Origin of the sequence: Virgibacillus kekensis (assembly GCF_042654125.1) — a bacterium.
Classification (GTDB): domain Bacteria; phylum Bacillota; class Bacilli; order Bacillales; family Amphibacillaceae; genus Lentibacillus; species Lentibacillus kekensis.
Genome location: NZ_JBHSFU010000004.1, coordinates 634,386 through 865,071, shown reverse-complemented (window position 1 = coordinate 865,071; position 230,686 = coordinate 634,386). Strand labels below are relative to the sequence as shown.

Annotated in this window: 217 protein-coding genes and 1 riboswitch (2 of these 218 only partly in view); of the genes, 161 read left to right on the top strand and 56 right to left on the bottom strand. The window is 43.1% G+C overall.

Going from position 1 to position 230,686, the window contains the following annotated elements; translation table 11 throughout:
• Positions 1-357: the beginning of an EamA family transporter gene (locus tag ACFO3D_RS08375; RefSeq protein WP_390294732.1), read on the bottom strand. It extends 555 nt beyond the left edge of the window; 357 of the gene's 912 nt are visible here — the first part of the coding sequence; its start codon is at positions 355-357; its stop codon lies beyond the left edge, outside the window.
• A gap of 180 nt (positions 358-537) precedes the next feature.
• Positions 538-1,797 (bottom strand): GGDEF domain-containing protein, encoded by a 1,260-nt coding sequence (locus ACFO3D_RS08370; RefSeq protein ID WP_390294730.1) that lies wholly within the window; start codon positions 1,795-1,797, stop codon positions 538-540.
• A gap of 279 nt (positions 1,798-2,076) precedes the next feature.
• Between ACFO3D_RS08370 and ACFO3D_RS08365 the strand changes: the two genes are divergently transcribed.
• Positions 2,077-4,125 carry a catalase gene (locus tag ACFO3D_RS08365; RefSeq protein ID WP_390294728.1) on the top strand — a complete coding sequence of 683 codons (2,049 nt, stop codon included), beginning with the start codon at positions 2,077-2,079 and terminating at the stop codon, positions 4,123-4,125.
• Positions 4,126-4,165: 40 nt separating this feature from the next.
• On the opposite strand, the gene ACFO3D_RS08360 is transcribed toward ACFO3D_RS08365, so the two are convergent.
• The gene (locus ACFO3D_RS08360; RefSeq protein WP_390294725.1) at positions 4,166-5,557 is read right to left on the bottom strand and encodes an alanine/glycine:cation symporter family protein; all 1,392 of its coding nucleotides are present in this window, start codon (positions 5,555-5,557) and stop codon (positions 4,166-4,168) included.
• A gap of 311 nt (positions 5,558-5,868) precedes the next feature.
• Between ACFO3D_RS08360 and ACFO3D_RS08355 the strand changes: the two genes are divergently transcribed.
• The 3 genes from ACFO3D_RS08355 to ACFO3D_RS08345 all read left to right on the top strand — a co-directional run bounded on the left by ACFO3D_RS08355 (position 5,869) and on the right by ACFO3D_RS08345 (position 8,361).
• Positions 5,869-7,044 (top strand): Alp7A family actin-like protein, encoded by a 1,176-nt coding sequence (locus ACFO3D_RS08355; RefSeq protein ID WP_390294723.1) that lies wholly within the window; start codon positions 5,869-5,871, stop codon positions 7,042-7,044.
• Between the two features lie 9 nt (positions 7,045-7,053).
• A complete protein-coding gene (locus tag ACFO3D_RS08350) occupies positions 7,054-7,599 on the top strand; it encodes a hypothetical protein (protein ID WP_390294721.1) in 546 nt (181 codons plus the stop codon).
• 141 nt (positions 7,600-7,740) lie between these two features.
• Positions 7,741-8,361: a DUF421 domain-containing protein gene (locus ACFO3D_RS08345; protein ID WP_390294719.1), complete on the top strand. Its 621-nt coding sequence runs from the start codon at positions 7,741-7,743 to the stop codon at positions 8,359-8,361.
• A 46-nt stretch (positions 8,362-8,407) separates the two neighbouring features.
• Here the strand turns inward: ACFO3D_RS08345 and ACFO3D_RS08340 are convergent, their stop codons facing one another.
• Positions 8,408-9,817 carry a Na+/H+ antiporter NhaC family protein gene (locus ACFO3D_RS08340; RefSeq protein ID WP_390294717.1) on the bottom strand — a complete coding sequence of 470 codons (1,410 nt, stop codon included), beginning with the start codon at positions 9,815-9,817 and terminating at the stop codon, positions 8,408-8,410.
• A gap of 215 nt (positions 9,818-10,032) precedes the next feature.
• On the opposite strand from ACFO3D_RS08340, the gene ACFO3D_RS08335 reads away from it, so the two are divergent.
• On the top strand, positions 10,033-10,809 hold the full coding sequence (locus ACFO3D_RS08335; RefSeq protein ID WP_390294714.1) for a 3-hydroxybutyrate dehydrogenase: 777 nt from the start codon (positions 10,033-10,035) through the stop codon (positions 10,807-10,809).
• A 36-nt stretch (positions 10,810-10,845) separates the two neighbouring features.
• On the opposite strand, the gene ACFO3D_RS08330 is transcribed toward ACFO3D_RS08335, so the two are convergent.
• A complete protein-coding gene (locus ACFO3D_RS08330; RefSeq protein WP_390294713.1) occupies positions 10,846-12,483 on the bottom strand; it encodes a BCCT family transporter in 1,638 nt (545 codons plus the stop codon).
• Positions 12,484-12,609: 126 nt separating this feature from the next.
• On the opposite strand from ACFO3D_RS08330, the gene ACFO3D_RS08325 reads away from it, so the two are divergent.
• Genes ACFO3D_RS08325 through ACFO3D_RS08315 form a run of 3 tightly spaced genes read left to right on the top strand, consistent with a single transcriptional unit; the run spans position 12,610 to position 14,424 of the window.
• Positions 12,610-13,104 (top strand): thioesterase family protein, encoded by a 495-nt coding sequence (locus ACFO3D_RS08325; RefSeq protein WP_390294711.1) that lies wholly within the window; start codon positions 12,610-12,612, stop codon positions 13,102-13,104.
• Positions 13,101-13,676: a GNAT family N-acetyltransferase gene (locus ACFO3D_RS08320; RefSeq protein ID WP_390294709.1), complete on the top strand. Its 576-nt coding sequence runs from the start codon at positions 13,101-13,103 to the stop codon at positions 13,674-13,676. Before ACFO3D_RS08325 ends, ACFO3D_RS08320 begins: the two co-directional genes overlap by 4 nt.
• A complete protein-coding gene (locus tag ACFO3D_RS08315; protein WP_390294707.1) occupies positions 13,645-14,424 on the top strand; it encodes a GNAT family N-acetyltransferase in 780 nt (259 codons plus the stop codon). The genes ACFO3D_RS08320 and ACFO3D_RS08315 overlap by 32 nt, the downstream gene beginning before the upstream one ends.
• Positions 14,425-14,918: 494 nt before the next feature.
• Here ACFO3D_RS08315 and ACFO3D_RS08310 read toward each other — a convergent pair whose 3' ends face one another.
• Positions 14,919-16,166, bottom strand: a complete 1,248-nt coding sequence (locus ACFO3D_RS08310) for a hypothetical protein (protein ID WP_390294704.1) — start codon at positions 16,164-16,166, stop codon at positions 14,919-14,921.
• 145 nt (positions 16,167-16,311) lie between these two features.
• On the opposite strand from ACFO3D_RS08310, the gene ACFO3D_RS08305 reads away from it, so the two are divergent.
• Both ACFO3D_RS08305 and ACFO3D_RS08300 read left to right on the top strand, forming a co-directional pair.
• Positions 16,312-17,715 (top strand): sodium:solute symporter family protein, encoded by a 1,404-nt coding sequence (locus ACFO3D_RS08305; protein ID WP_390294702.1) that lies wholly within the window; start codon positions 16,312-16,314, stop codon positions 17,713-17,715.
• Between the two features lie 144 nt (positions 17,716-17,859).
• Positions 17,860-18,897 carry a MerR family transcriptional regulator gene (locus ACFO3D_RS08300; RefSeq protein ID WP_390294699.1) on the top strand — a complete coding sequence of 346 codons (1,038 nt, stop codon included), beginning with the start codon at positions 17,860-17,862 and terminating at the stop codon, positions 18,895-18,897.
• A 52-nt stretch (positions 18,898-18,949) separates the two neighbouring features.
• On the opposite strand, the gene ACFO3D_RS08295 is transcribed toward ACFO3D_RS08300, so the two are convergent.
• The gene (locus ACFO3D_RS08295; RefSeq protein ID WP_390294697.1) at positions 18,950-20,011 is read right to left on the bottom strand and encodes an N-acetylmuramoyl-L-alanine amidase; all 1,062 of its coding nucleotides are present in this window, start codon (positions 20,009-20,011) and stop codon (positions 18,950-18,952) included.
• A gap of 181 nt (positions 20,012-20,192) precedes the next feature.
• Here ACFO3D_RS08295 and ACFO3D_RS08290 point away from each other — a divergent pair, with 181 nt between their 5' ends.
• From ACFO3D_RS08290 to ACFO3D_RS08270, 5 genes are all read left to right on the top strand, one after another.
• Positions 20,193-20,624: a VOC family protein gene (locus tag ACFO3D_RS08290; RefSeq protein ID WP_390294695.1), complete on the top strand. Its 432-nt coding sequence runs from the start codon at positions 20,193-20,195 to the stop codon at positions 20,622-20,624.
• Positions 20,625-20,640: 16 nt separating this feature from the next.
• Positions 20,641-21,435: an NUDIX domain-containing protein gene (locus ACFO3D_RS08285; protein WP_390294692.1), complete on the top strand. Its 795-nt coding sequence runs from the start codon at positions 20,641-20,643 to the stop codon at positions 21,433-21,435.
• Complete coding sequence (locus ACFO3D_RS08280) at positions 21,436-22,074, top strand: hypothetical protein (protein ID WP_390294690.1); 639 nt, start codon at positions 21,436-21,438, stop codon at positions 22,072-22,074.
• On the top strand, positions 22,074-22,496 hold the full coding sequence (locus ACFO3D_RS08275) for a DUF1801 domain-containing protein (protein WP_390294688.1): 423 nt from the start codon (positions 22,074-22,076) through the stop codon (positions 22,494-22,496). Before ACFO3D_RS08280 ends, ACFO3D_RS08275 begins: the two co-directional genes overlap by 1 nt.
• 332 nt (positions 22,497-22,828) lie before the next feature.
• Positions 22,829-23,320 carry a hypothetical protein gene (locus ACFO3D_RS08270; RefSeq protein WP_390294686.1) on the top strand — a complete coding sequence of 164 codons (492 nt, stop codon included), beginning with the start codon at positions 22,829-22,831 and terminating at the stop codon, positions 23,318-23,320.
• Here ACFO3D_RS08270 and ACFO3D_RS08265 read toward each other — a convergent pair.
• On the bottom strand, positions 23,317-23,652 hold the full coding sequence (locus ACFO3D_RS08265) for a DUF3889 domain-containing protein (protein ID WP_390294684.1): 336 nt from the start codon (positions 23,650-23,652) through the stop codon (positions 23,317-23,319). The genes ACFO3D_RS08270 and ACFO3D_RS08265 overlap by 4 nt on opposite strands.
• A 159-nt stretch (positions 23,653-23,811) precedes the next feature.
• On the opposite strand from ACFO3D_RS08265, the gene ACFO3D_RS08260 reads away from it, so the two are divergent.
• A complete protein-coding gene (locus ACFO3D_RS08260; protein WP_390294683.1) occupies positions 23,812-25,479 on the top strand; it encodes an aryl-sulfate sulfotransferase in 1,668 nt (555 codons plus the stop codon).
• Positions 25,480-25,677: 198 nt separating this feature from the next.
• The gene (locus ACFO3D_RS08255; RefSeq protein WP_390294681.1) at positions 25,678-26,187 is read left to right on the top strand and encodes a DoxX family protein; all 510 of its coding nucleotides are present in this window, start codon (positions 25,678-25,680) and stop codon (positions 26,185-26,187) included.
• 43 nt (positions 26,188-26,230) lie between these two features.
• On the opposite strand, the gene ACFO3D_RS08250 is transcribed toward ACFO3D_RS08255, so the two are convergent.
• A complete protein-coding gene (locus ACFO3D_RS08250) occupies positions 26,231-26,608 on the bottom strand; it encodes a PH domain-containing protein (RefSeq protein WP_390294678.1) in 378 nt (125 codons plus the stop codon).
• Positions 26,609-26,735: 127 nt separating this feature from the next.
• Between ACFO3D_RS08250 and ACFO3D_RS08245 the strand changes: the two genes are divergently transcribed.
• From ACFO3D_RS08245 to ACFO3D_RS08220, 6 genes are all read left to right on the top strand, one after another.
• Complete coding sequence (locus ACFO3D_RS08245) at positions 26,736-27,329, top strand: superoxide dismutase family protein (RefSeq protein ID WP_390294676.1); 594 nt, start codon at positions 26,736-26,738, stop codon at positions 27,327-27,329.
• A gap of 179 nt (positions 27,330-27,508) precedes the next feature.
• Complete coding sequence (locus tag ACFO3D_RS08240) at positions 27,509-28,702, top strand: MFS transporter (RefSeq protein WP_390294674.1); 1,194 nt, start codon at positions 27,509-27,511, stop codon at positions 28,700-28,702.
• A 623-nt stretch (positions 28,703-29,325) separates the two neighbouring features.
• Positions 29,326-29,547 carry a DUF1659 domain-containing protein gene (locus tag ACFO3D_RS08235; RefSeq protein ID WP_390294672.1) on the top strand — a complete coding sequence of 74 codons (222 nt, stop codon included), beginning with the start codon at positions 29,326-29,328 and terminating at the stop codon, positions 29,545-29,547.
• A gap of 31 nt (positions 29,548-29,578) precedes the next feature.
• Positions 29,579-29,794: a DUF2922 domain-containing protein gene (locus tag ACFO3D_RS08230; RefSeq protein ID WP_390294670.1), complete on the top strand. Its 216-nt coding sequence runs from the start codon at positions 29,579-29,581 to the stop codon at positions 29,792-29,794.
• 88 nt (positions 29,795-29,882) lie between these two features.
• A complete protein-coding gene (locus ACFO3D_RS08225) occupies positions 29,883-30,017 on the top strand; it encodes a YvrJ family protein (RefSeq protein ID WP_390294668.1) in 135 nt (44 codons plus the stop codon).
• Positions 30,018-30,277: 260 nt separating this feature from the next.
• Positions 30,278-33,442 carry an SNF2 helicase associated domain-containing protein gene (locus ACFO3D_RS08220; protein WP_390294665.1) on the top strand — a complete coding sequence of 1,055 codons (3,165 nt, stop codon included), beginning with the start codon at positions 30,278-30,280 and terminating at the stop codon, positions 33,440-33,442.
• A gap of 159 nt (positions 33,443-33,601) precedes the next feature.
• Here ACFO3D_RS08220 and ACFO3D_RS08215 read toward each other — a convergent pair whose 3' ends face one another.
• From ACFO3D_RS08215 to ACFO3D_RS08205, 3 genes are all read right to left on the bottom strand, one after another.
• Entirely contained in the window at positions 33,602-34,684 is a 1,083-nt protein-coding gene (locus ACFO3D_RS08215) for a helix-turn-helix domain-containing protein (RefSeq protein WP_390294663.1), read from the bottom strand.
• A gap of 871 nt (positions 34,685-35,555) precedes the next feature.
• Positions 35,556-36,848: a hypothetical protein gene (locus ACFO3D_RS08210; RefSeq protein WP_390294661.1), complete on the bottom strand. Its 1,293-nt coding sequence runs from the start codon at positions 36,846-36,848 to the stop codon at positions 35,556-35,558.
• Between the two features lie 24 nt (positions 36,849-36,872).
• The gene (locus tag ACFO3D_RS08205) at positions 36,873-37,661 is read right to left on the bottom strand and encodes a serine hydrolase (protein ID WP_390294659.1); all 789 of its coding nucleotides are present in this window, start codon (positions 37,659-37,661) and stop codon (positions 36,873-36,875) included.
• Positions 37,662-37,912: 251 nt separating this feature from the next.
• Here ACFO3D_RS08205 and ACFO3D_RS08200 point away from each other — a divergent pair, with 251 nt between their 5' ends.
• The 6 genes from ACFO3D_RS08200 to ACFO3D_RS08175 are packed head-to-tail and all read left to right on the top strand — an operon-like array spanning position 37,913 to position 43,027.
• Positions 37,913-38,953 (top strand): NAD(P)H-dependent flavin oxidoreductase, encoded by a 1,041-nt coding sequence (locus ACFO3D_RS08200; RefSeq protein WP_390294656.1) that lies wholly within the window; start codon positions 37,913-37,915, stop codon positions 38,951-38,953.
• Positions 38,954-39,001: 48 nt separating this feature from the next.
• Positions 39,002-40,345, top strand: coding sequence for an MATE family efflux transporter (locus ACFO3D_RS08195; RefSeq protein ID WP_390294654.1), 1,344 nt, complete (start codon positions 39,002-39,004; stop codon positions 40,343-40,345).
• 22 nt (positions 40,346-40,367) lie between these two features.
• Entirely contained in the window at positions 40,368-40,781 is a 414-nt protein-coding gene (locus ACFO3D_RS08190; RefSeq protein ID WP_390294652.1) for a hypothetical protein, read from the top strand.
• Between the two features lie 2 nt (positions 40,782-40,783).
• A complete protein-coding gene (locus ACFO3D_RS08185) occupies positions 40,784-41,398 on the top strand; it encodes a lysozyme family protein (protein WP_390294650.1) in 615 nt (204 codons plus the stop codon).
• A 46-nt stretch (positions 41,399-41,444) separates the two neighbouring features.
• The gene (locus tag ACFO3D_RS08180) at positions 41,445-41,822 is read left to right on the top strand and encodes a RidA family protein (protein ID WP_390294648.1); all 378 of its coding nucleotides are present in this window, start codon (positions 41,445-41,447) and stop codon (positions 41,820-41,822) included.
• 35 nt (positions 41,823-41,857) lie between these two features.
• The gene (locus tag ACFO3D_RS08175; protein ID WP_390294646.1) at positions 41,858-43,027 is read left to right on the top strand and encodes an iron-containing alcohol dehydrogenase; all 1,170 of its coding nucleotides are present in this window, start codon (positions 41,858-41,860) and stop codon (positions 43,025-43,027) included.
• A 61-nt stretch (positions 43,028-43,088) separates the two neighbouring features.
• Here ACFO3D_RS08175 and ACFO3D_RS08170 read toward each other — a convergent pair whose 3' ends face one another.
• The gene (locus ACFO3D_RS08170; protein ID WP_390294644.1) at positions 43,089-43,334 is read right to left on the bottom strand and encodes a YuzB family protein; all 246 of its coding nucleotides are present in this window, start codon (positions 43,332-43,334) and stop codon (positions 43,089-43,091) included.
• A 182-nt stretch (positions 43,335-43,516) separates the two neighbouring features.
• Positions 43,517-44,716 (bottom strand): MFS transporter, encoded by a 1,200-nt coding sequence (locus ACFO3D_RS08165; RefSeq protein WP_390294642.1) that lies wholly within the window; start codon positions 44,714-44,716, stop codon positions 43,517-43,519.
• A gap of 250 nt (positions 44,717-44,966) precedes the next feature.
• Between ACFO3D_RS08165 and ACFO3D_RS08160 the strand changes: the two genes are divergently transcribed.
• Together ACFO3D_RS08160 and ACFO3D_RS08155 are read left to right on the top strand one after the other, a co-directional pair.
• A complete protein-coding gene (locus ACFO3D_RS08160) occupies positions 44,967-45,866 on the top strand; it encodes a DUF1002 domain-containing protein (RefSeq protein ID WP_390294640.1) in 900 nt (299 codons plus the stop codon).
• A gap of 602 nt (positions 45,867-46,468) precedes the next feature.
• Positions 46,469-47,263 (top strand): LysM peptidoglycan-binding and 3D domain-containing protein, encoded by a 795-nt coding sequence (locus ACFO3D_RS08155; RefSeq protein ID WP_390294638.1) that lies wholly within the window; start codon positions 46,469-46,471, stop codon positions 47,261-47,263.
• Positions 47,264-47,406: 143 nt separating this feature from the next.
• Here ACFO3D_RS08155 and ACFO3D_RS08150 read toward each other — a convergent pair whose 3' ends face one another.
• Complete coding sequence (locus ACFO3D_RS08150) at positions 47,407-47,544, bottom strand: hypothetical protein (RefSeq protein ID WP_390294636.1); 138 nt, start codon at positions 47,542-47,544, stop codon at positions 47,407-47,409.
• Positions 47,545-47,677: 133 nt separating this feature from the next.
• On the opposite strand from ACFO3D_RS08150, the gene ACFO3D_RS08145 reads away from it, so the two are divergent.
• From ACFO3D_RS08145 to ACFO3D_RS08135, 3 genes are all read left to right on the top strand, one after another.
• Positions 47,678-48,079 carry a hypothetical protein gene (locus ACFO3D_RS08145; protein WP_390294634.1) on the top strand — a complete coding sequence of 134 codons (402 nt, stop codon included), beginning with the start codon at positions 47,678-47,680 and terminating at the stop codon, positions 48,077-48,079.
• A gap of 93 nt (positions 48,080-48,172) precedes the next feature.
• Entirely contained in the window at positions 48,173-49,363 is a 1,191-nt protein-coding gene (locus ACFO3D_RS08140; RefSeq protein WP_390294632.1) for a glycine C-acetyltransferase, read from the top strand.
• 45 nt (positions 49,364-49,408) lie between these two features.
• Entirely contained in the window at positions 49,409-50,353 is a 945-nt protein-coding gene (locus tag ACFO3D_RS08135) for an NAD-dependent epimerase/dehydratase family protein (protein WP_390294630.1), read from the top strand.
• A 41-nt stretch (positions 50,354-50,394) separates the two neighbouring features.
• On the opposite strand, the gene ACFO3D_RS08130 is transcribed toward ACFO3D_RS08135, so the two are convergent.
• The gene (locus ACFO3D_RS08130) at positions 50,395-50,832 is read right to left on the bottom strand and encodes a hypothetical protein (protein WP_390294628.1); all 438 of its coding nucleotides are present in this window, start codon (positions 50,830-50,832) and stop codon (positions 50,395-50,397) included.
• A gap of 199 nt (positions 50,833-51,031) precedes the next feature.
• Here ACFO3D_RS08130 and ACFO3D_RS08125 point away from each other — a divergent pair, with 199 nt between their 5' ends.
• From ACFO3D_RS08125 to ACFO3D_RS08115, 3 genes are read left to right on the top strand one after another with little or no spacing between them, the layout of a single operon-like run.
• Positions 51,032-51,976, top strand: a complete 945-nt coding sequence (locus ACFO3D_RS08125) for an AAA family ATPase (RefSeq protein ID WP_390294625.1) — start codon at positions 51,032-51,034, stop codon at positions 51,974-51,976.
• Positions 51,973-53,181 carry a DUF58 domain-containing protein gene (locus ACFO3D_RS08120; protein ID WP_390294623.1) on the top strand — a complete coding sequence of 403 codons (1,209 nt, stop codon included), beginning with the start codon at positions 51,973-51,975 and terminating at the stop codon, positions 53,179-53,181. Before ACFO3D_RS08125 ends, ACFO3D_RS08120 begins: the two co-directional genes overlap by 4 nt.
• On the top strand, positions 53,178-54,380 hold the full coding sequence (locus tag ACFO3D_RS08115; protein ID WP_390294621.1) for a DUF4129 domain-containing protein: 1,203 nt from the start codon (positions 53,178-53,180) through the stop codon (positions 54,378-54,380). Before ACFO3D_RS08120 ends, ACFO3D_RS08115 begins: the two co-directional genes overlap by 4 nt.
• Positions 54,381-54,411: 31 nt before the next feature.
• On the opposite strand, the gene ACFO3D_RS08110 is transcribed toward ACFO3D_RS08115, so the two are convergent.
• The gene (locus tag ACFO3D_RS08110; protein ID WP_390294619.1) at positions 54,412-54,792 is read right to left on the bottom strand and encodes a DUF3899 domain-containing protein; all 381 of its coding nucleotides are present in this window, start codon (positions 54,790-54,792) and stop codon (positions 54,412-54,414) included.
• A 305-nt stretch (positions 54,793-55,097) separates the two neighbouring features.
• On the opposite strand from ACFO3D_RS08110, the gene ACFO3D_RS08105 reads away from it, so the two are divergent.
• The 5 genes from ACFO3D_RS08105 (at position 55,098) to ACFO3D_RS08085 (ending at position 61,247) form a co-directional block, all read left to right on the top strand.
• Complete coding sequence (locus ACFO3D_RS08105; RefSeq protein WP_390294617.1) at positions 55,098-56,819, top strand: peptide ABC transporter substrate-binding protein; 1,722 nt, start codon at positions 55,098-55,100, stop codon at positions 56,817-56,819.
• A 301-nt stretch (positions 56,820-57,120) separates the two neighbouring features.
• Positions 57,121-58,047, top strand: a complete 927-nt coding sequence (locus ACFO3D_RS08100; RefSeq protein ID WP_390294615.1) for an ABC transporter permease — start codon at positions 57,121-57,123, stop codon at positions 58,045-58,047.
• 1 nt (position 58,048) lies between these two features.
• On the top strand, positions 58,049-59,068 hold the full coding sequence (gene opp3C / locus ACFO3D_RS08095; protein ID WP_390294613.1) for an oligopeptide ABC transporter permease: 1,020 nt from the start codon (positions 58,049-58,051) through the stop codon (positions 59,066-59,068).
• Positions 59,069-59,081: 13 nt separating this feature from the next.
• Positions 59,082-60,098 (top strand): ABC transporter ATP-binding protein, encoded by a 1,017-nt coding sequence (locus tag ACFO3D_RS08090; RefSeq protein ID WP_390294609.1) that lies wholly within the window; start codon positions 59,082-59,084, stop codon positions 60,096-60,098.
• Between the two features lie 120 nt (positions 60,099-60,218).
• Complete coding sequence (locus ACFO3D_RS08085) at positions 60,219-61,247, top strand: ABC transporter ATP-binding protein (protein WP_390294607.1); 1,029 nt, start codon at positions 60,219-60,221, stop codon at positions 61,245-61,247.
• A gap of 643 nt (positions 61,248-61,890) precedes the next feature.
• Here ACFO3D_RS08085 and ACFO3D_RS08080 read toward each other — a convergent pair.
• Positions 61,891-63,513, bottom strand: a complete 1,623-nt coding sequence (locus tag ACFO3D_RS08080; RefSeq protein ID WP_390294605.1) for an ABC-F family ATP-binding cassette domain-containing protein — start codon at positions 63,511-63,513, stop codon at positions 61,891-61,893.
• Positions 63,514-63,688: 175 nt separating this feature from the next.
• Positions 63,689-64,081, bottom strand: coding sequence for a DUF1259 domain-containing protein (locus ACFO3D_RS08075; RefSeq protein WP_390294603.1), 393 nt, complete (start codon positions 64,079-64,081; stop codon positions 63,689-63,691).
• Between the two features lie 267 nt (positions 64,082-64,348).
• On the opposite strand from ACFO3D_RS08075, the gene ACFO3D_RS08070 reads away from it, so the two are divergent.
• Entirely contained in the window at positions 64,349-64,975 is a 627-nt protein-coding gene (locus ACFO3D_RS08070; RefSeq protein WP_390294601.1) for a hypothetical protein, read from the top strand.
• Positions 64,976-65,520: 545 nt separating this feature from the next.
• Positions 65,521-66,507, top strand: coding sequence for a helix-turn-helix transcriptional regulator (locus ACFO3D_RS08065; protein WP_390294599.1), 987 nt, complete (start codon positions 65,521-65,523; stop codon positions 66,505-66,507).
• A 25-nt stretch (positions 66,508-66,532) separates the two neighbouring features.
• Here the strand turns inward: ACFO3D_RS08065 and ACFO3D_RS08060 are convergent, their stop codons facing one another.
• From ACFO3D_RS08060 to rarD, 6 genes are all read right to left on the bottom strand, one after another.
• Positions 66,533-67,171 carry a YpmS family protein gene (locus ACFO3D_RS08060; protein WP_390294597.1) on the bottom strand — a complete coding sequence of 213 codons (639 nt, stop codon included), beginning with the start codon at positions 67,169-67,171 and terminating at the stop codon, positions 66,533-66,535.
• 13 nt (positions 67,172-67,184) lie between these two features.
• Positions 67,185-68,081 carry an SGNH/GDSL hydrolase family protein gene (locus tag ACFO3D_RS08055; RefSeq protein ID WP_390294594.1) on the bottom strand — a complete coding sequence of 299 codons (897 nt, stop codon included), beginning with the start codon at positions 68,079-68,081 and terminating at the stop codon, positions 67,185-67,187.
• Between the two features lie 231 nt (positions 68,082-68,312).
• Positions 68,313-69,299: a homoserine dehydrogenase gene (locus ACFO3D_RS08050; RefSeq protein ID WP_390294592.1), complete on the bottom strand. Its 987-nt coding sequence runs from the start codon at positions 69,297-69,299 to the stop codon at positions 68,313-68,315.
• Entirely contained in the window at positions 69,299-70,333 is a 1,035-nt protein-coding gene (gene metX / locus ACFO3D_RS08045; RefSeq protein WP_390294590.1) for a homoserine O-acetyltransferase MetX, read from the bottom strand. The genes ACFO3D_RS08050 and metX overlap by 1 nt, the downstream gene beginning before the upstream one ends.
• Before the next feature lie 18 nt (positions 70,334-70,351).
• The gene (locus tag ACFO3D_RS08040) at positions 70,352-72,112 is read right to left on the bottom strand and encodes a PLP-dependent aspartate aminotransferase family protein (RefSeq protein ID WP_390294588.1); all 1,761 of its coding nucleotides are present in this window, start codon (positions 72,110-72,112) and stop codon (positions 70,352-70,354) included.
• Positions 72,113-72,272: 160 nt separating this feature from the next.
• A riboswitch (SAM riboswitch) is annotated at positions 72,273-72,390 on the bottom strand.
• A gap of 72 nt (positions 72,391-72,462) precedes the next feature.
• On the bottom strand, positions 72,463-73,374 hold the full coding sequence (gene rarD / locus ACFO3D_RS08035; RefSeq protein WP_390294586.1) for an EamA family transporter RarD: 912 nt from the start codon (positions 73,372-73,374) through the stop codon (positions 72,463-72,465).
• 281 nt (positions 73,375-73,655) lie between these two features.
• On the opposite strand from rarD, the gene megL reads away from it, so the two are divergent.
• On the top strand, positions 73,656-74,840 hold the full coding sequence (megL, locus tag ACFO3D_RS08030; protein ID WP_390294583.1) for a methionine gamma-lyase: 1,185 nt from the start codon (positions 73,656-73,658) through the stop codon (positions 74,838-74,840).
• Between the two features lies 1 nt (position 74,841).
• Here the strand turns inward: megL and ACFO3D_RS08025 are convergent, their stop codons facing one another.
• Positions 74,842-75,396 (bottom strand): Rossmann-fold NAD(P)-binding domain-containing protein, encoded by a 555-nt coding sequence (locus ACFO3D_RS08025; RefSeq protein ID WP_390294581.1) that lies wholly within the window; start codon positions 75,394-75,396, stop codon positions 74,842-74,844.
• Between the two features lie 104 nt (positions 75,397-75,500).
• Between ACFO3D_RS08025 and cls the strand changes: the two genes are divergently transcribed.
• The 7 genes from cls to hutG all read left to right on the top strand — a co-directional run bounded on the left by cls (position 75,501) and on the right by hutG (position 85,393).
• A complete protein-coding gene (cls, locus tag ACFO3D_RS08020) occupies positions 75,501-76,943 on the top strand; it encodes a cardiolipin synthase (protein ID WP_390294580.1) in 1,443 nt (480 codons plus the stop codon).
• A gap of 60 nt (positions 76,944-77,003) precedes the next feature.
• Positions 77,004-77,525: an acyl-CoA thioesterase gene (locus ACFO3D_RS08015; protein WP_390294578.1), complete on the top strand. Its 522-nt coding sequence runs from the start codon at positions 77,004-77,006 to the stop codon at positions 77,523-77,525.
• A gap of 237 nt (positions 77,526-77,762) precedes the next feature.
• Entirely contained in the window at positions 77,763-79,184 is a 1,422-nt protein-coding gene (locus ACFO3D_RS08010) for an alanine/glycine:cation symporter family protein (protein ID WP_390294576.1), read from the top strand.
• Between the two features lie 844 nt (positions 79,185-80,028).
• Positions 80,029-81,549 (top strand): histidine ammonia-lyase, encoded by a 1,521-nt coding sequence (hutH, locus tag ACFO3D_RS08005; RefSeq protein WP_390294574.1) that lies wholly within the window; start codon positions 80,029-80,031, stop codon positions 81,547-81,549.
• Positions 81,542-83,188 (top strand): urocanate hydratase, encoded by a 1,647-nt coding sequence (gene hutU, locus ACFO3D_RS08000; protein WP_390294572.1) that lies wholly within the window; start codon positions 81,542-81,544, stop codon positions 83,186-83,188. Before hutH ends, hutU begins: the two co-directional genes overlap by 8 nt.
• Positions 83,189-83,201: 13 nt before the next feature.
• Complete coding sequence (gene hutI / locus ACFO3D_RS07995; RefSeq protein ID WP_390294570.1) at positions 83,202-84,455, top strand: imidazolonepropionase; 1,254 nt, start codon at positions 83,202-83,204, stop codon at positions 84,453-84,455.
• Positions 84,452-85,393, top strand: coding sequence for a formimidoylglutamase (hutG, locus tag ACFO3D_RS07990; protein WP_390294568.1), 942 nt, complete (start codon positions 84,452-84,454; stop codon positions 85,391-85,393). Before hutI ends, hutG begins: the two co-directional genes overlap by 4 nt.
• A gap of 272 nt (positions 85,394-85,665) precedes the next feature.
• On the opposite strand, the gene ACFO3D_RS07985 is transcribed toward hutG, so the two are convergent.
• Positions 85,666-85,995 (bottom strand): winged helix-turn-helix transcriptional regulator, encoded by a 330-nt coding sequence (locus ACFO3D_RS07985; RefSeq protein WP_390294566.1) that lies wholly within the window; start codon positions 85,993-85,995, stop codon positions 85,666-85,668.
• A gap of 230 nt (positions 85,996-86,225) precedes the next feature.
• Between ACFO3D_RS07985 and ACFO3D_RS07980 the strand changes: the two genes are divergently transcribed.
• A complete protein-coding gene (locus tag ACFO3D_RS07980; protein ID WP_390294565.1) occupies positions 86,226-87,464 on the top strand; it encodes an aminopeptidase in 1,239 nt (412 codons plus the stop codon).
• A gap of 123 nt (positions 87,465-87,587) precedes the next feature.
• Here ACFO3D_RS07980 and recQ read toward each other — a convergent pair whose 3' ends face one another.
• Positions 87,588-89,735: a DNA helicase RecQ gene (gene recQ, locus ACFO3D_RS07975; protein WP_390294562.1), complete on the bottom strand. Its 2,148-nt coding sequence runs from the start codon at positions 89,733-89,735 to the stop codon at positions 87,588-87,590.
• 416 nt (positions 89,736-90,151) lie between these two features.
• Here recQ and ACFO3D_RS07970 point away from each other — a divergent pair, with 416 nt between their 5' ends.
• Positions 90,152-92,023, top strand: a complete 1,872-nt coding sequence (locus ACFO3D_RS07970; RefSeq protein WP_390294560.1) for a cation:proton antiporter — start codon at positions 90,152-90,154, stop codon at positions 92,021-92,023.
• Positions 92,024-92,062: 39 nt separating this feature from the next.
• Here ACFO3D_RS07970 and ACFO3D_RS07965 read toward each other — a convergent pair whose 3' ends face one another.
• Positions 92,063-92,248, bottom strand: a complete 186-nt coding sequence (locus ACFO3D_RS07965; RefSeq protein WP_390294558.1) for an SE1832 family protein — start codon at positions 92,246-92,248, stop codon at positions 92,063-92,065.
• A 69-nt stretch (positions 92,249-92,317) separates the two neighbouring features.
• On the bottom strand, positions 92,318-93,397 hold the full coding sequence (locus tag ACFO3D_RS07960; RefSeq protein ID WP_390294556.1) for an AI-2E family transporter: 1,080 nt from the start codon (positions 93,395-93,397) through the stop codon (positions 92,318-92,320).
• 296 nt (positions 93,398-93,693) lie between these two features.
• Between ACFO3D_RS07960 and ACFO3D_RS07955 the strand changes: the two genes are divergently transcribed.
• Positions 93,694-95,424, top strand: coding sequence for a phospho-sugar mutase (locus ACFO3D_RS07955; protein WP_390294554.1), 1,731 nt, complete (start codon positions 93,694-93,696; stop codon positions 95,422-95,424).
• A gap of 36 nt (positions 95,425-95,460) precedes the next feature.
• The gene (locus ACFO3D_RS07950) at positions 95,461-95,814 is read left to right on the top strand and encodes a DUF488 domain-containing protein (RefSeq protein ID WP_390294551.1); all 354 of its coding nucleotides are present in this window, start codon (positions 95,461-95,463) and stop codon (positions 95,812-95,814) included.
• A gap of 41 nt (positions 95,815-95,855) precedes the next feature.
• On the opposite strand, the gene ACFO3D_RS07945 is transcribed toward ACFO3D_RS07950, so the two are convergent.
• Both ACFO3D_RS07945 and ACFO3D_RS07940 read right to left on the bottom strand, forming a co-directional pair.
• Positions 95,856-96,023, bottom strand: a complete 168-nt coding sequence (locus ACFO3D_RS07945; RefSeq protein WP_390294549.1) for a hypothetical protein — start codon at positions 96,021-96,023, stop codon at positions 95,856-95,858.
• A gap of 68 nt (positions 96,024-96,091) precedes the next feature.
• Positions 96,092-96,811, bottom strand: coding sequence for a Na-translocating system protein MpsC family protein (locus tag ACFO3D_RS07940; protein WP_390294547.1), 720 nt, complete (start codon positions 96,809-96,811; stop codon positions 96,092-96,094).
• A gap of 216 nt (positions 96,812-97,027) precedes the next feature.
• On the opposite strand from ACFO3D_RS07940, the gene ACFO3D_RS07935 reads away from it, so the two are divergent.
• Positions 97,028-97,468, top strand: a complete 441-nt coding sequence (locus ACFO3D_RS07935) for an OsmC family protein (RefSeq protein WP_390294545.1) — start codon at positions 97,028-97,030, stop codon at positions 97,466-97,468.
• Between the two features lie 25 nt (positions 97,469-97,493).
• Here the strand turns inward: ACFO3D_RS07935 and ACFO3D_RS07930 are convergent, their stop codons facing one another.
• A complete protein-coding gene (locus tag ACFO3D_RS07930) occupies positions 97,494-99,287 on the bottom strand; it encodes a DNA ligase D (protein ID WP_390294543.1) in 1,794 nt (597 codons plus the stop codon).
• A gap of 105 nt (positions 99,288-99,392) precedes the next feature.
• Here ACFO3D_RS07930 and ku point away from each other — a divergent pair, with 105 nt between their 5' ends.
• The 3 genes from ku to ACFO3D_RS07915 all read left to right on the top strand — a co-directional run bounded on the left by ku (position 99,393) and on the right by ACFO3D_RS07915 (position 102,744).
• The gene (gene ku / locus ACFO3D_RS07925; protein ID WP_390294541.1) at positions 99,393-100,265 is read left to right on the top strand and encodes a non-homologous end joining protein Ku; all 873 of its coding nucleotides are present in this window, start codon (positions 99,393-99,395) and stop codon (positions 100,263-100,265) included.
• Between the two features lie 593 nt (positions 100,266-100,858).
• Entirely contained in the window at positions 100,859-101,872 is a 1,014-nt protein-coding gene (locus ACFO3D_RS07920; protein WP_390294539.1) for an acyltransferase family protein, read from the top strand.
• Between the two features lie 44 nt (positions 101,873-101,916).
• Positions 101,917-102,744 carry a sugar nucleotide-binding protein gene (locus ACFO3D_RS07915; protein WP_390294536.1) on the top strand — a complete coding sequence of 276 codons (828 nt, stop codon included), beginning with the start codon at positions 101,917-101,919 and terminating at the stop codon, positions 102,742-102,744.
• A gap of 371 nt (positions 102,745-103,115) precedes the next feature.
• On the opposite strand, the gene ACFO3D_RS07910 is transcribed toward ACFO3D_RS07915, so the two are convergent.
• Positions 103,116-104,468, bottom strand: coding sequence for a YjiH family protein (locus ACFO3D_RS07910; protein ID WP_390294534.1), 1,353 nt, complete (start codon positions 104,466-104,468; stop codon positions 103,116-103,118).
• Positions 104,469-104,606: 138 nt separating this feature from the next.
• Between ACFO3D_RS07910 and ACFO3D_RS07905 the strand changes: the two genes are divergently transcribed.
• The 9 genes from ACFO3D_RS07905 to ACFO3D_RS07865 all read left to right on the top strand — a co-directional run bounded on the left by ACFO3D_RS07905 (position 104,607) and on the right by ACFO3D_RS07865 (position 113,845).
• Positions 104,607-106,250 (top strand): ABC1 kinase family protein, encoded by a 1,644-nt coding sequence (locus ACFO3D_RS07905; RefSeq protein ID WP_390295490.1) that lies wholly within the window; start codon positions 104,607-104,609, stop codon positions 106,248-106,250.
• Positions 106,251-106,262: 12 nt separating this feature from the next.
• Positions 106,263-106,580 (top strand): phasin family protein, encoded by a 318-nt coding sequence (locus ACFO3D_RS07900; protein ID WP_390294532.1) that lies wholly within the window; start codon positions 106,263-106,265, stop codon positions 106,578-106,580.
• Between the two features lie 846 nt (positions 106,581-107,426).
• Complete coding sequence (gene coxB / locus ACFO3D_RS07895; RefSeq protein ID WP_390294530.1) at positions 107,427-108,116, top strand: cytochrome c oxidase subunit II; 690 nt, start codon at positions 107,427-107,429, stop codon at positions 108,114-108,116.
• 35 nt (positions 108,117-108,151) lie between these two features.
• The gene (locus tag ACFO3D_RS07890; protein WP_390294528.1) at positions 108,152-110,077 is read left to right on the top strand and encodes a cytochrome c oxidase subunit I; all 1,926 of its coding nucleotides are present in this window, start codon (positions 108,152-108,154) and stop codon (positions 110,075-110,077) included.
• Positions 110,070-110,651 carry a cytochrome c oxidase subunit 3 gene (locus ACFO3D_RS07885; RefSeq protein ID WP_390294526.1) on the top strand — a complete coding sequence of 194 codons (582 nt, stop codon included), beginning with the start codon at positions 110,070-110,072 and terminating at the stop codon, positions 110,649-110,651. The genes ACFO3D_RS07890 and ACFO3D_RS07885 overlap by 8 nt, the downstream gene beginning before the upstream one ends.
• Positions 110,652-110,669: 18 nt before the next feature.
• Positions 110,670-112,247, top strand: coding sequence for an FMN-binding glutamate synthase family protein (locus ACFO3D_RS07880; protein WP_390294524.1), 1,578 nt, complete (start codon positions 110,670-110,672; stop codon positions 112,245-112,247).
• A 126-nt stretch (positions 112,248-112,373) separates the two neighbouring features.
• On the top strand, positions 112,374-112,544 hold the full coding sequence (locus ACFO3D_RS07875) for a hypothetical protein (RefSeq protein ID WP_390294521.1): 171 nt from the start codon (positions 112,374-112,376) through the stop codon (positions 112,542-112,544).
• A 620-nt stretch (positions 112,545-113,164) separates the two neighbouring features.
• Positions 113,165-113,449, top strand: a complete 285-nt coding sequence (locus tag ACFO3D_RS07870; protein WP_390294519.1) for a YwdI family protein — start codon at positions 113,165-113,167, stop codon at positions 113,447-113,449.
• A gap of 27 nt (positions 113,450-113,476) precedes the next feature.
• Positions 113,477-113,845 (top strand): DUF423 domain-containing protein, encoded by a 369-nt coding sequence (locus ACFO3D_RS07865; protein WP_390294517.1) that lies wholly within the window; start codon positions 113,477-113,479, stop codon positions 113,843-113,845.
• Here ACFO3D_RS07865 and ACFO3D_RS07860 read toward each other — a convergent pair.
• From ACFO3D_RS07860 to hemQ, 4 genes are all read right to left on the bottom strand, one after another.
• The gene (locus ACFO3D_RS07860; RefSeq protein WP_390294514.1) at positions 113,840-114,091 is read right to left on the bottom strand and encodes a hypothetical protein; all 252 of its coding nucleotides are present in this window, start codon (positions 114,089-114,091) and stop codon (positions 113,840-113,842) included. The two genes, ACFO3D_RS07865 and ACFO3D_RS07860, sit on opposite strands and share 6 nt — an antisense overlap.
• Positions 114,092-114,164: 73 nt before the next feature.
• The gene (gene gerQ, locus ACFO3D_RS07855) at positions 114,165-114,629 is read right to left on the bottom strand and encodes a spore coat protein GerQ (RefSeq protein ID WP_390294512.1); all 465 of its coding nucleotides are present in this window, start codon (positions 114,627-114,629) and stop codon (positions 114,165-114,167) included.
• Positions 114,630-114,643: 14 nt separating this feature from the next.
• On the bottom strand, positions 114,644-115,066 hold the full coding sequence (locus tag ACFO3D_RS07850) for a cell wall hydrolase (protein WP_390294510.1): 423 nt from the start codon (positions 115,064-115,066) through the stop codon (positions 114,644-114,646).
• 296 nt (positions 115,067-115,362) lie between these two features.
• Positions 115,363-116,103 (bottom strand): hydrogen peroxide-dependent heme synthase, encoded by a 741-nt coding sequence (gene hemQ, locus ACFO3D_RS07845; protein WP_390294508.1) that lies wholly within the window; start codon positions 116,101-116,103, stop codon positions 115,363-115,365.
• A gap of 176 nt (positions 116,104-116,279) precedes the next feature.
• On the opposite strand from hemQ, the gene pta reads away from it, so the two are divergent.
• Entirely contained in the window at positions 116,280-117,254 is a 975-nt protein-coding gene (pta, locus tag ACFO3D_RS07840; RefSeq protein ID WP_390294506.1) for a phosphate acetyltransferase, read from the top strand.
• 121 nt (positions 117,255-117,375) lie between these two features.
• Here pta and ACFO3D_RS07835 read toward each other — a convergent pair whose 3' ends face one another.
• Positions 117,376-118,239: a lipoate--protein ligase family protein gene (locus ACFO3D_RS07835; protein WP_390294504.1), complete on the bottom strand. Its 864-nt coding sequence runs from the start codon at positions 118,237-118,239 to the stop codon at positions 117,376-117,378.
• Between the two features lie 101 nt (positions 118,240-118,340).
• Between ACFO3D_RS07835 and ACFO3D_RS07830 the strand changes: the two genes are divergently transcribed.
• Positions 118,341-119,636: an HD domain-containing protein gene (locus ACFO3D_RS07830; protein ID WP_390294502.1), complete on the top strand. Its 1,296-nt coding sequence runs from the start codon at positions 118,341-118,343 to the stop codon at positions 119,634-119,636.
• Positions 119,637-119,650: 14 nt separating this feature from the next.
• The gene (locus ACFO3D_RS07825; RefSeq protein WP_390294500.1) at positions 119,651-120,151 is read left to right on the top strand and encodes a YwgA family protein; all 501 of its coding nucleotides are present in this window, start codon (positions 119,651-119,653) and stop codon (positions 120,149-120,151) included.
• Between the two features lie 414 nt (positions 120,152-120,565).
• Here ACFO3D_RS07825 and ACFO3D_RS07820 read toward each other — a convergent pair whose 3' ends face one another.
• Positions 120,566-120,619 carry a hypothetical protein gene (locus ACFO3D_RS07820; protein WP_390295488.1) on the bottom strand — a complete coding sequence of 18 codons (54 nt, stop codon included), beginning with the start codon at positions 120,617-120,619 and terminating at the stop codon, positions 120,566-120,568.
• A 476-nt stretch (positions 120,620-121,095) separates the two neighbouring features.
• On the opposite strand from ACFO3D_RS07820, the gene ACFO3D_RS07815 reads away from it, so the two are divergent.
• Positions 121,096-121,617 (top strand): YwhD family protein, encoded by a 522-nt coding sequence (locus ACFO3D_RS07815; protein ID WP_390294498.1) that lies wholly within the window; start codon positions 121,096-121,098, stop codon positions 121,615-121,617.
• Positions 121,618-122,199: 582 nt separating this feature from the next.
• Here the strand turns inward: ACFO3D_RS07815 and ACFO3D_RS07810 are convergent.
• Entirely contained in the window at positions 122,200-124,272 is a 2,073-nt protein-coding gene (locus ACFO3D_RS07810; RefSeq protein WP_390294496.1) for a transglycosylase domain-containing protein, read from the bottom strand.
• A gap of 152 nt (positions 124,273-124,424) precedes the next feature.
• Between ACFO3D_RS07810 and speE the strand changes: the two genes are divergently transcribed.
• The 68 genes from speE to ACFO3D_RS07470 all read left to right on the top strand — a co-directional run bounded on the left by speE (position 124,425) and on the right by ACFO3D_RS07470 (position 195,890).
• Positions 124,425-125,252, top strand: a complete 828-nt coding sequence (gene speE, locus ACFO3D_RS07805; protein ID WP_390294494.1) for a polyamine aminopropyltransferase — start codon at positions 124,425-124,427, stop codon at positions 125,250-125,252.
• A gap of 22 nt (positions 125,253-125,274) precedes the next feature.
• Entirely contained in the window at positions 125,275-126,147 is an 873-nt protein-coding gene (gene speB, locus ACFO3D_RS07800) for an agmatinase (RefSeq protein ID WP_390294492.1), read from the top strand.
• 68 nt (positions 126,148-126,215) lie between these two features.
• Positions 126,216-126,662 (top strand): YwiB family protein, encoded by a 447-nt coding sequence (locus ACFO3D_RS07795; protein ID WP_390294490.1) that lies wholly within the window; start codon positions 126,216-126,218, stop codon positions 126,660-126,662.
• A complete protein-coding gene (argS, locus tag ACFO3D_RS07790; RefSeq protein ID WP_390294488.1) occupies positions 126,659-128,329 on the top strand; it encodes an arginine--tRNA ligase in 1,671 nt (556 codons plus the stop codon). The genes ACFO3D_RS07795 and argS overlap by 4 nt, the downstream gene beginning before the upstream one ends.
• 374 nt (positions 128,330-128,703) lie before the next feature.
• The gene (locus tag ACFO3D_RS07785) at positions 128,704-130,818 is read left to right on the top strand and encodes a (Fe-S)-binding protein (protein ID WP_390294486.1); all 2,115 of its coding nucleotides are present in this window, start codon (positions 128,704-128,706) and stop codon (positions 130,816-130,818) included.
• Between the two features lie 229 nt (positions 130,819-131,047).
• On the top strand, positions 131,048-132,235 hold the full coding sequence (locus tag ACFO3D_RS07780; protein WP_390294484.1) for an acetyl-CoA C-acetyltransferase: 1,188 nt from the start codon (positions 131,048-131,050) through the stop codon (positions 132,233-132,235).
• 42 nt (positions 132,236-132,277) lie between these two features.
• The gene (locus tag ACFO3D_RS07775) at positions 132,278-133,126 is read left to right on the top strand and encodes a 3-hydroxybutyryl-CoA dehydrogenase (protein WP_390294482.1); all 849 of its coding nucleotides are present in this window, start codon (positions 132,278-132,280) and stop codon (positions 133,124-133,126) included.
• Positions 133,127-133,159: 33 nt separating this feature from the next.
• On the top strand, positions 133,160-134,308 hold the full coding sequence (locus ACFO3D_RS07770; protein ID WP_390294480.1) for an acyl-CoA dehydrogenase: 1,149 nt from the start codon (positions 133,160-133,162) through the stop codon (positions 134,306-134,308).
• A 43-nt stretch (positions 134,309-134,351) separates the two neighbouring features.
• Entirely contained in the window at positions 134,352-135,491 is a 1,140-nt protein-coding gene (locus ACFO3D_RS07765; protein WP_390294478.1) for an acyl-CoA dehydrogenase, read from the top strand.
• Positions 135,492-135,751: 260 nt separating this feature from the next.
• Positions 135,752-136,687, top strand: coding sequence for a methylmalonyl Co-A mutase-associated GTPase MeaB (gene meaB, locus ACFO3D_RS07760; protein WP_390294476.1), 936 nt, complete (start codon positions 135,752-135,754; stop codon positions 136,685-136,687).
• Entirely contained in the window at positions 136,688-137,326 is a 639-nt protein-coding gene (locus ACFO3D_RS07755; RefSeq protein ID WP_390294474.1) for a TetR/AcrR family transcriptional regulator, read from the top strand.
• 210 nt (positions 137,327-137,536) lie between these two features.
• The gene (icmF, locus tag ACFO3D_RS07750; RefSeq protein WP_390294472.1) at positions 137,537-140,776 is read left to right on the top strand and encodes a fused isobutyryl-CoA mutase/GTPase IcmF; all 3,240 of its coding nucleotides are present in this window, start codon (positions 137,537-137,539) and stop codon (positions 140,774-140,776) included.
• A gap of 336 nt (positions 140,777-141,112) precedes the next feature.
• Positions 141,113-141,652 (top strand): DNA-directed RNA polymerase subunit delta, encoded by a 540-nt coding sequence (gene rpoE / locus ACFO3D_RS07745; RefSeq protein WP_390294470.1) that lies wholly within the window; start codon positions 141,113-141,115, stop codon positions 141,650-141,652.
• Between the two features lie 205 nt (positions 141,653-141,857).
• Complete coding sequence (locus ACFO3D_RS07740; protein ID WP_390294468.1) at positions 141,858-143,456, top strand: CTP synthase; 1,599 nt, start codon at positions 141,858-141,860, stop codon at positions 143,454-143,456.
• Between the two features lie 205 nt (positions 143,457-143,661).
• Complete coding sequence (locus tag ACFO3D_RS07735) at positions 143,662-144,042, top strand: response regulator (protein WP_390294466.1); 381 nt, start codon at positions 143,662-143,664, stop codon at positions 144,040-144,042.
• Positions 144,043-144,231: 189 nt separating this feature from the next.
• The gene (fba, locus tag ACFO3D_RS07730; protein ID WP_390294464.1) at positions 144,232-145,095 is read left to right on the top strand and encodes a class II fructose-1,6-bisphosphate aldolase; all 864 of its coding nucleotides are present in this window, start codon (positions 144,232-144,234) and stop codon (positions 145,093-145,095) included.
• A 141-nt stretch (positions 145,096-145,236) separates the two neighbouring features.
• Complete coding sequence (gene fsa / locus ACFO3D_RS07725) at positions 145,237-145,878, top strand: fructose-6-phosphate aldolase (protein WP_390294462.1); 642 nt, start codon at positions 145,237-145,239, stop codon at positions 145,876-145,878.
• 234 nt (positions 145,879-146,112) lie between these two features.
• A complete protein-coding gene (locus tag ACFO3D_RS07720; RefSeq protein ID WP_390294460.1) occupies positions 146,113-147,399 on the top strand; it encodes a UDP-N-acetylglucosamine 1-carboxyvinyltransferase in 1,287 nt (428 codons plus the stop codon).
• Positions 147,400-147,635: 236 nt separating this feature from the next.
• A complete protein-coding gene (gene glpX / locus ACFO3D_RS07715; protein ID WP_390294458.1) occupies positions 147,636-148,619 on the top strand; it encodes a class II fructose-bisphosphatase in 984 nt (327 codons plus the stop codon).
• A gap of 399 nt (positions 148,620-149,018) precedes the next feature.
• Entirely contained in the window at positions 149,019-150,299 is a 1,281-nt protein-coding gene (gene rho / locus ACFO3D_RS07710; RefSeq protein WP_390294456.1) for a transcription termination factor Rho, read from the top strand.
• 178 nt (positions 150,300-150,477) lie between these two features.
• Positions 150,478-150,723 carry a type B 50S ribosomal protein L31 gene (locus ACFO3D_RS07705; RefSeq protein WP_390294454.1) on the top strand — a complete coding sequence of 82 codons (246 nt, stop codon included), beginning with the start codon at positions 150,478-150,480 and terminating at the stop codon, positions 150,721-150,723.
• 184 nt (positions 150,724-150,907) lie between these two features.
• Positions 150,908-151,531: a thymidine kinase gene (locus ACFO3D_RS07700; RefSeq protein ID WP_390294452.1), complete on the top strand. Its 624-nt coding sequence runs from the start codon at positions 150,908-150,910 to the stop codon at positions 151,529-151,531.
• A gap of 733 nt (positions 151,532-152,264) precedes the next feature.
• Positions 152,265-153,335, top strand: a complete 1,071-nt coding sequence (gene prfA, locus ACFO3D_RS07695; RefSeq protein ID WP_390294450.1) for a peptide chain release factor 1 — start codon at positions 152,265-152,267, stop codon at positions 153,333-153,335.
• Between the two features lie 3 nt (positions 153,336-153,338).
• Positions 153,339-154,190, top strand: coding sequence for a peptide chain release factor N(5)-glutamine methyltransferase (prmC, locus tag ACFO3D_RS07690; RefSeq protein WP_390294448.1), 852 nt, complete (start codon positions 153,339-153,341; stop codon positions 154,188-154,190).
• A 72-nt stretch (positions 154,191-154,262) separates the two neighbouring features.
• Complete coding sequence (spoIIR, locus tag ACFO3D_RS07685; RefSeq protein ID WP_390294446.1) at positions 154,263-154,874, top strand: stage II sporulation protein R; 612 nt, start codon at positions 154,263-154,265, stop codon at positions 154,872-154,874.
• Between the two features lie 56 nt (positions 154,875-154,930).
• Complete coding sequence (locus tag ACFO3D_RS07680; protein WP_390294444.1) at positions 154,931-155,332, top strand: GNAT family N-acetyltransferase; 402 nt, start codon at positions 154,931-154,933, stop codon at positions 155,330-155,332.
• Between the two features lie 298 nt (positions 155,333-155,630).
• Complete coding sequence (locus ACFO3D_RS07675; RefSeq protein ID WP_390294442.1) at positions 155,631-156,656, top strand: L-threonylcarbamoyladenylate synthase; 1,026 nt, start codon at positions 155,631-155,633, stop codon at positions 156,654-156,656.
• A gap of 60 nt (positions 156,657-156,716) precedes the next feature.
• Positions 156,717-157,271: a manganese efflux pump MntP gene (locus tag ACFO3D_RS07670; RefSeq protein WP_390294440.1), complete on the top strand. Its 555-nt coding sequence runs from the start codon at positions 156,717-156,719 to the stop codon at positions 157,269-157,271.
• A 146-nt stretch (positions 157,272-157,417) separates the two neighbouring features.
• Entirely contained in the window at positions 157,418-158,032 is a 615-nt protein-coding gene (locus ACFO3D_RS07665; RefSeq protein ID WP_390294438.1) for an arsenate reductase/protein-tyrosine-phosphatase family protein, read from the top strand.
• A 61-nt stretch (positions 158,033-158,093) separates the two neighbouring features.
• Entirely contained in the window at positions 158,094-158,531 is a 438-nt protein-coding gene (gene rpiB, locus ACFO3D_RS07660; protein ID WP_390294436.1) for a ribose 5-phosphate isomerase B, read from the top strand.
• A 33-nt stretch (positions 158,532-158,564) separates the two neighbouring features.
• Entirely contained in the window at positions 158,565-159,137 is a 573-nt protein-coding gene (locus ACFO3D_RS07655) for a TIGR01440 family protein (protein WP_390295486.1), read from the top strand.
• A gap of 21 nt (positions 159,138-159,158) precedes the next feature.
• Positions 159,159-160,394 carry a serine hydroxymethyltransferase gene (locus ACFO3D_RS07650; protein ID WP_390294434.1) on the top strand — a complete coding sequence of 412 codons (1,236 nt, stop codon included), beginning with the start codon at positions 159,159-159,161 and terminating at the stop codon, positions 160,392-160,394.
• Positions 160,395-160,781: 387 nt separating this feature from the next.
• A complete protein-coding gene (gene upp, locus ACFO3D_RS07645) occupies positions 160,782-161,411 on the top strand; it encodes a uracil phosphoribosyltransferase (protein WP_390294432.1) in 630 nt (209 codons plus the stop codon).
• 16 nt (positions 161,412-161,427) lie between these two features.
• On the top strand, positions 161,428-162,543 hold the full coding sequence (gene wecB, locus ACFO3D_RS07640; RefSeq protein ID WP_390294430.1) for a non-hydrolyzing UDP-N-acetylglucosamine 2-epimerase: 1,116 nt from the start codon (positions 161,428-161,430) through the stop codon (positions 162,541-162,543).
• Positions 162,544-162,694: 151 nt separating this feature from the next.
• Positions 162,695-164,878, top strand: coding sequence for a S8 family serine peptidase (locus tag ACFO3D_RS07635; RefSeq protein ID WP_390294428.1), 2,184 nt, complete (start codon positions 162,695-162,697; stop codon positions 164,876-164,878).
• A gap of 575 nt (positions 164,879-165,453) precedes the next feature.
• Positions 165,454-165,822, top strand: coding sequence for an ATP synthase subunit I (locus tag ACFO3D_RS07630; RefSeq protein ID WP_390294426.1), 369 nt, complete (start codon positions 165,454-165,456; stop codon positions 165,820-165,822).
• A gap of 23 nt (positions 165,823-165,845) precedes the next feature.
• Positions 165,846-166,568: a F0F1 ATP synthase subunit A gene (gene atpB, locus ACFO3D_RS07625; RefSeq protein WP_390294424.1), complete on the top strand. Its 723-nt coding sequence runs from the start codon at positions 165,846-165,848 to the stop codon at positions 166,566-166,568.
• Between the two features lie 102 nt (positions 166,569-166,670).
• Positions 166,671-166,877, top strand: a complete 207-nt coding sequence (gene atpE / locus ACFO3D_RS07620; RefSeq protein WP_390294422.1) for a F0F1 ATP synthase subunit C — start codon at positions 166,671-166,673, stop codon at positions 166,875-166,877.
• 148 nt (positions 166,878-167,025) lie between these two features.
• Positions 167,026-167,535, top strand: coding sequence for a F0F1 ATP synthase subunit B (gene atpF / locus ACFO3D_RS07615; RefSeq protein ID WP_390295484.1), 510 nt, complete (start codon positions 167,026-167,028; stop codon positions 167,533-167,535).
• Positions 167,532-168,074, top strand: coding sequence for a F0F1 ATP synthase subunit delta (locus ACFO3D_RS07610; protein WP_390294420.1), 543 nt, complete (start codon positions 167,532-167,534; stop codon positions 168,072-168,074). Before atpF ends, ACFO3D_RS07610 begins: the two co-directional genes overlap by 4 nt.
• 21 nt (positions 168,075-168,095) lie before the next feature.
• Positions 168,096-169,604, top strand: a complete 1,509-nt coding sequence (atpA, locus tag ACFO3D_RS07605; RefSeq protein ID WP_390294418.1) for a F0F1 ATP synthase subunit alpha — start codon at positions 168,096-168,098, stop codon at positions 169,602-169,604.
• Between the two features lie 54 nt (positions 169,605-169,658).
• Positions 169,659-170,519: an ATP synthase F1 subunit gamma gene (gene atpG / locus ACFO3D_RS07600; RefSeq protein WP_390294416.1), complete on the top strand. Its 861-nt coding sequence runs from the start codon at positions 169,659-169,661 to the stop codon at positions 170,517-170,519.
• 46 nt (positions 170,520-170,565) lie between these two features.
• A complete protein-coding gene (gene atpD / locus ACFO3D_RS07595) occupies positions 170,566-171,969 on the top strand; it encodes a F0F1 ATP synthase subunit beta (protein WP_390294414.1) in 1,404 nt (467 codons plus the stop codon).
• Between the two features lie 81 nt (positions 171,970-172,050).
• Positions 172,051-172,446, top strand: coding sequence for a F0F1 ATP synthase subunit epsilon (locus tag ACFO3D_RS07590; RefSeq protein WP_390294412.1), 396 nt, complete (start codon positions 172,051-172,053; stop codon positions 172,444-172,446).
• A gap of 333 nt (positions 172,447-172,779) precedes the next feature.
• The gene (locus tag ACFO3D_RS07585) at positions 172,780-173,028 is read left to right on the top strand and encodes a DUF1146 family protein (protein WP_390294410.1); all 249 of its coding nucleotides are present in this window, start codon (positions 172,780-172,782) and stop codon (positions 173,026-173,028) included.
• A 144-nt stretch (positions 173,029-173,172) separates the two neighbouring features.
• On the top strand, positions 173,173-173,892 hold the full coding sequence (locus ACFO3D_RS07580; RefSeq protein ID WP_390294408.1) for a YwmB family TATA-box binding protein: 720 nt from the start codon (positions 173,173-173,175) through the stop codon (positions 173,890-173,892).
• Between the two features lie 34 nt (positions 173,893-173,926).
• Positions 173,927-175,258 carry a UDP-N-acetylglucosamine 1-carboxyvinyltransferase gene (gene murA, locus ACFO3D_RS07575; protein ID WP_390294406.1) on the top strand — a complete coding sequence of 444 codons (1,332 nt, stop codon included), beginning with the start codon at positions 173,927-173,929 and terminating at the stop codon, positions 175,256-175,258.
• Positions 175,259-175,516: 258 nt separating this feature from the next.
• The gene (locus ACFO3D_RS07570) at positions 175,517-176,341 is read left to right on the top strand and encodes a M55 family metallopeptidase (RefSeq protein WP_390294404.1); all 825 of its coding nucleotides are present in this window, start codon (positions 175,517-175,519) and stop codon (positions 176,339-176,341) included.
• A 12-nt stretch (positions 176,342-176,353) separates the two neighbouring features.
• Positions 176,354-177,286 carry an ABC transporter permease gene (locus ACFO3D_RS07565; protein WP_390294402.1) on the top strand — a complete coding sequence of 311 codons (933 nt, stop codon included), beginning with the start codon at positions 176,354-176,356 and terminating at the stop codon, positions 177,284-177,286.
• A gap of 1 nt (position 177,287) precedes the next feature.
• Positions 177,288-178,244: an ABC transporter permease gene (locus ACFO3D_RS07560; protein WP_390294400.1), complete on the top strand. Its 957-nt coding sequence runs from the start codon at positions 177,288-177,290 to the stop codon at positions 178,242-178,244.
• Between the two features lie 9 nt (positions 178,245-178,253).
• Entirely contained in the window at positions 178,254-179,258 is a 1,005-nt protein-coding gene (locus ACFO3D_RS07555) for an ABC transporter ATP-binding protein (RefSeq protein ID WP_390294398.1), read from the top strand.
• A gap of 18 nt (positions 179,259-179,276) precedes the next feature.
• Positions 179,277-180,917 carry a peptide ABC transporter substrate-binding protein gene (locus ACFO3D_RS07550; protein WP_390294396.1) on the top strand — a complete coding sequence of 547 codons (1,641 nt, stop codon included), beginning with the start codon at positions 179,277-179,279 and terminating at the stop codon, positions 180,915-180,917.
• 373 nt (positions 180,918-181,290) lie between these two features.
• Positions 181,291-182,211 carry a S66 peptidase family protein gene (locus ACFO3D_RS07545; RefSeq protein WP_390294394.1) on the top strand — a complete coding sequence of 307 codons (921 nt, stop codon included), beginning with the start codon at positions 181,291-181,293 and terminating at the stop codon, positions 182,209-182,211.
• Positions 182,212-182,229: 18 nt separating this feature from the next.
• Positions 182,230-183,339, top strand: a complete 1,110-nt coding sequence (locus ACFO3D_RS07540; protein WP_390294392.1) for a mandelate racemase/muconate lactonizing enzyme family protein — start codon at positions 182,230-182,232, stop codon at positions 183,337-183,339.
• A gap of 15 nt (positions 183,340-183,354) precedes the next feature.
• Entirely contained in the window at positions 183,355-184,308 is a 954-nt protein-coding gene (locus ACFO3D_RS07535; RefSeq protein WP_390294390.1) for a C40 family peptidase, read from the top strand.
• Positions 184,309-184,310: 2 nt separating this feature from the next.
• Positions 184,311-185,336, top strand: coding sequence for an ABC transporter ATP-binding protein (locus tag ACFO3D_RS07530; RefSeq protein WP_390294388.1), 1,026 nt, complete (start codon positions 184,311-184,313; stop codon positions 185,334-185,336).
• Positions 185,337-185,476: 140 nt separating this feature from the next.
• Positions 185,477-186,607, top strand: coding sequence for a stage II sporulation protein D (spoIID, locus tag ACFO3D_RS07525; protein WP_390294386.1), 1,131 nt, complete (start codon positions 185,477-185,479; stop codon positions 186,605-186,607).
• A gap of 201 nt (positions 186,608-186,808) precedes the next feature.
• Positions 186,809-187,738, top strand: coding sequence for a peptidoglycan DD-metalloendopeptidase family protein (locus tag ACFO3D_RS07520; protein ID WP_390294384.1), 930 nt, complete (start codon positions 186,809-186,811; stop codon positions 187,736-187,738).
• Between the two features lie 224 nt (positions 187,739-187,962).
• On the top strand, positions 187,963-189,018 hold the full coding sequence (locus ACFO3D_RS07515; protein WP_390294382.1) for an AimR family lysis-lysogeny pheromone receptor: 1,056 nt from the start codon (positions 187,963-187,965) through the stop codon (positions 189,016-189,018).
• Between the two features lie 62 nt (positions 189,019-189,080).
• Positions 189,081-189,224 (top strand): hypothetical protein, encoded by a 144-nt coding sequence (locus ACFO3D_RS07510; protein WP_390294380.1) that lies wholly within the window; start codon positions 189,081-189,083, stop codon positions 189,222-189,224.
• Between the two features lie 533 nt (positions 189,225-189,757).
• A complete protein-coding gene (gene spoIIID / locus ACFO3D_RS07505; RefSeq protein ID WP_390294378.1) occupies positions 189,758-190,042 on the top strand; it encodes a sporulation transcriptional regulator SpoIIID in 285 nt (94 codons plus the stop codon).
• Between the two features lie 325 nt (positions 190,043-190,367).
• The gene (locus ACFO3D_RS07500) at positions 190,368-191,276 is read left to right on the top strand and encodes a glycine betaine ABC transporter substrate-binding protein (RefSeq protein WP_390294376.1); all 909 of its coding nucleotides are present in this window, start codon (positions 190,368-190,370) and stop codon (positions 191,274-191,276) included.
• 338 nt (positions 191,277-191,614) lie between these two features.
• Complete coding sequence (gene mreB / locus ACFO3D_RS07495) at positions 191,615-192,616, top strand: rod shape-determining protein (RefSeq protein ID WP_390294374.1); 1,002 nt, start codon at positions 191,615-191,617, stop codon at positions 192,614-192,616.
• 69 nt (positions 192,617-192,685) lie between these two features.
• Positions 192,686-193,489 (top strand): flagellar hook-basal body protein, encoded by an 804-nt coding sequence (locus ACFO3D_RS07490; RefSeq protein WP_390294372.1) that lies wholly within the window; start codon positions 192,686-192,688, stop codon positions 193,487-193,489.
• 10 nt (positions 193,490-193,499) lie between these two features.
• On the top strand, positions 193,500-194,330 hold the full coding sequence (locus ACFO3D_RS07485; protein ID WP_390294370.1) for a flagellar hook-basal body protein: 831 nt from the start codon (positions 193,500-193,502) through the stop codon (positions 194,328-194,330).
• Positions 194,331-194,383: 53 nt separating this feature from the next.
• Positions 194,384-194,737 (top strand): DNA-directed RNA polymerase subunit beta, encoded by a 354-nt coding sequence (locus ACFO3D_RS07480; protein WP_390294368.1) that lies wholly within the window; start codon positions 194,384-194,386, stop codon positions 194,735-194,737.
• Between the two features lie 61 nt (positions 194,738-194,798).
• Positions 194,799-195,218 (top strand): 3-hydroxyacyl-ACP dehydratase FabZ, encoded by a 420-nt coding sequence (gene fabZ / locus ACFO3D_RS07475; RefSeq protein WP_390294366.1) that lies wholly within the window; start codon positions 194,799-194,801, stop codon positions 195,216-195,218.
• 375 nt (positions 195,219-195,593) lie between these two features.
• Positions 195,594-195,890 (top strand): hypothetical protein, encoded by a 297-nt coding sequence (locus ACFO3D_RS07470; RefSeq protein WP_390294364.1) that lies wholly within the window; start codon positions 195,594-195,596, stop codon positions 195,888-195,890.
• A 159-nt stretch (positions 195,891-196,049) separates the two neighbouring features.
• On the opposite strand, the gene ACFO3D_RS07465 is transcribed toward ACFO3D_RS07470, so the two are convergent.
• From ACFO3D_RS07465 to ACFO3D_RS07415, 11 genes are all read right to left on the bottom strand, one after another.
• Complete coding sequence (locus ACFO3D_RS07465) at positions 196,050-196,466, bottom strand: YtxH domain-containing protein (protein ID WP_390294362.1); 417 nt, start codon at positions 196,464-196,466, stop codon at positions 196,050-196,052.
• Positions 196,467-196,480: 14 nt separating this feature from the next.
• Positions 196,481-196,780, bottom strand: coding sequence for a gas vesicle protein (locus tag ACFO3D_RS07460; protein WP_390294360.1), 300 nt, complete (start codon positions 196,778-196,780; stop codon positions 196,481-196,483).
• Positions 196,781-196,795: 15 nt separating this feature from the next.
• Positions 196,796-197,086 carry a gas vesicle protein K gene (locus tag ACFO3D_RS07455; protein WP_390294358.1) on the bottom strand — a complete coding sequence of 97 codons (291 nt, stop codon included), beginning with the start codon at positions 197,084-197,086 and terminating at the stop codon, positions 196,796-196,798.
• A complete protein-coding gene (locus tag ACFO3D_RS07450) occupies positions 197,076-197,318 on the bottom strand; it encodes a gas vesicle protein (protein WP_390294356.1) in 243 nt (80 codons plus the stop codon). The genes ACFO3D_RS07455 and ACFO3D_RS07450 overlap by 11 nt, the downstream gene beginning before the upstream one ends.
• Positions 197,319-197,321: 3 nt before the next feature.
• Positions 197,322-198,149, bottom strand: coding sequence for a GvpL/GvpF family gas vesicle protein (locus ACFO3D_RS07445; RefSeq protein ID WP_390294354.1), 828 nt, complete (start codon positions 198,147-198,149; stop codon positions 197,322-197,324).
• Positions 198,142-198,381: a gas vesicle protein GvpG gene (locus tag ACFO3D_RS07440; protein WP_390294352.1), complete on the bottom strand. Its 240-nt coding sequence runs from the start codon at positions 198,379-198,381 to the stop codon at positions 198,142-198,144. Before ACFO3D_RS07440 ends, ACFO3D_RS07445 begins: the two co-directional genes overlap by 8 nt.
• Positions 198,378-199,133 carry a GvpL/GvpF family gas vesicle protein gene (locus ACFO3D_RS07435; RefSeq protein ID WP_390294350.1) on the bottom strand — a complete coding sequence of 252 codons (756 nt, stop codon included), beginning with the start codon at positions 199,131-199,133 and terminating at the stop codon, positions 198,378-198,380. Before ACFO3D_RS07435 ends, ACFO3D_RS07440 begins: the two co-directional genes overlap by 4 nt.
• 33 nt (positions 199,134-199,166) lie before the next feature.
• Positions 199,167-199,439: a gas vesicle protein GvpO gene (gene gvpO / locus ACFO3D_RS07430; protein WP_390294348.1), complete on the bottom strand. Its 273-nt coding sequence runs from the start codon at positions 199,437-199,439 to the stop codon at positions 199,167-199,169.
• 55 nt (positions 199,440-199,494) lie between these two features.
• Positions 199,495-199,761 (bottom strand): gas vesicle protein GvpJ, encoded by a 267-nt coding sequence (gene gvpJ, locus ACFO3D_RS07425; RefSeq protein ID WP_390294346.1) that lies wholly within the window; start codon positions 199,759-199,761, stop codon positions 199,495-199,497.
• 23 nt (positions 199,762-199,784) lie between these two features.
• On the bottom strand, positions 199,785-200,285 hold the full coding sequence (locus ACFO3D_RS07420; protein ID WP_390294344.1) for a hypothetical protein: 501 nt from the start codon (positions 200,283-200,285) through the stop codon (positions 199,785-199,787).
• 248 nt (positions 200,286-200,533) lie between these two features.
• Entirely contained in the window at positions 200,534-200,725 is a 192-nt protein-coding gene (locus ACFO3D_RS07415; RefSeq protein ID WP_390294342.1) for a YjfB family protein, read from the bottom strand.
• 128 nt (positions 200,726-200,853) lie between these two features.
• On the opposite strand from ACFO3D_RS07415, the gene ACFO3D_RS07410 reads away from it, so the two are divergent.
• Positions 200,854-201,357: a competence protein ComK gene (locus ACFO3D_RS07410; RefSeq protein ID WP_390294340.1), complete on the top strand. Its 504-nt coding sequence runs from the start codon at positions 200,854-200,856 to the stop codon at positions 201,355-201,357.
• 171 nt (positions 201,358-201,528) lie between these two features.
• Positions 201,529-202,173 (top strand): HD-GYP domain-containing protein, encoded by a 645-nt coding sequence (locus ACFO3D_RS07405; protein ID WP_390294338.1) that lies wholly within the window; start codon positions 201,529-201,531, stop codon positions 202,171-202,173.
• 385 nt (positions 202,174-202,558) lie between these two features.
• Here the strand turns inward: ACFO3D_RS07405 and ACFO3D_RS07400 are convergent, their stop codons facing one another.
• Positions 202,559-203,524, bottom strand: a complete 966-nt coding sequence (locus ACFO3D_RS07400; protein WP_390294336.1) for a nuclease-related domain-containing protein — start codon at positions 203,522-203,524, stop codon at positions 202,559-202,561.
• A 595-nt stretch (positions 203,525-204,119) separates the two neighbouring features.
• On the opposite strand from ACFO3D_RS07400, the gene ACFO3D_RS07395 reads away from it, so the two are divergent.
• The 4 genes from ACFO3D_RS07395 (at position 204,120) to ACFO3D_RS07380 (ending at position 209,417) form a co-directional block, all read left to right on the top strand.
• Positions 204,120-204,983 (top strand): TetR/AcrR family transcriptional regulator, encoded by an 864-nt coding sequence (locus tag ACFO3D_RS07395; RefSeq protein WP_390294334.1) that lies wholly within the window; start codon positions 204,120-204,122, stop codon positions 204,981-204,983.
• Positions 204,984-205,003: 20 nt separating this feature from the next.
• On the top strand, positions 205,004-205,870 hold the full coding sequence (locus ACFO3D_RS07390; RefSeq protein WP_390294332.1) for an efflux RND transporter periplasmic adaptor subunit: 867 nt from the start codon (positions 205,004-205,006) through the stop codon (positions 205,868-205,870).
• Positions 205,867-208,929, top strand: coding sequence for an efflux RND transporter permease subunit (locus tag ACFO3D_RS07385; RefSeq protein ID WP_390294330.1), 3,063 nt, complete (start codon positions 205,867-205,869; stop codon positions 208,927-208,929). The genes ACFO3D_RS07390 and ACFO3D_RS07385 overlap by 4 nt, the downstream gene beginning before the upstream one ends.
• 197 nt (positions 208,930-209,126) lie before the next feature.
• Entirely contained in the window at positions 209,127-209,417 is a 291-nt protein-coding gene (locus ACFO3D_RS07380; RefSeq protein WP_390294328.1) for a hypothetical protein, read from the top strand.
• Positions 209,418-209,429: 12 nt separating this feature from the next.
• Here ACFO3D_RS07380 and ACFO3D_RS07375 read toward each other — a convergent pair whose 3' ends face one another.
• The 3 genes from ACFO3D_RS07375 to ACFO3D_RS07365 all read right to left on the bottom strand — a co-directional run bounded on the left by ACFO3D_RS07375 (position 209,430) and on the right by ACFO3D_RS07365 (position 211,194).
• The gene (locus tag ACFO3D_RS07375) at positions 209,430-209,900 is read right to left on the bottom strand and encodes a threonine/serine exporter family protein (RefSeq protein WP_390294326.1); all 471 of its coding nucleotides are present in this window, start codon (positions 209,898-209,900) and stop codon (positions 209,430-209,432) included.
• A complete protein-coding gene (locus ACFO3D_RS07370; RefSeq protein ID WP_390294324.1) occupies positions 209,867-210,640 on the bottom strand; it encodes a threonine/serine exporter family protein in 774 nt (257 codons plus the stop codon). Before ACFO3D_RS07370 ends, ACFO3D_RS07375 begins: the two co-directional genes overlap by 34 nt.
• Positions 210,641-210,765: 125 nt before the next feature.
• Positions 210,766-211,194, bottom strand: a complete 429-nt coding sequence (locus ACFO3D_RS07365) for a DUF2935 domain-containing protein (RefSeq protein WP_390294322.1) — start codon at positions 211,192-211,194, stop codon at positions 210,766-210,768.
• 155 nt (positions 211,195-211,349) lie between these two features.
• On the opposite strand from ACFO3D_RS07365, the gene ACFO3D_RS07360 reads away from it, so the two are divergent.
• The 14 genes from ACFO3D_RS07360 to ACFO3D_RS07295 all read left to right on the top strand — a co-directional run.
• Positions 211,350-212,090 (top strand): ABC transporter ATP-binding protein, encoded by a 741-nt coding sequence (locus tag ACFO3D_RS07360; RefSeq protein WP_390294320.1) that lies wholly within the window; start codon positions 211,350-211,352, stop codon positions 212,088-212,090.
• Positions 212,068-213,084 carry an ABC transporter permease gene (locus tag ACFO3D_RS07355; RefSeq protein WP_390294318.1) on the top strand — a complete coding sequence of 339 codons (1,017 nt, stop codon included), beginning with the start codon at positions 212,068-212,070 and terminating at the stop codon, positions 213,082-213,084. Before ACFO3D_RS07360 ends, ACFO3D_RS07355 begins: the two co-directional genes overlap by 23 nt.
• A gap of 18 nt (positions 213,085-213,102) precedes the next feature.
• Entirely contained in the window at positions 213,103-213,735 is a 633-nt protein-coding gene (locus ACFO3D_RS07350; RefSeq protein WP_390294316.1) for a TetR/AcrR family transcriptional regulator, read from the top strand.
• A gap of 182 nt (positions 213,736-213,917) precedes the next feature.
• Entirely contained in the window at positions 213,918-214,283 is a 366-nt protein-coding gene (locus ACFO3D_RS07345; RefSeq protein WP_390294314.1) for a hypothetical protein, read from the top strand.
• A 273-nt stretch (positions 214,284-214,556) separates the two neighbouring features.
• Entirely contained in the window at positions 214,557-216,017 is a 1,461-nt protein-coding gene (locus tag ACFO3D_RS07340; protein WP_390294312.1) for an APC family permease, read from the top strand.
• A gap of 279 nt (positions 216,018-216,296) precedes the next feature.
• Entirely contained in the window at positions 216,297-217,373 is a 1,077-nt protein-coding gene (locus tag ACFO3D_RS07335; protein WP_390294310.1) for an MraY family glycosyltransferase, read from the top strand.
• 80 nt (positions 217,374-217,453) lie between these two features.
• Positions 217,454-218,338 (top strand): UTP--glucose-1-phosphate uridylyltransferase GalU, encoded by an 885-nt coding sequence (gene galU / locus ACFO3D_RS07330; protein WP_390294308.1) that lies wholly within the window; start codon positions 217,454-217,456, stop codon positions 218,336-218,338.
• Positions 218,339-218,421: 83 nt separating this feature from the next.
• Entirely contained in the window at positions 218,422-219,462 is a 1,041-nt protein-coding gene (locus tag ACFO3D_RS07325) for a glycosyltransferase family 4 protein (protein ID WP_390294306.1), read from the top strand.
• Positions 219,463-219,643: 181 nt separating this feature from the next.
• Positions 219,644-220,963, top strand: a complete 1,320-nt coding sequence (locus ACFO3D_RS07320; protein WP_390294304.1) for a nucleotide sugar dehydrogenase — start codon at positions 219,644-219,646, stop codon at positions 220,961-220,963.
• Positions 220,964-220,998: 35 nt separating this feature from the next.
• Positions 220,999-222,333: a flippase gene (locus ACFO3D_RS07315; protein WP_390294302.1), complete on the top strand. Its 1,335-nt coding sequence runs from the start codon at positions 220,999-221,001 to the stop codon at positions 222,331-222,333.
• Positions 222,333-223,484, top strand: a complete 1,152-nt coding sequence (locus tag ACFO3D_RS07310) for a glycosyltransferase (protein WP_390294300.1) — start codon at positions 222,333-222,335, stop codon at positions 223,482-223,484. The genes ACFO3D_RS07315 and ACFO3D_RS07310 overlap by 1 nt, the downstream gene beginning before the upstream one ends.
• 27 nt (positions 223,485-223,511) lie before the next feature.
• Complete coding sequence (locus ACFO3D_RS07305) at positions 223,512-224,753, top strand: glycosyltransferase family 4 protein (RefSeq protein WP_390294298.1); 1,242 nt, start codon at positions 223,512-223,514, stop codon at positions 224,751-224,753.
• Between the two features lie 70 nt (positions 224,754-224,823).
• Complete coding sequence (locus ACFO3D_RS07300) at positions 224,824-226,227, top strand: O-antigen ligase family protein (protein WP_390294296.1); 1,404 nt, start codon at positions 224,824-224,826, stop codon at positions 226,225-226,227.
• A 52-nt stretch (positions 226,228-226,279) separates the two neighbouring features.
• A protein-coding gene (locus ACFO3D_RS07295; protein WP_390294294.1) for a PA14 domain-containing protein crosses the window boundary here: on the top strand, positions 226,280-230,686 show its 5' portion. The gene runs 96 nt beyond the window's last position; the window shows 4,407 of its 4,503 coding nt (coding positions 1-4,407); the start codon lies at positions 226,280-226,282; its stop codon lies beyond the right edge, outside the window.

Genomic DNA, 230,686 nt, shown 5'->3' with positions numbered 1-230,686 from the left:
TTTGTTTTTGCCTATCACCCAATCGAGTATAATCCCAATCCATACAAACTGAAATAACAGGATTATGGCCATGGATGCCGGCAGATAAATCATTGCCCCGTAATAGAAGATGCTAGTGAGACCCACGCACGAACCGGTCATAAAGATCTTTAGTACAGAGAGTGTATTCAAACTCTTAACAGAAGGTCGTCTGAATAAGATGATTCCCCATAACAGGGCGAGTGCCACCGTCATTTGGGCTATATTGATTTGTCCAAGTGTATAGCCGTATTGGTATCCCAATTTCACAAAAACTGGTGTAAATCCAAAGCTTGCCGCACCTATTAATACGAAAGTTATACCTTTTTTCCTGTTCATCATGGCTGCCTCCTTGTTACACGAAAAGCATATCATATATCGAGGTAGCGATGGATGGACTGGAGCTCGAAAAATGGTTTTCGCCTGATAATTAGACGGTATATTCACCGACGAGCTCCCAAACCACTGAACTCACCAAAAAAGACCCCGCATAAACGGGGTCTTTCATTAATTAAGTTCTTATTCGGAGTATCTTACCGACAATGGGAGATCGGTTATCCCATTTCTGACCGAGACGCAGTTTTTTCCGTCCTCCTTGGAATTCAGCAAGAGGTGATCGGCATTGACGTAAGCCTTCTCGATCGGGAGATATTCACTTGTTTTATAGTAATATAGTCCGAATGAAGCGGTATATGTTATGGAAATATACTGAGATTTAAATTCGGCGCTAACCGGACTGCACATAACGCTGTAACGCATTTTTTCCACAAGCTCCGAGCATTCTTCAAACGATTTATTGCGTAAAAAGATGGTAAACTCTTCTCCACCGGTACGGAACAGAAAGTCGTCTTCTTTCAAATGGCTTTTGAGATTATTAGCAAAGTGCTGAATGATCTTATCGCCAATGGCATGGTTATAGCTGTCGTTATATTGTTTGAATTTATCTATGTCTGCAACGATAATTCCAAGATATTCTCCAGATGTCCCTAACTCTTTCATTTTTTTATCCATAAATGCACGGTTATGGACACCGGTCATAAAGTCAGTGTATGCCATTTGTTCGAATTTATCTCGCTCCAATTTACTCTGTATGATTTGCGATTTGGATACAAATGACCTGCTGACCAAGTAATTCAGAATGAACAGAGCGACAAGCATTTCCCAGCGCTGTTCAATTAGAAGGATAAATAATAGTCCGTTCGAGAATGCTGATTTACCAAGGTCAACCCAACTTCTGCTTTTTACAAATTCAATCGCATCCTGGACATTTTTAATATCTCCCATAAAGGAGAACAGCACAATCAGGTACATATCCGATAATAGAGCTATTACACACATTAGCAAAATAATCAGCAACCAGAAACCAAACGGGATTGAATTAAACACAGGATACAGATTAAGATACAGGTAATAAGCAATGGAACCGTTAAGAACAAATGAACCGATATTATAAAAGGTATGCAGCAGTTCATCAGGGTCAGCAGTGTTGGTCACTCGTCTAATAAAATAAACCGTAAACCGGTAGAGAGATTCATATATAAAGAGACCAAGCGGACCAGCAAAAAGCCCGACTGAGAGACTATAAGATATACCATAGTCGATATTCGTGTTTCCCTTTTTAACGATCACACCAAGGTGGGAATAAAGCGTAGCAAATAGCCAGTATATACCAAGCGTTTTAAGATACAGGGTAGTATTTACATTTATGGACCCGGAGTACAAAGCAATACTGACTGATGCCAGAAACAATAAGCTGACAAAGATTCTGATCTGCAACATAAAGTACGCTCCCCCCCCTGGTTTTTCTATGTGTAATTGAGCAACTGTATTAGCTATTTTCAAGCTCAAGTGTCAAGCGACTCAGTCCAGTCAGCCGCCAAGTGGATGCTTGGGCTTTTGTTCCTAAATTGCAAGTAATTTTCTTAATCATACCATAACTTTACAAAAATGATAGAGAAAAATAGTAGGTTATTACCAGTTTTTTCTATCTAAAATTCGGGTAAATAATTACGTGGCTTCTACAATCCACAACTATCGATAGGGGAGGAGAACTATAATATGAGTGACCACCACTATAGTAACAGTAAGGACGAGCAGCTTGAACAATTTCGTTCGGATGATAAAGGTAAGAAGCTGACAACCAATCAGGGACTTCGAGTGTCAGAAGACGAGTTTTCCCTGAAGGCTGGTGAGCGTGGTCCAACGTTAATGGAAGACTTTCATTTCCGTGAGAAAATGACTCACTTCGACCATGAACGTATTCCTGAGCGGATTGTACATGCTCGTGGTGTCGGCGTTCATGGGGAATTTGAGGCATACGAATCCATGGAAGAATATACGAAAGCCGATTTCCTTTCCAAGAAGGGCAAGAAGACACCAGTGTTTGTTCGGTTTTCCACCGTGCAAGGTTCCCGTGGATCAGCTGATGTGCCACGTGATGCCCGCGGGTTTGCGACCAAGTTTTACACAGAAGAAGGAAATTACGATTTAGTAGGAAACAATATGCCTGTATTCTTTATTCAGGATGGAATAAAATTCCCGGACTTTGTCCATGCAGTAAAGCCAGAACCACATAATGATGTACCACAAGCCGCTACAGCGCATGATACATTTTGGGACTTTGTTGCCAACAATCAGGAATCAGCACATATGGTTATGTGGGCAATGTCCGATCGGGCAATCCCACGAAGTCTTCGGATGATGGAGGGTTTCGGTGTTCATACATTCCGATTTGTGAATGCAGAAGGTAAATCACATTTCGTTAAATTCCACTGGAAGCCTGTACTTGGTACCCATTCAGTAGTTTGGGATGAGGCGCAGAAATTGAACGGTAAAAATCCCGACTTCCATCGAGTTGATTTATATGAAGCAATTGAAAATGGCGACTATCCTGAATTTGAACTCGGTGTGCAAATAATCCCTGAAGAGGAGGAGTTCAGGTTCGATTTCGATATACTGGACCCTACAAAAATATGGCCGGAAGAAGATGTACCAGTAAAATTGATCGGCAAGATGACGCTTAACCGCAACGTTGATAACTTTTTTGCAGAGACCGAACAGGTAGCCTTCCACCCTGGACATGTGGTACCTGGCATCGATTTCTCTAATGATCCATTGCTGCAAGGAAGGCTGTTCTCCTATACGGATACCCAATTAATCCGTCTTGGCGGACCCAACTTCCATGAGTTGCCGATAAACCGTCCAGTATGTCCGTTCCATAATAATCAACGCGATGGGTATGGACGCCAAACAATAAACAAAGGTCAGGTAAGTTATCACAAAAACTCACTTGCTGATAATACTCCTGAGACATCTACACCTGAAGAAGGTGGCTATGTTCACTATCATGAAAAAGTGGACGGACGAAAAATACAGGCTCGAAGTGACAGCTTTAAAGACCACTTTTCACAAGCTACGCTTTTCTGGAACAGTATGAGTGATCCGGAGAAAGAACATATCAAACAGGCATTCAGTTTCGAGCTTACAAAAGTGGAAAGTGAGTCTGTCCGCCGCCAGGTAGTTGATATGTTTGCCAATGTCAGCATGGAGCTTGCACAGGCAATTTCCGCGAACCTTGGAATTGAACCTCCTGAGCAAGGCGGTTCCACTGTTACCAAGTCATCGCCAGCACTAAGTCAGGAAAATTCGCCGAAGAAGCCGGATACACGTAAAGTTGCAGTCCTGATTGCGGAAGGATTTGCGAAAAAGGAAGTAGAAGGAGTACTTGAAGGGCTTGAAAAAGCTGATGCAGATACGGATGTCATCGCAAAAACGCTTGGCAAGGTAAAATCCGACGATGGTGGTGAACTGGAAGTTGATGATACGTTTTACAGTGCAGAGTCTGTTCTGTATGATGCTGTATACGTTGTCGGAGGGAAGAATACTGACAGTAAGTTCAGAAAAGAAGCTGAGTACTTTGTAAACGAGGCATATAGTCATTACAAACCGATAGGTGCCACACATGAAGGTAAGGATCTTCTAACGGTTGATATGAAGGAAAGCTCAGGTGTAGTTGTATCAGAAGATATGAAGAACTTTGGCAAGGACTTTGTTAAAGCACTTGCTGCCCACCGTCACTGGGATCGAAAGTTTTATAGTTTTAATTAAAAGAGGCCTTCTCCATAAAGGGGAAGGCCTCTTTTGATCTCTATTGATCACTGAATAGTTTTACCGAGGGTTCGCCTTTGTTCTGGCGGTAAACACGGTGAATATAGTCTTCGGTAATCTGTTTGATTTCTTTACTGAGGAAAATCAGTGGTATAACGTTACAAAGCACCACAAAAGCTAGCATCAGGTCAAGAATCTTCCACATAAACTGAAGACCGCCAATTGCCCCGATATAAATTGAAATCAAATATACAAAACGCATGATTTTGGCGGTTTTTAAGTTAAATAAGTACTCTGCCTGTTTTTCTCCATAGAAGATAAGAATACCTATTGTCGTAACCACGAAAAATAATAGAAACAATGCCACAAACCAGCTGCCAAAAGTTTCTCCGTAGAAGCTTCCAAAAGCATTAGAGATCATAGTGGATGCATTGCTGGCACCGACTTCTTTCCAGGTCCCCGTCACAAGAACCGTTAGACCGGTAATGGTACATATAACGATTGTATCAACAAACACACTGAAAATTCCCCATAACCCCTGTTTTGAAGGGTGGTCAGTCTGTGCAGCAGAGTGAGCGATTGGTCCGGTTCCCATACCTGCCTCATTTGAGTATAACCCGCGTGCGATTCCCCAGCGAATGGCTTGGGCAATGCCGGCTCCTGCAAATCCACCTGCTGCTGATATCGGTGTGAATGCATGTGTGAAAATCAATGCAAAAACGTTGGGTAGTTCACTTACATTGGCCCCTATAACAATCAGGCCACCAAGTAAATAGAATCCGACCATAAACGGGACGAACTTATCGGTTACCCGTCCAATCCGTTTAATCCCTCCGAATACTACAATCGCGATGATAATTGCAATAGCTATTCCTGTCATCTCAACGGGCCAACCGAATGCACCTTCAACCTGTGTTGTGATTGAGTTTGCCTGAACCATAATACTTGGTGATATCTCCAGCATCAGGAGAAAGGCAAATAAAGCTGCAACTTTCTTCCACCCCAGTGCCTTTCGTATGTAATACTGGGGACCGCCTACCCATTCGCCTTCTTTATTTTTTTCCCTATATTTAATCCCAAGAGTAATTTCTGCATACTTTGTAGCCATTCCGATTAAAGCTACCAGCCACATCCAAAATAGTGCTCCAGGCCCTCCTAGTGCAATGGCTACTGGCACACCTACTATATTAGTTGCACCCGCTGTTGAAGCTAGAGCCGATGTAAACGCTTGGAACGGTGTTATTGTACCTTTAGCTTTATTCTTCTTAAAGATTTGTCCTATCGTATTTTTGAACACATGCCCGAAAAAACGGTACTGAAAAAATTTTAACCTGATCGTATAGAGAAGACCAGTAAAAATTAGGATTATCGATAATAGATAGGTCCATAAAAATCCTGATACATTACTTACAAGTGTTTCTATGAAGTTCATATAATCCATCCCTTAATCTGTGGTTTTCTATTTTCTTACCCGAAATCTATCATCCTAAATCTTTTTTATATGAGAAAAATAATTACTTTATTCAATGTATACAAATTTGAACACATGTATACACTGTGTACACAATATGTTTGCAAATTGGTGTGCTTGTAAACAAATATGTACACAAACTGATGTATCAACGCTTGCGTAAAAGAATACATGTACACAAAAAAGAATACGAATAAAGTCTGATTGCTATATACGGCCAAATATATTAGATTAATAGTGTAAGTCATTTTCACGAGAGGAGAAATGCCAGCATGACAAAATCAAGAATAGCAGCAGTCGATGTAGGAAATGATGCATTAAAAGCTAACTTTGGAAAAATGGAAAATGAATACTATATTCCTAATGTAATAGCCAGGGACATGGAAGATCGCCCGGTAATTGGGATAGAGGACTTAGATGAGAAGGATCCGATTGATAATCTGCATATTAAAGTGCACTCACCTGCCCTAGAAGAGAACAATGCGGTATACCGTGTTGGTAATCTGGCAACGAAGACAAACAATTCTACAGAACTTGATCCGGGAAGCAGCAAATCGGAAGAAGATCAAACACTTGTAATGCTGTTTGCTTCGATTGCACTTGATGCAGTAAACAGTAAAGCATTTAAGGCATCAAAGAACGATGTGATCGATGCTAATTACACATTAGGTACAGGACTTCCATTGCGTGAAGTAAAAGAAGGAAAAGATGTAGGATACCGCTCACAGTTACTCGGTTCCGTGCATCAGGTGGAGTTTCTTGTAACACCGCAGCACCAAGGGAAAAAAGTTAACATTAAGTTTGATGAAGTGAAAGTTTATCCAGAAGGTTTCGCAGCATATGTGAATCTGATAATGGATAATAATTTGAACATCATTAATAAGGAGCTCATAGATAAACAGATTCTTATTCAAGACATTGGTGGACTTTCTACTGATATAGCAGTTATCCGTAACCGCAATGTGGACGATGACAAAGCACAGGGATTCCATCTGGGCGTGGCTGAGTCTCTTGAGGAAATCAGGGAAGAAATCCGCACCAGACATGGGGTTGAACTTGATAGCCGCCGTGATGTCGTCGATATTATCACGCGGAAAAACGACCGTCATCATATTATGGTCAAAGGAAGCCGGACGAACGTACACGACATTACAGATCGTATTCTACTTGAACTTGCCAAAAAGGAATACCGTTACTTAAGAAATGTTTGGCAGCGCAACTCACAGTCCGAAATTTGTTACTTTGTCGGCGGTGGTTCTGCAGTACTTAAAGATTATCTGAAAGCCCTCAACAACAAACTCGATGGCTTTAATATTGAGTTTTTCGAGGACGAAAACGAGAGTATTTGGATGATGGCAAACGCTTATTATAAGTTGGTAACTGATTTTGTAAATAAAACCACTGCAAAGGAAACAAAGGAACAAGCTGCTGCAACTAAAGAAAAGTAGGGTGATAGAATGCGGGAATCTAAAAGAAGCATAGAACGGGGACAATCGATTACATTTCGAGTCCCTTCCGATACCCCTGACTATCTGCTGAAACAGCTGCAGAAATTGAAGGAGACGGAGCGGCGTAATTTTTCCAGTGTGATTGCCCAATACGTGCTGCGCGGCGTGAATGAGTCATTTTCCAGAGACAGGGAAACCTTGACCATCCCGTTACCCCGTCAGCTTACAAAAGAACAGAAAAGCTGGCTTAAGCATGAGCATTCAGAAGCCCTGATTGGCAGCATATTGTATCAGCTTCTACAGGATCCCATGCGGGCAACCACGCTAATGGCATCTATGAACAATAATGGGTATGAAATAATGCAGGACTTGGACCTGGATGACGAGGATGAACGCGCTCCTGAACCGGAAAATGAGAAATTTAATGAGAAATTCGATCTTGATTCGCTCGATCTTGGTGAGCTGGATACCCTTCATGAGGGAAAAGAAGAGCCAGAAACTGAACCCGAGGATGATGATCCGTTAGGTGATTTTTTTGCAAAGATGAATAAGTGAATTAGTAGAGAAGTCCGTAATTTGGGCTTCTTTTTTTCGTATAGAAAAAGTTATAAACTTTCTTACTCGAATACGGATAGGTATATTAATCGCTTATTCTGTAAAACTAAGCGGGTAGAATCCTATAAATGGAGGCAGACTATGGAACTTGATTGGATATGGAAAGCCATTTTAATTGTCGTCGGTGGTACAATGCTACTCAGGTTGGCCGGACGAAAATCGATCTCACAAATGACCCTGCCACAGACCGTTATCATGATTGGAATCGGATCCCTATTGATCCAACCGGTTGCCGGTAATAGTGTATGGGAAACACTCGCGGTAGGGGGCGTCCTGGTTCTAACACTGTTAGTTATGGAATATGCCCAGGTTAAAGGTAACGCATTTGAAAAGGTTATAATCGGAAAGTCAGTTGTTTTAATCGAAAACGGGCAGCTGAAAGAAGATAATATGAAAAAACTTCGCCTTACCGTTGATCAGCTTGAAATGAACCTGCGATTACAGAATGTATTGCATTTGGAGGACGTCGAGTGGGCCACACTTGAACCAAATGGACAGGTTGGATTCACATTGAAAGAAGAGGAACAGCCTGCTACCAAAAAAGAAATGCGACAACTTTCTAATGAAATCCACCAAGCATTTAACCAGATAGCAAAAGCCCAGTCAGCGAATCAGTCAATGCCAAACCCGGAGCAACCAAATATTTTTACTGAGCTAGATGAAAATAAGCCGAAAAAGCCATCACCAAAACATTTGCAGTAAATACTTTATCCGTAAAAAGGTGCCAGCATCCCAGCGGCACCTTTTACTATACAAAGAAGAATCCTACAGCGAGGTAAATAGCAGCAGCTATTCCTGCGCCAATTGCACAAAGTTTCAGCTTGTATCGCGCATATTCCACTAGTGGCATTTCCAGAATGGATGCTGTGGTAATGGTTGTATCACCAAGCGGAGAAGTCATAGCGCCGAATGAGCCGCTCGCAAAAACAGCCCCAACCGTAAGTGGAATAGAAGCACCGGTTGAAACGGCCAGCGCAATCCCAAGTGGCATGAACAGACCCCATGTCCCCCAGGAGGAACCAATAAAATAGCTGACCACTGCTCCGATTATAAAAATAATTGCCGGAATGGTAAACGCAGGGAGAAATGCACCAAGTGTGGAGCTGATAAACTGTGAGAAGCCAAGATCTTCAGCAACTAGTGACAGTGCCCATACAAGCACAAGTAGAATGATTGCCTGCATCAGCTGGTTCCCTCCATCAAAGAAATGGAATATTATCTCGCCTATTGGCTGTTTGCGAATCATGTAAAATATAAAGGTAATTACAAGCGTAATAAAAATCGCGAGTAGCATGACAAACGTTGCATCTGCCTCGGAGAATGCCTGAAATACAGTTTCCGCACCTTTTGAGACACCATTCTCCCACAACAGGAAGAGGGACAATCCCAGCAACAGAAATAACGGAACGATCAGATTCCATGGTTGAGCTTTAACCATTGATAGTTCTTTTTCAATACCTCCCCTGTGAAGATCTTCCTCTTTATTTTTCTTGTTCGTAGTGCCTTGTTTTTCCCCTGATGACCAAAATGTTCTGATCAGGCCGATAATCAGCATTACAATCGCAAAAAAGTTAAACGGTATACTCAGCAGGAATACCTCATATGGTTCCAGTTCGAGGTTATGTTTTTGAATGCCTCCCTCCACGAGTGACACCATGAAGCCGACGAAAGCTGTGGCAACCGGTAGCAAAACAATGACCGAACTTGTGGATACATCCATTGTGAATCCAACTTTTCGTTTGGTCATTTTCATTTTTTCCATAAGCGATTTTACAACAGGGCCGATCATCATAATCCGGAACATTGGCATCATGAAAGTGAACGGCAATGTTAGCCATATTAGGCTTAGGAGACCACGCTGCGAGTCAATCTTCGTGCCGACCCACTGGGAGAAACCTTTTATTCCCCCGGAAATAGTCATCATACCCACTAGTCCACCAAATAGGTATAAAAAGGCGATAATTTTTATGTTGTTTTCATCGGAAAGTGTCGTAACGATGTACTGTACAGTTTCCTGAGAGCCACCGAGAATACTGAACTCCACCAATAAGGCTCCGACAAGCAATCCCAGTACAAGTCCGGGTAGTATTTTTTTTAACCAGATGGATAAACCAATAACGATTAAAAAAGGGATTAACGAAAGCCATGTATGTTCCAAAAATTTCAGCCCCCTTTCTAGTTCTGCGACCAGCAACTAAAAAACTTCCTAAATCCTCTTTATTCGTTGCTTATAGCTGTTTGTGCTTTTCTCTTACCTTATCCAAATTCTCTTTTTTCATGCGAACGACATTCTGGGCTCAAAAGTGAATAATTGGTACCCCGCACCAAATAAGTTAGAATAAATATATATATAAAATCAGGAGGGCTTTGTATATGGTATCAGGACAGGTTGTATTTATTACCGGAGCAGCAAGCGGGATTGGCTTCGCACTGGCAGAGGCTTTTGCGGAAAATGAAGCAAAAGTGGTAATCACTGACCTTAATGAGGAAGGCGTAAAAGAAGCATCACAGCATTTACTAGACCTGCGATATGATTGTCTCGGAATAAAATGTGATGTTACCAATGAAGCCGAACTGGAGCATGCAATAAATCTGACTGTGGAAAATTATGGGCGGATTGATGTTCTGATCAACAATGCTGGTCTGCAGCACATTGACGAAATTGAAGAATTTCCGACAGAGAAGTTTGAACAACTGATAAACGTTATGCAAATTGCTCCATTTATGGCAACGAAAAAAGTATTCCCGTTCATGAAGCAGCAAGGATTTGGACGTATTATCAATATGGCATCGATTAACGGTCTTGTTGGGTTTGCCGGCAAAGCTGCCTATAACAGTGCCAAGCATGGAGTAATTGGATTAACTAAGGTTGCAGCACTGGAGGGAGCAGAGCATGGAATTACCGTAAATGCGATTTGCCCGGGGTATGTCGATACACCGCTCGTCCGTAACCAGCTAGCTGATCTTGCAGAAAACCGTGGTGTCACATTGGATAAAGCACTTGAGGATGTGATATATCCACTTGTTCCTCAGAAACGGCTGCTGGATGTGCAGGAAATCGCTGACTATACGATGTTTATAGCCAGTGAAAAGGCACGGGGCGTAACAGGTCAGGCAGTTGTTCTGGATGGCGGATATACTGCTCAGTAACATACAATCATGCTGAGCAAAAGCCCGGCATGATTGTCAGTCATCTACCTGCTTGTCCTCAAGCGCTTCAAGTGCTGAACGTTCTTTTCTTCTCTTGCGTATCCGCTCCACTATTTCCCGGCGGTTGATATGGATAGTCGGCGGTTCATAATTACGTGATTCCTTAATGTCCTCATTAGACGCTTTCATAAATGACCAGGCGAGTAGGAACATAATGAAAATTACCGGGAACCCAGCAACAATACTGGCTGTCTGCAAAGTTTCCAGGTCGCCTACAAACATTAAAACCAATGGTAGCAGGCAAAGGGTAAACGCCCAGAACAGTCGGTTCCAGCGTAATGGCTCCGAATGCACTTCTTTTTGTACCACTGCGGCTAGAATGTACGATGATGAATCAAAGGTCGTCGCCAAAAAGATGATGGCAAGGATAGTAAACACAGCAACCATTACATCTGCCATTGGGAGCTGATTTAGAATTGCAATTATGGCTGCTGGGGCCCCGTTTTGATCCATAAACCCGATTACATCAAAGCTTCCGGTTAACTGTAGGTACAGGCCGAAGTTTCCCATAATGCCGAAGAACAGAATGCAGCCTATCGTTCCATAAATCATCGTACCAAGGATCATTTCTTTAATCGTCCGTCCTCGTGAAATCCGGGCAACAAATAGGCCGACAAATGGTGCATAAACAACCCACCATGCCCAGTAGAATACAGTCCATGCTTCAGGAAATCCGGTTTCACTGTACCCTTCTACATTTGCAAATGGCTCCAGCCATGTCGCCATTTTGAAAAAATTATCCGCAATCAGTCCGATACTTGTGAATGTTGTTTCACTGATAAATAAAGTAGGACCGAAGAAAAAGATAAACAGAAGAACAAAAATGGCCAGCCACAGATTAATGTCGCTTAACACTTTTATCCCGCGTCTTAGTCCAGAATAGGCACTGATTGCAAAGATAATTGTACATAACAGCATGATCCCGGTTTTTAGGCCAAGTGTGATTGGAATTCCGGTCAGGTCATTGATTCCTTCTGCGATCATAGGTGTACCAAGGGCCAGCGTAGTTCCGGCTCCACCCAGTAATCCAAATATAAACAGAACATCAATGGTAATACCGAGTGGCCCATCAACCAAACGCCCTAATACTGGCCGGACAGCTTCGCTTATCTTAAGTACTGGTTTTCTTCGCACATAGTAAAAATAAGCAATAGGAAGTGCCGGCAAGGTATAAATTGCCCAAGCAATTGGTCCCCAGTGGAAAATCCCATATGCCGGTGACCACTGAATGGCCTCCTGTGTACCTGCTTCGATTCCGAATGGAGGACCCTGATAATAATAGGCCCACTCAATCATTCCCCAATACAAAATACTGGAGCCTATTCCGGCGGCAAACAGCATGGCAGCCCAGGAAATTGTTCCGAATTCCTTTTCTGCTTCTTTATTGCCAAGTTTAATTTTACCGTTTTTACTGAAAGCAACGAATAGGAGAAAAGCAAATGCCAGCAGCCCCATCAGTAAATACAGGAACCCGAAATTGCCTGTCATGAAGTCGTTCGCCATATTTACAAATTCCTTGCCGGCCTCAGGGTAAAAAACTAATGGGAGAGCTACTAAAAGAAGTAACACAAGTGCGCCGATAAATGTTGGCCAATCAATCAGTTTTGTGTTCATTATATCTCAATCCTTTCTTGTTATATGATTTGATAATCCCGGCAGGTTATACCTCATTAGCAACCATATTAGTAGCAATCCTTTTTTCCAGACGGTAAAATTTTTAAAAAAGAAAGGGGATTTCATATGGGAGAGCCAAAGGTGATTATCGAAGACAATGTCAGGGATGAATGGATTGACTATAACGGACATATGAACGATGCGAAATATGTGCAGGCGTTCAGCTGGGGAGTTGACCGGTTCATGAAACTCATTGGGATAACAGATGAATTCCGGGAAAAGACTCAGTATACAATTTTTACAATGGAGAATCATGTGTGCTATTTAGCCGAGATGAAACGCGGTGAAGCTTTTAAAGTAACGTTGCAACTGATCGACTATGATGAAAAAAGGGCCCATGTTTTCTATGAACTATATGGAAAAGACGGCAAGCGTGCAGCGACAAGTGAACAAATGCTAATGGGAATGAACCAAGCGAAAGGAAGGCCGGCACCCTTTCCAAGTGAAATATTAGAAAATGTTAAGAACCTGGCTGAAAACCATACCCCAACTGAAAAACCGAAAGAAGTGGGTCGCGTAATTGGTATCCGTCGAAAAAAAACAAAAGAGGAGTTCCAATGATTAAATTATACTATTTTAACCAAGAAGATTTTGACCAGCTGATCGGCTGGCTGGATTCCGAGAAACTGCTTTTTCAATGGGGTGGAGCACATCAATTCAGCTATCCGCTTGATCAAAGTCAGCTCTTTGACAATATAAATAATGCCAATCACGAAGACTCAAAACTTTTAGAGTATAAGGCGGTGGACCAAACTTCTGGAAGGGCAATTGGACATATTTCCCTTAACCGGATTGACCGGAAGAATAAGTCTGCCCGTATTGGACGGGTTCTTGTTGGAGATAAAAACTATCGGGGACAGGGAATTGCCAGGGAAATGATCAATCAGGTCCTGAAGATTGCATTTGAGGAACTGAATATGCACCGGGTCAGCCTTGGGGTATATGATTTCAATGCGCCGGCAATCACCTGTTATGAACGTGCAGGCTTTCAGAAGGAGGGCTTGCTTAGGGATGCCAGTAAGGTTGGAGAGGAATACTGGAGCCAATTTGAAATGAGTATTTTGAGGGATGAATGGCTTAACCATAGGGGAGAATCAGTCAATGAGTCTTGGAAGGAATCAAACAGCATTTGATCGACTAAGCATTTATGAGAAGGTAAAGATACTCGAGGGGGAGAATTTCGTAACAGTTGAGGATACCAAAGCGCTAAGCCCTGCTGAATTGCAATCATTTATTGAGCATTTTATCGAAGACCTGGCGTTTGATGCCATACCAAATATCAATATTCTAATCAATAGTAAATTCCCACCCGAAGTAGACGTGGTTCTCAGTAAAAATGGTTTCACCTTGCACGATGAGGTAATCAATGTCTTTAAAAGTCTAGAAGGTATCATTCTCGATAACGAGCCGTATTTTACCTTCAAATCGATAGGTGAGATTACGGTTCAGGAATTTATGGATGTTTGGCGCGCGGCAATGGCGGAGTCACCGAACGCTCCTACCTCATTAACCATGGATGAGCAGATGAGAAGCGTTGAGAAAGAACTGGGTCCGGGATATAGGGACTCGTGCATTGGGGCATATGAGAATAATAATCCAATAGGCGTGGTAATGCCGCATATCGAGCCGGGTACATTTGATGAAGGGCGGTTGTTTTATTTCGGCCTGCTACCTGAGGAGCGGGGGAAAGGTAAGAGTAAACCATTGCACCGTCAGGCACTAGCCGTATTACAGGATTACTTTGAAGCCTCGTATTACATTGGAAGCACCAGTAAAAAAAATACTCCGATGCTGCGTACTTTTGAAGCGAGCGGCTGTGCAATCACGGAGGAGAATAAGCTCTATAAAAAATTGTTGTGTCTAACAAAAAACTATAAATAGCGAAGCAGAATTAAAGTTGCTTTCTGACCACGCAGCTGGAATATACTCGCTTTCCGTGGGCTCGCCACGAGCCTCCTCACTCGCCAAAAACGCTCGTTGTGGGGTCTCTTAAGCTCGCTGTCCCACAGGAGTCTCGCATATTCCAGCTGCTGGTTTAAATGCTTCAAAAATTTTGCTTTTTTTCGCCGTAATATATGCTAATTCACAGGATATAGTGAACAACATTCAGCGTAAGAAATACACGGAGACTCCTGCGGGAATAGCGATAGTGTGAAGACCCCACAGTGAGGGACGAACGAGGAGGCTGAACCGTCGCCCGCGGCAAAGAAAACACTGTGAAAGCTTTAGCTTGAACAGATGTTGACCTTGCACCCGGAGTGGTGAAAGCGAAGTGTATTTCTGGAGCGATTTTGTACTGGAATTGTTCACTATGTCTCAGTTTATATCACCTTTAAAGATAAATTAGCAACATAATTTCCGAAAAGGGAATTCTCCTAAAAAGCTCCCAGCAGTAATAGTTCTCCGGTTACTGCGTCTATACCATACGGGCAATCAAGCTTCCCGCACATCACATAAGTACCCTGTTCCTGGTCATACACGTAAACCGGCTCAGCCTCGACATGTTCCCGCAGCTTACTAAAAGCTTCCTCTTTCGATATCGCTGCCTCCGCTGCTTTATTTAGATGCCCAAACATTTCAAGCAAACGATCGTTATCGATATAGTTAACTGCCTCGTAGGTTCCTGGGTCTATGATCAGTTTAATTTTCCGTTTAATGACCCGGCTTGTCCCTGCAGCGGGCCATAACTCGGCAAAAAGATAACCATTCGAACGGTATATCCCGGTTAACTTCCATTTACCGCTGTCCTCGGGATAAACCATACGAAGAAAACCGACCGCTGTTTCTTCACATGCATCCACATCCTGCTCAGAAACCGGCTTTGTATCAGGATGAGGCTCATTGATTAGTGCCTGCTCTAGAACTGCTTCAGTTGAAAAATCAACCTCTACATTGGAAAAGGCTTTATTTACAGGGGCATCCCACGTCAGCACAGTTTCATTCATAACCATAGATCCAAGTCCTGCATCAAATGGGATAACCCCCTTACCATTGTTTGTCAGGTAAACTTCTTCAATCCCGTATACTGGCAGCCATTTACCTTGTTCTTCATCAGGCATCTCAACCAGCTGACATTGTTTTCGTGCCGTTGTTTCGTAAGTATCGGGTGTCAGAGCAAAAGGCTCCCAGCTGATTTCATCTTCTTCCGGAAAATGTCCATCAATTGAAAACATACACAGCTGTCCGTCCTTGTTAAATTCCACATGTATCGTGCCAGGCGGAGCTACTGGAATATTGTCGACTGCCGCACCGAAACTGAGCACGTCTTCTTCATCTTCAATAAGAAGAAACTGGCGACCGAATGTTAAATCTGTCAGTTCCTCAATCCATTCAATAACATTTTCCTTGTCAGCAGACGGGTAAACAGCGCTATCTGCATTAGTGACATTTTGAACGAAAACAATCCGCTTCACAGCCTTGGTGTGGAAATTCAGTTCAACCACTGCATTCCCTGCCGGACTCGATTCCTTCGTATTGTTTGGTGTCCACTCCATGCTCAAAATATATATCGTATTGTTAAATATGTCTTTTTCCCTATAAAGAGTATGTTCGTGCAAAGAATAGTCGTTTAGGCCTAACTTTTTCTGTGCATATCCTACGATTTCCTCTAATTTTTGGTGCACGCTTAAAAACCTCCCTTTACTTCGAATTGGCTTTAGTATAACATGTTGAATTGCTGTGGCGGAAAGCTGGCCTCGGGAATGGTGCATAATCCGGGAAAAAGAAAAGCATTCTATAAAAGAACATCGACGGAAGGAGCAGATTTCTATGGGTGTTGAGAGCAATCCTGCGTTACTTTGGTTCGTGGGTGCATACGGAGTTATTATGATAATTATGGGGATTTATTATTCACGAAAAGTTTCGAACAGTGAGGACTTTATCCTCGCGGGTAAAGGCTTGGGCACGTTTGTCCTGACTGGTACACTTCTTGCTACATGGACAGGAAGCGGAAGTATTTCCGGTGGTGAAACGTCAATGGCGTTTACATATGGAATTATCCCGGCTTTATTAATGATGCTGCCTACTCTTGTGGGTATTGGGATTCTATACTTGATTGCGCCCAAAATAAGAGATTTCGGTAAATACACGGTTTCAGGCATTCTGGAGGCGAAATATGGCACAACTGCCAGAATAATTGCAAGCGTTATCATTATTTTGGCTTTTGTTGGAATCGTTTCCTATCAAATGACCGGTCTTGGGTTTATTTTAAATATCACCACAGGAATGTCGGTAGAACTAGGGACTATTATTGGAGCGGTTCTGATTATCTTTCTTGCTTCAATAGGCGGATTGCGTTCGGTAGCCCCAACTGATGCATTAAGTGCATTTTTTGCAGTAGCGGCATTATTCATTACGCTGCCGACGATATATATTATTGCTGGCGGTTGGGATGGCGTCACGAACAATGTGCCTGCAGAACATCTTACCGCAACTGGTACATTAAGCAATGTACAGTTACTTGGTTTTCTTTTGCCATCGCTATTCTTACTGCTTGGTGACCAGAATATGTACCAGAGATTGGCCTCTTCACGTGGTGGCAAGTCTGCGAAAAAGGCCCAGATTGGTTGGCTGATCGGGATGTTGCTAATTTCCCCAGCAATATCCTTCATTGCATTCGCGTCACGTTCCATTTTCCCGAATATTGATCCGGGAATGGCTCTAATGGCAACAACTACTGTTATGCCAACAATAATCGGCGGGATCCTGCTTGCTTCAGCAACCGCATTTATTATTACAACAGGGAACTCGTATCTGTTGTCAGCAGCAACGAATGTAACCTATGACATAATTGCCAAGCGATTCAAAAAGGATGCAACGGATAAACAGTTGTTAGGAATGACGAAGCTGTGTGTCATACTTCTTGGGATTCTTTCCTATATCATCATCAGTTATTTCCCAACTGTGCTTGAGGTTCAGATGTATGCGTATACCGTATATGGAGCTGGATTGACTCCTGCTCTGCTTGCCGTATTCTTCTGGAAGCGGGTAAACGCGACCGGAGGAATTTCTTCTATGATAGCTGGTGTTGCGACCACGTTATTATGGGAAATAGTACTCGATAAGCCATTTGAATTGAACAGCGTAATTATTGCATTGCCGGTAGCTGTGATTGTTCTGATTGTGGTTACACTTGCAACCTCAGACCCGGCAAAAGAAAAAGAAGTAGGTTAATTATTGGTGGCACAGGAATTAAACTTCCTGTGTCGTCTTTTTAATGCTTGTGTTTTTAAACCCAAACAAATAAAATAACTAAGCCCCTCTTTACATTAACGTAACGTCAACGTTTATAGTATAAAAAGAAGGGAGCTGCATACGATGCAAATTAAAGAAGTGGCAGAACGATTGAATACGACTACCAGATCGATCCGATTTTATGAACAAAAGGGACTTATTTCCCCAGGAAAAGACACAGAAAACGATTACCGGACATTTACGGAGAATGACATTTTACGGCTTAGCACAATCCTTGCGCTTAGGGAAATCGGTATGAGTGTGAAGAATATAAAGGGTATACTGGAAAATCCGGATATGAGTATAAAGGGATACCTGAATATTCAGCGTTCGGCGTTATTTGAGAAGTGGATTGAGATGAAGGATATGATTAATACAATAGACCAAATGATGGAGAAGACAAACAGTGAAGCGTTTTCCGTCAACCAGATTTTCGAGCTATCCCGGCATCTAAAAAACATGAAGAAACTTCGGAAAGACTGGGAGGATAAATGGAATTTTGACAGCCAGGCAGAGGGCTATGATCAGAATATTAAAATGGCAGGCTATCGATTTAATGTTCACCAAGATTATGAAAAGGCATTATCCAAGATAAAAGAAACGATAGAACTGCACCCAAATGATATATGTGTTGATATTGGGGTTGGCACTGGTAACCTTGGTTCTAAATTCTTGGACGATGGTGTCCGCATAATTGGCGTGGATCAGTCGGAAGAGATGCTGAAGGTCTGTCAGGAAAAGCATCCATCGATCGAAACAAGGAAAGGCCACTTTCTCGCCCTGCCATTACTGGATAATCAGGTTGATGGGGTAGTGTCGAGCTATGCACTTCATCATATACCAGACAGTGAGAAGCTGCTGGCACTTGAGGAAATGACCCGGGTACTTAAAGATGATGGCCAACTGTGCATTGTGGATTTAATGTTCCCAGATGACAATACCCGAGCTGAAGTAATTGAACCTTTCGAAAAACAGGGAAACGCTGAAGCAATTTACGCTATTGAGGATGAATTTTACGCTAATCAATCGGTCTTAGTAAAATGGCTCACTGCTAACAAGTATAAGGTCGAAACGCACCAATTCAATGATATTCTGAGTATGTTATATGCTACCCGGGAATAAGATGAAAACAGCTGTCCATTGATAGATTTCAATGGACAGCTGTACTTGTTGATTACTGGAAATAGTTTTTTAATCCGTTGACAATACTTGTGGCCACTCTCTGATGATACCCCGCTGTCTTAATGGTGGCCAGGTCATAAGAATTTGAAATGAATCCCAGCTCCACTAGGATTGATGGGGCGTTAGTATTCTTAAGAACATGGAATCCGTTTTGCATGAGCCCTCTGTCATTTAGGGAAGTATTGTTAACAAGGGAACCTTGCACTGCCTTGGCAAGCGCACGATTTTTGTTCCCTCCATAAAAGTGAGTGCTTATCCCGTTGACCGTAAAAAGAGGATATGCATTGTAATGTAAGCTGATAAAAGCATCGGTGTTATAGGAGTTGCTGATTCTGACACGGTCTTCAAGCGTGACAAAACGGTCGCTGGTTCTGGTCATGATTACTGTCGCGCCAGCTTGACGGAGCTTTGTTGCTGTCCTTGATGCAGTCTTCATGATAAGACTCTTTTCATATACCCCGTCAATACCAATAGCACCTGGGTCTTTTCCCCCGTGGCCCGGATCAATCACGATATTGTACCCTTGTAAAGCACCTTCACCTTGAGTGGTAGTGTTCTTTTTTATCTTAGGGGATGAATTCGTAAGCCACCCGGCAATCCACGCAGCAGAACCATTTTCAAGAACGACCTTGTGCCATTTATTTTCCGTCTTTACTAACGGGAATGTATCCCCTTGTGAGGCGTAGCCCACGATGTTGTGCTCAACTCCTGGCCCTGCGCGAAGTCTCACCTCATTGTCAGTGACTGTTATTTTTTTCTTCGCATGGGACCGCTCGTTTTTGTTGGTTTCCATAAGGAACTGGGATGCGACCCAAGCTTCCTGCCCACCATAATAGGTTTGAACCCATCCAAATGCTTTCTGAAATACTACCACCCTGTCACCTTTAGACAGACTGCCAATCACTTCGGCATCGAGGGCGGGGGCTGATCTGACATTCAGTGAATCAACGCCCACTTCATATGTTGTTGAACTTTCTGCATTGCCGACCGAAGTATGTATAAAAAAGAGTAACAGGAATCCTGCGGCCATCATTAAAATGTTGTAACGCTTCATATTTAACCTCCCCGCTATAATATTAAATAAATTTTCCTTATTTGGTAATGAGCTAAACCCTTCTTCAGCAAATTCATTCGAAAGCACTAACCTTGGGACTTTTGACTTCTATCAAAAATTGGTCAGCATTTGCAGGGATTTAACCTATTAAAAGCGAATCTATAGGCAGGAGGGATTTACGATGAATAGAGTTAATCTTATTACACTAGGTGTCAAGAATATCAGGCAATCATTGGAATTCTATCGCGATGGACTTGGCTTTCAGACCTCAGTTGATGAGGAAGATCCGGGAATTGTTTTCTTCCAAAATAATGGAACTAAATTGGCTCTCTATCCGTTAGAAGAGCTAGCGAAGGATATCGATCCGGATAACCCACCCGCAGGCAATGGCTTCCCGGGAATTACGTTCGCATATAATGCTAAATCAGCTGAGGAGGTTGATGCGACTATCGCACAGGCGGAACAGGCAGGTGGGAAAATAATCAAGTCGCCTGAAAAGGTTTTTTGGGGTGGCTATAGCGGTTATTTTGCCGATCCTGATGGTTATGTGTGGGAAGTTGCCTATGCGGATAGTTGGGAATTTGATGCCAACGATATGCTGATTATTGACTGAAAAGAGGTATGAAATAATGAACCAACCAATTTATAGACGTAAAACGTATAAGATAAAACCTGAGATGCTGGCAACTTTTAATGATTTTTTTCATACATATTTGTACCCAAATCAGATGGCGCATGGTGCAAAATTAGTCGGACGATGGGTTAACGAGGCGAGGGACGAAATTACGGCTATCTGGGAATACAACAGTATGGATCATTATAAAAGCATCGAGGAAAAAATCCGCGCAACCGATTTGCATCACAAGGCGTTCCTGAAAAGACAGGAACTGGGCAGGCTTTATGAGGAAAGCAGCCAGGAATTTCTGACGTCCACTTCCTCCCCGGATACTTATCATCATCCTCAGCACATTGTGTCGGTCTGCGGTTATATTACTAATGAAAAAGGTGAAGTTTTGCTCGTCAGGAATGAGCACCGCGCAGATACGATGGAGATGCCTGGTGGTCAGGTGGAGGAAGGAGAAACTTTAGCACAGGCGGTACACCGGGAAGTACTGGAAGAGACTGGAGCAGAAATCAGCTTAACAGGTGTAACCGGAATCTATCAGAATATCAGACGGGGTATAATCTGTGTGGTATTCCGTGGGAAGTACCAGTCCGGAGAACTCCGTCCGGCAGTGGGAGAGACTTCCGAAGTTATTTTTGCCGAATTAACCAAGGAGACGATAAACAGTTATATTACAAAAAATAACTTTCGAAACCGGGCACTGGATGCAATGAATCCGAGCTATATTCCGTATGAGGCTTTTGACGTTCGTCCCTATGAATTGGTGAGCAGGTTCGAGGTTAAGCAAGAAGTTAATTGATTGACTGGATGTGATCTTATTAGAAACCTTTTATGGTGCTGTGGACTGGTTATTCTCTTAGGTAGTGGGTGTTCCAATGTATCGTCATCGGAACACCTAAATATTGAAATGAAAAGTGAAAAGGAACAGCGCGAGCAGCTGGAAAGCTTCACCTATGATGACTACCGTGAGAAACTTGACCAGGTCGTCAACGAGGCGGAGGAAATGAATCTTAATGACGGCCTCCTGTATAAATGGGTAATCCGTGTCCTTGCCGATGAAGCATTATACATGAAGACAGATTTGACGCACGAACAGGTGGTTCAACTGGCAAAAGAGCGAATGGTCGAACATACGGAATGGGCAGATTACGCTATGAAAAAATATAACGTGTCGATTGATCAAAAGAAACTTGATGAGCATATAAGCAAAAATGCCGATACGAGTGAGATAACAGCACACCATGCATATGCGGATGCGTTGGGGCTCACCCTTGAAGAACTTAATCACGAATTCGACCGGGATCTCTATGAACGGTATGTTATCTGGGAACAATTGCGCCCGATACTCTCGGAGAAATATAAAATAACGGATGATCGTAAATTAAGGGAAAAATATGAAGAAGAAGTCAAGGATTATCTAAAACAGGGGGGCTATTAATGTATGAACTGAAGACGAAGGAAAATGAGTCCAATGTTATCGAGTTCATTGAAAATGTGGAAAGCCCGAAAAAACGGGAAGACGCCTTTCGACTACTGGATATTTTCACTGAAACCAGTGGCTATATGGCCAATATGTGGGGACCAAGTATTATCGGTTTTGGGTCCTATCACTATAAATATGCTTCGGGTCATGAAGGTGATGCACCACTTGTTGGGTTTTCACCAAGAAAGGCTAAAATTAGTCTGTACTTTGCAACGGGAGATACCGAACGGGAAGCATTGCTGAAGGAATTCGGCAAGCATACGAGCGGCAAAGCGTGTGTATATATTAACAAAGTCGATGATATTGATGTCGAAGTGCTTAAGAAACTGATCAACCAATCGATAAAGTTTCTTCGGGAGACATATCCACAGGAATAAAAGTCAGGAGGAATAGGTATGCCTACCTGTCAAAACTGCCAGACGGAATGGAATTGGAAACAGACAATCAGACCATGGTATATAATAAAATGTCCATACTGTGGTAAAAAACAATATGAGACGACACACTCCAAACGTAGACATCAACGCTGAGTCTTTTACCACTAATAGTTTTACCGATTAATGCATTATTTGATTTTGGATTAATTATGTCCCTAATACTTGAATTACTGTGTATGATTAATACCATTACTTTTTATCCGTTTATGATGGAACTGTCGAATGATCAAGAACCGCTGTGGTAAGAAAATAATGATATCAGGGAGGTCCTTATGAAGCTTAGACAAATAATTGCTGGCTTAGCAGGGCTGATAGTGTTTATCATTGCTGCCAGTCTGATGATGGACGGGAGTAGTAATAATGCAATTGGTCAAGGAGCAAAGGACGTTTACAATTATGAGCATCTGTTCAAGGGGGAAAGCGATAACTGGCGAGCAGAATATCATGTAAATGCTGAACAAGTGTTTTATGAGGAAGATGATACCCTAAAGGGAGCCAGTGAAAGTGAAGAAGTGTTTAAGCTTATTTACAAAGGGTCCCTGGATGAGCTGGCTGAGGTAAACCAGCTTGAATGGAAGTATGAAACTGTTGCTGGAGGTGGGGGAGGCACAAGAGATTTTGGCGAACATTTCCCAGATACAAAGGTATTCACCCAATATAGTGGAGGAAATGGTGCAATTGAACCGGGTGACCAGGAGATAAAAGTCAGCGTACAGTGGGATGGCAATACTGAGGAATTCACACTGACAAACACTAGCAACTAACGGTCTGTTTCCCTAAAAGTAATGTCCACAACTTCCTCTGTTTCCGTATTATAGGTAATATCAATAAATACACCGAACTCCCTGTCATTTTCACGCAACCATAACTTGAATTGCTGTGTTGTTTTATCATTACTTACCTGACTGCCCCGATGCAGATAGTCAACAATCTCGGCATTCGGGTATTTTGCCATGGTCTCTTTCATTGCCAGCCTGCCCCATTTAGCATATGAAGGTACTTCTTTTTCCATATTGACTTGCTCACTGCTAATTACAGTTCCGCTTACCGGAATCATCAGTAGCAGTAACCCCGTTAGAATAATTACTTTTCGCATGTTAACACCACCTTTTCTATTATTTTGCCAATAAGGTTTTCAGTTATACAGTAACTGAAGAGTATCGGTAGCATATGGAATTTTCTAATTCTCCAAGTGAGTTTTTACCAAATTTGTGGAAATAAAATATATACTGATATTTTAGGAAGGAGGAAAAGTATGAAAAAAACCCTATTAGTATTTGCAATCGTTTCAATCTTTGTGATTGCTTTTTTCTGGATTACCGAATACTTCAACTTTGACGATTCATCCCAATCTCCTGCTGCAAATGGTGAACCTGTTTCATTCAAATCTGATGGAGAGATTGAGCAGCTGACCACATATGATAAGCAACGAATTAATGAGCAGAGAAAAATTGACCAGCAGCTGAAAGAAACGTATCAGGCAGGCACATTTACGTTAAAGAATCCCTTTGTGACACCGGACCCATACGAGGTAGCACCGTTGACAGCGCTGATGATGTTTAAAACTGACCAGCCAGCCAAAATCATCGTAACGGTAGAAGGAAATGATCAGTACGGTGATATTTCACATACATACGAAAAGTACAGCAAAGAGCATACAATCCCTATTCTTGGTCTGTATCCTGATAGTGAAAATACAGTAACGATTGAAGCAACAACCAAAGGCGGAGAAACAACCGAGCAACCGGTCACAATCACTACCGAGCCGCTGCCGGATGATTTTCTTACCAATGAAGTGGTGGAGGCGAGACCTGAAAAAATGGAGAACGGTTTAACGTTTGTCATTCCAAGTACACGTTATGCCTATGCAGTGGATTATAATGGTGATGTCCGCTGGTACTCCACGCTCTGGAATTCCCATGTCTTTCAGCGTCTGGACAACGGGAATCTATTATATCTGACAAAAGAGAAGGGACAGAAGCAATACAACGAGCTACTGGAAATGGATATGCTGGGTAAAGTCTATGATTCATATATTGTTAATTTGGAGGATTATCCTGATACAAATGTAATTCACCATGATGCGATCGAACTGCCGAGTGGAAATATATTGGCTACCGTTCATGATATGGAAGCACCTTATATTGAAGATGAGATGATTGAAATCGACCGTGAGACAGGGAAAACGCTCCGCGACTTCAATTACCGTGATATTTTTCCTGAAGATTTTTATCAGGAGTATGACGGTCCGGGGGAAGATGATGGTGATTGGTTTCACCAGAACGCAATTTGGTATGACAACAGAGATGATACCATTCTTGTTTCCAGCCGACACCAAGACCTTGTTATGAAGCAAACCTATCCGGAGGGTGAGATAAAATGGATCCTGGCAGCCCAGGAAAAATGGCCGGACTCGTATGAGAGATACCTGCTCGAACCAATCGAGGAAGATTTCAAATTCCCAGGTGGCCCTCATTCGATAATGACAATGCCGGATATGGATAATAACAAAAACACGTATGACTATCTTCTTTTCGATAACAATGTTGTTATTACACGGGGCGATGATCCGCTTAGTGAGGACTTCAGCCGGATGGTTCAGTACCGGGTCAATCCGGAGAAAATGACGGTTAAGGAAGTATGGTCCTATGGAGAAGAGCGGGGTGAGGCAATGTTCTCAAGTATCGTGGGAGATGCCAACTACCATAAAGATACGGGCAATCGAATGCTAACTTCGGGATATATCAAGGTGGATGACGGACGAAACAGCCGAATTATTGAAACAACTGGTGAGCAGCAGGCGGAAGTCGTCTATGAACTTGTGGTGTCAGGATTCAAGTCCGATAGCCACCGTCAGGCATACCGTGCGTTCCGTCTGCCATTACACCCGGAAAAAGAATGGAATTTTAAGCTAATAGAATAGTAAGGAGCACCTATTGTGGTGTTCCTTTTTTCAACGATAAGCATGTCACAAATTTGCCTAATCTTTGTTGCTAAATTGTGAAATAGTGAACAAACTTATTGTCCAAAAACGAAAAAATGGTATGATTAATTTGTAACAAAGAACGACCTACAATATATATTGTGAAATACTGAACATAATTTAAAAGGAGATGGGAAAATGTTTTTAAATTTTATCCGCAATAATAAAGCAGTAGCCGGGGTGTTGGCACTCTTAAGAATATATATCGGTTATCAATGGGTGACTGGAGGATTTGGGAAAATAACCGGCGGAGGATTTGATGCCAGTGGGTTTATCCAAGGTGCTATTGCCAGCTCCACTGGAGACCATCCAGCAGTTCAGGGCTGGTGGGCGACGTTCCTGGAAACAGTCGCACTACCAAATGCCGAGTTGTTCAGCATTATGGTTATGTGGGGAGAATTGCTGGTAGGTATTGCCCTTATTCTTGGGATTTTCACTAACTTTGCAGCCCTAATGGGAATCACCATGAACTTTGCTTTTCTGTTTAGTGGAACTGTCAGCACCAACGGACAAATGATCTTGATTACACTATTTATACTGGTTGCTGGTTATAATGCAGGCAAATTTGGACTCGATCGATGGGTAGTACCTTTCCTAAGAGCACACACACCAAAACAGAAGCGTGAAAACAAAGTCGTTACCGCATAGCGAAAGAAGAGCTGGTCCCCAAGTCGGGGGCCAGCTTTCGTATTTATCCTGTTACATATTCGGCAAGTACACTTTGTACTTTATATATGTTCAACTGCTTATTGAATGTTTTCTGGATAGGTGCATCCGATCCAGAGATCCATACTTTCAGTTCGGCATCAAGGTCGAAAGTGCCAGCAGTTTCAACAGCAAAGTGGGTAATGTTTTTGTAGGGAATCGAGTGGTATTCAATTTTTTTGCCGGTCATCCCCTGTTTGTCCACCAGAATTAATCGCTTGTTCGTAAATACAAATAAATCCCGTATCAGTTTGTAGGCATGTTCCACTCTTTCAGCACCGCTTAGGAGCTCTGTAAGTTCTTTTTCCACATCTTTAATATCCACCTCAGAGGCATTTCCCATCATTCCATCAAAAAGTCCCATTAGGTAGCCCTCCCGAATCGTTTTTTTCAGTATATCAAAAAATACTACTATTTATGTTTAAGTTTTCCAATAAGAAGCAGAATAAGGCTTGAAAATTTATCCACTTTCCAGAAGGGAGTAGAAGAATATGAAAAAATGGATTACGTTGGGTATACTTGCCACTTTCTTTACCATAGCCGGATGTGGTGGTGAGGATGAGGAAATGGAAGAGACCAAAATATATGAAACGGAACCAAGTGTGGAAACGGTCAGCAGTGTTGAAGATAGTCCTAACAAAATTGACGTGACCCTATATAATCGCGATAAAGAAAAAATAGGTACTGCCACAATCCGTCAGGTACATGGTGGGACAAATATAACCCTGGATGCCTCTAATCTGGCGCCTGGAACGCATGGATTCCATATCCACGAAACCGGCGTATGTGAAGCTCCTACGTTTGAATCAGCCGGATCACACTTTAACCCGACAAATGCCAAGCACGGGTTTGAGCATCCGGAAGGGCCGCATGCAGGTGATCTGCCCAACATTGATGTAAATGAGGATGGTACAGTACGAGCACAGACTACTGCCGATATGGTTACATTAATTAAGGGCAAGAAAAATTCCCTGCTTGATGAGGACGGCAGTGCATTTGTCATTCATTCCAAGCCTGATGATTATGAGTCGCAACCATCTGGTGATGCTGGTGAGCGAATTGCGTGTGGTGTTATAAAAGAATAGCAATATACAGAAGATAGCCCGGGTTGTACCCGGGTTTTTCGTTGGCCGAAAAGTGTCCTGGTTAATTCCTTCTGTTACCTTCAGCAGTTTTAAGGTGAATACCGTCAATATACCTGTTTTAAAACTAGGCCCATTCCTGTATAATATATTTCGATTAACGAAGGAAAGGACCTGTCAATATGGCTTCAGAATCACAATCACACGCATCACCAACTTCAAATAAAATTTGGACTCGGGATTTTTTGCTTATTTGCATGGCTAATTTCTTTATTTTTCTCGGGTTTCAGATGACACTTCCTACCCTGCCATTGTTTGTAAAAGAACTTGGCGGAACCGACAAGATGATTGGGATTATTGTTGGTATTTTTACGTTTTCTGCATTGGTACTCCGCCCCTATGCTGGACATGCTCTGGAATCTAAAGGGCGACGTTTTGTATATATGATTGGTCTTGCTGTCTTTGTTCTTTCAGTAGGCTCGTATGCTTTTGCAGCGGGGATGGTTTTCCTGCTGGTAATGCGGGTAGTTCAGGGTGTCGGATGGGGGTTGTCGACCACAGCTACAGGCACCATAGCAACTGACCTTATTCCACCAAACCGTCGAGGCGAGGGAATGGGCTACTTTGGGTTGTCTGGAAATCTTGCGCTGGCATTCGGCCCATCACTTGGACTCACACTGGTAGGCTATATATCCTTTACGCAGTTATTCCTGATCTGTGCTTCGCTCGGTCTGGTTGCGTTTCTCCTGTCGTCGCGGATACGGTATAAAAAAGTGGAAAAGCTTGCTGAAAATACAGCAACCATAAAATTTGATATCTTTGAAAAAACCGCTATTCAGCCTTCATTGCTTCTGTTTTTCGTGACAGTGACCTTTGGTGGGATCACTTCGTTTTTGCCGTTGTATGCAGAGCAAAAAGATATAGGGGGTATCGAATCGTATTTTCTGGTATTTGCCATTTTCCTAATGGTTTCCCGGACGTTTGCTGGCAAAATTTATGACAGGCAGGGGCATTTGTATGTGTTTCTGCCCGGCACTATTCTGATATTCGGGGCAATGCTCCTGTTATCCTGGCTGCCAAGTACATTGATTATGTTAGTTGCGGCTGGTTTGTATGGGCTAGGGTTCGGTTCCGTTCAGCCTGCACTTCAGGCATGGGCAGTCGATAAGGCTCCAAATAACCGTAAAGGAATGGCCAATGCCACCTTTTTCTCGTTCTTTGATTTGGGTGTAGGTATAGGTGCCATGGCATTTGGTCAACTTGCATTTATGTTCGGATATCCTGTGATTTATCAGATTGCAGCAGGATCGGTAATGGTAGCGATAATGCTTTACCTATATTTACTCGTAAGGACCAATAAAGCTTCAGCTAATTGAATAGCCTGACCTTTAGTGACCGTCTTCAGCCGAAGACGGTTTTTAATTATGCCCTCTTTTAGTATTTTGCTAGTCGGCAGCGGGTATTACTCCTACAGCACTTATCGAAAGTCCGTTTTCTAAAAATTGTTGTTTTTGACACAAAAACTGTAAACTGCGAAGTAGTGAATTTAGGAATTGTTAGATAACCGCTTCAGCAATACACTTCGCTTCCTTGGACTCACCACGAGCCTCCTCGTTCGCAAAAATCGCTCACTGTGGGGTCTCTTAGGCTCGTTTTTCCACAGGAGTCTACGCGTATTGCTTACGCTTGTTGTCACTAAATTCTATATAAATCTCCTTCACTAACTTGGCGTTGATTGGAGCGGAGGGCAGTCGACTCCTGCGGGAAAAGCAACAGCTGAAAATCCCGCAGGAAGTGGTTTTCTTCCGAGGAAGTTGAAGCGTTGCCCGCGGAAAGCGACTGCACGAAGCGAAAATCGACATAGCTAGCTATGTCGCAGTTTATATTAGCTTCGAAGTTGATAGAGCAACATGATTTGAGGAAAAGCCTATAGAATAAAATATAAAATGCCTCCTCTTCCTCATGAAATCCGATTATAGGAATGAAGGAGGTGATTCGCATGGCAGTAGCCCAAATGGTAGCATCTCAGCTTACGCTAATTTTAAACGATGGGGACGACATCATGACCGGAAAAACAATCTATAAGTCTAAAAGCTTCAATAACGTGAAACCGACTGCAACGCCTGATCAGGTATTTGCAATCGCAATTGCAGTAGCAGGATTGCAGTCTCGTCCGCTTTATAACATACAGCGGAAAGACAGCACCGAAATCAGTCAGTAGCAGGGCGTAACTAAAGGAAAGGAGGATGAACATGAAAAAGCTGGAGCTTAAGTTTTTGAATGCTGACGGGAAGCTTGTTACTTATTCATTGGAGCAGCCTGTAGAGCCGGTTGATCCGGCAACTGTAAAGAGTGCGATGAACACTATCATTGCACAGAATGCTTTTACGTCATCAGGCGGTGACCTTGTGTCGGTTAAAAGTGCCCGTGTGGTGGAACGTAATGTAGTGGACATCGATTTGGTGTAAGGTAACGGTAGGAAACACGTAATTTAACTGTTCTGAAGGCCAGTGGCATTTGCCCTGGCCTTTTTCACAAAAATAGGAGGTGGAATTAGTGGAAACATGGATGTCCTTTGTGACAGAAGTTGGCTTTCCGATTGTGGTGACATTTTATTTGCTTCACCGGATCGAAGGAAAACTTAACGTACTAATTGAGTCCATATATGCGCTGCCAGAGAAAATGAAATAAACTTCATGATATCCTGATAAATGTCCTTCATGCGGATTGTGAAGGGCATTTTACAAGATGTTCAGCAGGAAAAGTCCATAATCTCCACGAATGGCAATTTGCCGGTAACTACTATTCCCATTGCCCGGGTATCCGCATTTCACCTGTATGTATAATCTTACCAAAAATCTCCTATCCTAGTAATGGTATATGGTTCAAAAATTAGCGTGTGTACTATACAATAATAGACAAAGAGATGTTAGAAAGTAGGGCACTATGTTTTGAAAAGTTTTCGCGATATTAACATAAAAAGAATGTTTCCAACCGTTGTCTACAGGCGTGGCCTCGACTATTACAATAATGATCAGGTAAGTGATTTACTGTACGATATCAATTATCAGGTTTGGACAGCAACCGTTCATGGCACGGAAAATTATTTTGTGGAAATAAATACCGCAGATTTCACAAAAGGATCGGTAGATGCGTATTGTGACTGCCCAGCATTCCATACATACGGGTCATGCAAGCACATTGCTGCTGTTATGATTGCGATTGCAGCGAAGGACTCGGGTAATCCTGCCAGAAGAATTGTTGATGACTATAAAACCGCAGATAGATTAATTGATTCGCTTGCATCACTAAGAGATTACCAGCCAACATCAGAAGTGATGTCCCAAAAAGCACCACTGCATGTGGAATATTATTGCAAGTGGACATATGATCATAATCTGCTTCTGGAGATGAAAGTGGGAGAGAAACGCTGTTTTGTCGTCAAGAATGCAAACGACTTTCTGGATGACGTGATGGCGGGAAACGAGCATCCGTTTACCAAGACATTCACGTATAATCCCGAAACTCATTACCTTTTACAACAGGATTTGGAAATCTTTGAGCTGCTTCATTCTATTATACGAAATGAAAAAATTTATGTGGACAGAGGAATTTATCATTATCAGGATTCACCCGAGCGCTCGGTTGTTATCCCACCGCTTCTTGCCAAACAGTTGCTCAAACTGTTAAGCGAGCGGGATTTCACCGTGGAAACCAGAGATAAGAGTTTTCAGCATATCGAAGTTGTCGAGGATGAATTGCCGTTTCGTTTTGACCTTGCAAAAAATGAACGGGGCGACCTGGTTCTTTCCATGGAGGATTTGGATGGTGTTACCTATTTCAAGCTATATCATTTATTGTTCTCGAACGGTAAGTTTTATTTTCCGGCAAAAGAACAAATCCCTGTAATTGAGCAGATTACCCAGACAGGAATGAAGAATCACCGCCTTCCGATCACTAAGAATAAAGCTGACACGTTTATTTCAGAAGTCCTTCCATCCCTGAAAAAAGTAGGCGATGTAAAAATATCAGAAAATGTCGCCTCAGAAATTATTCAGGTTCCACTGCGAGCTAAACTGTTTCTAGAGATTCAGGCAGACTGGATTACCGGTAAACTGGAGTACCACTACGGAGAGCATCAGATTGATCCGTTCAATGGGCGTAAACAGGATGACGTAATCATCATCCGGGACGTGGAAAAAGAACAGCAGATCATGAGTCTGATTGAGCATTCGAATTTCCATTATAACGGTAAAGAACTATACATTGATGCGGATGAAGACACTCTATATGAATTTCTGTATGACATGCTTCCATTGCTCGATAAGTATGTTGAACTGTTCCTGACATCTGAACTCAAGAATTTAATTATTGAGAATGAACCATCAGCAAGTACAAGTGTCAAATTGGAATCATCGTCCAATCTGTTGGAAATCGGCTTCAACATCGAAGGGATTAATGATTCGGAAGTAAACGATATTCTCAATGCAGTTATGGAAAAGAAACGCTACTACCGAATGCAGAGCGGTGCATTGCTATCATTGGAGGGTGAAGAATTCTCCTCCATGAAACAGCTATTTAATGATCTGGATATTGATAAGAAAGACCTCCAGGACGGAAATATCCGGATGCCCGTTTACCGCGGGGCGCAAGTGGATGAACTGGTGGACATGAAGAAGAATTATGATCCCGCATTCCGTAAGCTTCTCCACCGGTTGAAGTCACCGGAAGAGCAAGTTTATCCTTTACCGGAAAACCTTAATGCCGATCTGCGGAACTATCAAAAGACAGGGTATCAGTGGTTCAAGTCATTAAGTGACTATCATCTTGGTGGAATTCTTGCCGATGATATGGGACTCGGTAAAACACTGCAGAGTATAGCGTACCTGCTGTCCGAACCCGGCGAAAACCCACATCTGATTGTTGCACCATCTTCAGTGCTCTATAACTGGAAGAACGAATTTGAAAAGTTCGCTCCGGACCTAAAGGTTGCTGTTATGACCGGCACCCCGCAGGAACGAGCAAAAATGATTGAAGAGTATAGTTTCATGGATGTGTGGATCACATCATATGCAACATTGCGGCAGGATATTGGAAGTTACCGGGAAAGAACATTTCAGACACTTATTCTGGATGAGTCTCAATATATTAAAAATTACGCGACGAAAACTTCACGGGCAATCCGTGAGCTGCGGGCGGGCCGAAAATTTGCTCTAAGTGGTACGCCGATTGAAAACTCAATTGATGAATTATGGGCGATTTTTCAGGTAGTCCTGCCTGGATTACTACCGAATCAGCGCAATTTCAAACAGCTTTCCAATGAAAAAATCGCCCAGATGACGAAACCTTTTATTCTCCGGCGCCTTAAGAAGGATGTTCTAAAAGAATTGCCGGATAAGATAGAATCTGTTCATGTTTCCGAGCTCACGAAGGATCAAAAAGAACTGTATCTTGGTTATCTGCGCAGACTTCAGCAGGAGACAGCCCAATCTATGCAGGAAGGCGGCTTCAATCAGAACCGAATGAAAATTCTTGCTGGCCTGACAAGGCTCCGTCAGATCTGCTGTCACCCAGCGTTGTTCGTGGAAAATTATCAGGGTCAGTCCGGTAAACTCGAGCAACTGATGGACACTGTCCGAACAGCTATCCAAAATGGAAAACGCATGCTGATATTTTCACAGTTTACCAGTATGCATGAAATCATCATGGGTAAACTCGAGCAGGAAGGAATTGAATACTTCTATCTCCATGGTCAGACGGCATCGCAGGAGCGCGTGAAAATCAGCGAGCGATTTAACAACGGAGAGAAAAGCGTATTCCTTATTTCTCTGAAAGCAGGAGGAACAGGTCTAAACCTTACAGGTGCAGACACGGTTGTACTGTATGACTTATGGTGGAACCCGGCAGTTGAAGACCAGGCGACAGGACGCGCCCACCGGTTCGGGCAAAAAAATGTCGTCCAGGTTATCCGTCTGATCACCGAAGGCACCATCGAAGAGAAAATCTACGACCTTCAGCAAAAAAAGCGTGAACTTATTGATCAGGTTATCCAGCCAGGCGAGACCATGCTGTCAAGCCTTAGCGAAGAAGATGTACGCGAACTACTGAGTATATAACGAAGGCCATCCCTCTGTATATTGGAATAGGCACATTGCGACCGCAAAATGAGCAGCCAAATTCATCCATGTGCAAATGAAAAAATCATGATAATTTTTAAAGACAGACCTCAAAAAGGGTTCAGTGAAAATCACTGAACCCTTTTTGCTTGTTAATAGTTATTTACTCTTACCAAGCAAACCCGTAAAAATTTTACCTAACGAGTCATTCTTCAGAAATGGGGCAAGCTGGGTAAGCATTCCCGGGTCCCTTTGTTCCAGATCGGCTTTCATGATCATTTCTTCCAGCTTATCAGAACTGATGAACGGTGCGATTTGGGAAATCTCCCTGTTGGATACATCCTCAAGTATTGCTTTTTCCATCAGCTCATCAAGAACAGCCTGACTGGCAAATGGTGCGAGCATAACTATTGAATTAAAGTTGACTTGGTCTTCTGAAGCTCGTTTGATCAGTGTATCGGTATAGTCGCCCAGAAACGGTGCGATCTGCACGATCTTTTCTAAATCAGGATCTTCCTTAAGTGATTCCTCAACCAGGCGAATCAGCTGTTCTTTGCTTACAAATGGTGCGAGCATAGAGAACTCAGTCCAACTGATGTCTTCAGGTTTCATTTGAGCCACCAAATCATCCACTTTATTTCCGAGAAACGGCGCAACTTCCACTAGTTGCTTCATGTCCGGGTGGCCATCAACAGTCTTATCAACAAATCCGATCAGTGTTTCGTGACCTAAAAATGGTGCAATCCGTGTAACGGTTTCCCAGCTGGCAGCTGCATCATCGATTCTATTAACCAGATCTTCAAGCTGTTCCTCACCAATGAAAGGAGCCAGTTGGACAATATGATCCATGCTAAAATTATTGCTGCTGATGCGCTCTGTAACCTTTCCAAGCGCACTGGCTTTCATTAGTGGTGCGATTGCTACCACACTCTCGAGGTCTGTATCGCTGTTATTCACAAGGTCTGATGCTTCCTCTGGTTTATCCTCATGGACTTTCGTAATAAAAGTACCCACATTATGTGAAGTTGTTTTTTGGCCTCCATTCAGTAGCGTGTCAATTGATGTATCAAAAAGTGTTGCCATCTCGATTAGAATACCGGTATCAGGCAGCGAATCCCCGCGTTCCCATTTTGATACTGCCTGGTGGCTGACATTCAGCTTTTCGGCCAATTGTACCTGCGTCATGTCTCGGTCTTTCCGAAGCTTGGAAATGTATGATCCAACCAATCGTGTGTTTAACAATAAAATCACTCCTAAAGTTTGAATTAACAGCTGTTGGAAAAAGAATAGCACAGCATCACCGGCAAACCTATCAACTGTTGGTTGAATCCTTCGATTTGGGGTTCTACGAATGGTTGAATAGGACGATTTTTTTATTTACCGCTTATATAATATTGAGTTATCATCCTTTGCAAATATTCATATTATGATAAAAGGCCTTTAAAAGTAGTGAAGGAGATGGGGATATTCAGATACTTAAAGGTGTTTTTAAGTTTTTCATCTCAAATTTGGCTGTAATTTTAACCATTATGCTGTTGCCTGTTTTTCTAATAACAGACTCAGTAACTTTTTTTGAAAACATTATGAACTATCTTTTTGATAATAAAAAGTCTTAACAAAGAAGGCCTAAACTTTTCTTTGCAGAGATCAAATTTGATTTAAAGCGCGAAGTTATAAGCGAAATAATTCTAAGCGGACACAGAATACCCTATTTCCACTAAAAGCATGGTTTTACTTTTTTTGCGGCCATACGAGTCCTTAATTACTATGAATTAATCAAAACAAGCTATCATTTAGCTCAATAAGTGCTCTGGTGTCCGCAAAACTCTAAATGGTTCCTGTATTTCTACAAATAGAGTCTTCTGTGTCCGCTAAACAGCTTAACCGGACAGGTGGCCGATATTTTTATGTGAAAAAAGAATTTTTCCTTCATCTGAAGCTAGTCGAATAAATAAAATAGTGCCTTGTTACCCGGAGTGTTAGATACGGCAGTTACTGCGCAGTTTATATTTTATATGAAGACCCACTAACATAAAAATCGAACTATCAATAAGATAGTTCGATTTTTATGTTCCTTATACACTTTTATCCCAGCCTCTTTCGCTCTTCGGCCTTATTGATTAAGCTGAAACAATTTCCGTGGCCGACCTTTTAAATATGGCTTCTCTTCACCGACTATTTTAATCACATTTCCAGCAAGCAGTTTTTTTACTGTCCGTTCAGCACTCCGCTTGGTTACCCGGTAGTAATCTGCTATGTCGTTTGAGGAAAACGGCTCGTTATTTCTGATTTCGATAAAATCAATGAAATTGTACGAGAGTTCATTGTTAAGTTTTGCCTTGTGAATCAGGGAGCGGTAAAGTTCGGAAGTGTTAAACTCCTTTTCAACACCAAGTGGCCCTATTGTATCCCCGCGTTCATTAACGATATAACACGTTCCCTCGGAAGCCTGGCCGCATGCATCCAAGGCATTCTTGGCATTATCCTCTGCTTGTTTTGCTGTCAGACCCAGTCCAAACCCGATATCGACCGATGTCTCAATTGCTCGTTCAATCTCCTTCAGTAATGGAAAGTCCCGGTAATGATTGGTTAAATGATTCAGAATGCCACGTGTGCCAAAAATGGCGAATTGGCCTTTTCCGTTAAACAGTACGGAGGCATACGTTTTCTGCGAATATTTCAGCAAAATCTGATGCAATTTGAGATGAAGGTTCTGTACGTGATAATCACCTTTCTGAGAGGCTATCTTCTCATAGTCTTTAATTTGAATGTAGCCGGCTACAATCTGGGCGCTGATTGACTGGTTCAGTGTTGCGATAGATTTTGCTTCATCGATAGCACGTTCCAGATTAAGCTGCGGTATTTTCATGCAGCTGGTTGGTATATCCTTTTCCTTGAGAATATCCTTCACTTCCTGAATGGAGGTCAGCGCATAATCAATTTTCCCTTCATTCCATAGGTTTTCGTGGAAGCTGGCAATACGTTCAATGTCAACTGTGTCATCGTCCCCATAACTGTAGGAGTATATTTGATTGTCCGATAGTTTAATCTCCTGAAGAACTTCATCCACATGTCTGCTGTCAAGCACATCAATCGAGAGCCTGTCCAGAGCCTGGTTGTGGTAGTTTTTAACATGGTAGAATGAAGTAAGGATCATATATTGGTCAAAGGCAACCTGGACTGCAGGCAATTTCTTTTTCTCAATCTTTTCTTTTGCATAAAGGTACGGAATAGCCCCGGCAAACAGATAAATATCACACATGAAGGCCTTTTCCAACAGATCCAATGTTTCTTTCGTTTCCGTGTAGATGAACGGGTAAACCTCAATATCTTCCTGGTCTTTTACATAGTTCTCCATGCTTTCAATAATTTCTTTCCTGCCAATTACGGCAACTTTAATTTTCACAGTGGTTCCCCCTTGATTTTATATTCAACTCGTTATGTATTCGAAAAGCATTTTGCCAATTTCAGCAATATGTCGCGAGCCAACCCCATTATTTTCCCAGCCATCCGTTAGTATTGCGGCTTCTATTCGTCTATTTCGATACTTGATTATAGCCGCGTCGTGCTCCACTCCTGACAGTTCTCCTGATTTACTGTACATATGGAGATCAGTGTCTGAAGGAAGGTAAGTACCAAGCTTGTGACTGAGTTGCTGGTTGGACATTATGCGGAGTATTGACTTTCTGCTCTGTTGATCCAAAAAGTCATTTTCAAAAGTAATCGTTTGCAGAAATAGTTGTATATCCCGGGCGGTTGTTCTATTTTCATACCCCATATTCTGGGCATGAAAATCCATGAATCGCCGTTGTAGCCGGGTATCCATACAGTTTAGTTGTTCCGCTAAGTGATTTGCCTGTTCTATGCCGATTTTATCCAGTATAATATTGGCTGCTGTATTATCTGAGACGATGATCATTAGTTCAAGCAGGTTAATATAGCTATAGATATTTGAATTGGTCATCTGGTTGATAACCCCGGCACCGCCAACCTTCATATGTTCATCGATATAAACAAGCTCGTTCGGATCCAGAATACCTATTTCAATCTGGCGGAATGCTTCAATCAATAAAGGTATTTTAATCAGACTGGCTGCCTTTTTTGGCTGGTCGGCATTGATGACGATTCGTTCATCTCCGGCCGCTATAGCGATAGAAAACTTATCTGGATATGGTTCGATAAGCCTTCGAATATTGTATTCCAACTGAGATATTTTCACATTAGTTTCCACCTTAATGTATTCATTCTATTTAACGATACATTTAGCGACACCATTCGTTAATCTCTCTTATCGTATGGAATTTTCTTAATATTGTCAAGAAGGAAAATGAGGAAAGTTAATAAAAATATAATTCCAATTTATACCACTAACTATTTCGGTTAAAAAATGTATCGATCTCTTAGGTGCGAAACAGCAGATTTACCCTCCTTGAAAATGGTATACTTTAGAAAAGTATGGGAGGTTCTATGATGAGTCAATTGCTTAAACTGTTGGATATTAAGTATCCAATTATTCAAGCCGGCATGGCGGGAGGGATAACAACGCCCGGATTGGTTGCAGCAACTGCTGAAGCAGGCGGCCTCGGCACAATTGGCGCGGGGTATATGGACGCCGCTGCTTTACGAAATGACATCATAGAAACACGTGACTTAACCGACCGGCCGTTCGCTGTAAATCTGTTTGCTGCCGATTTGAACGCATCTTCCAGTAATGTACAAGAGATGCAAAAATTCCTTAATAAATATAGAAAAGAACTCGGGTTACAGCTTGGAAGTTATACTGTCAAAGCTTACGATTACCTTGAGGAGAAAGTGTCCGTTATCCTTGAGGAAAAGATATCCATTGTCAGCACGGCGTTTGGTGTTTTGCCTGCAAAAATTATCGGTCAGCTGAAAAGCGGGAAAGTTGTATTGATAGGAATGGCAACCAGCCTGGACGAAGCGCTCCAGCTTGAAGAAGCAGGTTACGATGTTATTGTCGCTCAAGGGTCAGAGGCTGGCGGTCATCGGGGTACATTTGATGTTAAAAAATATCCGGATGGATGCAACATTGGTCTTCATGTGTTAGTGGAGGAATTACTTGAAAACACGAGACTGCCTATTATTGCAGCAGGGGGAATTTATTCAAAAAAACAGGCGGATGCACTGATGGCAATGGGGGCTTCAGGTGTCCAAATTGGGACACGTTTTTTGCTGGCAAGAGAAGCAGGCACAAACCAGGCTTATCGGGAAGCGCTTCTCCGTGCCCGCGGGGAAGATACCAAATTGACCAAAGTATTTTCAGGCCGTCCGGCACGCGCTATCCGGAACAGATTTATTGATGAGGTAGATGCGAGCAGATTGGAAACATTGCCATTCCCAGTCCAGAATCAGATGACAAAGGATATCCGGGCTGCCGGGAAAGAAAAGGTCAATGCTGATTTTCTCTCGCTATGGGCAGGTCAGGGAGTCGGTTCACTTAACAAGGAAGAGACCGCGGAAGAAATTGTCCGCTCATTTGCCGAGGGATAATTATTCAATATTCCCGTGTATAGGAAAAATGGGAAAGGCTGAACGTTTATGAAGAAACAGCATGATTTCACAGAAGGTAATATTTTAAAACATCTAATTATATTCTCAGGACCTATTATGCTGACAAATCTGCTGCAGACGTCATATCAGTTTGCTGACAGCCTGTGGGTGGGTAATCTTCTTGGTGCACAGGCACTTGGTGCAGTCGCGGTATCAAGTACGATTATTTTCACTGTCCTGTCATTCGTAATTGGGCTGAATAACGCGGCACTTACCATTTTGTCACAGCAGAAAGGCCAGGATAATGACGAGGGATTGAAAAATTACCTGAATGCGTTCGTGGTAATCCTAACCATTCTCTCTTTTACACTTGGAGCTATTGGTTTTTTTATGGCAGAACAGCTGCTGCGTCTGCTTAATACCCCGGCATCAATGCTGGAGGAGGCAACCACATATCTGCAGGTGAACTTCCTCGGAATCTTGTTCCTATTTGGCTATAATTTTATCAGTACAGTTTTACGAGCACTCGGTGACAGCAAAACTCCGCTTCGTTTTGTGGTGACTGCGGTTCTTTTGAATATTATTTTTGATCCACTGTTTATAGCTGGGTTTGATATGGGGATCAGCGGTGCAGCATATGCGACGATAGTTGCCCAGGGCAGTGCATTTCTTTATGGGCTGATTCTTGTCCTCTACCGTAAATTGGCACCCTTTACGATTCCCAAACTCCCATCCCGTCGAGCAGTCGGGCTTATCCTTAATCTAGGAATTCCTGCCGGCCTGCAAATGGCTGTTATTTCAGCTGGTTCTGCAGCAATCATGAGTGTTGTAACCGGGTTTGGTGGAGCTGTAGTGGCAGGGTACGGCGCTGCTCAGCGACTGGACAGTATTTTGATGTTGCCGGCACATGCCTTAGGAACAGCAGTTAACAGTATGGCCGGACAGAATATCGGTGTCAGGGACTGGCCGCGCGTAAAACGAATCGCCAAATACGGGGTGCTTTACAACTTCTCCATTATGCTGGTTGTTGGAATTATTGTTGTGTCATTTGCGGAATACGGAATTGACCTGTTTATTGATGATACCAATGCAATTGAATTTGGTACTACCTATTTACAGATCATTGCACTATGCTATCCATTTCTCGGGATTAATTTTATTCTGAACGGAATTGTCCGGGCGTCCGGGGCAATGTACCAGGTTCTTGTCCTGAATATCATTTCTTTTTGGGTGCTTCGTTTTCCATTGACTGCCTTATTTTCCGAATGGTTTGGACAGACAGGTATCGCCATTGGTATGGGAGCGAGCTTTATCATAAGCAGCTTCATCGCCTTCTTATACTACCGATTCGGTAAATGGAGGGAGAAAGAGCTATTTGCCAGAGCGAAGTAAACTTCATGTCGGGGAGAAATCTATGAGACTAGTAAAATTAACTGCTGTTGGTTTAATAGCCGGTTTAATCCTTGGTGGGCTGCTAAAAATGGCTGAACAGCTTACCGGTAAAAAAGTATACACCCTCCTCATGAATGTGGATTATATTCCAGTCATACGCAAGTGGAACATGACCGGTGCGCAGGAATTCATGCTTCATCTCGTGGTAGCGGTCTTGCTGGTATTTACGCTGTATATTCTTTTAAAAAAATACTACCATCCGCTTACATTATATATTTCTATCAATTTAATTGTCGGGGGACTCCTTTACCTTACAACAGTATTATCAGCCCGGACACCGGAACTGACAGATATGGAGGCCTTCAGCTACTGGATGCTGGGTCACTTTATTTACGGGTTGTCAGTCGGAATTATGGTAAGGAAGATAGAGGGATAACAATGAAACGTAAGACAAAACAATCAATAAAGCAAACGGCATCCGTTATGTTGGTGCTTTGTGGAGTATTTCTATTAATATCGTTTCTGACGATCGAGGGAAAAAGTAGTTCTGTATCACGCGGGCCCGCGGTGAGCAAACAGGTACTGGAATACCGGCCACTGGTGGAAAAGTATGCAGCGGAGTACGGAGTAGCGGCACATGTGGATGTCCTGATGGCTATGATGATGCAGGAGTCAGGCGGACGTGGGAACGACCCGATGCAGTCTTCTGAAAGCTATTGTGGTCAGATTGGCTGTATCGATAATCCGGAGCTCTCGATTAAACAGGGCGTATATTATTTTTCCCTGACATTGGAAGAGGCGAACGGTGATATAAAGCTTGCCATTCAGTCGTATAACTTTGGGAAGGGATTTATAGATTATGTGGAAAAGAATTCGGGAACCTATTCACAACAGGCTGCAATCAATTTCTCGCAAATGATGTATAAAAGCGCGCCCAATCAATCAATCTATACTTGCCTGCGGGAAGGCGCTGAGCAGTATAATGCTTGTTACGGGGATATTTACTATGTCCGCGATGTATTAGAATACCGTGATGTGTTTGCTAAAAAGTAGCATTGACAAATTGGTAAATGATAAGATTTACATGGGAGGGATGATAATGATTAAAGCAATACATACGGAAAATGCCCCTGCGGCAATCGGTCCGTATTCACAGGCAATTCAAGCTGGAGACTTTGTATATGTTTCCGGACAAATCGGGATTGACCCATCTACCAGTGAAGTGGTGGAGGGAATTGAAATGCAGACAAAACAGGTTCTGGAAAACCTGAAAGCAATCCTAACAGAAGCTGGGACTGATTTTTCCCAGGTAGTGAAATTCACGATTTACTTAAACTCGATGGAAGACTTTGCAACGGTTAACGAGATATATGGCGGATACTTGACCGAGCCATACCCTGCAAGGGCTACAGTGGAAGTCAGCCGTCTGCCGAAAGACGTCCTAGTTGAAATGGACGTCATAGTTTATACAAAATAATGGTTATGTCGCGTGCTAACACAGGAGGATTCAATATGGATAATTTCACATTCTATAATCCGGTAAAATTGATTTTTGGAAGAGGACAGATGGACAAGCTTTCGACAGAAGTCTCAGTGTACGGCAAAAAAGTGCTGATCGTATATGGTGGAGGAAGTATTAAGCGAAACGGCGTTTATGACAAAGTAAAAGAAGAGCTGGGGAACATCGATGCAGAAGTATTCGAACTTCCAGGCGTAGAGCCGAATCCGCGTGTATCCACCGTCCGAAAAGGGATTGATATATGCAAGAAAGAAGGCATAGATTTTTTGCTTGCTGTCGGAGGCGGAAGCACCATTGACGCAACCAAAGCAATTGCAACAGGAGCTAAAACAGACGTGGACATTTGGGATATTGTCACCAAAAAAGAACAGGCAAACGATGCGCTGCCATTTGGTACTGTGCTTACACTTGCTGCGACAGGATCTGAAATGAACGCCGGCTCTGTTATCACCAATTGGGATACACATGAAAAGCATGGATGGGGGACCCCTTATACTTTTCCTAAATTTTCAATCCTGGACCCCGCAAATACAATATCAGTACCACGCAACCAGACGATATACGGATGTGTGGATATTATGTCACACGTATTGGAGCATTATTTCCACCAGGCTGAAAACACACCGATGCAGGATCGTTTCTGTGAATCTATCCTGAAAACAGTGATTGAAACTGCTCCAAAACTGCTTAATGATCTGGAAAATTATGAGTACCGTGAAGTAATTATGCTGAGTGGAACCATGGCGCTTAATGGCGTAATCAATATGGGATTCCGCGGTGACTGGGCAACGCATAACCTGGAGCACGCCGTGTCAGCCGTTCATGATATCCCTCATGGTGGCGGACTTGCAATTATTTTCCCGAATTGGATGAAGCACGTGTTGGATGAAAACAATGTAGGTCGTTTTAAACAGCTTGCCGTTCGAGTGTTTGATGTAGAACCAAAAGGTAAAAGTGACCATGACGTTGCAGTTGAAGGTATCGACAAGCTGCGCGAGTTCTGGAACAGCATTGATGCACCGTCCACACTTTCCGATTATGATATCGATGAAAGCACTGTTGAGGAAATGGCAGATAAAACAGTTATTGCCCGCCCTGAATACGGTAACTTTAAAAAGCTGACCCGCCAGGATTCAGTGGAAATCTTCAAAGCAAGCCTTTAAATGCTTTTTCGACAAAAATTTCCCGGGAAATAATATAATTCGTCAAAAAAAGAACTGGCTGTTATTGATAAACAGCCAGTTCTTCTTTGATTGCGGATCTAATTTTATCTAAACATTCTTCCGGAGTGTTTCCGAAAACGCGTTTGTTATTGACTAGTGCATATGGTTTAACCCGGCAGAGCCCACAGAATGAAAGACATTCATTCATCAGTACTGCCACTTCGGGGAATTCCTTTTCGATAATTGCTTCTATATCTATATTAGTGATCGCATTTCCGTCACAAACCTCAACAACGACAATACCCATTGCTATCACTTTCTTTCTAAATTAAAATAAAAGATTGACTCTGTTAGTTTTAGCACATATCCGGATACAAATCAATATTTCTTTCATATTTAAAAGACAGCAGCCATTTTCGGCCACTGTCTTTTTATACGAAAAAGAAAACATCTCACTAATCTTACCTGCATACAGATACTTAGTCATTCCTAAGAAGAAGTTAACGAACGTGATCGTTTTCCTTCATATTCGTGCCGGTACCATGCCCCAAGCATAATTAAACCACTTAGAATTAACAGAGCACTCGTTACAAAGAAAACGGATGAGAATCCAAACGCTCCTGCAAGCATACCGCCTAAAGCAGGCCCGATTATATTTCCAAGGAACCTTAAGCTGGTATTATATCCAAGCACCTCGCCCTGCATGGATAACGGAGCTTCCTGGCGAATATAGGCAATCCGTACAGGGATGATTCCTCCAATGGAAATTCCAAGTAAAAACCTTAATACAACGAGCTGCCAGATATTGGTCACAAATGCTCCTGGGAAATAAACAATCCCTGCCATAAATAATAGGAAAATCAATATTTTTACATACCCGATTCGATCGGCAAGCCGCCCCCATCGCTTAGCCATCAGCAGATTTCCCAGACCAGCTGCCGAGAATGCAATCCCGGAGAAAAAGGCAATGCTTTCCGGTCCGTGGATTTCCTCCACATACAGGGAAAGAATTGGTTGGATGCTGAAATGTGCAATTTGAACAAGCATTGATATAAGCATAACAATTAGCAGAACAGGATTACGAACTACATGCTGCAAGACCTCTTTGGATGAATAAGAACGGCTATTTGTATCGTCCTCATCCCGGTTGATGAGTAATTCCCTGACACCAAACAACACGATTAGACCTGATATGAATATGGTAATGGATACCCACCTGAAAGTTTGGGCATAACCGAACATGTCCGCAAGAATACCGCCAAGCAGCGGGCCCATTAATGCTCCAGTAATACTTCCGGTTTGAAGTGTTCCCAGAACCTGACCAGCAACATTCTTGGGTGTTTGAGTGGAAATAAGCGCTTGGGACATAGGAATAAATCCTGTGAATATCCCCATAAATAAGCGCAATAAAAAAAGCTCCCATACTGTGCTGGCGAACCCCATCAGGAATACCGATAATCCCAATCCACTTGCAGAGATAATCAGTATTTTTTTCCTGCCATATTTATCACCAATCCGACCCCAGATGGGTGAGAAAATAAACGCGGTTACAAAGGTGATTCCAAATATCCAACCAGACCAAGTTTGAACATATGAGTCCGAAAAACTGCCGAATTCTTCTATAAATAAAGAAATAAATGGAAGAACCATTGTTATACTTCCTGCAACGAAGAAGTTCGCAAACCACATGATGATTAAATTTCGTTTTATATTAGGATTTTGTTCAGAAATGACAAATCCCTTCTTTCTTTTACTTTGTTTCGATAATCTAAATATATAGTAACTCGAAGTAATTTAAAACATTTATGCTTATCATATTTGTTCCCTGGAGTTTCATAATAAAACAAACGGTTATTGTAATATTATCCGAAACAAATTATTATAATGGAACGTATATTATAATGAAAGACAAGCCTTAAGATAAAGGGGAAAATAACTTATGAAACGTTTTGGTGCAATAAGTATAGCTGTTTTAACGATTGTTGTTCTTATAGTAGGGATGGCGGCACCAGTATCCGCAACCGGCAATAATACAGAAACACAATTGCCTGCCCCTATTGTTGTATATGGAGAGACTTTGTCACAGTCACAAAAAGAGGAAGTAAGCAGTCTCCTGAAGGTTAATACTCATGAACAAATCAAAGAATACACCGTAACCGGGGAGGACCTTGCGGAGTATATTAATGGTGATCCAAATTCGGGGATGTATTCATCCGCCAAGATAATTCCTCAACAAAAGGGTAAAGGACTCACCATCGATATCGTCACCCCGGCAAACATCACTCAAGTTTCGAGTGAGATGTATGCTAATGCATTATTGACCGCAGGTGTGGAAAATGCCAAGGTCTTCGTGGCATCACCGGTAAAGGTGACCGGGCATTCAGCATTAAGTGGTATTTATAAAGCATACGATGCTGAAGGCAAGCAGCTTGATAAAGAACGGATGATTCTCGCTAATGATGAACTTGACGTTGCAACTGACCTGGCTGGCAAAGAAGGATTAAGCCAAGAGGAAGTCAGCCGTTTGCTTACAGAAATCAAAAAGGCAATTGCCGAACAGAACCCGGCCACTAAAGAAGAAGTTGAACAAATTGTTAAAGAACAGCTTAATGCACTTGGAATCTCACTAAGCGAGTCTGATCGTCAGATGCTGATCGACCTATTTAACCGGATGCGCAATCTCAATATAGATTTCAATCAGGTGCAGAGTCAGCTTGAGGATATCGCAGCAAAAGTTGAAGATAAACTTGGTGAAATTGTAAATGACGAAGGATTCTGGAATAAGGTTCAGGACTTCATCAATAACCTATTGAATCTCCTGAAAGGTTTATTTAGTTGATCAGTCCAAATCGTTAGTGGTTGAGTGTTCTAGGAGGAAATCAAAAATTGCATAAAAGTTAGAGGCATAAATCGAAAGTCGATTAGTGCCTCTTTTTTTATTTGATTTCTGGTGAGTTTGCGTTCACTTGGGCAACCATTTCTCCTAAGGGCAGATAGCGAAACCACAATCCACTTGCTAATTTGTCGGCGCTCATTTTGATAATCAAGGTCAAAAATGCTTGGTAATAACGAGCCCTTTCCTTGATATTTATACGGCTATATTAATATCCAATTTACCATCTTGTATAATTCCACTAGACAAAATGTGTCTAAATACAAAAAAGGAAGTCCATAAAAATCTATTGGGCTTTCTTTTTTTATAAGTTTACTAGAATTCATACCTGCAAAATTATGGGATTCATGTGAAAAATAGGCTGAAAATCACTTGAAAGACGGCTTTTTTGTAAAAAAATCGGTCTTTTGTCATAAATCTATTATAATTGTAATATTTCAATGCTAGTTTGGTAATCCTTGTAATAGAGTCTTAAAATTCTCGTAACTGCATTGCCTATAGCCCTATGATACTATAAGCAATGTCAGAAATTTAAGGAGGGACTACCTATGAAGAAACTATTAGCTTCATTCGTAACAGGTGTCATTATCGCTGGCGCATCTTTAACCACTGCTTCTGCAGCAGAATACAATGTCCAAGAAGGGGATAACCTTTGGGACATAGCTAAGGAATACGACACAACTGTTGATGCTTTGGTTCGAATTAACGACCTGAAGAACACGTTGATTCATCCAAAACAGAAACTACTTATAAATGAAAAATATAAAGTTGAACAGGGCGATACATTGATTGAAATCAGTAACAAGTACAATGTACCCGTCAAGGCTCTGAAGAAATGGAACAACCTCATGTCCGACCTGATCGTTACTGGACAGGAACTGGATATAAGAGGTGCAAACATTCAACAGGATAACAGTGCTACAGTAACTACTCTTTCAACTGAGAGTTCATCTAATGTAAATACATCGAATGAAAACTCATCAAGTGAAGGTTCAGACATAGTAGTACAAACAGATGCTCAGTCAAATAACTCTCAGGAAGACCCTGAAGGAAAAACAGTAACCGTAACAGCAACAGCATACACAGCTGATTGCGCTGGATGCTCAGGCGTCACGTATACAGGTGTAGACCTGAATGCAAATCCGAATGCCAAAGTAATTGCAGTGGATCCGGATGTTATCCCACTTGGATCTAAAGTTTATGTTGAAGGCTACGGCTATGCAACTGCTGCCGATATCGGAAGTGCGATCCAGGGTAACAAGATTGATGTTCATCTTCCAACAAAAGCTGATGCATACTCTTGGGGCGTTCGCTCTGTCGACGTAACCATCATCAGTGAATAATAGAATAGTCAGCGATTAGATAACTCATATAGTAAGGGAAGTTTTAATTTTTAATACCCCTTGCTACTAAAAAGGAAAGCGTCCTTTACTGGACACTTTCCTTTTTTATATGTTATATAAACTTGAATTTTTAAAAAAAAATGTTATGAGTTGACAATTAGTGTGCCGTTCTGCTGTTCTTTTTCTACTACGTCTTTTGAGTCGTCTGCAGCCTGGTTATATCCGACGACACCGAATCCCAGAATCAGTACAAGAAACATTGCTATCAGCATCTTTTTCATAGTTTTCCCCCACTTTGCTTTCTAATCTATTACTTATTATAGTAGAATAGTGTTGATTCTACCATAGGTTTTTGTGACAACGTTACAGGTAATTCTTACAAAATTGTCATCTTATATCGAAAGTGGGGAGCGAATGATGAAGCGAAAGTGGTTTAATGCACAGTCACTTGTTTTAACAGCAACAATCCTGTATATTTTTTCCTTATTTATGCCGTGGATTGATTTACCGTTTCGCGCAAGTGCAAATGGACTTTCCCAACAAGGTTATCTCGTTCTGTTCCTATTTGTGATACCACTTTATTTTATTTTAAATGAAAAAAGCTCCCGATTCTTCAGTGTTGCGAGCTCTGTGGCTGCAGTCGCTTTCCTTATTTATTATGCTGGAGAAGCGAATCGTACTTATCAGGGTGAAGTAGTATCGCAAACAGGAGGGGGTCTTTATCTATCCATATTTTCTGCAGTTTTGCTCGTTTTCGCTGTATTCCTTAATAATATAGAAAGAAAACGGTATGGAACAAATGGAAGTGTAAAATAATACATGTGATATGTTAAACTGAAGTTATCAAAATGCGCTTTTATTGTTGAAGAAAGATAATTAAGCGCTTACATAATGAGGAGGAAACTGTAAATGACAAGTAAAGTACTGCATTCTTTTTTGGAAAAAAACATCGATGATTTGAAAGAACGCGGACTGTACAATGAAATCGACCCGGTTCAAGGAGCAAATGGACCGGTAATAGAAATCAATGATAAGAAGCTTATCAACCTTTCATCGAATAACTATTTAGGACTTGCTACAGATAACCGACTGAAGGAAGTTGCCAAGAAAGCTGTGGAGTCACACGGAGTTGGGGCAGGGGCCGTTCGGACGATCAATGGTACATTGGATCTGCATATTGAACTGGAGAAAAAACTTGCCGAGTTTAAGGGAACAGAGGCAGTTATTTCCTATCAATCAGGCTTCAACTGTAACATGGCTGCCATCTCTGCAGTTATGGATAAAAACGATGCTATTTTGTCTGATGAACTCAACCATGCTTCTATTATTGACGGTTGCCGTCTCTCCAAAGCCAAGATTATCCGTGTGAACCATTCAGATATGGATGACTTACGCAATAAGGCAAAAGAAGCGGTTGAATCTGGAAAGTATAATAAGGTAATGGTTATAACAGATGGTGTATTCTCGATGGATGGAGATATTGCGAAACTTCCAGAAATCGTAGAGATAGCCGAAGAATTTGACCTGATTACTTATGTTGATGATGCACATGGGTCAGGTGTTCTTGGAAAAGGTGCTGGAACGGTAAAACACTTCGGTCTGCAGGATAAAGTGGATTTCCAAATGGGTACCCTCTCCAAAGCAATCGGAGTAATCGGTGGATATGTGGCTGGTAAAGCAGAGCTGATTGATTGGCTGAAAGTGCGTTCCCGCCCATTCCTATTCTCTACTGCAGTTTCACCGGCAGACGCGGCAGCAAGCACTAAAGCTGTAGAGTTACTGATGGAGTCAACCGACCTTAATGAAAGGCTTTGGGAGAACAGTAATTATTTAAAAGAAGGCTTGAAGAATCTCGGGTTTGATATCGGGGACAGCGAAACACCAATCACACCTTGTGTAATAGGTGATGAAAAGGATACACAGAAATTCAGTAAGCGTCTTTATGAAGAAGGCGTTTATGCGAAATCTATCGTATTCCCTACTGTACCACGAGGAACGGGTCGGGTCCGCAACATGCCTACCGCCGCTCATACAAAAGAAATGCTCGACGATGCACTGAAAATATATGAAAAAGTAGGTAAAGAAATGGGTCTCATCTAATATAGATGAGACTTTTACCTGAATGAATTGAGGGGGGGAAGCCACATGAAAAAAATATTAGTTACCGGAGCGTTGGGTCAGATAGGCTCCGAACTTATTACGACATTACGTGATCAATATGGAGACGATAATGTAATAGGTACAGATATCCGGTCGTCAGAAGATGATACATGCATTTTTGAGACATGCGATGTAACCGACGGGAAGGCTTTATGCGAAACAGCAAAGAAACACAACGTCGATACTATTATGCACTTGGCTGCACTATTATCGGCTAAAGCGGAGGCTATACCACAGAAAGCATGGGAGCTTAATATGGGAGGACTCGTAAATGCGCTCGAAGTTGCAAGAGAACTTGATTTGCAATTCTTTACGCCGAGCTCAATCGGGGCTTTCGGTCCTCAGACGCCAAAGCAGGACACACCGCAGGATACCATCATGCGTCCAACGACAATGTATGGTGTAAATAAGGTTGCCGGAGAATTGCTTTGTGATTATTATTACCACCGGTTTGGGGTTGATACCCGTGGTATTCGCTATCCTGGCCTGATATCATATAAGACATTACCAGGTGGTGGAACGACTGACTATGCAGTTGAGATTTACTATGAAGCTGTAAAGAATAATCGGTACACATCCTATATAGGCGCGAATACATATATGGACATGATGTATATGCCGGATGCCTTGAAGGCAATCATACAACTGATGGAAGCAGATCCGGACAAACTTGTTCATCGTAATGCTTTTAACATCTCCTCCATCTCTGCAGCGCCTGAGGATTTTGGTGAAGCTATCCGGAAATATATACCTGAATTTAACCTATCCTATGATGTGGATCCAGTGCGTCAGAAAATCGCTGAAAGCTGGCCGGACAGCATTGATTCAAGTGCGGCAAAAGAAGAATGGGGGTTTGAACCTGAGTATGATATCGACAGTATGACAAGTGATATGCTGGAGAAAATCAAAGAAAAATATGTAAGTAATTAAAAGAAACCCGTAAAGCTCCAAAGGCTTTACGGGTTTTTAGATTATTCAAATGTCAGCTGGAATTGTCCAATAACATTCATCTCGTTGTCTACCATTTTAAATACACTAGCCTGATATACGCCTGGCTCTGGTACTTGTACTTGACCCTCGAAATTACCGTTTTCAAGTTCTTTAACCTTGAAAGGTATATTACCAATTGGTACCTGAACTTGAACGCCAAGGTCTTCACCGGTAAGTGGTTTGCCATTTTTGGCTACATTAAAAGGTATTGCCTGCATACTATCTTTAAATTTAAATGTGGCGTTATCTATATGAACACTATATTGACCAGGTTTTTCTTCTTGCTTATCGTCTTCAGTCGTTTGGGCCTGTTCAGTTTTATCACCTGTCTGTTCTTTATCTTTGGCCTCACCATCTGAAGTGCAGGCAGCCAGCACCATTGTCAAAATCACCAGGATCAGTAATGCTATCTTTCTCACTATGTTACCCCCTTATGCTGTTGAATCTTCTATTTTATTGTACTATATTTTTAATTTATGACAATAGCAAATTTTTAAAAAAAGATAGAGGTGAATGTAATATTATGAAATAATGAGATTAATGAAACAATTACTATATTAATTCCGTAATTGGAGTTATCAGTATTTTAACGATATATCATAAACAGGGGGCTTTGGTATGAATGAACAAGTAGAAAAGATGATGAAAGCAATAGGAAGTGTACTCCTAGGCAAAGAGGAAACTGTGGAGCTTGTAATGATTGCCCTGATGTGCAGGGGGCATGTTCTTTTGGAAGACGTCCCCGGGACGGGAAAGACAATGCTTGCGAAAAGTATAGCCCGTACGGTCAATGGAAAATTCAGCCGCGTGCAGTTTACACCGGATGTTCTCCCGAGTGATGTGACCGGTATCCAGTTTTTCAATCCGAAAGAGCAAAACTTTGAGTTGCGGCCGGGTCCTGTAATGACCAATATTTTACTTGCTGATGAAATTAACCGTGCTACACCACGAACTCAGTCCAGTCTCCTGGAGGTGATGGAGGAGAAGCAGGTAACCATTGAAGGGACAACACTTCCCATCGACCCGCCATTTATTGTGCTTGCAACCCAGAACCCGATCGAATCACAGGGAACATTTCCGCTTCCGGAAGCCCAGATGGACCGTTTTATCATGCAAATTCGTGTTGGCTATCCATCCCGCGACGAAGAGAAAGAAATGATGCGCCGTTATCAGAAAGCAGAACCAATTGAAGCCCTGGAGCCTGCTTTCTCATTGGAGGAAATAAGAGAACTTCAGGAACAAGTGAAGCAAGTTAGAATTTCCGAAGTAATTGAGGATTACATGTTGGACATCATCCTTGCGACCAGGTCTTCTGAATTTGTCGAAACGGGTGTCAGTCCCAGAGGAACCTTAGCGTTCATGCGTGCCGTGCAGGGGAGTGCTTTCATTCAGGGGAGGGACTATGTAATTCCTGAAGATGTCAAAAAAATGGCGTCTGTTGTGCTCAGCCACCGACTTGTTCTTTCCCTTGAAGGGGAAATGAGCAGGACCAAACAGCAAATTCTCGAGCAGGTTCTCCACGAAACAGAAGTCCCTGTTGAAGCGGGAGCGGTCCGTGAATGATGTGGCACCGAAAAATCACAATCATGTATTTTGTTCCGCTGCTTGTTGCGGCGGCAACATTGCTTCTAATTTCTTTGTACGCTAAATCAGCAATAATGATCTTGATTACTTTTCTAATTTTACTGGCTAATGCAATACCGTATTATTATTTAAAAAAAACAACTGAAAATGTAAGTATGGCCAATCCGATTCAGAAAGTTAAGCTGTTTAATGATGAAGAACACATCATAAAATTATCAGTTAAAAATTTTGGGAGGCTGCCTGTATTCAACGGCCTGCTCTCGTTCAATATTGGTAACAGTGTATGGTGTCCTGAACTGACTGCTGGAAGCCGCAATCGAACAACAAATCAGTTCTCCTTTCGGTTTAACTTGCTCAGTAAAAAGTCATTGGAATTCACAATTAAAGTACAGGGGAAAAAGCGTGGAGTCGCACGAGTGAGCTCTATAAAACTACATACAAAAGACTTGCTCGGTGTTGGCACCCTTGATTTAGACTACCAGCCCTTTTTCCAAACTGAGGTTATCGTATACCCGGAACTCAGACCAGTGGGAGGGATGGATCAGTTAAGAAGGTTCCAGCAGGGTAATAGGCCAATGCAGTTTTCCTTGTTTGAGGACAAAACCGCGACGATGGGCACACGTGATTATTCATCAGGGGATTCTTTCAGTGATATTCATTGGAAAGCATCAGCTAGGTCTAATGAGTTGCAGACAAAACAATATGAAAAAACAAGCGGGATGCATTGGACATTTATTCTGAATTTAAGCAGGGACCGCACAGACGTGTCTACTAAGTCAGATGACCTTGAAAAGAATATCAGTTATGTTGCTTATTTATGTAAATATGCTGCTACAAACGGAATTCCTTACGATATATTTGTAAATATAAAGGTCCACGGTAAAGATTATCTGATGCATCTTAATGCTGGTGAGGGGCGAGAGCAACTTGCAAAAGCGCTGGAAATGTTAGCTCGGATCAATCTGAACAGTATTCTGGTTGCGGAAGAGAATATGCTTGCTTTTATTGACAGGGTAATGTATCGCTCGCCTATGATCATTTTGGTCAATTGTGGAAAAAGAGAGTCAGAACAACGATTTTATCAGCGATGGATAAGGAGAGGAACAACGCTATTTGAAGTTGAACAGAAAGAAGATGCCGCGTTTATCGTGCCAGCCTCTGCCGGGAAGAGGGCGATTTCATGAGGATCACTAAAATCTGGCTTGATTACTTGTACGAATGTTTCTTCTTGTTTGTAGTTATGGAGATTGTCTATATTATCATTAATGAACTGGCTCCAGTTGGCCCTTTAGTTACTATAGTACTGTTGTTTGGTGTTGTCTTTACTCTATTGCGGAAAAAAAGCGAAATTCAGCTTATTAATGTTTTTTTTCTAATTCTTGTGGGGGGTGGGTTGGGCAACATGCTTGGCCTGAATATATATGCCTCCGTATTATGGGCTATTTTGGTGGGATGGCGCTCCTTTATGCATTTCATTGATAGCGATATAGATACTGATAACCAGCACGCCTTATTTCTTTATTCCTTGGGAGCCTGCTTATTTGTCTATCTTACGTTATCTAATTCAGACGAAAAAGGTATATTGCTATTGCTTCCGTTTATCCAGTTTTTCTTTTTAATACTGCTAAAAATGCTGAATATCATAATTGCCCAACAGGCTTCTGCTGAAGTAAATAGGAAATATACAATGTGGAGCATTGGGGCTCTTGGCATAACTGTTATGGGATCCATCATGGCTTATTATTTTTTTCCAGCCTTTAAATCTATAGTAATTACTGCTGTCATGTGGATTGGAACGGTACTTGGATATGTCATTGCTACCCCAATAACATGGCTTATCAATGTATTATTTGGGACAAAAAGTCTAAAAGAACTTGGTCTGGAAAAATTACTGGGACCTCCAGTAGATGAAGAAGAAAAACAGCCTGAACAAGTTGAACAGGTAATGTCCCCCATATTCGAATGGATAATCTGGATTCTGGTTATTGGTATTTTTATCGGTGTGGTAGCTTATCTTTATAAGAAGAAGTTTGTGTTGACAAATAAAATACTGAAACCCCAAACTGCTGAAGCTACACCCGTAAGTTACAGTACCAGTAAGCCCAAAGAACGGGTTCGCGCACCCAAAGATAAAGTAAGGAAACGATTCTATCAGCTGCAAAAATCCTTAGCAAGAAAAGGGTATGCCCGTTATGTCCATGAATCGGTTCAGGAATGGCTGGAGCGGATTGATGATAAAGCTGCAGGCAAATCAGTGATTGCTGAAGAATACCGAAAAGTTCGCTATGGTGAAAAGGAACTTACTGAAGAAGAGGTTCAGCAATATGAAAAGAGAATCAAAGAATTAATTAAACAAACAAATAAAAAACAAAAAGAAAACTGAGTCTGACATCTGGTGTCCTGCTCAGTACTCTTTATATTAGAAAGCCTGCAATTACAGTTAAGGAGAAAAATATAATTCCTGTTACCATTAAAGGATACGTGAGACGGAATGAACGCTGTTTTGGGAGATAGCTTTCTTCCTCTTCTTCTGGAGTTACCTCGCGAAGCATATCTCCGTAGCTTGAGGAACGTCTAAAAAACCGTTTGAAACTATATGTTATTCCATCGAATGATCCCTGTTGGATTAAAAATAAACTTGTCCCTACCACAAGGTAAATCATTCCTACCATAAATGTTACATTTATTACATCTACCACAGTAAAATCAGTTTTATAAAAATAACCGGTAAGTAACACACTTAATACTACCGCGGAAATAAACGTATATGTGAATGCCTGGTATTTTTTAATCACAATTAACACCTCAATCCCCATTTATAATATCAAAAAAGAGATGGGAAATCATCACAATATTTATCAGAACTATCATTAATTTCACAAGACATCCAATTCCTGTTAAAAATATATAGGGGTATAAAGCCCTATATTAAAGGGATTTTTACAAATTTGCCCAAGTTTTTAAAAAAAATTTAAAAAAAGTAATGCAAAAAAGTTAGAATACTTGTATAATGCTCATGTAGGCAATTTTCTAACAATCTTGAATATTGTTGAGGATGCGTCTATAATACACATAATATTTTATGAGGAGGGTCATTAGTATGAAAGGAAAGTTTAAATGGACTTTCATCGCTTCACTTATACTTATGCTGGCACTGTTTTTAGCAGCGTGTGGCGGCGGCGATGGATCCGAAGGCGATGGCGGTGAAGAAGCCGGAGGAGATGAAGGAACTTCTTCGGAAGGAGATTCTGGTGAACAAGAGGAGAAAAAACTAGCAGAAGAGCAGGTTCTAAACTTTGTTCGTGGTTCTGATCTTCCTTCTGTTGACATCTCAATGGCAACAGATACAACTTCTGCGGAAGTAATCCAGAGAACTCACCCTGGACTAATTACTATTAAGAATAAGAAAGCGGTTCCAGAAATGGCTGCAGAAATGCCTGAAGTAAACGAAGACGGGACAGTATATACGTTCAAACTTCGTGACACTAAATGGTCAAACGGCGATCCGCTAACTGCAGAAGACTTTGTTTTCGCTTGGCAGCGTCTAATAGATCCTGAGACTGCTTCACAATATGCCTATATCATGGGTGTAGCGAACGTGAAAAACGCTGAGAAAATCATGGATGATAAAAGCGACATCTACGGGCAAGTAGAAAAACTAGGCATTAAAGCAGTTGACGAGAAGACAATCGAGGTAACTCTTGAGTCTCCAATCCCTTATTTCGCAAGCTTGATGGCATTTAACAAGTTTGGCCCTATCAACAAATCTTTCTACGAAGAGCAGGGCGAAAACTTTGCTAAAGAACCAGAAAACCTTCTGACAATTGGACCATACAAATTGACAGAGTGGAACCATGGTTCAGGCTGGACTCTTGAAAAGAACCCAGACTACTATGCAGCTGATGAAGTAAATATCACTAAAGCAACTTACAAAGTTGTTAAAGAACAAAACACTCAGTTAACCCTTTATAAAGATGATGAAATCCAGGTTGATGGACTTGTCTCTGAACAGGTTAACGCTTGGAAAGATAAGCCAGACTTTAACCAGGTTCCTGGTAACTGTATTTTCTGGTGGCAGCTGAATGCTAACAATGTACCTGAGTTCCAGAATGAAAAAGTACGTAAAGCTATGTCCATGGTTATCGACCGTGAGTCAATGGTTACAGTTCTTCTGAACAATGGTTCAATGGCAGCGCAGTATGTAGTACCGAAAGACTTTGCTACTGGTCCAAATGGCGAAGACTTCAGCGAAGGCCGTGAAGATTACCTTCCTGGTGGAGTTGAAGAAGCGCAACAGCTTTGGAAAGAAGCTAAAGAAGAGCTAGGTTTTGAAACGCTAGAAGTTGAATATGCAACAACAGATGGTAGCTCAGCAGCAGAGATGGGCGAATACATGGCTAATCAGCTAGAACAGCTTGAAGGACTTAAAGTGACAATCAAGAAATTGCCTTGGAATGCTTATCTTGAGTACACAGAGAACGATAATCAAGATATCGGTGCAGGTTCCGGATGGTGTCCTGACTTTAAAGACCCTGAGACATTCCTGGGTTACTGGCATACAGACAGCCCATACAATGATCTTGGTATAGAAATGGATGACTTCGATAAGTTGATGGACGAAGCAAGAAGTCTTGCTACTAAGCCGGAAGAGCGTTGGGAAGTACTTAAAGAAGCTGAAAAAGTACTAATCGAAAATGCTTACACAATTCCGACTTACCAGAACGGTTCCGCGATTCTTGTTAAGCCTTATGTTGAAGGTATCGTATTCCAGAACTTTGGAATTGAGCAATACTTCCGCGAGGCAAAAGTTTACGAGCATTAATCGTCTAAGCTGTTAATTCCAGATCTTTGTAGATGGGGTACGTATAATGTGCGTACCCTTTTCTACTGTCATTAAATAGTGAGAAAGTGCTGTAAAATTTAATTATTAGCAATCCTTTTGGATTCACATATTCCCAAAAAGTCCCCTGATTCGCAGCTGTCTGAATAGCAATGGAGGACAAGTACTTTCACTATTAATTCCTCTAATATAATTTTTTCCATTATTTCAAAAAGCGAAATTTGTATTGACTTTTACCCCTAGAAATTAGAAAATATAGTTAAAACTTGGGAGGTGTCACAATTTGACAGGGTACGTTTTAAAACGTCTAGCATATATGGTATTAACAATGCTTGTTATTATATCTTTGACATTCGTAATAACTAAATCACTGCCTGGTACACCGTATCAGAATGCTCAAAAACTAACAGAGTCTCAAATTGAGGCATTAAATGAACAATATGGTTTAAATGATCCGATGCCTGTTCAGTATGTCCGTTATCTGGGTAATATTTTTCAGGGTAAATTAGGTATTTCGTTTCAGTATGATGGTCGGGATGTGACTACTATCATAGCGAATAAATTGCCGGTTTCGGCACAACTTGGGTTAGAATCTATGATAGTTGGGGTGTTTTTCGGAATTCTACTTGGGGCTATTGCCGCATTGAGACAGGGAACTTCACTTGACTATGGAACTACACTGTTTGCTGTTCTTGGTATATCGGTGCCTTCCTTTATTTTTGGCCAGCTTCTGCAATACTTATTTGGCCTGAAATGGGACTTGCTTCCGGTTGCTTATTGGGAAAGCTGGCAGCATCATGTCATGCCGGTGATTTCACTTGCAGTATTTATGATAGCGCTTATTGCCCGTTACATGCGAACAGAACTTGTTGAGGTGTTGAATGCAGATTATATCACTACTGCGAAAGCCAAGGGCTTGAAAAAATCTACAGTAATCGCGAAACATTCCATTCGGAATGCACTTATTCCAATTGTAACGATTGTTGGGCCAGCAACTGCTTCAATTGTTACGGGATCACTCGTTATTGAACAGATTTTTGCTATACCGGGAATTGGGGATACTTTCGTAGAAGCAATTTTCACAAACGATTATCCAGTAATCATGGGTACTACAATACTATTTGCTGCCCTATTTATTTTTGCAATTTTCGTAACAGATATGGTTTATGGAATTATTGATCCGAGAATCCGTCTAGGAGGTGGCGATTGATATGGCAACAGCAAGAGATGAAATTACAAAGGATATGTTTGAGCCTGCCGACCTTGAAGCGGACAAGAAAGAAAAAATTACCCGAGAAAGCCTTAGTTATTGGCAGGATGTATATCGCCGCTTAAAAAAGAATAAGGGTGCAGTGGCTGGCCTATTTGTCATTTTGGCCATCGTTGCAATGGCATATATCGGACCGTATTTCAGCCCAGCTGAAACGATTGATGACCAGGAACTGATACGTTCAAACCTGCCACCAAAGGTTTCCTGGCTGTCTGATGTTTCCTGGCTTCCGTTTACCGGGGTAAACACGGATGGTATCGATATGTACGAAGCACGGAATGTAGAAGAAAACTATTGGTTCGGAGCTGATAAACTTGGCCGAGACCTCTGGATTCGTGTTTGGGAAGGTACTAAAGTTTCACTTTTCATCGGTCTTGTGGCTGGTGTGGGTGATATTATAATAGGTGTTATTTATGGTGGTATTTCCGGTTATTTCGGTGGCCGAGTCGATGACGTGATGGAACGGATTATCGAGATATTAATAGGTATTCCTCAGTTAGTATTGGTAATACTGCTCATTGTTGTTCTCGAACCTGGTCTTACTGCCATCATATTTGCGATTATGTTCACAGGCTGGATCAGTCAGGCCAGAATTGTACGTGGTCAAACCCTACAATTGAAAACACAGGAATTTACACTTGCAGCTAGGGCGCTTGGTGCTAAACACAGCAGAATTATCCGGAAACATATTGTTCCGAATACTGTGGGAATGATAATCATTACGATGATGTTCAGCATTCCGAGTGCTATTTTCGCGGAAGCATTCTTGAGCTTCATCGGGCTGGGAGTTCCTGCACCACAGGCATCACTAGGTGCCCTGATAAACGAAGGGTACAAACAGATTCAGTTCCACCCGTATCAGGCATTATTCCCTGGTGTCCTAATCAGTTTACTATTGCTCGCGTTTAATATATTTGGAGACGGTCTCCGTGACGCTATGGATCCGAAGATGAGAAAATAGGAGGTGAACATTGTTGGAGAATAATATTTTAGAGATTAATAATTTACATGTATCGTTTGATACATTTAATGGCGAAGTAAAAGCTGTCCGTGGAGTTGATTTAAAACTTAAAAAGGGTGAAGCGCTTGCAATTGTTGGGGAGTCAGGTTCCGGTAAATCGGTAACATCCAAATCGATTATGCAGCTTAACCCTAAACCGGCAGCACGGATAAAAACAGGAGAAATTAAGTTCGAAGGTAAAGACCTTGCTAAATATACAGATAAACAAATGGAAAGTATCCGAGGTAAAGAAATATCAATGATTTTTCAGGATCCTATGACCTCGCTTAACCCAACAATGACAATTGGAAAGCAGATCATGGAAGGTTTAATCAAACACCAGAACATGGCAAAGACTCAGGCTAAACAGCGTGCAGTTGAATTACTTAACCTGGTTGGTATCCCGAATGCAGAAACACGTGTAAAGCAATATCCTCACCAATTCTCTGGTGGTATGCGTCAGCGTGTGGTAATCGCCATCGCGTTGGCATGTAATCCAAAGGTTCTAATCGCTGATGAGCCGACAACAGCACTTGATGTTACAATTCAGGCACAGATTCTTGAACTGATGAAGAACTTGCAGTCTGAGGGCGATACCTCAATTATTCTTATAACGCACGACCTTGGTGTCGTAGCAAATATGGCTCAGCGTGTAGCGGTTATGTATGGTGGTAAAGTTGTTGAAGTAGGTACAGTTGATGAGATTTTCTATCAGCCAAAACACCCTTACACTTGGGGATTATTGTCATCGATGCCCCGCCTGCATGAGAAACAGGATGGCCTGGCGACTATTCCGGGAACACCTCCTGACCTAGCAGATCCGCCGAAAGGATGCCCTTTTGCTGCTCGGTGTCCTTATGCAATGAAAGTATGTACGGAGCACATGCCCGAACATCTTGAAGTTAGTGATACACAAACAGCAGCTTGCTGGCTACTCGATGAGCGTGCACCTGAAACGGAACCTCCTGAAACAATAAAATCAGTAAGATAACAGGTTTTAAGTTTCACAAATTACTAGAAATTGAAGTTAAATGGCCTTGCCATCTGAGTAAGAAATAAAACAAAGAGACTAGAAATATGTAGTGTCTCCAAATTTAAGGGGGTTGAAAAAGTGTCACACTCAGGTGAAAAATTACTTGAAATTAAGGACTTGAAAAAACACTTTAAAGTCGGCAGGAAACAAATCCTTAAAGCTGTCGATGGTATAAGTTTTGATATATATCGGGGTGAGACATTTGGGCTTGTAGGTGAGTCCGGATGTGGGAAATCAACTGCTGGAAGAACTATCTTGCGCTTATATGACGCCACTGAAGGTGAAGTGAACTTTGAAGGTGTAAATGTGCACGATAAAAAGTCAAAAAAAGACCTTAAGATTTTCAACCGGAAAATGCAGATGATTTTTCAAGATCCTTATGCATCATTAAACCCAAGAATGACAGTTATGGAAATTATAGCTGAAGGCCTTGATATCCACGATCTGGTTAAAAATAAAACAGAACGTAAAGAAAGAGTTCATGAACTGCTGAAGACAGTTGGTTTGAACAAGGAACACGCTGACCGCTATCCGCACGAATTCAGTGGTGGGCAGCGTCAACGTATCGGTGTTGCACGTGCACTTGCAGTGGACCCAGATTTCATCATTGCCGATGAGCCCATATCAGCACTTGATGTTTCTATTCAGGCGCAGGTTGTTAACCTGCTGCAGAAGCTCCAGCGTGAGCGTGGATTAACATATCTGTTTATCGCGCATGATTTGTCAATGGTTAAGCATATCAGTGACCGTGTTGGTGTTATGTATCTGGGTAACATGGCAGAAGTGGCAAGCAGTGATGATATTTACGAGGAACCATTGCATCCATATACTCAAGCATTATTGTCTGCGATTCCTTTGCCTGACCCTGAAATAGAACGTTCACGTGAACGGATTGTTATTGAAGGGGATGTGCCTAGTCCAATTGCACCTCCAAGTGGTTGCCGTTTCCGTACACGTTGCCCACATGCAATGGATGTTTGTGCGAAAGTGGTTCCAGAATGGCAGGAGTATAAGAAGGATCACTGGGTTGCATGTCATCTATATAACGATAAATATAATGATGAATATAAAAAGCGTGAAAATCAAGGAACAGTACAAGCGCATTAATTACAAAAAAGGACTCCCGGTTCAATATAACCAGGAGTCCTTTTCTCTAATTAATAGAAAAAGAGGCTGGGCCATAACCAATCTTTTCTTACTAAAGACAAACGATTAAGAGTTGGAAGTCTATAATGTTACCCTCTTCTAGGTGCTTCTTACATCAGAGTTGATATAAAAAGCGACGTTGTGAAAACTCAATGCTGAACTCTTGAGAGGAGCGTCTATGCCGCTGCGGAAATACACTTCGCTTTCCTCGGGCTCGCGCTAAGCCTCCTCGCGCGCAAAGAACGCTCGCTACGGGGTCTCAACGTCTTCGCTTTCCCGTAGGAGTCTGCGTGCATTTCCTCCGCTAGCATAGCGTTGATTGGAGTGGAAGGCAGGTGACTCCAACGGGAAAAGCAACAGCTGAAAATCCCGCAGGAAGTGGTTTTCTTCCGAGGAAGTTGAAGCGTTGCCCGTGGCAAAGGAAACACTGTGAGGGCTTTTGCCCGAACAGATGTTGACCTTGTACCCGGAGTGGTGAAAGCGACTGCCTGAAGCGGAAATCAAGCTCACCTTTAAGTCGCAGTTTATAGAAAATCCTGACTATCTAAGGTGATGGTTAGGATTTTTTATGATTTATAATTTTTTGTTGCGGCCTCTTTATTTATTACGAAGCGTACATTTGCGTAATTTCTTTTTGAAGCTTCTTATCCGCGATATATTCATCGTAACTCATTTCCTTATCAACAAGTCCATTAGGGGTAATCTCAATCAGACGATTGGCGATACTCTGAACAAACTGATGGTCATGGGATGTGAATAACATAGAACCTTTAAACTTTACAAGGCCATTATTCAGTGCTGTGATTGATTCTAGATCAAGGTGGTTGGTTGGTTCATCAAGGACAAGTACGTTAGCGCCGGAAAGCATCATCTTGCTCAACATACAGCGTACTTTTTCGCCACCTGAAAGGACACTTGCTTTTTTAAGTGCCTCTTCGCCAGAAAACAACATTCTGCCCAGGAATCCACGAAGGAATGTTTCAGTCTCATCCTCAGGGGAATACTGTCTCAACCAGTCAACTAGTGGCAAATCGTTACCTTCAAAGTATTCACTATTATCTTTAGGGAAATAGGACTGAGATGTGGTAACTCCCCATTTATAAGTACCAGCATCAGGGTCCATTTCTCCCATAATTATTTTAAATAGTGTTGTCTTTGCTATATCATTTTTGCCGACGAACGCAATCTTGTCATCCTTATTTACTGTAAAGCTGACATTATCAAGGACTTTAACGCCACCGACTGTTTTCGTAAGGCCTTCGACTCTAAGCAGGTCGTTGCCGATTTCGCGGTCCGGGGAAAATGCGATGTACGGATATTTACGGGATGATGGTTTAATATCATCAAGTGTAATATTCTCAAGAAGCTTTTTCCTTGATGTTGCCTGCTTCGATTTAGAGGCATTTGCGCTAAATCTGGCAATAAAGGATTGTAATTCTTTAATTTTCTCTTCCTTTTTCTTGTTCGCTTCCTGTGCCATTCTTGAAGCAAGTTGGCTTGATTCATACCAGAAGTCATAGTTTCCGATATAAATCTGGATCTTCCCGTAGTCCACATCAGCAATGTGGGTACATACCTTATTAAGAAAATGTCTGTCGTGGGAAACAACAATAACGGTATTCTCAAAGTTGATCAGGAATTCCTCAAGCCATTGGATTGCCTGAATATCAAGACCGTTTGTCGGCTCATCCAGCAGTAAGATGTCCGGGTTACCGAACAATGCTTGCGCGAGAAGCACTTTGATTTTTTGGTCAGACGCAAGGTCAGCCATTTTTAACGAATGAAGTGACTCATCAATACCAAGTCCTTTCAAAAGGACAGCGGCATCTGACTCAGCTTCCCAACCATTCATTTCAGCGAACTCGCCTTCCAGTTCTGCTGCACGCATACCATCTTCTTCGGAGAATTCTGGTTTCATATAAATGGCATCTTTTTCTTCTTTTACTTTATATAAACGTTCATGCCCCATTAGGACAGTCTCAAGAACCTCATGCTCTTCATATGCAAAGTGATCCTGCTTCAACACAGCCATCCGTTCGCCCGGTGATAAGGAAACATTACCGGACTGCGGTTCGACTTCACCCGACAGAACCTTAAGAAATGTCGATTTTCCTGCACCATTAGCACCAATCAGGCCATAGCAGTTTCCAGGAGTGAATTTCAGATTAACATCCTCAAACAGCTTTTTATCGCCATATCGTAAACTTACATTTGTAACATTTATCATTCTGGTTGTTTCCTCCAATAAAATATAATCAAAGTTAAGCTTACGGGATTTTAGGCATTTAGTCAATGTTTTAAGTGAAGGGAGGGGGAATAGTATGTGGTAATGAAACCCATGAAATAAGGATTTCAGTAAAGAAAACCTGCTCCTGAGAAAGGAACAGGTTTTCCTTGCCACGTTATTTTTTCAATACCTTGTTGGCATTAGCTAGTTTCTGAGCAAATTCTTCCGGCTTTTCCACCGATTGAACATGCAGATACTTAATACTCGGTTCAGCGAATAACCAGTGGTTATGGAGTGCGCTAATCGTCAAATTATTTTTACCCAATGCTTTAGTATACTCTGGGACTTCATCTGGCAATAACACAATCTCGGCGTGATTGAGTGCTCTCCCGTCATCTTCTAATGCCTCAAAGTGGATTTCCATACTTAGTTCGCTTTTAAATGGCCGTCCCTGGACGGTAACATCTAGATCACGGTCTTTTTCCGCTTCACACATACCATCTTCAACTTCCGTTTCAACATCCAGAATTTCTCCAAACTTCTCTGCTATTTTATTAATATCAGCCATTTGATAATAACTCCTTTCAAGTAGTTTAGAGGGTATAGTCTTTAAATTCAACCTTGCTGTTAGTTCTATTGCCTTCAGATAGATGTATCAAACTGGTTTTCCAGCTATCTTAGAAAACAGAACATAATATCAGAATTTCATTTTTTTCCAAAAATAGTGTAAAAAGCACTATATTTTTCATATGATATATGTAACAATTAATTAACGACATATATAGTGTTCAGGAAGAAGTATTTCTATCTGGGTAGCTTAGCGGAGGGGGATCTAATGGGGGAGAAAGCGATCTATTTTCTCTTTACAGATACAGGGACATATCTATCCCGGCTCATCAATTATGTAACAAAACAACCTTTAAATCATGTTTCACTTGCATTTGAACCTGAACTGAATGAAGTATATAGTTTCGGGAGAAAAAGGCCTCGTAATCCGTTTATTGGCGGATTTGTAAAAGAGGATATTAAAAGTGATTTTCTTAAGAATTCTGCTTGTGCAGTTTATTCATATCAGTTGTCAGAAAGTGACTGGTATAAGGTGAAGGAAAGAATTAAGGAAATAGAGAAGCAAAAAAGCAACTATAAATATAATTTTCTCGGCTTGTTTGGTGTATTCCTGCAGGTTGAGATTAATAGGGAAGACGCCCTGTTCTGCTCACAGTTTGTGGCAACCGTACTAAATGGGATTGAATCGTTGCAATTTAATAAACCTATTCATTTTATTACACCGGCGGATATACGTAACCACTGTGGCCTCCAACTTCTGTATCAGGGTCCGCTTCATTGTTACCAGGAAGCTATGGAAACGGGGCAAACATATAAGAAAACGAATGCGGAAATAACAAAGGATTCATTTATCTTTTTAATAACCAAGAAAGTTAAACAGCTTGTCATCAGGTAGCAGAACCCTACATTAATGTAAGGTTCTTTTTTCTTAAAAAATTTGTATTTGCATTAGATATAAAATGGGACATAATAGCCGTACCTATCGCTTCGTCAGAACGCTTCGCTTTCCGCGGGCACGGCCTCAGACTCCTCGCGGTAAAGTCGCCGCTGCGGGGTCTTCGGACACGTGCTGTTCCCGCAGGAGTCTACGCATTCTGACTACGCTTTTATAGTTCTGAGGATAAGAAATAAGCTATTCCTAATAAAGCACCTTAGAATAAAAAAACTCAGGCTCAATCCATACACATACGAAGCTCAATAATAGCGAAGGAAATACACGAAGACTCCTGCGGGAAAGCGAAGACGTTGAGACCCCGCAGTGAGCGTTCTTTGCGAACGAGGAGGCTCAGCTCGAGCCCGCGGAAAGCGTAGTGTATTTCCGGAGCGAAGCTACGAGTTACTTCGCATTTTATATCATTTGTGTCAAAATCAACAATCTTTTAGAAAACAGCCATATGTATTTATCAACATCAAACTATGGCTTTAAAGGGGGATTATTAATTGGAACGCGGAAGTAATTACCGATTGCTGGCAATACGGGACATATTATTTAATGAAACAGACGAATATAATGAATTGGATATAAATGAATTGAGTGAAAAATTAAGAAACCTGACAGGGGATGAAGGTTTATTTGATAAGCGGACAATTAAGCGTGATCTCGAAACACTTGATGATATGGATTTCGAAATCGTCCGGAACACAGGGAGGTTTGGAAAAACGCTATTCAGCCACCAAGCCAGGATATTCGAAACATACCAGTTACGTTTAATTATTGATGCTATCCTTTCAGCACGCTTTATTACCACAAAAGAAAAAGAAAAACTGATTAAAAAAGTCAAACAGTTGACCAGCAAAAATATCGCGAAGACTCTGCCTGAACCAATTCTGTTCGAACAGACCGCTAATATGGATTATGAGTTGGTGAAGCTGAATATCGACTGTGTTCACCGGGCAATTTCTGAGAACAAGGTCCTTACTTATCAGTATGGAAAGTTTAATGTAAAGAAAGAATTTGAATATCACCGAAATGGTGACCGTTATCTTGTGGAGCCTTATGCTCTTATTTGGCAAAACGACTATTACTATCTGATTGGGCGATTTCAGGAAACAGATGAATTACGGCATTATCGGCTGGACCGGATCCGCAATATCGAGGTTAGTGAAAAAAGTTTCATCAGGGCGGCAGACCTTAATTTGCATGATTATGTGAATCAGAGTTTCCATATGTTTTCTGGGCAGGAAATGTGGATGAAAATCCGTTTCCATAATAATATGGTTAACGTAGTTCTAGACCGTTTCGGACAGGATGCTGATATAAGGGAACTTGATGATCACCATTTTGTATTGTCTACAAAGGCCAAACTTTCGGACGGGCTTGTAAACTGGATTCTTACATGGGGAAATCAGGCAAAAGTCCTTTCTCCGGACCATCTGACCGATAAAGTGAAGTCAAAAATAAAAGAAATGAGTGAGGTATATGAATAATAACAAACAAAATGGAAGCCGGGGATTAATTTCCGACTTCCTGCTGCCTTGTCTCTATTCCCAATGTTTCATACGGAATCCTGAATTTAAATGCTAGATTATTTGCCTCAAGGTCGATGTGCTCTACACTTACTTCAAAATTACTGCGGATTTCCATATCGGTTACAGCCAAATAAATTTCTTCTTCTTTTGGGTTGATTGAAACCCATTCAGGCATTGGTAAATATTTTTTCATATACTCCATTATTTTTTGATTGGGTAATTGCAATAACCCGATTGAAATGGACTTCTGCTTAAGGACTACATCACCATTCTTCTGTACAAATGGCTCAAAGTGTACGGAGAGCGGGACCGTTGATGAAAACACAGGAAGTTCACCAATCAAGTGCACATCTTCCTCCAGTAAGACCGAATAATGGTGATTGGTACCACGGAGGAGTTTATCAATATAGGCATTTACAAGTTCATTAAGATTATTTTTCGTGGTTCGTACAATAAATTCCGAACTTGGCTGTGTATCTTCCTCAACGGCAGGTGGCCGGTCTGTTCCGGAAACTGGCCAGAAAATTAGTGCTATAATGGCTGCAAACACTACGATATTTACGATTAATAAGCCGAGAAAAAGCCGCTTCCACTTATTCCTTCTTTTTCTGGATTCAGCCATCCCACTTCCTCCCTTACTCAGTTATATATTCCAAGACACGCTGCGCCATTCGCTGATAGCCAAGATGATTCGGATGAAAATTATCTTCCGAGAATAAATCGGTGTTGGGGTCGTCGAAAAGGTCCTCGGTTGGGATATATGTCACATCCTCATACTCTTCGGCGAGTGTTTGCCCGACCTTGTTCCAATTCTCTACAATAATACCAAGTTCTTTGAGATCCTTAAAATACTTTTCAAACGGATTATAAAAACCGAGCAGATATATTTCTGCACCTGAGTTCAATTCATCTATCCGGTCGATAATGGCTTTTAAGCGGTCCTTATAATCTGTTCTTTCTCCGGAAAAGTCCTTAAGTGATAAGTCTGTAAAGTTCTCTTTTACAACCTTCATAATATCATTAGCACCGATTGTAATTAGCACGATATCAGCTTGCCTTACCGACTGGGCGATTTCAGGTTTATGAAGACGTTCCAGCAGCTGGTCAGAACGGATGCCACGTTTACCATAATTCTCAAAAGTTACAAGTTTGTTGTCTTCCTGATTGATAGCTTTATCTAGAATACTGACATAGCCACCCTCGACGACTTGGTCACCGACACCCTGGGTCAGTGAATCTCCAATCGCAACTACGTGTGTTTCCTTATTGGTAAACAAGTCAATCGTCTGCTGGACAGCTTCACTGATTATTTCCCCTAGTTCACTTATCGGCTCTTCTTCTGCTTCTTTCTCAGCATCGGTTTGTCTGTCTTTCTCTTCTTCCTCAGGTTCACTCTTTTCTTGTTCTTCCTTTTCCTGTCTATCCTTTGGCTCTACTGTATGCTCATTTTCCTGTGACAGCGCCCAAATCGCCCCAGCAATTAAACCTATAAGCAGTATACCCAAAATAATGAAATTGTATCGTTTCTGCATGTGTACTCACACCTGTATTCTTGTATTATTCAATATATACGGAAAAGACAATTTGTCTTATACATATCCGGATAATACTATATATGTACCCACTTTTTTTGACAAGTATCTTCATGACATATTTCGATTTAATAACAATCCCTTTAAAAGAAACAGTATTCCCTATTTATAATATGTCCAAACAAAAAGATCCGCCTCCATGGAAGACGAATCTCTTGTTTAATTTTTAATTTAACTTAAAACCGTTAAATGTTGTTCTTTTTTCAAAATGGTACAAAAGTCTTCAACCATCGCGCTTGCAGTAGGAAAAGCACCGGCTCCTGGACCTGTCAATGTCAAATCGCCGAGAATATCAGTCTTAAGATAAATGGCATTGTTTACTCCCTCTACCGCATATAATGGATGGTTTTCTTCCAATGATAATGGTTCTACTGAGCCGGTCAGGTTACCCTTCGAATCATACTCCAGTGTTGCAACATGTTTGATTCGTTCACAGGATTTTTGCGATTTTGTAATTTTATCAGCTGTAATGTCCCGTATTCCTAAACGTTTTACACGGCCGGTTTCTGGCTGTTCCCGGAAAATAAGGTCACTTAAAATCTGCAGTTTATATAGTGCGTCATATCCTTCTACATCGTTAGTGGGATCGGCTTCCGCATAACCCCATTTTTGGGCGTTGCTTAACGCTTCTGCAAAAGTAAGGCCCTCAACCCGCATCGCTGTCAGGATAAAGTTGCTGGTACCGTTCAGGATGGCCTGCACGGATTTTACTTGGTTTGCTTGCAGGAGTTGCTGAATTGTTTGGATAATAGGTATCCCACCAGCAGTAGTCGCTTCAAACCCAATTTTGGTTCCGTAACTTTCAGCGAGTGATTTCAGCTCTTTACCGTGGGCAGCGAACATCTCCTTATTGGCAGTGATTACATGTTTTTTTCCAGCAATGCATTTTTTGAGAAAGGAAAATGCGGGTTCTTTGCCAACGATTGCTTCAAAAACGACATCAATCTCGGGGTCATTTGCCACTGCCAGGAGGTCAGTTGTCACGTTAACTTCAGGTGGAAGCTTGTTATGCTTCTCCGGATGTTCGATCACAATGGTTGAGATGCAGATAGGTGAGCCGGCAAGTTCTTCAAGCCGCTCCTTGTGAATATGGAAAGTCTGATATACGCCGCATCCCACGGTTCCCAGGCCAATCAAGGCCACGTTAATTGGCTTCATCAGTCAGCCTCCTTTAAAAAATCATGGACAATTCCGCCCCATTTTGGAAATTCAGTCAAAAAACCATCATGACCAAAATCAGTTTCTATATGTCTGTAGATGCTGTTGGGTAATGCCCTGGAAAATAAATGCACTTTGTCTGGTTCATAGATCAAATCTTTATCAAAACTAAGCAGCAGGGCAGGTTGGGTCAGCTTATTCGCAGCATTCTGCCACCCGTCCCGATTCCGGCCAATATCATGGCCATTCATCGCTTGCAGTAAATAAAGGTAACTGTTCGGATCAAATCGATTTATCAGTTTCTCACCCTGATAATCAAGATAGGAGGTGACGTCCGAACGGTTATGACCGAATCTTTCTTCAAGCAGTTGGGGACTTCGGTACGTGATCATCCCAACCATCCGGGCTATTGCAAGTCCGTTGACCGTATTGTCTGTATAGTTGCCCCCTTGCCAGGAGGGATCATTTTTGATGGCTGAACTGGCAATGTGATTGAACGCTATCCCGTAGGAGGAAAAGACAGGCGTGGAAGCTAGGATTATCAGCTTCTCGACCGTCTCCGGATAAAGGAGCGCCCATTCCATCGCCTGCATACCACCAAGAGAACCGCCAATAACCGTATCAATTGAAGTTATATTTAAGTAATCCAGTGCCTGAAATTGTGCATGAACCATATCCCGGACCGTGATTTCTGGAAAAGAAGTACGAAAAGGCAGGTCTGTTTGAGGATTGGTGGATGCTGGTCCTGTTGATCCGTCACATCCTCCCAAAACATTAAATGTAAGAACCCGGTACTTTTCTGTGTCAATATATTTTTCGGGGCCAATTAATCCGCTCCACCAGCCAGGGTGCTCTTCCGTCCCGATTGCTTGATGGTTTCCTGTTAATGCATGGCATACCAGGATGACTGGCGCATGACTTGGCCCCGCCATTTCGTACTGTAAGGTTATATCCTCAAGTACTATTCCAGATTCCAGTTTGAGTGGGCCGACTGCTGCACGCCCTGTTTGTGATGTTTGATTAATGCTGAGCATCTCGCCCACCCCCATGTTTTAGACTTGTGTTAATACTTTCTGTTTGCCGTTGGACCGGATACGCACCGCTTCATCATAAGCGTTTTTTCCGCTAATAGTAGTAATTCCTGCCGCCTCTGCATGTTGAAGTGTCTGGTCGCTGCCATCCGGATTCTCAACCCATAGTATTTTTCCTGACTTATTAATGAACTGTTCGATTAGTTCTGCTGGGAGCGGCGTATTGGAAGCTAGTACCGCGTCAACAGGCGATGGAATATCGTTAAGTTGTTCCACTGGCTGTTTGCCAACTATTTCTTCACCTGATTGGCCAACAGGCACTATGTCATAACCAAACTGACCAAGTTTTTTAATTTTGTCAGCGAAATCGCCAACCGGTTTATCCAAGCCATATACTGCTACAGTTTTTTTCCGGATTCCGCCGTCTTCACGTGCAAATGGAGAGGAAAGCAGCCAGTTGATTGCATCTTCCTCAGTTGTTTGGAATGTTTCATCCTCACCTGTTGCTTTGCTGATCGCCTGATCCAAATCTGCCAGTATATCTTTCGTTGATTCAAGGCCAATAGAAAGACGAACAAGTTCTTCCGTAACACCGCTTTTCTGAAGGTCTTCCGGTCCAAGCTGCTGGTGTGTAGTTGAAGCAGGATGGATGATAAGTGATTTCGCATCTCCGACATTGGCAACATGTGACCAGAGAGTAATGCTGTCAATCAATTTTCTGCCTGTATCACGGCCGCCTTTGATTCCGAATGTGATAATAGATCCATAGCCATTCTGAAAGTATTTTTCAGCTAACTGGTTTGATGGGTGGTCGCTAAGCCCCGGGTAGTTGACCCACTCAACTGCTGGGTGTTCCTGCAGGTAGGCAGCCACTTCTTGTGCATTTTTATTATGACGCTCAATCCGCAGATGCAGTGTCTCAAGTCCCTGTAAAAGCAGGAAGGCATTTTGCGGGCTCAGGCATGCACCGATATCGCGGAGCAGCTGGACCCTTAGTTTGGTGGCAAACGCTGCCGGTCCAACGTCGACATAGCGTAGACCATTGTAGCTTTGATCCGGTTCGGTAAACTGAGGGAATTTACCGTTGCCCCAGTCAAATCTTCCACCGTCTACAACGATGCCGCCAATGGCTGTTCCATGACCGCCAATCCATTTGGTAGCTGAGTGAACAACAATATCTGCTCCCCAGGAAAGTGGCTTTGTTACATATGGTGTGGCAAAAGTATTGTCAATGATAAGCGGAATGTTATTTTCATGGGCAATTTCCCCAATTGTCTCTACGTCAAATACATTCAGACTTGGATTGGTAATGATTTCGCCAAAAATTGCTTTTGTATTTGGAGTAATGGCGTTCCGAACACTGTCCGGCTTTGTACCGTCGACAAAAATAACATTGATTCCGTAACGCGGAAGTGTGTTCGCAAATAAGTTATATGTTCCGCCATAAAGATTGCTGTCAGCGATAATTTCATCACCATTGCTGGCAAGATTTAAAATTGCCAGGGTGATTGCGGCCATTCCGGAAGATGTCGCGACTGCGGCGACCCCATCCTCGAGAAGGGAGATACGCTGTTCAAATGCATCAACTGTTGGGTTCATAATCCTGCTGTAAATATTGCCCGGTTCCTTAAGGCCGAACAGGTTTTGTGCATGTTCCGTGTCTTTGAAAACGTAAGAAGTAGTCTGATAGATTGGTACCGCACGGGATCCTGTTGCAGGATCGGGTTCCTGGCCACCATGCAGTAATAGAGTTTCTGGATTTTGAAGATTAAAATTGGACATTAATAATTCCTCCTTAGTATTTTAACTAGCAATCACGTTAGCCACTTCAAGCTCTTATCGTTGCTGATTGGTTGCTTCCGCTTTTGCTTTATCTGGAGGAAGAGGAGAAATAAGAAAAGCCCTCTTCCTAAGAAGAGGGCTTCGTATGTAACCGATCCTCCTCTTATCTTCCAGATCTAATGACCTGTAGGATTTAGCACCTTACTAAGCAAAATGATTTTGCCGTTAAGGTTGCCGGGCTTCACAGGGCCTATTCCCTCCACCGCTCTTGATAAGAGATGTAACTTTTTATTAAGTTAATGAACATTATAGACCTGCAGTTCGTCATCCGTCAAGCTATTTCTGAAAATTTATTTTTCTATAGCTCTTTTATGCCGGAGTGGTCGGCGTTGTGCAGATCCCATATAAATAATTAGAGCCACCCATATCAGGGAAAAAGAAATTAAATGCGCACGTGAAAATGTCTCATCATACACAAACACGCCTAGAATAAGCATAATGGTCGGAGCGATATACTGAAGAAACCCGACCATCGAGAGCGGAATTTTTTTCGCACCACTAGCAAAAAGCAGGAGTGGGATCGCAGTTACTGCTCCTGCACCAAACAACAGAAGTCCAGTAGCGGAAATCATGGTGTCGGCCGACAACAAGGAACTGTCCGGAACCGCCAACAGGAAAATAAGTGCGATTGGCGTTACAATCATCGTTTCTATTGTTAGACCGAACATAGCTCCGACATCGACCATTTTTTTCAGCAGGCCGTACATGCCAAAACTGAAAGCCAGAGTCAGCGACACCCATGGAAATACACCGTAACTGACAGTCAGGTAGGTCACGCCGATTGCTGCAAGAACAAACGAAAGCGTCTGCCGCCGTGTCAGCGTTTCTTTTAGCACAATCATTCCAAGGAGAATACTCACGAGCGGGTTAATGTAATATCCCAGACTCGCTTGAATGACGTGGTCGTTGTTTACTGCCCATATGTATGATAACCAATTAATACTTATTACGATTGAAGCCAGGGTGATGCCAATTAATTTCTTCCTGTCTTTTAAAATAACCACGCATTCTTTAAGAAACAACTTCCATTTTCGTACAAACAAGACGACTATTATCATAAAAATAAATGACCATACTATCCTGTGCGCGAGTATTTCACCAGGTGGGACCTCGTTTACCAGCTTCCAGTAGATCGGCAGAAAACCCCAAAGTAGATAGGCTCCTGCTGCATATAATATTCCTGCCTTACTATCCTGATTCATTCTGAAAGCCTCCCGTTCTGTAAAACTATGAATAAATTGGAAGAATCACGTGGAACTCGAGCGAGCTGGCCCAAAGTCGAGCGAGCACCCCGGAAAGTCGAACGACACCACCCCGAAGCCGAGCGAGTCCTCATTTAAATAAGCCAATTCTAGAACTAAACCGGCAAAATAGCAATAACTCTGCCTAATCTAAATAAAAGAAAACGCTTTCAAATTTACCCTTAATACAATAGAATAGTAGTATATGGGTTTTAAAAATGCAGTTCTGGGAGGATATTAGAATGGAAAAAAAATATAACCATTTTGAGACGTCGGTAATACATGCGGGCTATGATGCCAAGGAAATGCTAGGCAGTCTTGCTTCGCCTTTATTTCAGACGTCAACCTTTACATTTGAAACCGCTGAGCAGGGGGAGCGGCGGTTTGCCGGGGAGGAAGAGGGCTACATTTACACCCGGCTGGGTAATCCGACGGTAACCATTCTGGAGGAAAAAATAGCTGAACTTGAGAACGGCGAGCGGGGTCTGGCATTTGGCTCAGGTATGGCAGCAGTCTCTGCAGTACTGATTGCTCTTACCAAAGCTAATGATCATATATTATGTTCATCAGGATTGTATGGCTGTACGTATGGCCTGCTGTCGATGATGAAAGAAAAATACAATATTGAACACGATTTTTCGACGATGGAGTCCAAGGATGCAATTCGGGCGCTAGTCAGGCCGGAAACCGCGTGTATTTATGTTGAAACACCGATTAACCCGACAATGAAGCTGATTGACCTGAAAATGGTTGCTGAAGTTGCTCATGAAAAAGGTATTCCAGTCGTTGTTGATAATACCTTTTCATCACCATATCTGCAGCGGCCGCTGGAGCTTGGGTGTGATGTAGTGCTCCATAGTGCGACTAAATACATTGGCGGTCATGGTGACGTGATTGCCGGTCTGGCAGTTGGGAAAAAGGAATTTCTCGATGAGGTTGCAATGACTACGCTAAAAGATATCGGCGGAGTAATGGCGCCATTTGATGCGTGGCTGCTGATTAGAGGATTGAAAACTTTGCCGATAAGAGTAGATCGACACTGTGACAATGCTGAAAAACTTTTTGAAAAACTGCGCAGCCATCCTAAAGTGGCAAACGTATATTATCCAAATGATGAGGAGCATTCTGATTATCCTATCCGGGAGAAGCAGATGAAGCGTGGTGGTGGATTAGTTTCTTTTGAAATCAAAGGGTCCAAAAAGGATGCACAGCGATTGCTGAACAGCCTGAAGTTCATCAAGATTGCCGTCAGCCTTGGAGATGCTGAGACATTAATTCAGCACCCGGCAACGATGACCCATTCGGTGGTTCCGGAAGAGACAAGACTGGAAATGGGTATAACCGATCAGCTAATTAGGCTATCTGCCGGGCTTGAGGCATGGGAGGACATCTGGGCTGACCTTGAACAAGCGCTCGACAGCCTGTAACTTAGGGGCGTTTGGCCCACGGTTCCAATGTTCCGACCACTGTCTCCTCTTGGTCGCTATCGATTGCTTCAATGACACCATTAGAAATCTCATCATGAGTCAGCCAGCGGGACTGGTCATTATCCAGTATAAAACCAAGATAAACACGTCTGTACAGGCAATTCCCCGGTACAGAGGTGTTTTCTTTTTCAAAAAAACGGGCACTACCCTGTATATGGAATAATCTCCAATCGGCGTTTAAAACATGCTCTGTTATCATATCCTTAAGTAAAGGCAGCGCATCTGGTGCTGTGGAATGAATCCAGGAAACAACCAATCCCGGTGTCCCATGTTTATTGAATAAATCCGCAAGTGCGGCACCAAAACGGGTACTGTCTTCATAATCAACTGAAATCCCATGTAAACGTTCAGGATACCTGCCGCTATTTTTAACAGCTTCAAGTCTGGAACGGTTCCGTCCGATAACAAAAACATCACCGTTTTTTTCGTTAAGATAGTGGCATACTTTACGGAGCATGCCACTTCCGCCAATTACAAGCACATAACCGTTCTTCATAATCCATCACCTTTTTTTGAGTGGTTGTTTCCAGAGTAACGTAAACGGTCATTTTGTGCTATATTAAGCATAATGTGATACTTCGGTTAGGGGAGAATATACAAGTGAGTCTACTTTCGATCTTTTTAGGATTAATTTTAATTTTAAATTTAGGATTGGCCCTGACCATCATCTTTCTGGAGCGGAAGGACGCCAGTGCTGCATGGGCATGGCTGATGGTGCTGCTTTTCGTGCCAATTGCAGGGTTTATTCTATATCTGATTTTCGGAAAACGAATAAGCTCCCAGCGGATTTTTACATGGGATACCAAAAGCAAGCTTGGCGTAAAGAAGGCTGTACAGCAGCAGTTGCGGTCGATAGAGAACAACACGTTTCATTTTAAGCATGAGGATTTGATGGAGTATAAGGACCTCTATTATCTGCATTTGCGGAATGATGACGCGATATTCACTCAGGACAACAGTGTGGATATTTACACAGATGGGGAAAAGAAATTCGCCGCCCTGCTGAAAGATCTGGAGAAGGCAAGCGATCATATTCATCTGCTTTATTATATTATCCGGCATGACCAGTTAGGTAAAAAAATTGCCGATGTGTTAATCAAGAAAGCTAATGAGGGTGTGGAAGTCCGTGTCCTGTACGATGATATGGGGTCACGGAGAATGAGCAAGAAGTTCATTAATAGACTGCGAAAAGCGGGAGCCCAGGTAGAGGCTTTTTTTCCGCCGAAAATCCCTAAAGTCAATCTTAAAATAAACTACCGGAACCACCGGAAACTCGCGATTATTGATGGTCGTATAGGGTATATCGGCGGGTTTAATATCGGCGATGAATATCTCGGTAAGGACAAGAAATTTGGCTACTGGCGGGACACACATCTTCGTATATCCGGCGAAGCGGTGGAGAATATGCAGACGCGATTTATCCTGGACTGGAATCAGGCTTCTCGTAATGATATTTTATATGATGAGCGCTATTATAATACGAAAGGCAACGGGGATGTAGGCGTACAAATCGTCTCCAGCGGGCCGGATTCCGACTGGGAACAAATCAAGAATGGCTATATCAAAATGATTATGTCGGCAAAAGAATATGTTTATATTCAAACCCCGTACTTTATCCCAGATGAAAGCCTGCGTGACACATTACAGATTGCAGCTCTATCCGGTGTTAAGGTGAAAATTATGATTCCAAACAAGCCGGATCATCCGTTTGTTTATTGGGCAACGCTCTCCAACATTGGTGATCTGCTAAATGCTGGGGCGGAAGTATATGTCTACCAGAATGGATTTCTTCACGCGAAAACCCTGGTCGTTGACGGAAAGATAGCATCCGTTGGGACCGCTAATATCGATTTCCGGAGCTTCCGGCTGAATTTTGAAGTCAATGCTTTTTTATACGATAAAAAAATTGCGCAACAGTTGCTTAACGAGTTTAATCATGATATAACGCTTTCCACCCAAATGACAAAAAAATTATATGATAAGCGAACAGTTGGAATCCGGATCAAAGAGGCGATTTCCCGACTTCTGTCGCCGATTCTCTGAGAGTAATCCCTGCAGAAATGGGGAAGGTAGGTAAAAAAGAAATTCATGGGAGGTATGAATATGGACGCTAAACCTTGCACAACATCCCTAACAGTCAAAACATCACACGTCCTGCCGCCTGATACGAACACACACGGGACTTTATTTGGTGGAAAATTAATGGCTCATATTGATGATGTGGCAGCGATTGCGGCGGTACGTCATGCAAGAAAACCGGTTGTAACTGCATCGACTGATTCGGTCGATTTCCTTGCACCGGTCAGGGAAGGCGACTCGGTATGTGTGGAAGCCTTCGTAACCTGGACGCATACTACATCAATGGAGGTTTTTGTAAAAGCGGTCACTGAAAACTTGCTCACAGGTGAGCGTAAAGTATGTACCACTGCTTTTCTAACATTTGTAGCGGTGGATGATGATGGACGGCCGACTACTGTTCCACCTGTTTATCCAGTAACTGATCAGGAAAAGAAACTTCATGAAGCTGCCCCTGCACGCGCTGAACAGCGGAAGGCCAGGAGAAAACATTCGTACGAGCTGGCCGAGACGTTTGGGACGGACTTTCCATGGGACAGGGAGTTTTAGGATAATATTTCCATTGTTACATTTTAATCGCTCAGGTAAAATGATGTTTGGGAAGCCATCATTGTGGCTTCTTTTGTCTTGAATGAATATGTCACTAGCCTAATAGTTCTGAAATTTTTTTAAAAAATGTGAACCCAAAATTAATTGGATTTTCCGTTAAATTGGAAGAGTAGGTTTTATTAGTTATGGGTAAATAACTTGAAAGGGTTAACAAAATGGAAGGGAGAACACGTTCTCATGGGTTTTTTTGAAGATTTGCTTGGAGTAGCAAATGAAATTATGTGGACATATGTCCTTATTGCTGTTCTAATTGCACTCGGTTTATGGTTTACAATTAAAACAGGTTTTGTCCAATTTCGCCTGTTCGGTGAAATGTTCCGGGTGATTTTTGACAAACGTTCGATAACATCCGCCGGTAAAAAAGGTACTTCCTCATTCCAGGCATTTGCCATCAGTGCAGCGTCCCGTGTGGGAACAGGGAACCTGGCTGGAGTTGCATCTGCAGTTGCGCTTGGTGGACCCGGTGCAGTGTTCTGGATGTGGCTGATTGCACTTCTTGGATCTGCAACCGCATTTGTGGAAAGTACACTTGCCCAGGTATATAAAGTACCGGAAACCAATCAATACCGCGGGGGGCCAGCATACTATATTGAAAAAGGTCTTAAAAACCGCTGGCTAGGCATCGTATTTGCTGTCACCATTACGTTTACATATGGGCTTGTATTCAACTCGGTTCAATCAAATACCATAAGTTTAGCGTTCAATGGCGAGTTTGATATCAGTCGTGGCTGGATTGCGGTAGTTCTAGTTATTTTAACTGCCATTGTAATCTTTGGTGGGCTGAAAAGCATTGCGAATGTTACACAATTTATCGTACCAATCATGGCAGTACTGTACATTTTTATTGCTATTTATGTGCTTATCATCAATATCGCTGCCGTACCGGATATGGTTTCGCTAATTTTCGCGAATGCGTTCGGAATCCGTGAAATTGCCGGTGGTGGTTTTGGTGCTGCGATCATGATGGGAATTAAGCGTGGACTATTCTCCAATGAAGCTGGTATGGGTAGTGCCCCTAACGCTGCTGCAACTGCTGAGGTTTCCCACCCTGCTAAACAAGGGTTGATTCAAGCACTTGGTGTATTCTTTGATACAATTTTAATCTGTAGTGCGACTGCTTTTATTATTATTTCTGCTGGTGGATATGCAGGAAGCGAGGAAGACGGTATTCAGTTGACGCAGGCAGCATTTGAGTTCCATATCGGAGACTGGGCTGCAGTATCCATTGCTATCGCGATTTTCTTCTTTGCATATAGTTCCATCCTTGGTAACTATTACTATGGGGAAAATAACATTGGATACATTAAGGAAAGTAAAGTAGCATTGTTCATCTACCGACTTGCAGTGCTTGCCATGGTAGTGTTTGGCGCAATCGCCACATTTGACCTTGTTTGGGCAATGGCTGATCTGACAATGGGAATTATGGCATTGATTAACCTGTACGCAATTACGAGATTGTATAAAGTCGCTGATCGCGTTTTACGGGATTACACCAGACAGCGTAAACAAGGAAAGGATCCTGTTTTTTATCGGGATACTCTCGAGGACCCAACAGGTGTAGAACTTTGGAGTCGTGAACGTAACACCACTAACGAATAATTAAAAAGACAAACTGCCTGCTTCCTGTATAAGGATGCAGGCAGTTTTTTTAGAAGGTTTAAATCCACTGTTTTTGACATAAAAGCTATAAACTGCGACGTAGTATACCGCTTCGGAAATACACTACGCTTTCCACGGGCTCGCGCTGAGCCTCCTCGCTCGCAGAGAACGCTCGCTGTGGGGTCTCAACGTTTCGCTTTCCCGTTGGAGTCTTCGTGTATTCCCTTCGCTGATATTGTGCTTTTATCCTATAACAGTTGCTGATTTGTATTTATAAAATCACAAAAGAATAGTGCACAGTTTTAGGTTGATTGGAGCGAAGGGCAGTCGACTCCTGCGGGTCACCGGCTAAAAACGGTCACGTCCTGTGACCAACGCCGGTACTAGAACGTCATGTTCGTCGAAGCAACAGCTGAAAATCCCGCAGGAAGCGGTTTTTGCTTCCGAGGAAGTTGAAGCGTTGCCAGGCGGCAAAGGAGATACTGCGAAGTTATGAGCAGATGTCGTACTTGCACCAGGAGTGGTGAAAGCGACTGCGCGAAGCGGAAATCAACATTGCTAGCTAATCCGCAGTATATATCCATTGCGAAGGTAAGTGAACCATAAGATTTATGAAAAGAGCCTTAGATTACCTTTAATTTAAATTATCCCTTGCATCTCATTCGGTAAGCGCTTACACTATACGTAAGGAAAAAATTAATTAGAGGTGGGCATATGTTTTCATTTGGGGAAAGAAGACATACACCAAAAAATCGTCAATACACGAGAGGCATGGTTCAGCGACCATAGCCTCTTTTTATTTTGTCTGCTTTATCCCTATAAAGCAGTGATACGGAGGTGTAATATGATTATTCTGACCGGAGGGGAACTCACCCTCGATGAGGTAAAAAGAATCGTTCTGGACAATGAGCAGGTAAGTTTGGCCAAGGGCGCGGAGGAAACCATCAGGGACAACAGGAAAACAATTGAAAAGCTCATCAGCGAGAAAAAAACCATGTATGGAATTAACACAGGGTTCGGCAAGTTCAGCGATGTAGTGATTGCTGAGGATGACCTGGATGACCTGCAGCTTAACCTGATTCACTCCCATGCATGCGGGGTGGGTGATCCATTTTCGGAAAAAATAAGCCGGGCAATGCTCCTGTTGCGAGCGAACGCGTTAATTAAGGGTTATTCTGGTGTCCGGCCACAGCTTGTCAACCAGTTCATCGACTTTTTGAACGCCGGTATCCACCCTGTGATTCCACAGCAGGGGTCACTTGGCGCCAGCGGAGACTTGGCTCCGTTATCTCATCTGGCCTTGGCACTGCTTGGGGAGGGAGAAGTTTTTTATCAGGGAAAACGGATGCAGGCTACTGGTGCTCTGGAGGATGCCGGAATCGTACCTTTGAGGCTTAAGGCAAAAGAGGGACTGGCGCTGATTAATGGAACACAGGCCATGACAGCCGTCGGGGTTATTGCCTATTTTGAAATGGAAAAACTGCTTAAGCAGAGTGAGCTGGTTGCAGCCATGACGCTAGAAGGGCTTAATGGAATTATCGATGCTTTTGATCATGACTTGCACCAGGTTCGCGGTCATCAGGAACAAATTGAGACAGCAGCACGTATCCGATCGTATTTAAGTGATAGCAACCTTACAACCAGGCAAGGAGAAGTAAGGGTCCAGGATGCATATTCTTTACGGTGTATTCCTCAGGTTCTCGGGGCCTCATGGCAAACCCTTAATTATGCAAAAGAAAAACTGGCAACTGAAGTGAACGCGGTAACAGATAACCCGCTGATTTTTTCAGAAGAAGATAAGGTTGTATCAGGAGGTAATTTTCACGGTCAGCCGATAGCATTCGCGATGGATTTTTTGAAACTTGGAATCTCGGAAACTGCCAATATAGCAGAACGCAGGATTGAGCGGCTAGTGAACCCGCAACTGAACGATCTTCCGCCATTCCTAAGCCCGAATCCTGGGCTTGAATCGGGAGCGATGATTATGCAGTATACCGCAGCGTCTCTCGTCTCGGAAAATAAGACGCTGGCCCATCCGGCAAGTGTCGACTCGATTCCTTCATCAGCAAACCAGGAAGATCATGTCAGCATGGGCACGATTGCAGCCCGGCATGCATTGACGATGCTGCAGAACGCACGGCGTGTTATCGCCATCGAGCTTATTTGTGCAATGCAGGCCACAGAGTACCGGGGTGTGGAGAAAATGGCTAGTGCTACAAGAGAATTTTACGAAAAAGCCCGCACGATTGTCGCAGGGATCACCAAAGATCGTGTTTTTTCACCTGATATAGAAGACCTGGCCGACTGGCTGAAAAATAAGGAAGAAAGTGAAATTAAACAAAAAGGTGGGGTTTTACATGAGTAAAGTGACGGCAAAGAAAGGCCTGGAACTGGAGTGTAAGGGCTGGGAACAGGAAGCGGCACTGCGGATGTTGTACAACAACCTTGATCCCGAGGTAGCTGAGAACCCGGATGAACTCGTTGTTTACGGGGGAATCGGGAAAGCCGCCCGCAACTGGGAGGCATTCGACGCGATCGTCAACACACTGAGAAATCTGGAAAACGACGAAACAATGCTGATACAGTCTGGCAAACCGGTCGGTGTATTCCGTACGCACAAGCATGCCCCCCGTGTTCTTTTATCGAATTCAGTACTTGTTCCAAAATGGGCAAACTGGGACCACTTCCACGAACTCGATAAAAAGGGGCTTATGATGTACGGTCAGATGACTGCTGGAAGCTGGATTTATATCGGCACCCAGGGAATTCTTCAGGGAACCTACGAGACATTTGCAGCATTGGCAAGGAAACATTTCAATGGCTCGCTGAAACATACAATCACCCTGACTGCCGGACTTGGGGGTATGGGTGGTGCCCAACCGTTAGCTGTTACCATGAATGAGGGCGTTGTAATTGCTGTCGAAGTGGATAAGAGCCGAATTGAGAAACGGATTAATACAGCCTATTGTGATGTCATGACCGAAAGCCTGGACGAAGCTATTAAACTTGCAAATGAAGCGAAACAGAAAGGTGATGCCCTTTCAATTGGTCTCGTCGGAAATGCTGCTGAAATTCACCACGAAATTCTCTCAAAAGATATTCAGATCGATATCGTGACAGATCAGACCTCGGCTCACGATCCGCTTAATGGTTATGTACCGGTAGGGTATACCGTTGAGCAGGCTACTACTCTTAGAAAAGAGGATCCGGATAAATATATTAGTCTCTCTAAAAGCAGTATGAAGCGCCATGTGGAGGCAATGCTTCTTTATCTGGAGAAAAAAGCGGTCGTGTTTGACTACGGAAATAATATCCGTCAGGTTGCCAAAGATGAAGGCCTCAGTAATGCGTTTGATTTTCCAGGCTTTGTACCAGCATATATCCGGCCGCTGTTCTGCGAGGGTAAGGGCCCATTTCGCTGGGCGGCACTTTCCGGGGACCCTGCGGATATTTACCGGACTGATCAGCTGATTAAAGAACTTTTTCCGGAGAATGAGGCACTGATTCGTTGGATTGACATGGCACAGGATCAGGTTTCTTTTCAGGGATTACCTTCCCGAATTTGCTGGCTCGGATATGGGGAGCGGGTGAAAATGGGGCTTGCGATTAATGAATTAGTCCAAAAAGGCGAACTCTCAGCGCCGATTGTAATTGGACGTGACCATTTGGATTGTGGATCGGTCGCGTCGCCAAACCGTGAGACAGAAGGAATGAAGGATGGAAGTGATGCAGTTGGCGACTGGGCTGTACTGAACGCCTTGATCAATACAGCGGCAGGCGGATCGTGGATTTCTTTTCACCATGGTGGTGGCGTTGGAATGGGATATTCACTTCATGCCGGAATGGTCGCAGTCGCTGACGGAACTGAGCTGGCAAAAGAACGGCTTGAACGCGTGCTGACGACCGACCCTGGAATGGGCATTATACGTCATGCCGATGCAGGATATGAGAAGGCACAGGAATTTGCTTCCGACCATAACATTACAATTCCAATACAAAAATAGGAGGTGCGAAATCATGCAAACAGATATACTGATAACTAATATTGGACAGCTGTTGACAATGGATAAAAAAGGACCTGTTAAGGGCAGCGAAATGAACGACCTACCAGTGATGGAAAATGCGGCAATCGCGGTGAAAGACGGGAGGATAGTCTGGCACGGCCCGGCTGATCAGGCAGGAAACTTTGACGCAGATAAGACGATTGATGCGGAAAGCCGGCTTGTCACCCCAGGACTGGTTGAGCCGCATACCCATCTTGTTTTCGGGGGATCCCGTGAGGAGGAAATGGCACTAAAACAACAGGGCGTCCCATATCTGGATATTTTGAAACAAGGTGGCGGCATCCTGTCAACGGTCCGGTCAACAAGAGAAGCAACCTACGAGGAACTTCTTAAAAAAGCATTGTTCCATCTTGACCGGATGGCGATGCACGGTATTACAACAGTCGAGGCAAAGAGTGGTTATGGCCTGGAAAAGGAAACAGAACTCAAGCAACTTAAGGTAGCCAAGGAGGCAAATGCAAAGCATCCACTCGACATTGTAACCACATTTTTGGGTGCGCACGCCATCCCACCCGGGTATAAGGAGAATCCCGATAGTTTTCTTGACCTGATGGCTGAGCTGTTTGACGAAATAAAAGCAGAAAATCTAGCTGAATTCGTTGATATTTTTACGGAAACAGGGGTGTTTTCCGTTGAGCAGTCACGCCGTTATTTATTGAAGGCAAAGGAAAAAGGATTTGGTGTGAAAATCCATGCCGATGAAATTGACCAGCTGGGTGGAACCGAACTAGCAGTCGAAGTCGGTGCCATCAGCGGGGAGCACCTGGCAGTGGCATCGGATGAGGGAGTCAGGAAGCTTGCTTCATCCGATACAATTGGGGTTCTTTTACCGGGAACGATTTTTTACCTTGGTAAAGATACGTATGCCCCTGCACGGAAAATGATCGACGAAGGAGCGGCAATTGCAATCTCCACCGACTTTAACCCAGGTAGCTCGGTCACAGAGAACCTCCAGTTGATCATGTCGATTGCGGCGCTTAAGTTGAAAATGTCACCAGCGGAAATCTGGCACGCGGTAACCGTTAATGCTGCACATGCAATTGGGCGCGGTGACACAGCTGGAATGATTGCTGAAGACCGGGCAGCAGACATTGTCATTTGGGATGCACCCAATTACATGTACATTCCATATCATTATGGAGTGAACCATGCCAATACTGTCCTGAAAAATGGCGAGGTTATCTATAGGAGGGGGACGGTCCGATGAATTTGCGGCATTTAAAGCCAGCCGGTCAGGCAATTTTCAATGATCGTCACACCACCAAGGTAAAAGAACTGCTGACACCGTGGCGGGAAGGAATCAACCATGATTTCGGACTTGTTGGTGCGCCATTGTCAAAACCATCAATCAGTCATTCCGGTGCTGCCCAGGCTCCCGGTGCCATTCGAGCAGCTTTGCAAAGTTATTCGACATACTCGGCTGAAACAGGGATCGAATTTACCGACCAAATTATTGACTTTGGTGACCTTAACATGCATCCCACCGATATTCAGGGAAGCCAGCACCGAATCTATGAGGGGCTTGCAGATGTCTATGCAACGGATGCAGCCAAGTACTGGATGGTGCTAGGCGGCGATCATTCGATATCCTATTCCTCGATAAAGGCGTATGCAGCTGATAAGACAATCGGTGTAATTCAGTTTGACGCCCATCATGATTTACGGAATACGGAAGATGGTGGCCCGACAAACGGAACACCATTCCGCCGGCTGCTGGAAGACGGAATTATTAACGGCATAAATCTTGTCCAACTAGGCATCCGGGATTTCACCAACGCCAGAGCGTATCATCAATACGCTGATGACAACGGTGTATCTGTTTATACGATGAAAGATGTGGACGATCAGGGTATTATGGCCATTTTGGAAAAAGAAATTGAACGACTGTCCGGACGGGTGGATGAAATCTATATGTCAGTCGATATCGACGTGCTCGATCAGGCATTTGCCCCTGGTTGCCCGGCAATCGGCCCAGGTGGAATGGATAGCCGGACACTCCTTCAGGGGGTGCGTTTTGCAGCTGTAAATCCCCTGGTCAACGTAATGGATATTGTCGAAATTGATCCAACGATGGACTTCCGCAACATGACAAGCAGGGTTGCAGCCTATGTAATGCTCGAGTTTATGAAGGCGAAGCGGGTGTAATGGAAAGGTAGTGCAGGAGATGAGGATTGGCTGGTTCTGGCATAGCATGAAACGCTCGTAAATATGTGTTTCGCTCAATAACTTGTGTGAAGCGCTCAATAATTCATGTTTTACGCTCTATAATCAGAAAAAGCGCTTAACAATTAACACAAAATGCTTAATAACCAAGGTGAGGCAGCACGAAAATGCGCTCAATAATCATGTATTTGCCCAAAATAAAGCAGTAGTAATCACATAAAAAGGAGCCCAGTGTCAGGGGCTCCTCCATCAAGTTATGCTTTCTTTTCTTCCAGGTCTTCCGGTGTTACCCAATCGTTTGCCCAATGCTGTATCTCCTGAATGACTGGTTCGAGTGCTCTTCCTTTGTCAGTAAGGGAATATTCGATGCGAACTGGAAACTCGGAATATATATTTCGTACTATGATTTCTTCTTTTTCAAGTAACTTCAGTCGTTCAGAGAGTAATCTACCACTTATTGGCAGGTCGGCTTCCATTTCGGAAAAGCGTTTTGCCCCGTTCAACAGTTCAAATAATATTAGACCGACCCAGCGTTTACTGAGCAGTTGCATTGCATTTTCAAACCGCGGGCATAAATTTTCCATGCAGATCACCTCTCTGTCTCATATAGTTTGGCCAAATGTATTAAAGTTCAAACGGTTAACGTTAGATTCATTCACTAAGATTACCAAAAGTAACCTTACCTAATAATAACACATATTTGATACCACGTAAAACTACCTAGACAGGGAATATCCCACTCAAAAAGACTTGGTAATTTGAAATATTTATGAAATAATGAAAATATACGAAATAAATTTTTGGAGGTAAAAGAATGGTAGACCAACAGACGAAAGAGAAGTATGCTGAGCTGGCTTTGCGCACTGGCGTAAACCTGCAAAAAAATCAGGCATTGATGATAAATGCACCAATTGAGGGGGCTGACTTCACCAAAATGGTGGCCCGCAAAGCTTATGAAATGGGTGCAAAAGATGTACATATTAACTGGGTTGATGATGAACTGACCCTTTTGAAATATGAAAATGCTCCGGATGAAGTAATTGAAACTTTCCCTGAGTGGCGTGTCAAGCTGCATGATACCTATGCAGAAGATGGTGCTGCAGTACTATCGATTCGCTCGACAAATCCAGATTTGCTGAAGAATATTGACTCTTCCCGGGTTGCCAAAGCCAACAAAGCAGCTGCTCAAGCAATGACCAACTTCCGCAAATACACGATGAATGATAAAATCACTTGGTCCATCATCTCCATTCCAACTGGTGACTGGGCACAGAAAATTTTCCCAGAGAAATCTCAGAAGGACGCAATTGAAAGTCTTTGGGAGGCAATCGTTAAAATTGTCCGTGCTGACCAGGAAAATCCGGTTGCTGCATGGGATGCACATAACGAAACACTAAGAAAAGCCCGCGAAATTCTTAACGAGAAAAAATATAAAAAGCTTGTTTACAGGGCTCCTGGTACTGAACTCGAAATGGAGCTTCCGGAAGGGCATATTTGGAAAGGCGGATCGGCTGTTTCCGAAAAAGGAACTACTTTCAATCCAAATATTCCAACTGAAGAGGTATTTTCACTTCCGCATAAATACGGTGTGAACGGTACCGTGGCAAGCACGAAGCCATTAAATTACGGCGGGAGCCTTATTGATAACTTCAGCCTGACATTCAAGGATGGCAAAGTTGTTGACTATAAGGCCGAGCAGGGTGAAGATACATTGAAGCACCTGTTAGAAACGGATGAAGGTGCAACACGTCTTGGTGAAGTAGCACTTGTACCGCACGAATCACCTGTATCCCAGTCAGGGCTTATTTTCTACAACACATTGTTTGATGAAAATGCATCATGTCATATTGCACTAGGTAAAGCATATCCTACAAATCTTGAAAGCGGCGCAGAAATGAATGAGGAAGAGCTTGATAAGCATGGTGTGAACGACAGCCTTACACATGTCGATTTTATGATTGGATCTGAAAATCTGGATATTGACGGTGTACTTGAGGATGGTACCACTGAGGCAGTATTCCGTAATGGTACTTGGGCACTGAATGTAAAATAAAAACAAGGTGGAAATCAGCCAATGCTGATCTCCACCTTAAATTTATTAACAATTAGATTATAAACCAAACACAGTCCGGGCAACGTATTGTTAAAGTGACACTGAACTTAGCCTTGCAAAATTTTATATCAACCCATTCTTAACAAGCACAGCTTTAATCTTGGTATACTCATACTCCACGGGTAGCGCTTCTTTGAGCGCTTTAAGTTTCGGTTCATCAATCTGCTCCCTTGCAGCAAGCACAGCTTTTTCTTCAGCTTCATTAAAAAATATTCCCCAGCCAATCGGATATCCGTCCTGATACGCTTTGAAAATATGACTTTCAATCGTTTGCTTCGATAGTTCACGGATTACTGCAATATCCCTGATGGATTTTCCGTTTTGGAACATCGTGTAACTGATAATATGACTTGGTCTGCTATCTGCCTGTTTATCCTTTTTGGGAACATTGGCTGTATTGCTTGAAATCCGGACTGCCCGCTTAACGTCAGGGTTCTCGCGACGCCATGACTGAACAACAGCAAGGAATTCTTCGCCGTATTGCTCATATTTCTTTTCCCCGACACCTTTAATCGAAAGCATGTCCTCTTTTGTATCGGGAAAATAACGGGCTAGTTCTTTCAGGGTGGCATCAGAGAACAGGACATATGGTGGTACGCCTTTTTCGTCAGCGAGTTTCTTACGAGTCTCCCGTAATGCCGCGAAAAGTGATTCCTGATAGTCTGCCTCTTCCCCGGAAGGAATTGGAGCGGTATACATCCATACCTGACGTTTGCCTTTCAGAACATCAACCGAGTTCTGATTCAGCTTAAGTGTTGGAAACTTGCCTTCCTCAGTTGCCAAAAGCTGTTCGGCTATCAGAAAATGAATCCACTCGGTCAGTTCTTTTTCAGTATACGCTGAGAGAATTCCATAAGTGGAAATGCTGTTCAGGCGAAAGTCGCTGATTTTTTTATCTCTGGATCCTTTCAGTACTTTGGCGGTCATGCCGACTCCAAATCGCTCGCCCATCCGTTTAACGCATGAGAGAATCATCTGCGCTTCCTCGGTAATATCCGTACGTTCCTGCCGGTGCAAACAGTTACTGCAACGTCCGCACGTGGTTCCCGAAGGACAATCATTAAAATAATCGAGAATAAACGTTGTCAGACAGCTGTGGGTATGGCAATAGTTGATCATGGCCTGCAGTTTACTGTATTCTTTCTGTTTGGCGGTATCGTCCATCAACGACTGTTCAATCAGAAACTTCTGGAGCTGGATATCCTGTGGAGAGAACAGCAGGATACAATCACTGTGTTCGCCATCCCGTCCAGCACGGCCGGCCTCCTGATAATACGATTCAATGGTCATCGGCATTGCATAATGGATAACGAATCGTACATTTGATTTGTCGATTCCCATCCCAAACGCATTGGTGGCTATCATGATGGATTTTTCATCATGGATAAAAGCAGCCTGTGCCGCTTTGCGTTCCTCTTCCGTTAGGCCGGCGTGATATTTTGATACCGATAATCCTTTTTTGCTGAGCTGGTCATGTAGGGAATCGGTCTGCTTTCTGGTTGCGGCATAAATAATTCCCGACTCATTTGGATGTTCATTTAGAAAAGAACGGATATAAGTTCCTTTGTCCTTCCCTTTAACTATATGAAACGCCAGGTTTTCACGTTCAAAGCCAGTATTAACGACGTTTCCATCAGCAATGCCCAGGAGTGATTGGATGTCGTTGATGACATCTTCGGTCGCGGTTGCTGTGAGAGCTACGGTAACTGGAATATTTTTCACCCTGCTAAGCGTTGGAACGATTGACCGGTAACTTGGCCTGAAATCATGGCCCCATTGCGAGATACAATGCGCTTCATCGAATGCGACAAGGCTTATTTTAATCCGTCTTAACACGTTCACGAAAAACGTTGAGTCAAAACGCTCAGGTGCCACGTAGACAAATTTGTACTGGCCCCCTTCCATTGCTTGAAGACGTGCCCGCTGTTCCTCTTGTTCAAGCGAACTATTTATGTATGTCGCGGATATGCCAAGTGATTGAAGGGCGTCCACCTGGTCTTTCATCAACGATATTAGGGGAGAAATAATAATCGCCGTCCCGTCCATGGTCATACCAGGAATCTGATAGCACAGCGATTTACCTCCACCTGTTGGCATAACTGCCAGTGTATTCTCCCGTTCAATAACTTTATCTATAGTCTGCCGTTGCCCCGGCCGGAAAGATTCGTAGCCAAAATATGTTTTAAGTATATTTTCTTCTTGTCCAATCATTCATTGATTCCCCTTTACACACTTATATCCTAACATATTTCGGGCCAATTCTTATATAGGATTTTCCAAACGCGTCTGATCACCGTGATGAGAGGTCGAAGGGAGCGGGAAGTTCATCCAAAAGCCTCTCATCGCCGTCAAGTCCATAAGTGGAATCCTAAAAGATTTATAACGTAAGCATGAAGAATCAAAGGTTTTATACGATACGTTATTTAAGTTTAGGATGGAATCGGACAAACAATATATAATAATATAGAAAAAGAATTTAGTGATTATTTTTCCGCTTGCCTTTTAACGGAAAATGATAAAGTTTTTTCCATAAATCAAAATTAATTTGTTTACATTCACCGGGTCGCCATTTAAAATAACGATATATTAATGGCTTACTTTTTAAGACTGCCATTAGGAGGTATGGGATGGTTCCATCAGTTTTATTCGAAGTTATGCTCATTGGACTCCTCGGGATAGGATCACAATGGCTGGCATGGCACTACAGAATGCCGGCAATTGTATTGATGTCGATTACTGGTCTGTTAGCAGGCCCTGTTTTTGGCTTTATTAATCCTGAAGAAGACTTTGGAGATTTATATAAACCAATTATATCAGTAGCGGTTGCAATTATACTATTTGAAGGAAGCCTTAACTTAAGTTTCAAGGAGATCCGAGGTCTGGGCAGGCCGGTATTTCGGATTGCGACATACGGCGCTTTCCTGGCTTGGATACTGGGGTCCCTGACAGCTCATTATATTGCGGGGCTTTCTTGGGCAGTGGCATTTGTAATTGGTGGACTTTTTATTGTTACAGGGCCGACTGTTATCATGCCGTTACTCCGTCAGTCCAAACTGAAACCACGGCCTGCAAAAATCCTTAAATGGGAAGGTATTATTGTTGATCCAATCGGTGCCCTGCTGGCGGTGTTTGCATTCGAAATTATTGCATACCTTACAGCAAATGAACCGAATGGAGCGTCATTGGTTCTCTTTTTCGGTGCATCTATTTTTGCTGCAATCCTTGGCTGGGCATGCGGCAAGGGAATGGGCTGGATGTTTGAAACCGGTCATATTCCGGAATTTCTGAAATCACCAGCAGTGTTTATTGTCGTTATTTTTTGCTTCACGCTGGCGGATGAAATTATGCATGAAACTGGTTTGCTTGCGGTGACTGCCATGGGAATGACCCTAGCTAATATGGGAATCAGTTCGGTTGAGGATATGCGTCACTTTAAGGAAAATATCTCCATCCTGCTTATTTCAGCAATATTCATTATGCTGACTGCATCGCTGCAGGTGGAAACCCTGTTGCAGATATTTGATCCGAATATCATTGGATATGTTGTACTTATGATGTTTGTTGTCAGGCCGTTATCCATCTTCCTGTCGACCATCAAAACCGATTTGTCACTTAATGAGAAAATCCTGCTTGGGTGGATTGCCCCACGGGGAATCGTTGCACTGACGGTTTCTGGGTATTTTGCAACCATTCTAAGTGAGGCAGGGTATGAAGATGCCAGTATTATCACAACATTGACATTCGGACTCGTCTTCTTCACGGTTGTTGCCCATGGGTTCTCCATTGGCTGGTTTGCGGAGAAGCTCCATTTATCGGTTGAAGGTAAGCCTGGAACATTAATTGTTGGCAGTAATACATTTACAATTGAACTGGCAAAGTCGCTCAAAAAAGCAAAAGCACCTGTTCTGTTAGTGGACTCTTCATGGGAGCGGCTGCGGAAAGCAAGAGAGGCAGGAATCCCGTTCTATCACGGCGAAATGCTCTCGGAGCAAACTGAGTACCATCTTGATACGGTTCCATATGAATATCTGGTTGCTGCGACCGAGTATCACTCGTATAATGCGCTTGTCTGTACAACATTCATGCCTGAGTACGGACGGACAAATGTTTTCAAGGTGAGTCCGTATCATGACATCGGTAATACAATGGATGATATTGTTGATAAAATCGGTGGCCGGATTCTCTTCGGGGGAAAAGCAAGTCTGGAAACACTGAATGATAAAATCAGAGACGGTTTTGTCTTCCGGCAGACAAATATATCGTCCCGCTATCCATATAAACAATATCTTGAAGAAAAAGACGAAAATGCAATCCTCTTATACTCAATTAAGCCGTCTGGTCAAGTTAAGTATTTTTCAGAGGAAATGAAAGTAAATCCTGAACCTGGTGATACAGTTGTAAGTCTGACTCCACCGGTAAAAGAAAATCGCCGGATACAGGAGCGGCTCGAGAACCAGCGAACGACTACCACTAATCAAAAAGACGCGGATCCACAATAAGTGTGGACCCGCGTCTTTTTGCTTCTATTTTTTTAACTATCAGGCTTTCTTAGCCTCATCAAGCTTTTTATTCAGTTCTGCGATTTGCCGCTCAATTTCAATCAGCTGTTTTTCACCTGTGGATGTATTTACTCCAAAAGAGGTAGCCTTCTCAAGGTCCCCTTGTATCCGTACATAGTCTGACTTAAGTTCAGCGATTTCCGCCTCGATTTCTTTTTTAGTCATTATTATCACTCCCAATTACCAGTTTAGCTGAAAATTCAAGGTTATTCAATCAGACGGGAGGTTCAGCATTTAAATCAGAGCATCCTCTTCATTGTCCTTGGAATCCTGGAACGTATGGTAAAAATGAACAATAATCGTTTTCACAATTGCATAAAACGGTACCGCAAACAGCATTCCAAGAAATCCAGCAATACTCCCAGCTGCAAGTACCAATGTAATAACGGTCAGTGGATGAAGTTTAAGTGCTCGCCCCATAATATTAGGGGAAATCAGATTACCTTCAATTTGCTGGGCGACAATCATGACAACCGCTACCCAAACAGCCATCATCGGGTCCTGGAAAAAGCCTACAATTATTGCAGGGATAACAGCCAAGAACGGGCCTAGGAATGGGATGACGCACATAATCATTCCAAACAAGGCCAATGTCAGGGCATAATCCAGCTTAATAATCAGGTACCCGATAAACAATAACACACCAATACATATGCTCACTGTCAGCTGTCCTTGAATATACGATGCCAGCGTGTCATCAACTTTTCCCATAAGGGCGCGGATGTTGGAAGCCTTCTTTTTATTGAATATCTGGGTGAGGAAAGGGACGAATTTATCCCCGTCCTTAAGCATAAAGAAAAGGAAAAATGGAATAAGCACGATTGCGAACACAAATCCGATTAGTTGTCCAAGAAAACCAAACAAGAATGACATTAACGATTCAATATACATTTGCAGGTTGGACGTAATATCATTAATGGTCGCATTTACTTCATCGGGAATCAAATTCTGATTCGCCTGCCAGTAAGCTATGAGTTCTTGCGTACCTTCAACCATTTTTGGTATGTTATCGATTAAATTGGAAAATTGTTTCTGGGCAATAGGTGCAATATATGTAACGATCAGAAAACCAACTACAATCAACAGCAGAAACACAATAAAAATGGATAGAACCCGGTGCACTTTGTATTTTTCCAGCTGGTGCATTAGCGGCTTTGTTATGTAAAACAATACCCCCGCACCAATTAACGGAATGGCAATTGCCCCAATGTATTTAAAAATAGGGTCAAAAATAAAATTTGTTGCGGAGATCAGAAGAATCAGCAGGAAAATCATAATCAAGGCCGTCATAATCTGAAACCAGCGTTTATTCACCAAATTTATCACAACTTTCTCTATTAATCTTATTAACTTATTTTAACCGTAATTTGCCATTATAGGAAGCAGCTTCTATTAGTTTACTACTTTAATTGTATCCTATCTTACAAAATCTAATAACATAAGAAAAGTCTTTGAGATTCAGGAAAGTCCTGAAGCAACGTGTTCCTATTATCACCAATAATTGACAGGCTTAAACTTTCCCTAATAGAGTCAGATAGAATATAGGGAAGAAGTATGCTAAAATTTGAGCATACGAGCATACATAGGTGTAATAAAGGGGGCAATAGCGTATGGGTAACTGGGAAACAGCATACGAAAAATGGAGAACGTATGAGAATCTTGACACATTACTAAAAAATGAATTGCAAAGTATGGAGAATAATGACGAAGCATTAGAAGATGCTTTTTATACGGAACTGACTTTTGGTACCGGTGGCATGCGGGGAGTTTTAGGTCCCGGTATAAACCGGATGAACGTATATACTGTTCGTAAAGCAGTAAACGGACTTGCCAATTATTTAAGAGAGAATGCAGTAAATGTCAATGACCGGGGCGTGGTCGTTTCCTATGATTCCAGGTATATGTCACAGGAGTTCGCTTTGGAGACAGCTAAGGTGCTTGGAGCATATGGCATTAAGACATATATATTTGATAAGCTGCACCCGACACCGCTATTGTCATTTGCGGTAAGATATCTTGGAACAGTTGCTGGTGTAATGATTACAGCCAGCCACAATCCTCCTGAATATAACGGTTTCAAAGTATACAATGAAGACGGAGGGCAAATTACACCAGCTGAAGCAAATGAGATTATCGAACACATTCAGCAGACAGAAAATGAACTCACAGTTCCATTTATGGAAAAACAAGAACTCGAAAAAAAGGAATTGCTCACATGGGTTGGGAGTGAAGTTGATAATGCTTATCTCGATCATCTGGAAGAAATTTCCCATCTTGAGGAAAATGAACGGAAAGCGCCAAAAGATCTGCAGATTGTTTTCACCCCGCTGCACGGGACGGCCTATGACCTTGTACTGAAAGGGCTTGAACAACTGAACTTCACGAATGTGGGTGTGGTAAAAGAACAGGCAAAACCTGACCCGGAATTCTCGACAGTTGAATCTCCGAACCCTGAGGAACATCAGGCGTTTAAAATGGCAATTGAGCTGGGGAAAAAGAACAATGCTGATATCCTGATTGGAACTGATCCGGATGCCGACCGTCTCGGTGTGGCGGCAAAGGATAGTTTCGGGGAATACAAAGTGCTCACTGGAAACCAGCTTGGTGCACTTTTGCTTGATTATATATTAAGTAACCATGATCAGAAATTGCTGCCCAATGCCCGAATGCTGAAAACCATTGTAACATCTGAACTTGGCCGGAAGATTGCGGATTACTATGGGGTCAAGACAATCGACACCTTGACAGGATTTAAATTTATCGGTGAAAAAATTCGTCAATTCGATTCTACAGGAGAATTCTTCGTTTTCGGTTATGAGGAAAGTTACGGTTATCTGATCAGCAGTTTTGCACGGGACAAAGATGCAGTCCAGGCTGCTGTGCTTGCGAGCGAAGTGGCGTATTACTGGCAAAAACAAGGAAAAACACTGCATGACGCCCTGAACGTTCTATATGAAAAGCATGGGTACTACCTGGAAGGAATGACTTCCCTGACACTTAAAGGGAAGGAAGGGTCGGCAAAAATCACTTCTATCATGGAAAGTGTCCGGAACGAACCGCTAACCAGCATAGGCGGGCTTCCTGTTGAGCAAATGGAAGACTATCTGTCCGGAGTACGCACATATGCCGGCAGTGAGGAAAAGGTAGAAAAAATCGATCTTCCAAATGCAAACGTAGTTAAATATAAGCTGGCAAACGATAGCTGGGTATGTCTGCGTCCTTCTGGCACAGAACCAAAAATCAAATGTTATTTTGGTGTGTGCGAGGACAGCCGTGAAGCAAGTGAGGATCGCCTAGCTGGCCTTAAAACCGATATGGCAGGAGTGCTGAACGAGGATTAGTAACAGAAGTAATCTGGCTCAAGGAGGCAGAAGTAAATGGCAATTCGCACAAAACGAATTTATGCGGAACCTGAGGCAAGTGATGGCATAAGGATTCTTGTAGACCGTGTCTGGCCGCGGGGCATTTCGAAAAAGGACGCGAAACTCGACTACTGGCTGAAAGATGTTGCTCCTTCAACCGAGTTGCGAAAATGGTTTGGCCATGATGCGGATAAATTTGAGGCGTTCAAAGAGAAGTATAAGCAGGAGCTTGCGGAAGGTGACCAATACAAGGAACTGGAAAAATTGAAAAAAATAGCGAATGAACGGAAAAATGACATCACCTTATTGTTTGCAGCCAAGGATGAAGAAAATAATCAGGCACAAGTACTGATAGAGATTTTACACTGACGGGAAAACCTATCTCCATTGAAAGGAGATAGGTTTTTCAATTATGCTTTGATTATACTCCATTCATAATTGGACGGTAGCATATTTTCGTCTACTTGATTAATTAGAAACCTGTCTGCTTCCTCATATGTTTCAAAAACGATTTCCTCTCCGGAGTCGGTCAGATTAACCCGTACCCCATTTTTTCCGATTGCGACAATCTTGTACATTACATATCCCCCTTAAAAATAAAAAAAAGCCGAAAAAGGTATTTCCTTCTTCGGCTTATGCCCTGGCACTATTGTCCGGACATTTCCACCCGACTGTTATTTTTTTGTTTTGGGTTTAAGATAAATACTATATATCCTCTGTCTTCATCAAAATCCCAGTCAACAAAAATATCAGCAATTTCCTGTCCCAGCGCATATTCGATATAACTGACATTAAGCATGCTTTTCTCCAATTTGCGCTTGGAGAGCCGCAGTTGTTCCTCAAAACCTGAATTAATCAGTTCTTTTTCGATTAATACGAGAATATCATCACGTCTGGATACCAGGGTGCGTGAATTCAGTTTGAAAGAGTCCTGACTTGTTGGTGCTTTTTGGACTTTTTCAGTGAATCTGTATATTTCTGAATGGACCTTTTCCTTGCCGATGTAGTCATGACATTCGTGACAGACTTCATCGGTGTCAAGCTCGGTAAAAATCACACCGGTTTTATTATCTAAAGACCAATCGTAAAAGACTTTACTGACTGGTTGCTTAGTTTCAGACGAAAGTATTGCCCGAATTTCCGGCAATAGCTCGTTCATCAACAGATCACGAGTCTTTTGAATCCTAACTCGATTGTCCTGATTGTATAATACTTTCTCGATAGGCGCTAGAAAATTTCTAAGATAAATGGTTACAAATGGTGCAGCAACCGAAACATAAATTGCTTCGGGCCCTTTCCCGAAATTATCACGAAGTAATTTGCCAACTGTGCTGGCGATCGATGACTCGACTGTCTTCGTCTCCATTATTTTCATCCTTTTATATCCAGGAATGCACGTTATTTTACATTCCCTATTTTAGTATAACATTTTCCTACCATTGTGAAAAATAAACATTTGCCATATATAGCATTGGTAATAGAGTATTCTTTTTCACTCTTCGAAACACCTTCATAGTCTAACAAGGGTTAATGGTGTTATAGTTGATAAAGATTAAGTTATATTTTCATACGAGGTGATTCGATGGCAGAGCATCATTTTCATTTAAAAGCCGATTGGCCAGGCGGAAGAAATAGTACGGGCTCTATAGAAGCAGGCAATCTGAAAACGGAAATTTCCATCCCTCCCGAAATGGACGGTCCGGGTATAGGAACCAATCCGGATGAAATGCTTCTTGGAGCGGCAGCAACCTGCTATATTATTACACTGGCAGCGATGATTGAACGTGCTGGCCTCCCATTACAGGAAATGTCGCTGGAATCAGAGGGAATTGTTAATGTTACGAGAGGCATTTTCACCTATAAAAAAATAATTCATAGACCGTCCGTGTCCCTGAAAGAGGAAGCTGGGGATAGTGATTACAAAAAACTGTCCAAGCTTGTCGAAAAAGCGGAATCAAGCTGTATGATTTCACGAGCGGTTAAAGGAAATGTCGAATTGGAATTGCAGCCTAACATAAAATAACAGAGTTTTAACGCTCTGTTATTTTTTATTGTTTAACAAGGTTAAGCACCTTTTCCATCGTTTGTTTTTTCCTGGCTTTGAAGTAATCGGCAAATGGGCATCCGTCTGATTGCACACGGGCAACCATGTTTGTCACCGTATAGGAAGCAGGTGTCAAGCCATGTTTGACCTCCTCCCAGAATAGCGGCGCCGCAACGGTCGCATCCTCGGATTTCCTTGGTGAATACGCTGCTACCAGTGTCTTGTCTTTTGCGTGCTGTACATAGTCAATATACAACCGGCCATGACGGTTTCGCTTCATTCGCTCCACAGTAAACTGGTCTGGATATTCACCGGCAAGCGTTTTGGCGATAGCTTCTGTAAATACACCCGTCTGTTCATATGTCATGCTGTCACAGGGTATTGGAATATGGACCTGAAGTCCTTTACCACCTGATGTTTTTACAAACGAAACCAATTCAAGGTCATCAAGCATTTGCTTCAGCAATTCAGCTGCATGAATTGCCAGTGGGAATGCACTTCGGTCAGGAGGATCCAGGTCAAACACAATCTCGGTTGGATTTTCCGTATCAACAGTTTGGAAGGGGATGTGGTACTCAATTGCCCCATGGTTGGCAAACCATATTAACGAATCTAGACTGTCGGCAATGAAAAATTCCTCCCCGCCATCTTTAATTCCATTAATAAAATCGGGTGCATAGTCAGGCAGATGCTTTTGAAAAAAAGACTCTTTCTCCACGCCGTCTGGACAACGGATTAGCGTTAAGCGACGTCCCTTAAGAAACGGGAGCATATATGGTGCAATTTCCCGCATATAAACGAGGAGATCGCCCTTCGTAACATCAGCCTGCGGCCAAAAAATTTTATCTGTATTTGTCGGTTCAACCGCTTCAGGTAGCATGGAGATGTCAAGGGCCAGCTTTCCCGCGGTACATTCGGCAGGATTTTTTTGAGGCAGCAGCTGATGGAATTCAGGCTCTCGCAGTTCGTTTTTGTATAAATCAAGCGTATGGATCTGGGCGCAAACCGCTGGAGGAAGCCTGTACCCGGACGACACTTTCTCTCCATTAATGGTAAACAGGTCCTTAAGAGCTGAAAATTCATCACTTTCAAGCCCATGTTTACTTTTTCCAAGTTGACGGACCTCACCCTGATCGTAAATGGAAACAGTAAAATAGCTATTTTCCGGATCATAAAAAGTTAAAAAACCTTCAACCGTCCGCCAGTTTTTTATCTTATACCAGTCGCGGTGTTTCTTGGCATCACCATATTGGCTGGACTTCCGTTTGGCGACTATTCCTTCACCTTTGTATAAAAATAACTTTGTCCATAGCTCCTTTGAATCTTCGTAAAAAGGTACCAGCTGAATATATTGTTCTGCTTTTCTTAGCAGGCGCAAAAGTGTATTTTTTCGTTTTGTAAACGGTTTGCCAGTCATAGAACCCCCCTTATGGGATAATAGGTCAAAGGCCATGAAGCTTGCTGGCCGCTGATCAGCTGCTATAGCAATTGGTTCCTTATGTTTTAATCGACCCCGTTTCTGGATCCATGAAAAGTTAGCCTGATATGGATTATTCAGGACGACAAGTTCACCATCAAGAAGGAGTGGGAGGTCCTCACTGACTAACTCCTCTATTTCCCGGCAGTATGCAATAATTTCAGGGAAGTTGGCAGTTAGATCTTTGTCATTCCTGCTGATCAGTTTGATCGATGATTCAGTCCATTCCAAGACACACCGGAACCCATCGTATTTCACCTCGTAAACCCAATCAGTGCCAACCGGGATTTCCTCACTGGCAATCGGTTTCATCAGTTGCATCACACGCACACTCCTTTGGTCTTAGGTTTGCCTGCCATGTGATATTTATGAAGGATAATATCCCATCTGTCCGGGACAATATAGAACAAGGAGGTTTTTTTAAAAATGCATACGATGTGGAAGGGAACAATCAGCTTTGGACTGGTCAATATTCCGGTGAAAATGCATGCCGCCACCGAAAATAAAGATGTTAAACTGCGACAGCTTCACAAGGAATGCCAGTCACCGATTAAATATGAGCGCACATGCCCGGTTTGCGACCGTGAGATAGAAAATGATGAAATCGTAAAGGCATATGAATATGCCAAAAATAAATTTGTTGTACTCGATGACGAGGACCTGGAGAACCTCAAGAAAGAGCAAGCAGATAAGGCTGTTGAAATCGTCGACTTTGTAAAACTGGAAGAGATTGACCCGATTTATTATGAAAAAAGCTACTTTCTTTCACCGGGAGACGGGGGAGGAAAGGCGTACAGCTTACTGCGCGCGGCACTTGAGGAAACCGGCAGAATCGGCATTGCTAAAATGATGATCCGATCAAAGGAACAGCTAGCTGTAATCCGGATTTATAAAAACACGCTGGTGGTGGAAACAATTCATTTTCCGGATGAAGTCCGTAATGTGCAGGATGTTCCTAACGTTCCGGCCGAGACAGATATCCCGGAAAAAGAACTTGATACTGCCAAGATGCTAATTGACCAGCTGACAACAGAATTTGACCCAGATAAATACCATGACGAATACCGAACTGCATTGCTTGACCTGATTGAAGAAAAGAAAAATCAGGAACAGGTTACAACCGCAAAAGACAAACCTGCGCCGGAGAAGGCAACCAATCTGATGGATGCACTCCAAGCTTCACTCAATCGTGCCCAGCAGGATAAACCTGAGAAAAAGCTTCAGACCGGCCAGAATACAGCAGCCAAGAAGACCAAAGCCAAGCCAACCACCCAGAAAAAGAAAATATCCGGCAAGTAACATGCCATCTTCCCATATCGGGGAGTTGGCATGTTTTTTTATGTTGGCTCTTTCGTAACCGCCGTAGTTGATATAAATTGCGACGTAGCTAGCTATGTTGATTTCCGCTTCAGGCAGTCGCTTTCCGCGGGCAACGCTTCAACTCCCTCGGAAGGAGACCACTTCCTGCGGGATTTTCAGCTGTTGCTTTTCCCGCAGGAGTCGACTACCCTACGCTCCAATAAACACCATGGTAACGAGGGAAATACACGAAGACTCCTGCGGGAAAGCGAAGACGTTGAGACCCCACAGTGAGTGTTCTTGGCGAACGAGGAGGCTCAGCGCGAGCCCGCGGAAAGCGTAGTGTATTTCCGGAGCGAAGATACGAGTTACTTCGCATTTTATAGTTTTTGTGTCAAAAGCAACAAGCTATTAGAAAACAACCCTTAGGTTTAATAACTTAAGATTCCGGATATTACTCATCTGTCTCATTTTTTCATTCTATTTACAGTTACATAACAACCTTCTAAAAATGGATATATGCCGTCGAAAATTTATTAGGAACGGGAATATGCTGTATACAGAATGATTTTAGAACATAAGAGGTGAGAAGCATGAACCGTAACGCGTATTTTGATAATGCCAAATTACTGCTGATTTTTCTGGTGGTATTCGGTCATTTGATTCAGCCGTTTACCGACGGAATAGCATGGGTAAATACGCTTTATCTATGGATATACACATTTCATATGCCCGCGTTTATATTTCTGGCAGGTTTTTTCGCCAGAGGTTCCGGGAATAAAAAATATATATGGAATCTGACTAAAAAATTGTTATTTCCTTACTTGGTATTTCAGCTATTATTTACTGGATATTTCTTCTTTATAGGGAAAGATGACTGGGCGACTGGAATTTTCTATCCGCATTGGTCATTGTGGTTCCTTTTCAGTCTGTTCAGCTGGCATTTGTTACTGAACCTTTTCAAAAGAATACCTGGGAAATATGGTGTTCCGTTGGCAATGGGAATTGGGCTGATTATTGGATACATTGGAGAAATTGGTCACACATTCAGCCTGTCCCGTACGTTTGTCTTTTTCCCGTTTTTCCTTCTGGGTTATTGGTTGACACAGGAGCACGTGATGTTCCTTAAACGGAAATCGGTCAAAATAGCCTCCATTGCCATTATGTCTTTTGTGGCTGCTGCGATTCATATAGCACCCGATATTCCAACTGGATGGCTGCTGGCATCCAAATCATATGTGGTGCTGCTTGACCTGCCTGAATATGGAATAATTGCACGTGCCCTTGTCTATCTGACCGCAATCATTATGGCGGCAAGTGTATTGGCTTGGGTACCAACAACAAGAGGAAGATTGACTGACCTTGGAACCAGAACGCTTTATGTGTACCTGCTCCATGGTTTCTTTATCCAGTATTTCCGAAAGGCAGATCTATTTGATGTTGGCCATCCGGTCGACATTATCGGGCTTGCGGTTATCGCGGCAACAATTGTGCTGGTGCTGTCCAGCAAGCCGGTATTGGGATTGTGGCAGCCATTAATAGAAGCAAAAGCATCCATTTTAAAAAATCTATTTGGAGAGCATAATCGGAAAACAACACAGCAATAATTTCAACACGTGACTCAGGATCTTGAGAGAGGGAAGGTGGAAATATGAAAGTCTGTGTATTCGGTGCGAGTGGCTATGTAGGTGCTTCCGTCTATCAGAAGCTGAAAGATGCCAAAGATGTGGAGGTGGTTGGCACGTACCTTGAGGAGCCAGCCATTTTCGACGACCTTTACAAACTGGACGTTAATGAGGAGGAGGCGTTCTCCAATTTTTATAAAGAAACCAAACCGGATGTTGTTGTATGGTCTGTCATGGATGGACCAAATGAACATGAGCTTATCGACCGGGGGTTAATCAATCTCATTACGTTTCTAACACCCCAGACCAAACTCGTGTATATGTCGTCCGACTTCGTATTTACCGATGGAAAAGGACCGTATGATGAAGAAGATAATACGTCGAAGCTTCCAGAAGACCATATATACAGTAATTATGCTAATGCAAAAGTTAAGGCAGAACACTTTATTACCAAAGAATTATCAAACTATGTAATCTTACGGGCTGGACCTATCTATGGCGAAAATGCAATTGGAAAGCTTGACCAGCGTACGGACGAATTATCGTGCCGGCTTCGCTCAGATCAACAGGCGGAGTTCCGGAATGACCTTGTCCGCACTTTTGTTCACGTAGAGGATCTTGCTAATGTAATTGTTGAATTTGCCGGTAATGAAGAGAAAGGGCTCTTCCACGTTGGTCCTGAAGATAAAAAGAGTTTCTATGAATTTATGCAGCAGATGGCTGAACAGATGGGCTACGACCCTGATTTAGTTAAGAAAGGCTCGGAGGACGAAATAGCAGATAGGGAAATTCCGAAAGATATTTCCCTTAAAACGGAAAAAATTAAGGAAGTGACGAAACAAAACTTCCGCTGAGTCGTACAATATAGTACCCCCTTATAAAATATAGCAAGCAGCCCGCCATTAATCGAATGGCGGGCTGCTTTGTTTTTAAATCTAGGATTCTCATTCCGCTATTTCCTGGATTTTGCTCTTTTAAGTATGATTTCGGATCGTGGTTCCGTTATTTACCTATTTCACCTTCAAAATCTATTAAAAACGGTCCTTTAGCGGAACCAGAACCCACTTCGCCACTATTACAGCCATTTTTCTCGATTTAACGGAATGAGGAGCAGCTTAACGGCCGAATCGCAAAATCTTACAGGAAACTGGAGCATTACCAGTGGCTAGGACGCCACTACTAGATGAATATATGTCGGCATGCGCTGCTCCCCACCATCTATATTTTAAAAGATCAAATGCGCAATCAGTACGATGATAGGCAGGCAGATTAGTGTCCGTAACAGGAAGATGATAGCAAGGTCTTTAAACGAGACCGGAATCCGTGAGCCAAGTAATAGTCCACCAACTTCAGACATATAAATTAACTGGGACACGGACAGGGCAGCAATAATGAATTTCGTAATTTCCGCTTCCACCGAAGCAATCAAAATGGCCGGAAGAAACATATCTGCAAATCCGATTAGAACCGTCTCCGATGCTTCCTTTGCATACGGTACCTGCATCAGTTCGAACAATGGAATGAACGGCAGGCCAAGCCATGTGAAGACGGGTGTGTACTCCGCGATAATCAGAGCTATCAGTCCAAACGCCATTACAATTGGCGCTACTCCCATCCACATATCAAGGATATTCTGTCCGCCTTCTTTGAAGAACTTATATACACTTGTTTCATCTTTTGCCTGATCAAGTGCCTTTTTGTAGCCGAACGTCAGGCTGTTATGACCGGATGGTATATCTTCCTCAATGGAGCTCTCAGCTTCGGAAATATACGTGTTCGCTTTTTTGGAAAGCGGAGGAATCCGTGGCATAATCAGTGCACAGACAATTCCGGCCGCAATTACAGTCAGATAAAATGGGACAAACATATAGCTTAGACCAACCTCACTGATAACGACCAGGGTAAAGGTGATCGATACGACAGAAAAGGTTGTTCCAATGATAGCTGCTTCCCGTTTCGTATAGTAGCCATCCTGATATTGCTTGCTTGTCAGCAGGACGCCAATTGTTCCATCGCCAATCCAGGATGCGAGAGAGTCAATGGAGGAACGGCCCGGCAATCGGAACAACGGCCGCATGATTTTCGTCATCAGGGTGCCGACCAAATCAAGCAGTCCATAATTCATCAATAGCGGCAGGAACAAACCTGCAAATAAAAATACGGCAAAAAGCACATGCAGTAAATCGCCGAGTAACAGCTGGCCGGTATTCGGCCCGTGAATCGCTTCTGGTCCCAACCGGAAATAGACCATGATGGCAAATACAGCAGCCAAAATCCGGGTGATCATCCAGAATGTACGCACATGGAACAACTGGTGAAAAAAGGGCGTTTTCTTGAATGTATCAGGCCCTCCTGCCCGGGCAATCACAGTTAGAATTGCAGTTATCGTAATGATAACCATCATAATTGCAGAAAGGCGGCCAGCTAACAGAGCCTGTATCCAATCTGCCAGAATCGCAATCGGGATTGTCATGCCTCCATCTGTTGCGACCGGTGTCATAAATAAAAAGATTCCAAGTATTGATGGGAGTATAAATCTAAGGTGATCAGCAATTGTGTAGGAGTTTTTATTTTCCATAGTGTCCTCCTTAAAATATTTACGGGATATATATCTACGTTTCATTATGCATGGAATTGGGGGTGCAATCAAGCGGGATAGGAACAGACGGGAGTAAGGAGTTTAGAAGTGGGGGCTTACCGGGTAAAGGGAGGTGAGGTGTTGGGAGTGGGAAATACGCTAAAATTCAATCTGTTCTACCGCTGCTTTATCTTTGTATGGCTGGCGGTTAAATTTATTTCACAAATATACTTATTCCACCTGCGACATCGCATCTGGGATCAACGAACACGGATTAAATGGAATAGTCTTTTGGAACGTCAGGCAAAAGAATACCGGGAAAAAGCTGTAAGACTTGGTGGAGTCCTGATAAAAGTCGGACAGTTTATGAGTACCCGGGCAGATTTTATGCCTGAAGTTTTTATTAAAGAGCTTAGCGGACTAGTCGATAAGGTTCCGCCCATGTCGTTTGATTACGCGAAAAATCTGCTTGAACAAGAGTGGGGGACTGAGCTGGATACACATCTGCAATCAATTGAGACGTCTTCGGTTGCCTCAGCCTCCATAGGGGAAGTCTATCAGGCAGAATTGCACGACGGTTCCAGCGTTGCCATTAAAGTGCAGCGATATCGGGTGGATGATATTTTTCACATGGATTTTAAAGCCCTGAAGCTGGTATTCCGAGTTATTTCCTTGTTTACTTCGTTTGGAAAAAAGGCTGATCTAAATGCATTATATAACGAACTGATTCAGGTAATGGACAAGGAGCTGGATTTTGAGCAGGAACTCGCGTATGGGGCTTATTTCAGAGACCGTTATGCGGAAAATAATTCGATTCATATTCCTGCTTATTATGAACGGCTTTGCACAAAACGGGTGCTGGTGATGGAGTGGATTGATGGCGCGAAAGTAACGGATTTCACTTATCTGAACGAGCATAATATTTCCCCCGAACTGCTCGCTAAAAGATTATTTGATTTTTATCTTGATCAGTTTATGAACCACGGTTACTTTCATGCTGACCCCCATGCAGGAAATATTCTCGTTCAGCAGGACGGAACAATTAGCATTATCGACTTTGGTATGGTGAGTGATGTTCGCAAACAGGATACGCTTTATTTTAAAAAAATCATTCAGGGACTTATTGTAAACGATTATGACACGATCATCGAAACCATGGACGAGATGAACTTTATACTTCCTAATGCGGACAGGAAAAAACTGAAGAAGATGATCCGGAAAACGATTGAGATTTATGAAAGTGGTTCTTTCCGGAATATGGATAGCCAAGCAATGGACCAATTGAAGGAGGACCTCAGGGTTTTCATTAATGAACAGCCGATTCAAGTCTCTGCAGATTACGCCTATCTTGGGCGAGCTGCCTCGATCATCTTAGGTATTCTGGTGCATTTATATCCCGAAATAGATATTGAAAAAATGGCCAAGCCAAAGATTAAGCAATTTTTTGGCGGTAAAAATCTGACCGATTCTATTTACAAGGAAATTGTGAAAGATACAGCCAAACCAATTTTATCTTATCCCCGTGCAATGTTAAATTGGCTTGAAAATGGGGAAAAGGATAGACAATGGGAGAAAGAACAGCAGCACACGCACCTGATGCATCACTTTTTTCTCCTGTTGGAAGGAGTCAATGTACTCCTGATTTTCGCCGGGTTCGTAGCGTTCGCCTATTTCACTTTCCACAGTCTTCCGTTAATAGGCGGAACTATTTTAGGCATATTCCTGGTGAGTCTTGCATTAATTCTGAGGAAACATTATAAGTTTATAAAACTAAGGAAATAGGGGTGTTTTTACATGAGTGATATTCTGAAAAAGGGATTTTTGCTGGGGCTTGGAGCAGCAGTTAGCGGCAAGGAAAAACTGGATGTGAAGCTGAAGGAACTCGTGGAGAAGAACGAGCTCACGCAGGAACAGGCGCGGACAGTCATGCGGAACTTCGTTGACAAAGGTGAAGTTAAAACGGATGAGTGGACTGCTAAACAATACGAACAGACACAGACAATGGCGAGAGATTTGGGACTCGCCACAAAAGAAGACATTAATGAATTACGTGCACGGATCACCGAACTCGAAGAACGATTGGTGGAAGAAAAAGAAGAGAGCAGAACCTAATTTAATCGTCCTTATAAAATAGCAGGAGGGTTCTCCTGCTATTTTTTTAATGGCGATGAATTGTCCGTGATATCTCAATCCTATCCAGCCCTTGAGTGCCCAAAGGCTATGGAAAAACAAGATGAAGGTCACTCATCGCGGTTATGAGTGCCCGAACGAGTCCGGAAAACAAGAGAACGGTCACTCATCGTGGTCATGAGTGCCCGAACGAGGCTGGAAAATGAAATAACGGTCACTCATCGCGGTCATGAGTGCCCAACGCGGCCGGAAAACAAGAGAACGGTCACTCATCGTGGTCATGAGTGCCCCAACGAGGCCGGAAAACAAGAGAACGGTCACTCATCGCGGTTATGAGTGCCCGAACGAGGCTGGAAAACAAGAGAACAGTCACTCATCGCGGTTATGAGTGCCCGAACGAGGCTGGAAAACAAGAGAACGGTCACTCATCGCGGTTATGAGTGCCCGAACGAGGCCGGAGAACAAAAGAACGGTCACTCATCGTGGTTATGAGTGCCCGAACGAGTCCGGAAAACAAGAGAACGGTCACTCATCGCGGTCAATCAGCCAAACCCGCTCATATATCCTAGGAAAAGCTCTTTTACGCTAAAATTTCCTGTACTCTCCCAAAGTATGTGAATTCTATGCGATTTCACATTTCATTTTCCACTTTAAAAATCAATCCAGTTAATCCCTCACTATTCTGCTACAAAAACCCATCCAGGTAGTGTATTCCCTTATTTTTCCACATTATCTACTATGTTTAAGGTTAAATAAGAAAGGTTAAGTAACTATTAGACACTTTTTATAGCGATAAACCAAGTTTTCTAGCAAAGGCTGATGATTCCTATGAAAAAAATGCTGCTAGTCTTTCCGATGCTTCTGCTGGCAGGATGTGATATCACTGTACTGAATACGAAAAGTGACACTGGGGATGCTCAGGCTTTTTTAATCTGGCTCAGTTTAGGAATAATGCTTCTCGTCTTGGCCGTAGTGTTCACTTTATTTACTGTTTTTTTCTGGAAATACCGCGAAACGGCTGCAAATAAGGATGAACTCCCAAAAGATGTAAAGGGAAATTTTAAGCTGGAAACAACTTGGACTGTAATCCCTCTGATTCTGCTGACAATCCTGGCGGTACCTTCGATTATGATTACTTATAACCAGTCCCCGATTTCAACGGCGCAACAGCAGAAAACCGAAGGCACGCATGTATATGTGACTGCTGAGCAATTCAAATGGACGTTCCGCTATGAGAATGGAAAAGAAACTGTTAATAAACTCGTAATCCCGGCGGGGGAAAATCTTTACTTCCACTTACACTCCAAAGATGTTATTCATTCCTTCTGGATTCCGCAACTGGCTGGTAAAACGGATGTACGGCCTACAAAGGAATTAGTCTATGAAATTGAAAATGCGGAAGTTGGAACCTATCAAGGACAATGTGCAGAATATTGTGGAATGATGCACGCCAAAATGCAGTTTACGACCGAAGTAGTGCCAATGAAAGAATTCAGTGAATTTTTAAAGCGTAAATAATTGAAGCAACGAATCTGGATACAGAGGTGTTAATGATGTCTATACCTATACCGTTTGCGGACGAGCCTTTGTTTTTGCCGTCCGATATCATATTTGCATGGTTCCTCGTTGTTATTCCCGGAATAATAGCTCTGTATTTGATAACGAAGAAAAGCAAATGGCCGGTCGTCTGGGAATATATGCGGACGACCAACCATAGAAAAATCGGAACGTTATATATTTTTTCTGCGATGCTTTTCTTTATCCGTGCCGGAATAGATGCGCTATTGATACGGACACAGCTCGCCGTGCCTGAAAATAACTTCTGGGTGTTTCAGGGAGAAAAATACAACGAGCTGTTCACGACGCATGGAACGTTAATGATTTTCTTTGTGGCGATGCCTTTTTTGCTTGGACTGATGAATATCGCGGTTCCACTGCAGATAGGCGCGAGAGACTTGGCATTCCCGTTCATGAATGCTGTTAGTTTCTGGCTCTTCCTTGCTGGTGGAATTTTATTTAATATGTCATTCCTCTTTAATACCCCGCCAAATGCAGGGTGGACTGCGTATGCCCCGTTCGCGACGGAGATTTTCACACCTGGGGTAGGGAATGACTACTATGTTTTCAGTGTGCAAATATCCGGGCTCGGAACCATTCTTTTTGCAATCAATATGATTATGACTATCATTCGTAACCGGGCTCCGGGAATGAAGCTTACAAGGATGCCGCTTTTTCCGTGGGCAAGTCTGATAACATCCTACCTGATTCTTGTGGCTTTCGCTGTTCTGTCGATTGCACTGTACTTACTCATGTTCGACAGGATGTTTGGCGCCTCCTTCTTTGCAGGGGATGATGGGCGGCCTGTATATTGGCAGCATTTATTCTGGATATTCGGGCACCCGGAAGTATATATTCTCATTCTTCCTGCTTTCGGTATCTTTTCAGATGTTATTACGACCTTCTCCCGAAAACGGTTATTTGGTTATCCGGCAATGGTAATATCGATTGCCTTTATCGGGTTCCTTGGACTGATGGTATGGGCGCACCACATGTTTACCGTTGGGCTGGGCGCTGCCCTGAATACTTTCTTTGCGATCACCTCCATGCTGATTGCGGTGCCGACAGGTATTAAAATATTCAACTGGCTCTTTACCATGAGAGGTGGCGTAATCAGGGTAACAGTACCGATGCTGTTTGCTCTGGGATTCATTCCAACATTCGTGATGGGTGGTGTGACAGGTGTAATGTTATCAGTCGCTGCAGCTGACTTTCAGTTCCATGATACGCATTTTCTTGTCGCACACTTTCACTACACCATCATCGGCGGGACAATTCTCGGCATATTTGCCGGATTCTATTACTGGTATCCGAAGTTTACCGGGAAGTTGCTGAATGAAAAACTTGGAAAATGGCACTTCTGGCTTTTTCTAATCGGATTTCATATGACATTCCTGCCTATGCACATAACAGGGCTGGAAGGAATGCCGCGCCGTGTCTTCACATATCAGTGGGAGGATGGTATCTTCCTTCTTAATCTCACCAGTACAGTCGGGGCGTTCATTATGGGATCCAGTATTCTTTTCCTTGGTTGGAATATTTACCGAACGCAGAAGTACGGCGAGGACGCAGGCAATGACCCATGGGACGGGCGGACTCTGGAGTGGACCCAGCCGTCGCCATCGCCGGAGGAAACTTTTGACCCTATGCCGATAGTGCGACAGTCAGATCCGTACTGGTATGCAAAAGTGGAAAATCGGAAAATCCGCACAACCACAACTACCAGACCACAGCCGATTTCCGTGGAGACCATCCAGCCATTCCTCCTTGCATTCACACTGATGGTCTTCTGTATCGGAATGATATACACATGGTACTGGCTTGCTTTTTTAACCGGAGGAATAATTGGTCTTCTTCTGATCATCCGTTTCTTTACCGATGAACGGAAGACGTATTACAGGAAGGAGCATTCAAATGGATAATGAACAGACTGCTATCCTGTTTAAAGATAAAAAATACGGCTTCTTTATCTATTTGTTTGTGGAAGCAATTATGTTTGCGACACTATTTGCAACATACATCATTTTCACACCACCGGAAGAAGGACCGACACCTGCTAATGTTTTTAAGTGGAAAAACGTAATTCTGTTGTCGCTTTTCCTGCTTCCAAGCAGTCTGACACTGATGATTTCTGAAAAGGCGCTTAAATATAACCAACCGGAGCGGCTTGTGACCGGCCTTGTGCTGACATTGCTGCTCGGTCTAACTTTTTTCTTCATGGAAGCCAACGAGTTCTACACTTACATGGTGCATGACGGGTATCTCATGTCGACGAGTAACTTTTTCGCTTCCTATTACGTGTTGGTCGGGTTGCATGCAGCGCACGTTGGCTTTGGCTGTTTCTGGATGATTCTTTTGCTGATTCAGTATCATATGAAGATTCCTCGCACGTTATATGAAGAGAAACAGCGAATTTTTCAGTATTACTGGCATTTCGTTGATGTAATATGGTTATTTATTGTGATGATTGTTTATTTACCGTATTTAATAGATTGATGAAAGGAGTAATAGATTATGGATGATAAAAAAAAGAAGGGGTCAATATTGCCCTTTTTTCTCGCACCTATCGGATTTTTAGGATGGTATTATGCTCGTAACAGAACACAAAAACAACACTCTGTTCTCCGCAACTACCCGTTTATCGGAAAAGCCCGCTATGTAATTGAAAAAGCGGGACCTGAACTTCGTCAATATTTATATGACCATGACAATACAGGAAAACCGTTCAACCGGCGCGAATTTGGCTTTGTATATACCGCTGCGAAATATGATAAGCGCCAGATCGGGTATGGTTCACAACGTAATTTTGATCAGGATGGTCTTTATATGATCAATAATATGTTTCCGAAACAACGGACCGAACTCCGGGTGGAGCAATATCCAAAAATTTTAACCAAAACCTATCAGGTTGATAAAGAGGCGCTGTTTCACCGGAATGAGCACCGTGAGACAACCGAGACAGATCCTTTTTATCTGCCGGAAGAGGATGCAATCATACTCGGGGAAGATACTGCACGACAGCCATTTAAAGTAAAGGGCCTGATCGGACAGTCAGCGATGAGCTTTGGTTCACTTGGGGATCATGCCATATCAGCACTTTCACTCGGACTAGGCATGGCCGGTGGCACATGGATGAATACCGGGGAAGGAAGCATCTCCAAGCATCATCAGAAAGGCGACGTGGACATTATCATGCAGATCAGTCCCGGCCTATTTGGTGTTCGAACGGCAGACGGGGACTTTTCGTGGGAAGAGTTTAAAACCCGTGCCCAAACAGAACAAATCAAGGCATTTGAGATTAAACTGGCGCAGGGAGGTAAGACTCGCGGTGGACATGTCGATGGAAGCAAGATAACGCCGGAAATCGCCGAAATCCGTGATGTGGAACCATACCAGGACATTAATAGTCCAAACAGGTTTGACGGCATCGATACGCCAGTTCAATTATTGCAGTTCCTAGATGAATTGCGCAATGTGGGCGGTAAACCGGTAGGGATCAAAATTGTCGTAGGTGACGAACAGCAGCTTAGAGGGCTTGTCGAGGGAATGAAGGACTCTGATATCGTTCCTGACTTTATCACAGTTGATGGCGGCGAGGGGGGTTCAGGCGCCACGTATTATGAGCTTGCCGAATCAGTAGGGTTACCGTCCTTCTCTGCCGTCCCAATGGTGGATGATATGCTTCAGGAATATGGACTGCGGGAACGTACAAAGATGATTGCATCAGGTAAGCTGATTACCCCCGATAAGATTGCAATGGCACTCGCGCTTGGTGCGGATATGGTAAATATCGCCCGCGGCTTTATGCTCTCCGTTGGCTGTGTGATGTCTCAAATCTGCCATACCAATAATTGCCCCGTTGGTGTCGCCACTACTGACCCAGATCGGCAGAAAGGTCTTGTCATAGATGAGAAAAAATATCGTGTGTGCAACTACTTGCTCTCGATTCGGGAAGGCCTGTTCGAAATGGCGGCGGTAGCAGGGATAGACAGTCCAACTAAATTTAACCGTGAGCATATTGTTTACAAGGAGAAGATGAACCAGGTAGTGAATATGGATAAACAAGCATTTCTCGAGGAGAATATGTCCTAACTTCCCATAATCAAAATCAAAAAATTTTATAAATTAGTAAAACGATAGTTGTCACCCGGGTAAAATCACGGTACAATATAGGTGTTATATAATAGGGTTTGGCTGATTTGGGGGGAATACAACGTTATGGTCAGTTTTATAGAGTTGAAGAGTGAGCTGGAAGCCAAGCTTGAAAGAAAACTGTGTAATAATGAAGTGAAATTTCTCCAGTGGATGTACGAACGTTATACCCAGGAGCAACTTAAAAATAGTCCGACAGATTTGTGTTCGGGTCTGCAAACATTGCTGGCCCGGTAAGATAGTTTATAAGTTAACAGTAAAAAGAGTCCCGGAATCCGGGGCTTTTTTTCATTTGGCTGTGATCTAAAAGATTGTTGTATCTACACATAATTTATAAAATGCGAACAAATGGCTTAAGGAATAGATAAGCTTCGCTTCAGCAATACACTTCGCTTTCCGCGGACTCCCCACGAGCCTCCTCGGTCGCAAAAATCGCTCCCTGTGGGGTCTCATAGGCTCGTTTTTCCGCAGGAGTCTACGCGTATTGTTTCCGCTAATATGAGTATGATTGTAGTGTAGGGAAGTCGACTCCAGCGGGAAAAGCAACAGCTGAAAATCCCGCAGGAAGTGCTTTTCTTCCGAGGAAGTTGAAGCGTTGCCCGGCGGCAAAGGAGACACTGCGAAAGTATGAGCAGATGTCGTACTTGCACCCGGAGCGGTGAAAGCGACTGCCCGGAGCGGAAATCAATAAGCTGCTACTTGGGAAACTAAGCTGTTATTTCGCAGTTTACATCAACTTTGAGGGTTAAGAAACAACGATGACAGGTGGCCCAACTGGTTGTCAGGTTTTCCAAGTTCTTTTCTGGGATGTTATACTTGAAGATGTTTAAGTCTTATGTAAAAAAAGAGGTGACAGCATGGCCGTATCTGAAAATACTATTATCAAAAAAATGATGAATGAACTGAAGCAAGCGCAGAATAACGCTGGCGACAACAAAACGATGAAGCAGCACATTGCGAACGTGAAACTGCTCAGCGAACTGCTGCTTGATGAGAAGCAGGAAGAACAACATATTGTAAATACAGATATTACGGAAGAAGAAATGAAAGCCATGATCGGCGAAACTGGTACTGGTAATAAACGAAGAACAGTTCAGTTGGACGATGATGATGCAAATGGCAGTTCCTTGTTTGACTTTTAACATGTTGCAGATGAGAGGAGCATAAATATGAAGTTATTTTTAATTTTGGGTGTAATCAACGGGTTCCTTGCAGTAGCACTCGGAGCATTTGGGGCACACGGACTTGAGGGGAAAATATCGGAAAAAATGTTAAAGACATGGGATAAAGCGGTCAACTATCAAATGTTCCATACAATGGCACTTCTTGTTACCGGACTGCTGATGGCTAAGCTGCAGGGTGGCGCAATGAACTGGGCCGGCTGGTTATTTTTCATCGGAATCTTACTGTTTTCCGGTAGTCTATATATCTATTCAACCACTTCAATTAAAACCTTTGCCATGATTACGCCGCTTGGCGGTGTGGCATTCCTTGTCGGATGGGTCCTGCTAGGTTACGCAGTTATGAAGTATCTATAGCTGGAATAGAAGAATAGTAGCGAACAGTATAAGAAGGAAAGCCTTGGCAAACTGTTTCATACCTTGTGCAGTTTGGAAGGTGTTCGTGTATATAAGCGCTTCACTGAAAATGCTGATTGCAAGCAGGTATAAACAGAAAATCATAATAATGGGGAATCCTTGAAAAACAGCAATAAACCCAATTACTCCGGCGAGTATAAGGGTTATAATCTCAAGTCGAATAAATTTTTCATAAGGATGTCGCATATATGCTCCCCCTTAAAGATACAATGGAAGAACTTGGCGGTAAGCCAAGTTCTTTTTCATGTATCCGAGATACCTATCGTGGTGGATATTGACTCATCTGCTGCTGGTTACCGTACGGATAGGAATAGTTAATTTCTCCTTCAAACGTCACATAATCCAAATAAATCATCAGCAGGAGATAACGGCGTCCTGTATTTGGGTCGCTAAGAATTATATGGTCCCGTCCTGCAGCTTCAATAATTCCACGGAACACTTTTGAACTCCAATCGGACTCATTTTCAAATGACATATAGACTGTCGCCATTTTCCCTTCATTCAGTCGCAGAATATTTTCAATGTACGATTGTTCCATCGGCAGCATCTGTTCAGCGGCTTCCGGCGCAGGTGTTGCTGGTTGCTGATAATCCGGGAACTGCCTGGGCTCATACGCTGGATAATATGCCGGGGATGCCTGCGGATAATAGTAGTAAGGGGTAGCCTGGTAAGGATTAGTGTACGGATGGTTTTGCTCTGATGAATTTGAGTTCTTATCACTCATAATAAAACCTCCTGTTAGTAAGCTTTTGGACACTCAGATTCCAATGGGGCAAAGAAACAATGTGATTTATATCTGCCGACGTTCCATTGACCAAACCACTGGGCCGGACATGCACCTGGTGGTTTGAAAAACCATAAGGTATTGGACGCCGGGTGATAACGTTTGCCTGCAATCACCTTGCGTGCAAGATTAATATCCTGCTGGCGCGCTCGCTGATAAAAATAACCTTTCTGGGTAGCCTCAAAGCCGCCCGGACTTTGGAAAACCATTCTCCTGATTGAATCTATCCCAGTGAAATCGAGACATTCTACGCGGACTCGGTTGACCCCTGTATTCCCGACCATGAGCATTCCAAGTTTTCCGTCACCCTCGGCTTCGGCGCGCATAAGCCGAGCGAGTAACTTCACGTCTTTTTCGGTGCTTTTAATTACTGCCACACTAAATACACCTCATTTCTGTTCCATCCTGCTGTTTGGCCTACTAGACATATGTATGTAAAGCTGGGCGAAATGATGACTGTCCTGTCAAAAAAATATGGGGCCATTCGTAGGTTCGGAAGGGAAGGTTTATCATCGCTTATTTTTATATTTCACCGTATTTTTGCGGAAATTGCGATTTATCCACGAATTCTAAGCTGGTATCACCGCATTTTTGGATTAATCAACGAATCTAAGAGATTTATCATAGAATCCCCCTATAAAAAAACCCCTGGAGGAGATCCAGGGGTAACAAACTATACGTGGAGATATGCTTCCACATCTTCTTTTGGTAAATGATTTCCGACAAAGAATTCACCAAACTCACCGTACTTGGCACTTACTTCATCAAAACGCATCTCATAAACAATCTTCTTAATCTGCAGGACATCATGAGCAAATAGGGTCACGCCCCACTCCCAGTCATCAAAGCCAAATGAGCCAGTGATAATCTGTTTTATTTTGCCTGCATATTTCCGGCCGGTTTTACTGTGTTCGTATAGAAGCTTCGCACGGGTTTTAAACTCGAGTGAATACCAGTTTTCTTCCCCTTCACGACGCTTGTCCATCGGATAGAAACACATATGCTCCCATTTTGGAAGAATTGGTTTAAGTCGCTCTAGTGTACGCGGATCGTCTTCTGAATGCTGCGGTCCGTATTTTGAGAGCTCAACGACGGATACATACGAATGCGCAGGCGCAAGATATTCGGCAAATTTCGATTTGTTGAATTCTGTTTCAATATCTGTCAGCTCATTCATTGTCGGGCGTAAAAACATGAACATCAGATCTGCTTTTTGACCAACAACTTTGTATAAAACGTGACTTCCATTTTCCGCTGCTTCTACTTCTTCCCACTTGGAAAGGAGGCCTTTGAATTCCTGGACTGCTGCCTGACGCTCCTCAGATGATGCCTGTTTCCACGCTGTCCAATCAATTGTCCGAAGATCATGGAGACAATACCAGCCATCCATGGTTTCTACTGCTTCAGCTGCCATATATAATCGCTCCTTTAGTTACTGTTAATATCTCTGCACATGTTTTTACTATATCATAATTAGGGAATGATAATCATGAACTGTGATTTCGGATGGGGTAGAGGATAAAATTCTTTAAAAGAAATGATCTATCTATTATGCTTAGTTGGCAAAATTGGTTGCAGGAGGTAATAAGAATGAGTAATTTGTTTGACCAGTTGAAGGAAAAAGTAAAAGGTTCAGATAAACGGATTGTATTTCCGGAGGGTACAGATGAGCGAATTCTTACCGCTGCCGCAAAGCTCGGAAAGGATGGTGTGCTTCAACCGATTCTGATTGGTGATGAAAAGGAAGTGAAGCAAAAAGCTGATGAGGCTGGTGCAGATATCAGTTCCTGTACGATACTTAATCCGACTGACTATGAAAAGTTTGAAGAAATGGCTGAGGAGTTTGTGGAGCGCCGTAAAGGAAAGGCTCTGATTGAGCAGGCCCGCAAGTTCATCCTGGATGAAAACTATTTTGGCACCATGCTTGTCCATATGGGTGAGGCAGACGGCCTTGTAAGCGGAGCAGCACATTCCACGGCGGACACAGTAAGACCGGCACTCCAGATTATCAAGACGAAAGAAGATATACGAAAGACGTCAGGCGTATTTATCATGGTTCGTGAAGATGAAAAATATGTATTCGCCGACTGTGCGATAAATATAAATCCAAGTGCCGGTGACCTTGCTGAAATTGCGGTCGAAAGTGCGGTAACGGCTAAGCTATTTGACGTAGACCCGCGTATCGCAATGCTTAGTTTTTCAACAAAAGGTTCAGCGCAATCTGAGGAGACTGAAAAAGTGGTGGGTGCTCTGGAAATCGCCAAAGAGAAAAATCCTGCATTGGTAATCGACGGTGAATTTCAGTTTGATGCAGCATTTGTACCTGAGGTGGCTGCGAAAAAGGCGCCTGATTCAGAACTCAAAGGTGATGCGAATGTGTTTATTTTCCCAAGCCTGGAAGCCGGAAATATCGGGTATAAGATAGCTCAGCGGCTAGGCGGATTTGAAGCGGTCGGTCCGATTCTTCAAGGACTGAATAAGCCGGTGAACGATTTATCACGAGGCTGCAGTTCCGACGATGTTTATAAACTCGCGTTAATCACCGCGGCACAATCTGATCAATAGTAGTAAAGCATCCAGCAGATAGTTCTGCCGGATGCTTTTTTAAAAGGAAGATTCTCTGCGGGAGCAGAAAATCAACAGCTTTAAAATTCATTTCAGTATGAAAAGACAAGCGCCTTACGCTTTAATCTAAATTATCCTGCATCCCGGCAATCTGCTCATTCCGTTTGATCATCTGCTCATATCTTCTTTCAAACGATTCCAATTCATCCGCAGAAAAATCATCCTCGACAATTTTCTCGCTAAGTTTCTGGAGCGCCGAAAGAACCCTGTATTTCATTTCTTCGACAGAAAGCGGCGATTCGAGTAATTCTGACAACGATGCCATTGTTCGCGGGTCAACTTCCGGGTAAGTAAATTTGGTCTCCTCACCTTTTCGGCTGATTGAATAAAAATCCCGAATCATCTCGGCACGTTCCTGACCCTTTCCTTCCACGTCAAGATAAATCTGGATTGCCGCCCCGTCCTTGACGCGCCGCTGGGAAATACCAGCAAATTTCCGGCCGCCAATACTAAGATCATAGTCACCCGGACAGTACGACCCGACAATTTCATACGCCTCAATTTCATCGGTCAGATCACGGAGTAAATATCGGATTAACCCGACCATCGCGTCATAACAGTCGTGAATGGAGATATGTTTTACATCCGGCAGGACAAGCGAAATATTCAGCACACCCTCATCCAATGCTACGGCTAATCCCCCAGAGTTCCGCACAACAACAGAGTACCCCTGGCTATTCAGAAAATGGACTCCCTCTTCGATATAGGGAAGCCGGGCATCAGGTATTCCAAGCACAATTGTGTCGGGATGAACCCAAAGTCTGACTGCTGGCATAGCATTTTCTTTACTTACTGATAGGGCTAGCACATCGTCAATCGCAAACGAGGTCAGTGCAGTATAAGGTTTATCATGAAAAAATTTTTTATTTGAATGTTCGAGGTACCTGAAACCGGCATGACGAACGATTTTCTCCCAGTTTTTCATTTGTTTCTCCTTTGTAAAAGGATGATTAACTCTTTTTAACTTCGGTTATTCATTATATAATAAAACAAAAGTTATAACAAAAACAGAAACGGGTTGGAACAATGGCATATAAAGATGAACAATTGCACGAAGAAAAGGTTTTTAAAGACCCGGTCCATCGGTATGTCCATGTAAAAGATCAGGTTATCTGGGATTTAATCGCCACCCCTGAATTTCAACGGCTAAGACGAATTAAACAACTTGGGACGACCAACCTGACCTTTCATGGGGCTGAACACAGCAGGTTTAACCATTCTCTCGGTGTCTATGAAATCGTCCGACGGATTATCAGTAATTTCGACAATCGGCCACACTGGAACGATGACGAGCGGTTGCTATGCCTGTGCGCGGCACTCCTTCATGACCTCGGACATGGGCCATTCTCACATTCTTTTGAAAAGGTCTTTAAGCTTGATCATGAACAATTTACCCAACAGATCATTATGGGGGATACCCATATACATAAAATCCTCGAGCGAGTGGAGGCCGGCTTCTCAAAAAAAGTCGCTGATGTCATCGATAAAACGTACGAGGACAAGCTTGTAGTCAGTCTGATTTCAAGCCAGATTGACGCGGACCGGATGGATTATTTGCAGCGTGATGCGTATTTTACCGGGGTAAGTTATGGCCATTTTGACATGGAGCGGATCTTACGGGTGATGCGTCCGATTGACGACCAGGTTGTTATTAAGTCGAGCGGCATGCATGCGGTCGAAGATTATATTATGAGCCGTTACCAGATGTACTGGCAGGTTTATTTTCACCCGGTTACCCGAAGTGCTGAGGTAATTTTGTCACGAATCCTGCACCGTGCAAAATACTTATACGAAAATGATTATCTTTTCAAGTTGAAGCCACTGCACTTTATTTCTTTTTTCGAAGAGAATGTCACACTATCTGACTACCTGAAGCTGGATGAATCGATTGTTTCGTATTACTTCCAGTTGTGGCAGGAAGAGGACGATGCCATTCTGCGTGACCTGTGCGAACGGTTTATGAACCGCCGTCTGTTTAAATACATTGAATTTAACCCGAATCTTCAGATGAACGAGTGGATGGAACTTTACCAGCTGTTCCAGAAAGCTGGTATCGATCCGGAATATTATCTGGTGGTGGATTCCTCATCTGATCTGCCGTACGATTTTTATCGTCCAGGTGAAGAAGGGGAACGTCTGCCAATCCATTTGCTGATGCCTGATGGAGGGCTTAAGGAACTGTCCCGCCACTCGGATATTGTGGAAGCTATTTCCGGAAAAAAACGGACCGATCACAAGCTTTATTTTCCGAGCGATATGGTCGATGAACTTAATAATGGTAGTAAAGAAAAACAACGGATTATGGAATTATTATATGGATAAGGAGCGGAAGTATAATGCTGGCCAACCATGCTAAATTAATACAGTTTTTTGCTGCGGCAAGCGAAGTATCGGGACGGAAAAAGATGCAAAAAATGATTTATATTCTACAGAAATTTAGGGCGCCATTTGAGGAAAAATTTCAGTTTCACTTTTACGGTCCATACTCAGAAGAACTCTCACTGAGGATTGAGGAGCTGTGTAACCTCGGCTTTATCGATGAAAAGAAAGAAGACAAGAGCAATTATTCACAATATCATTACGGAATCACCGAAGCCGGACAGGATTTCCTCAATCAGTTTAAAACCAATATGCCGGATATTACCGAACAGATTGAGCTATTGAACGGCAAGAGCGCGCGCTTTCTTGAACTTGTTTCGACCATGCTGTATTTTGATCATTTACCGGAAGCGGAACGGGTTGAAAAAATCCACATGGTCAAACCAAAGCAGAAATTTACCGATGAAGAGATTGGTGAAGCACTAAATTTTATAAAGACAATGAACCCGTTGCAGTAATACAGAGTCCCCATCTTTGCCAGGTGGGGACTTTTTGACGCTTAAGCGCTTCGCCCGCTTTTATCTAATATGCGCGATTCCAAAAAGAACGATCCGATGCTTAGGGTAATTGGCCTCACACTCCCAAGTCAAGAGAGAGAAGGGAGGTGGTGCTATAATTTTTTCCCAAAGACTGAAACCGGTGGTTTAACAGGGGCGTCTCTTCGTATGTTTATTTGGAAGATAGGATACATTTTGATATAATAAAAGAACAATAGTTCGGTCTAATGAGATATAGATTGAATATATTTAAAAAGAAGACAGTCAGTGCGTCAACACTAACTGTCAGTGGTAACAATAGCTCGGTTTCCATTCAGGAAATCAGCATGGCAAGAAATAAGATACCCGCTCACGAGTTGTCCAAACTCAGGGTGTCTATTTCTTATGAAAAGACAGCAGTGCTACAACCAATGCTCCAAACGTTAGCATGAGCATAAGCGATTCATAAGCTGTAATCTCACACGGTTTCGTATCCCCTCATTTGTTGAATTGAAAGAGTTTATAAGACATTTCATACCAAACTGGCGTACAAAATAACATACTAAATGAGGCTGGGACAAAAAGTATATAGGCCATATAAAAACCGAACCATCTTCATTGATAGTTCAGTTTTTGTTAGCAAATCTTCGTATAATCTAAGTGCAACTAAGGCTTCCTCCATAAAGCTTGGCGATGAGTGGACGTTTTTTAGCTATATATTAGCGATTTCAGTCACTATATTTGCGTTTTCTTGTCAAATATTCGCGATTAGGCTTTTAAAGCTCATTATAACTGGCCCCTGAGTAAAGAAGGCGAGTATATTTCTACTGCAACTCTATAAAATGAAATCGTGAAAACCGTATAAATGAAACGTTATAGGCAGTTATGCTAGAATAAGAACCAACAGATTGAAGGAGGGTCCTTGAATGAGTGAAGATCAATCTTCTGGCAAAAGGAAGAGTAATCCGTTTACGATAATTAAAGATGATTCGACCGACGGCCATGGTGGTTATGGCGCGGGAACAATCAGTCTTGAGAATATGTCATCGGTCATTGTCGATCCTAATGAAGACCGTGCGTTTGTCGACATGGGCGCGATGCATGCCCGCAGTGAAGTGGAACGCCGTGTGAAGTTTTTGCCGAACAAGGACGAGGTGCCAAATGGCAAGCTATATTGGATTGTCTGGGTAACCGTTGAGAAAGGTGAAAACGGACCATATTATGCTGGTGTGGCAGGAAGTGAGATCCGTGTTGACCGCTCCATTAAACGAGCATATAAATCAATGCCGCAGCATGTAACCCATATGGAGAAATCACTAAAAGGGAAAATTATTCTGGAGCACATGGATGACCATTCCAAAAAACTGCTGCGTGATTTCCTCGTCGATTTCAACGAAGAAATGTGGAATAACTCAACAGACGAACTGAAAGAAGTACTGCCGGAATAAGTGAACATTTTGTGACTTAATTGTGAACACTGGTCGAAATTGTTGTATCTTAACCTGGAAGTTTGTAAAATAATTGTACATGGGCTAACTCATGTATTGCTAGGACGCAAAAGAGGCTGACTCGTACGTAAACGGACATTACGGGAGTCAGCCTTTTTTGTATTCCTTTTTAGGATGCTATTTAAAAAATGTTGTTTTTGTCACAAAAACTATAAACTGCGACGTTAGAGAAAACTTAGTATGAAGCGTCTGTCGTCGCTTCGGAGATGCACTTCGCTTTCCGCGGGTGGCTGTTGAGCCTCCTCGTGCTTTGCACTCCGGGGTCTCAACGAGGCCTTCTCTCCCGCAGGAGTCTACGTGCATTTCCTCCGCTTGCATAGCGTTGATTGGAGTGGAAGGCAGGTGACTCCAACGGGAAAAGCAACAGCTGAAAATCCCGCAGGAAGTGGTTTTCTTCCGAGGAAGTTGAAGCGTTGCCCGTGGAAAGCAACTGCCTGAAGCGGAAATCAACCTCACCTTTATGTCGCAATTTCTATCAATTTCGAAGGTGAAAGAGCAACATAATCTGAGAAAAGAGTTCTTCTAAAACAACATTTCAAACAATCGCTGGAAGAGTCCTTTCTTATCCTTTTTCTTCTCTTTCTCAGGCTCCTCGCCACCCGGGAGATGTACAGAGCAGTATTCCGTTGGCTCGGTACCTTTTTCAAAATACATTACTCGGCTCGTTTCACAGTACGTGGAAGCTCGTTCACCAGATTCAGGGTCGATTGGAACACCGACAACCCCTGCTGGCATATCAAAGCGCTTCAAAGGTTTATCCTGATGGGCGGCCTCCATAAAACCAGCCCAAATATCTTTCGCATACGCTTCCTCGGCAGTTCGTACAATTTCCTTACTGTTGTCATATCCGGTCCAGATTCCAGTCACAAGGTCCGGACTGAACCCGATCATCCAGCTGTCCGTATTTGTGGTTCCTGATTTAGCTGCATATGTCCTGCTCAGTTCATCTGCAACAGTTGACCCAGTTACTGACATATATCCGTTCAAGGTACTGTCAAAAATACCTGTCATCAGCTGCGTCAGGATAAATGTCGATTGCGGATCAAGGACTCGCTCGCCTTGTTCACTCTCACGCGTATAAACTTCTTTGCCATTACGGTCGACAATTCGGGTGATAGTATGGCTATCGATTTCATAACCACCATTGGCAATCATTCCGTACCCTGTAACCATATCTTCAACAGTGACCGATGCGGTTCCAAGGGCTAGCGACGGAACCGACGGTAAATGGCCATCGATACCGAATTTCTTCGCTGTTTTGACGAGCGTTTCCGGACCAAGGTAAAGATTTGTCCGGACTGCATAGACGTTATCTGATAGTGCCAGCGCCTGGGCAAGTGAAATCGGTTCATAGGCATAATAGCCATTGTAGTTGCTCGGCTGGTATACCTCGCCATTTTCCAGTTCAAACGATGTCGGCTTGGACATCAGCATGGTAGTAGGATCATACCCATGAATGAGCGCTGCATAGTACAGAAACGGCTTAAAGGTGGACCCGGCCATCCGTTTAGCCTGAACTGCCCGGTTAAACTGGCTTTCTTCATAATCCCTACCACCGACAAGTGCTCGAATTTCCCCTGTTTCAGGGTTCAGTGCCATCGCGCCGATCTGTATTTCACTGCCTGAATCGATTACCGAATTAGCCTGATTCTCCAACTCCTGTTGTCGCTCGGTATCAAGGGTGGTGTAGATTTCGTATCCGCCCGACCGGACCCTTTCCGCATTCATTTCAAGAATGCTGACTGCTTCCTGCAAGACGGTATCCTGAAAATAAGGGGCTACCGCTGTCCGTTTTTCTTCTTTTTTGGCTACATAGTTGAGATGTTCTCGTACTGCCAGGTAATACTCCGGATTGGATATATCCCCGTTTTCTTTCATCAGGGCGAGAATCCTTTTTTGCCTTGTTTCGGCATTTTCCAAATCGTTCAGCGGAGAGTAATAGGACGGTCCCTTCGGAATAGCAGCAAGCATGGAGGATTCAGCCAAGGTCAATTCACTGGCTGATTTGTCAAAAAAATACCTGCTGGCTGCTTCGATTCCGTATGCTCCGTGTCCGTAATAAATGGTGTTCAAATACCCCTCCAGAATTTCATCTTTCGAATAGAACATTTCGAGCCGGACGGTATAGAACGCTTCCTTAATTTTACGAGTCCATGTTTTTTCAAAGGTAAGATAAAGATTTCGGGCATACTGCTGTGTAAGCGTACTTGCCCCTTCTTTTAAAGAGAGGGTAGTCAGGTCAGACATCACTGCACCTGCAATCCGCTTTAAGTCAAAACCATTATGGTTGTAAAAATATTGATCCTCGATTGCAAGCGTGGCCTCAATGACTTCAGGCGAAATATCCTCAAGCTCCATCCAGTATCTGCTCTCGCTGCCACGCTCCTCGCCAATAACCTCTCCATCCCTGCTATAATAGATGGTGTTTTGGTCACTGGTCAGATCAGGCGGTCCGAGGAAATAACTGACCAGGTAGACGCCCGTAAGGAATAAGACACCACTCGCCAGACCGATTACGGGCAGCCAAAGCATAAACTGGCGCCATTTTGCCTTTTTTGAATTGTTATTTGGTGGTAATTTAAATAATTTCTTCATCTCTTTTTAGCTCCAATTGGATGTGTTCATTATTTCCATTATGGGAAAAGATAAGTAGAAATAAACTTGGTGCAAAAAAATACACATAGATATTGCGTTTTTACAGAACTCGGCTATAATTACTCCAGTTAAACATGGAAGGGGATTTTTTTATGGGAATCTGGTTTACCGAAAAACAGACAGCTAACTTTGGCATAACAGCAAAGATTAAACAGACCCTCGCTGCAGTGCAAACCGATTATCAGGAATTGCAGATGCTTGAAACCGAAGAATGGGGCAACATGCTTGTCCTTGATGATATGGTTATGACAACGGAGAAAGACGAGTTTGTCTATCATGAAATGGTCGCCCATGTTCCACTGTTCACCCATCCGAATCCGAAAAAAGTTCTTGTTGTTGGTGGCGGCGATGGCGGTGTGATCCGGGAAGTACTTAAACATAAATCAGTCGAAAAGGCAGTTTTGGTTGAAATCGATGGACAGGTCATCGAGTATTCAAAAAAATATTTGCCAACAATTGCCGGAACACTCGACGATGACCGTGTGGAAGTGAAAGTGGATGACGGGTTCATGTATATCGCGGAAAGTGAGCGGGATTTCGATGTAATTATGGTTGACTCAACGGAACCGGTTGGACCAGCAGTCAATTTGTTTTCCCAGGGATTTTACGCCGGGATTTATAAAGCACTGAAAGATGACGGGATTTTTGTGGCACAGACGGACAATCCATGGTTCAAAGCGGATTTAATCCATCAGGTGTACCACGATGTCAGCGATATTTTTCCGATCACCAACGTATATACAGCGAACATCCCAACCTATCCTAGTGGCTTGTGGACATTTACAATGGGAAGTAAAATACATCACCCATTAAAAGTGAAGGACGAACGATTCACCGAAATAGAAACGAAATATTACACACCAGAAATTCATACTGCAGCATTCGCACTGCCAAGATTTGTGAAAGACCTGCTCGACTGATAATAGAGGATGGGGTGTTATTATGCGGTTTGATGAGGCATATTCAGGAAAAGTTTTTATTATGGCACGTAACGACTTCGAGAATGCTCAGGCAGTCATCTATGGAATGCCGATGGACTGGACGGTAAGTTTCCGGCCAGGATCCCGGTTCGGACCTGGCAGGATCAGAGAGGCATCAATCGGACTCGAGGAATACAGTCCGTATATGGATAAACATCTCGAAGAAGTGAATTATTTTGACGCCGGTGATATCCCGCTTCCATTTGGAAATGCGGAGCGAAGTATAAACGCGATTGAAGAGTATGTCGCGACCCTCGCCGAACACGGAAAGTTTCCGCTGGGGCTTGGCGGCGAGCATCTGGTGACATGGCCGGTTATCAAAGCGTTACATAAAAAATATCCGAACATGGCGCTTATCCATATTGACGCCCATGCCGATTTACGCGAGGAGTATGAAGGTGAGGCATTATCTCATTCTACTCCGGTCCGAAAAATTGCCGGGCTGATCGGTTCGGAAAATGTATATTCATTCGGAATCCGCTCGGGTATGCGCGAGGAATTCGCCTTTGCAAAAGAAAGCGGAATGCATATGGCAAAATATCATGTTGTTGATCCGCTCCGGGAAATTTTACCGGAACTCAGTGGCCGGAAAGTTTATGTTACAATCGATATCGATGTTCTGGACCCGGCATTTGCACCAGGGACAGGCACTGCCGAAGCAGGTGGTATTTCATCGAGTGAACTGCTCGAGGCGATTAAACTGATTGCCGATGCGGACATGGAAGTAATTGGCGCGGACCTTGTGGAAGTAGCACCAGCATACGACCATTCGGAGCAAACCGCCATTGCAGCAAGCAAGTTTGTCCGGGAAATGCTGCTTGGCTGGGTAAAATGATTTCTTTTATTGCTTAACCCATGTAATTATCGCTATAATAGGAAATTATACGAAGCAGGAGCGATTTGATGACGACTAATGCAGAACCATTGACGGTAGCGGTGGAACTGAAGACGGTAATCGATGATAATGGACAGATGGAATACAATACGGTAAATGAAACAGGCCAGTTTTACCGGAAAAATAATCTGGATGTCATTAAATATGAAGAAACCGATGATAATGGTTCACCGGTAAAGAACCTGATCACCATTCAGCCGGAAAAGGTCAATGTAAAACGTTTAGGCGCATTGACAATGAACCAGCAATTCCGTATGAAAGAAACTACGGAAAATATCCTTAAACACCCGTATGGGAATATACATATGGAAACATTTACGGAAACAATGGAGTACCGATCAATTACGGATACACATGAGGGCCAGCTGGAGCTTGGCTACTCTGTAAAAATGAACGGACAGGATCCGCGCAGACACCAGTTAACATTGACGATTAAGAAGGAGGTTACCCAATGAACGTACTGACACAGACCGAAGACGTGTTAAAGCAGGAAATCGCTGCCGCTGTATTAAAAGTGGACCTTGCGAGCAAAGAAGAACTGCCGGAAATTATTCTGGAAAAACCGAAAGACAAGGCGCACGGCGACTATGCAACTAACATCGCCATGCAGCTTGCTCGGATTGCCAAAAAAGCACCACGCCAGATAGCTGATGACATTGTCGCTAATCTCGATGAGACAACAGCGTCCGTTGAAAAGGTGGAGATTGCTGGTCCGGGCTTCATTAATTTTTTCATAAAAAGTGATATCCTCGGTGAACTGATTCCGACGATTCTTAAGGCGGATACCGATTATGGGAAAACTGATGCCGGTAAGGGCGAGAAAGTTCAGGTTGAATTTGTTTCAGTGAATCCTACTGGTGACCTGCACCTTGGGCATGCACGCGGCGCCGCATATGGCGATGTGTTCTGCAACGTGCTTGATGCAGCAGGCTATGAAGTACAGCGTGAATATTACATTAACGATGCCGGAAATCAAATCGATAACCTGGCAGCATCAGTGGAAGCGCGCTATCTTCAGGCACTCGGACATGATGCTGCGATGCCTGAAGACGGATATCATGGTGCCGATATTGTTGGCATTGGAAAAGAACTTGCTGAGGAGTTCGGTGATAAATGGGTGGATGCCGATAAAGGGGAGCGGTTCACTTTTTTCAAAGAATACGGTTTGAAGTACGAACTCGATAAGCTGAAAAAAGACCTTGCTGATTTCCGTGTTGAATTTGATAACTGGTTCTCCGAGCAGTCACTGTACCGCGATAATAAAGTGGAAGCCGCGGTAGAAACACTGCGGGATAAAGATTATGTATATGAAAAAGACGGAGCAACATGGTTCCGCTCAACCGAGTTTGGTGATGATAAGGACCGTGTACTCATCAAGCAGGACGGAAGCTACACATACCTTACTCCGGATATTGCTTATCATAAAAATAAAATCGAGCGCGGCTTCGACAAAATTATCAACGTATGGGGCGCTGATCACCACGGCTATATCCCACGGATGCGCGCAGCTATCCAGGCGCTTGGTTACCCGGGTGAGAAGTTCGGCGTGAAAATTATTCAGATGGTCAGCTTGTTTGAGGGCGGCGAGAAAGTCCGCATGAGTAAACGGACCGGAAACGCATACTCACTAAGGGATTTGATGGACGAGGTTGGGGTGGATGCGACCCGTTACTTCTTTATGATGCGTTCCAACGATACACAGTTTGACTTTGATTTGGATCTCGCACGGTCCCAGTCCAATGATAACCCAGTGTATTACGTTCAGTACGCGCATGCCCGGATTTGCACGATGCTGAAGCAGGCAGTGGAAAAAGGATTTGCTGCGGATGCGGAGTTCAATTCGGAACTTCTTACCGCTGAAAAAGAAACTGATTTGCTCAAAAAGCTTGGTGACTTCCCGAAAGTCGTTGCCGATGCAGCGGAGAAACAGGCACCACATAAGATTACCCAATATGTGTTCGACCTGGCATCACTGCTTCACAGCTTCTACAATGCCGAGAAAGTGCTGAATCCGGACGATCCGGAACGTACCAACGCACGTATCGCCCTAATGAAAGCAGTTCGTATTACCATTGCAAACGGACTGGGCCTACTTGGCGTCACTGCACCGGAAAAAATGTAATAGTTATGGATGCCTGCAGGAGTGAATTCCTGTGGGTTTTTTATGGTTTAAGATAGAAGTGAGGTTCCCCGGGTTGGCCTAAAATGACCAATATATATAGAATAAAGGAATGAGGTTCCTCAAAGCAGGGAACTCCTTTGCATTTGACTGAATTATGATTCGGAATAATGATCAATATAGGTCTAGAAGGCCGACCTATCATACTATTAAAATATGACAATTCTCACAGCTGGCTAAATATCAGTTGACTGAATGATCATTCACATATAAAGTAATAGTATAATCCATTTTAAAACAATAGCGAAAATTTGCCTCATTTCAAAAAATGCAATCGCTATCATTTTGGTTATACTTACACAGAGGGGGAGCGGATGATGGATACATTTTTACTTATAAACCTGCTAGCATTCATTGCGGTAGTCATCTATGGTGTGTATTTGTTCGCTAAAGTAGTAGCTACACGGTACGCTTACATTAAGCTCGGCCGCGAAGCCGAATTTGACCGTGATTTTAAGGAACGGTTCCGCCGGATAGGTAAAATCGTTTTTGGGCAGTCGAAACTATTAAAGGATAAGAAATCAGGAACCATCCACGTAATGATGTTCTATGGATTCCTTCTTGTCCAATTTGGTGCAATTGATATGTTCATCAAGGGGCTTGCACCCGGCCATCACTTACCATTTGGGCCATTTTATGATGGATTCGTATTTTTCCAGGAACTTGTTACTTTAATGATCCTGGTTGCTGTTATTTGGGCGTTTTATCGCCGCTATATTGAAAAAATTGTCCGCTTGAAGCGCGGGTTCAAAGCAGGACTGGTTCTTATTTTTATTGGCACGCTGATGCTATCCGTACTTGTCGGAAATGGTATGTCACTTCTTTGGCATGGTGAAGAGCTCGGCTGGAGTGAGCCGATTGCGAGTTCAATAGCAGGCGCGTTCAGCTGGATGTCATCGTCCGCCGCAATGGTAGTTTTCTATATTGCTTGGTGGGTTCATACTATTACGATTCTGGCATTTTTAGTCTACGTGCCGCAGTCCAAGCACGCACACCTGATTGCAGCACCAATCAACGTGTTTATCAGTAAGCGTGTTCCAGGGAAACTAAAAACAATAAACTTTGATATTGATGAAGACACCGAGCAGGATGAAGATGAAATTTCATTCGGGGTCGGTAAAGTGGAAGATTTTGAGCGTCCACAAATGTTGGATTTCTATGCTTGTGTGGAGTGCGGGCGTTGTACGGATGTCTGCCCAGCATCAGGGACAGGGAAAATGCTGTCGCCAATGGATATCATGGTAAAATTGCGTGACCATCTCAGTGAAAAGGGTGCCGCGATTACAGGGAAATCTCCTTGGGTGCCAGCATATGCATTTTCAAACACACGAGGAGCACAACTCGCAAGTTCGGGCTCCAATGAAGCAGCTGCCAGCATGGAGAGCGTAAGCATGATTGGTGATGTTATCACTGCTGAAGAACTTGCCGGATGTACAACTTGCCGTAACTGTGAAGAAGCATGCCCGGTAATGAACGAGCACGTTGGTACCATCGTTGATATGCGTCGCTACCTGGTGATGACGGAAGGTAAGATGGATCAGGAGCAGCAGCGTGCTGTTATGAATATTGAGCGTCAGGGGAACCCATGGGGTCTATCCAAAAAAGACCGTATTAAATGGCGTGAGCTTGATGAATCTGTTCATATTCCAACAGTTAAGGAATTGAAAAAAGAAGATAAAGATTTCGAATATCTTTTCTGGGTCAGCTCAATGGGGGCTTACGATAACCGCAGTCAAAAAATCGCGTTAGCATTCGCCAAGCTGATGAACCAGGCTGGAATCAGTTTTGCAATCCTTGGTAATAAAGAAGCGAACTCCGGAGATACGGCACGCCGTATCGGAAACGAATTTCTTTTCCAGGAGATTGCTGAAAAGAATATCAAAGAATTCAACAAGCATGATGTTAAAAAAATCGTTACAATCGATCCGCATGCGTACAATATCTTTAAAAATGAATACCCGGATTTCGGCTATGAAGCAGAAGTTTATCACCATACCCAAATGCTGTATGACCTGGTGATGAATGGTAAACTTAAACCGCAGCGTGAAATCAATCAGCGCCTCACCTACCATGATTCCTGCTATCTTGGCCGGTACAATGGCGTGTATGATCCACCGCGTGAAATCCTGCGTTCAATTCCTGGCCTGGAACTAGTGGAGATGGACCGAAACAAGGAAAACGGGATGTGTTGTGGTGCAGGTGGTGGTCTGATGTGGTCAGAAGAAACAACCGGTAACCGGATTAATGTTGCACGGACCGAGCAGGCAATGGCTGTCAAGCCTACCATGATTTCCAGTGCGTGTCCGTATTGCCTGACTATGCTCAGTGACGGAACAAAAGCGAAGGAAGTCGAGGAGGATATCAGCACGATGGACGTTGCGGAAATCCTGGCACTGTCTGTATTCGTGGAAGATGAAGTTAAGACCGCATAAGTACATGCTGGTTTTTAAGTGAAAGTAAAAAGTATGGAAGGTATAATAAGGAGTGAGGGGTAATCTTGGTTGCCCCTCCACTTTTTGGAATACAAACTGAGCGAGCGTTCAATCGATAATGAAACGAATCGTATTCGAGCAGCCATGTTATTTTTTTCCAAAATAAAAGAAAGCGTTATCAAAGTTTAATCTATAAATCTACTATATAAACGAAAGGGAGTTTGAGAGCATGCGTAAAACAGTAATTGTATCCGGTGCAAGAACACCATTTGGTAAGTTTGGGGGAGCACTTAAGCCATTTACCGCATCCCAGCTTGGCGGCAAGGCAATTCGTGAGGCACTTAACCGTGCCGGGCTTGATGAAAAAGAGATTGATGAAGTAATCATGGGGACTGTCTTACAGGGCGGCCAGGGTCAGATTCCATCCCGTCAGGCAGCACGCGAAGCAGGAATTCCGTGGAATGTTAAAACAGAAACCATCAACAAGGTTTGTGCATCAGGACTTCGCAGTGTGACACTAGCCGACCAGTTGATTCGCCTTGGCGACGAAGATGTCATCGTGGCAGGGGGAATGGAAAGTATGAGTAATGCACCGTATTTTCTGCCGGATGCCCGCTGGGGAAATCGTATGGGTGACAAATCTGTCAAAGACATGATGGTACACGATGGCCTGACGTGCTCATTTAAAGGGGTACATATGGGCAACTACGGCAATAGTACCGCCGAGGAGTATGAACTTACCCGGGAAGCGCAAGATGAATGGTCATACCGCAGTCATCAGCGTGCGGTTAAGGCTATCGAGAATGGTAAATTTTCTGAGGAGATTGTAGCTGTTGAAGTGCCGCAGCGAAAAGGTGATCCGGTTGTAGTCGATACCGATGAGGCGCCACGTAAAAATACCAGCTTGGAATCACTAGGAAAACTTCGCCCGGCATTTGACCCAGAGGGAACCATTACTGCCGGTAATGCACCTGGTGTCAATGACGGTGCTTGTGCATTCGTTGTTATGTCGGATGAAAAAGCTGAGAAACTCGGAAAGACTCCGATGGCAACAGTGCTTGGCCATGCCGAGGTAGCTGTCGAAGCGAAGGACTTCCCGCAAACACCTGGACTGGTAATCAACAAATTACTTGAAAAAACAGGTCATCAAAAAGACGATATCGATTTATTTGAGATTAACGAAGCATTTGCTGCAGTATCACTTGCCAGCGGAAAAATCGCTGGAATTGATCCGGAAAAAGTCAATGTAAACGGTGGTGCAGTAGCGCTTGGACACCCAATCGGCGCAAGCGGTGCTCGGATTATTTTGACATTGATTCATGAATTGAAACGTCGCGGCGGCGGACTTGGCATCGCAGCAATCTGCAGTGGTGGCGGCCAGGGCGATGCAGTACTGATCGAAGTACCAAAACAGTAACCGTTAAATTACATTCACAATCAAGAAAGGGGACATACACATATGGCAATAGAAAAAGTAATGGTAATTGGCGCAGGGCAAATGGGAGCCGGAATCGCGCAGGTATGTGCTCAAGCAGGTTTTGAGGTTCTTCTTAATGACGCAAATCCTGAAGCACTCGAAAAAGGAATGAAAAACATCGAAAAGCTGCTTACCCGTGCTGTGGAAAAGGAGCGGATAAGTGAATCTGATAAGACGGAAACACTGAACCGCCTTCATAAGTCAGAGCAGCTGAAAGATGTTAAGTCCTGTGATTTGGCCATTGAAGCAATCGTTGAAAACATGGACGTGAAAACTAAAGTATTCGGCGAGCTTGATACATTCGCGCCAAAACATGCAATTCTGGCATCAAATACGTCTTCACTTCCTATAACAGAAATTGCGGCATCAACCGAACGGCCAGACCAGGTGATTGGCATGCACTTCATGAATCCGGTACCGGTGATGAAGCTTGTGGAAATCATTCGTGGGCTTCAGACAAGTGACGAAACGTATCAGGCGATTGAAGATATGACGAATAAATTGTCTAAAACACCTGTCGAAGTAAATGATGCTCCAGGGTTCGCGGCAAACAGAATCCTGATGCCAATGATCAATGAAGCGATTTATGCAGTACATGAAGGGGTCGCTTCGGTTGAAGATATCGACACAGTCATGAAGCTCGGTATGAATCATCCGATGGGACCGTTGACTCTTGCTGACTTCATTGGTCTCGATACGTGCTTGTACATTATGGAAGTGCTGTATGAAGGATTCGGTGACAGCAAGTACCGGCCATGTCCATTACTGCGCAAGTACGTTAAGGCCGGCTGGCTCGGAAAAAAATCAGGTCGTGGATTTTACCAATATTAAAGACAGCCGTGTGAAACTGGAAGGGGTATAATGATGAATCTGATTTTTTCTGAAGAACAGGATATGATGCGCAAAATGGTTCGGGATTTTGCCCAAAAAGAAGTACAGCCGGAGATTGAGCGGATGGAAGCGGAAGATCGCTTCCCAAAAGAAATCATCCAGAAGATGGGTGAACTCGGTCTGATGGGAATCCCGATTCCTGAGGAGTATGGCGGCAGCGGCATGGATTATACATCGTACATTATCGCAATCCATGAACTGTCGAAAGTCAGTGCGACTCTCGGTGTTATTTTATCGGTCCATACATCTGTTGGGACGAACCCAATCCTTTATTTTGGCACCGACGAGCAGAAAAAGAACTATCTCCCGAAACTTGCATCCGGTGAATATCTTGGTGCTTTTGCCGTAACTGAGCCAGGTGCCGGGTCTGATGTCGCCAATTTGAAAACACGTGCCAAACGCGATGGCGATAATTATATTTTAAATGGATCGAAAATGTTTATCACCAACGGCGGTGCGGCTGATACGTTCATCACCTTCGCCCGCACAAGTGACGAAGATGGTGCAAAAGGTGTAAGTGCCTTTATAATAGAAAGAGATACGCCGGGATTTTCAATAGGAAAAGCTGAGCGAAAAATGGGTCTACATGGTTCAAGTACCGTAGCACTCAATTTCGATCACTGTGTCATACCAAAAGAGCAGCTCCTTGGAAACGAAGGGGAAGGGTTCAAGATTGCGATGGCTAACCTGAACGTTGGTCGAATTGGTATTGCAGCGCAGGCACTCGGAATCGGTGAAGCAGCCCTTGAACACGCTGTCAACTATGCAAAAGAACGCGAGCAATTCGGAAAACCAATTGCCACCCACCAGGGGATTTCTTTTAAACTGGCAGATATGGCGACCGAGGTTGAGGCTGCGAAACTGCTTGTCTATAATGTTGCTTCTCTCGTGGAGCGTGATATCCCGTGCAACAAAGAAGCCTCGATGGCGAAAATGTACGCCTCTAAAACCGCTAGAAAAACAGCGATCGAAGCCGTACAGATATACGGCGGTTACGGGTACACCGAGGATTACCCGGTCGAACGCTTTTTCCGTGATGCCAAAGTAACGGAAATCTATGAAGGAACCAACGAAATCCAGCATATCGTAATAGCTAAAAATATACTGGGACAGAGGGTCTGACCCCCTGTCCCACTCAAACAACGACTGAGGGGGAAACTATACTATGAATTTTCAACTTACTGATGAACAGGAAATGCTTCGTAAAATGGTCCGTGATTTCGCCAAAAAAGATGTCGAACCAACGGCTGCAGAACGTGACGAGGAAGAACGGTTTGACCGCAGCATTTTCGACAAGATGGCCGAACTTGGCCTTACCGGAATTCCATGGCCCGAAGAATATGGTGGAATCGGCGCTGACTATGTAAGTTACGTAATCGCTGTAGAGGAATTATCACGTGTTTGTGCTTCTACAGGCGTTACCCTTTCAGCCCACCTCTCACTGGCAAGCTGGCCAATCTATAAATATGGTAACGAAGAACAGAAAAAGACATTTCTCTACCGTCTAGCAACTGGTGAAGCACTAGGCGCGTACGCGTTGTCTGAGCCAGGTGCTGGGAGTGACGTTGTTTCCATGAAAACGACGGCAAAAGAAGACGGTGACCACTATGTGCTTAACGGCAGCAAAGTCTGGATCACCAACGGCGGTGTAGCGGATATTTATATCGTGTTCGCAAAGACCGATCATGACGCGAAACATAAAGGAATCAGCGCGTTTATCGTGGAAAAGGGAACAGAAGGATTCTCATTTGGTAAAAAAGAAAAGAAACTCGGGATCCGTTCCTCCCCGACTACAGAACTTATTTTTGAAAACGCCCGGATTCCAAAAGAAAATATGCTTGGATCTGAAGGTGAAGGATTCAAAATTGCTATGACAACGCTTGATGGCGGACGTAACGGTATTGCTGCACAGGCTCTTGGTATCGCACAAGGTGCCCTTGATGCATCAGTTGAGTATGCAAAAGAGCGTGAACAATTCGGTAAGCCAATTGCAACGAACCAGGGTATTTCTTTCAAACTTGCAGATATGGCAACTGAAATTGAGGCATCTCGCCTATTAACCTATCAGGCTGCATGGCTTGAGTCCGAGGGACAGCCGTACGGCAAGGCGTCCGCGATGTCGAAATTGTTTGCCGGTGACGCCGCAATGCGGATTACTGTCGAAGCGGTTCAGGTATTTGGCGGATACGGTTATACCAAGGACTATCCTGTCGAGCGTTACATGCGTGATGCCAAAATTACTCAGATTTATGAAGGAACCAACGAAATTCAACGCCTTGTTATCGGACGGATGCTGACAAAATAAGGGTGGAAAGGCATTTCCGCCGAAGTTTAGGTGAAAAGCTCCGAAGTTCACACGATTTTCGCCGGAGTTCACAATTAGGTTGCTCGAAGTTCACAGTTTCCACGCCGAAGTTCGCAATTTTGAGCGACAACAGGCTAAACTCGAGCGGGCACGACCTGTACTCGAGCGGCAACAAGCCAAACTCGAGCGAGCCGACCACAAACTCGAGCGACACTCCACCAATAATCAAGCCCAGATACACAGAAAGGATGCCAACACCGATGCACGCTATTGTTGAACGGATGAAAAATAAAGATATACGCGCACTCGCCCGGGCAATCACGATGGCAGAAAATGACCATCCGGATAAGCTCGAGATGTTAAGCGATGTTTTTTCGCTGAAAAAGCATGCGCGCTATGTGGGGATAACCGGATCACCCGGCGCAGGGAAAAGTTCGCTGGTTAATCGGATGATCACACATATTCGGAATGAAGGTAAGACTGTTGCCATAATCGCAGTGGATCCGACCAGTCCGTTCAGCGGCGGTGCACTTTTAGGTGACCGAGTCCGAATGAATGAGCATTTTACGGATGATGGTGTTTATATTCGCAGCATGGCCACACGGGGCAGTCTTGGCGGGCTGGCTCGTGCTACTAAAGATGCTGTCCGAATTTGTGATGCTTATGGGTTTGACGTGGTGATAGTTGAAACGGTCGGGGTTGGGCAGTCAGAACTCGATATCATGAAAATAGTCGACACGACTGCACTTGTTCTTACACCAAACAGTGGTGATGTCCTTCAGATTTTCAAGGCGGGAATCATGGAAATTGCTGATTTATTCGTCATCAACAAGGCTGACCTCCCAGGAGTTGGTAAGCTCAAGGCCCTCCTGAAGGAACTTGTCATGATGACAGCAACAGACATCCATGAAACCTCGATTGTCAAAACAATCACCACCGAAAATAAAGGAATCGATAAGCTTTGGGATAAAATCGGTGAACATCACGATTTCCTGTACAGTACGGAAGAGGGCCGAAAACGACGTAAGCAGCAACAGGAGCTTGAAGTTTACGAGCTGATCCGTGAGGAAATCTGGCGTGATGTTAAATCGTATATGGATGATACCCAAAACGACATAACTATCAATGAAGACAGCGATCCATATAGACAAGCACGTGACTTATATAGGAAATGGAAAGAGGAAGGGGGAAACTAGATGGCCCAGGACCGTATCCTTTCTTCGGTAAAAGATGTGGAGTTAGTTGAAAAACGGCGCAACCAGATGATTAAAGGTGCAATTGCACTGTTCAAGGAGAAAGGGTTCCACCGGACGACGACCAGAGAAATTGCCAAAGAGTCGGGGTTCAGTATCGGCACACTTTATGAATATATCCGGACCAAGGAAGATGTGCTTTTTCTAGTCTGTGATGCAATCTATGAAAAGGTTCGGGACCGGCTTGAATCGGCAATTGATCTGGAGAATCCTTCCGTAACAAACCTGGAAAAAGTGATTGAATCCTATTTTTACTTAATGGACGAAATGCAGGAAGAAGTACTTATTATGTATCAGGAAGTCAAATCGCTGAAAAAAGATACGAAAGAATACGTGCTGCAGAAGGAACGTGACATGGTCGGCATGCTGGAAAAAGTGATTGTGACCTCCCTTCAGGACAAAATCACCGAGCAGGACGCCGAACTTCTGGCCAACAATATTTTTATTCAGGGGCAGATGTGGGGTTTCAGACGGTGGATGCTCCAAAAACAATTCACACTGGAAAACTATATCGACCGACAGATTCACTTCCTCATGAAGGCGCTGCCAATCAACAAACCACAACCAGACGAAGCCGGTTGATTTTATAAAAGTTATGCAAGTCAGTCGTGATGTAATTAACCGCAGGGCGATTGAAGCGAAAGATGCGAGACTTCTGCGGGATAGCGAGACAGTCCAAGACCCCACAGTCTGCGAAGGATGAGCAGACGAGGAGGCTTGGCGCGAGCCCGCGAAAAGCGAGCGTTCTGAAGCTGAAAATCTGTAAATTATATTTCAAAGAGGAGGATGACAATGGAACAACCAAACATATACAAATCGACAAATCCTGTCCGTTTTATCACTGCCTCAAGTCTATACGACGGGCACGATGCGTCCATAAACATCATGCGGCGTATCCTCCAGGCAAGCGGTGCCGAGGTAATCCACCTGGGGCACAACCGCTCCGTTGAGGACGTCGTTCATGCCGCCATCCAGGAAGATGCGCAGGGGATTGCGATTTCCTCGTATCAAGGGGGACACGTCGAGTACTTTAAATACATGATAGATCTGCTAAAAGAGCTTGGCGCTGAGCATATTAACGTTTATGGCGGTGGCGGGGGTGTAATTATCCCGCGTGAAATCAAGGAACTGCACGATTACGGTGTCTCTTGGATTTTTTCTCCGGAAGATGGCCGTAAATACGGGCTGCAGGGCATGATCAATATTATGCTTGAGGAATGTGATTTCCTTCCGCCGGTTGACCTGAAAAGTGACCGCGATAAACTGCATGCAGGAGACCGTCAAGCAATTGCCCGGTTTATCACCTACATGGAAAATCACAGTGATGATAACGAAGATAAACGTACGCTTTTGAAAGAACTGCGCGAAAAGGCAAATAAAGCACCAGTGATTGGTATCACCGGTACAGGGGGCGCAGGTAAAAGCTCGCTCACTGACGAATTGATCCGCCGTTTCATCAATGAAATTCCGGATAAAAAAATCGCCGTTATTTCAATTGATCCGACGAAAAAGAAAACCGGTGGTGCGCTGCTTGGTGACCGGATTCGCATGAACGCTATCTTTACTGACCGGGTTTACATGCGTTCACTTGCTACGCGTGAATCCCGCAGTGAACTTTCACAGGCAATTCAGGACGTCATCGATGTAGTGCGGGCAGCCGGGTTTGACTTTATTATTGTTGAAACAAGTGGTATTGGGCAGGGAGATGCTGCGATCACTGATGTAACCGACCTTTCCATGTATGTCATGACTGCAGAATTCGGTGCCCCTTCCCAGCTTGAAAAAATCGATATGATCGACTTTGCTGACTTTATTGTAATCAATAAGTTTGAACAAAAAGGCTCTGAAGATGCCCTGAACCAGGTGCGTAAGCAGTACGAACGTAGCCATATGCTGTTCCATGCAGATAAAGAGAAGTTCCCTGTTTTCGGAACGATTGCCAGTCAATTTAATGATGCAGGAACTAACGCATTGTTTGCATCAATGATTGACACGCTGAATGAGAAATACAGCTGGGATACGCAAATTGATTTCGACCGTAACGTAATTGCGGAAAAACAAAATCTGATTATCACAAACGAACGCCGCCATTATTTACGCGAAATTGCCCAGCACGTAAGGAACTATCACAAGCATGCAGATACACAGAGTGAAACTGCACGCAGGTTGTACCAGCTGCATGGCGCTAAAGATGTACTTGATGAGGAAAACACCGTTAGAACGATCGATAACGCAATTGAAGAAACCGAAGAAAAGCTCGATTCAACGGCCAAAAAACTCCTCGATTCGTGGGATGCGACAAAAGAGCGGTACAGTCAGGACAAAATGACCTTTAAAGTTCGCGATAAAGAGATTGAGATGGATCTGAACACCGAATCGCTTGCCGGTCTTAAAATCCCTAAAGTTGCATTTCCGAAGTACGCCGACTGGGGTGACCGTCTGCGCTGGCTGATGAAAGAAAATGTACCTGGTGCGTTTCCTTTTACCGCTGGAGTATTCCCGTTCAAGCGCAAAGGTGAGGATCCAACCCGTCAGTTCGCCGGCGAAGGAACACCGGAGCGGACCAACCGTCGTTTCCATTATCTGTCGAAGGATGATGAAGCAAAACGACTTTCGACAGCATTTGACTCCGTTACATTGTACGGGGAAGACCCGGCACCACGCCCTGATATTTACGGTAAAGTCGGGGAAAGTGGTGTAAGTATATGTACACTTGAGGACATGAAAAAGCTGTACGATGGCTTTGATTTGACCGATCCGAAGACGTCTGTTTCCATGACGATAAATGGCCCAGCACCAATTATCCTTGCAATGTTTTTCAACACCGCTATCGATCAGCAGGTTGAGAAGTTTAAGGAAGAAAATGGACGCGAACCTAATAAAGAAGAATACGAAAAGCTGTGTAATGAAACAATTTCCGTTGTTCGGGGTACGGTTCAGGCGGATATTTTAAAAGAAGACCAGGGTCAGAACACCTGCATCTTCTCGACTGAATTCGCCCTGCGCATGATGGGTGATATCCAGCAGTACTTTATCGATAAGCAAGTACGCAACTATTATTCTGTATCCATCTCCGGCTACCATATCGCGGAAGCTGGAGCGAATCCGATTACACAGCTTGCCTTCACACTGGCGAACGGTTTTACTTACGTTGAGTATTATTTGAGCCGTGGTATGGATATCAACAAGTTTGCGCCGAACCTGTCGTTCTTCTTTTCAAACGGACTTGATCCGGAGTATACGGTGATTGGCCGGGTTGCGCGCAGAATTTGGGCAATCACCATGCGTGATAAATACGGTGCAAATGAACGAAGTCAGAAACTGAAATATCATATTCAGACTTCCGGACGCTCCCTGCACGCGCAGGAAATAGACTTTAACGATATCCGGACAACGTTGCAGGCGCTTCTGGCAATTCAGGACAACACCAATTCACTGCATACGAATGCTTATGATGAAGCAATCACGACTCCGACTGAAGAGTCCGTCCGCCGGGCAATGGCAATTCAGATGATCATCAACAAAGAGTTCGGTCTGACGAAGAATGAAAATTCCCTGCAAGGTTCATTTATTGTTGAGGAGCTGACTGACCTTGTGGAGGAAGCAGTACTTCAGGAATTTGAAAAAATGAATGACCGTGGCGGCGTGCTGGGTGCAATGGAACGGCAATACCAGCGTGGCAAGATTCAGGAAGAGTCACTATACTATGAAGGCAAGAAGCATTCAGGCGAACTGCCGATTGTCGGAGTGAACACGTATGTAAGTCCTAATCCGCCATCAGAAGATGACATTAATTCCATGGAGCTTGCACGTGCTTCCAAAGAGGAAAAAGAACATCAGATCAGCGAACTGCGTAGATTCCAGGATGCACATAAAGACAGGACGGACGAAGCATTATCCCGTCTTAAAAAAGTGGCCGCATCCGGAGGCAACATTTTTGCAGAACTGATGGAAACTGTCAGATTTGCAAGCCTCGGCCAAATCACTAACGCACTATACGAAGTCGGCGGACAATATAGAAGAAATATGTAACACCATAAAGTAAGCGTTATTGGAAGACGGCGCGGTTGGCCCCGAGTAGTGACTCGAACTATTTCACTATGGTCTTCCACTACGATTGATGCAAAAGAGTTGAGAAAAGAATCCTTTTTTCTCAACTTTTTTGTAGTTACTACTGGCATATTAAGTTATTATTTGTTTATAATGTATGGTATGATTTATGGAGTGCCCGGCTTACATATCCTGGTGGTTTAGCAATTAGGAAAGGGTCGGTGTGATTTATCCACTTGAAATTACACGCTTAAGTAATACTTACAATAAAGTCAGCAGGCGAAAGCCTTAATACATGAAAAAAGGGAGTGCGGTAACGTGAGCTTGAAAAAATACAGCCGCGAAGAACTACAAACAACGCCAATGATTGAACTGGCAAACATGATCTTATCGGAGAAGAAAAAGGCCGTGGATTTCCGTAAAATCTACAAAGAGGTTGCCGATTTCAAAGGATTTACCGAAGAACAAAAAGAGGAAAACCTTGCACAGTTCTATACAGACCTGACAGTTGACGGACGGTTCATGTCAATAGGTTCCAGTGTTTGGGGACTGAAACGCTGGTATCCGGTCGAGCAGACAGATGAGGAAGTTATCGCTGCTCCTAAGAAGAAGAAAAAAGCTAAGAAAAAGAAAAAAGAAGTTAAAAAAGAACAGCCTGAAGTGGAAGAAGATCTGGATGTTGTTGATGATAACATCGAGATTCTTACCGATAAATTCGTGGACCCGGCTGACGACGACGAAGATGAAGTCGATGACTTTGACGATGATGATTTCATTGAGGACGACGATGAAGATCTGGATGATGATCTTGATGATGACAACGATGATACCGATGATGATGAAGAGGACGATAAATAATTACAAGAGGGTCTCTTGACTTTTTAAGCTGGTATGAGTACAATTTTTATTGGGCTCTTTAAATTCGATCGTTCAAAAGCGTTTCCCCCCGCACGTGGGGGAGGCGCTTTTTTTATTTTTTGCAGGTACTTACCCCCTGCGACCTGGAAACATATTAATGAATGAGTTAACCATAATAGTTCATATAGAGAGATGAGGGATGAAAGTGACGAAGTATATTTTTGTTACAGGCGGAGTAGTATCATCATTAGGAAAAGGGATTACAGCAGCTTCACTGGGAAGACTGCTGAAAAACAGAGGTTTGAAGGTGACAATCCAGAAATTTGACCCGTACATTAATGTGGACCCGGGTACTATGAGCCCATACCAACATGGTGAGGTATTTGTCACGGAAGATGGAGCGGAAACTGATCTGGATCTCGGTCACTATGAACGTTTTATTGATATCAATCTGACCAAATACAGCAACATTACAACCGGGAAAGTATATTCAAGTGTCATCAAGAAAGAGCGTCGCGGTGACTATCTTGGCGGTACTGTACAAGTTATCCCGCATATCACGAATGAAATCAAAGAACAGGTTTTTCGTGCCGGACAGGCGACTAAAGCAGATGTTGTCATTACCGAAATTGGCGGTACAGTTGGTGACATCGAATCCCTGCCATTCCTTGAAGCGATCCGTCAGATTAAGAGCGATATCGGAAAAGACAATGTGATGTATGTTCACTGTACGCTCGTTCCGTACATTAAAGCTGCTGGTGAAATGAAAACAAAACCGACCCAGCACAGTGTGAAAGAGCTACGCTCACTGGGAATCCAGCCTGACGCGATTGTTTTGCGTACCGAACTGCCGATCAGTAAAGATATGAAAGAGAAAATTGCACTGTTCTGCGATATTAATGAAAAAGCTGTAATCGAAATGCGCGATGCGGATACATTGTATCAGGTGCCAATTGCACTACAGGAACAAAATCTCGACCAACTGACATGCGATCATTTTGGATTGGATTGCAGTACAGCGGACATGAGCGAATGGAAGCAGCTTGTTGACAAAGTGCGCAACCTTTCCCGGACAGTAACCATTGGCCTTGTCGGAAAGTATGTGGAATTGCCGGATGCCTATCTGTCTGTTGTCGAATCACTGAAACACGCCGGCTTTTCTTATGATACAGATATTGAAATTAATTGGATTAATGCCGAAAAACTTGAAAAAGAAGATCTCCAACAGGAGCTTGAAAAGGTTGACGGAATCCTAGTTCCAGGAGGATTTGGTGACAGGGGAATCGAAGGCAAAATTGAAGCAATCCGTTATGCCAGGGAAAATAAAATTCCATTCTTCGGTATTTGCCTGGGAATGCAGCTGGCAACCGTTGAATATGCTCGTAACGTACTTGGCCTTGAAGGTGCGCATTCAGCTGAAATTAATCCGGAAACACCATATCCGATTATTGACCTGCTGCCGGAACAGAAAAATATTTCCGACCTTGGCGGGACCCTTCGCCTTGGAATTTATCCATGCAAACTGAAAGAGGACACGAAAACTCATGCGGCATATGAGGGGGCAGATATCGTGTATGAGCGTCATCGTCATCGCTACGAATTTAATAATGAATTCCGCGACCAAATGCAGGAAAAAGGATTTGTTTTCTCCGGTACAAGTCCCGATGGCCGTCTAATTGAAACAATTGAGATTGAAGACCATCCATGGTTTGTCGCGTGCCAGTTCCATCCGGAATTCAAATCACGTCCAACTAGACCACAGGCACTGTTCCATGGCTTTATCGGTGCAGTAGTGGAAAAATAATGGGATAATCCCTCATTATTTAAAACGTGACAAAAGACCTAAATAGAGAACGTGTATTCTGTTCTCTGTTTAGGTTTTCGTGTTTTTTTTGGGATATTTTCTACAAAAAAATAAGTTTTTCTGAAATTATGTTCTTTAAAAAGAAGGAAAATTCAAAGGTAGTGTAGAAATTAGATTACAGAAGTAAATATGAGTGGGGATGAGGATGATTAATAAAGCAGAAAAAAAGATCTTAGTGGTGGATGACCAGCTTGGAATCAGATTACTGCTTCAGGAAGTTTTCTCCAATGAAGGTTACCAGGTCAAGACGGTGCAAACTGGGCAGGAAGCGCTGGATGTTATCTATGAAGAATCATTTGATTTGCTTATGCTCGACTACAAATTGCCAGTTGTTGATGGGGTTCAGGTACTTCAACAACTGGACCGGGATAATTACTATATCCCGACCATAGTAATGAGTGGTCTGGCAGAAGATATAATCAAAGAATCACAAAGATTCAGCCTGGTCAAAAAGGTCCTCCCAAAACCATTTAATGTGCAGGACGTATGCGGTATTGCGGAAGAACTGATGAGTGTAAAGGGGTAACGATTACTTATTTCAACAAAGTTAAAAAAAGAATTGAAAGTGTGGCTGGTTTTCGGACCAGCTGCTCTTTTGCTTTGTCCGGACTTTGCGTGCTTTGTTTGTTCTTGCGACTTGCCGTTGTTGTTGGTATTCTTATACTGTAGTTAAATTTTTCAGGTGGATGAGCACATCTATGAGGAGGATATATAAATGCCGTTAGTTTCTATGAAAGGAATGCTCGAAAAAGGCAAAGAAAATGGCTATGCTGTCGGCCAATTCAACCTAAATAATATGGAATATGCCCAAGCCATTCTTCAGGCTGCTGAAGAAGAGAAATCACCAGTTATTCTTGGTGTTTCTGAAGGTGCCGGGAAATATATGGGCGGCTTTAAAGTAGTAGTCGCCATGGTAAAAGCGTTGATGGAAGAGTATGGTACTACAGTTCCTGTTGCAATCCATCTTGACCACGGTTCAAGCTTTGAAAAATGTGCCCAAGCAATCCAAGCTGGTTTCACATCAGTTATGATTGATGCGTCACATGAACCACTCGATGACAACATTGCTCTGACGAAGAAAGTAGTTGAGCTTGCACATATCCACGGTGTATCCGTTGAGGCGGAACTGGGCCGTGTTGGTGGACAAGAAGACGATATTATCGTTGAAGATGCGGAAGCTGCATATGCCATTCCGGAAGAGTGTGAGCGTCTTGTTAAGGAAACAAACGTGGACTGCTTTGCACCAGCACTAGGTTCTGTTCATGGTCCATACAAAGGTGAACCAAACCTAGGCTTTGACCGCATGGAAGAGGTTATGAACCTCACCAATGTTCCATTAGTTCTCCATGGAGGTACTGGTATCCCTACAAAAGATATCAAACGTGCCATCTCACTTGGCTCCGCAAAAATTAATGTAAATACAGAAAATCAGATTGCTCAAGCGAATAAAGTCCGTGAAGTACTTAATGAAAAGCCGGATCTTTATGATCCGCGTAAATATCTTGGACCAAGCCGCGACGCAATCAAAGAAACAGTAATCGGTAAGATGCGCGAATTTGGTTCTTCCAACCAAGCTTAATTAATAGATGGGGCAATCCGTACATATATATGGATTAATGCCCGCAAATAGGTGCCAGGCCATATCACCTCCTTCAAGCGGACTCGGGTGAAAGCCTGGCAACCTTCTTAATATCAGTAAAGAAAGCGAGGGCTCATAACGATGAAATTTTTTATCGATACAGCAAACATTGACGAAATCCGCTCCGCAAACGAACTTGGCATTCTTGCAGGAGTAACAACAAACCCAAGTCTTGTCGCCAAAGAAGGTGTTTCTTTTCATGATCGCCTGAAGGAAATTACAGAAGAAGTATCCGGCTCAGTCAGTGCCGAAGTTATTTCTGAAGATGCTGAGGGTATGATTAAAGAAGGAAAAGAACTAGCGGCAATTGCACCAAACATCACGGTAAAAGTCCCAATGACACTAGAAGGCCTGAAAGCAGTTAAAGCTTTCAGCGATCTGAATATCAAAACAAACGTGACACTTATTTTCAATGCGAACCAGGCATTGCTTGCTGCACGCGCTGGTGCAACTTACGTATCTCCGTTCCTGGGACGCCTGGATGATATCGGCCATGACGGAATGGACCTGATTGCGACGATTGCGCAGATTTTTGACCTCCATGATATTGGCACAGAAATCATCGCTGCATCAATCAGACACCCGCTGCATGTTATTGATGCTTCCTTAAATGGAGCACATATCGCGACTATACCTTACAAAGTTCTTGGCCAGCTGGTAAAACATCCACTGACCGACCAGGGCATTGAAAAATTCCTGGCAGACTGGAATAAACAAAAATAACGTGCATGTAATTGGTAAAATTGTGCAATATAAGAGGAAACAAAAGGAAATTTGTTCTTGGATAAAGTAAGGAAAGTGTTAAGACTTTCTTTGCTCGTTTAGTACTGCTAATGTTTCGTTATGAGGCTTGGTCAAGAAGCCAAGTATTCTAACAACAAAGACGGTTATTCTCGTGAGATTTCGCGGGCTTGACCGGAAAAGACGTCCTCTGCGTCAAAAAGTGAGGTGCTCCACATGCAGAAAATGTTAGTTGAAGGCGGACATCTGCTGAATGGAAAAGTTAAAATTAACGGGGCCAAAAATAGTGCGGTGGCACTCTTGCCAGCAGCACTTTTGGCTGATTCCACGGTAACAATTGAAGGGCTGCCGGAAATATCGGATGTAGTCACACTTGGCGGGCTGCTGGAGGAAATCGGCGGCAAAGTCAGTTGGGACGGGCAGACGGTGCATATTAACCCGGAGAATATGATCTCCATGCCGCTGCCGAATGGGAAAGTGAAAAAGCTTCGTGCTTCCTACTACTTTATGGGTGCGATGCTTGGTAAGTTCAATCAGGCAGTAATCGGGCTACCAGGCGGTTGTCATCTTGGACCGCGTCCGATCGATCAGCATATTAAAGGATTCGAGGCACTCGGAGCCGAAGTAACCAATGAACAGGGAGCAATTTATCTACGGGCTAAAGAACTACGCGGCGCCCGAATTTATCTTGATGTCGTAAGTGTCGGTGCTACAATCAATATTATGCTCGCGGCCGTTAAGGCAAAAGGCCGGACAGTGATTGAAAATGCTGCAAAAGAGCCTGAGATCATTGATGTTGCGACACTGCTCACCAACATGGGTGCCAAGATTAAAGGTGTTGGAACGGATGTCATCCGGATAGAAGGAGTTCCTTCACTGCACGGGTGTCGTCATACCATCATTCCTGACCGGATTGAAGCGGGCACGTATGCAATCGCAGCAGCGGCCCAGGGTAAAGAAGTCATTATCGACAACGTCATTTCTCAGCATCTCGAGTCTGTACTCGCGAAACTACGGGAAATGGGTGTTACGGTGGAAGAAAGCGACGAACAGCTTTATATTGCGCCGAGAAATCCGCTGAAGAGTGTCGATATTAAGACGCTAGTCTACCCCGGATTTCCGACCGATCTGCAGCAGCCATTTACAACCCTCCTGACGAAAGCACTAAACACTGGGGTTGTAACAGACACAATTTATTCTGCCCGCATGAAACATATCGACGAACTTCGGCGAATGAATGCTATAATAAAAGTGGAAGGCGGCTCAGCGATTGTATCAGGACCGGTTCAGCTGGAAGGTGCGCGGGTGAAGGCAACCGACCTCCGTGCAGGCGCAGCGCTCGTCATTGCCGGTTTAATGGCAAACGGAATCACCGAGATTACCGGACTCGAACATATCGATCGGGGTTACGAAAAATTAACAGATAAACTCATCGACCTCGGTGCCAACGTTTGGCGTGAAGACATGACAGAAAAAGAAGTAGAGCAATTTCAAAATTCGTAGAGAAAGCGAAAACGTCCGTTAAGCGACGTACAGAGGCGAGGGAAGTCTCACTAGTCGCTGGGCGTTTGAGCTAGACTAAGAAAGCGGAAGCGACTGGAAAAATCTACGTAGCCCACATAGAAAAAAGCTACGGTATCCGCCTTTTTTTTACCAAAACAAATTGCTCTACCATACAATCTCCATAGTTTAATATCTTCTTGGGATGAGGGTATTATTTTATAAGGGAGAGAGATACGATGGAAAGAAGTTTAACAATGGAAATAGTTCGCGTAACGGAGGCTGCAGCGCTTAAGTCTGCACGCTGGATGGGACGAGGCAAAAAAGAAGAAGCCGATGATGCAGCAACCTCCGCAATGCGTGACGTTTTTGATACAATTCCGATGCAGGGCACAGTTGTTATCGGAGAAGGTGAGATGGATGAGGCGCCAATGCTTTATATAGGCGAGAAACTCGGAACCGGCTCCGGCCCACAGGTTGACGTTGCAGTTGATCCGCTTGAAGGTACCAACATTGTTGCACAGGGGACATGGAACGCACTTGCAGTAATTGCGATTGCTGACCATAAAACCCTCCTTCACGCGCCTGACATGTACATGCAGAAGATTGCTGTAGGACCTGAAGCGGTTGGTGAGGTTGACATCAATGCCTCCACACTAGATAACCTGAAAGCAGTTGCCAAGGCTAAAAATAAAGAAATAGAAGACCTTGTTGCAATTGTGCTTGATCGTCCACGTCATGCTGAATTGATTGAAGAAATCCGCGAAGCAGGCGCACGGATCAAACTAATTCCGGATGGTGATGTAGCTGCAGCAATGAACACAGCTTTCGACGACACCGGTGTTGATATTTTATTCGGTATCGGTGGCGCTCCAGAAGGTGTCCTGGCAGCAGTAGCGTTAAAATGCCTTGGCGGTGAAATACAGGGTAAATTGATTCCGTCCAACGATGAAGAACGGGAACGCTGCAAGAAAATGGGTATCGAAAACCTGGACAAAGTATTCTACATGGATGACTTTTGTGGCGGGGACGATGCAATTTTCGCTGCAACCGGCGTAACTGACGGGGAACTCCTCCAGGGTGTCCAGTTTAAAGGCACAAAGGCCACTACCCAAACAGTGGTTATGCGTGCGAAAAGTGGTACTGTCCGTTTCATCGACGGTGACCACAGCTTAAAGAAAAAACCAAACCTCGTGATGGAACCCGAAGGAAACAATAATTAAAACAACAACGAAGGAAGCCATTATCTCCGGCTTCCTTCTAATTCAATTATCCATTAACTTCTAAAATTAAATATAGAGTTGAATGTTATGACGCAAACAGGTATGATTGTAGATGTTTAATCCACCAGAAGATTGGTTATTATAGTTTATAAAATAAATAAACTTCTATTCTAGCTTCCAACAACTCTTCACTTCTGATAGAAAAAACCATTCATACAATTTAATAAAATGTGTTTACTAATGGAAGTCTGCTGTTTAATGGATACAGTTTCAATACCTTTTACTGCTTTACATAGTCTGGTGAAAGGTCAGTTTTCAGAGTGTTTTTGTTCTCATATCTCTAATATTATTTTCTATTTTCTATTATAAAATGTAAAAATGAATAGGCGTGGTGATTTAATGGCTGAATTATCGATTTCTCACCTGGAGTCATTAACTTTGAAAGAAGTATATGCTCTTGCACGTGAGTATAAGGTATCTTATTATGCAAAACTGACAAAACGTGAACTTATCTTTGCTATTTTAAAAGCGCAGGCAGAAAAAGATGGATTCCTGTTTATGGATGGAGTACTTGAAATCATTCCGTCCGAGGGCTTCGGATTTTTACGCCCCATCAATTATTCTCCAAGCGCAGAAGACATCTATATTTCCGCTTCACAAATCCGCCGTTTCGATTTAAGAAATGGTGATAAGGTATCCGGAAAAGTACGCCCCCCGAAAGAAAATGAGCGTTATTACGGCCTTCTGCATGTCGATGCTGTCAACGGTGAAGATCCGGAAACAGCTAAAGAACGTGTGCATTTTCCAGCACTAACAGCTTTATATCCTGATCGGCTGATGAAGCTTGAACAGGACACGAGAAAACTTTCAACACGCATCATCGACTTGATGACGCCTGTCGGATTCGGACAGCGTGGATTGATCGTAGCACCGCCAAAAGCTGGTAAAACAGTATTGTTGAAGGAGATTGCCAACAGTATCTCTGCAAACCATCCTGATGCCAAGCTGATTATCCTGCTGGTGGACGAGCGTCCTGAGGAAGTAACCGATATTGAACGCTCCGTACATCCTGATGTAGACGTTGTCAGCTCTACATTTGATGAAGTACCGGAAAACCACATCAAGGTATCCGAATTGGTACTCGAGCGGGCGATGCGCCTGGTTGAGCATAAGCATGATGTTATCGTTCTGATGGATAGTATTACACGCCTTGCACGTGCATATAACCTTGTAATCCCGCCAAGCGGACGTACGTTGTCCGGCGGTATCGACCCTGCTGCCTTTCATCGTCCAAAACGGTTCTTTGGTGCAGCACGTAACATCGAGGAAGGCGGAAGCTTCACCATTCTGGCAACTGCGCTTGTCGATACAGGCTCCCGTATGGATGATGTTATTTATGAAGAGTTCAAGGGAACAGGTAACATGGAGCTTCACCTTGACAGGAATCTTGCTGAACGACGGATATTCCCGGCAATCGACATTCTTAAATCAGGGACTCGAAAAGAAGAGCTTCTTGTCTCAAAAGGTCATCTGGATAAAATATGGGCAGTCCGCAAAACCATGCAGGATTCGCACAATTTCCTCGACCGGTTCCTGAAACGAATGAAGGCGTCGAAAAACAACGAAGAATTCTTCCAGCAGATGGAGGAGGATATGACCCGTCGCGGCACGAAAAAGTAATTTTTTTCGGTAAGTGGGCAGCCTGATCACACAGTACTTGGAAGTTACTTTGCTATTGCAATAAGCTTTACGGACTGTTATAATCTTTTTATGTGAGTTTAGATAAGGTATCGCACCTATGACGGCTCTTACAATAACTCTGTTTCAAAGGATTCAGGGCAAAAAGGAGTGGAAAGACATGAAAAAGGAAATTCATCCGGAATACAGAAAAGTTGTATTTCTAGATACTAGCTCAGACTTTAAATTCTTGAGCGGATCAACACAGAACTCTGAAGAGACAATCGAATGGGAAGATGGCAACACTTACCCATTAATCCGTGTTGAAATCAGCTCAGATTCACATCCATTCTACACAGGTAAGCAAAAAGCTGATAAAGTCGGCGGCCGTGTAGACCGATTCAAGAAAAAATATAATATGAACTAATTGGCCTAGCCAATAACTTCATTTATAAGAAAAACAGGCAAATTGTCTAACTTTGCCTGTTTTTTTACTTTCATTTTTAGGTTTTTCGCCAAAAAAAAAGTCGAACCTTGAGTTTTCTAATCGAAAATAGTGGTAAACTGATATAAATACATAATAATTATTAGGTTGAAGGGAGATTCCGTTCATGTATGTAATGAAACAAAGCGGTTGGGTAGAGGTGATCTGCGGAAGTATGTTTTCCGGTAAATCAGAGGAACTGATCCGCCGTGTCCGCCGCGCCACATACGGTAATCTTGCAGTACGTGTATACAAACCGGCAATTGATGACCGGTACTCCGACGATGCAGTCGTGTCACATAATGGAACATCAACAATTGCCCGCCCAGTAAAGAATTCTGATGAAATTCTTGAAGATATAGATAATGAAGTCGACGTGATCGGAATCGATGAAGTACAATTTTTTGATGAAAATGTTGTCGCTGTCGCAGACGAACTGGCCAACCAGGGTATCCGCGTAATAATCGCTGGCCTGGATACTGACTTCCGGGGCGAACCATTCGGTCCCGTGCCAAAGCTGATGGCCCTGAGCGAATCAGTCACCAAACTGAACGCAATCTGCCCAGTTTGTGGATCACCAGCCAGCCGCACCCAGCGCCTGATCAACGGGGAACCAGCATCTTACGACGACCCAGTCATTCTGGTCGGCGCATCCGAATCATACGAACCACGCTGCCGTCACCATCATGAGGTGCCGAACAAACCCAGTAACCGGGTGGTAAAAACATTATCCAAGCTTTCGTTACGATGAGGCTGGGACAAGAGTGTATAAGTTATGTAATAACCCGAACTATCTTCATAAGATAGTTCGAGTTTTTATGTTAGCTTGACTTCGTATTAACTATAAACTGCGACGTAACTCGTAGCTTCGCTCCGGAAATACATTCCGCTTTCCGCGGGCAACGCTTCAACTTCCTCGGAAGAAGACCACTTCCTGCGGGATTTTCAGCTGTTGCTTTTCCCGCTGGAGTCTCCATGTATTTCCGTCGCTGGGTTGAAGTTGATTTATACTTATATCAACGCCAAACGCTTATTAGCGCAGGCAGAATGCGTAGACTCCTGGGGGAACAGCACGAGTCCGAAGACCCCGCAGCGGCGTTCGTTCCGCGAGGAGGCTGAGGCCGTGCCCCCGGAAAGCGAAGTATTCTGACGTAGCGGTAGGTACGGCTGTTATGTCACAGTTTCTATCAACTTTGAAATAAAATCCAACTATAAAAAGATAACATTATAATGCTTCGTGCCTAATTCGTTCGTCTTTAAAATGTTAAGTTAAAGTTATGTCCCAGCCTCTTGTTTGGTATCATTTTAAATACATTCGTAGCTGAAAGGCTGAGTAGAGCATGTTCGCTGATAAAAAGGCTGTGTGCGCTGAATTAAGTGAAGCAGCGCACCCACTCCACCCCACGCATCCCATTCTCAATAATTTTGACCTGCCTTAGTGAGTATACTATAATTATACTGTTAATCAGAAAGAGGTGACCGTGGTGTTAGACCGTTTACAAACTTTGGAGCAGCGCTACAATAAATTGAATGAATTACTTAGTGATCCGGACGTAATCAGTGACACGAAGAAATTGCGCGAGTACTCGAAGGAGCAGGCAGGCCTTGAGGATGTTGTTCAGGCGTACCGCGAATATAAAGATGTAACGACACAGTTGGACGATGCGAAAACAATGCTTGATGATAATCTTGACGATGAAATGCAGGAAATGGTCAAGATGGAGATTGATGAATTAAAAGAATCCAAAACCGAATTAGAAGAGAAGATGAAGGTTCTTCTTTTACCTAAGGATCCGAACGACGATAAGGACGTGTTCATGGAAATCCGCGGTGCAGCTGGCGGGGACGAGGCCGCGCTGTTCGCGGGGGACCTTTACCGCATGTATTCTCGTTACGCCGAGAGTCAGGGCTGGAAAACGGAAGTTATGGAAGCGAACACGACTGGTGTCGGTGGCTATAAGGAAATTATTTTCCTGATTAAAGGTACTGGCGCGTATTCCAAACTTAAATACGAGAATGGTGCACACCGCGTGCAGCGTGTGCCAGAGACGGAATCTGGCGGACGCATCCATACTTCAACAGCTACTGTGGCGGTTCTGCCGGAAGCGGAAGAAGTGGAAGTCGAGGTCCACGAAAAAGATATCCGTGTGGATACATTTGCATCCAGCGGACCAGGCGGGCAGAGTGTTAACACCACCATGTCTGCTGTCCGTCTGACCCACGAGCCGACTGGAATTGTGGTATCAATTCAGGATGAGAAATCACAGATTAAGAATAAAGAAAAAGCGATGAAAGTTCTGCGCGCCCGTATCTATGATAAATTTCAGCAGGAAGCACAGGCTGAATACGATGAAAGTCGTAAATCTGCAGTGGGTACAGGTGACCGTTCGGAGCGGATCCGTACGTATAATTATCCGCAAAATCGGGTAACCGATCACCGTATCGGGCTGACTATTCAAAAGCTTGATCAGATTATGGAAGGGAAAATTGATGAGTTTGTCGATGCGCTGACAATGGAAGAACAAGCTAAAAAACTTGAGCAAATTGGTGAATAATAGATGAAAAAAGAATCCAAACAGCATGAAGTCCTTCGATGGGCTTCTCTTTTTTTAGAAGAGCATAACCGGGAGCCGCGCGTGGCTGAATTGCTCCTCCAACATTATATGGAGGTGTCTCGCTCAGAATTTTATATGCGGATGCACGACCCAGTACCGCCGGCCGTTATTTCGCAGTTTGAAGCAGCGGTAAAAAAACACGCCGAAACTGGTATTCCAATCCAGCACCTTATCGGGTATGAATATTTTTACGGCAGAAAATTCCGGGTGAATGAGCACACGCTGATTCCAAGGCCTGAGACCGAGGAGCTCGTTCAGCAGGTTATTAAGTCGGCGCCAGCCACACCCCATACCATTATAGATATCGGAACGGGGAGTGGAATTATCGCAATTACTCTCGCGCTAGAAATCCCCCATGCGACTGTCTATGCATCCGACATTTCAGATCACGCGCTCACAATAGCGCGCCGGAACGCTGAATCATTAAATGCTAATGTCCAATTCCGGCAGGGTGATTTTCTAAAACCGTTTCACGGGGAAAAAGCAGACATAATCGTTTCCAATCCCCCATACATTTCCCGGTCGGAGGAAAAAGAACTGTCGGACACTGTGAAGGACTTTGATCCTGAGCTCGCATTGTTCGCGGAGGATAACGGGCTTGCTGCCTATAAAAAAATAACTGCACACCTGAAAAATGTCAGCGAACCCGGCGCCCAGGTATTTTTCGAAATTGGACATGAACAGGGCGACGCGGTCAGCAGTCTAATCAAACGTGAATTCCCGCAAAGCAGCATTCAAATCATCCAGGACATCAACAAAAAAGACCGTATCGTAAAAGCAGAATTAAAATTTTAATAGAATGATAGTTTAAAAAAATTACCCCCTGTCCATACTGTTTGTAAATCAGTTGGAGAGGGGTTTTTTACAGTGAGGAAACTGGCTGTTATCGCAATTATACTATTTTCTGTTTTACTAATTATACCCGTTCAAAGTTTCAGCAATGAGGCAAGTTCACAAGCCGAAATCAAAGTTATCCCGGACGATGCGATTCGGTTGCGAATCCTGGCAAACAGCAACAATAAAGCTGATCAGGAACTGAAGCGGACGGTCCGTGACGAGGTAAATGCGGTTATTTCCAAATGGGTGAAAAATATTAAGGATATAGATGAAGCACGTAAACTAATTAACAATCGAATTCCTGAAATCCAGAAAATAGTCGGTGAGACGCTGGAAAGGGAAGGTAAACAACAGCAGTATGAAGTAGAATATGGGAAAAACGTAACATTCCCGGCAAAATTGTACGGCTCTTACATGTACCCGCCAGGCGAATATGAAGCAGTACTCATTACGCTAGGTAAAGGGAACGGAGCGAACTGGTGGTGTGTACTATTTCCGCCGCTATGTTTCCTAGACTTTTCAAATGGTACGAGTGTAGCAAGTGTAGAACCACTTGATGAGAAGAAAGAAGAGAAGCTTGAGAAAAAAGAGAAAGAGACAGAAGTGAAGTTTTTCCTTTTTGAATGGTTCGGCTGGTCATAGATTTTATAGTTTCCGCATAAAATGCTAGAAAACAATCCAATCAATGAGGTGATTATATGAAACTTATTCCAGCAAACCAGGCATCCGAAGAGAAACTTGAATGCTTTTTCCAGAGCAACCCTGAAGTAAAAACCGATCTTCTTTTACAGATTGGATATATCGTGGAACTTAACGATAAAATTGAAGGGTGCTTCGTCCTTGATTCATTTGACGATGAAATCTATTGGCTGAAACAACTGTACGTGACAAAAAATGCTGCAGCATTATTGCCCGTCCTAGTTGAATCAGTTTTAGCACTCGCCAAAAAACAGGAAGCCAGGGAAGTATTTGTCCACAGTCACCAGCCAATGGTCGATGTTTTACTGGAATCACTACAGTTCTATCCACAGAAAGACAGCGTTTTAGTGGATAAGTACCCCGCAAAGAGTGGAAATTGGTGGTCTTATCAGGTTTCCTGAGGACTTATTCACAGTTATCAACAGAAATTTGTGTGTAACCTGTTCAGAACGTGTGTATATTCAGGGAAAGTTATTAACAATCTGTAGATAAGTTGTTCAACCAGCCGGTTAAAAGTCGGCAACTATACTCCTTTTTTAAATAAGCAATCCCACCAGAATTGGAATAGTTCTCCTATTCCAGAAGGGATGCTTATTTTTTTATTTTGTGGATAACCCTGTGCACAACATACAGAGGACTTATTTTTTTGCGAAAAAAAGGACCATCGTCTAAAATTAACGGTAGAAAAGAGGGACAACGATGGTAGAGACAAAACGATGGACAGTGACTGATCCAGTTGAAAATACACAAGTAATTAAAAAGGCTGCAGTTCTTTTAAAAGAAGGACAGACGGTGGCTTTTCCGACTGAAACCGTGTACGGACTTGGCGCCGATGCGACAAATGAATCGGCGGTATCAGGGATTTTTCGGGCAAAAGGGCGTCCCGAAGACAATCCACTGATTGCGCACGTCGCTACAAAATCACAGTTGCAGAAACTTGTCAGCCATCTTCCAGCAGTTGCTGAAAAACTGATCGATACATTCACTCCTGGCCCGCTTACACTGGTTCTTCCAAGCAATGGGACGTGTGCTACTAACGTAACTGCAGGTTTATCCACAATTGGGGTGCGGATTCCAGACCATCCTGTAGCCCAACAACTGCTGAAAGAATGCAATATACCAGTTGCCGCGCCAAGCGCCAATATTTCCGGACGGCCAAGCCCGACAACTGCCGACCATGTCTGGAGTGATTTGAACGGAAAAATTGCATGCCTTGTTGATGGAGGCCCAACCGGACTCGGTGTGGAATCCACGGTAGTCGATTGTACACAAGAATTACCGATTATCCTCCGTCCAGGTGGTGTTACAAGGGAGCAGTTGGAAGTAGCAGTAGGTACGGTAATGGTCGATCCCGCACTTGCAGGAAAAGAAGGGCAGCCAAAAGCGCCAGGTATGAAATATACCCACTATGCACCGGAAGTCCCAATGTGGCTGGTGGCCGGTTCATCCGAGCGAATTCAAAATATAGTCATTAATGAGCGAGCCAATGGAAAAAAAGTAGGTGTTATGGCTAGCAGCGATACAGCTCAACGCTTAGAAGCCGATCGAATTATTCCGCTTGGCACGTCACTGAATGAGGTGGCTTCAGGTATGTACGACGCACTAAGGGAATTTAAAACCGGCGATGTCGATCTTATTTTATGTGAAACATTTCCTGAAGCAGGTATTGGCCAGGCGATTATGAACCGGCTTGAAAAAGCAGCTACCCACTTTTTAAAGGACTGATTGACATATATTCCCTGGGACATGCATAGAATGAATTAGCATGTCCGAGGAGGAAACTGGATGTCTATCTATCAGTTGGGCGATGTTGTATCGCTGGGGTTTATGGCAATTGCACTTGGAATGGACGCATTCTCTGTCAGTCTTGGACTAGGGATGCAGGAAGTACGACTGAAACGGATTGCGGTAGTGGGAATGGTCATTGGTCTATTTCATATGCTTATGCCGTTTTTGGGAATTGTCCTGGGTCAGGTTATCTCAACCCAAATTGGTAACATGGCTAACCTGATTGGCGGGCTGTTACTGGTTGGGATTGGAGCCCAGATGATTTTTTCTGCGTTTAATCATGGTACAAAAAAGCTGGTACAGCCAGTTGGGGCAGGGTTATTCTTTTTTGCCCTGAGTGTTAGCCTCGACAGTTTCTCGGTCGGCCTCAGCCTAGGTCTCTCAGAGGTCAAGACGGTCATCGCCCTTCTGCTGTTTGGTGCAGCCAGTATGGTACTGACGTGGGCTGGAATGATTCTTGGCAGAAAAGTTCACGGGTTGCTGGGTGCTTACAGCGAAATTCTCGGCGGAAGCATCCTGTGCGCATTCGGATTAAAAATATTATTCGGATAAGATTTTCTGTCTAGGCAGAAAGTCTTTTTTATTGGGCACAATTACAGATATAAATTTGCGCGATTTGAGCAGCGTAATTGTCTGACATTAACCTTAAATCTATGATATAGTTTGATTGTGGATTTATTTCATTGGAGGTTTCCAATATGAAAATATTGTTTGTATGTACAGGAAACACATGCCGCAGTCCGATGGCGGAAGCATTGGTTAAGCATAAAATAAGCGGTGTCGAGGTCCAATCGGCAGGAATTTTTGCCGGTCGCAATCAGCGGCCCAACAACAATGCAATCGAAGCACTGCAACAAAAAGGTATTTCGCTGGATTCGAAATCCCAGCCAGTTACCGAAAAACTGCTTCACTGGGCAGATTTAGTCATCACCATGACGACCCAGCACAAGCAGTCGCTGATATTAGAATACCCCAATTTCCAGGAAAAATATTATACATTAAAAGAATACGTCTCTGACTCTGACAAAAAAGTCTGGGATGAACTCAAAAAAGCATATGCCGATTACGAGGAAAAACGCTCCCAATTTATCCATAACAATCAGCACGAGCTGGATAATTACCGTCTGGAGGCAGAAATTGAGAAGAAGTTCCGGGACGATATCAAGCATATCCAACAGCTTGAGTCGAATCTGATTAATTATGACATTTCCGATCCGTTTGGCGGGGACCTCAGAACCTATCAGGAAACCCTCGATGAACTGGAAAAATATATTGATGTACTCGACAAAAAAATAAAAAAGGATAACGCTTAAACTATTCACGGTTTTCATGCATAATAAAACTAACGACATGACCCACAAGGAGTGATTGACAATGAAGGTTATTGTAACAGCAGACCATGCAGGCATGACAATCCGTAATGAAGTGAAAAGTCTGCTTGAGGAAATGAATATTGAGTATGAGGATACCGGATGCTCATGCGAGACATCTGTTGACTACCCGGACTATGCACTGCCCGCAGCGGAACGTGTTGCCAACGGTGAATTTGACCGGGGAATCTTTATCTGTGGTACAGGCATTGGCATGTCCATTGCAGCCAATAAAGTAAAAGGCATCCGTTGTGCGCTCGTCCACGACGTTTATACAGCCAAACTGACCCGTCAGCACAATGATTCCAACATTCTGGCAATGGGTGAGCGAGTTATCGGACCAGGTCTTGGCCGGGAAATTGCCAAAACATGGCTCGAAACCGAATTTGACGGCGGCCGACATGAAAAACGGGTTGGAAAAGTTACTGAATACGAAAGTTAATAATCCAATGCTGATACAGGCAGGTGAGTGATGATGGAACTGATCGAGCAGGTCAGGCATGATGCTGACGCTGTTATTTCGGAATGGATAAAAAGTGGTCATTTGAACCGGGGCGACCTGTTTGTGATTGGTTGCTCTACCAGTGAAGTGGCAGGTAAGCACATCGGCACATCTGGCAGCGAGGATATTGCCGAAGGGCTGTTCGACTCCTTTCAAAAGCTCCAACAGGAGTCCGGTATTCAGCTTGCTTTTCAATGCTGTGAACATCTGAACCGGGCACTTGTAGTGGAAAAAGAAACTATGAAGGAATACCGTCTTGATGAGGTTTCAGCAATTCCGGTCAGAACTGCAGGAGGTTCCATGGCCGCTTTTGCCTATAAAAATATGAATAACCCAGTGGTTGTAGAAACTATTACAGCCCATGCCGGGATGGATATCGGTGAAACAATGATCGGTATGCATTTGAAGCGGGTAGCCGTTCCGCTCCGGTTTGAGAAACGAGACATCGGCAATGCGCGGGTTACCGCAGCACGGACCCGTCCGAAACTTATCGGGGGCGAACGCGCAGTCTATAAAGACACCGAAGTAAACAAACGCTGCACTTAATACATTACAGGGGTGATTACAATGGAACATGTGAAACAAACAGACAAGGAACTGTACGAAGCAATTCAGGATGAGAAGAAGCGTCAGCAGGACAAAATTGAATTAATCGCGTCCGAAAACTTTGTATCTGAAGCTGTTATGGAGGCAATGGGTTCTGTTCTTACCAACAAATATGCAGAAGGTTATCCAGGTAAGCGCTATTACGGCGGCTGTGAGTTCGTCGATGTTGTCGAAAACCTTGCGCGTGACCGTGCGAAAGAATTATTCGGAGCAGAGCATGCCAATGTTCAGCCGCACTCCGGCGCACAGGCTAACATGGCCGTATACTTCACCGTGCTGGAACCAGGGGACACAGTGCTCGGAATGAACCTGAATCATGGCGGACACCTTACCCATGGAAGTCCGGTTAACTTCAGCGGAAAGCTTTATAACTTCGTGGACTATGGTGTGGACAAAGAGACTGAGACACTTGATTATGATGCCGTTCTCGAAAAGGCAAAAGAAGTAAAGCCTAAATTGATCGTTACCGGCGCAAGTGCATATTCCCGTGATATCAACTTCGCCAAATTCCGTGAGATCGCCGATGCTGTTGACGCGTATCTGATGGTCGATATGGCGCATATTGCTGGTTTAGTCGCAACTGGGCTTCATTCTAACCCAGTTCCATATGCAGATTTTGTGACTACTACAACACATAAAACGTTACGCGGCCCACGCGGCGGTATGATTCTTTGCAAAGAAGAGTATGCCAAGAAAGTCGATAAATCAGTATTCCCTGGCATGCAGGGTGGTCCATTGATGCATGTGATTGCAGCAAAAGCAACTTCATTTAACGAAGCACTTTCTGACGATTTCAAAACCTACAGCCAGCAAATCGTGAAAAATGCGAAGGCATTGGGTGAGGCGCTAGTTGAAGAAGGTGTCCGCATCGTTTCAGGTGGAACTGATAACCATCTGTTACTGCTAGACGTAACACCACTTGAACTGACTGGTAAAATCGCCGAGAAGGTTCTCGATGATATTGGCATCACTACCAATAAAAATACAATCCCGTTCGATACAGAAAGCCCGTTTGTAACCAGTGGTATCCGTATTGGTACTGCAGCAGTTACCACTCGCGGCTTTACTGAAACCGAAATGAAAGAAATTGCTTCCATTATGTCATTCACCCTAAGAAATCACGACGACGAAGCAAAACTTCAGGAAGCGGCTGACCGCGTTAAAGCACTGACCAGCAAGTTCCCACTGTATGCATAATGTAAAAAAAGACCGGCTCGATAAGTAGTCGGTCTTTTTGCTGTGCACTGAAATTTCGACCGAGGCGAATATTTGGAGGTATGCGGATATATGGGGGAGAACCACGGATAAACACCGAGTTACACGGATATATCCTAGTGATACACGGATATATCCTAGTGATACGCGGATATACCACTGAGATTCACGGATATACCCCAAACAACCACGGATAAAACTGAAATTCGCTGAAAAAGAACTTAAAGTCTGGCGTTGATCACTGGGCAATACCCGGTCATCGCTGCTCGAGAGGACTTCCAATTTTCGTCACACCCCCTACACTTGAAAGCTTGGTTTATTTTGAGTACAATTCAAAGGATGCAACTAATAATTAAGGAGTGATCGCTAATGGGAAATGTGCTAGTACTGGATCATCCGTTAATCCAACATAAGCTAACGTACATAAGAGATAAAAGGACCGGAACAAAAGAATTCCGCGAGTTAGTTGACGAGGTTGCCATGCTGATGGCATTTGAAATTACACGTAATCTTCCGCTTCAGGAAGGCACCATCAATACACCGGTAATGGAAACAAAAACGAAAGTACTTGCCGGTAAAAAAATCGGACTTATTCCTATTCTCCGTGCCGGACTTGGCATGGTAGACGGAATGCTGAAACTTATTCCAGCTGCAAAAGTTGGTCATGTTGGGCTTTACCGTGACCCGGAAACACTAACACCGGTCGAATATTATATAAAACTTCCTTCTGACATCGAAGACCGTGAACTGATTGTTATCGATCCAATGCTCGCTACCGGCGGATCTGCCAACGATGCGATTCATTCATTGAAAAAACGTGGGGCAAAACAAATCCGTCTGATGTGCCTGATCGCTGCACCAGAGGGTGTGGAAGTCATTCAGAAAGAGCACCCGGACGTTGATATCTATCTGGCTGCACTTGATGAAAAACTGGACGAAAAAGGTTATATCATTCCGGGACTCGGCGATGCCGGCGACCGATTGTTTGGAACAAAATAAAAACGGGGTGAATAAATTGAGTAAGCGTCTGAAGGTAATGACTATATTTGGAACGCGGCCGGAAGCAATCAAAATGGCTCCACTTGTTCTTGAACTTAAAAAACGGCCGGACGAATTCGAACCAATTGTCACTGTCACTGCGCAGCACCGTGAAATGCTCGATCAGGTACTTGATATTTTTGATATCACTCCTGACTTTGATTTGGACATCATGAAAAAGAAACAGTCCCTGGCCCAAATCACGACACGCGCTCTTGAAGGACTTGACGAGGTAATGAAGGAAACAGAACCTGATATTGTGCTTGTTCATGGCGATACGACCACCACATTTGCTGCGTCAATGGCGGCATACTATAACCAGATTGCTGTTGGGCATGTCGAAGCTGGTCTACGTACATGGGACAAGTATTCACCATACCCTGAGGAAATGAATCGTCAATTGACTGGCGTTATGGCTGACCTTCATTTTGCTCCGACTGATAAATCGAAGCAAAATCTGCTAGATGAAAATAAACCAGCCGACCGTATTTTCGTTACTGGCAATACTGCAATTGATGCCCTGAAAACAACAGTAGATGATGATTACTCCAGCCCGATTATTGATTCACTTGGAGACAAACGTCTGGTGCTGATGACCGCACACCGCCGAGAAAATTTGGGTAACAACATGCAGCAGATGTTCCGGGCAATCAAGCGACTTGTCGAAACACATGACGATGTTCAGGTAATTTACCCGGTCCACTTAAACCCGGTTGTACAGCAGACTGCCAAGGAAATCCTAGGCAATGACGATCGTATTCAGCTTATTGAACCACTCGGCGTTGTCGACTTTCATAACTTTGCCGCCCGCGCACATTTGATTATGACCGATTCAGGCGGAGTACAGGAAGAGGCCCCTTCACTTGGTGTACCAGTATTAGTACTGCGGAATACTACCGAACGTCCAGAAGGTATCGAAGCCGGCACGCTTAAACTTGCTGGTACCGATGAGGAGAACATCTTCAACATGGCTAACGAACTACTTAGTGATGATGAGGCCCATGATAAAATGGCAAAAGCATCCAATCCATATGGCGACGGGGAAGCTTCCCGTAAAATTGCCGACGCAATCGTGGAGTATTTTAATAGATAATTATGAAGAATCCAGCCAGGTGCTGGATTTTTTCATTTACCAATCAAGCACATTAACCACGTTAATAAGCACATTCACCATATGAATGAATTGCCAACTTTCTCCGCACACTAAGCAGACACGTCCAGTTATTAAAAAGGAGAAAGAAAGCATGCGCATTCTGTTACTCGCACTTATCACATCCATCATTTTTATCTCCCCAATCCAAACCGCAACAGCATTAAAAATGGAAGACAAACGCACCTCGGTTATTATCGAAGTCGAGGGTGACCCCACTAAACATAAAGTCTACATAGAAACTTATTTTCCATATATAGAGGTTATAGCAACCTACGAGACCCTTTTCAACGGTCTTGCGCTGAAGGCAACCCCTAAGCGTCTGGAGAAAATGGAGTCAGTTGATTTCATAAAAGCAATCCATCCGACTGCCAATTATGAGGCACAGTTTGGCCTGGACTTAGCAGAGAAGACGGATGAGAACCTGGTGAAGCCTTCCACGTTGAATAATACCGAGTACACCGGTGAAGGAGTACAGGTAGCGGTGATCGATACCGGGATTGATTATGAGCACCCCGACCTTAAAGACAGTTATGTCGGTGGGTACGATCTTGTCGATCTGGACGATGATCCAATGGAGACGAAAAAAGACCAGGGTTTACCAACGATGCATGGCACCCATGTTGCAGGGATCATTGCTGCTGACGGGGAAATCAAAGGTGTAGCACCCGATGCGGACATTTATGCATACAGAGCACTTGGTCCCGGCGGCCGTGGAACTTCAGTTCAAGTTATCGCAGCCCTTGAAGAAGCGGTGGAGGATGGCGCTGATATTATCAATCTCTCACTCGGTAATTCAATTAACGGGCCTGACTTTCCTACAAGCGTTGCGGTAAACCGGGCAGTTGAAATGGGGATAGCGGTTGTGATCGCCAATGGAAACAGTGGGCCAGGATTGTGGACTGTCGGCTCTCCGGCAACCGCTAAAAAAGCCTTATCAGTAGGAGCATCGTCCAACCCTCAACTTGTCCCGTATTTGGAAGAAACATTATATGATAAAAAAATCCCCCTATCCCTGATGGCGGGCTCACAGCCATGGGACTTTACCAAAGACCAGAAAGTCGCCCTGTTTTCAAAGCAGGACGTCAATGGGAAAATTGCATTGATGAAACGAGGAAAGACGCCGTTTTACCAACTTGCTAAAAAGGCAGAAGAAGCAGGGGCAGTAGCTGTTTTGATCTACAATAACGCATCAGGCAATTTCCGGGGCAGTGTTCAAAGTGCAGAGAATCCTATTGGCATTCCTGTTGCCGGTATTTCCAAAAAGGATGGTGAGTGGTTTATCCAGAAGCTGCAATCAGGGAACAAGTCGCTATATATGGATACGAAATTCCAAACAACAGAGCATTCGGTTGCCGAATTCAGTTCGCGCGGCCCGGTAACGATGAACTGGGATCTCAAGCCGGAAGTTGTCGCACCAGGAACCAATATACTCAGTACCGTTCCGGGCGGATATATGCCGCTGCAGGGGACTAGTATGGCTGCTCCCCATGTTGCGGGTGCCCTTGCACTTTTAAAAGAAGCGCATCCTGGCTGGACCGTTGAACAATTGGCCGGTGCTTTAAAAACTACTGCCAAAAGAATCCGTACTGGGAATGCAGCAGCCCTAACGCCGATCATGCAGGGTATGGGTGAAATACAGCCTGCCAAAGCAATAAATACACCCATCATCATCCATAATCCCTTATTGTCGTTTGGAAAAATTGATGAATACAGTGAAGTAAGAACCATCGAACTTAAAATCGAAAATAGTTCGAATAAAAGGCAGAAGTTTTCGTTTCAGACCCCTCATAAAAAAAGGGGAGTAAGCTGGCAACTGCCACAACGTTTTACAGTCGAAGCAGGTAAAACAAAAAAAGTTCCAATTCAGATCGATATAAACAGTACCCTGCAGGAAAAAGGGCTGCATCAGGGCTGGCTGACCCTTGCAAGCGGAAACGAGGCATTCCATCTTCCCTATCTGTTTATTAACGAAAATGCCGACTACCCGAGAGCGATGGGATTTGGCTTTACAATGAAACCATTCTCAAAGGACACGTATGTTTATCAGGTTTATCTTCCTGACCCTGCCGAAAAAATAGAGGTACGCCTGTATGATGCCGGAACACTAATTTATGACAGAATGCTGTTGAAAAAGGAAGATGTTAAGGTAGGAATGAATGAAGGGTATTTGAAAAAATCGGAACTCGGCAAACTAGGTCGTTATCGTGCAGTACTTACGGTTTATCTGGAAAATGGAGGATTGGCAAGCTATACATCAGAGCTGTTTATACAGTAACGATTCGACAATTATTTAATAGGTATAACTCTTGCTCCAGGCCTTTGCCCGACTATCAGCAAAGAGGCACATTTATCGACACGATTTCTTGCTCAGTTATGTAGATTTTGCTGATCGGGCGCTTGTGTACTTTGTTCACAAAATCGTCATTATCACCACGCTGAAATTCCTTTATACTAGGACTTGAGAGTATAGGTGTGAAGGCAGTTGAGGGCCTCTGCATGTCCCATATTTTTAAATGTGTAAAATTGGCAGATAAGTGATGCTTGATTATCCTTTTATACTGATTGACATTGGATACTGGCTAATGTACACTAATTTAGTGTGGAATGATAAGGGTTTCATGTATACTGAGACAAATGTACTCATTGGCATACATAGCTTATTATTCATTATAAGTATTCACTTCCACACAGGTAGTGATTTTCCTCACTTTTGCTCAATTTAAGAGTGAGTCCAAGAGGGTTATCCAATATTCACCCACGGGTAGCGGCTGGGCAGCTCTTCTTCCTAAAAGGAGAATTTTGTTATGTTACAATTTATTATGCTCGAATTAACAGGAGAAGAGTAAAACTATGACGAATTATCACCAATTGGTCAGTCGACAACGTAAGTGGATGTTCTATCTTTTGGCAATCCTCGTCCTTGGAGCAGGATTCACACCGTACCTGAGTATCTTTCTCGGCCTTCTCTTAGGAAGTTTAGTAAGTTTCTATAATCTGTATCTTCTGCAGAAAAAGGTAGATGATTTTGCCGCCTCTGTGGAAACCAGACAGAAAACCCGGGGGCTCGGGACTGTGTCTCGCTTAGCAGCAGTAGCATTAGCGATAATAGTGGCACTTCGTTTTGAAGAGTACTTTGATGTTATTGCTGTATTAATTGGATTAATGACATCTTATATTGTCATTATGATAGATTTTATTTTTTTTCAATCTAAGGATTAGTGCTTGGAAGAGGGGTGAAGAAAGTGGATCATGAAGCACCATTAATGTTAGACGTATTTGGAATATCATGGCTTGACTTTAACTTGTCAAACGTACTTATGATTGCAATTTCCTCGTTAATCGTGTTCATTCTTAGTGTATTGGGTGCCAGGAAACTTCAGATGAAACCGAGCGGTGCGCAGAACTTCATGGAGTGGGCATTGGACTTCGTAAAAGGTATTATCGGAGGAACCATGGAGTGGAAGGTTGGTAAAATCTTTCTGCCACTGGGGCTGACATTGATTACGTACATTTTTGTCAGTAACATGTTGGGTGTTATAACAATGGGTGTTGTCGGTCATGAATTATGGTGGAAATCACCAACGTCCGACCCTGGGATTACATTAACCCTTTCAGCTATGGTAATTGTACTGACACATTACTATGGCATTAAGATAAAAGGGGCAAAAGAATACGGTAAAGAATTTTTAAAACCATTCCCTGTATTCCTGCCAATTAAAATAGTTGAGGAATTTGCGAACACCCTCACATTAGGTCTTCGTCTGTTTGGTAATATTTATGCGGGCGAGGTACTTCTTGGACTGTTGGCAGCACTAACATCATCAGGAGTGCTAGGCTTCCTGGGTGGTGCGATTCCGATGCTTGCATGGCAAGGTTTCAGTGTGTTTATTGGTTCTATCCAAGCGTTTATTTTCACGACGCTGGCAATGGTATACATGTCGCATAAAGTATCAAGCGATCACTAAGCAACACTAAATCAGTTAATAAACCAGTTTCAGGAGAGTCATCTTTTGAGGCAGGAAATTATTAAAAAAAATTATTAATCAACTTTGAGGAGGATTTATATTATGGGTGTTTTAGCAGCAGCAATTGCAGTGGGATTAGCAGCACTAGGTGCAGGTATTGGTAACGGTCTTATCGTAAGCCGTACAGTTGAAGGGATTGCACGTCAGCCTGAACTAAGAGGTCAACTGCAGACTACTATGTACATTGGTATTGGTCTTGTTGAGGCGATGCCGATCATCGCGGTAGTAATCGCGCTAATGGTAATGTAACAGAATGATGACGTCAATGGCGAAGATGATTTTCCTAAGAACCTTCGCCGTTGTTGTGCCTTTGAACTAAAATGCAATAGTGAACGATAGATTGTATTTCTTATAAAGTAAAGTGAAAGGAGTGAATTCTGTGCAAACATTCATTGGGATGACTACTATACATGCAGCACTCGGCGGATTGCAGATCGGGGATATGCTGACGCAGCTGTTCTTCTTTATGGTATTGCTCTATTTTGTACGCAAATTTGCATGGGGCCCATTGATGGGAGTTATGCAGCAGCGTGAAGAGTACGTGGCTAGCGAAATTGAAGCCGCTGAACAAAGCCGTGCTGAAGCTGAGCGTGCTTCTCAGGAAGCTACAGCTCAATTGAAGCAAACCAAACAAGAAGCACAAAAGATAATTGAAGATGCGAGAAACGCCGGAACGAAGCAGGAACAGGATATCATCGAATCTGCACGCAATGAGGCAGCACGAATCAAGCAATCAGCGCAGGAAGAGATCCAGAACGAGAAAGAAAAAGCACTTCAGGCATTACAGGACAAAGTCGCTTCATTATCCGTGCTTATAGCAAGCAAGGTTATTGAAAAAGAAATCAGTGCACAGGATCAGGAAAAACTCATCAACGAGTACATTAAAGAGGCAGGAGAAGAGCGATGAATGACACAGTAGTTGCAAAGCGATATGCTGACGCTCTTTTCCAACTTGGAAGTGAAAAAGCTGCGACTGATGTGCTGGTTGAGGAATTCCGTACTGTAAAGGACATATTTCAGGATGATAAGAAACTTCAAGCATTTCTTCAACATCCGCGTATCAGTAATGAAAAGAAGAAGCAGTTCATTGATGAAGTTTTTAAAAGCTTTTCCAAAGACGTCGTGAATACATTAAAAATTCTAATTGAGCGTCATCGCATCGGATTGATCACCAGCATTGTGGATTTCTTTGTCCAGCTGGTTAACGATGCACAAGGAATAGCCGAAGCAACTGTTTATTCTGTCCGTGAATTATCCGATACGGAGAAAGAACAACTTCAAAATACATTTGCAAAGCGATTTAATAAAAAAGCGATCAAGCTTGAGAACGTTGTGGATCCATCGATTATCGGCGGCATTAAGGTACGTGTCGGTAACACAATCTATGACGGGACTATCAGCGGCAAACTGCAACGAATTGAGCGCAATATCGTTACTGCAAATTAAAGATGATAGGGGTGAAATGGTATGAGCATCAAAGCTGAAGAAATCAGTTCACTGATAAAACAGCAAATCGAGAGTTATGACACCGAAATTGAAGTAAGTGATGTCGGAACGGTTATCGAAATCGGTGACGGTATCGCTCGTGCTCATGGTCTTGATAATGTCATGGCCGGTGAGCTTGTTGAATTTTCCAATGGTGTAATGGGTATGGCCCAGAACTTAGAGGAGAGTAACGTAGGTATCGTTATCCTCGGGCCTTACACAGAAATTAAAGAAGGCGATGAAGTTCGTCGTACCGGTCGGATTATGCAAGTGCCAGTCGGAGAGGAATTACTGGGAAGGGTAGTTAACCCACTTGGTCAGCCAATTGATGGCCGTGGCCCAGTTGAAACTACTAAAACACGTCCAATCGAATCACCTGCACCAGGTGTAATGGACCGTAAATCAGTTGACCAACCACTGCAGACAGGTATCAAAGCGATTGACGCTCTAGTACCAATCGGCCGTGGACAGCGTGAGCTTATTATTGGTGACCGTCAGACTGGTAAAACAACTGTAGCGGTTGATACCATTCTGAACCAAAAAGATCAGGATATTATTTGTATCTATGTTGCAATCGGACAAAAAGAATCAACTGTCCGTGGCACAGTAGAAACTTTCCGCCGTTATGGCGCACTTGATTATACTATCGTTGTTTCCGCGGGTGCATCAGACCCTGCTCCATTACTATACCTCGCTCCATATGCAGGTGTATCCATGGGTGAGGACTTCATGTACAACGGAAAACACGTACTGGTTGTATATGATGACCTTTCAAAACAGGCAGCGGCATACCGTGAACTTTCATTGCTGCTTCGCCGTCCGCCAGGCCGTGAAGCATTCCCAGGGGATGTTTTCTACCTGCACTCACGCCTATTGGAACGTGCAGCGAAGCTTAGTGATGCTAAAGGTGGCGGTTCTCTAACTGCACTGCCGTTTGTTGAAACACAAGCAGGAGACATTTCTGCATATATCCCAACAAACGTTATTTCAATCACAGACGGACAAATCTTCCTGCAGTCTGACCTATTCTTCTCAGGTGTACGCCCAGCGATTAACGCCGGTCTTTCCGTATCCCGTGTAGGTGGTTCAGCGCAGATTAAAGCGATGAAGAAAGTTGCAGGTACATTGCGTCTTGACCTTGCATCGTACCGTGAACTTGAGGCATTCGCACAGTTCGGTTCCGACCTTGATAAAGCTACACAGGCTAAACTGAATCGTGGTGCACGGACAGTTGAAGTACTTAAGCAGGGACTTCACAAGCCATTGGTAGTTGAAAAGCAGGTTATGATTATTTACGCACTGACAAAAGGATTCCTTGATGATATCCCTGTAGATGATATTACCCGTTTTGAAGATGAATTCCACTTATGGCTTGATGAAAATCGTAAAGAACTTCTTGCTTCTATCCGCGAAACCGGTAAACTTCCGGAAACAGCAGATATGGACGACGCAGTGGAATCTTTCAAAAAAACATTTTTACCAGGCGAGTAATGATGTAAATGAAGCTTTAGTCCGCAGTCAATGAAGAAAGGGTGGTGAAAAAGCTTGGCATCACTTAGAGATATAAAGACTCGTATCGACTCGACAACAAAAACGAAACAGATCACAAAGGCAATGGAGATGGTATCCGCCTCTAAACTTAACAAAGCAGAGATGAATGCTAAATCCTTTGTTCCTTACAGTGAGAAAATCCAGGAAGTGGTTGGAAGTATTGCCAATGGCGGTACTGATGCAGACCACCCGATGCTGCAGTCTCGTGATGTGAAAAAGACAGGGTATCTTGTCGTTACATCGGACCGTGGGCTTGCTGGTGCTTATAACAGTAGTGTTCTGCGACAGGTTTACCAGACAATCCAGGATAAACACAATTCAACTGACGAATATACCATTATCGTTATCGGCCGTGTAGGTTTTGAATTCTTCAAAAACCGTAACATGCCTGTTGGGAAGAGCATTCTTGGTTTGGCCGATCAGCCGAATTTCGCTGATATTAAAGAGCTGGCCTCTGAAACTGTCCAAATGTATATCGATGAGGAAATTGATGAACTGAACATTTTTTATAATCACTTTATAAGTGCTATCTCACAGGAAGTAACAACGAAACAGATCTTGCCGATTACTAATATCGAGACAAGTTCAACAAGCTCAAGTCAATATGAATATGAACCGGATGAAGAGCAGATTCTCAAGGTTTTACTGCCGCAGTACGCCGAAAGCCTTATCTACGGCGCACTTCTTGACGGTAAAGCCAGTGAGCATGCTGCACGGATGACTGCAATGCGGAGTGCTACTGATAATGCTGACGAAATTATCGGAGACCTTACACTGTCATACAACCGTGCCCGCCAGGCAGCTATTACCCAGGAAATCACCGAAATCATCGGCGGGGTAGCAGCACTGGAATAGCTTTTTGACCGGAAGAAAGCAAGAAAGTTAGTTAGGAGGGAAATCGATGAGCAAAGGACACGTTACACAAATTATGGGACCTGTTGTCGACGTTAAATTTGACGAAGGCCAGCTTCCTGAAATTTATAACGCATTAATTATTAAGACTAATAGTGAAGGTCAAGAAATTGATCTTACACTTGAAGTAGCTCTTCATCTCGGTGATAACGCTGTACGCACAATTGCGATGACTTCAACTGAAGGCGTAAAACGTGGTACAGAAGTGGAGAACTTGGGTAGAGCTATCTCCGTTCCTGTTGGCGAAGTAACGCTTGGTCGTGTCTTCAACGTTATGGGAGACAACATTGACCTTGATGAGCCTTTACCAGCAGATACACGACTTGACCCAATTCACCGTGACTCACCTGAATTTGAAAACCTTGCTACAGAAACTGAGATCCTGGAAACAGGAATTAAAGTTGTTGATCTGTTAGCACCGTATATTAAAGGTGGTAAAATCGGTTTGTTTGGTGGAGCCGGTGTTGGTAAAACCGTACTAATCCAGGAACTGATCAACAACATCGCACAGGAACACGGTGGTATTTCCGTATTCGCCGGTGTTGGTGAGCGTACACGTGAAGGTAATGACCTTTACTACGAAATGAAAGACTCTGGCGTTATCGCCAAAACAGCTATGGTGTTCGGTCAGATGAACGAGCCGCCTGGTGCACGTATGCGTGTTGCCCTTACGGGTCTTACTATGGCTGAATATTTCCGTGATGAACAGGGACAGGACGTTCTGTTCTTCATCGATAACATCTTCCGTTTCACCCAAGCAGGTATGGAGATTTCCGCGCTACTTGGCCGTATGCCATCAGCGGTTGGTTATCAGCCGACACTAGCAACTGAAATGGGACAATTGCAGGAGCGTATCACATCAACTGATAAAGGTTCTGTAACGTCAATCCAGGCTATTTATGTACCTGCCGATGACTACACTGACCCTGCACCTGCAACTACGTTTGCTCACTTGGATGCTACCACTAACCTTGACCGTAAACTTTCCGAGCAAGGTATTTATCCAGCGGTGGATCCACTTGCATCTACATCACGGGCCCTTGACCCTGAGATTGTTGGATCTGAGCATTATGAAGTAGCACGTGAAGTTCAGCAGACACTGCAACGTTATAAAGAGCTTCAGGACATTATTGCAATTCTTGGTATGGACGAACTCTCTGATGAAGATAAACTTACTGTATCCCGCGCTCGTCGCGTACAGTTCTTCTTATCACAGAACTTCCACGTAGCTGAACAGTTTACTGGTCAAAAAGGTTCTTATGTGCCAGTAAGCGAAACAGTTAAAGGATTCAAGGAAATCCTGGAAGGCAAGTATGACGACATTCCGGAAGATGCATTCCGCCTGGTTGGCCGCATCGAAGACGTAGTAGAAAAAGCAAAAAGCATGGAATAATAACGAGGACAAAATACTGGGTGAAGGGGGTATTTTATGCTCCGTTCATCCAGCTGTTTACCTGTCTGAGGAGGGGTTACATTGAAAACACTAACTGTGAGTGTTGTTACTCCTGATGGTCCAGTATTGGAAGATAGTTTCGATATGGTTAGCTGTAAGGCAGAGAATGGTGAACTCGGTATTCTTCCGGGGCATATTCCGATGGTCGCTCCGTTAACAATCAGTGCAGTTCGTCTGAAACGCGCAAGCAATACTGAGCGCCTGGCTGTCAGCGGTGGATTTTTGGAAGTACGGCCTGATAAAGTAACCATTCTTGCTCAATCTGCTGAAAAACCTTCAGAGATTGACGTGAACCGTGCTGAGGAATCAAAAGCACGTGCTGAACGACGCCTTGATTCTAAGCAGGATGATGTCGACTTCCAACGGGCAGAATTAGCACTCAAACGAGCAATGAATCGAATTGATATTGCTCGATAATAGATAAAAAATCTCTTATAACATTGGTTATGAGAGATTTTTTGTTATTTACATGAATTTAGTGGTCGATCATCCGTAGCGAAAATGCAACCTTGCGACAATTTCGCTCCAACATACTTTTCTATATTAGCCTTTACGACGGAAATACAGAGATAAGAACAGTGGTATTCGGCAATATTTTCGATTTGGCTGTCGATATTTCCCGGGAAATGTTAAGGACGAATATTGCTTAACCGCCCGGGTGACCGATGTATTTGACATTAAGCCCAATAGATGGCAAAGTAAAATAAGAATTAAGCGTTAAAATAATTAATTCGGCAAGGTGTGGAAAATATGGATTCTTCATTTGGTTTATCAACTATCGGCTATACAGCTTTAGTTGGCATGATATCGCATTTATTATTCATTTATATAACGTGGAGAGTTATTACAACAATTAACTTTGATCCGTTAATCAGAAAAGGCCGTGAAACGGAAGCCCGGATTTTGATTATCTTTATAGCAATCGTAATTGGCACAGGTGTCAGCAGGTTTATCCTGGACTTCGTGCAATGGTCACTTAATCTCCAATACTTGTTCTAATGTACCCATGGGTGCCCGTTAGAAAACCCCTCGTTGGGTGGAAACTTCAGTAGAAAAGAGATTACTAGATTCTTTTCAAAAACTAGTATAATACGAGATTCCCCTGTTCATACTGTAAGTAGAATTGAACGGGGGGATTTTTTTATGCGGAAAAGTTTATTAATCGCAATCATAATTCTTATATCAGCCACCAACGTATCAGCAGGTGATGGGCAAAATGAGGAAATGTCGGGAATTGCCGAATTAGTGAATAACAGTAAGCTGGAAATTGACGGATGGCAGGTAACAATAAAAGAGCAGATGAGCCCAGACAAAGCGCATGATCTTATGAAAAAAATAAAAACCAAAAATAGTCATTTGGTCACTGGCACGGAAGATGAAAACACTATAAAATATACCTTTAGATACGTTCAAAAAGATAGTGACTTTACCGAAATATATAATGTTCTTATTCCTAAAGATAAAAACTATCAGGCACAGTTTACTGCCGTGCTTAAGGGAGAGAATTGGAGCAACGCTGTCGAAAAATCGTATTTCATGCGGTTGAACAATCTAAAAAACTCGTTTTTCAGCGAAGATTCTACAAAATTTGCTTGTCTCACTACAAGTATTAGTGATAAAATTGATACTAGTAGTTTTTTTGCCGAAATGGAAGATTCACTGAACATCGACTATAGCAGAACGCAAATAGATAATCTGGAAAATTCGACGATTAAAGAAATAAAATACGGGTATACACCATTATGGAGCAATCAATTTAAGATAATGGGAAAGCCAATTAACCTGCAGATCGCTACGATCGAGAAGGGAAATGGGCTTGTAAGGCTCGTAATAGGAACACCCATCCTAATTAATGAATATTAATATAGGGAAAACGGAACATAAGGAGATTTAGAATATGGAAAAAATCATCGTACGAGGCGGGAACCAACTTAACGGCACCGTGAGTGTTGAAGGTGCCAAAAACGCAGTATTGCCTGTAATTACTGCGAGTATTCTTGCAAGCGAAGGTGAGAGCAAGATCACCGACGTTCCTGTCCTTGCTGATGTGTATACAATCAATGAAGTCCTGCGTAATCTGAACGCAGACGTTAGCTTCGAAAATAATACAATCAATGTTAATGCTTCAAATACTTTAAAAACAGAGGCACCATTCGAGTATGTACGTAAAATGCGTGCATCTGTTTTAGTGCTTGGACCTCTTTTAGCACGTTATGGTCATGCAAATGTTGCAATGCCGGGCGGATGTGCAATTGGCTCACGTCCAATCGACTTGCACTTAAAAGGCTTTGAAGCAATGGGTGCCAGTGTACACGTTGGCAACGGATTTGTAGAGGTGGAAGCAGACGGACGTCTTCAGGGAGCGAAAATCTATCTGGATATGCCTAGTGTAGGTGCAACTGAGAATATAATGATGGCTGCAACGCTTGCTGAAGGTAAGACCATTCTGGAGAATTGCGCGAAAGAACCTGAAATTGTTGATTTAGCTAATTTCCTTAATAAAATGGGCGCAAAAATTGTAGGCGCTGGTACGGAGACTATTAAAATTGAAGGCGTCGATAAACTTCACGGTGCCGAGCATGCAATTATTCCCGACCGGATTGAAGCAGGCACATTCATGGTTGCTGCGGCAATCACTGGTGGAAATGTTCTGATTGAGAATGCTGTAAGTGAGCATCTGCGCTCAGTTATTTCCAAGTTAGAAGAAATGGGCGTGACGGTAATCGAAGAAGGAAGCGGTCTTCGTGTAATCGGTCCCGACCGGCTAATGTCGACCGATATAAAGACATTGCCACATCCAGGCTTTCCGACTGATATGCAGTCACAGATGATGAGTTTGATGCTTAATGCATATGGAACCAGCGTAATTACTGAAACAGTCTTCGAAAACCGGTTTATGCACGTGGAAGAATTCCGCCGCATGAATGCTAAAATGAAAATCGAAGGGCGCAGTGTAATTATCGAGGGTCCATGTGACCTGCAGGGTGCAGAAGTTGCTGCCACAGATTTACGAGCTGGTGCAGCATTGATTCTAGTAGGACTTAGTGCAGAAGGTTTCACGCGGGTAACGGAACTTAAGCATCTGGACCGCGGCTATGTGAACCTATCAGGTAAGCTAGCAGCACTTGGCGCAGATATTGAGCGTGTGGATGAAAACGGCGATCCTGTGAATCCGCACATTCCAGAAACCAACCGTGATAGAGAGTCAGTTATCGCTGAACTTTCCTAAAATCCTCCGAGAACAGGAGAATTCACCCACTGACTATTATACTGGTAGCGGAGTAATAATGATCTCACTAATATATGAAGTTTGTTGAAGACACAGGTGTCATAATAGGACATCTGTGTTTTTTTATATCCGAGAAATGGCCCCATAGACCTAGTAATTAACACAATACTTCCTAAATACCTACAATTTTAGGATTGAAATTCCGTGAGAATATGATAAAATTTAAGAAAATTACAAACGTTAAAAGGGGTTTACAGCATGAAGTTATATTTGTCAGTGGACATGGAGGGGATATCAGGCCTTCCCGATTATACATATGTAGATTATAGAGAGCATAATTATGAGCGCGGTCGTAAGATAATGACGGATGAAACGAATTACGTCATTGAGGCGGCGTACAACTTTGGCTGCGAAGAGATTCTCGTAAATGACAGCCATTCGAAAATGAATAATATTTTAATAGACCAATTGCATCCTGATGCCCATTTAATTACAGGAGAAGTGAAACCGCTTTCGATGATGCAGGGCCTTGACGACTCATTTGCAGGTGTATTTTTTGTCGGATATCACGCACGTGCCGGAAGTTTTGGTGTAATGTCCCATGCCATGATCCATGCGGTCCGAAATTTTTATCTGAATGACAAGCCAATTGGTGAGCTTGGTTTCAACGCATATGTAGCAGGACATTTCGGCGTGCCTGTTCTGATGGTTGCTGGCGATGACCAGGCGGCACTGGAAGCGGAAAATCTTATACCCAACATAACCACCGCTGCGGTAAAAGAATCTATTTCCCGTTCCTCCGTAAAAAGCCTGACACCTAAAAAGGCCGGAGAGCTGTTGACGGAAAAAGTTACACAAGCGCTTGAAAACAGGCATAATGTGAAACCGCTAATTCCACCGGAAAATCCTGTATTGGAAATTGAATTCAACAACCACGGACAAGCTGAGTGGGCAAACCTGATGCCGGGAACGGAACTTGCTCCAGGCACTACCATTGTAAGATATAAAGCAAAAAATATCGTGGAAGCGTATCAGGCTATGCTGGTTATGACCGAGCTCGCTATGCGCACTACTTTTTCATAGGAGTGTGAACAGATGCTGCGTTATATTTTAAAGCGGTTCGTCATCATGGCAATCACGTTGTGGGTGATTGTTACACTTACATTTGTCTTGATGGTTACCATTCCGGGTTCGCCGCTAAACGAGGAGCGGACCACAACGGAGGCTGTTCAGGAGAACCTGATGGACCATTATAACCTGGATGAACCGTATTACATACAGTACTTATATTATTTAAAATCAGTAGTTACATTTGATTTCGGACCGTCAATCAAGCAGCCGACCGATACGGTTAACGACCTACTTGCCAGAGGCTTCCCTGTTTCGATGGAACTAGGGCTGTTAACCATTCTGGTGGCAGTTATATCTGGTATTCTATTAGGCATTTTTGCGGCGCTTAGACACAATGGGGTAATTGATTACCTGGCGATGAGTATTGCTGTACTCGGCATCTCAATTCCAAACTTTGTGCTTGCAACACTTCTTATTCAAGCATTTGCGGTTTATATGGGAATCCTTCCGGCAGCTACATGGTCAAGCCCGATGCACATGATTCTGCCGATTACTGCCCTTGCTACCGGCCCGATGGCAATCATTGCTCGTCTAACGAGGTCGACAATGCTTGAGGTGCTTACCCAGGATTATATTAAAATGGCTCGCGCCAAAGGGTTGAAGCCATGGAAAATAATCCTTAAACACGCACTAAGGAATGCATTGATGCCGATCGTTACTATAATGGGTACGTTACTCGCAGGTATTTTGACTGGGTCGTTCGTTATTGAAAAGATATTCGCTATCCCGGGGATGGGTAAATATTTTATCGAAAGTATCAATCAGCGGGATTACCCGGTAATTATGGGTACAACCGTTTTTTATAGTGCATTTTTGATTTTAATGTTGTTTTTAGTCGATATTGCATACGGAATTCTCGATCCAAGAATCAAACTTCATAAAAAGGGAGGAGAATAATATGGCACTTCCAAATGAATCAAAGTCCACCTATTCTCCTACCGAGGTCCGGGATGAATGGTTTACATGGAAAGAACGGGATCCTGATGCGGCCGAGACTGTTTCAAGACCCTCGTTGTCTTACTGGCAGGACGCGTGGAAACGATTAAGGAAAAATAAGATTGCCATGGCTGGATTGATATTCCTAATCCTCCTGGCGATCATGGCAATTATCGGGCCAATGCTTACCCCATATGATGTAAGTGACCAAAACCGGCCAAACCAGTTCCAGCCACCAAGTCTCACGCACTGGTTCGGGACCGATTCACTTGGCCGCGATGTTTTCACCCGTACCTGGTTTGGCGCGCGTATTTCCCTGTTCGTCGGCCTGATGGCGGCTTTGATAGATTTTTTTATTGGGGTTATATACGGCGGTATCTCAGGCTATAAAGGCGGCCGCACTGATAACATAATGATGCGTATTATTGAAATTTTGTATGGTCTTCCATACTTGCTTGTTGTCATTCTACTCTTAGTAGTTTTGGGACCAAGCCTGACAACAATCATTATTGCACTGACGGTCACCGGATGGGTCGGAATGGCCAGGATTGTCCGGGGGCAGGTGTTACAGATTAAAAATTATGAATTTGTCCTCGCGTCCAAGTCATTTGGCACGAAGACGAAACGGATTATCCGTAAAAATCTGCTCCCGAATACAATGGGGCCGATTATCGTACAGATGACGCTTACTGTACCGAGTGCGATTTTTGCGGAAGCATTTCTAAGCTTCCTGGGCCTTGGAATCCAGTCACCATATGCAAGTTGGGGTGTGATGGCCAATGATGCACTGGGAGCCATTCTTTCCGGATACTGGTGGACATTGTTCTTCCCGGCATTCTTTATTTCATTTACGATGTTTGCATTTAATGTCTTAGGCGACGGGCTTCAGGATGCACTTGATCCGAAGCTGAGGAAGTAGGTGACACAATTGGAAAAAATTCTTGAAGTAAAAGACCTTCACGTAACATTCTCTACATATGGAGGAACCGTAAAAGCGGTACGAGGAGTGAACTTTCATTTAAATAAAGGGGAAACCCTGGCAATAGTGGGTGAGTCTGGCTGTGGTAAAAGTGTTACATCTAATGCAGTGATGCGGCTGATACCGAATCCGCCGGGGAAAATTTCGAATGGACAAATCCTGTTTAAAGGGAAGGACTTGACCCAGGTTTCGGAAAAAGCAATGCGGTCAATTCGTGGTGTCGATATCTCAATGATTTTCCAGGACCCGATGACTGCTTTGAATCCCACCTTAACGATTGGAACCCAGTTAATCGAGGGACTTAAGGAGCACCATAAAACATCAAGTAAAGATGCGAAGCAAAAAGCACTGGAAATGATGCGACTGGTGGGAATCCCGAACCCCGATGAACGGCTGAAACAGTACCCGCACCAGTTCAGCGGAGGAATGCGGCAACGGATTGTTATCGCAATCGCGCTGATTTGTGAACCGGAACTGCTTATCGCTGATGAACCAACAACCGCGCTGGATGTTACGATTCAGGCGCAGATACTAGAGTTATTTGAAAAAATCCAGGAACAGACCGGGGTATCGATTATTTTGATCACCCACGATCTGGGAGTGGTCGCCAAGATTGCCGATCGGATTGCGGTTATGTACGCAGGTAAAATTGTTGAGGTCGGCACACGGCGGGAAATATTTTATAATCCAGAGCACCCATATACACAAGGGCTGCTTAAATCCGTTCCACGGTTAGATTTAATGGGGGCTAGACTTACCCCGATTGATGGAACACCACCTGATTTATTCTCACCTCCGCAGGGATGTCCGTTTACCGCGAGATGTCCATTTGCAATGGAGGTGTGTGATAAAGTTTATCCCAATCCTACTGCCATCAGTGATTCACACAAAGTGGACTGCTGGCTGCAGGACGAGCGGGCTAAACAGCTTTTAGCAACAACAGCATCAAAATAACATAAGGGGGAAACAAGTATGAAGAAATGGTTTTTGCTGTTAATCTCCGTTTTAACCGTCATCACGCTGGCTGCATGTACAACCACAGGCGGCGGTAATGAAGGCGGAAACAGTGATGGAGGAGAAGGGTCAGAAGGGGAAGCAAGTGGAGATGAAAAAGTACTGTACATGAACAATGGGGAGGAGCCTACATCGCTTAACCCGCCAATCGGGTTTGACTCGGTTTCATGGAACGTGCTTAATAACTTGATGGAAGGTCTTACACGCCTTGGTCAAGACGACAAGCCACAGCCGGCAATGGCCGAAAAGTGGGACATGTCCGATGATGGAAAAACGTACACCTTCCATATTCGTCAGGATGCAAACTGGTCAAATGGTGACCCGGTTACCGCTGAAGATTTCAAGTATGCATGGCTGCAGCTTTTAGATCCTGAAACTGGGGCAGCACCAGCGTTCCTAGGCTACTTTATCAAAGGGGCAGAAGCATACAACTCAGGTGAAGGTTCAGCTGAGGATGTGGGACTAGAAGCTGTAGATGAAAAAACGTTCAAAGTAACACTTAACGCACCAACAGGATTCTTCCTGCATGTAATTTCCAACCCGGCATTCTTCCCGGTTAACAAGGCCGTTGCTGAAGAAAATCCTGAATGGTATACAGAGGCAGAATCCTATGTATCAAACGGACCATTCAAACTGGCATCATGGAAGCATGAATCTGAAATGGTTATGGTAAAGAACGATCAATATTGGGATAAAGATACCGTAAACCTTGATAAAGTTCACTGGGCTATGGTTAACGACCCTAACACAGAGTACCAAATGTTCAAGAGTGGAGACCTTGATGTAAGTGGTGTTCCATCTGACATGGCTGAACAGCTGATTAATAACGATAATGTTGTTATTGAAGAACAGGCTGGACTGTATTTCTATCGCTTCAACGTGACAGAAGAGCCATTCCAGAACGCTAATATCCGTAAAGCATTTGCACTGGCAATCAATCAGCAGGATATCGTTGAGTACGTAACAAAGAATGGTGAAGAAGCTGCAAAAGGCTTTGTATCACCTGGATTTGTCGGACCGAACGGTAAAGACTTCCGTGAAGTAAACGGTGACTTGGTATCATTCGATCCTGAAAAAGCTAAAGAGCTCCTTGAAAAAGGTATGGAAGAAGAAGGATATGATGAACTGCCACCAATTACACTTTCTTATAACACAAGTGAGTCACATAAGGCCATCGCTGAAACAATGGCTGAAATGTACAAAGAAAACCTTGGTGTGGATGTAACCCTTGAGAACACCGAATGGAACGTATTTCTTGAAGATCAGAAAGGCCTGAAACACCAGCTTTCACGTAGTTCATTCATATTTGACTACGCAGATCCAGTTAACTTCCTGGAAAGCTTCATCACAGGATCAACAATGAACCGTACAGGCTGGTCAAATGAAGAGTTTGACAAACTGATTGAACAAGCTAAACAGGAAACAAACGAAGAAAAACGCTGGGAGCTGATGTACGAGGCTGAAAAGCTTCTTGCAGAGGAAATGCCGATTTTCCCTATTCATTATTATAACCAGGTGAATATGTACAAAGAAAATGTTACTGGCATTGTCCGCCACCCAGTTGGATACCTTGAGCTGAAATGGGCAGATAAGAAGTAAACTGTGACAAAGGGGAGTAGATAGGCTGGACTCGAGCATGAGAGGCTCAAACTCGAGCGAGGAAGGCTCAAACTCGAGCGAAGGAGGCTCAAGCTCGAGCGAAGGAGGTTCATACTCGAGCGAGGAAGGTTCAAACTCGAGCGGGAATTCCTCAACTCTAGGGAGAGAATCCCTCAATCTGGGGAGAGGAACGCTCTATCCGGGGCGAGGCATCCTCAATCTGAGGAGACCGACCCACAATCCGAGGAGACCACCTAATAACAATCTAGCTATCCCCCTCCTGCCATCACACAACTTGTTAAGAAGGAATGGCCGTCATGGCCGCTCCTTCTTTCCACTTTTTATCATTATACATATGGAAAGAGGTATAACAATGATTCTTCCACATCATCTGAAGATTGGCGATACGATTGGTATTATTGCATCAGCAAGCCCGCCTGATATGAAAAAACTTCACAAAGCTATCCTGTTTTTTAAACAGATGGGGCTGAGAGTGAAGCTGGGAAAACATATAGAGAAGGTACATGGTTATCTTGCAGGAACCGATGCGGAGCGATTGGCAGATTTTCACGATATGGTTGCCGACCCTACTATAAATGCTATATTTTTCGCACGGGGCGGTTATGGTACCGGCAGAATAGCCAACGACATTGATTATGACCTGATTAAACAGAACCCTAAAATTATCTGGGGATACAGCGACATTACCTATTTACATACTGCAATCCGGCAGGCTACAGGCCTTGTAACATTCCATGGTCCAATGCCGGCATCCGATGTCGCCGATCAAGAATTTGATACATTAACAGCGAGTATGTTTCAGCAATTATTCCAACCCACAAAGCTAACCTACACAGAAGAAGTTGCCCCATTAAATGTCCTCGTACCAGGGGAAACAGCAGGCAGCCTTGTAGGGGGAAACCTGTCCCTGATAGCAAGTACTCTTGGTACACCATTTGAAATTGATACGAAAGCCAAAATACTGCTTCTTGAAGATGTCGGAGAGGTTCCGTACAGTGTCGACTCCATGCTGAACCAGTTGAAGATGGCCGGGAAATTCGATGCCGCGGCAGGAGTTGTGGTAGGTGACTTTGCAGAAGCAGAACCAAAAAAAGATAAACCTTCACTAACATTGGAGCAGGTTTTCCAGGATTACCTTGGCCAATTGAATTGTCCGGTGATGAGCGGATTCAAAATTGGGCACTGCTTTCCACATTTTGCAGTACCGCTTGGCGTCAATGCGGTTCTGTCGACATCGGATAAAACACTCACCATTGATCCTGGGGTGAAGTAGGAACAGAGGAGCTAAACAATGAAAATACAAAATATCGAAACATTCCATGCAGCCATACCATTACATACACCATTTAAAACCGCTCTGCGAACTGTCACCGTCGCTGAAACGATTGTTGTGAAAATAACCTGTGACAACGGGGTGACTGGTTGGGGAGAAGCGCCACCGACACACGTAATTACGGGCGACAGTCTTGCCAGTATCCGTTATGCGGTTTCCGAAATTTTTAAACCATTACTGCTTGAGAAGTCCTTATTTAACCACGAGCAGATTGTTGAAAAGATAAACAAGAGTCTTGTCGGCAATACAAGTGCAAAGGCAGCTGTCGACATGGCTATATATGATTGTATGGCGAAGCACGCTAACCTGCCGCTCGCACAGTATCTTGGTGGCTATACGGAACAGATTGAGACTGACTACACAGTCAGCGTTAACAGTCCCGAGGAAATGGCCGATGATGCGCAGAAGTATGCGAATGACGGATTTTCGGTACTGAAAGTAAAAGTTGGTAAAGATGAAATTAATCAGGATATCCGCCGTATTGAGGCAATTCGCAAACGTATCGGTTCCAAAGCAACGATTCGTCTTGATGCAAATCAGGGCTGGCAAGCAAAAGAAGCGGTGCGAGCGATTCGAAAGATGGAGGACCTTGGCCTCGATATCGAACTGATTGAACAGCCGGTTAAGGCATATGACTTTGAAGGACTTCAATACGTAACTGCAAATACGGAAACGCCGATCATGGCTGATGAAAGTGTCTTTTCTTCAAGGGATGCAAGACGCATACTCGAAATGCGAGCGGCCGACCTGATTAACATTAAGCTGATGAAGGCAGGGGGCATTCACGAGGCCCTGAAAATTGCCAAGCTTGCCCATATTTATGGAGTCAACTGTATGGTCGGCAGCATGATTGAGACGAAAATCGGCATTACAGCAGCGGCCCACTTCGCAGCAAGTCAGCCAAACGTGAACCGATACGACTTTGACGCCCCGTTAATGCTTGCAGATGATCTGATTGACGGTGGAGTTACTTATAAGCAGAACGCAATCGACCTGGGTGCCGAACCAGGATTAGGGATAGAAAGAATAAATGAACAATTTATCGCAGAATGGCCGGTGGGCTACTAAAAAGGGGGAAAAGAAGTGACTAATCAAACGTTTGAACAATTCCCGAATGAGCTTTGGGTGACCGCTGTTCAAGTCGCAACCGTATGGACCGAGCCGGCGTCAGCCCGTGAAATTGATGAACCCGGGTTATCCAACCCGACGAATATGGATAAATGGATTGATAGCCTGACCTATGAATTAAATGTCGCGTTATGCGATGAGAACAGGGTTCAAACCCAATTACTGTACGGTGAACCTGTAATTATTACTGAAAAAAAGGATGATTGGGCGCATGTTGTCATTCCTTCCCAGCCATCCGAAAAGGATGAACGCGGGTATCCAGGATGGGTGCCGCTAAATCAATTAAAGAAAGTCAATAAACAAGACTGGGCGCAGGAATACTTTGCTGCAGTAACAGACGATAAAGCATCGCTTCTTACGGATTCAGGTGAGAAGGTTATCAAAGTAAGCTACATGACGGTCCTGCCGGTAGCGAGCCAAAACGATGATAAGCTGGAATTGGTGACGCCGGATGGTCCGCTCTATCTACCTGCTTCTGCAGCAACTGTTTTTTTAGCAAAAGGCGGGCTTCCAAAACGCGATGGCAGCCAGCTTGTTAAAGACGGCGAACAGTATGTCGGTCTGGATTATTTCTGGGGAGGAATGAGTTCGTTTGGGTATGACTGTTCCGGATTCGCCTATAACATCCACAAAGCGAATGGCTACAAAATCCCGCGGGATGCCGGCGATCAGTCACGGTCAGGGGAGAAGGTGCCGTATGATAAGCTTCAGCCAGGTGATCTTCTGTTTTTTGCATACGAAGAAGGAAAGGGCAAGCTTCACCATGTCGGATTCTATTACGGGGATGGCCGAATGATTCACTCTCCGCAGACCGGAAAAGGCATCGAGATTATTGAACTTGAAGGAACCAAATATGAAAAAGAGCTTTGTGCTGCCATCAGATACTGGCAGAAAGCAGAGGAGAAATAACAATGAGTGAAAAAATACTAGAGGTCAACGACTTACGAAAATATTTTAATATGGGAAGAAACACATCCTTAAAAGCTGTTAACGATGTAACGTTCCATGTCAATAAAGGGGAAACATTCGGGCTTGTTGGTGAATCCGGATGTGGTAAATCAACTATCGGCCGGACGATTATGGGACTCTACGAAAAGACAGCAGGCGATGTTATTTTCAATGGGGAAAACGTACACGATATGGACGGGAAAGACCGTTTCAAGTTTTACCGGAAAATGCAGATGATTTTTCAGGACCCGTATGCATCGCTGAATCCACGCTCCACGGTGAAAGAGGTTATTTCCGAGCCGATGGAAGTTCATGGACTTTATAAAAATAAAAAGGAGCAACTCGATCGTGTGTACCAGCTTCTTGAGGAAGTTGGGTTGAACCGTGACCATGCGAACCGTTATCCCCACGAATTCAGTGGCGGACAGCGGCAGCGGATCGGCATTGCCCGTGCTTTAGCGCTTGATCCTGATTTTATTATCGCCGATGAACCAATATCCGCGCTGGATGTTTCCGTGCAGGCGCAGGTTGTAAATCTATTAAAAGAACTGCAGGAGGAAAAAGGGCTGACATTCCTGTTCATCGCCCATGACCTTTCCATGGTAAAACAAATTTCTGACCGAATTGGCGTTATGTACCTCGGTAACATGGTGGAGCTTACTTCGAGTGCCTCGCTTTATGAGAAGCCGTTGCACCCGTATACCCAGGCACTCCTTTCCGCGATCCCGATTCCGGATCCGGATATCGAGGACAACCGGGAGCGGATCATACTTGAAGGTGAGTTGCCAAGCCCAATTAACCCGCCGAGCGGCTGTGTATTCCGCACACGTTGTCCGATGGCGATGGAAGTTTGCGCCACGAAGAAACCAAAATGGCTCGAGCAGGAAAAGGATCATTATGTTGCCTGTCATCTCTATGACGACACATTGAATGACCGGGAACGTGAGTCGGTAAGCAATAAAGACAGTAACGTGAAAGTACAAGCATAACCAAAAGATAACGTCTGTGCATTGTAAAAAAATGCACAGGCTTTTTTTAGTTATAGAGGTTCTATTGTTTTCTCTAACTGTATAAATTTAATAGTAGGAATGCTAGAAAAGAAAATTTCGAAAAGGCAGGGAGGCAGTGAATGAAAAAGAATAAGAACATTACGGAATTGCTCAAGAAAAAGAAGAAACAGCAGCGCAAACATAATACACTTCAGCAGCTTCAGAAAAAGAGAAAAAAGCACCCTTTCCCCACCAAGTCATCTGCACCCTGGAAAGTACCGGGCATCCTATTTTTTTCAACCTTAATCATCATTATTCTAGTTATTCCAACGCTGGTTGTTGTTCCATATGTAAATGAAGGACAGGAGCAGGATGTTACCGTCGAAAAAGAGGCAACGAAAACGGCAATTAAACTTGGCGAATCTCCGTTTTCCGTAGCGGTCATGCGGGCGGGCTCAGACGAGGTAGAGAATGTTCCGCTTGAGACGTATGTATCGCGTGTAGTGGCCTCTGAAATGCCGGCAGAATTTGAGTTGCAAGCATTAAAAGCGCAGGCGCTCGCTGCACGGACGTACATTGTCGACCATGTTCTTCATAATGGTAAGGCCGCGGATTCTGAGGTGACCGATACAGTGAATGATCAGGTTTATCATAATGAGAAAGAGCTCAGAAAGCTGTGGGGCAGTGATTATAATTGGAAAATGAACAAAATCAAGAAAGCAGTCGCCGAAACACAAGGTGAGATTCTCACATATAAAGGAGAACCAATCACGCCGGCATTCTTTTCAACAAGTAACGGGTACACAGAAAACTCGGAGGATTACTGGAAAAATAAAGTTCCCTATTTGCGGAGTGTAAAGAGTCCTTGGGATGAAAATTCGCCCAAATACCTTGATCAGAAAATCTTCAAAGTCAGCGAGGTTGCAAATTTGCTTGGCGTTGACCTTCCGGAAAATAAAACCCTTTCCTTTGAAATATCACGCACAGAAGGGAACCGTGTCGCCCAGCTGGGAGTAGCCGGCGAAACATTTACCGGGCGTCAGGTTCGTGAGACGCTGAAACTGCGGTCGAGTGATTTTACGATTGAACAGAAAAATGACCACCTGATTTTCCAAACAAAAGGATACGGTCATGGAATCGGAATGAGTCAGTATGGTGCAAATGGAATGGCGGAAGAGGGAAAGACTTATAAGGAAATCGTGACATATTATTATCAAGGGGTAGAAGTAAGTACCGTCAATGAGACTGCCCCAACACTTGTGGCAAAATAATTTGAAGAGCCCTGGCGCATGGACACATGTGACAGGGCTTCTTTTATGCTTAATCCTACTGCCAGATTTCTTTTCCCAACCGCTTCTAAACGCTTACTTTACCCTCAATCATTCAAAAAATGCGTTTTTACGTGAATTTTTTTTCAATAAATGTATATAAATCACTTTTTCTGCTCAGAATGGTTGTTGAGGTGATGACATATGAAAGAGGAAAACAATGGTACTCCAAAAAATAAGTGGAGTCGAATTTTCCGCAAGAAGTGGTTTTTTCCAGCGGTTTACTTGACGATTGCAGCGGTTCTGCTTTCTGTAGTGGTTTGGTATCAGAACCTGGATAACCAAATGCAGGAGTCACAGCAACAACAGGATGCAGAAAATTATACACCACAGGAACATACACAGGATGCGCAATCTGTTTTGAACCAGCAGGAAGTTATTCAGATGCCTGTCGCAAATCCGGATCAAGCAGAAATTGTAACTAAATTCTACGATTACGACGCAGAACAAAAAGCTCAAGAGCAGGCTTTGGTAGTTTATAATAACCGATTCTACCAAAGTACAGGTATCGACATTGCAGCCGCTGACGGTAAGTCATTTGATGTAATGGCATCTCTAAGTGGAACCGTGGCTGAAGTAAAAGAAGATCCGCTGCTTGGCAATGTGGTAACACTGTCACATGAAAATGAGGTAGTTACACATTATGCAAGTCTGGATGAAGTAAACGTACAGGCTGGAGATGAAGTTGCACAGGGTGATGTTCTAGGTACTGCAGGACAGAGTGTTTTCGGACAGGAAAGTGGCGTTCACGTTCATTTCGAAATCAGAAAAGACAATAAGGCAGTAAACCCGGAAGAGTTCTTTAATCAGCCACTGAGCAATCTGATCGATTCAGAGACTGATGAAGAAAAAGCTGGTACTGATGACAGTTCAGCAACTGAAGATGCGGAAGGCGAAGATGCAGCATCCGAAGAAACTACTGAAGAACAGAAATCAGACGCAAGTAAAGAAGAAGGAAATAGCGACCCTTCAGACGATACAGAAAGTGATGAATCTGCTGATGAGCAGGAAGATCCTGCTGCAGACGAGGGTAACTCATCTGACGATACAACAGATTCAACCACAAACGAATAATAAGTTTTACCACTAAACCCCAGTAAACAACTGGGGTTACTTTTTTGTTTCCAGAATAACATGTTTTAAAAAAATTGTCGAACGATTTATGCCCAAATTGTCTGAGAATATGATAAAATAGCAAATATCAGAGAAACTTGTAGAGGGTGAAGTAATGGAAAACGATCTTTCGCTGACTGTGCAATATGAAGGTAATAAAGCGGTGAAAGGAGGACGAGTTGCTAATGGGCTTCTCAAAGCAAGACTTAATGCCCGAGACAAATATATTACTAGCAGGTAATAACCAGTTCACACTGGAGCAGGTTATGCTGATATTAAGGCAGGACCACGACGATCAGACTGCAGAGAAGCTGATGCGGCAATTCTGCCTGCATTCAACCTCAAAAGAAATCAGCAAAAAAGGCATGGAATTCCTTTACATGAACGGACATTACGAAGACCTTAAACAGCTTATCGCAAAGAATATGCTATCTGAAAATCCTTCTAACAGGGATTGGGCACGGGTTTACCAACTGACAATGGACCGGAAAGACAAACGCTATCCGCCGAGGGAAATCTTGCGGCAGGCTGAAAGAATGAAAACGGATGAAATGGAACTGAAACTGTTAATCGAGTTTTTGAAGATATCCGCCTACTATGACTTGAATGAATATAGAGAAATTGGAAACTTCCTTGACAAGCATCAATATTTATTCGAAATGATAGAAGACAGATTTCTTTTATCATTTTTTAATATGCGTTTATACCAGTATTTGTTTATCTATTTCTGGCTCGGTAATGAACTTATCATAGCCAGAAAGTATGCCTTCCGTCAGCTGAACGGAACAAGGAATCCGGCTACAATGGCGAGCATTCATGTAAAACTTGGGTTGACCTATATATTTGATTCCTATTTTCAGTCCATGCACCATACAAAGGAAGCACTGAAAATAGCTAAAAAACATAACCTTCCTAAAATGATAAAAATAATAGAAGAAAATAATATTCCCTTCATAGCTGCACATTTCAAAGAAGTAGACGGCATCTCCACCCCAGACCTCAGTGAGCAGGCACACATAGAAATAGCAAAAGGTAATCTCAAAAAGGCAGATGAGATTCTAAGTAACATAACGATAGACAGCCCATTTGGAATTTACTATCTGGGCATGGCCAGACAGGATAAGAACATTCTCCTGCAGGCTTATAACAACTTTGTGGAAAAACGGAGTGACTATTTCTTCAGCAGACTTCCATTGAAAGCACTTAAGGAAATGGGTGGAACTCCAACCATGAAGGCTTAAAGCATTTCTTTCTTTGTAAAAAATAGGGTTCCCTGGAATCAATGTTCAAAGGAGGCAATAAATTGAAAAAAGTATTTGCAGTTGTTACTGTTTTATCAATAGCATTCTTTGGCTGTTTAACTTCTTTTGAGCTCCCATCTGAACCTCTTATGCTCGTTGACCCAGGTTTGGGCGATGTAGACGCACCCATGAAAGATTACGTTTAAAAAAGTGTACAAGTAGTGGAAAAGTGAGTTTGACCGGGAAACCCTATTTTTTAATATTCAACATGTGCATCAGTGCATCAGGATAACATGAAAGTCTGGATATTTGCCTACCACCTTTGGCAGAAATCCAGGCTTTTTTGGTGCTTCAATCACTCCTAACCGTCAATCCGCTTCTAAAATTCATTCTCCGGATTCAAAATTTGCCCGTACAGTAAATCTCCGTTCTAAAAATACTTCTTGTCCTCTTTTCTGAAAGATGCAATTTTAATCATAATCATTGCCCAGCCGTAATAAAATGTTACAAACCAAGCATTCAGAAACGTCTGAGGTGAGAGCTTGTGTAGCTTCCCATCTACTCAACCATACCATTATTCATTACATAAATTCCTGGGCAACGTGCCCTGACCGTTACGAACATACAGCAGTCCCTGCACATAAGTACACATCCGGTAGATAAGTGAGCAGCATGAAAAATGTATCACCTTGTCTCAATCCACACCTCGGAAATTATCCAACTTAGGGAGGCGAACGGTGTGCACGATTACATCAAAGAGAGGACTATCAGGATAGGTGAATATGTCGTGGAGACGAGGAAGACCGTCCGAGTGATCGCGAAGGAATTTGGTGTCTCCAAAAGCACTGTCCACAAAGATTTAACGGAACGCTTGCCGGAAATCAACCCGGAGCTTTATAACCAGGTGAAGGACATACTTGAATATCACAAATCAATACGCCATCTCCGTGGTGGTGAAGCAACACGCAAAAAATACCGGCTGGATCCGAAAGTGGAAGAAGCCAGCCCTAAACCGGTGGGTTAATTCTCTATCCTGAAAAAACTTGAAAAGTAAAGTGACTTCCTACCTTGAAGGGGGTGGTTATTCACTAAGACGAGAGATTTCCCATATTTTTTTCCACAGGTAAGACGTACATCGAACGACCCGGTCTGCATTAGGCCGGGTTATTTACTGTGTTTGCCTGGACAAGCTTCATCCGTTCCCCTTGGATATTTCAGTCAATTCTGTTAAAGTAATGGTTATGTGTTTTCTGTAAACAATAGAAGGTGAAATATCAGGGAGAATAATGCAAACAATACATAAAACGCATCTGTCCTGTAATCACCAAAGATTCAAAAGGAGGAATTTGATGAATATCGCAAGAAAATTAGCCGTTCTAGCAGTGTTGAGCCTGCTTCTGGTCCTGGCCGCATGTGGTGGGGGAAATAATGAAAACGATAACGCAGCGGACAATGGCGGCGACGATACTCAATCAGGAAAGGGTACCATTTCCATTGGTATGAATAACTGGGCGGAGAATATTGCAGTCTCAAATATGTGGAAAATAATTTTGGAAGAGCGAGGATACGACGTCAAGCTTACGCCAGTAGAAAAGGCTATTTTATATGAAGGTCTGCAAAGTGGCGACCTTGACATCGGAATGGAAGTCTGGCTGCCACACACCGATGCACCATTTTATAAAAAATATAAAGAGGACATCGTTTGGCGTGATATCTGGTATAAAGGGACTGACCTGGCGCTGGTTGTGCCATCATATATGGAAGATATCAACAGCATTGAAGATTTGAATGCAAACAAAGAGAAATTTGAGTCAGAAATCATCGGAATTGATCCTGGTTCAAGTATTATGGGTCTTACCGAAGAAGTTATCAAAGAATACAACCTTGATTTTGAACTGGTCAGTTCGTCGGAGCCAACTATGATGGCTGAACTACAGAACAAAATAGAGAATAAGGAACCAATCGTGGTAACACTTTGGAAACCTCATTGGGCGTTCTCCAAAATGGATTTGAAACTTCTCGAGGATCCAAAGAACATTTACGGCGATTCGGAGAACATTTCTTATGCGACACGTAAAGGACTTGAAGAAGATTTTCCGAAAGTTGTGAAGTGGTTTGATAACTTCATCTTGAACGATCAGCAGCTTGGAAGTCTGATGGCGGCAATCAACGAAGCTGAATCCGAACAAGCCGGAGCCCAAAAGTGGGTTGATAATCATCAAGACCTGATTAAGAAATGGGTCGGCGAAGCAGAATAAGAATCACAGACCTGATTTCCAGGCGGAGGTCAGGTCTTTTTTAGTGACTGAGAAAAACATTGGTCGAAAATCGCCTGATATGAAGAGGAAACCGCCTGATTAACAGGAATCTCCAGGTCTCGTTTGCCGCCAGAAAAGGTCGGTTATCTTTGCTAATCAAAGGGTTACGCAAAAATGCGGTTTGTGAAAATCGCCCTTATTAATTCCAGATGACAAAATAATACATATTTTTTTCAATTTGTACAGTTATATGTAGCTTTTTGTGGTAAAATATTATATTAGTAGCATTGTGTTTTCACGTAGAGACGAATCGCAATGCAGCAAGGAGGGTATTATATATGTTTTCCAGGGATATCGGAATCGACCTTGGGACTGCCAATGTGCTGATTCACGTAAAAGGAAAAGGAATAGTATTAAACGAACCATCCGTGGTCGCGATGGATCGGACGACAGGCCGTGTGCTTGAAGTCGGCGAAGCGGCACGTCGTATGGTAGGCCGTACACCAGGAAACATTGAAGCCATTCGGCCATTGAAAGATGGAGTGATTGCTGACTTTGATGTTACAGAAGCGATGCTTAAGCATTTTATAAATAAAATAAACGTCCGTGGATTTTTATCAAAACCGCGTATGCTAATCTGCTGCCCGACAAACATAACAAAAGTCGAGCAAAAGGCTATTAAAGAAGCTGCTGAAAAATCCGGTGGCAAAAAAGTCTATCTTGAGGAAGAACCTAAAGTCGCTGCAATTGGTGCAGGTATGGATATTTACCAGCCAAGCGGTAATTTGGTTGTTGATATCGGTGGTGGTACAACCGACGTTGCTGTATTGTCGATGGGTGATATTGTAACTGCCGAATCAATCAAGATGGCCGGGGATAAATTTGATGGCGAAATTCTTCAATACATAAAAAAGAAATATAAACTACTTATTGGAGAACGTACTGCTGAGGAAATTAAAATCACTGTTGCGACTGTATTTAAAGGTGGACGCAAGGAAGAACTCGACATCCGTGGTCGCGATATGGTTTCCGGACTACCACGAACCATCACAGTTTATTCAGATGAAATCGAGGAAGCATTGCGTGAATCGGTTTCCCTGATTACGATGGGTGCGAAACGAGTGCTGGAACGGACACCGCCAGAATTATCCGCTGATATTATTGACCGCGGCGTTATTTTGACTGGCGGAGGAGCGCTGATTCATGGCATTGATCAGCTGCTCGCCGAAGAGTTGAAAGTTCCTGTTTTCATGGCCGAAGATCCTATGGATTGTGTCGCCAAGGGAACCGGAATCATGCTTGATAACATTGACCGTGTCGAACGTAAAAAAGTAATCTAAACACCATATACCCGATTTCTTTTCGGGTAAACATTTTTTTAGTAAAAAATATAAGGGAGGCTGAATGTTTTGTTGCGAGGCTTTTATACAGCTGCAAGTGGAATGATTGCCCAGCAAAAACAGCTGGAATCACTATCGAATAATATTGCCAATGCGAATACTCCTGGTTATAAAGCTGATCAGCCCGTTATGCGCGCATTTCCGGAACTCCTCATGCAGCAGATGGGTGGAAAAGAACTTCCTGTAACCCGGGAGTTCAATCTGCCGGTGCAAAATCCGATTGGTTCCCTGAATACAGGTGCGTATGTGCATGAAACAGTGCCAAATTATCAACAGGGTGATATTCGGCAAACAGGCAATACCACTGACCTGGCACTTGTGAACGGCGAGCTTCCGGACGAAACAGGCAGTCTTTTTTTCACTGTTCAAAATGAAGCTGGGGAAGAACGCTTTACACGAAACGGAAACTTTACTGTCGATGGACAAGGATTTTTGGTAACCACGCAAGGGTATTATGTGCTTGACCAGGCTGGGAACCCGGTCCAGACAAACGGGATGGAATTCAACGTTACGCAGGATGGTGTTCTGCAAGCTAACGGTCAGAATATTCCACTTGGTATTGCATATACACCGAACGCCAATGATTTTACCAAAGAAGGTAATGGCTTGTTCAGCGGGGAGGCTGGTGCTATACCGGCAGGAGCAACTTTCTCTGTTCAGCAGGGAGTGCTTGAGCGTTCAAACGTAGATTCGCTTCAGTCGATGACACAAATGATGGAATCATATCGTGTGTTTGAGACCAACCAGCGGGTTCTGAAAGCGTATGATGAGAGTATGGGTAAGGCTGTTAATGAAATCGGCCGTCTAAGATAGGAGGTATATAATGTCACGAATGGCTATCCAGGCGGCTGTTACAATGAACCAGCTGCAAAATAAACTAGATTTAATCGGGAATAACCTTGCCAACAGTCAGACGAATGGTTACAAGACCCGGCAGGCGGACTTTTCTTCACTGCTTTTTCAGCAGATGGATAACATGAAAGATCCCGCCAATGCGCAGGGACGTGTAACGCCGGATGGAATACGTATTGGTACCGGTGCAAAGCTTGGTTCTGTTAATATAGACTTAACACCAGGCACGATTGCTGAAACAGGGCGGGCATTGGATTCTGCTTTGCTTGAAAAAAATCATCTGTTTCAGGTTCAGGTTACTGAAAACGGCGTACAGGAAACACGGTATACGCGTGATGGTTCCTTTTACCTCAGTCCGGTCAACAATAACCAGGATGTTATGCTGACCACCAAAGACGGCAACCCCGTGCTGGGTGAAAATGGACCAATTGTTTTCGCTGAAGGATTTGATTCCATTAATATTACTGCTGATGGGCAGGTAATGGTTAACCGGAATGGGGTTGAGGTAAATTCTGGTAATCTAGCAGTTGTGGAAGCAGTGCGTCCACGTATGCTTGAAGCCACAGGGAATAATGATTTTCGGCTCCCTGACCTTAACGAGCTTGGATTCAACTTTGGAGAAATAATCCAGGCGGTTGACCCAAATGCAGATATTATGAAAAGTGGGGCTTTGGAGCATTCCAATGTAGACATGTCCAAGCAAATGACCGACATGATTATGACACAACGTTCGTATCAATTTAATGCCAGAACCATTTCCATGAGCGATCAAATGTCAGGGCTTATCAATCAGCTGCGGTAACACCGGACTGTTTGCCGGCGCTTAGTAACAAAAGATGTAAGGAGAAACAAACGATGCCAACTAAAACTGAGACTACTGTCGAAGAGAAAAAGACTCGCCGCCGTCAACAGTCAGCGGATCAGGAGAAAGAACTTACAAAACAGCGCGAGACTGAAAAATCTTCAGACAAAGCAACACGAAAAGAACAGAAGAAAAAGCAAAAGCAGGAGAAACGCAAGAACAAAAAGCCGCGCCGGCGTATTTTCCCGATATGGGCACGGATTATTGTTGTGCTTGTGCTTTGTGCAGCTGCTTTAGCGGCCGGTTTAATGATTGGCTACGGAGTGATTGGCAACGGTAACCCAAGTGACGCATTGGAAATGGAAACATGGCAGCACATAATTGATATTGTAACGAAAAGAGATTAAGCATGTCCTAATCATCGGGCATGCTTTTTGGCCTTTTATTAAAAATAAAGGAGCGATACAAATGGATATTGAACAGATTAAAGAAACAATCCCACACAGGTACCCTTTTCTATTGGTTGATAAGGTGACTGAAATTGAGGAAGGTAAACGTGTTGTTGCCCTTAAAAATGTTACGGCCAACGAGCCATTTTTCCAGGGACACTTCCCGGACTACCCGGTAATGCCAGGTGTTCTGATTGTTGAAGCACTGGCCCAGGCTGGAGCGATCGCTGTACTTGGCATCGAAGAGAACAAAGGTAAGATCGGTTTTCTAGCTGGGTTGGATAAATGCCGCTTTAAACGTCAGGTGAAACCAGGGGATCAACTGAAGCTGGATGTTGAAATTATCCGGATTAAGGGACCGATAGGAAAAGGAAAAGCGGTCGCAACTGTTGATGGCGAGGTTGCCTGTGAAGCAGAAATTACATTCGCAATTAAATAAGTAATCAAGTTGAAAGCAAGCGGATGCTTGCTTTTTCTTATGGGGTTGTTGATGGACCAACGTGCGCCCGATTCGGCGATAAATGGGTTGGATTTGATTGATAAAGCGGCTAAATTCGGTGATACCGGTCGATAATTAGGTGATAAAACGGCTGAGCAGCGATAACCCGGTGATAAACTCTTGCAATTCGGTCATAAATCGCATGACCGCTCACAGAGACGAAAATCAAAATCAAAAAGCGCACAAATCAATAATAACCATTAGACACACATCCTCTGCACAATCCATATTTATCCAAATATAAAAACTGAGTATCATCCTCCTAATTACGGTTAAGCTATAGGCGATAGTGAACATCATAAGGAGGGAAAACACATGAAAAATAAATGGTTATTTAAAATCAGTGCACCACTTTTGGCATTGTCCCTGGTTGCAGCATGTGGTACTGATGAGCAACAGGACCCTGCTAACGAGGAAGAAGAGGCTCCATTAAATCAGGAAGAAGAGAATAATGGAGAACAGAATAACCAGGATGGCGGCAATATGGGTGACGGCCAAAATCAGGATGGTGGCATGAACCAAGAAAACGGTGGCAATGGTGATGACGCTACTGGCAACCAAAATGATACCAACGGCGGGACCAACGAAGACACAATGAATGAAGAAGAATAGTTCACTATGTATTAGAAAAGCGATGTGCCCGGTTAACCAGGAAAGTCACTGGGCACAATAGCTGAACTGTGGCAATACCAGTATTCTGGTTATTATCCAATCCACAATTAAACAAGATGGTATCCAAAAAATCCCCTTGCTTCCAAGGGGATTTTGACCTTAATTAGTAGTTGAAGGTTTAGGATTTTCTTCCTGGTCTTCACTGCGCTGGGAGTTGTCCCCCTGTGCATCGGCCATGGAGTTGGAATGCAGCTCTCCAGGGTTCTGGTTAGCGTATTTTTCCTTTTTGTAATCGGCACCGTCACCTGGTGCTTCTTTACGTTGACGCTGCATTTTGCTCTTAAGCTGCTGTGTTTTCTTGCTTGTATTTTCTTTCAACGTACTGAACTGTGTACGGCATGCATTTCCGAACCGTTCTTTTCCAGTGTTCACCTGGTTGGTCAAATCACTGCGGAAATCTTTTCCGGACTTCGGGGCTACAACCAATGCAGTCGCTGCTCCCGCTGCTACTCCTGCTACAACACCCGTAACTACTTCTTTCTGCTTCCAGTTCATTTTTTGTTGTTGTTCTGCCAAAATAATCTCCTCCTCTAATTATGTTCTAACCGATTTTCGAGTTTTTCTAACCGCTTTTTCAGTTCCTCGTTTTCTTCCCGCAGTTTATCGTCAGATGCTTTCGAGTTTAGATATGGATCTGACTCCCACCAGTCCATACCGATTTCTTTGGCTTTATCGACCGAAGCGATAACAAGCCGTATCTTAATCGACAGCAGTTCGATATCAGCAATTCCTACTCGAATATCCCCGGCGATTACTACACCTTTATCGAGAACTGTTTCGAGCACATCAACCAGGTTATTGGACTGTGAAGCTGGTTCAATGGCTGCCATTTTAACAACCTCCTGTTACAGTAAGTTCCCTAATGGGCCTAAATCTATGTTTAAATCATCGTCATCCAGGCCAAAAACATCTTTCAGTTCGTCCATTTTTTCCTCGAGGTTCATCAGGGCGAGACCTAATTTTTCGATTTCCTCTTCCGTCAGAGACCCGCCGTCGACCCGCCTTAGTGCCTGACGTTCCACAAGCTGCCGCAGCAGTTCAATCACCGTCAGTACCAGTTCAGCCAGCCCCTGCTCGGCATTATTTTCATCCAAGTTAATTCGGCTGTTGCGCTGTGCAAGCTCATTAGATGACACGGTTTAGCGCCTCCTTTTCCTCGTCCAATTTTTCCGAACTGATCTCCCGCTGTTTGGCTTCCATTAAGGTTTCAACCGAGGAAATCAGCACCCGTAGATCGAGGTAAACCAAGTCGATCCCGGCGATTGATATAATTAAATCTCCTTTGATGGCGACTCCTTTATCCAAGACGGCGTCAAGAACATCAATCAGCGCCACATCTTTTGTTTGAAATTCAGATCGTGCTGCCATGGATTATCCCTCGCTTTTGGGACACGGAGCCTGTCCCCGTGTCCCGCTCTCGGCAAAATGATAGGCTGGCCAGGGTCCGGCTGCTTCGATTGTCCAGCCGGATGTTTCCCATTCATGCTGGAGATTTTTTATGTGCTCCAGAAAATCTTCAACTTTATCTTTTTTGACCAGATAGACACTGTTCCAGCACATTTCATCGGTCCGACCGGTTACATCTTTATTCCAGTTCTTCTTTACGGTACTGTCTTCGCTGTATTCATCAAGACCAGCATGCACCAAGGAACAGAATGATTCTTTTTCTTTATCAAGTTCCCGGTCGATAAGCTGGTCAAGTCTTCGTTTCTCCAAATACTGCCTGCCGGGGGAGAGTTTGCCGATTGCCTCTTTTTTCGCCCCGACAGTCGCATTATTGGCTTCCGTCGTTTTGTGGAGCTTTTCATTGTTCGCATATATTTTGAAATTCCATTCTTCCTTATCAGCCAGGTGATTTAAAGAAGCATATAAATCATCGTGCTGGCTCATAATCTTATTTTCAAGACTTTCGGTGCTTTCATAAATAGTCCCGAACTTCATTGGTATTACGGTGGCATGCTCATAAATTTTCATTACCGCTTCATGGTGATGAAATGCTTTTTCATGAAGCCATTCCGGATTGTTGACCTTCTCTTTAAGGGCTTCTTCACTGTATTCCGCTTCACTGACACCGCAGACAATAACGTCGACACTTCCGAAAGTGATTGCGTAGGCATCGCTCTCCCCGCTGATTCCCCTAAACGAAGGGATGGATTCACCGGTTCGCACAACGCCGTATACATATATTAAATTACTCATACCATTCGTCCATCTCCCGTTTCTTTGCAATTTCGTAGCGGATCATCAGCTCGTTTTCCTTTTTTGCATAGGCCTCCTCGCTGATTTCGTCAAGTTCGTACATCATTTCCAAATGAACGAGCTTACGCTGGATCTGTTCCAGGTCATAGAGTTCTTTTTCAGCTTCCTCCTGAACTTTTTCGCCAACTTTGACGACCAGGTTTATGGGGGAAGTGAACAGCTTATGGATCATGACGGCTGTTCGACCTTGAGTTTAATGTTGATGAAATTGTACGCTGGCCATGGACCGGTGTATTTGAAATCCACATGGTCTTTCCATTTATCGTGTAGTTCATTGACTTTCTGGTCAAACAGCTCTTCTTTGTCCCGGTCCACGAGATAGGCGCCGTTAAGCAGCATTTTTTCACCGATTGGATCGTTAATCTGGTTGGCATCCGCGATAGGAGCCAGCTCGTCATGTATTTCGGTCTCAATCTTGGCTTGAAGTTTTTTGAAAAAATCCTGTGCCATTTCGCCAAGCTGAATCCGGTCAAAATATCCGGCGGCTTCAGACTTGCTTTCGACCGTTCGCTGTTGTTTTTCTATGTTGGGATTTTTGTATATTTCCGTTTCCAGCCATTCTTTTTTACCGATTACTTTCAGACCAACCTCAATTTTTCCCTTTATCTTAGGGAAGAGGGCAATAAGTTGGGGATACAGACTTTCAAGCAACGCTTTTACATCATCACGACTGTGAAAAATATTCCCGAAACTGATCGGAACAACTGAATCCACCTGCTCCATCACATTGGAGATTACTTGCTGGTGCATTTTCAGATTATCTTTTTTAGGATGATAAATCTGCATCGGCATATCAGCAACAATCATAGCTGTATCCTTATGGGAAATGGTATACACATCCCGCTCTTCCCCGGCAAATTCCACGGAATTCAATACGGGATTTTCATTGGCTGGAATACTGCAGAAAACGTAAACGCCATCCATTCTAATCGCCTCCTTTAGGGAGAGTTATCGTTCTTATTCCGGCTGGTCGACCAAATCACTGCGATAGCGCAGACTGATTCGTTCAAACCCTGTAACATTCACATCATTATCTAAAAAAACTTCATAAAGACCAATCATCTGGTCGTTCCCATAGCGTTTCATATATTCTTTTTCCTCGATTACTTCCACTTGGACAAACCATGCGTTAGCCTCGTTATCATCATTTTGTTTTTTTACGGAAATAACTTTGTGGGGAGGTGCTACATAGCTGTTGAAGAAATTTGTGACTTCATCGATTACTTTCATGGTCAATCACCTCATTTAAAACTGAATAGGAGTCGGGGCAGAGCGCCCCGCTCCATTAAGCTCCCTGTTCAACACTTTCGCCGCGTTCAGAAAGCCTGTTGGATAGTCCTTCTTCCTCCACGTCATCACGCAGGAGTCCGACTGCCTCAGCATACCGCAGCCATGTATCGACACTGGCCACGACAACCCGTGCTTCTACTGTTATTAATTCAATCCCCACGACTGATACGCGGGCGAACGCATCAATTACAATACCTTTGTCCAGAATACGGTCAATTACATCTGCCAAACCTGAACTTTCTGTTGATTTCTGAATTGCCATTTGAAACAACTCCTCTCTGGTAGTTAAGAACTGTAATGTTTGATTGCCGAGTGATGCTTGATCTGTTGTGGGCTTTTAATATCGGCGGCACCTTTAATGCCAGTCGACGACTTAATATGACTGATTCCTTTTATGTCGTCAGCCCCACGAACAGCTCTCGGCGGATTGTTCTCTCTCATGCTGGTCTGGAAGTCCTCGCCGGCCTCTTTGACCTTCGCAAGCTTTTCGCGTACCTGCAGCAGCCCGTCCTGTGCTTTCTTTTCCATTGTTTTGGCATTCGAATAAACTTTTGTCTGCAGGTTCTCCTGAAACTCATCACGCTTTCGGTCAGCTACAACTGGCCGCATTTCATTTTGGAGTTCCTCTTTAAGGTCACCGGGATGGTCTGAACGCTTGACTACATTTACAGCACCCGGTAATTCCTTTTTAACCTTTTTGCGGGCCTTTGGAACGGAAAGTGCCGCTGCTGTGGCTGCTGTGAGACCAGCCCCTATTGCTGCTTTTGTCTTCGTATCGTCATCCATAAAAACCCTCCCCGAGAACCTTTGCATGTTAGATTCCCCGTTTGCAGGAAGTGAAACTGTGGTCAAAAGTACTACTGGAAAGATTTAGCTTGATTTTTAAGGAGAAAAAATTGGTAATAGGCATTGTGCGGGCAGTGAAGAAAATAATATGACAAATATTACAAAAATATTATTTTTCAGGAAGAGGTTATTTGAGGCAAATCATAAGAAAATCCCCTGCTTATCCGGCAGGGGACTCCTCGTTAAAACTATACTTTTAAATCTACTGAGCTTCCGAGTGACGGGTGGGATGCTGAAACAGCTTGCGGCTGCTGTAGCATCTCCATCAGCTGCTGGCCCTGCTGCTCCATGACATTTTTCACATTACTCATGACAGCCAGACTAGCCTGTGATTGTACATGATGGCTCGACATCGCCACCGACATTGCCGCAACATCCATAATAAAACCTCCCTGGATAAGTATAGCCGTACATTTCTTATATCGACAAAATGCGTATGAATGTAAAACCAGATAGCGCAGCACCAAGAAACATAGTACAATAGATTCAGATGACTGGGGGTAGGTTAATGGGGGACGTCTACAGCACTACATCTGTTTACATCATTACACAGCAGACAAAGGCAATTCTTACAAAAGAATCGAACTACTACCGGTCGAGGATCCTCGAAGGGCAAGAGGAACGGCATTCGGTGTTCAGGCCGGAACAGATTATCGATCATACATGCCTGCTGTATGGCTCAACACTCGAGGGGCGGCGGGCAGCTGTCCGGGATATTTTGAAAATCAATAGCAAGGTGCCCGTGCCGGTGATCCCGGATAAAGGTGTCTATATGCTTCCCACTTCTTCGACTAAGAACAAGGATTGTGTCTGGCTGTCCTATTACCATATCGAGGATTACGAACAGCGTGACGATAAAACATATGTCGCCTTCACGGATGGAACAGGAATCTATGTAAACACTTCTGAAAATACGTTTGATATGCAGTACAAACGGACAAGTCAAATAATCGCCAAACAGAACCGTTCTGTCTTCTTTGGACGCCGGTCGCTATTTTGGAGTAATTTCTAGGCGAAAGCATTTATACAAGCGTATCTAGAATATCCTGCAAATACTAACAAAATTCTCATTTAATTTAACCAACAGGCGCTGAATTGTGATATAATAGGCTTTACAACACTATACAACTCGGATAGTGTTGTTTTTTTACATACTTTTTTAGTGCAAAGGAGGAGACCAGATATGAAGCGAACCCCCGAATCTCTCTTCGAAAATATTGCACAGGACAACGAAGTCCTGCAAATCTTTAAACACCATTCCATGCGGGTTATGTATCTTTCATCCATGCTTGCCAAAAAGATTGGCTGTTATGATGAGGACCTCCGCGTTGCCGCTTTTCTGCACGATATCGGCAAAATCGGTGTGGCAAAAGAAATTCTTTTAAAGCCAGCGAAGCTCAGCTCGGTTGAACGGGCAGTAGTGGAAAGTCACTGCCATATCGGCAACGTCATAATCCGAAAAGAACTAGGCAAAACCCGTGCGGCCGAATTTGTTCGGGACCACCACGAAAACTGGAACGGGAGCGGCTATCCACGCCGGCTGATCGGCGAGCAAATTTCCATGCAGGGACGCATTATCCGCATTTGCGACTCGTTTGATACAATGACCTACGATATACGAAACTACAAATCGTCAACCATGACATACTACGATGCATTCGAGGAATTGAGGCGCTGCTCATGGACACAATTTGACGGAAACCTGGTTGACACATTTATTAATCTGTTAATGGAACTCGAAATTCCTGACTCCTGGTACGACCAATACAACGCCGAATTCATCAAAAAAATCTACAAAGGAATCGACGCACCACACGACATACTATAATAACTACCGTAAAAACAGGTTAGGGAAGTTGACTAAGCTGTTTTTTTGTTTGTTCATTAACATGAGCCCCGTCCGTTCAGCTTGATCAAGTAGGTTGATTTTCTGCTTAAGCAGAAAATCTTCGTATTTGAAAACTTGGAACATGGGCAGATGCTGATTCGCTTTTATCATCGCATTATTCTATATATCATCGGATTTATCGCGTTTCGGCGATATATCATCTACTCGTGGGATGGTATCATCGAATATACGAATTTATCATTGGATTCGCCCCATTTATCATCGAATCGGCCGATTACACCCGTTCAAAAAGGTTGATTTTCTGCCTAAGCAGAAAATCTTCATATCGTAAAGCTGGCAATGTGGGTGTTTGCTTATTTCACCGTTATAGCAGTTCCAGTTTATATACCCTTGCCTTGTTATACCCTATAAATTTATAGCCTGCATTTGCAAGTAACCGTCTAACCAGATGGTGGGAATCCACCGCCAAAAACTCTCTTGCCTGCTGGTTTGATATTGTGTCATTCACAAGTAAATAGTAATCATTCAGTGCAGCGATATGTGCGTCGGGCGAATAATGATTACACCGGCCACAGTACCATTTTTGATGAAACCGTACCATTGGAGCCACTCCACAGTTTATGCAAATTACCCCGCGGGTCAAATCACTATAGTTAACACCGAAGCGTTTCATCACATTTTTGTCGGGTGGGACATGCGCTTGGAGTAATTGCTGAGATACAAGGTCAAGGGTGGGCCTATCGATAACCGGGGTTTTAAATTCACGGCTTAATTGCTTCATTTTGTGAAATAGGGCGTTGGCGTGTATGACTTCTTTTGGGATTGGTTTTTCGGGATATAGTGGTTTAAGTATTGTGCTGGGGAAGCTGAAGACTACAAAATATAGAAGCGGGATGCGTGGTAATCCAAGATTATTTAATAGTAGCCGGAATCTGTCCCGCTGGAGTTTTACCTGGAGTATGGGGCTCGGAAAGCCTTCTTCTTTTCCATCATCACCCACGCGAATGACCTGTTCTTCACCGTCGAAATAAACGGTTCCATACCAATTTTTAACTTCAATCTGGGTGAAAAATTGCTGGTTCATTAGCAGGGAGTCTGTTTCGAAATGACTATCGTGGCTTGGCAAACGAAGGTTATGAAGGATGCGGTAATCCGTTGGTGGGAGAAATGAAAGTGGATAACTGATTTCACGCTCACCTTTAATTCCGGTATTTGTATTAATCAACTCTTTGCGAACCGCCTCTTTAAGATGGTGAAAATCGGGGGTTCGTCTATCTAATGCCTCCAAACTCTGATGGTAGATTTGCCGTGAATGCGGCTTAATGATCATTCGGTCACAACCTTTCTTTAAGTTATAATTCTAATATACCGTAATAGGTTGTAGTTTAATAGATTAACTTTCTCACCAACTGATTTATCTTCGAATCGGCCGCCCGGTCTGATTCAATAAGGTTGATTTTCTGTGCAAGCAGAAAATCTTCCAACCCACATTTTAAACCAAGGTTGCTGTTCAACGTTGTTTTATCATCGCATTATTTCATTTATCATCGGATTTATCGCGTTTCGGCGATATATCATCGTATCGCGTGCCGGTATCATCGAATTTACGGATTTATCATCGGATTCTCCCCATTTATCATCGAATCCGCCGCTCAGACTCCTTCAATAAGGTGGATTTTCTGCGCGAGCAGAAAATCTTCCTAAACCAAATCTTAAACCAAGGGTTCTGCTCAACGCTGTTTTATCATCGCATTATTCCATATATCATCGAATACGGGTCATTTATCACCGAATCGCGCCTGCACGTAAACCTGTCTTTCAGCACACCCAAACACCGTCCACACTCTTGCACATCACCCTCCATCCGTGTAGAATAGAAAAATGACTGACTGGTTAGTACAGTAACTAAGGAAATAGGTGTTTATATGAATGAAAAGAAACTAAAGTTAATCGAGGCGGGTATCAAGTTATTTGCCGAAAAGGGCTATCACAAGACGTCGATTCAGGAAATTGCGACGGCTGCTGGGGTTTCAAAGGGCGCGTTCTATTTATATTTCCAATCAAAAGAGGATTTTATTATGACCGCGTTTCATTATTATCATCATGAGATCTCGCAACAGATCGAAGCAGTCAAAAACGACAACCACAGCCCTCGCGAAAGTCTTGCGAAACAAATCGAGGTTGTAATCCGTTATATATACGAGTACAAGGATTTCCTGACTATGCAGCTTAGGGAGAATTTTTCCGTCGGGGAGAACACGGACACATTTATCCATCAGATGAAAATGCAGAACTTCCACTGGCTGCGCGAGAACATCATCGATATCTACGGTGAAAAGGCCGAGGAGCATATTATTGACCTGGTTATTCAGCTGGAAGGCTTGATGAATGGCTATTTCAGGTGGATTGTTGTCGACCATGTCGATATGGACGCCAAGGAGCTTGGTGAATACCTTGTCCGCCGGATGGATGATCTCGTCATCGGAATTTTTGCCCAGCAGGAAACGCCGCTAATTACGGAAAAAAACATCCCGGATGATTATCAGGGCAATCAGGACGCGGCGAAAAAGTTAATTGCAATGAAAGGGAAAATTAACACGCTTTCGCTCAAAAAAGAAAAAATCGATGAGTTGCATGAGGTTATCGATATTATTTTAAAAGAAGTAAATAAGAAAGAGCCGCAGCGGTTTATGATTCAGGGGATGCTGGTACATTTTCAGCGCATTCCCGAACTGGAAAAAGAATGCCGGGAAATCGCTGACAGCCTGCAGATTGATTTACTTAAATAACATTAAGAGGAGATACATTAATGCGAAAAATACTTATTCTGATAACAGCAATCACCTTAATCGGCGTGCTTGCTGCATGTAATCAGACCGAGGAAGGTAACAAGGAAGTAAAGGAATCCGTTACACCAGTTAAAATAGCGGAGGCCAAAAAAGGTGACCTTGTACTAGAGAAATCACTCTACGGACGCACAGCACCAAAAAGCACAACGCCGGTCATGGCAGCACAGCCTGGTGAAATCACGAATCTTGAAGTGGAGAATGGCGAGAAGGTCGAGGAAGATGACCTGATTGCAACCATTCAGACAGCACGTGGAGCACAGAATATCTACGCTTCAACAGGCGGGGAAATCACCCAGCTGACCGCAACAGAAGGATCCATGGCATCCAATCAGGAACCACTGGCAGTTATCGCCGATTTCGAATCGATGAAAGTTAACTTCACGGTAACCGAAGACACCATCGATCTTTTTGAAAAAGAAGACACATTCCCGCTGACCGTCGATGGAAAAGAATATGAGGCGGAAATCACGTCAATCAGCACAATGCCGGATAAGACCGGACTTTACCCAGTCGAGGCTACGGTTGAAAACAGTGATGATCAGCTTTTGGCGGGTATGGTTGCTGAAATGGCAGTACCTGAACAGCGCGTAACCGATTCGATTATCGTGCCTACCGAAGCAGTCATCGAGGAGAGCAGTGAAACATTTGTCTATGTGGTTAAGGATGGCAAGGCCGCCAAGAAACTTGTAACGATAAAAGAAACACAATCTGACAAAACAGCGATCGAAGGTAAATTAAACGCAGGTGATCAGGTTGTTACAGAAGGGCAGCTGACCCTGTCAGACGGCGGTAAGGTCAGCATCGCGAAAGAAGGGAATAAATCTTGAAGCTAGTTAATACATCAGTAAAACGTCCAGTCGGCGTCATTATGATTGTGCTTGCAATCATTGCGCTGGGCGTTGTGTCAATGCGCAGTCTGACCGTCGGACTCTTCCCGAAAATCGACCTGCCAATCGCCGTCGTGGCGACATCGTATGACGATGCCGCACCACAGGAAATTGAAAATATGATCAGCCGGCCGATTGAATCAGCGGTCAGCTCCGTAGAAGGAATACAGACCGTTCAGTCGCAGTCACAGTCTGGGTCATCACTCGTTATGATGATGTTTGAAAATGGCACAAACCTTGACCAGGCATTGCTTGATGTCCGTGAATCGGTCGATCAGGCCAAAGGATTTCTGCCGGAAGGGGCCGGGGATCCGAGCGTCTTGCGGTTCAGTCCCGACCAGCTCCCGGTTATGTGGGTTGGAATTACCGGGGATGACCCAGCGGCACTGACTGAAATTGCCAATGACCAGGTCGTTCCGTATTTTGAGCGGCAGGGCGGGGTTGCATCCGTTACTGTCGAAGGGGCCAAAGAACGGGAGATTCAGCTGATTCTGGATCCGGCCAAACTCCAGCAGTACGGGATAAACGCACAGGCAATCATGCAGGCGCTGAACAACACGAATCAGTCTGCCTCAGTCGGCAATGTTGAAAAAGGAAACAAAGACCTCCAACTCCGTGTAACCGGCGAGTTTGAATCCGTTGATTCTATCCGGAATACGATTATTCAAACACAAAGCGGAGCGACCATTCATGTGGACGACGTCGCCGAAGTAAAAGATACATTCAAGGAGTCATCGACCGTAACCTTGGTAAACGGTGAACCAGCAATTGTTCTTTCGATTATGAAAAAAACCGATGCCAACACGGTTGAAGTGGCTGAAAATATTAGAGAAAGTATGGATGAGGTTAGCGGTGATCTGCCATCGGACGCCAATTTGAATGTCATAATCGATACATCCGAATTTATCCAAATGTCGATTAATTCGGTGGCAAAAAACATTCTGATCGGTGGCGTTATTTCGATCTTCATTCTGTTGTTATTTTTGAAGAGCGTGCGGGCAACCATCGTTATCGGGCTCTCCATACCGATTGCAATCATATCTACATTCACACTAATGTACTTTACCGGGGAAACGCTGAACGTCCTGACGCTTGGGGGACTGGCGCTCGGCCTTGGAATGATGGTCGACAGTTCGATCGTTATTCTGGAAAATATCTATTCATACCGGAAAGCCGGGCATTCGCTGTTTGACTCAGCAACAAAAGGGGCATCCGAACTGGCACCGGCGGTAATTGCGTCAACCACCACGACATTGGTTGTATTTTTACCAATCATTTACGTGGAAGGAATCGCGTCAGACATGTTTACGCCACTCGCGCTGGCCGTATCGTTCTCGCTGATTGCTTCACTTGTTGTAGCGGTAACACTTGTGCCGATGCTGTCGTCAAAACTGCTATCAAAAGCAATGGAATACAATGGACGACGTTACTGGTTCGACCGTTTTCTGGATAAAGTAAATAACGGATACCGTGGTGTGTTGAAATGGGTACTGAAACACCGGAAGACAACGGTATTTGGAACAATCGTAGCAATTGTTGCCAGCCTGGCGCTCATTCCACTGATCGGCGCATCCTTTATCCCGTCATCCGATCAGGGACAAATGGAAATCAGTGTCGAAGCTGCTCCAGGAAGCTCGCTCGACTATACGAAGCAAATTGTCGAGCAGGTCAATAATGAACTAACCGACTATGAAGATGTCATCGAAACTAACTATGTAAGTGTCGGTGGCGGCGGATTCGGCATGATGGGCTCAAGTGCCAACCAGGCTACTTACACCATTCAGCTTATACCGTCGTCGGAACGAACCAAGACGACAAAGCAAGTGGTTCAGGAAATCGATGAGGACTTGGAAGGGATTGCAGGTGCTGAAATTGCTGTAAAAGCAACAGACAGTGGTATGGGTACGGGTGACCCTGTCCAGATTCAGCTAAATGGACCGCAGCATGAAGTGCTTCGTGAGCTGTCCATACAGGTTGTCGATCGTATTTCAACTGTCGACGGCATATATAACCCTACATCCTCTGCTGACAATGGTGTCCCACAGATGTCCATTGAAGTTAATGAGGAAAAGGCTGCAACATACGGGCTGAGTGAGCAGCAAATCACCAGTCAGATTCAACTCCGGTTTACCGGTCAGGTGGCATCGAAATTCCGGGAAGAGGGCAATGAAATGAATGTTGTCCTGATGTTCCCTGAAGACAAACGGAGTACCATCAATGACTTGCGTGATATGAAAATCCAGTCACAATCAGGAACATCCATTCCACTTGAGACCGTTGCAACCCTAAAACAAGTCCAAGGTCCTGTTACACTGCAGCGTGAAAACCAACAGCCGCAGATGAACGTAACCAGTCAGATTGTTGACCGTGATCTGGCAAGTATCGTGGAAGATGTTCGTGCTGAACTGGAAACAATGAATCTTCCAGAAGGGTACAGCTATGAAATCGGCGGTCAGGCAGAGGATATGGCCAGCTCATTCCGTGACCTGGCAATTGCGCTCGTATTCTCAATCTTTCTGGTATACGCCGTAATGGCCATCCAGTTTGAGAACTTCTTGTTCCCGCTGATCATTATGTTCTCCATGCCGGCAACCGTAGTCGGGGTCATGGTCGGACTGTATATAACCGGTCTGCCGCTGAGTATTCCAGCGTTTATCGGGGTAATCATGCTCGCCGGTATAGTCGTCAACAACTCGATTGTGCTCGTTGACTATATCAATATTTTACGGCGCCGGGGCATTGATCGATATGAAGCGATACTTGAAGCGGGACCAAGCCGTCTTCGTCCAATTTTGATGACGACCCTGACTACCATTCTGGCAATGGTGCCACTGGCGCTCGCGCTTGGTGAAGGAGCGGAAATGCAGCAACCGCTCGCCGTAACAATCATCTTTGGACTAGGGATTTCCAGCATCTTTACACTGCTGCTGATTCCAGTAGTCTATACGTTGTTTGATGATCTGACCGGCAAAATAACACGTCGTAAGAAAAAAGCATAGATTATGCGAAAGCTCCCTGTTTGGCAGGGGGCTTGCTTTTTAAATTCTGAAGAGAGGAATACACTTTTTTTGGAATATGCCGATCAATCGTTGTACAATATATAAAAACCTGCTCGGAATGAAACTTTGGACAGGGTTCATACGTATGAAATAGCATCATTACTGAAATTACAAAAATTGACTAGGAGGGAGCAACTATGACGCTTTCCCGTATTATGAAATTTATTACCGGTGGAGCGGAGGCATTTCTGGGTATACCATTTATCGGCGGTGCATATATCCTTGGCACCGGCTGGACCCCGCTACTCGTTATGTTTGTCCTGCACCTGATTACTGTGGTGATCGCCTATAGAGACCGTGGCAGCATTGCCGGGAACATCCTGGGAATGATCACGTCTGTCGTAGGGGTTATTCCAATCGTCGGCATGATCATGCACATCATCACTGCAATCGTGATTTTAATCGATGCTATTATCCACAAAAAATAACTTCGCCGGGTGTTAAGCACCTGACGAAGTTATTTTTTTGACCAATTGATTTACTACCTCGGAAAACATCAGCCCAATGGCAATCGCACCGGCCAGCAGCATAACTTTTGCTGATAGCTGAACCGCGGTATAATAATCATTCTCCACAAAATGCCGCATCGCATCATACGCCACACCACCTGGGACGAGTGGAATAATCCCAGAAACATTAAACACGATAATTGGCGTTTTATATAGCTTACCGCATACCTGGCTGAGTACCGCCACTAGTATTGCTCCACATGTAGTTGCTGGGACTGCATCCATCCCGGTCTCCACCAGCAGATAATACAAAATCCATCCGAACATCCCGACAAGCCCACATTGAATTAGTGCCCGTTTCGGTGCGTTGAAAAGAACCCCAAATCCTGCGGCGGCGATAAAACTGGTAACAAGTTGCGCAATAATCATCACAGTGGTCCACCCCCGAGCAACATCGCCCATGCGGTAACTGGCACAATCGCAATCCCTGTTCCTATCGCGAACGCTGTAAGACCTGCCTCCACACCCTTAGACATCCCTGATACGAGGTGGCCGGCCATTAGGTCACGCACCGCGTTGGTAATATGGAGGCCGGGAACTAAAGGCATAACCGCGCCGATAATTATTCTATCCAGATCAATTCCGAACCCGAAGGCAATAAACGTAACGGCCAGTACGCCTAAGACGAATGATCCAAAAAAATCGGCAACAAAGCTAATCGCAATCAGCCGGCCTGCTCCAAGCATTGCAGCATACCCGGTTCCTCCCGCGATAAAAGAAGGGAGGAAGTCAGGCCATGTACCCCCAAACATTATGGTGAAACTTCCACTCAAGAATGCGGCGGCAACTATCTGAACCAGCTTGGAGTATGTATTTTTGGCCCCGTCGATGTTATCCAATAGAACCAGTGCCTGATTAATGTCAATGTCGCCTGCAGTAATACTCCGGGAGATACTATTGACGTCATCAATTTTTTGTAAGTTATTCGACCGGTCGGAAATCCGTATAAAGTTCGTCACATCCGCAAAGTCTGCCGAAAAGTTAATCCCGGTAGGCGTCGCATAACTCTGCGCATTCGTTAACCCATACGCCGACGCAATCCTATTCATTGTGTCTTCAACCCGGTATGTTTCCGCACCGCTCTCCAGCATTATTTTCCCCGCAAGCATGCAGACTTTCGCAATAAGTACTCGGTCCAGCATAGCTACCACCACCTTTCTCTTTTTCATATTATAACTGGGCGATGGGGAAAGGGAAAGCTGAACCATTTGGGCGACAATCCACCTCAGCAAAAAAAGGACTCCAACCGGGGAAGCCCTTACCACATTTAATTCTGGCCGTACAATATTGTCTGTGCGATTCCGATAAAATAATCCGACTCATCGATAATATGGTCGATGACAACCTGAGCTGTTGGATTCTCTCTTACGGCTTCACTCTCATGCTTCACTTGCCGGCAAAATTGCGTAAACGCCACACTCTCCTGCAAACAGAACGTCACAAGGTCCAGCACTTGCTGATACAATGCAGGTGGCATTTGATTATCACTCCGGATCACCGACTCGACAAAACGCCGGACGTGCTGATGCGTCGTTTCGAGAACATCCTCCCAGCGCTTGAGCGCGTCTACATATTCTTTCTCCAGATTCCGAACAAGCTCACGCATGACTACTGTATGCTCTGCTTCCTGCTCTTTCCAGAACTCCGCCTCATCCAGTACACGGAGCGGCATCTGACTCCCATAGTAAAACTGCATCCCCCTGCCTCCCTGATGAAAATAAACTTATGTCCCCTTAATATCTATGCCTGACTAGGAGTGATAATGAATGCAAAAATTTGCTTTACAATTTCGCAATCCGACAATATAATAAAAGTGAGTAATCACTCACAAAGAGAAAAGGAGGCCAAACCATGTCTGCTTTTATTGAAATGAAGAACATTCAGTACAGCTATGGGAAAGAAACAGTACTGAAAGATATCAACCTCACGATTCCGGAAGGCCAGCTGTTTGGACTGCTAGGTCCATCAGGCTCCGGTAAAACTACGCTTGTCAAAATAATCAACGGACTGCTTGATCCCACCAACGGAACCATCCACATCGAGAACGAACAAAAGCCATCTTTCTCGAAGATGCAGAAAATCGGATACATGGCCCAGTCAGATGCCCTATACAGCGAACTTACCGCCAAGGAGAACTTCGATTTTTTTGCCAGTCTCTATAAAATTCCCCGAAAAGAACGAAAACACCGTATCACAGAATCAGCAAAAGTCGTGAACCTGGAAGGCCAGCTCAACAAAACGCTCGAAAAGTTTTCAGGAGGTATGAAGCGGCGGATGTCTCTCGCGGTTGCACTTTTGCACCAGCCAAGCCTTTTAATACTCGATGAGCCAACAGTCGGAATTGACCCTGTACTGCGAGCATCCATTTGGGAAGAGTTGCGGAACATGCAACAACAGGGAACCACGATTACCATCACCACCCATGTCATGGACGAAGCAGAAAAGTGCGATAACCTGGCTCTGCTTCGTGACGGGTACATTATCGCCCAGGGGAGTCCAGCTGATTTGAAAGCCAAAAGTGATACCGACTCGCTTGAAGCCGCATTTTTACATTATGGAGGTGCTAAGCATGCGTATTCATGCAATCGTTAAAAGGATTATCCGGCAATTTCTACGCGATAAACGAAGCATCGCACTGATGCTGGTTGCGCCGCTGCTAGTGATGACACTACTATGGCTCGTACTTGATATGGAACAATATGTGCCCACTATCGCGATTACCGATGCACCTGAGCAACTGAAGGAAACATTGAACGACCAGAATGCCACTATCATCGAAATGAGTGAACAGCAGGGACAGGAGGTGCTGGAGCAACAATCCGCCGATGCGCATCTTTCATTCGAAAAAAACCATGCAGAGCTTACGATGGAAGGCAGTAATCCCACTGCAACCTCGGCTGTTCAACGAGTCATCAATAGTGCGGTAAAAGAAATGAATCCCACTACACCAGAACTGGATGTGAACTTTCTCCATGGGTCCGCTGATTTAAATATTTTCGATAACACTGGATCTGTGCTAATTGGATTTTTAGTATTCTTTTTCGTATTTATTATTGGAGGCGTTTCCTTTCTCCGCGAACGGACACAGGGAACACTGGAGCGGCTCCTGGCAACCCCACTGAAGCGGTGGGAAATCGTAGTCGGTTACCTGCTCGGATTCGGGATTTTCATTATTATCCAGTCGGCGATTATCACCGCGTATTCCATCTATGTACTGGATATCTATATGGCAGGTTCATTTCTGTCCATACTATTAATCGTATTTATCCTTGCAATTACAGCTCTGAGCCTGGCCACATTACTATCAGCGTATGCTAAAAATGAGTTTCAGATGTTCCAGTTCATACCGATAGTCATTATTCCGCAGGTTTTCTTTTCCGGCGTATTCCCGACCGATTCAGTCGAGTGGATTGATGTAATTGGAAAAATTATGCCGTTGACGTATGGAGCAGATGCCCTTGAGTCAATCATGCTGAGGGGCGCAGAACTAACAAATGTACTTGGTGATATCGCAGTATTGATTGGATATTCGGTAGCATTTATAATCCTTAATATCATCGCCCTCAAAAAGCACAGGACACTCTAAATACAGGAGGCAATCACCATGGCAGACATGATTGAGATATTACGTGAACAAGAAAATATGACACCAAAACAAATAGAAATAGTAAAGGCAGCAATCGAACTAATTTCCGAAAAGGGCTATTACAACACATCGACAAGTGAAATTGCCAGACGGGCAGGCGTGGCCGAGGGAACCATCTTTCGCCATTACCGTACAAAAAAAGACCTGCTCGTTACGATTGTCACCCCGGTAATTACGAGTTTTTCCGCACCATTATTTGCCGAAAAATTCGTTGATCAGGTCTTCCGGGATAAATATGCCCACTTTGAGGATCTGCTGAATGCCTTTATCCGGAACCGGTTTGAGTTTGCTCAGTCCAATATCCCGCTCATCAAAATTCTTTTACAGGAGCTTGCCTTTCATCCGGAAATCCAAGCCTCATACAAAGAGGTCTTCTCCAATAAGGTCTTCCCGGCATTCAATCAGGCAATCGACTTTTATAAGGAGAAAGGTGAGCTGAGGGACCTCCCAAATGAGACGATTATCCGTACTATCGTTTCCAACATACTTGGATTCATGATTAACAGGTTTATTATACAGCCGGATAAAGACTGGGATGACGAGACAGAAATCAAACAAACGATTGATCTAATTATTCGGGGAGTGGGGTAGAGACCTTTTCCATCTCCCTGTTTTTTGTTGAACAATTAATCAACTTTTTTGATCTAATTACTTGAATAAAAGAAGCAAAGATCATCTGACAGCAGTATCTTTTCTTTTTAGTATATTTCCTAAAGTAGAGCATACAGATAGAGTATGACGAATCTACTAGATGAAATAGAGGGGGCTGCAAGTTGAAAAAGAAGGTTATGATCATGACTTTATGTGCTTTATTGTTGGGTGGCGGGGTAACCTATGCAGCGGCTACTAACTATTATGCTAATCTCTTAGCCCGCCAACAAGGACAGATGGAAGACATTATTGAGAAAAAATACAACGAGCGGATCAACGAAATTGGGGAACAGGTGCACCATGACATGGTGATGCTCGCTTCTACCGAGCGGGACAGGATTTTGAAAGAAGCAGAGGAGTATCTCAAGACTAAGCTGGACGCCGAGCAGCAAGCCCGCATGAATGAACATTCAAAAGCAATTAAGGCAGAATCAGAACGTATATTAAAAGAACTTAAAGCAAAGATAGATGAACTAGTTGCAGAATAATAATTATCCCCTTTAAAGAGGGGGTATTTTTATTGTTTGGATATATGACAGTAAAATCGCTAAAACTATTTGTGAAATACAATCATAATTAGCAAGTAGCCTTATATAAGTACATTTTTCTACAAATTAATCCAATTTAATACATATACAACCACAGGGGCCAAAATAATACGAATACCCTTGAGTATCTGCTAATAGGGATTTTGAGATAATATTATCTTTTTGTTATAAAGGGTAGGTATATAAATAAGAACCAAAAAAGGGAGTTAAAACATGAAAGAAAGACAGACACTTAAAAAGTCACTAAAACCCCATTGGGTCTGGGCAATTGCCCTTGGTTCCTCGATTGGGTGGGGGGCATTCGTACAGCCTACCAACTGGATGGGGCAGGCAGGACCGGCCGGTGCGATAATCGGCTTTGGAATTGGTGCCTTACTCATGATGCTAATCGCCGTAAGTTATGGGTTTTTAATAAAAAGTTTTCCGGTATCAGGCGGAGAATTTGCCTATTCATTTATTAGTTTAGGTCGGACACATGCTTTTATCTGTGGTTGGTTTTTAGCACTCGGCTACATATGTATCGTATCACTCAATGCATCAGCGTTCGCATTAATGTTTAAGTTTGTATTCCCGGCATTAATTGAAAACGTGTTTCTTTATAACGTTGCCGGTTGGGACGTTTATCTGATGGAAATTGTAATCGCAGCTGTTACGCTTGGAATATTCGGTTACTTCAACATTAAAGGTACCGGATTATCTGGTCGTATGCAGTTTGTGTTTTGTTCAATAATGGTAATAGCAGTTGTCACAATTACATTTATGGTTGGTGCACAGCCAGGAGCAGGGCTGGAAAATGTAGGGCCAGCATTTCCTGCAGAAACAACAGCATTTGCTGCGATAATTTCTATCGTAGCGATGGCTCCGTGGGCATTTGTCGGCTTTGACAACGTTCCACAAGCTGCTGAGGAGTTTCACTTTTCATCTAAAAAAGCTTTTACTTTGATTATCTTGGCTATATTCTTTGCTGGGGTGTTATACAGCCTGATGATATTGGCAACAGCAATGATTGCACCGTGGCAGGGACTTGCAGAGCAAAATGTGGTATGGGGAACAGGAGCAGCTATTCAGGATCTGCTTGGAACATTGGGGCTTGTAATTCTGGTTACAGCGCTGACGATGGGGATTTTCACCGGACTGAATGGATTTATCATATCCTCAAGCCGCCTGCTTTTTGCCATGTCACGAGCTAAGATTTTGCCAGAGGCATTTTCTAAATTACATCCAAAACATAAAACACCATATGTAGGTATTATTTTCACAGTAATCGTTGCAGCCATCGCACCATGGTTTGGTCGATCAGCGTTACTGTGGGTTGTGGACATGTCATCTATCGGTGTGACGATTGCGTATTTCTATACGTGCTATACTGCATTTTCGTTATTTAAGCGGTCGAAAGGAGCAGACTTTAATCCTAAAAAGCATGTAGTAGCTCCATGGAAAAAAACAATTTCAGCAATTGGAATGATCACAAGCCTAGTATTCCTAAGTCTTCTGCTCATCCCAACTTCCCCGGCATTTCTTGGAATCGAATCCAGACTAGCGCTGGTTGCCTGGATAGCACTTGGATTTGTATTCTACTTGGCACGCAGGACTGAGTTTAACAAAATCCCTAAAGAAGAACTTAACTACCTAATCTTAGGTAATGAGAAAATTGAAGCTAAGAATAGAGTGTAATGATCCCCCTTTGCTATCTAATGATGGCATTGGGGGTATCTTTTTAAGGGAGAGATTAAATACCCCACCCAAAAAAAAAGTTATTTTCGAACATTGTGTGGGACACGAAGGAAATAAATCAGATTAAGGTAGTATTAAAAACATAATAAAATTATTAAAAAACATTGATGAATTATGTAAAATAATCTATTCTATATAGTAATGTGTGTATTACTAAGTAAGTAGTTTTGGTTATGAACTCATTATAAAATATTTGCTTTTTTAAAAGTAGGGGAATTTATGTATGATATAACACAACTTATTGTGGCATTTATTTTATCTTTAATTGCCACACTCTTATTAGTGTATCCAATTAAAGAAATTGCCACAAAAATAGGGGTAATTGACATACCCAATTATAGAAAAGTCCATAAAAATCCTACTCCTAGTCTTGGGGGGCTTGCTATTTTCTTGGGTACTATAGTGGGACTCTTATATATAAGACCTAGCCATGATGCTTTTTTGGAAATTAGCATTGGTGCCTTAATTATTGTACTGACAGGTGTGCTTGACGACAAATATACGATTAGACCAGTATTAAAATTAACAGGGCAGATTATTGCTGCAGCTGTTATAATAAATGCGGGCTTAATAATTGAGAAAATCACACTGCCCTTTTTTGGAGTGGTGGAGCTTAATTTTTTTAGTGTGGCAATTACACTTATATGGATAGTTGGGATAACTAATGCAATTAATTTAATTGATGGTCTTGATGGGTTGGCATCAGGTGTATCGACAATCGCTTTAATTAGTATTCTTATTATGGCTATATTAGATCAGCGAATATTAGTTATATATCTGTGTATTGTACTCATTGGAAGTAATTTCGGGTTTCTTTTCCATAATTTCCATCCTGCTAAAATATATATGGGTGACACTGGATCCATGTTCTTAGGGTTCTCCATTTCGGTTATATCGATTTTGGGGCTATTTAAAAATGTCACTTTATTTAGTTTCATTATACCAATAATTGTGTTGGCCGTTCCCATTTTTGATACCCTCTTTGCAATGGTAAGAAGAAAGCTAAGTGGTAAGAAAATAATGGCGCCAGATAAAAAACATATTCATCATCAGTTGTTATCGGCAGGGTTTAGCCATCGAACCACTGTGTTAATCATTTACGGATTTAGCGTAATGTTTGGCGCATTAGCTATTATATTTTCTAATGCTTCCTTGACCCTTCTTTTATTTATCTCCTTTCTACTATGGTTTATATTGCACATTTTCGCGGAAATAGTGGGTATAGTGGGAGAGGGTAAAAAGCCGGTCATTCAAACAACAAAAAAGGTTTTTACAAAAATAAGAAATAAAGAATAAACTACGATAATGCAGTCTTTAAACATGATATTTCTAGAAAAAGTCAAACTTGTTAATGGACTATGAATAGGAGAGATTATATGACTGTTAAAAAAGCAATTATTCCTGCTGCTGGTTTAGGTACTCGTTTTTTGCCGGCGACAAAAGCACAGCCTAAAGAAATGCTACCTATAGTTGACAAACCTACAATTCAATATATTGTGGAAGAAGCGGTAGAATCCGGTATAGAAGACATAATAATTGTCTCTGGAAGGGGCAAACGTGCTATAGAGGACCACTTTGATATATCTTATGAATTGGAAGAAAAGTTGGCTGAAAAAGGCAAAATAGAAATGCTTGAAATGGTAAGGTCCATTTCTGAACTTGCTAATATACACTATATAAGGCAAAAGGAACCGAAAGGACTAGGGCATGCTATATCATGTGCTAGCAGGTTTGTAGGGAATGAGCCATTTGCTGTTCTATTAGGGGACGACATTGTAGAAGCTGAAAAGCCGTGTTTGTCTCAACTTATAGATGTATATAACAAGTATGAATCTTCTGTTGTAGGAGTTCAAAACGTTCCACAAGAATTAGTGCCCAACTATGGCATTATAGATCCTAAAGTAAATGAAAATTATCCAACTTATATTAAAGAGGTAAACACGTTTGTTGAAAAGCCAGATATCGATAAAGCACCTTCAAACTTAGCTATTATGGGACGGTATGTATTAACTCCAGCTATATTTGAAATACTTTCCACCTTGCCGCCTGGTAAAGGTGGAGAAATTCAACTAACTGATGCCATTAAGATTTTAAATGAAAAAGAGAACGTTTTAGCCTATAACTTTGATGGAAAACGATATGATATTGGGAATAAACTGGGATTTGTTAAAGCAACCGTTGATTTTGCCCTAAACCGGGAGGATTTACAGGAAGAAGTATATGAATATTTACGTGAAGTTCTTGAAAAGGATAAAATGTAAATTATCATTTCTAAACCTTTTAGTAGTAAAAGGCTCAATAATTTAACTATATCGATTGATAAATGTATCAGGGAGGTGCGTTCATGGAATTCATTATGCTTATTCTAAGTTTTTTAACTGCAGTAATATTAACACCATTGGTGAAAAAGCTGGCTCACAAAGTGGGAGCTGTAGATAAACCTAATGAGCGAAAGGTCCATACCAGGATTATGCCTCGAATTGGTGGCTTATCTGTATATCTTAGTTTTACTCTATGGTTGGTAGTATTTCAACCTGATAGTTTAATTCTTTGGACTGTAGTTGCAGGGGGAACCCTGATTATGATTGTCGGTTTCCTGGATGATTTGTGGGAGTTACCAGCATGGGCGAAACTAATTGGACAGATTATCGCCTCTCTGATTGTTGTAAGTGGTGGAATTCAAATTGAATTTATTAATCTACCATTCGGTTCTTCGATAGAGTTTGGTATGTGGAGTGTGCCCTTAACTATAATTTGGATTGTAGCGATTACCAACGCTATTAACTTAATTGATGGTCTGGATGGTTTGGCAGCTGGGGTTTCAGCTATCGCTTTACTAACCATTTCGGGTCTTGCCATTTCAATGGGTGATGCTTTTGTAGCCATGGTGGGACTACTGTTATTTGGAAGTACTTTAGGGTTCCTGATATATAATTTCTTCCCTGCTAAAATTTTTCTGGGAGATACAGGATCTCTTTTTCTAGGTTTTATGATAAGCATCCTTGCTATTCTCGGTTTTAAGAATATAACGGTTTTTTCAATAGTGGTCCCGATTATTATTTTAGGTGTTCCGTTAGCAGATACATTCTTTGCTATTGTTAGGAGAATAGTTCAGAATAAACCAGTGCATGCTCCGGATAAGTTACATTTACATCATTGTTTGATAGGATTAGGTTTTAGCCACCGAACCACTGTTTTAATAATCTATGCGATCAGTTCAATATTTGCATTATCAGCGGTTATTTTTTCAACGGCTACTATGTGGACTTCGATAATTCTCCTGGTTGCTCTTTCTATTTTACTAGAATTGTTGGTCGAGGTCACTGGACTTATTGGAAAGAGATATAGACCATTGCTCAATATTTTCAAAGCTCCAGAACGTTAATGGAGTTTTGGTATATAAGCCTGTTAGAATAACCTAACGGGCTTATTGATTTTAAGATAAATCGGAATGTGGATAGGCTTATTTATAATTATCGGGTTTGATAGTTATAATAAATGCATATGGAACGGTAGGGTTATAATAATGCCCGATAATAATGAAAAGTATAGGAGTGGTTATTGAAATGTCTCAATTAAGTAATTTAATGGAAAAAATAGATAGTAAAAAAGCTACAATTGGAGTTGTTGGGTTAGGTTATGTTGGATTGCCACTAGCCGTTGAGAAAGCAAAAGCGGGGTATAAGGTCATTGGATTCGATGTCCAGGATACAAAGGTTAAGATGGTAAATGAAGGTGTTAACTATATTGGGGATGTCGTAAATGAAGAATTATCTGATTTAGTTGGGAATGGATTGATCTCTGCTACCACGGATTATTCATTTATTAGTGAAGTTGACACCGTAGCGATTTGTGTACCTACCCCTTTAGATAAACATTTTCAGCCAGACACCTCTTATGTAGAGAACTCTGCAGCTGAAATTGCTAAACAATTGCATCCAGGGATGCTTGTTGTCCTGGAAAGTACAACATATCCTGGAACCACTGAGGAGATTATTAAGCCAATATTAGAAGAAACTGGTCTGAAATGTGGTGAGGATTTCTTCCTTGCTTACTCTCCTGAACGAATTGACCCTGGAAATAAAAAGTTTAAGACCAAGAATACACCTAAAGTAGTTGGCGGAATAACTGAAAACTGTACTAAGGTTGCTTCAAGTTTATATTCACATTTTCTTGAAGGAGAAGTTCATGAAGTCTCCAGTCCCGCAGTAGCAGAAATGGAGAAAATCCATGAAAATACATTTAGACATATAAATATTGCACTAGCAAATGAAATGGCTCTTCTGTGTGATCGAATGGGTATTGATGTTTGGGAAGTTATTGATGCGGCAGCAACAAAACCATACGGATTTATGCCTTTCTACCCTGGACCAGGGCTCGGAGGCCACTGTATTCCGATTGATCCATATTATTTGACTTGGAAGGCTAGAGAATTCAACTATCATACGAGACTTATTGAGTTAGCAGGAGAAATTAATAATAGTATGCCGGAATATGTGGTAAATAAATCTATGCAAATTCTCAATCAGGATAAAAAACCTTTATACGGTTCAAATATAGTAGTACTTGGAGTAGCATATAAAAAAGATATAGACGATGTAAGGGAGTCACCAATATTAGATATTCTTGAGATGTTTAGTCAACAAGGCGCAAGGTTTGAAGTAGCTGACCCACACGTTGAACAATTTAAGATTGGTGAAAAGATTGTAGAAACAAAAGAGCTCTCGAAGGATCTATTGGAAAATGCAGATCTTGTCATAATTGGAACGGACCATTCACTTTTTGATTATGATTTGATTTTAGATGCTTCAAAAGTAATTTTGGATACTAGAAATGCTCTTAAAGGTAAAATCCAAAAAGCCAATGGAGCATATTATAAACTCTAAATAAGTATATAACCTCAATAAAGAAGGATAACATTATGAGTAGACAGAATTCTTTTATGCGCAATAGCTTTTTAACTATTACAAGACAAGTCCTAAGCATTATCATCGGATTATTGTCAATGATCATCATAGCACGCTACCTTGGACCTGAGGGCCAAGGTAGCTATTCGCTTATAATTTTAATACCTACAATGTTATATACATTTTTGAATATAGGTATTGAGGTATCAACAGTTTATTATGTTGGAAAAAAAACAGTTAGTTTAAATGACGGATATAAAACAAACCTATTTCTCTCATTAGCTCTGAGCTTTATAGGAATTATAGCAGGATTAATAGTGATTTTTGGTTTCTCGGAAAAATTTGCGGGGATTGACCAAACACTATTGTTACTCATTCTGATTGTATTGCCTTTATATATGTTAAAACAATTTTTACAATCAATTTTCCAGGCGAAGCAGGACTTTACTGCTTTTAATTCTGTCTTAATACTAGGACAGGGTTCTATCTTAATATTTGTCACTATATTCTTGGTGCTATTTGACTTGGGTTTAGGATTTGCATTATTATCATACGGGCTTGGTCAATTAGTTGCATTAATCACTGTTCTTTATCTTCTGAAGAAAAAGTATGGACTTTGGATTAATAAAGGAAAATTCTCTAAACAACATTATAAGAATTCCATAAAATATGGATTAAAGTCCCACTTGAGTAACATTATGTCCTTTCTTAATTATCGTCTGGATATTCTGTTGATTGGTTTCTTTCTAAATGCCACTTCTGTTGGTTTTTACACGATAGCCGTATCTATTGCGGAAAAACTTTGGATTTTATCTAAATCTATCTCTGCAGTCTTATTCCCTAGAATAGCTTCTTCTAACGATGAGGATGATAAGAATAATATTACATCCATGGTAAGTAGAATGGTTTTTGCAATTTCTGCTGTTGGAGGTGTGGTGCTATTCTTTATTTCGGGGTTCTTGATTGAGCTCTTATTCGGGAATGAATATGGTGCCAGTATCGAACCTTTCAAAATATTATTGCCAGGAATTGTTCTAGGCTCCATGGCTAGGTTGATTTCCAATGACATTGCAGGTAGAGGTAAACCAGAGATTAATATGTACACCTCAATCTGCATGGTTATTACTAATGTAATTCTTAACATATTACTAATCCCTAAATATGGAATTGAAGGGGCTGCTTATGCTACTACCGTTACTTATACAGTAAATTGGATAATTAAAGTAATAATCTTTAAGAGGTTAACAGGGCTAAAATTGAATTCATTTATTTTAGTAAATCAAAAAGATTTACAACTAATAGGTAAAATAGTTAGAAAGTATACAGGAAGAGTTAGGGAGGGAAATTGATGCATGTATTAATTGTGCCCTCTTGGTATCCTACTGAGAGAAATCCCATAGCAGGTATATTTTTTAAAGATCAGGCAAAGGCCCTACAGGAAAAGGGTTATAAGGTGACAATTGCGTATCCCGAAATAATACCGTTAAGGGAAAAAAGTAGTGAAAAAATGGGTTACTCAGTAAAAGAAGAAGACGGAATAATAACTTATCGATATAGCGTTAGGAATCCATTTCCTCGGAGGTTTAAAACCTTTGAAAGGTTATTATATTCTTCTAAGTTAAAAATACTTTATAAGGAAATAATTAAGGAACAGGGGATTCCGGATGTTATCCATGCTCATTCCTCCTTTTTGGCTGGTTGGTCTTCAAATAAACTGTCAGCCATTCATAAAGTCCCTATAGTATTAACAGAGCATTCTTCTACTATTGGAAAAGGAAAGCTTACACCCAAGCAAAAGAGATTGTTAAGTGAAATATTAAGCGAAGCAGATAAAGTAATTTCAGTCGGACCAGGTCTGGCAAAAACGTTAGGTGAGTATATCCCTGAAGATAAATTAAAAATGATTCCTAACCTGGTGAATACGGATGAATTTGGAATAGAAACACATATAGGAAGTGAAAAATTTAGGTTTTTTAGCCTGGCTCGTTTAGATAGCAATAAGGGGATGGATGTTCTTGTTGATGCCTATACGAATGCGTTTAGTAGTGAAGATAACACAGAGTTGGTGATTGGTGGAGACGGTCCTCTAAAAGAAGAATTGAAGAACCAAGTAGCTAAAAAGGGGCTTCAAGGTAATGTTCACTTTTTGGGGCAATTAAACAGAGATCAGGTTATAAATGAAATGCAAAAATGCGATGCATTTGTTTTGGCAAGCAAGTATGAAACGTTTGGGATTGTATATTTGGAAGCTTTGGCAAGCGGAAAACCTATAATAGCTACCAAGTGCGGTGGACCAGAAATCATTGTAAATAATAAAAATGGTATATTGGTACCTGTAGATAATCAGAATGAATTAGCGGATGCGTTAAAGTCTATTTTAAAAACCGCTGAGGAATACTCCCCTGAAGAAATTAGACAGGACTGTATTGCCAGATTTGGTAAGGAAAGAATAATACAGGACATATCCCGACTATACGAGGAAGCAATAAGGAATAAGTAGAGTTGGATTCCGCTTGGAGGATTTTTTATGAACATACTTTTTTTATCGGCTCAGGACTTCAAAGAAAAATCAATACAAGTAATTCGGAAAACCCCTGAAGCATATGTAAAACATAATATAGGAGTACATTATGTAGTTGAAAGAGACATGTCAAAACATGGTAACTACTATTATGAAGATGAGATTAACCCAAAAGGTGTAAAAGTATATCGCTTTGAGGTACCTCTAGCAAAATTGCGAAACAGATTCAATAATGGTCCAATTTTAGCTCTTCTTCAAAAGCTTGCAAAGTACATTTCAATTGTCAAATTGGCTGTTTCCGGGAGTAAAGTACTAAAGAATGAGCAAATTGACATTTGCTACGGATATGGTGTTAATGGGGTATTGGCGGCTAACTTGCTGAAATTGGTCGGAAAGTTAAAAGGCATTAAATTAATTTCCCGATTTCAAGGTACTTTCTATTTCACGGAAATGATAAAAGAGAAGAAGATTTTAAAAAGTTTGTTTAATTGGGAAGGGTTTCTCTCTCTTTATTTACCTGCAGATCTCTGTATTTTAACAAACGATGGAACACAAGGTGATATGGTTCTTTCTAAAATACACTCTAAGAATTTGAGAAACATGAAATTCTGGCCTAATGGGGTAGATGAGCAAAAATTGCCGAAACATGAGGTAGAGAGATTAGAAAAAATCTACAATCCTAAAAATAAAACCATTGTGGTTACTGTATGTAGGTTGGTTAAAGTTAAAAGGGTTGATAGAGGTATTGAAGCATTTAGTAAAGTTGTAAATGAAATGAATGTAAAAAACATTGAATATATCATAATAGGGGAAGGAACTGAAAGAGGAAGACTAGAGGAGTTAGCAAAAAAGCTAAATGTAAGTCAATATATAAAATTCGTGGGTTCAATAAAAAATGAGCAGGTTAAAGAATATTTAAATGTAGCAGATATTTTCTTGTCCACTTATGATGTTTCAAATGTAGGAAACCCTCTACTTGAAGCTATCAGAGCCAACAAGGCAATCATTACCTTGAATAATGGAGATACAGCAAGTTGGATTAAGCATAACGAAAACGGCTATATATATGATGTTAACGAGAATACTACCCAAAGCCTTGCACTGGGGCTAGCTAGATTACATGAAGATGTGGCAGAACGAGAAAGAATAATAAACGCTATAAAGTTAACTGAAAATGAAAAGTTATGGACCTGGGATGAAAGAATGAACACAGAGGTTGGAGTGGTGAAGAAACTTGCCGATTACTAATCGCCAGGAAAAAAAGGGTATTTCTACATTCTTTTGAAATAAAGTGAGACATAGTTATTGGGGGATCGCAATGTACAAAAAGTTAACTGTAAATGATAATTTAGTTAAAATAATGGAAAGGTACTTCTTGATTTTTATTTTGCTTCAACCCTTTCTAGACCTGACTTCCTATGCAGGATGGTCTATTTCCGAATTGGTACGAGCATTGACAATTGGAATCGGCTTTATTTATCTACTGTCCGTATACCGTAAATATAAATTTGCCAAATATGCAACTAATTATTTTATTGTTCTGTGCGTTTTTATGCTTATTCATTTCCTTATTAACTATTTCTTAAAGGAACCCTACAGTTTATCGTCTGAAGTAGTTTATATTGTAAAGACTGTGTACTTTATTTCAATGTTGTTAGTCTACACAACTCTTTTTTATTCCCTTAATAAAAGTACAAAATGGAGAACAAAAGTGCAGAAGTACTTTTTTATTTGTCTAAATATAATAGCTATTGTGATGGTGCTTGCCTCTATAACGGAAACTGGTAAAAGAAGCTATAAATCGTTATCAAAAGAGGGCCACTCAGGTTGGTTCTTTTCAGCAAATGACCTTAGCACTTTGTTAGCTGTAGCTGCTTGTGTTGCTCTTATCTATATACTTAATCAGAGGAAATTAAAAAACAGTTTATATTTATCCCTGTCTTTCTTTATAATAAGTCTCTCTATGCTTATAATAGGAACAAAGGTAGGAATAGGCGCACTATTTATAATGTTGGGTATAGCTTTAGTTTGGGCAGTGATAGAAGGAATACTCTTTTCAAAGGGTTGGAAGAAGTTAATAACACTTGTTTCCGTTAGTCTATCTGTGCTGATTATCGTCCCTTTTACACCTGCAGCGCAAAATTTGTCGCTTTATGACCTAGTAGTAAGCGTGAATACCGATAAGTCTAAATCATCGAAACCCGATGAAAATAGCCTTGCAAATGAGGATAATAATGAAGAACCTGAGGAAGATACCCAAAAACCAGATAATTCGACTCGGGAAGAAGAGAAAATAAATGTTCTTAGTGGTAGAGGGCATTATCTTGATAAGAAAATCAACCAATATCAGGATGCGCCTGTGAGTCAGAAAATTTTTGGTATGGGTTACGGAGGAAATTACACAAAAAATCCAAAGCAAGTTGAAATGGACTTTTTGGATTACTTTTTCACTTATGGCCTCCTTGGGTTTATCTTATTGGTTTCCCCGTTAATTGGCTACACATTTAAGATAATACAAATGTTAATAAAGAGGAGATTTAAAATTCTTGATTTAGAAATCATCCTTTTAGGTGTAGCGGTGTCTTTGGGACTAGGGGTGGCATTCTTAGCTGGGCATGTGCTGACATCCCCTGCATCAAGTATATATTTAGCAATTGTATTCAGTTATTTGCTAATCTTGGTTTACAGCCGTAGCACAAATGAAGATATAAATCCAAGCTAAAGTTCGGATTTTGGGAAAATAAGTCGAATTAACTATTGGGTTTTTGTCGTTTTTGTTTTATAGTATGTATATATTTAGGGGGTGGTTTAATATAGTAAAGAAAGGAATTTCAAGGTTTTTCCGGATTGTTTGTTTTTTATGTTTTTTCATGATTTTAATACCGATTGGTGCTCTAAATGCTCAAAGTTATGATTATACTGAAAAAGCTAAATCGGTTCATTATAACTGGGGTTATGGGAGTCCAAGCAGTAAAATAAAAAACAACAACTTCAGTGTAGAAATCGATCAGACACAGTCATTAAATTCTGGTGATTATTTTATTCAGACGTTCGCGGATGATAGAGTTAGAGTTCGGTATAACAGTGAATATTTGATTAATAGATGGAGTAATTCTCCAGGTATATTGAATAAAGCTGTATTACCAGACTTGCAGGCTGGAACGCACAAAATATCCACAGAGTTTTATGAAGCACGAGGAGCGGCAACACTTTACTCTGATGTGGTTCCTTTCAATACATGGTTGGCTTATTATTATTCAAATGAGAACTTGAAAGGCCATCCTGTAGCAGCAAAGAGGATACCATCAAAAGGAGAATGGAGCCAATTTGAAGAAAACAACGGATTGGAAAGCCCGATTCCTGGAAAAGTATCTAAAAATTACTTTTCAGCTCGATATGTAACTGCTAAAAGAGTCCCTGCTGGTGATTACATCTTAAGGGTTCGCGCAGATGATGGTGCTAGAATACTAGTGGATGGAGAAGTAGTATTTGAACGCTGGTCATCAAGTGGTTACAAAGAAGATGCAGTGAAAGTTAATATAAAAGATAATTTAAATGCAGAACCAAACGAAGCAAATATTCATTGGATTGAAGTACAGTACTTTGATAGGAGTAGTGCAAGTCGAGTATCTTTTTCTATGCAACCTTACGATTCGGCAATAACTGAAAAAGAATGGGTAGCTGGATTTTATAATAATGAAAATTTAAATGGAACCCCTTATGTAATAGGGGGAACCGGTACAATTAATCATTTGAGAAACTTAGATTTAGACTGGCATAGAGGTTCGCCTAATGGACTTATACCAAATGATTACTTTTCCATGAGAGCAGAAAAGCAAATTAGCATTCCGCAATATGGATATTACAAAATTAAAGCAAGAGCCGATGACGGTGTGAGAGTCTATCTAGATAATAAACTGGTAATAGATTCATGGGAAGGCAGTGATGGTGGCCTTCGGGAAGTAAACGTGCCGTTAACTAAAGGCGTCCATAACGTTAGGGTTGAGTATTTCGAGAGAAGAGGCGCAGCTTCTATAGAGTTCGATATAGTTCCCAATTCTGTGACTCTTTTTCAAAAAGATGTTCAAGTCAATTGGGGATATGGAGGTCCTGGTGCTGGGTTATCAAATGATGACTTTAATGTAATTTTTAATCAAAGCCAGCAACTTAACTCAAAAGATCATTACATACAAACGTTTGCTGATGATAGAGTTAGGGTCAAGGTTAATGGTAAGCACGTTATTGATAGATGGTCTGACTCACCTGGGATTATTGATCGGGCACTTCTAACCAATGTGAACAATGAAGTGCAAGACATAGTTACAGAGTTTCAGGAGACTCGTGGCGCAGCGACCCTTTATTCTCATGTAGTGCCTTTTAATACCTGGTTGGCTTATTACTATCCGAATCAGGAGTTACTCGGGCATCCAATTGCTTCCAAGCAACTTCCTTCACAAGGGGAGGGGAGTAAATTTGAAGAGAATAATAGACGTGGAAGCCCAGTTCCAGGAACGGTAAACACAGATGATTTCTCAGCTAGATATGTAACAGCTAAACATATTACAGAAGGGGAATACATTGTAAGGGCTAGATCAGATGATGGTATAAGAGTTCTCATAGATGGAGAAGTAGTAGTAGATCGCTGGACTCCGAGTGGTTATCAAGAAAACGCAGTTAAAGTTAAGATAACAGATAACGAGGAAGCACCTGCAGGGGAAAAAGATGTACATTGGATAGAAGTTCAATACTTTGAACGAAGTAGCGCAAGTCGGGTAGCTTTTTCTATGCAGCCAGCTGAAACGGTCTTTAACCAAGATGAATGGGTTGGAGAAGTTTATAAAAATACAACTTTTTCTGGAGAACCGGTTATCATAGGAGGTAAGGGTGCCCTTAACCCAATTGATAATTTGAACTTAAATTGGGGAGCGGGGTCACCGAACGAATTAGTCCCTACAAATGAATTTTCTGCACGGTTCACCAAAAACGTGCATATGGATAGATCTGGTGATTATGTATTAGAGGCATCGGCAGATGATAGTATGCGAGTTTGGATAGACGGGAAATTATTAGTAGATTCATGGACTAGTAATATTTCCAAAGTGGTTAATTTGTCCGAGGGAATACACAAAATCAAAGTGGAATATAAAGAAGTTGAAGGTAATGCTTCTATTAATTTTAACCTAGAACCTCGCTACGCTAAGTTTAATCAGGATAGCTTCCATTATAATTGGGGGTATTCAGGACCCGGAAATGGGCATCCAACTGACGGGTTTAGTGCTTTGGTTAATCAGACACAGGTGTTGAATCAGAAAGATTACTTCATTCAAACTTTTGCCGATGATAGAGTTAGAGTAAAGGTAGATGGGAATTATGCAATCAATAGATGGACTGATTCATCTGGGATTATAGATCGAGCACTACTTACTGGAATGACTTCTAAAGAACATCAGATTCAGACAGAGTATTATGAAACCCGTGGGTCTGCAACATTGTTTACGGATATTGTTCCTTTCAATACCTGGTTAGCTTACTATTATCCGAATCAGGACTTAAGTGGGCATCCAGTGGCAGCAAAAAGATTAGAATCACAGAGACCATGGAATCAATTCAATGAAGATAGCGGGCTTGGTAGTCCTGTTGAAGGAAAAGTACCAAGTGATGGGTTCTCATCTCGCTATGTTACAGCAAGTAGAATCCCTGCCGGTGAATATCTGATTAGAAATGCTGCGGATGATGGTGTAAGAGTCTATATAGATGGCAAGTTGGTGTTAGATCGCTGGTCAACGTCTACCTATAAGGAAAATAACACTAAAATTCAAATCAAAGATAGACCAGAAGCAGCAACAGGTAAGAAAGATGTTCACTGGATTGAAGTTCAGTACTTTGAACGTAGTGGCGCTAGCAAAGTATCTTTTTCCCTCCAACCTTATAATACTGTTATAGGAGAAGAGAGTTGGTTGGCAGAATATTATCCTAACAATAATTTGTCTGGTGAACCAATTATTGTTGGAGGGGTAGGTTCGGTAGACCCTATTCCTAACCTGAATTTTGATTGGGATCAGAGTTCACCTCATGAAAAAATACCGGTGGATAATTTCTCTGCGACTTTTACTAAGAAACTATATGTACCCCAACAGAAAGACTATGAGTTTTCGGTGAAGTCTGATGATGGAATTAGAATTTACGTTGATGGTAAAAAAATTCTAGGTGCATGGTATGGCAGTAATAATGGGTATAAGAGAATTGTGAACTTAACCAAGGGAACACATACAATAAAGGTTGAATATAACGAGGGTATAGGACGAGCTCATATCGATTTTGGAATTGATATTCCAGTTAAGAAGGAAGTTAATTATATCCCTTATGATTTAACTCTTGAACAAATGACTGATATTCAGATGAGAGTGTCTCCACAAACCGATAAACGATATCCTTTATGGATTCGTGAGGATGGTTTGCTTGAAAACCAACCTTCCAACGGAAAGGGAACAGTACAAGGGGATAACTGGAACTTGAGAAGAGGACCAGGTACACAGTATATCGCAGGCGGCCAAGTGGATAATGGGGAAGTTTATCCGCTTTATAAGAGCACTAAAGCTTCAGATGGGTATATATGGCATCACATTAAATATACCTCAGGCTGGGTAGTTGCTGATAGAGAGGATGTTAGATATAACCTTAACCCAAACAACTTTACTGATACATTTAAAGATTCCTTGCAGTTCTTGAAACTTTCACATTCAGCTAATTTGGATGTACAGGAAGTAAATAATAAGATATTAAATGGTAAGGGTATTTTAGATGGGAAGGCTCAAGCATTTTCAGAGGCAGGGAATAAACACGGCGTTAATGAGATATACCTCATTTCCCATGCGCTATTGGAGACTGGAAATGGAACCTCTTCACTTGCAACCGGTATAGTGGTGGATGGAAGCAAAGGGAAACGAACAGTCTACAATATGTATGGTATAGGGGCAAAGGATAGTTGCCCACTTGAATGTGGAGCACAATACGCATATGATGCCGGTTGGTTTACACCTGAATCTGCAATAATAGGGGGGGCCCAATTTATCGGTGAAGGCTATGTTAATAATGGTCAGGATACTCTCTATAAAATGCGGTGGAATCCGGAAGCAGCAGCTAAATATGGATATGCAACACATCAATATGCTACTGATATT

Coding starts and splice junctions, on each gene's coding strand:
- ACFO3D_RS08360 (WP_390294725.1), bottom strand. CDS start 5,557: ATGAACTTCATAGAAACACTTGTAAGTAATGTATCAGGATTTTTATGG.
- ACFO3D_RS08010 (WP_390294576.1), top strand. CDS start 77,763: ATGGGTTTTTTTGAAGATTTGCTTGGAGTAGCAAATGAAATTATGTGG.
- ACFO3D_RS07365 (WP_390294322.1), bottom strand. CDS start 211,194: ATGCAGTTTTACTATGGGAGTCAGATGCCGCTCCGTGTACTGGATGAG.
- ACFO3D_RS07395 (WP_390294334.1), top strand. CDS start 204,120: ATGAATGAAAAGAAACTAAAGTTAATCGAGGCGGGTATCAAGTTATTT.
- ACFO3D_RS07930 (WP_390294543.1), bottom strand. CDS start 99,287: ATGCAACTGATGAAACCGATTGCCAGTGAGGAAATCCCGGTTGGCACT.
- gvpJ (WP_390294346.1), bottom strand. CDS start 199,761: ATGGCAATTCAGAAATCAACAGAAAGTTCAGGTTTGGCAGATGTAATT.
- ACFO3D_RS08180 (WP_390294648.1), top strand. CDS start 41,445: ATGATTAAAGCAATACATACGGAAAATGCCCCTGCGGCAATCGGTCCG.
- ACFO3D_RS08160 (WP_390294640.1), top strand. CDS start 44,967: ATGAAACGTTTTGGTGCAATAAGTATAGCTGTTTTAACGATTGTTGTT.
- ku (WP_390294541.1), top strand. CDS start 99,393: ATGCATACGATGTGGAAGGGAACAATCAGCTTTGGACTGGTCAATATT.
- ACFO3D_RS07755 (WP_390294474.1), top strand. CDS start 136,688: ATGGCCCAGGACCGTATCCTTTCTTCGGTAAAAGATGTGGAGTTAGTT.
- ACFO3D_RS07450 (WP_390294356.1), bottom strand. CDS start 197,318: ATGGCAGCACGATCTGAATTTCAAACAAAAGATGTGGCGCTGATTGAT.
- ACFO3D_RS07830 (WP_390294502.1), top strand. CDS start 118,341: ATGGCATATAAAGATGAACAATTGCACGAAGAAAAGGTTTTTAAAGAC.
- ACFO3D_RS07420 (WP_390294344.1), bottom strand. CDS start 200,285: ATGGATGACGATACGAAGACAAAAGCAGCAATAGGGGCTGGTCTCACA.
- ACFO3D_RS07570 (WP_390294404.1), top strand. CDS start 175,517: ATGAAGTTATATTTGTCAGTGGACATGGAGGGGATATCAGGCCTTCCC.
- ACFO3D_RS07585 (WP_390294410.1), top strand. CDS start 172,780: ATGGATTCTTCATTTGGTTTATCAACTATCGGCTATACAGCTTTAGTT.
- ACFO3D_RS07460 (WP_390294360.1), bottom strand. CDS start 196,780: ATGGCAGCCATTGAACCAGCTTCACAGTCCAATAACCTGGTTGATGTG.
- ACFO3D_RS07865 (WP_390294517.1), top strand. CDS start 113,477: ATGAAGTTATTTTTAATTTTGGGTGTAATCAACGGGTTCCTTGCAGTA.
- ACFO3D_RS08265 (WP_390294684.1), bottom strand. CDS start 23,652: ATGCGAAAAGTAATTATTCTAACGGGGTTACTGCTACTGATGATTCCG.
- atpF (WP_390295484.1), top strand. CDS start 167,026: ATGACTACTATACATGCAGCACTCGGCGGATTGCAGATCGGGGATATG.
- ACFO3D_RS08335 (WP_390294714.1), top strand. CDS start 10,033: ATGGTATCAGGACAGGTTGTATTTATTACCGGAGCAGCAAGCGGGATT.
- atpE (WP_390294422.1), top strand. CDS start 166,671: ATGGGTGTTTTAGCAGCAGCAATTGCAGTGGGATTAGCAGCACTAGGT.
- ACFO3D_RS07400 (WP_390294336.1), bottom strand. CDS start 203,524: ATGATCATTAAGCCGCATTCACGGCAAATCTACCATCAGAGTTTGGAG.
- ACFO3D_RS08345 (WP_390294719.1), top strand. CDS start 7,741: ATGGAACTTGATTGGATATGGAAAGCCATTTTAATTGTCGTCGGTGGT.
- ACFO3D_RS07390 (WP_390294332.1), top strand. CDS start 205,004: ATGCGAAAAATACTTATTCTGATAACAGCAATCACCTTAATCGGCGTG.
- ACFO3D_RS07440 (WP_390294352.1), bottom strand. CDS start 198,381: ATGATCCATAAGCTGTTCACTTCCCCCATAAACCTGGTCGTCAAAGTT.
- ACFO3D_RS08165 (WP_390294642.1), bottom strand. CDS start 44,716: ATGTGGTTTGCGAACTTCTTCGTTGCAGGAAGTATAACAATGGTTCTT.
- ACFO3D_RS07650 (WP_390294434.1), top strand. CDS start 159,159: ATGGAACATGTGAAACAAACAGACAAGGAACTGTACGAAGCAATTCAG.
- ACFO3D_RS07765 (WP_390294478.1), top strand. CDS start 134,352: ATGAATTTTCAACTTACTGATGAACAGGAAATGCTTCGTAAAATGGTC.
- pta (WP_390294506.1), top strand. CDS start 116,280: ATGAGTAATTTGTTTGACCAGTTGAAGGAAAAAGTAAAAGGTTCAGAT.
- ACFO3D_RS07435 (WP_390294350.1), bottom strand. CDS start 199,133: ATGGATGGCGTTTACGTTTTCTGCAGTATTCCAGCCAATGAAAATCCC.
- ACFO3D_RS08060 (WP_390294597.1), bottom strand. CDS start 67,171: ATGGCTGAATCCAGAAAAAGAAGGAATAAGTGGAAGCGGCTTTTTCTC.
- ACFO3D_RS07675 (WP_390294442.1), top strand. CDS start 155,631: ATGGTAGAGACAAAACGATGGACAGTGACTGATCCAGTTGAAAATACA.
- ACFO3D_RS08305 (WP_390294702.1), top strand. CDS start 16,312: ATGGGTGTTGAGAGCAATCCTGCGTTACTTTGGTTCGTGGGTGCATAC.
- ACFO3D_RS08025 (WP_390294581.1), bottom strand. CDS start 75,396: ATGAAGAACGGTTATGTGCTTGTAATTGGCGGAAGTGGCATGCTCCGT.
- ACFO3D_RS08185 (WP_390294650.1), top strand. CDS start 40,784: ATGAAACGTAAGACAAAACAATCAATAAAGCAAACGGCATCCGTTATG.
- ACFO3D_RS07875 (WP_390294521.1), top strand. CDS start 112,374: ATGGTCAGTTTTATAGAGTTGAAGAGTGAGCTGGAAGCCAAGCTTGAA.
- ACFO3D_RS07335 (WP_390294310.1), top strand. CDS start 216,297: ATGTATGATATAACACAACTTATTGTGGCATTTATTTTATCTTTAATT.
- ACFO3D_RS07735 (WP_390294466.1), top strand. CDS start 143,662: ATGATTAATAAAGCAGAAAAAAAGATCTTAGTGGTGGATGACCAGCTT.
- ACFO3D_RS08155 (WP_390294638.1), top strand. CDS start 46,469: ATGAAGAAACTATTAGCTTCATTCGTAACAGGTGTCATTATCGCTGGC.
- ACFO3D_RS07825 (WP_390294500.1), top strand. CDS start 119,651: ATGCTGGCCAACCATGCTAAATTAATACAGTTTTTTGCTGCGGCAAGC.
- hutH (WP_390294574.1), top strand. CDS start 80,029: ATGATTATTCTGACCGGAGGGGAACTCACCCTCGATGAGGTAAAAAGA.
- ACFO3D_RS08080 (WP_390294605.1), bottom strand. CDS start 63,513: ATGATAAATGTTACAAATGTAAGTTTACGATATGGCGATAAAAAGCTG.
- ACFO3D_RS08350 (WP_390294721.1), top strand. CDS start 7,054: ATGCGGGAATCTAAAAGAAGCATAGAACGGGGACAATCGATTACATTT.
- spoIID (WP_390294386.1), top strand. CDS start 185,477: ATGAAAAAGAATAAGAACATTACGGAATTGCTCAAGAAAAAGAAGAAA.
- ACFO3D_RS08105 (WP_390294617.1), top strand. CDS start 55,098: ATGAAAGGAAAGTTTAAATGGACTTTCATCGCTTCACTTATACTTATG.
- murA (WP_390294406.1), top strand. CDS start 173,927: ATGGAAAAAATCATCGTACGAGGCGGGAACCAACTTAACGGCACCGTG.
- ACFO3D_RS07375 (WP_390294326.1), bottom strand. CDS start 209,900: ATGGGCGATGTTGCTCGGGGGTGGACCACTGTGATGATTATTGCGCAA.
- ACFO3D_RS07310 (WP_390294300.1), top strand. CDS start 222,333: ATGCATGTATTAATTGTGCCCTCTTGGTATCCTACTGAGAGAAATCCC.
- ACFO3D_RS07720 (WP_390294460.1), top strand. CDS start 146,113: ATGCAGAAAATGTTAGTTGAAGGCGGACATCTGCTGAATGGAAAAGTT.
- ACFO3D_RS08290 (WP_390294695.1), top strand. CDS start 20,193: ATGAATAGAGTTAATCTTATTACACTAGGTGTCAAGAATATCAGGCAA.
- ACFO3D_RS07610 (WP_390294420.1), top strand. CDS start 167,532: ATGAATGACACAGTAGTTGCAAAGCGATATGCTGACGCTCTTTTCCAA.
- opp3C (WP_390294613.1), top strand. CDS start 58,049: ATGGCAACAGCAAGAGATGAAATTACAAAGGATATGTTTGAGCCTGCC.
- ACFO3D_RS08140 (WP_390294632.1), top strand. CDS start 48,173: ATGACAAGTAAAGTACTGCATTCTTTTTTGGAAAAAAACATCGATGAT.
- ACFO3D_RS07970 (WP_390294560.1), top strand. CDS start 90,152: ATGGTTCCATCAGTTTTATTCGAAGTTATGCTCATTGGACTCCTCGGG.
- ACFO3D_RS07360 (WP_390294320.1), top strand. CDS start 211,350: ATGTCTGCTTTTATTGAAATGAAGAACATTCAGTACAGCTATGGGAAA.
- ACFO3D_RS08330 (WP_390294713.1), bottom strand. CDS start 12,483: ATGAACACAAAACTGATTGATTGGCCAACATTTATCGGCGCACTTGTG.
- ACFO3D_RS08365 (WP_390294728.1), top strand. CDS start 2,077: ATGAGTGACCACCACTATAGTAACAGTAAGGACGAGCAGCTTGAACAA.
- speE (WP_390294494.1), top strand. CDS start 124,425: ATGGGAATCTGGTTTACCGAAAAACAGACAGCTAACTTTGGCATAACA.
- ACFO3D_RS07950 (WP_390294551.1), top strand. CDS start 95,461: ATGGCAATTCGCACAAAACGAATTTATGCGGAACCTGAGGCAAGTGAT.
- ACFO3D_RS07325 (WP_390294306.1), top strand. CDS start 218,422: ATGGAATTCATTATGCTTATTCTAAGTTTTTTAACTGCAGTAATATTA.
- ACFO3D_RS07980 (WP_390294565.1), top strand. CDS start 86,226: ATGGTAGACCAACAGACGAAAGAGAAGTATGCTGAGCTGGCTTTGCGC.
- ACFO3D_RS07670 (WP_390294440.1), top strand. CDS start 156,717: ATGTCTATCTATCAGTTGGGCGATGTTGTATCGCTGGGGTTTATGGCA.
- ACFO3D_RS08145 (WP_390294634.1), top strand. CDS start 47,678: ATGATGAAGCGAAAGTGGTTTAATGCACAGTCACTTGTTTTAACAGCA.
- ACFO3D_RS08275 (WP_390294688.1), top strand. CDS start 22,074: ATGTATGAACTGAAGACGAAGGAAAATGAGTCCAATGTTATCGAGTTC.
- ACFO3D_RS08255 (WP_390294681.1), top strand. CDS start 25,678: ATGTTTTTAAATTTTATCCGCAATAATAAAGCAGTAGCCGGGGTGTTG.
- hemQ (WP_390294508.1), bottom strand. CDS start 116,103: ATGGCAGCTGAAGCAGTAGAAACCATGGATGGCTGGTATTGTCTCCAT.
- hutG (WP_390294568.1), top strand. CDS start 84,452: ATGAATTTGCGGCATTTAAAGCCAGCCGGTCAGGCAATTTTCAATGAT.
- ACFO3D_RS08200 (WP_390294656.1), top strand. CDS start 37,913: ATGAGTCAATTGCTTAAACTGTTGGATATTAAGTATCCAATTATTCAA.
- ACFO3D_RS08355 (WP_390294723.1), top strand. CDS start 5,869: ATGACAAAATCAAGAATAGCAGCAGTCGATGTAGGAAATGATGCATTA.
- ACFO3D_RS07885 (WP_390294526.1), top strand. CDS start 110,070: ATGGATAATGAACAGACTGCTATCCTGTTTAAAGATAAAAAATACGGC.
- ACFO3D_RS08040 (WP_390294588.1), bottom strand. CDS start 72,112: ATGTCCAATTTTAATCTTCAAAATCCAGAAACTCTATTACTGCATGGT.
- ACFO3D_RS07705 (WP_390294454.1), top strand. CDS start 150,478: ATGAAAAAGGAAATTCATCCGGAATACAGAAAAGTTGTATTTCTAGAT.
- ACFO3D_RS07530 (WP_390294388.1), top strand. CDS start 184,311: ATGAGTGAAAAAATACTAGAGGTCAACGACTTACGAAAATATTTTAAT.
- ACFO3D_RS07700 (WP_390294452.1), top strand. CDS start 150,908: ATGTATGTAATGAAACAAAGCGGTTGGGTAGAGGTGATCTGCGGAAGT.
- ACFO3D_RS07380 (WP_390294328.1), top strand. CDS start 209,127: ATGACGCTTTCCCGTATTATGAAATTTATTACCGGTGGAGCGGAGGCA.
- ACFO3D_RS07560 (WP_390294400.1), top strand. CDS start 177,288: ATGGCACTTCCAAATGAATCAAAGTCCACCTATTCTCCTACCGAGGTC.
- ACFO3D_RS07520 (WP_390294384.1), top strand. CDS start 186,809: ATGAAAGAGGAAAACAATGGTACTCCAAAAAATAAGTGGAGTCGAATT.
- fsa (WP_390294462.1), top strand. CDS start 145,237: ATGAAATTTTTTATCGATACAGCAAACATTGACGAAATCCGCTCCGCA.
- ACFO3D_RS08055 (WP_390294594.1), bottom strand. CDS start 68,081: ATGCAGAAACGATACAATTTCATTATTTTGGGTATACTGCTTATAGGT.
- ACFO3D_RS08175 (WP_390294646.1), top strand. CDS start 41,858: ATGGATAATTTCACATTCTATAATCCGGTAAAATTGATTTTTGGAAGA.
- ACFO3D_RS07500 (WP_390294376.1), top strand. CDS start 190,368: ATGAATATCGCAAGAAAATTAGCCGTTCTAGCAGTGTTGAGCCTGCTT.
- ACFO3D_RS07900 (WP_390294532.1), top strand. CDS start 106,263: ATGAGTGATATTCTGAAAAAGGGATTTTTGCTGGGGCTTGGAGCAGCA.
- ACFO3D_RS08245 (WP_390294676.1), top strand. CDS start 26,736: ATGAAAAAATGGATTACGTTGGGTATACTTGCCACTTTCTTTACCATA.
- ACFO3D_RS07780 (WP_390294484.1), top strand. CDS start 131,048: ATGCGTAAAACAGTAATTGTATCCGGTGCAAGAACACCATTTGGTAAG.
- ACFO3D_RS08015 (WP_390294578.1), top strand. CDS start 77,004: ATGGACGCTAAACCTTGCACAACATCCCTAACAGTCAAAACATCACAC.
- galU (WP_390294308.1), top strand. CDS start 217,454: ATGACTGTTAAAAAAGCAATTATTCCTGCTGCTGGTTTAGGTACTCGT.
- ACFO3D_RS08270 (WP_390294686.1), top strand. CDS start 22,829: ATGAAGCTTAGACAAATAATTGCTGGCTTAGCAGGGCTGATAGTGTTT.
- mreB (WP_390294374.1), top strand. CDS start 191,615: ATGTTTTCCAGGGATATCGGAATCGACCTTGGGACTGCCAATGTGCTG.
- ACFO3D_RS07635 (WP_390294428.1), top strand. CDS start 162,695: ATGCGCATTCTGTTACTCGCACTTATCACATCCATCATTTTTATCTCC.
- ACFO3D_RS07370 (WP_390294324.1), bottom strand. CDS start 210,640: ATGCTGGACCGAGTACTTATTGCGAAAGTCTGCATGCTTGCGGGGAAA.
- ACFO3D_RS07415 (WP_390294342.1), bottom strand. CDS start 200,725: ATGGATGTTGCGGCAATGTCGGTGGCGATGTCGAGCCATCATGTACAA.
- ACFO3D_RS07945 (WP_390294549.1), bottom strand. CDS start 96,023: ATGTACAAGATTGTCGCAATCGGAAAAAATGGGGTACGGGTTAATCTG.
- upp (WP_390294432.1), top strand. CDS start 160,782: ATGGGAAATGTGCTAGTACTGGATCATCCGTTAATCCAACATAAGCTA.
- ACFO3D_RS07890 (WP_390294528.1), top strand. CDS start 108,152: ATGTCTATACCTATACCGTTTGCGGACGAGCCTTTGTTTTTGCCGTCC.
- ACFO3D_RS08070 (WP_390294601.1), top strand. CDS start 64,349: ATGGGGGAGAAAGCGATCTATTTTCTCTTTACAGATACAGGGACATAT.
- recQ (WP_390294562.1), bottom strand. CDS start 89,735: ATGATTGGACAAGAAGAAAATATACTTAAAACATATTTTGGCTACGAA.
- ACFO3D_RS07680 (WP_390294444.1), top strand. CDS start 154,931: ATGAAACTTATTCCAGCAAACCAGGCATCCGAAGAGAAACTTGAATGC.
- ACFO3D_RS07775 (WP_390294482.1), top strand. CDS start 132,278: ATGGCAATAGAAAAAGTAATGGTAATTGGCGCAGGGCAAATGGGAGCC.
- ACFO3D_RS07770 (WP_390294480.1), top strand. CDS start 133,160: ATGAATCTGATTTTTTCTGAAGAACAGGATATGATGCGCAAAATGGTT.
- ACFO3D_RS07940 (WP_390294547.1), bottom strand. CDS start 96,811: ATGGAGACGAAGACAGTCGAGTCATCGATCGCCAGCACAGTTGGCAAA.
- ACFO3D_RS07965 (WP_390294558.1), bottom strand. CDS start 92,248: ATGACTAAAAAAGAAATCGAGGCGGAAATCGCTGAACTTAAGTCAGAC.
- hutI (WP_390294570.1), top strand. CDS start 83,202: ATGCAAACAGATATACTGATAACTAATATTGGACAGCTGTTGACAATG.
- ACFO3D_RS07470 (WP_390294364.1), top strand. CDS start 195,594: ATGAAAAATAAATGGTTATTTAAAATCAGTGCACCACTTTTGGCATTG.
- ACFO3D_RS07630 (WP_390294426.1), top strand. CDS start 165,454: ATGACGAATTATCACCAATTGGTCAGTCGACAACGTAAGTGGATGTTC.
- rho (WP_390294456.1), top strand. CDS start 149,019: ATGGCTGAATTATCGATTTCTCACCTGGAGTCATTAACTTTGAAAGAA.
- ACFO3D_RS08115 (WP_390294621.1), top strand. CDS start 53,178: ATGAGGATCACTAAAATCTGGCTTGATTACTTGTACGAATGTTTCTTC.
- ACFO3D_RS07810 (WP_390294496.1), bottom strand. CDS start 124,272: ATGAAGAAATTATTTAAATTACCACCAAATAACAATTCAAAAAAGGCA.
- ACFO3D_RS07955 (WP_390294554.1), top strand. CDS start 93,694: ATGGGTAACTGGGAAACAGCATACGAAAAATGGAGAACGTATGAGAAT.
- ACFO3D_RS07785 (WP_390294486.1), top strand. CDS start 128,704: ATGGATACATTTTTACTTATAAACCTGCTAGCATTCATTGCGGTAGTC.
- ACFO3D_RS07880 (WP_390294524.1), top strand. CDS start 110,670: ATGGATGATAAAAAAAAGAAGGGGTCAATATTGCCCTTTTTTCTCGCA.
- ACFO3D_RS07405 (WP_390294338.1), top strand. CDS start 201,529: ATGAAGCGAACCCCCGAATCTCTCTTCGAAAATATTGCACAGGACAAC.
- ACFO3D_RS08125 (WP_390294625.1), top strand. CDS start 51,032: ATGAATGAACAAGTAGAAAAGATGATGAAAGCAATAGGAAGTGTACTC.
- icmF (WP_390294472.1), top strand. CDS start 137,537: ATGGAACAACCAAACATATACAAATCGACAAATCCTGTCCGTTTTATC.
- ACFO3D_RS08315 (WP_390294707.1), top strand. CDS start 13,645: ATGAGTCTTGGAAGGAATCAAACAGCATTTGATCGACTAAGCATTTAT.
- ACFO3D_RS07815 (WP_390294498.1), top strand. CDS start 121,096: ATGAGTGAAGATCAATCTTCTGGCAAAAGGAAGAGTAATCCGTTTACG.
- gerQ (WP_390294512.1), bottom strand. CDS start 114,629: ATGAGTGATAAGAACTCAAATTCATCAGAGCAAAACCATCCGTACACT.
- ACFO3D_RS07445 (WP_390294354.1), bottom strand. CDS start 198,149: ATGAGTAATTTAATATATGTATACGGCGTTGTGCGAACCGGTGAATCC.
- meaB (WP_390294476.1), top strand. CDS start 135,752: ATGCACGCTATTGTTGAACGGATGAAAAATAAAGATATACGCGCACTC.
- ACFO3D_RS07485 (WP_390294370.1), top strand. CDS start 193,500: ATGTCACGAATGGCTATCCAGGCGGCTGTTACAATGAACCAGCTGCAA.
- ACFO3D_RS07305 (WP_390294298.1), top strand. CDS start 223,512: ATGAACATACTTTTTTTATCGGCTCAGGACTTCAAAGAAAAATCAATA.
- glpX (WP_390294458.1), top strand. CDS start 147,636: ATGGAAAGAAGTTTAACAATGGAAATAGTTCGCGTAACGGAGGCTGCA.
- ACFO3D_RS08300 (WP_390294699.1), top strand. CDS start 17,860: ATGCAAATTAAAGAAGTGGCAGAACGATTGAATACGACTACCAGATCG.
- coxB (WP_390294530.1), top strand. CDS start 107,427: ATGAAAAAAATGCTGCTAGTCTTTCCGATGCTTCTGCTGGCAGGATGT.
- ACFO3D_RS07870 (WP_390294519.1), top strand. CDS start 113,165: ATGGCCGTATCTGAAAATACTATTATCAAAAAAATGATGAATGAACTG.
- fabZ (WP_390294366.1), top strand. CDS start 194,799: ATGGATATTGAACAGATTAAAGAAACAATCCCACACAGGTACCCTTTT.
- ACFO3D_RS08050 (WP_390294592.1), bottom strand. CDS start 69,299: ATGAAGCCAATTAACGTGGCCTTGATTGGCCTGGGAACCGTGGGATGC.
- megL (WP_390294583.1), top strand. CDS start 73,656: ATGGAAAAAAAATATAACCATTTTGAGACGTCGGTAATACATGCGGGC.
- fba (WP_390294464.1), top strand. CDS start 144,232: ATGCCGTTAGTTTCTATGAAAGGAATGCTCGAAAAAGGCAAAGAAAAT.
- rarD (WP_390294586.1), bottom strand. CDS start 73,374: ATGAATCAGGATAGTAAGGCAGGAATATTATATGCAGCAGGAGCCTAT.
- ACFO3D_RS07565 (WP_390294402.1), top strand. CDS start 176,354: ATGCTGCGTTATATTTTAAAGCGGTTCGTCATCATGGCAATCACGTTG.
- rpiB (WP_390294436.1), top strand. CDS start 158,094: ATGAAGGTTATTGTAACAGCAGACCATGCAGGCATGACAATCCGTAAT.
- ACFO3D_RS08190 (WP_390294652.1), top strand. CDS start 40,368: ATGAGACTAGTAAAATTAACTGCTGTTGGTTTAATAGCCGGTTTAATC.
- ACFO3D_RS07860 (WP_390294514.1), bottom strand. CDS start 114,091: ATGCGACATCCTTATGAAAAATTTATTCGACTTGAGATTATAACCCTT.
- ACFO3D_RS08230 (WP_390294670.1), top strand. CDS start 29,579: ATGAAAAAGCTGGAGCTTAAGTTTTTGAATGCTGACGGGAAGCTTGTT.
- ACFO3D_RS08295 (WP_390294697.1), bottom strand. CDS start 20,011: ATGAAGCGTTACAACATTTTAATGATGGCCGCAGGATTCCTGTTACTC.
- ACFO3D_RS07985 (WP_390294566.1), bottom strand. CDS start 85,995: ATGGAAAATTTATGCCCGCGGTTTGAAAATGCAATGCAACTGCTCAGT.
- gvpO (WP_390294348.1), bottom strand. CDS start 199,439: ATGAAAGTAATCGATGAAGTCACAAATTTCTTCAACAGCTATGTAGCA.
- ACFO3D_RS07480 (WP_390294368.1), top strand. CDS start 194,384: ATGCCAACTAAAACTGAGACTACTGTCGAAGAGAAAAAGACTCGCCGC.
- speB (WP_390294492.1), top strand. CDS start 125,275: ATGCGGTTTGATGAGGCATATTCAGGAAAAGTTTTTATTATGGCACGT.
- ACFO3D_RS07910 (WP_390294534.1), bottom strand. CDS start 104,468: ATGGAAAATAAAAACTCCTACACAATTGCTGATCACCTTAGATTTATA.
- ACFO3D_RS08285 (WP_390294692.1), top strand. CDS start 20,641: ATGAACCAACCAATTTATAGACGTAAAACGTATAAGATAAAACCTGAG.
- ACFO3D_RS08325 (WP_390294711.1), top strand. CDS start 12,610: ATGGGAGAGCCAAAGGTGATTATCGAAGACAATGTCAGGGATGAATGG.
- ACFO3D_RS08370 (WP_390294730.1), bottom strand. CDS start 1,797: ATGTTGCAGATCAGAATCTTTGTCAGCTTATTGTTTCTGGCATCAGTC.
- ACFO3D_RS07300 (WP_390294296.1), top strand. CDS start 224,824: ATGTACAAAAAGTTAACTGTAAATGATAATTTAGTTAAAATAATGGAA.
- ACFO3D_RS08235 (WP_390294672.1), top strand. CDS start 29,326: ATGGCAGTAGCCCAAATGGTAGCATCTCAGCTTACGCTAATTTTAAAC.
- ACFO3D_RS08150 (WP_390294636.1), bottom strand. CDS start 47,544: ATGAAAAAGATGCTGATAGCAATGTTTCTTGTACTGATTCTGGGATTC.
- ACFO3D_RS07655 (WP_390295486.1), top strand. CDS start 158,565: ATGGAACTGATCGAGCAGGTCAGGCATGATGCTGACGCTGTTATTTCG.
- ACFO3D_RS07545 (WP_390294394.1), top strand. CDS start 181,291: ATGATTCTTCCACATCATCTGAAGATTGGCGATACGATTGGTATTATT.
- ACFO3D_RS08195 (WP_390294654.1), top strand. CDS start 39,002: ATGAAGAAACAGCATGATTTCACAGAAGGTAATATTTTAAAACATCTA.
- ACFO3D_RS07315 (WP_390294302.1), top strand. CDS start 220,999: ATGAGTAGACAGAATTCTTTTATGCGCAATAGCTTTTTAACTATTACA.
- metX (WP_390294590.1), bottom strand. CDS start 70,333: ATGCTCAGCATTAATCAAACATCACAAACAGGGCGTGCAGCAGTCGGC.
- ACFO3D_RS07540 (WP_390294392.1), top strand. CDS start 182,230: ATGAAAATACAAAATATCGAAACATTCCATGCAGCCATACCATTACAT.
- ACFO3D_RS08075 (WP_390294603.1), bottom strand. CDS start 64,081: ATGGCTGATATTAATAAAATAGCAGAGAAGTTTGGAGAAATTCTGGAT.
- ACFO3D_RS07935 (WP_390294545.1), top strand. CDS start 97,028: ATGGCAGAGCATCATTTTCATTTAAAAGCCGATTGGCCAGGCGGAAGA.
- ACFO3D_RS08250 (WP_390294678.1), bottom strand. CDS start 26,608: ATGGGACTTTTTGATGGAATGATGGGAAATGCCTCTGAGGTGGATATT.
- ACFO3D_RS07920 (WP_390294539.1), top strand. CDS start 100,859: ATGAACCGTAACGCGTATTTTGATAATGCCAAATTACTGCTGATTTTT.
- ACFO3D_RS08260 (WP_390294683.1), top strand. CDS start 23,812: ATGAAAAAAACCCTATTAGTATTTGCAATCGTTTCAATCTTTGTGATT.
- ACFO3D_RS07915 (WP_390294536.1), top strand. CDS start 101,917: ATGAAAGTCTGTGTATTCGGTGCGAGTGGCTATGTAGGTGCTTCCGTC.
- ACFO3D_RS08240 (WP_390294674.1), top strand. CDS start 27,509: ATGGCTTCAGAATCACAATCACACGCATCACCAACTTCAAATAAAATT.
- ACFO3D_RS07580 (WP_390294408.1), top strand. CDS start 173,173: ATGCGGAAAAGTTTATTAATCGCAATCATAATTCTTATATCAGCCACC.
- argS (WP_390294488.1), top strand. CDS start 126,659: ATGAACGTACTGACACAGACCGAAGACGTGTTAAAGCAGGAAATCGCT.
- ACFO3D_RS07320 (WP_390294304.1), top strand. CDS start 219,644: ATGTCTCAATTAAGTAATTTAATGGAAAAAATAGATAGTAAAAAAGCT.
- ACFO3D_RS07795 (WP_390294490.1), top strand. CDS start 126,216: ATGACGACTAATGCAGAACCATTGACGGTAGCGGTGGAACTGAAGACG.
- atpD (WP_390294414.1), top strand. CDS start 170,566: ATGAGCAAAGGACACGTTACACAAATTATGGGACCTGTTGTCGACGTT.
- ACFO3D_RS08320 (WP_390294709.1), top strand. CDS start 13,101: ATGATTAAATTATACTATTTTAACCAAGAAGATTTTGACCAGCTGATC.
- ACFO3D_RS07665 (WP_390294438.1), top strand. CDS start 157,418: ATGAAAATATTGTTTGTATGTACAGGAAACACATGCCGCAGTCCGATG.
- ACFO3D_RS07350 (WP_390294316.1), top strand. CDS start 213,103: ATGGCAGACATGATTGAGATATTACGTGAACAAGAAAATATGACACCA.
- ACFO3D_RS07355 (WP_390294318.1), top strand. CDS start 212,068: ATGCGTATTCATGCAATCGTTAAAAGGATTATCCGGCAATTTCTACGC.
- ACFO3D_RS07340 (WP_390294312.1), top strand. CDS start 214,557: ATGAAAGAAAGACAGACACTTAAAAAGTCACTAAAACCCCATTGGGTC.
- prmC (WP_390294448.1), top strand. CDS start 153,339: ATGAAAAAAGAATCCAAACAGCATGAAGTCCTTCGATGGGCTTCTCTT.
- ACFO3D_RS07835 (WP_390294504.1), bottom strand. CDS start 118,239: ATGAAAAACTGGGAGAAAATCGTTCGTCATGCCGGTTTCAGGTACCTC.
- atpA (WP_390294418.1), top strand. CDS start 168,096: ATGAGCATCAAAGCTGAAGAAATCAGTTCACTGATAAAACAGCAAATC.
- ACFO3D_RS07515 (WP_390294382.1), top strand. CDS start 187,963: ATGGGCTTCTCAAAGCAAGACTTAATGCCCGAGACAAATATATTACTA.
- hutU (WP_390294572.1), top strand. CDS start 81,542: ATGAGTAAAGTGACGGCAAAGAAAGGCCTGGAACTGGAGTGTAAGGGC.
- ACFO3D_RS07550 (WP_390294396.1), top strand. CDS start 179,277: ATGAAGAAATGGTTTTTGCTGTTAATCTCCGTTTTAACCGTCATCACG.
- ACFO3D_RS08170 (WP_390294644.1), bottom strand. CDS start 43,334: ATGGGTATTGTCGTTGTTGAGGTTTGTGACGGAAATGCGATCACTAAT.
- ACFO3D_RS07410 (WP_390294340.1), top strand. CDS start 200,854: ATGGGGGACGTCTACAGCACTACATCTGTTTACATCATTACACAGCAG.
- ACFO3D_RS08120 (WP_390294623.1), top strand. CDS start 51,973: ATGATGTGGCACCGAAAAATCACAATCATGTATTTTGTTCCGCTGCTT.
- ACFO3D_RS08135 (WP_390294630.1), top strand. CDS start 49,409: ATGAAAAAAATATTAGTTACCGGAGCGTTGGGTCAGATAGGCTCCGAA.